This is a genomic window from Antiquaquibacter soli (assembly GCF_030580675.1).
Classification (GTDB): Bacteria; Actinomycetota; Actinomycetes; order Actinomycetales; family Microbacteriaceae; genus Rhodoglobus; species Rhodoglobus soli.
Genome location: NZ_JAUQUB010000002.1, coordinates 57,672 through 282,413, shown reverse-complemented (window position 1 = coordinate 282,413; position 224,742 = coordinate 57,672). Strand labels below are relative to the sequence as shown.

At 70.8% G+C, this 224,742-nt stretch carries 217 protein-coding genes and 4 tRNA genes (2 of these 221 running past the window's edge); 94 read left to right on the top strand and 127 right to left on the bottom strand.

What is annotated here, in order from left to right; all coding sequences use genetic code 11:
- The 3 genes in view from Q5716_RS11350 to Q5716_RS11340 are tightly spaced (at most 40 nt apart) and all read left to right on the top strand, a layout consistent with a single transcriptional unit that may run on beyond the window.
- On the top strand, positions 1 to 596 hold the 3' portion of the coding sequence (locus Q5716_RS11350) for a ThuA domain-containing protein (RefSeq protein WP_305003253.1). 52 nt of this gene lie to the left of the window's left edge; only the last 596 of its 648 coding nucleotides appear in the window; its start codon lies beyond the left edge, outside the window; its stop codon occupies positions 594 to 596.
- Between the two features lie 40 nt (positions 597 to 636).
- Positions 637 to 1,248 carry a CGNR zinc finger domain-containing protein gene (locus Q5716_RS11345; protein ID WP_305003252.1) on the top strand — a complete coding sequence of 204 codons (612 nt, stop codon included), beginning with the start codon at positions 637 to 639 and terminating at the stop codon, positions 1,246 to 1,248.
- Positions 1,245 to 1,628 carry a RidA family protein gene (locus Q5716_RS11340; protein WP_305003251.1) on the top strand — a complete coding sequence of 128 codons (384 nt, stop codon included), beginning with the start codon at positions 1,245 to 1,247 and terminating at the stop codon, positions 1,626 to 1,628. Before Q5716_RS11345 ends, Q5716_RS11340 begins: the two co-directional genes overlap by 4 nt.
- A 35-nt stretch (positions 1,629 to 1,663) precedes the next feature.
- Here the strand turns inward: Q5716_RS11340 and Q5716_RS11335 are convergent, their stop codons facing one another.
- From Q5716_RS11335 to Q5716_RS11325, 3 genes are all read right to left on the bottom strand, one after another.
- Positions 1,664 to 2,299, bottom strand: a complete 636-nt coding sequence (locus Q5716_RS11335; protein WP_305003250.1) for a TetR/AcrR family transcriptional regulator — start codon at positions 2,297 to 2,299, stop codon at positions 1,664 to 1,666.
- Positions 2,300 to 2,376: 77 nt separating this feature from the next.
- Positions 2,377 to 2,679: a DUF427 domain-containing protein gene (locus Q5716_RS11330; protein WP_305003249.1), complete on the bottom strand. Its 303-nt coding sequence runs from the start codon at positions 2,677 to 2,679 to the stop codon at positions 2,377 to 2,379.
- A gap of 46 nt (positions 2,680 to 2,725) precedes the next feature.
- Positions 2,726 to 3,259, bottom strand: a complete 534-nt coding sequence (locus Q5716_RS11325) for a 2-phosphosulfolactate phosphatase (RefSeq protein WP_305003248.1) — start codon at positions 3,257 to 3,259, stop codon at positions 2,726 to 2,728.
- Between the two features lie 59 nt (positions 3,260 to 3,318).
- Here Q5716_RS11325 and Q5716_RS11320 point away from each other — a divergent pair, with 59 nt between their 5' ends.
- Positions 3,319 to 3,804 carry a hypothetical protein gene (locus Q5716_RS11320; protein ID WP_305003247.1) on the top strand — a complete coding sequence of 162 codons (486 nt, stop codon included), beginning with the start codon at positions 3,319 to 3,321 and terminating at the stop codon, positions 3,802 to 3,804.
- A gap of 24 nt (positions 3,805 to 3,828) precedes the next feature.
- On the opposite strand, the gene Q5716_RS11315 is transcribed toward Q5716_RS11320, so the two are convergent.
- The 4 genes from Q5716_RS11315 to Q5716_RS11300 all read right to left on the bottom strand — a co-directional run bounded on the left by Q5716_RS11315 (position 3,829) and on the right by Q5716_RS11300 (position 21,025).
- On the bottom strand, positions 3,829 to 15,927 hold the full coding sequence (locus Q5716_RS11315) for a DUF5979 domain-containing protein (protein WP_305003246.1): 12,099 nt from the start codon (positions 15,925 to 15,927) through the stop codon (positions 3,829 to 3,831).
- A gap of 165 nt (positions 15,928 to 16,092) precedes the next feature.
- Complete coding sequence (locus Q5716_RS11310) at positions 16,093 to 18,858, bottom strand: AfsR/SARP family transcriptional regulator (RefSeq protein WP_305003245.1); 2,766 nt, start codon at positions 18,856 to 18,858, stop codon at positions 16,093 to 16,095.
- A gap of 44 nt (positions 18,859 to 18,902) precedes the next feature.
- A complete protein-coding gene (locus Q5716_RS11305; RefSeq protein ID WP_305003244.1) occupies positions 18,903 to 19,730 on the bottom strand; it encodes an alpha/beta fold hydrolase in 828 nt (275 codons plus the stop codon).
- The gene (locus Q5716_RS11300; protein ID WP_305003243.1) at positions 19,727 to 21,025 is read right to left on the bottom strand and encodes a glycosyltransferase; all 1,299 of its coding nucleotides are present in this window, start codon (positions 21,023 to 21,025) and stop codon (positions 19,727 to 19,729) included. Before Q5716_RS11300 ends, Q5716_RS11305 begins: the two co-directional genes overlap by 4 nt.
- 239 nt (positions 21,026 to 21,264) lie before the next feature.
- On the opposite strand from Q5716_RS11300, the gene Q5716_RS11295 reads away from it, so the two are divergent.
- A complete protein-coding gene (locus Q5716_RS11295; protein WP_305003242.1) occupies positions 21,265 to 22,824 on the top strand; it encodes a DEAD/DEAH box helicase in 1,560 nt (519 codons plus the stop codon).
- Between the two features lie 152 nt (positions 22,825 to 22,976).
- Here Q5716_RS11295 and Q5716_RS11290 read toward each other — a convergent pair whose 3' ends face one another.
- Complete coding sequence (locus Q5716_RS11290) at positions 22,977 to 23,516, bottom strand: NUDIX hydrolase family protein (protein WP_305003241.1); 540 nt, start codon at positions 23,514 to 23,516, stop codon at positions 22,977 to 22,979.
- A gap of 31 nt (positions 23,517 to 23,547) precedes the next feature.
- Here Q5716_RS11290 and Q5716_RS11285 point away from each other — a divergent pair, with 31 nt between their 5' ends.
- The gene (locus tag Q5716_RS11285; RefSeq protein ID WP_305003240.1) at positions 23,548 to 24,171 is read left to right on the top strand and encodes an alpha/beta hydrolase; all 624 of its coding nucleotides are present in this window, start codon (positions 23,548 to 23,550) and stop codon (positions 24,169 to 24,171) included.
- A gap of 67 nt (positions 24,172 to 24,238) precedes the next feature.
- On the opposite strand, the gene Q5716_RS11280 is transcribed toward Q5716_RS11285, so the two are convergent.
- Together Q5716_RS11280 and Q5716_RS11275 are read right to left on the bottom strand one after the other, a co-directional pair.
- Positions 24,239 to 24,604, bottom strand: a complete 366-nt coding sequence (locus Q5716_RS11280; RefSeq protein ID WP_305003239.1) for a bleomycin resistance protein — start codon at positions 24,602 to 24,604, stop codon at positions 24,239 to 24,241.
- An 80-nt stretch (positions 24,605 to 24,684) separates the two neighbouring features.
- Positions 24,685 to 26,007: an HNH endonuclease signature motif containing protein gene (locus Q5716_RS11275; protein ID WP_305003238.1), complete on the bottom strand. Its 1,323-nt coding sequence runs from the start codon at positions 26,005 to 26,007 to the stop codon at positions 24,685 to 24,687.
- 78 nt (positions 26,008 to 26,085) lie between these two features.
- Here Q5716_RS11275 and Q5716_RS11270 point away from each other — a divergent pair, with 78 nt between their 5' ends.
- The 19 genes from Q5716_RS11270 (at position 26,086) to atzF (ending at position 48,384) form a co-directional block, all read left to right on the top strand.
- Positions 26,086 to 30,633, top strand: a complete 4,548-nt coding sequence (locus tag Q5716_RS11270; protein WP_305003237.1) for an ATP-dependent helicase — start codon at positions 26,086 to 26,088, stop codon at positions 30,631 to 30,633.
- Between the two features lie 31 nt (positions 30,634 to 30,664).
- Complete coding sequence (locus tag Q5716_RS11265) at positions 30,665 to 30,919, top strand: type II toxin-antitoxin system VapB family antitoxin (RefSeq protein WP_305003236.1); 255 nt, start codon at positions 30,665 to 30,667, stop codon at positions 30,917 to 30,919.
- A complete protein-coding gene (locus Q5716_RS11260) occupies positions 30,916 to 31,311 on the top strand; it encodes a type II toxin-antitoxin system VapC family toxin (protein ID WP_305003235.1) in 396 nt (131 codons plus the stop codon). Before Q5716_RS11265 ends, Q5716_RS11260 begins: the two co-directional genes overlap by 4 nt.
- Positions 31,312 to 31,314: 3 nt before the next feature.
- Complete coding sequence (locus Q5716_RS11255; protein ID WP_305003234.1) at positions 31,315 to 32,091, top strand: DNA-formamidopyrimidine glycosylase family protein; 777 nt, start codon at positions 31,315 to 31,317, stop codon at positions 32,089 to 32,091.
- A 330-nt stretch (positions 32,092 to 32,421) separates the two neighbouring features.
- Positions 32,422 to 33,468, top strand: coding sequence for an ABC transporter substrate-binding protein (locus Q5716_RS11250; RefSeq protein ID WP_305003233.1), 1,047 nt, complete (start codon positions 32,422 to 32,424; stop codon positions 33,466 to 33,468).
- 35 nt (positions 33,469 to 33,503) lie between these two features.
- The gene (locus Q5716_RS11245) at positions 33,504 to 34,235 is read left to right on the top strand and encodes an amidohydrolase family protein (protein WP_305003232.1); all 732 of its coding nucleotides are present in this window, start codon (positions 33,504 to 33,506) and stop codon (positions 34,233 to 34,235) included.
- Positions 34,235 to 35,044 carry an ABC transporter ATP-binding protein gene (locus Q5716_RS11240; RefSeq protein ID WP_305003231.1) on the top strand — a complete coding sequence of 270 codons (810 nt, stop codon included), beginning with the start codon at positions 34,235 to 34,237 and terminating at the stop codon, positions 35,042 to 35,044. The genes Q5716_RS11245 and Q5716_RS11240 overlap by 1 nt, the downstream gene beginning before the upstream one ends.
- Entirely contained in the window at positions 35,041 to 35,805 is a 765-nt protein-coding gene (locus Q5716_RS11235) for an ABC transporter permease (RefSeq protein WP_305003230.1), read from the top strand. Before Q5716_RS11240 ends, Q5716_RS11235 begins: the two co-directional genes overlap by 4 nt.
- Positions 35,802 to 36,578 carry an ABC transporter permease gene (locus Q5716_RS11230; RefSeq protein ID WP_305003229.1) on the top strand — a complete coding sequence of 259 codons (777 nt, stop codon included), beginning with the start codon at positions 35,802 to 35,804 and terminating at the stop codon, positions 36,576 to 36,578. The genes Q5716_RS11235 and Q5716_RS11230 overlap by 4 nt, the downstream gene beginning before the upstream one ends.
- The gene (locus tag Q5716_RS11225; RefSeq protein WP_305003228.1) at positions 36,575 to 37,942 is read left to right on the top strand and encodes an amidohydrolase family protein; all 1,368 of its coding nucleotides are present in this window, start codon (positions 36,575 to 36,577) and stop codon (positions 37,940 to 37,942) included. Before Q5716_RS11230 ends, Q5716_RS11225 begins: the two co-directional genes overlap by 4 nt.
- Positions 37,939 to 38,805: an SMP-30/gluconolactonase/LRE family protein gene (locus tag Q5716_RS11220; protein ID WP_305003227.1), complete on the top strand. Its 867-nt coding sequence runs from the start codon at positions 37,939 to 37,941 to the stop codon at positions 38,803 to 38,805. The genes Q5716_RS11225 and Q5716_RS11220 overlap by 4 nt, the downstream gene beginning before the upstream one ends.
- Positions 38,802 to 40,589, top strand: coding sequence for a gamma-glutamyltransferase family protein (locus tag Q5716_RS11215; protein ID WP_305003226.1), 1,788 nt, complete (start codon positions 38,802 to 38,804; stop codon positions 40,587 to 40,589). Before Q5716_RS11220 ends, Q5716_RS11215 begins: the two co-directional genes overlap by 4 nt.
- Positions 40,573 to 41,028, top strand: coding sequence for a VOC family protein (locus Q5716_RS11210; RefSeq protein ID WP_305003225.1), 456 nt, complete (start codon positions 40,573 to 40,575; stop codon positions 41,026 to 41,028). The genes Q5716_RS11215 and Q5716_RS11210 overlap by 17 nt, the downstream gene beginning before the upstream one ends.
- Positions 41,025 to 42,032 carry a thiamine pyrophosphate-dependent dehydrogenase E1 component subunit alpha gene (locus tag Q5716_RS11205; protein WP_305003224.1) on the top strand — a complete coding sequence of 336 codons (1,008 nt, stop codon included), beginning with the start codon at positions 41,025 to 41,027 and terminating at the stop codon, positions 42,030 to 42,032. The genes Q5716_RS11210 and Q5716_RS11205 overlap by 4 nt, the downstream gene beginning before the upstream one ends.
- Positions 42,029 to 43,048: an alpha-ketoacid dehydrogenase subunit beta gene (locus Q5716_RS11200; protein ID WP_305003223.1), complete on the top strand. Its 1,020-nt coding sequence runs from the start codon at positions 42,029 to 42,031 to the stop codon at positions 43,046 to 43,048. The genes Q5716_RS11205 and Q5716_RS11200 overlap by 4 nt, the downstream gene beginning before the upstream one ends.
- Positions 43,045 to 43,797, top strand: coding sequence for an SDR family NAD(P)-dependent oxidoreductase (locus tag Q5716_RS11195; protein ID WP_305003222.1), 753 nt, complete (start codon positions 43,045 to 43,047; stop codon positions 43,795 to 43,797). The genes Q5716_RS11200 and Q5716_RS11195 overlap by 4 nt, the downstream gene beginning before the upstream one ends.
- An 11-nt stretch (positions 43,798 to 43,808) precedes the next feature.
- A complete protein-coding gene (locus tag Q5716_RS11190) occupies positions 43,809 to 44,972 on the top strand; it encodes a M20 family metallopeptidase (protein ID WP_305003221.1) in 1,164 nt (387 codons plus the stop codon).
- Positions 44,969 to 46,678 carry a PucR family transcriptional regulator gene (locus tag Q5716_RS11185; RefSeq protein ID WP_305003220.1) on the top strand — a complete coding sequence of 570 codons (1,710 nt, stop codon included), beginning with the start codon at positions 44,969 to 44,971 and terminating at the stop codon, positions 46,676 to 46,678. The genes Q5716_RS11190 and Q5716_RS11185 overlap by 4 nt, the downstream gene beginning before the upstream one ends.
- Positions 46,675 to 48,384: an allophanate hydrolase gene (gene atzF, locus Q5716_RS11180; protein WP_305003219.1), complete on the top strand. Its 1,710-nt coding sequence runs from the start codon at positions 46,675 to 46,677 to the stop codon at positions 48,382 to 48,384. Before Q5716_RS11185 ends, atzF begins: the two co-directional genes overlap by 4 nt.
- A gap of 101 nt (positions 48,385 to 48,485) precedes the next feature.
- Here the strand turns inward: atzF and Q5716_RS11175 are convergent, their stop codons facing one another.
- Entirely contained in the window at positions 48,486 to 49,208 is a 723-nt protein-coding gene (locus tag Q5716_RS11175; RefSeq protein WP_305003218.1) for an SDR family NAD(P)-dependent oxidoreductase, read from the bottom strand.
- A 196-nt stretch (positions 49,209 to 49,404) separates the two neighbouring features.
- Between Q5716_RS11175 and Q5716_RS11170 the strand changes: the two genes are divergently transcribed.
- Positions 49,405 to 49,959, top strand: a complete 555-nt coding sequence (locus Q5716_RS11170) for a thermonuclease family protein (protein WP_305003217.1) — start codon at positions 49,405 to 49,407, stop codon at positions 49,957 to 49,959.
- A 19-nt stretch (positions 49,960 to 49,978) separates the two neighbouring features.
- Positions 49,979 to 50,503, top strand: coding sequence for a hypothetical protein (locus Q5716_RS11165; protein ID WP_305003216.1), 525 nt, complete (start codon positions 49,979 to 49,981; stop codon positions 50,501 to 50,503).
- 4 nt (positions 50,504 to 50,507) lie between these two features.
- Here Q5716_RS11165 and Q5716_RS11160 read toward each other — a convergent pair whose 3' ends face one another.
- The 5 genes from Q5716_RS11160 to Q5716_RS11140 form a co-directional block, all read right to left on the bottom strand.
- Complete coding sequence (locus Q5716_RS11160) at positions 50,508 to 50,915, bottom strand: hypothetical protein (RefSeq protein ID WP_305003215.1); 408 nt, start codon at positions 50,913 to 50,915, stop codon at positions 50,508 to 50,510.
- A gap of 17 nt (positions 50,916 to 50,932) precedes the next feature.
- Positions 50,933 to 51,286, bottom strand: a complete 354-nt coding sequence (locus Q5716_RS11155) for a hypothetical protein (protein WP_305003214.1) — start codon at positions 51,284 to 51,286, stop codon at positions 50,933 to 50,935.
- Positions 51,287 to 51,404: 118 nt separating this feature from the next.
- Positions 51,405 to 52,181 carry a DUF4328 domain-containing protein gene (locus Q5716_RS11150; protein WP_305003213.1) on the bottom strand — a complete coding sequence of 259 codons (777 nt, stop codon included), beginning with the start codon at positions 52,179 to 52,181 and terminating at the stop codon, positions 51,405 to 51,407.
- Between the two features lie 58 nt (positions 52,182 to 52,239).
- Positions 52,240 to 52,863 carry a response regulator gene (locus tag Q5716_RS11145; protein ID WP_305003212.1) on the bottom strand — a complete coding sequence of 208 codons (624 nt, stop codon included), beginning with the start codon at positions 52,861 to 52,863 and terminating at the stop codon, positions 52,240 to 52,242.
- A complete protein-coding gene (locus Q5716_RS11140) occupies positions 52,860 to 54,533 on the bottom strand; it encodes a sensor histidine kinase (RefSeq protein WP_305003211.1) in 1,674 nt (557 codons plus the stop codon). Before Q5716_RS11140 ends, Q5716_RS11145 begins: the two co-directional genes overlap by 4 nt.
- Positions 54,534 to 54,904: 371 nt before the next feature.
- Here Q5716_RS11140 and Q5716_RS11135 point away from each other — a divergent pair, with 371 nt between their 5' ends.
- The 4 genes from Q5716_RS11135 (at position 54,905) to Q5716_RS11120 (ending at position 59,535) form a co-directional block, all read left to right on the top strand.
- The gene (locus tag Q5716_RS11135) at positions 54,905 to 55,693 is read left to right on the top strand and encodes a universal stress protein (protein WP_305003210.1); all 789 of its coding nucleotides are present in this window, start codon (positions 54,905 to 54,907) and stop codon (positions 55,691 to 55,693) included.
- 21 nt (positions 55,694 to 55,714) lie between these two features.
- A complete protein-coding gene (locus Q5716_RS11130) occupies positions 55,715 to 56,611 on the top strand; it encodes a universal stress protein (RefSeq protein ID WP_305003209.1) in 897 nt (298 codons plus the stop codon).
- Entirely contained in the window at positions 56,608 to 58,440 is a 1,833-nt protein-coding gene (locus Q5716_RS11125) for a heavy metal translocating P-type ATPase (protein ID WP_305003208.1), read from the top strand. The genes Q5716_RS11130 and Q5716_RS11125 overlap by 4 nt, the downstream gene beginning before the upstream one ends.
- Positions 58,441 to 58,656: 216 nt before the next feature.
- On the top strand, positions 58,657 to 59,535 hold the full coding sequence (locus tag Q5716_RS11120; protein WP_305003207.1) for an endonuclease domain-containing protein: 879 nt from the start codon (positions 58,657 to 58,659) through the stop codon (positions 59,533 to 59,535).
- Positions 59,536 to 59,682: 147 nt separating this feature from the next.
- Here Q5716_RS11120 and cydC read toward each other — a convergent pair whose 3' ends face one another.
- Genes cydC through Q5716_RS11105 form a run of 3 tightly spaced genes read right to left on the bottom strand, consistent with a single transcriptional unit; the run spans position 59,683 to position 65,564 of the window.
- Positions 59,683 to 62,934 (bottom strand): thiol reductant ABC exporter subunit CydC, encoded by a 3,252-nt coding sequence (gene cydC / locus Q5716_RS11115; protein ID WP_305003206.1) that lies wholly within the window; start codon positions 62,932 to 62,934, stop codon positions 59,683 to 59,685.
- Positions 62,931 to 63,968 carry a cytochrome d ubiquinol oxidase subunit II gene (gene cydB / locus Q5716_RS11110; RefSeq protein WP_305003205.1) on the bottom strand — a complete coding sequence of 346 codons (1,038 nt, stop codon included), beginning with the start codon at positions 63,966 to 63,968 and terminating at the stop codon, positions 62,931 to 62,933. The genes cydC and cydB overlap by 4 nt, the downstream gene beginning before the upstream one ends.
- A gap of 12 nt (positions 63,969 to 63,980) precedes the next feature.
- Positions 63,981 to 65,564 (bottom strand): cytochrome ubiquinol oxidase subunit I, encoded by a 1,584-nt coding sequence (locus tag Q5716_RS11105; protein ID WP_305003204.1) that lies wholly within the window; start codon positions 65,562 to 65,564, stop codon positions 63,981 to 63,983.
- A gap of 207 nt (positions 65,565 to 65,771) precedes the next feature.
- On the opposite strand from Q5716_RS11105, the gene Q5716_RS11100 reads away from it, so the two are divergent.
- Together Q5716_RS11100 and Q5716_RS11095 are read left to right on the top strand one after the other, a co-directional pair.
- Positions 65,772 to 66,152, top strand: a complete 381-nt coding sequence (locus tag Q5716_RS11100; protein ID WP_305003203.1) for a pyridoxamine 5'-phosphate oxidase family protein — start codon at positions 65,772 to 65,774, stop codon at positions 66,150 to 66,152.
- Positions 66,149 to 66,478 carry a nitroreductase/quinone reductase family protein gene (locus Q5716_RS11095; RefSeq protein WP_305003202.1) on the top strand — a complete coding sequence of 110 codons (330 nt, stop codon included), beginning with the start codon at positions 66,149 to 66,151 and terminating at the stop codon, positions 66,476 to 66,478. Before Q5716_RS11100 ends, Q5716_RS11095 begins: the two co-directional genes overlap by 4 nt.
- Before the next feature lie 37 nt (positions 66,479 to 66,515).
- Here the strand turns inward: Q5716_RS11095 and Q5716_RS11090 are convergent, their stop codons facing one another.
- The 5 genes from Q5716_RS11090 to Q5716_RS11070 all read right to left on the bottom strand — a co-directional run bounded on the left by Q5716_RS11090 (position 66,516) and on the right by Q5716_RS11070 (position 71,181).
- A complete protein-coding gene (locus Q5716_RS11090) occupies positions 66,516 to 67,229 on the bottom strand; it encodes an FAD:protein FMN transferase (RefSeq protein WP_305003201.1) in 714 nt (237 codons plus the stop codon).
- Positions 67,229 to 67,753, bottom strand: coding sequence for an FMN-binding protein (locus Q5716_RS11085; RefSeq protein ID WP_305003200.1), 525 nt, complete (start codon positions 67,751 to 67,753; stop codon positions 67,229 to 67,231). Before Q5716_RS11085 ends, Q5716_RS11090 begins: the two co-directional genes overlap by 1 nt.
- Positions 67,750 to 69,156 (bottom strand): ferredoxin reductase family protein, encoded by a 1,407-nt coding sequence (locus tag Q5716_RS11080; protein ID WP_305003199.1) that lies wholly within the window; start codon positions 69,154 to 69,156, stop codon positions 67,750 to 67,752. Before Q5716_RS11080 ends, Q5716_RS11085 begins: the two co-directional genes overlap by 4 nt.
- Positions 69,157 to 69,277: 121 nt before the next feature.
- Entirely contained in the window at positions 69,278 to 70,504 is a 1,227-nt protein-coding gene (locus Q5716_RS11075) for a sensor histidine kinase (protein WP_305003198.1), read from the bottom strand.
- Complete coding sequence (locus Q5716_RS11070; protein ID WP_305003197.1) at positions 70,501 to 71,181, bottom strand: response regulator transcription factor; 681 nt, start codon at positions 71,179 to 71,181, stop codon at positions 70,501 to 70,503. The genes Q5716_RS11075 and Q5716_RS11070 overlap by 4 nt, the downstream gene beginning before the upstream one ends.
- A 137-nt stretch (positions 71,182 to 71,318) precedes the next feature.
- Here Q5716_RS11070 and Q5716_RS11065 point away from each other — a divergent pair, with 137 nt between their 5' ends.
- Positions 71,319 to 72,419: a methyltransferase domain-containing protein gene (locus Q5716_RS11065; protein ID WP_305003196.1), complete on the top strand. Its 1,101-nt coding sequence runs from the start codon at positions 71,319 to 71,321 to the stop codon at positions 72,417 to 72,419.
- Between the two features lie 6 nt (positions 72,420 to 72,425).
- On the opposite strand, the gene Q5716_RS11060 is transcribed toward Q5716_RS11065, so the two are convergent.
- A complete protein-coding gene (locus tag Q5716_RS11060) occupies positions 72,426 to 72,986 on the bottom strand; it encodes a hypothetical protein (protein ID WP_305003195.1) in 561 nt (186 codons plus the stop codon).
- Positions 72,987 to 73,072: 86 nt separating this feature from the next.
- Here Q5716_RS11060 and Q5716_RS11055 point away from each other — a divergent pair, with 86 nt between their 5' ends.
- Positions 73,073 to 73,609 (top strand): GIY-YIG nuclease family protein, encoded by a 537-nt coding sequence (locus tag Q5716_RS11055; protein WP_369523979.1) that lies wholly within the window; start codon positions 73,073 to 73,075, stop codon positions 73,607 to 73,609.
- A gap of 81 nt (positions 73,610 to 73,690) precedes the next feature.
- On the opposite strand, the gene Q5716_RS11050 is transcribed toward Q5716_RS11055, so the two are convergent.
- Together Q5716_RS11050 and Q5716_RS11045 are read right to left on the bottom strand one after the other, a co-directional pair.
- Positions 73,691 to 74,341, bottom strand: coding sequence for an NADPH-dependent F420 reductase (locus tag Q5716_RS11050; RefSeq protein WP_434056613.1), 651 nt, complete (start codon positions 74,339 to 74,341; stop codon positions 73,691 to 73,693).
- A 36-nt stretch (positions 74,342 to 74,377) separates the two neighbouring features.
- Complete coding sequence (locus Q5716_RS11045) at positions 74,378 to 74,800, bottom strand: DUF2000 family protein (protein ID WP_305003194.1); 423 nt, start codon at positions 74,798 to 74,800, stop codon at positions 74,378 to 74,380.
- 49 nt (positions 74,801 to 74,849) lie between these two features.
- Here Q5716_RS11045 and Q5716_RS11040 point away from each other — a divergent pair, with 49 nt between their 5' ends.
- Positions 74,850 to 75,623 carry a helix-turn-helix transcriptional regulator gene (locus Q5716_RS11040; protein ID WP_305003193.1) on the top strand — a complete coding sequence of 258 codons (774 nt, stop codon included), beginning with the start codon at positions 74,850 to 74,852 and terminating at the stop codon, positions 75,621 to 75,623.
- A 37-nt stretch (positions 75,624 to 75,660) separates the two neighbouring features.
- Here the strand turns inward: Q5716_RS11040 and Q5716_RS11035 are convergent, their stop codons facing one another.
- From Q5716_RS11035 to Q5716_RS10995, 9 genes are all read right to left on the bottom strand, one after another.
- Positions 75,661 to 77,076, bottom strand: coding sequence for an MFS transporter (locus Q5716_RS11035; RefSeq protein WP_305003192.1), 1,416 nt, complete (start codon positions 77,074 to 77,076; stop codon positions 75,661 to 75,663).
- Positions 77,077 to 77,155: 79 nt separating this feature from the next.
- Positions 77,156 to 77,719, bottom strand: a complete 564-nt coding sequence (locus tag Q5716_RS11030; RefSeq protein WP_305003191.1) for a TetR/AcrR family transcriptional regulator — start codon at positions 77,717 to 77,719, stop codon at positions 77,156 to 77,158.
- Positions 77,720 to 77,781: 62 nt separating this feature from the next.
- The gene (locus Q5716_RS11025) at positions 77,782 to 78,156 is read right to left on the bottom strand and encodes a DUF2255 family protein (protein WP_305003190.1); all 375 of its coding nucleotides are present in this window, start codon (positions 78,154 to 78,156) and stop codon (positions 77,782 to 77,784) included.
- 9 nt (positions 78,157 to 78,165) lie between these two features.
- On the bottom strand, positions 78,166 to 78,510 hold the full coding sequence (locus tag Q5716_RS11020) for a hypothetical protein (RefSeq protein ID WP_305003189.1): 345 nt from the start codon (positions 78,508 to 78,510) through the stop codon (positions 78,166 to 78,168).
- Between the two features lie 9 nt (positions 78,511 to 78,519).
- Positions 78,520 to 79,545: a LacI family DNA-binding transcriptional regulator gene (locus Q5716_RS11015; RefSeq protein WP_305003188.1), complete on the bottom strand. Its 1,026-nt coding sequence runs from the start codon at positions 79,543 to 79,545 to the stop codon at positions 78,520 to 78,522.
- A complete protein-coding gene (locus Q5716_RS11010) occupies positions 79,538 to 82,135 on the bottom strand; it encodes an alpha-L-rhamnosidase (RefSeq protein ID WP_305003187.1) in 2,598 nt (865 codons plus the stop codon). Before Q5716_RS11010 ends, Q5716_RS11015 begins: the two co-directional genes overlap by 8 nt.
- Complete coding sequence (locus tag Q5716_RS11005; RefSeq protein ID WP_305003186.1) at positions 82,132 to 82,995, bottom strand: carbohydrate ABC transporter permease; 864 nt, start codon at positions 82,993 to 82,995, stop codon at positions 82,132 to 82,134. Before Q5716_RS11005 ends, Q5716_RS11010 begins: the two co-directional genes overlap by 4 nt.
- Positions 82,995 to 83,933 (bottom strand): carbohydrate ABC transporter permease, encoded by a 939-nt coding sequence (locus Q5716_RS11000; protein WP_305003185.1) that lies wholly within the window; start codon positions 83,931 to 83,933, stop codon positions 82,995 to 82,997. The genes Q5716_RS11005 and Q5716_RS11000 overlap by 1 nt, the downstream gene beginning before the upstream one ends.
- Positions 83,927 to 85,216 (bottom strand): ABC transporter substrate-binding protein, encoded by a 1,290-nt coding sequence (locus Q5716_RS10995; RefSeq protein ID WP_305003184.1) that lies wholly within the window; start codon positions 85,214 to 85,216, stop codon positions 83,927 to 83,929. The genes Q5716_RS11000 and Q5716_RS10995 overlap by 7 nt, the downstream gene beginning before the upstream one ends.
- Positions 85,217 to 85,343: 127 nt before the next feature.
- Between Q5716_RS10995 and Q5716_RS10990 the strand changes: the two genes are divergently transcribed.
- Complete coding sequence (locus Q5716_RS10990) at positions 85,344 to 86,495, top strand: serine hydrolase domain-containing protein (protein WP_305003183.1); 1,152 nt, start codon at positions 85,344 to 85,346, stop codon at positions 86,493 to 86,495.
- Between the two features lie 11 nt (positions 86,496 to 86,506).
- On the opposite strand, the gene Q5716_RS10985 is transcribed toward Q5716_RS10990, so the two are convergent.
- Positions 86,507 to 88,807 (bottom strand): MMPL family transporter, encoded by a 2,301-nt coding sequence (locus Q5716_RS10985; protein ID WP_305003182.1) that lies wholly within the window; start codon positions 88,805 to 88,807, stop codon positions 86,507 to 86,509.
- A gap of 53 nt (positions 88,808 to 88,860) precedes the next feature.
- Between Q5716_RS10985 and Q5716_RS10980 the strand changes: the two genes are divergently transcribed.
- Complete coding sequence (locus Q5716_RS10980) at positions 88,861 to 89,394, top strand: TetR/AcrR family transcriptional regulator (RefSeq protein WP_305003181.1); 534 nt, start codon at positions 88,861 to 88,863, stop codon at positions 89,392 to 89,394.
- A gap of 42 nt (positions 89,395 to 89,436) precedes the next feature.
- Positions 89,437 to 91,209: a choice-of-anchor Q domain-containing protein gene (locus tag Q5716_RS10975; RefSeq protein WP_305003180.1), complete on the top strand. Its 1,773-nt coding sequence runs from the start codon at positions 89,437 to 89,439 to the stop codon at positions 91,207 to 91,209.
- 5 nt (positions 91,210 to 91,214) lie between these two features.
- On the opposite strand, the gene Q5716_RS10970 is transcribed toward Q5716_RS10975, so the two are convergent.
- On the bottom strand, positions 91,215 to 91,613 hold the full coding sequence (locus Q5716_RS10970; RefSeq protein ID WP_305003179.1) for a hypothetical protein: 399 nt from the start codon (positions 91,611 to 91,613) through the stop codon (positions 91,215 to 91,217).
- A gap of 190 nt (positions 91,614 to 91,803) precedes the next feature.
- Here Q5716_RS10970 and glgX point away from each other — a divergent pair, with 190 nt between their 5' ends.
- The 6 genes from glgX to Q5716_RS10940 all read left to right on the top strand — a co-directional run bounded on the left by glgX (position 91,804) and on the right by Q5716_RS10940 (position 100,098).
- Complete coding sequence (gene glgX, locus Q5716_RS10965; RefSeq protein WP_305003178.1) at positions 91,804 to 93,918, top strand: glycogen debranching protein GlgX; 2,115 nt, start codon at positions 91,804 to 91,806, stop codon at positions 93,916 to 93,918.
- Positions 93,919 to 93,933: 15 nt separating this feature from the next.
- Positions 93,934 to 96,183, top strand: a complete 2,250-nt coding sequence (gene treY, locus Q5716_RS10960) for a malto-oligosyltrehalose synthase (RefSeq protein WP_305003177.1) — start codon at positions 93,934 to 93,936, stop codon at positions 96,181 to 96,183.
- The gene (gene treZ, locus Q5716_RS10955) at positions 96,183 to 97,922 is read left to right on the top strand and encodes a malto-oligosyltrehalose trehalohydrolase (RefSeq protein ID WP_305003176.1); all 1,740 of its coding nucleotides are present in this window, start codon (positions 96,183 to 96,185) and stop codon (positions 97,920 to 97,922) included. Before treY ends, treZ begins: the two co-directional genes overlap by 1 nt.
- 117 nt (positions 97,923 to 98,039) lie before the next feature.
- Positions 98,040 to 98,312, top strand: coding sequence for a hypothetical protein (locus Q5716_RS10950; RefSeq protein ID WP_305003175.1), 273 nt, complete (start codon positions 98,040 to 98,042; stop codon positions 98,310 to 98,312).
- A gap of 32 nt (positions 98,313 to 98,344) precedes the next feature.
- Positions 98,345 to 99,745, top strand: a complete 1,401-nt coding sequence (locus tag Q5716_RS10945) for an NAD(P)/FAD-dependent oxidoreductase (RefSeq protein WP_305003174.1) — start codon at positions 98,345 to 98,347, stop codon at positions 99,743 to 99,745.
- Entirely contained in the window at positions 99,742 to 100,098 is a 357-nt protein-coding gene (locus Q5716_RS10940) for a cupin domain-containing protein (RefSeq protein ID WP_305003173.1), read from the top strand. The genes Q5716_RS10945 and Q5716_RS10940 overlap by 4 nt, the downstream gene beginning before the upstream one ends.
- 9 nt (positions 100,099 to 100,107) lie before the next feature.
- Here the strand turns inward: Q5716_RS10940 and Q5716_RS10935 are convergent, their stop codons facing one another.
- The 4 genes from Q5716_RS10935 to Q5716_RS10920 all read right to left on the bottom strand — a co-directional run bounded on the left by Q5716_RS10935 (position 100,108) and on the right by Q5716_RS10920 (position 103,531).
- The gene (locus tag Q5716_RS10935) at positions 100,108 to 101,742 is read right to left on the bottom strand and encodes an MDR family MFS transporter (RefSeq protein WP_305003172.1); all 1,635 of its coding nucleotides are present in this window, start codon (positions 101,740 to 101,742) and stop codon (positions 100,108 to 100,110) included.
- A gap of 11 nt (positions 101,743 to 101,753) precedes the next feature.
- Positions 101,754 to 102,368 (bottom strand): TetR family transcriptional regulator, encoded by a 615-nt coding sequence (locus Q5716_RS10930; protein WP_305003171.1) that lies wholly within the window; start codon positions 102,366 to 102,368, stop codon positions 101,754 to 101,756.
- Between the two features lie 16 nt (positions 102,369 to 102,384).
- The gene (locus Q5716_RS10925) at positions 102,385 to 103,197 is read right to left on the bottom strand and encodes a patatin-like phospholipase family protein (protein ID WP_305003170.1); all 813 of its coding nucleotides are present in this window, start codon (positions 103,195 to 103,197) and stop codon (positions 102,385 to 102,387) included.
- Positions 103,198 to 103,276: 79 nt separating this feature from the next.
- The gene (locus Q5716_RS10920; protein ID WP_305003169.1) at positions 103,277 to 103,531 is read right to left on the bottom strand and encodes a hypothetical protein; all 255 of its coding nucleotides are present in this window, start codon (positions 103,529 to 103,531) and stop codon (positions 103,277 to 103,279) included.
- 143 nt (positions 103,532 to 103,674) lie between these two features.
- On the opposite strand from Q5716_RS10920, the gene Q5716_RS10915 reads away from it, so the two are divergent.
- On the top strand, positions 103,675 to 104,091 hold the full coding sequence (locus Q5716_RS10915) for a GNAT family N-acetyltransferase (RefSeq protein ID WP_305003168.1): 417 nt from the start codon (positions 103,675 to 103,677) through the stop codon (positions 104,089 to 104,091).
- 69 nt (positions 104,092 to 104,160) lie between these two features.
- Here Q5716_RS10915 and Q5716_RS10910 read toward each other — a convergent pair whose 3' ends face one another.
- Positions 104,161 to 105,501 (bottom strand): choice-of-anchor Q domain-containing protein, encoded by a 1,341-nt coding sequence (locus Q5716_RS10910; protein ID WP_305003167.1) that lies wholly within the window; start codon positions 105,499 to 105,501, stop codon positions 104,161 to 104,163.
- A 120-nt stretch (positions 105,502 to 105,621) separates the two neighbouring features.
- On the opposite strand from Q5716_RS10910, the gene Q5716_RS10905 reads away from it, so the two are divergent.
- Together Q5716_RS10905 and Q5716_RS10900 are read left to right on the top strand one after the other, a co-directional pair.
- Positions 105,622 to 107,052 (top strand): class I adenylate-forming enzyme family protein, encoded by a 1,431-nt coding sequence (locus Q5716_RS10905; protein WP_305003166.1) that lies wholly within the window; start codon positions 105,622 to 105,624, stop codon positions 107,050 to 107,052.
- 59 nt (positions 107,053 to 107,111) lie between these two features.
- Positions 107,112 to 108,014 (top strand): DMT family transporter, encoded by a 903-nt coding sequence (locus Q5716_RS10900; RefSeq protein WP_305003165.1) that lies wholly within the window; start codon positions 107,112 to 107,114, stop codon positions 108,012 to 108,014.
- 161 nt (positions 108,015 to 108,175) lie between these two features.
- Here Q5716_RS10900 and Q5716_RS10895 read toward each other — a convergent pair whose 3' ends face one another.
- The 10 genes from Q5716_RS10895 to Q5716_RS10850 all read right to left on the bottom strand — a co-directional run bounded on the left by Q5716_RS10895 (position 108,176) and on the right by Q5716_RS10850 (position 120,910).
- Positions 108,176 to 111,349 (bottom strand): IPT/TIG domain-containing protein, encoded by a 3,174-nt coding sequence (locus Q5716_RS10895; RefSeq protein WP_305003164.1) that lies wholly within the window; start codon positions 111,347 to 111,349, stop codon positions 108,176 to 108,178.
- Positions 111,350 to 111,552: 203 nt separating this feature from the next.
- Positions 111,553 to 112,518 (bottom strand): DMT family transporter, encoded by a 966-nt coding sequence (locus Q5716_RS10890; protein ID WP_305003163.1) that lies wholly within the window; start codon positions 112,516 to 112,518, stop codon positions 111,553 to 111,555.
- Positions 112,519 to 112,585: 67 nt separating this feature from the next.
- Positions 112,586 to 112,792: a CDGSH iron-sulfur domain-containing protein gene (locus tag Q5716_RS10885; RefSeq protein WP_305003162.1), complete on the bottom strand. Its 207-nt coding sequence runs from the start codon at positions 112,790 to 112,792 to the stop codon at positions 112,586 to 112,588.
- Positions 112,789 to 113,829 (bottom strand): iron-containing redox enzyme family protein, encoded by a 1,041-nt coding sequence (locus Q5716_RS10880; RefSeq protein WP_305003161.1) that lies wholly within the window; start codon positions 113,827 to 113,829, stop codon positions 112,789 to 112,791. The genes Q5716_RS10885 and Q5716_RS10880 overlap by 4 nt, the downstream gene beginning before the upstream one ends.
- 63 nt (positions 113,830 to 113,892) lie before the next feature.
- Positions 113,893 to 115,407: an arabinosylfuranosidase ArfA gene (gene arfA, locus Q5716_RS10875; protein WP_305003160.1), complete on the bottom strand. Its 1,515-nt coding sequence runs from the start codon at positions 115,405 to 115,407 to the stop codon at positions 113,893 to 113,895.
- Positions 115,404 to 116,669 (bottom strand): family 1 glycosylhydrolase, encoded by a 1,266-nt coding sequence (locus Q5716_RS10870; RefSeq protein WP_305003159.1) that lies wholly within the window; start codon positions 116,667 to 116,669, stop codon positions 115,404 to 115,406. The genes arfA and Q5716_RS10870 overlap by 4 nt, the downstream gene beginning before the upstream one ends.
- Positions 116,666 to 117,511 (bottom strand): carbohydrate ABC transporter permease, encoded by an 846-nt coding sequence (locus Q5716_RS10865; protein ID WP_305003158.1) that lies wholly within the window; start codon positions 117,509 to 117,511, stop codon positions 116,666 to 116,668. The genes Q5716_RS10870 and Q5716_RS10865 overlap by 4 nt, the downstream gene beginning before the upstream one ends.
- Positions 117,508 to 118,449, bottom strand: coding sequence for a carbohydrate ABC transporter permease (locus Q5716_RS10860; protein WP_305003157.1), 942 nt, complete (start codon positions 118,447 to 118,449; stop codon positions 117,508 to 117,510). The genes Q5716_RS10865 and Q5716_RS10860 overlap by 4 nt, the downstream gene beginning before the upstream one ends.
- A gap of 62 nt (positions 118,450 to 118,511) precedes the next feature.
- Positions 118,512 to 119,768, bottom strand: a complete 1,257-nt coding sequence (locus Q5716_RS10855; RefSeq protein ID WP_305003156.1) for an ABC transporter substrate-binding protein — start codon at positions 119,766 to 119,768, stop codon at positions 118,512 to 118,514.
- A 128-nt stretch (positions 119,769 to 119,896) separates the two neighbouring features.
- A complete protein-coding gene (locus tag Q5716_RS10850; RefSeq protein WP_305003155.1) occupies positions 119,897 to 120,910 on the bottom strand; it encodes a LacI family DNA-binding transcriptional regulator in 1,014 nt (337 codons plus the stop codon).
- A gap of 102 nt (positions 120,911 to 121,012) precedes the next feature.
- On the opposite strand from Q5716_RS10850, the gene Q5716_RS10845 reads away from it, so the two are divergent.
- A complete protein-coding gene (locus tag Q5716_RS10845) occupies positions 121,013 to 121,201 on the top strand; it encodes a hypothetical protein (RefSeq protein WP_305003154.1) in 189 nt (62 codons plus the stop codon).
- On the opposite strand, the gene Q5716_RS10840 is transcribed toward Q5716_RS10845, so the two are convergent.
- Positions 121,198 to 121,491 carry a hypothetical protein gene (locus Q5716_RS10840; protein WP_305003153.1) on the bottom strand — a complete coding sequence of 98 codons (294 nt, stop codon included), beginning with the start codon at positions 121,489 to 121,491 and terminating at the stop codon, positions 121,198 to 121,200. The genes Q5716_RS10845 and Q5716_RS10840 overlap by 4 nt on opposite strands.
- 89 nt (positions 121,492 to 121,580) lie before the next feature.
- On the opposite strand from Q5716_RS10840, the gene Q5716_RS10835 reads away from it, so the two are divergent.
- Complete coding sequence (locus tag Q5716_RS10835; RefSeq protein WP_305003152.1) at positions 121,581 to 122,030, top strand: cytochrome C5; 450 nt, start codon at positions 121,581 to 121,583, stop codon at positions 122,028 to 122,030.
- Here Q5716_RS10835 and Q5716_RS10830 read toward each other — a convergent pair.
- Both Q5716_RS10830 and Q5716_RS10825 read right to left on the bottom strand, forming a co-directional pair.
- The gene (locus Q5716_RS10830; RefSeq protein WP_305003151.1) at positions 122,017 to 122,814 is read right to left on the bottom strand and encodes an alpha/beta fold hydrolase; all 798 of its coding nucleotides are present in this window, start codon (positions 122,812 to 122,814) and stop codon (positions 122,017 to 122,019) included. The genes Q5716_RS10835 and Q5716_RS10830 overlap by 14 nt on opposite strands.
- Before the next feature lie 5 nt (positions 122,815 to 122,819).
- On the bottom strand, positions 122,820 to 123,776 hold the full coding sequence (locus Q5716_RS10825) for a helix-turn-helix transcriptional regulator (RefSeq protein ID WP_305003150.1): 957 nt from the start codon (positions 123,774 to 123,776) through the stop codon (positions 122,820 to 122,822).
- A gap of 97 nt (positions 123,777 to 123,873) precedes the next feature.
- On the opposite strand from Q5716_RS10825, the gene Q5716_RS10820 reads away from it, so the two are divergent.
- Complete coding sequence (locus tag Q5716_RS10820) at positions 123,874 to 124,290, top strand: VOC family protein (RefSeq protein WP_305003149.1); 417 nt, start codon at positions 123,874 to 123,876, stop codon at positions 124,288 to 124,290.
- A gap of 158 nt (positions 124,291 to 124,448) precedes the next feature.
- On the opposite strand, the gene Q5716_RS10815 is transcribed toward Q5716_RS10820, so the two are convergent.
- Complete coding sequence (locus tag Q5716_RS10815) at positions 124,449 to 125,087, bottom strand: CoA transferase subunit B (protein ID WP_305003148.1); 639 nt, start codon at positions 125,085 to 125,087, stop codon at positions 124,449 to 124,451.
- A gap of 2 nt (positions 125,088 to 125,089) precedes the next feature.
- Positions 125,090 to 125,821, bottom strand: coding sequence for a CoA transferase subunit A (locus Q5716_RS10810; RefSeq protein WP_305003147.1), 732 nt, complete (start codon positions 125,819 to 125,821; stop codon positions 125,090 to 125,092).
- Between the two features lie 106 nt (positions 125,822 to 125,927).
- On the opposite strand from Q5716_RS10810, the gene Q5716_RS10805 reads away from it, so the two are divergent.
- The gene (locus tag Q5716_RS10805; protein ID WP_305003146.1) at positions 125,928 to 127,637 is read left to right on the top strand and encodes a GH39 family glycosyl hydrolase; all 1,710 of its coding nucleotides are present in this window, start codon (positions 125,928 to 125,930) and stop codon (positions 127,635 to 127,637) included.
- 48 nt (positions 127,638 to 127,685) lie between these two features.
- Here Q5716_RS10805 and Q5716_RS10800 read toward each other — a convergent pair whose 3' ends face one another.
- From Q5716_RS10800 to Q5716_RS10790, 3 genes are read right to left on the bottom strand one after another with little or no spacing between them, the layout of a single operon-like run.
- On the bottom strand, positions 127,686 to 128,528 hold the full coding sequence (locus Q5716_RS10800; RefSeq protein ID WP_305003145.1) for a fumarylacetoacetate hydrolase family protein: 843 nt from the start codon (positions 128,526 to 128,528) through the stop codon (positions 127,686 to 127,688).
- The gene (locus Q5716_RS10795; RefSeq protein ID WP_305003144.1) at positions 128,525 to 129,376 is read right to left on the bottom strand and encodes a 3-hydroxyacyl-CoA dehydrogenase family protein; all 852 of its coding nucleotides are present in this window, start codon (positions 129,374 to 129,376) and stop codon (positions 128,525 to 128,527) included. Before Q5716_RS10795 ends, Q5716_RS10800 begins: the two co-directional genes overlap by 4 nt.
- Positions 129,373 to 129,753: a RidA family protein gene (locus Q5716_RS10790; RefSeq protein ID WP_305003143.1), complete on the bottom strand. Its 381-nt coding sequence runs from the start codon at positions 129,751 to 129,753 to the stop codon at positions 129,373 to 129,375. Before Q5716_RS10790 ends, Q5716_RS10795 begins: the two co-directional genes overlap by 4 nt.
- Positions 129,754 to 129,861: 108 nt before the next feature.
- Between Q5716_RS10790 and Q5716_RS10785 the strand changes: the two genes are divergently transcribed.
- From Q5716_RS10785 to Q5716_RS10775, 3 genes are read left to right on the top strand one after another with little or no spacing between them, the layout of a single operon-like run.
- Positions 129,862 to 131,394 (top strand): hypothetical protein, encoded by a 1,533-nt coding sequence (locus Q5716_RS10785; protein ID WP_305003142.1) that lies wholly within the window; start codon positions 129,862 to 129,864, stop codon positions 131,392 to 131,394.
- A 19-nt stretch (positions 131,395 to 131,413) separates the two neighbouring features.
- The gene (locus Q5716_RS10780; protein WP_305003141.1) at positions 131,414 to 132,850 is read left to right on the top strand and encodes an alpha-amylase family protein; all 1,437 of its coding nucleotides are present in this window, start codon (positions 131,414 to 131,416) and stop codon (positions 132,848 to 132,850) included.
- Positions 132,843 to 133,868 (top strand): amidohydrolase family protein, encoded by a 1,026-nt coding sequence (locus tag Q5716_RS10775; RefSeq protein ID WP_305003140.1) that lies wholly within the window; start codon positions 132,843 to 132,845, stop codon positions 133,866 to 133,868. The genes Q5716_RS10780 and Q5716_RS10775 overlap by 8 nt, the downstream gene beginning before the upstream one ends.
- Here the strand turns inward: Q5716_RS10775 and Q5716_RS10770 are convergent.
- Genes Q5716_RS10770 through Q5716_RS10750 form a run of 5 tightly spaced genes read right to left on the bottom strand, consistent with a single transcriptional unit; the run spans position 133,865 to position 138,811 of the window.
- Positions 133,865 to 134,635, bottom strand: a complete 771-nt coding sequence (locus Q5716_RS10770) for an MBL fold metallo-hydrolase (RefSeq protein ID WP_305003139.1) — start codon at positions 134,633 to 134,635, stop codon at positions 133,865 to 133,867. The genes Q5716_RS10775 and Q5716_RS10770 overlap by 4 nt on opposite strands.
- The gene (locus Q5716_RS10765; RefSeq protein WP_305003138.1) at positions 134,632 to 135,678 is read right to left on the bottom strand and encodes a Gfo/Idh/MocA family protein; all 1,047 of its coding nucleotides are present in this window, start codon (positions 135,676 to 135,678) and stop codon (positions 134,632 to 134,634) included. The genes Q5716_RS10770 and Q5716_RS10765 overlap by 4 nt, the downstream gene beginning before the upstream one ends.
- Positions 135,675 to 136,520: a carbohydrate ABC transporter permease gene (locus tag Q5716_RS10760; protein WP_305003137.1), complete on the bottom strand. Its 846-nt coding sequence runs from the start codon at positions 136,518 to 136,520 to the stop codon at positions 135,675 to 135,677. Before Q5716_RS10760 ends, Q5716_RS10765 begins: the two co-directional genes overlap by 4 nt.
- Positions 136,520 to 137,470 carry a carbohydrate ABC transporter permease gene (locus Q5716_RS10755; RefSeq protein WP_305003136.1) on the bottom strand — a complete coding sequence of 317 codons (951 nt, stop codon included), beginning with the start codon at positions 137,468 to 137,470 and terminating at the stop codon, positions 136,520 to 136,522. The genes Q5716_RS10760 and Q5716_RS10755 overlap by 1 nt, the downstream gene beginning before the upstream one ends.
- A 21-nt stretch (positions 137,471 to 137,491) precedes the next feature.
- Positions 137,492 to 138,811 carry an ABC transporter substrate-binding protein gene (locus Q5716_RS10750; protein WP_305003135.1) on the bottom strand — a complete coding sequence of 440 codons (1,320 nt, stop codon included), beginning with the start codon at positions 138,809 to 138,811 and terminating at the stop codon, positions 137,492 to 137,494.
- Positions 138,812 to 138,962: 151 nt separating this feature from the next.
- Between Q5716_RS10750 and Q5716_RS10745 the strand changes: the two genes are divergently transcribed.
- Complete coding sequence (locus Q5716_RS10745; protein WP_305003134.1) at positions 138,963 to 141,416, top strand: glycoside hydrolase family 2 protein; 2,454 nt, start codon at positions 138,963 to 138,965, stop codon at positions 141,414 to 141,416.
- A gap of 9 nt (positions 141,417 to 141,425) precedes the next feature.
- Here the strand turns inward: Q5716_RS10745 and Q5716_RS10740 are convergent, their stop codons facing one another.
- The 3 genes from Q5716_RS10740 to tatA are packed head-to-tail and all read right to left on the bottom strand — an operon-like array spanning position 141,426 to position 143,722.
- Positions 141,426 to 142,610: a substrate-binding domain-containing protein gene (locus Q5716_RS10740; protein WP_305003133.1), complete on the bottom strand. Its 1,185-nt coding sequence runs from the start codon at positions 142,608 to 142,610 to the stop codon at positions 141,426 to 141,428.
- 55 nt (positions 142,611 to 142,665) lie between these two features.
- The gene (gene tatC / locus Q5716_RS10735; RefSeq protein ID WP_305003132.1) at positions 142,666 to 143,493 is read right to left on the bottom strand and encodes a twin-arginine translocase subunit TatC; all 828 of its coding nucleotides are present in this window, start codon (positions 143,491 to 143,493) and stop codon (positions 142,666 to 142,668) included.
- Position 143,494: 1 nt separating this feature from the next.
- Positions 143,495 to 143,722, bottom strand: a complete 228-nt coding sequence (gene tatA / locus Q5716_RS10730) for a twin-arginine translocase TatA/TatE family subunit (protein ID WP_305003131.1) — start codon at positions 143,720 to 143,722, stop codon at positions 143,495 to 143,497.
- A gap of 52 nt (positions 143,723 to 143,774) precedes the next feature.
- Here tatA and Q5716_RS10725 point away from each other — a divergent pair, with 52 nt between their 5' ends.
- Entirely contained in the window at positions 143,775 to 144,128 is a 354-nt protein-coding gene (locus Q5716_RS10725; RefSeq protein WP_305003130.1) for a twin-arginine translocase TatA/TatE family subunit, read from the top strand.
- Here the strand turns inward: Q5716_RS10725 and Q5716_RS10720 are convergent.
- The 6 genes from Q5716_RS10720 to Q5716_RS10695 all read right to left on the bottom strand — a co-directional run bounded on the left by Q5716_RS10720 (position 144,125) and on the right by Q5716_RS10695 (position 148,250).
- Positions 144,125 to 145,132 carry a zinc-dependent alcohol dehydrogenase gene (locus Q5716_RS10720; protein WP_305003129.1) on the bottom strand — a complete coding sequence of 336 codons (1,008 nt, stop codon included), beginning with the start codon at positions 145,130 to 145,132 and terminating at the stop codon, positions 144,125 to 144,127. The genes Q5716_RS10725 and Q5716_RS10720 overlap by 4 nt on opposite strands.
- Positions 145,129 to 146,073, bottom strand: coding sequence for a phosphotriesterase family protein (locus Q5716_RS10715; RefSeq protein ID WP_305003128.1), 945 nt, complete (start codon positions 146,071 to 146,073; stop codon positions 145,129 to 145,131). The genes Q5716_RS10720 and Q5716_RS10715 overlap by 4 nt, the downstream gene beginning before the upstream one ends.
- Entirely contained in the window at positions 146,070 to 147,206 is a 1,137-nt protein-coding gene (locus Q5716_RS10710) for a hypothetical protein (protein WP_305003127.1), read from the bottom strand. The genes Q5716_RS10715 and Q5716_RS10710 overlap by 4 nt, the downstream gene beginning before the upstream one ends.
- 291 nt (positions 147,207 to 147,497) lie before the next feature.
- Positions 147,498 to 147,587: transfer RNA gene (locus tag Q5716_RS10705), tRNA-Ser, on the bottom strand.
- Positions 147,588 to 147,597: 10 nt separating this feature from the next.
- Positions 147,598 to 147,867, bottom strand: a complete 270-nt coding sequence (locus Q5716_RS10700; protein WP_305003126.1) for a hypothetical protein — start codon at positions 147,865 to 147,867, stop codon at positions 147,598 to 147,600.
- A complete protein-coding gene (locus Q5716_RS10695; RefSeq protein ID WP_305003125.1) occupies positions 147,864 to 148,250 on the bottom strand; it encodes a hypothetical protein in 387 nt (128 codons plus the stop codon). Before Q5716_RS10695 ends, Q5716_RS10700 begins: the two co-directional genes overlap by 4 nt.
- Positions 148,251 to 148,343: 93 nt before the next feature.
- On the opposite strand from Q5716_RS10695, the gene radA reads away from it, so the two are divergent.
- A complete protein-coding gene (radA, locus tag Q5716_RS10690; protein WP_305003124.1) occupies positions 148,344 to 149,684 on the top strand; it encodes a DNA repair protein RadA in 1,341 nt (446 codons plus the stop codon).
- 19 nt (positions 149,685 to 149,703) lie between these two features.
- On the opposite strand, the gene Q5716_RS10685 is transcribed toward radA, so the two are convergent.
- Entirely contained in the window at positions 149,704 to 150,810 is a 1,107-nt protein-coding gene (locus Q5716_RS10685; RefSeq protein WP_305003123.1) for a DUF2510 domain-containing protein, read from the bottom strand.
- A gap of 541 nt (positions 150,811 to 151,351) precedes the next feature.
- On the opposite strand from Q5716_RS10685, the gene Q5716_RS10680 reads away from it, so the two are divergent.
- The gene (locus tag Q5716_RS10680) at positions 151,352 to 152,098 is read left to right on the top strand and encodes a hypothetical protein (RefSeq protein WP_305003122.1); all 747 of its coding nucleotides are present in this window, start codon (positions 151,352 to 151,354) and stop codon (positions 152,096 to 152,098) included.
- Here the strand turns inward: Q5716_RS10680 and Q5716_RS10675 are convergent.
- Positions 152,095 to 152,979, bottom strand: a complete 885-nt coding sequence (locus tag Q5716_RS10675) for a CPBP family intramembrane glutamic endopeptidase (RefSeq protein WP_305003121.1) — start codon at positions 152,977 to 152,979, stop codon at positions 152,095 to 152,097. The two genes, Q5716_RS10680 and Q5716_RS10675, sit on opposite strands and share 4 nt — an antisense overlap.
- 139 nt (positions 152,980 to 153,118) lie before the next feature.
- Here Q5716_RS10675 and Q5716_RS10670 point away from each other — a divergent pair, with 139 nt between their 5' ends.
- Together Q5716_RS10670 and Q5716_RS10665 are read left to right on the top strand one after the other, a co-directional pair.
- Positions 153,119 to 154,276, top strand: coding sequence for a sensor histidine kinase (locus tag Q5716_RS10670; RefSeq protein WP_305003120.1), 1,158 nt, complete (start codon positions 153,119 to 153,121; stop codon positions 154,274 to 154,276).
- A complete protein-coding gene (locus Q5716_RS10665) occupies positions 154,273 to 154,896 on the top strand; it encodes a response regulator transcription factor (protein WP_305003119.1) in 624 nt (207 codons plus the stop codon). The genes Q5716_RS10670 and Q5716_RS10665 overlap by 4 nt, the downstream gene beginning before the upstream one ends.
- A gap of 15 nt (positions 154,897 to 154,911) precedes the next feature.
- Here Q5716_RS10665 and Q5716_RS10660 read toward each other — a convergent pair whose 3' ends face one another.
- The 5 genes from Q5716_RS10660 to Q5716_RS10640 all read right to left on the bottom strand — a co-directional run bounded on the left by Q5716_RS10660 (position 154,912) and on the right by Q5716_RS10640 (position 160,318).
- Positions 154,912 to 155,799 carry an aminodeoxychorismate lyase gene (locus tag Q5716_RS10660; RefSeq protein ID WP_305003118.1) on the bottom strand — a complete coding sequence of 296 codons (888 nt, stop codon included), beginning with the start codon at positions 155,797 to 155,799 and terminating at the stop codon, positions 154,912 to 154,914.
- Complete coding sequence (locus tag Q5716_RS10655; protein ID WP_305003117.1) at positions 155,799 to 156,407, bottom strand: hypothetical protein; 609 nt, start codon at positions 156,405 to 156,407, stop codon at positions 155,799 to 155,801. Before Q5716_RS10655 ends, Q5716_RS10660 begins: the two co-directional genes overlap by 1 nt.
- A gap of 27 nt (positions 156,408 to 156,434) precedes the next feature.
- Complete coding sequence (locus tag Q5716_RS10650) at positions 156,435 to 156,935, bottom strand: amino-acid N-acetyltransferase (RefSeq protein ID WP_305003116.1); 501 nt, start codon at positions 156,933 to 156,935, stop codon at positions 156,435 to 156,437.
- A gap of 4 nt (positions 156,936 to 156,939) precedes the next feature.
- Positions 156,940 to 157,755, bottom strand: a complete 816-nt coding sequence (locus tag Q5716_RS10645) for a DUF2207 domain-containing protein (RefSeq protein WP_305003115.1) — start codon at positions 157,753 to 157,755, stop codon at positions 156,940 to 156,942.
- A gap of 79 nt (positions 157,756 to 157,834) precedes the next feature.
- Positions 157,835 to 160,318: an ATP-dependent Clp protease ATP-binding subunit gene (locus Q5716_RS10640; RefSeq protein WP_305003114.1), complete on the bottom strand. Its 2,484-nt coding sequence runs from the start codon at positions 160,316 to 160,318 to the stop codon at positions 157,835 to 157,837.
- Positions 160,319 to 160,511: 193 nt separating this feature from the next.
- Here Q5716_RS10640 and Q5716_RS10635 point away from each other — a divergent pair, with 193 nt between their 5' ends.
- From Q5716_RS10635 to Q5716_RS10610, 6 genes are all read left to right on the top strand, one after another.
- Positions 160,512 to 161,111, top strand: a complete 600-nt coding sequence (locus tag Q5716_RS10635; protein ID WP_305003113.1) for a hypothetical protein — start codon at positions 160,512 to 160,514, stop codon at positions 161,109 to 161,111.
- Positions 161,111 to 161,338, top strand: coding sequence for a helix-turn-helix domain-containing protein (locus Q5716_RS10630; protein ID WP_305003112.1), 228 nt, complete (start codon positions 161,111 to 161,113; stop codon positions 161,336 to 161,338). Before Q5716_RS10635 ends, Q5716_RS10630 begins: the two co-directional genes overlap by 1 nt.
- On the top strand, positions 161,335 to 161,490 hold the full coding sequence (locus tag Q5716_RS10625; RefSeq protein WP_305003111.1) for a hypothetical protein: 156 nt from the start codon (positions 161,335 to 161,337) through the stop codon (positions 161,488 to 161,490). Before Q5716_RS10630 ends, Q5716_RS10625 begins: the two co-directional genes overlap by 4 nt.
- 123 nt (positions 161,491 to 161,613) lie before the next feature.
- Positions 161,614 to 161,865 carry a regulator of G-protein signaling domain-containing protein gene (locus Q5716_RS10620; protein WP_305003110.1) on the top strand — a complete coding sequence of 84 codons (252 nt, stop codon included), beginning with the start codon at positions 161,614 to 161,616 and terminating at the stop codon, positions 161,863 to 161,865.
- A complete protein-coding gene (locus tag Q5716_RS10615) occupies positions 161,862 to 162,236 on the top strand; it encodes a type II toxin-antitoxin system VapC family toxin (RefSeq protein WP_305003109.1) in 375 nt (124 codons plus the stop codon). The genes Q5716_RS10620 and Q5716_RS10615 overlap by 4 nt, the downstream gene beginning before the upstream one ends.
- 10 nt (positions 162,237 to 162,246) lie before the next feature.
- Positions 162,247 to 163,149 carry a phosphotransferase gene (locus tag Q5716_RS10610; RefSeq protein ID WP_305003108.1) on the top strand — a complete coding sequence of 301 codons (903 nt, stop codon included), beginning with the start codon at positions 162,247 to 162,249 and terminating at the stop codon, positions 163,147 to 163,149.
- Here the strand turns inward: Q5716_RS10610 and Q5716_RS10605 are convergent.
- Positions 163,146 to 163,589, bottom strand: coding sequence for a nitroreductase/quinone reductase family protein (locus tag Q5716_RS10605; RefSeq protein ID WP_305003107.1), 444 nt, complete (start codon positions 163,587 to 163,589; stop codon positions 163,146 to 163,148). The genes Q5716_RS10610 and Q5716_RS10605 overlap by 4 nt on opposite strands.
- A gap of 60 nt (positions 163,590 to 163,649) precedes the next feature.
- Here Q5716_RS10605 and Q5716_RS10600 point away from each other — a divergent pair, with 60 nt between their 5' ends.
- The 3 genes from Q5716_RS10600 to Q5716_RS10590 are packed head-to-tail and all read left to right on the top strand — an operon-like array spanning position 163,650 to position 166,542.
- The gene (locus tag Q5716_RS10600; RefSeq protein ID WP_305003106.1) at positions 163,650 to 164,207 is read left to right on the top strand and encodes a TetR/AcrR family transcriptional regulator; all 558 of its coding nucleotides are present in this window, start codon (positions 163,650 to 163,652) and stop codon (positions 164,205 to 164,207) included.
- A gap of 17 nt (positions 164,208 to 164,224) precedes the next feature.
- Entirely contained in the window at positions 164,225 to 165,466 is a 1,242-nt protein-coding gene (locus Q5716_RS10595) for an aspartate aminotransferase family protein (protein WP_305003105.1), read from the top strand.
- Between the two features lie 59 nt (positions 165,467 to 165,525).
- Complete coding sequence (locus Q5716_RS10590) at positions 165,526 to 166,542, top strand: LPXTG cell wall anchor domain-containing protein (RefSeq protein WP_305003104.1); 1,017 nt, start codon at positions 165,526 to 165,528, stop codon at positions 166,540 to 166,542.
- A gap of 59 nt (positions 166,543 to 166,601) precedes the next feature.
- Here the strand turns inward: Q5716_RS10590 and Q5716_RS10585 are convergent, their stop codons facing one another.
- The 10 genes from Q5716_RS10585 to Q5716_RS10540 form a co-directional block, all read right to left on the bottom strand.
- On the bottom strand, positions 166,602 to 167,357 hold the full coding sequence (locus Q5716_RS10585; protein WP_305003103.1) for an SDR family NAD(P)-dependent oxidoreductase: 756 nt from the start codon (positions 167,355 to 167,357) through the stop codon (positions 166,602 to 166,604).
- Positions 167,354 to 168,112: an SDR family oxidoreductase gene (locus Q5716_RS10580; RefSeq protein WP_305003102.1), complete on the bottom strand. Its 759-nt coding sequence runs from the start codon at positions 168,110 to 168,112 to the stop codon at positions 167,354 to 167,356. The genes Q5716_RS10585 and Q5716_RS10580 overlap by 4 nt, the downstream gene beginning before the upstream one ends.
- The gene (locus Q5716_RS10575; protein ID WP_305003101.1) at positions 168,109 to 168,924 is read right to left on the bottom strand and encodes an IclR family transcriptional regulator; all 816 of its coding nucleotides are present in this window, start codon (positions 168,922 to 168,924) and stop codon (positions 168,109 to 168,111) included. The genes Q5716_RS10580 and Q5716_RS10575 overlap by 4 nt, the downstream gene beginning before the upstream one ends.
- Before the next feature lie 71 nt (positions 168,925 to 168,995).
- On the bottom strand, positions 168,996 to 169,823 hold the full coding sequence (kduI, locus tag Q5716_RS10570; protein ID WP_305003100.1) for a 5-dehydro-4-deoxy-D-glucuronate isomerase: 828 nt from the start codon (positions 169,821 to 169,823) through the stop codon (positions 168,996 to 168,998).
- Between the two features lie 16 nt (positions 169,824 to 169,839).
- On the bottom strand, positions 169,840 to 170,781 hold the full coding sequence (locus tag Q5716_RS10565) for a 2-hydroxyacid dehydrogenase (RefSeq protein ID WP_305003099.1): 942 nt from the start codon (positions 170,779 to 170,781) through the stop codon (positions 169,840 to 169,842).
- A gap of 143 nt (positions 170,782 to 170,924) precedes the next feature.
- Positions 170,925 to 172,019, bottom strand: coding sequence for an extracellular solute-binding protein (locus Q5716_RS10560; protein ID WP_305003098.1), 1,095 nt, complete (start codon positions 172,017 to 172,019; stop codon positions 170,925 to 170,927).
- Between the two features lie 37 nt (positions 172,020 to 172,056).
- On the bottom strand, positions 172,057 to 173,148 hold the full coding sequence (locus tag Q5716_RS10555) for an ABC transporter ATP-binding protein (protein ID WP_305003097.1): 1,092 nt from the start codon (positions 173,146 to 173,148) through the stop codon (positions 172,057 to 172,059).
- The gene (locus tag Q5716_RS10550; RefSeq protein WP_305003096.1) at positions 173,145 to 174,899 is read right to left on the bottom strand and encodes an ABC transporter permease subunit; all 1,755 of its coding nucleotides are present in this window, start codon (positions 174,897 to 174,899) and stop codon (positions 173,145 to 173,147) included. The genes Q5716_RS10555 and Q5716_RS10550 overlap by 4 nt, the downstream gene beginning before the upstream one ends.
- Positions 174,900 to 174,910: 11 nt before the next feature.
- Positions 174,911 to 175,273, bottom strand: a complete 363-nt coding sequence (locus Q5716_RS10545) for a cupin domain-containing protein (protein ID WP_305003095.1) — start codon at positions 175,271 to 175,273, stop codon at positions 174,911 to 174,913.
- A gap of 80 nt (positions 175,274 to 175,353) precedes the next feature.
- Entirely contained in the window at positions 175,354 to 176,286 is a 933-nt protein-coding gene (locus Q5716_RS10540; RefSeq protein WP_305003094.1) for a C-terminal binding protein, read from the bottom strand.
- A gap of 85 nt (positions 176,287 to 176,371) precedes the next feature.
- Here Q5716_RS10540 and Q5716_RS10535 point away from each other — a divergent pair, with 85 nt between their 5' ends.
- On the top strand, positions 176,372 to 177,313 hold the full coding sequence (locus tag Q5716_RS10535) for a pirin family protein (RefSeq protein ID WP_305003093.1): 942 nt from the start codon (positions 176,372 to 176,374) through the stop codon (positions 177,311 to 177,313).
- Positions 177,314 to 177,402: 89 nt separating this feature from the next.
- On the opposite strand, the gene Q5716_RS10530 is transcribed toward Q5716_RS10535, so the two are convergent.
- The 16 genes from Q5716_RS10530 to tilS all read right to left on the bottom strand — a co-directional run bounded on the left by Q5716_RS10530 (position 177,403) and on the right by tilS (position 190,940).
- Entirely contained in the window at positions 177,403 to 177,579 is a 177-nt protein-coding gene (locus tag Q5716_RS10530; protein WP_305003092.1) for a hypothetical protein, read from the bottom strand.
- A gap of 113 nt (positions 177,580 to 177,692) precedes the next feature.
- The gene (locus tag Q5716_RS10525; RefSeq protein WP_305003091.1) at positions 177,693 to 177,839 is read right to left on the bottom strand and encodes a hypothetical protein; all 147 of its coding nucleotides are present in this window, start codon (positions 177,837 to 177,839) and stop codon (positions 177,693 to 177,695) included.
- A gap of 5 nt (positions 177,840 to 177,844) precedes the next feature.
- Positions 177,845 to 179,347, bottom strand: coding sequence for a lysine--tRNA ligase (gene lysS, locus Q5716_RS10520; protein ID WP_305003090.1), 1,503 nt, complete (start codon positions 179,345 to 179,347; stop codon positions 177,845 to 177,847).
- Positions 179,348 to 179,392: 45 nt separating this feature from the next.
- Positions 179,393 to 180,256 carry a pantoate--beta-alanine ligase gene (gene panC / locus Q5716_RS10515; RefSeq protein WP_305003089.1) on the bottom strand — a complete coding sequence of 288 codons (864 nt, stop codon included), beginning with the start codon at positions 180,254 to 180,256 and terminating at the stop codon, positions 179,393 to 179,395.
- A 266-nt stretch (positions 180,257 to 180,522) separates the two neighbouring features.
- Positions 180,523 to 181,203, bottom strand: coding sequence for a DUF2520 domain-containing protein (locus Q5716_RS10510; RefSeq protein ID WP_305003088.1), 681 nt, complete (start codon positions 181,201 to 181,203; stop codon positions 180,523 to 180,525).
- Positions 181,200 to 182,807 (bottom strand): PH domain-containing protein, encoded by a 1,608-nt coding sequence (locus tag Q5716_RS10505; protein ID WP_305003087.1) that lies wholly within the window; start codon positions 182,805 to 182,807, stop codon positions 181,200 to 181,202. Before Q5716_RS10505 ends, Q5716_RS10510 begins: the two co-directional genes overlap by 4 nt.
- On the bottom strand, positions 182,804 to 183,283 hold the full coding sequence (locus tag Q5716_RS10500; protein ID WP_305003086.1) for a PH domain-containing protein: 480 nt from the start codon (positions 183,281 to 183,283) through the stop codon (positions 182,804 to 182,806). The genes Q5716_RS10505 and Q5716_RS10500 overlap by 4 nt, the downstream gene beginning before the upstream one ends.
- The gene (locus Q5716_RS10495) at positions 183,280 to 183,762 is read right to left on the bottom strand and encodes a DUF3180 domain-containing protein (RefSeq protein WP_305003085.1); all 483 of its coding nucleotides are present in this window, start codon (positions 183,760 to 183,762) and stop codon (positions 183,280 to 183,282) included. Before Q5716_RS10495 ends, Q5716_RS10500 begins: the two co-directional genes overlap by 4 nt.
- Positions 183,759 to 184,229 carry a 2-amino-4-hydroxy-6-hydroxymethyldihydropteridine diphosphokinase gene (gene folK / locus Q5716_RS10490; RefSeq protein ID WP_305003084.1) on the bottom strand — a complete coding sequence of 157 codons (471 nt, stop codon included), beginning with the start codon at positions 184,227 to 184,229 and terminating at the stop codon, positions 183,759 to 183,761. Before folK ends, Q5716_RS10495 begins: the two co-directional genes overlap by 4 nt.
- Positions 184,226 to 184,615 carry a dihydroneopterin aldolase gene (gene folB / locus Q5716_RS10485; RefSeq protein ID WP_305003083.1) on the bottom strand — a complete coding sequence of 130 codons (390 nt, stop codon included), beginning with the start codon at positions 184,613 to 184,615 and terminating at the stop codon, positions 184,226 to 184,228. The genes folK and folB overlap by 4 nt, the downstream gene beginning before the upstream one ends.
- 8 nt (positions 184,616 to 184,623) lie before the next feature.
- The gene (gene folP / locus Q5716_RS10480; protein WP_305003082.1) at positions 184,624 to 185,406 is read right to left on the bottom strand and encodes a dihydropteroate synthase; all 783 of its coding nucleotides are present in this window, start codon (positions 185,404 to 185,406) and stop codon (positions 184,624 to 184,626) included.
- Positions 185,403 to 185,999, bottom strand: coding sequence for a GTP cyclohydrolase I FolE (folE, locus tag Q5716_RS10475; RefSeq protein WP_305003081.1), 597 nt, complete (start codon positions 185,997 to 185,999; stop codon positions 185,403 to 185,405). Before folE ends, folP begins: the two co-directional genes overlap by 4 nt.
- Positions 186,000 to 186,009: 10 nt before the next feature.
- Entirely contained in the window at positions 186,010 to 188,016 is a 2,007-nt protein-coding gene (gene ftsH, locus Q5716_RS10470; protein ID WP_305003080.1) for an ATP-dependent zinc metalloprotease FtsH, read from the bottom strand.
- 194 nt (positions 188,017 to 188,210) lie between these two features.
- A complete protein-coding gene (locus tag Q5716_RS10465; protein ID WP_305003079.1) occupies positions 188,211 to 189,269 on the bottom strand; it encodes a nidogen-like domain-containing protein in 1,059 nt (352 codons plus the stop codon).
- 126 nt (positions 189,270 to 189,395) lie between these two features.
- On the bottom strand, positions 189,396 to 189,950 hold the full coding sequence (hpt, locus tag Q5716_RS10460) for a hypoxanthine phosphoribosyltransferase (RefSeq protein ID WP_305003078.1): 555 nt from the start codon (positions 189,948 to 189,950) through the stop codon (positions 189,396 to 189,398).
- A 9-nt stretch (positions 189,951 to 189,959) separates the two neighbouring features.
- Positions 189,960 to 190,940: a tRNA lysidine(34) synthetase TilS gene (gene tilS, locus Q5716_RS10455; protein WP_305003077.1), complete on the bottom strand. Its 981-nt coding sequence runs from the start codon at positions 190,938 to 190,940 to the stop codon at positions 189,960 to 189,962.
- Between the two features lie 48 nt (positions 190,941 to 190,988).
- On the opposite strand from tilS, the gene Q5716_RS10450 reads away from it, so the two are divergent.
- A complete protein-coding gene (locus Q5716_RS10450; protein WP_305003076.1) occupies positions 190,989 to 191,474 on the top strand; it encodes an inorganic diphosphatase in 486 nt (161 codons plus the stop codon).
- Between the two features lie 86 nt (positions 191,475 to 191,560).
- Here Q5716_RS10450 and Q5716_RS10445 read toward each other — a convergent pair whose 3' ends face one another.
- Positions 191,561 to 192,745, bottom strand: coding sequence for a C40 family peptidase (locus tag Q5716_RS10445; RefSeq protein WP_305003075.1), 1,185 nt, complete (start codon positions 192,743 to 192,745; stop codon positions 191,561 to 191,563).
- 24 nt (positions 192,746 to 192,769) lie between these two features.
- Complete coding sequence (locus tag Q5716_RS10440) at positions 192,770 to 194,011, bottom strand: M23 family metallopeptidase (protein WP_305003074.1); 1,242 nt, start codon at positions 194,009 to 194,011, stop codon at positions 192,770 to 192,772.
- A 649-nt stretch (positions 194,012 to 194,660) separates the two neighbouring features.
- Here Q5716_RS10440 and Q5716_RS10435 point away from each other — a divergent pair.
- From Q5716_RS10435 to Q5716_RS10420, 4 genes are all read left to right on the top strand, one after another.
- Positions 194,661 to 194,733 (top strand) — tRNA-Glu (locus Q5716_RS10435).
- A gap of 23 nt (positions 194,734 to 194,756) precedes the next feature.
- Positions 194,757 to 194,830: transfer RNA gene (locus Q5716_RS10430), tRNA-Asp, on the top strand.
- 37 nt (positions 194,831 to 194,867) lie between these two features.
- Positions 194,868 to 194,943 (top strand) — tRNA-Phe (locus Q5716_RS10425).
- Positions 194,944 to 194,977: 34 nt separating this feature from the next.
- Complete coding sequence (locus Q5716_RS10420) at positions 194,978 to 195,367, top strand: TraR/DksA family transcriptional regulator (RefSeq protein ID WP_305003073.1); 390 nt, start codon at positions 194,978 to 194,980, stop codon at positions 195,365 to 195,367.
- 25 nt (positions 195,368 to 195,392) lie between these two features.
- Here the strand turns inward: Q5716_RS10420 and Q5716_RS10415 are convergent, their stop codons facing one another.
- Positions 195,393 to 196,604 (bottom strand): PucR family transcriptional regulator, encoded by a 1,212-nt coding sequence (locus Q5716_RS10415; protein WP_305003072.1) that lies wholly within the window; start codon positions 196,602 to 196,604, stop codon positions 195,393 to 195,395.
- A gap of 93 nt (positions 196,605 to 196,697) precedes the next feature.
- On the opposite strand from Q5716_RS10415, the gene Q5716_RS10410 reads away from it, so the two are divergent.
- Genes Q5716_RS10410 through Q5716_RS10395 form a run of 4 tightly spaced genes read left to right on the top strand, consistent with a single transcriptional unit; the run spans position 196,698 to position 200,383 of the window.
- A complete protein-coding gene (locus Q5716_RS10410) occupies positions 196,698 to 197,717 on the top strand; it encodes an NAD-dependent epimerase/dehydratase family protein (RefSeq protein WP_305003071.1) in 1,020 nt (339 codons plus the stop codon).
- Positions 197,717 to 198,433, top strand: a complete 717-nt coding sequence (locus tag Q5716_RS10405) for a hypothetical protein (RefSeq protein WP_305003070.1) — start codon at positions 197,717 to 197,719, stop codon at positions 198,431 to 198,433. The genes Q5716_RS10410 and Q5716_RS10405 overlap by 1 nt, the downstream gene beginning before the upstream one ends.
- Complete coding sequence (locus Q5716_RS10400; protein WP_305003069.1) at positions 198,420 to 199,259, top strand: fumarylacetoacetate hydrolase family protein; 840 nt, start codon at positions 198,420 to 198,422, stop codon at positions 199,257 to 199,259. Before Q5716_RS10405 ends, Q5716_RS10400 begins: the two co-directional genes overlap by 14 nt.
- Positions 199,256 to 200,383, top strand: coding sequence for a zinc-binding dehydrogenase (locus tag Q5716_RS10395; RefSeq protein WP_305003068.1), 1,128 nt, complete (start codon positions 199,256 to 199,258; stop codon positions 200,381 to 200,383). Before Q5716_RS10400 ends, Q5716_RS10395 begins: the two co-directional genes overlap by 4 nt.
- Position 200,384: 1 nt before the next feature.
- Here the strand turns inward: Q5716_RS10395 and Q5716_RS10390 are convergent, their stop codons facing one another.
- From Q5716_RS10390 to Q5716_RS10370, 5 genes are read right to left on the bottom strand one after another with little or no spacing between them, the layout of a single operon-like run.
- Entirely contained in the window at positions 200,385 to 201,416 is a 1,032-nt protein-coding gene (locus Q5716_RS10390) for a hydroxyacid dehydrogenase (RefSeq protein ID WP_305003067.1), read from the bottom strand.
- A complete protein-coding gene (locus Q5716_RS10385) occupies positions 201,392 to 202,369 on the bottom strand; it encodes an acetylxylan esterase (RefSeq protein WP_305003066.1) in 978 nt (325 codons plus the stop codon). The genes Q5716_RS10390 and Q5716_RS10385 overlap by 25 nt, the downstream gene beginning before the upstream one ends.
- Positions 202,370 to 202,386: 17 nt before the next feature.
- Complete coding sequence (locus Q5716_RS10380) at positions 202,387 to 203,202, bottom strand: carbohydrate ABC transporter permease (RefSeq protein ID WP_305003065.1); 816 nt, start codon at positions 203,200 to 203,202, stop codon at positions 202,387 to 202,389.
- A 35-nt stretch (positions 203,203 to 203,237) separates the two neighbouring features.
- A complete protein-coding gene (locus Q5716_RS10375) occupies positions 203,238 to 204,146 on the bottom strand; it encodes a carbohydrate ABC transporter permease (RefSeq protein WP_305003064.1) in 909 nt (302 codons plus the stop codon).
- Positions 204,147 to 204,204: 58 nt separating this feature from the next.
- Positions 204,205 to 205,461, bottom strand: coding sequence for an ABC transporter substrate-binding protein (locus Q5716_RS10370; protein WP_305003063.1), 1,257 nt, complete (start codon positions 205,459 to 205,461; stop codon positions 204,205 to 204,207).
- A gap of 125 nt (positions 205,462 to 205,586) precedes the next feature.
- Between Q5716_RS10370 and Q5716_RS10365 the strand changes: the two genes are divergently transcribed.
- Positions 205,587 to 206,675 carry a substrate-binding domain-containing protein gene (locus tag Q5716_RS10365; protein WP_305003062.1) on the top strand — a complete coding sequence of 363 codons (1,089 nt, stop codon included), beginning with the start codon at positions 205,587 to 205,589 and terminating at the stop codon, positions 206,673 to 206,675.
- A gap of 4 nt (positions 206,676 to 206,679) precedes the next feature.
- Here Q5716_RS10365 and Q5716_RS10360 read toward each other — a convergent pair whose 3' ends face one another.
- A complete protein-coding gene (locus Q5716_RS10360) occupies positions 206,680 to 207,450 on the bottom strand; it encodes a sugar phosphate isomerase/epimerase family protein (protein ID WP_305003061.1) in 771 nt (256 codons plus the stop codon).
- 108 nt (positions 207,451 to 207,558) lie between these two features.
- Between Q5716_RS10360 and Q5716_RS10355 the strand changes: the two genes are divergently transcribed.
- Entirely contained in the window at positions 207,559 to 209,790 is a 2,232-nt protein-coding gene (locus tag Q5716_RS10355; RefSeq protein WP_305003060.1) for an alpha-L-rhamnosidase, read from the top strand.
- A gap of 15 nt (positions 209,791 to 209,805) precedes the next feature.
- Here the strand turns inward: Q5716_RS10355 and Q5716_RS10350 are convergent, their stop codons facing one another.
- The 3 genes from Q5716_RS10350 to Q5716_RS10340 form a co-directional block, all read right to left on the bottom strand.
- Entirely contained in the window at positions 209,806 to 210,084 is a 279-nt protein-coding gene (locus Q5716_RS10350; protein ID WP_305003059.1) for a helix-turn-helix transcriptional regulator, read from the bottom strand.
- 3 nt (positions 210,085 to 210,087) lie between these two features.
- Positions 210,088 to 211,050 carry a TerC family protein gene (locus Q5716_RS10345; RefSeq protein WP_305003058.1) on the bottom strand — a complete coding sequence of 321 codons (963 nt, stop codon included), beginning with the start codon at positions 211,048 to 211,050 and terminating at the stop codon, positions 210,088 to 210,090.
- 211 nt (positions 211,051 to 211,261) lie between these two features.
- The gene (locus Q5716_RS10340; protein WP_305003057.1) at positions 211,262 to 211,957 is read right to left on the bottom strand and encodes an alpha/beta fold hydrolase; all 696 of its coding nucleotides are present in this window, start codon (positions 211,955 to 211,957) and stop codon (positions 211,262 to 211,264) included.
- Between the two features lie 138 nt (positions 211,958 to 212,095).
- Here Q5716_RS10340 and Q5716_RS10335 point away from each other — a divergent pair, with 138 nt between their 5' ends.
- Positions 212,096 to 212,740, top strand: coding sequence for a GntR family transcriptional regulator (locus Q5716_RS10335; protein ID WP_305003056.1), 645 nt, complete (start codon positions 212,096 to 212,098; stop codon positions 212,738 to 212,740).
- Between the two features lie 46 nt (positions 212,741 to 212,786).
- The gene (locus Q5716_RS10330; protein ID WP_305003055.1) at positions 212,787 to 213,176 is read left to right on the top strand and encodes an ester cyclase; all 390 of its coding nucleotides are present in this window, start codon (positions 212,787 to 212,789) and stop codon (positions 213,174 to 213,176) included.
- 246 nt (positions 213,177 to 213,422) lie between these two features.
- On the opposite strand, the gene msrA is transcribed toward Q5716_RS10330, so the two are convergent.
- From msrA to Q5716_RS10315, 3 genes are all read right to left on the bottom strand, one after another.
- A complete protein-coding gene (gene msrA / locus Q5716_RS10325) occupies positions 213,423 to 213,935 on the bottom strand; it encodes a peptide-methionine (S)-S-oxide reductase MsrA (protein ID WP_305003054.1) in 513 nt (170 codons plus the stop codon).
- Between the two features lie 2 nt (positions 213,936 to 213,937).
- Complete coding sequence (msrB, locus tag Q5716_RS10320; RefSeq protein WP_305003053.1) at positions 213,938 to 214,390, bottom strand: peptide-methionine (R)-S-oxide reductase MsrB; 453 nt, start codon at positions 214,388 to 214,390, stop codon at positions 213,938 to 213,940.
- Positions 214,391 to 214,486: 96 nt separating this feature from the next.
- Positions 214,487 to 215,032, bottom strand: coding sequence for a TetR/AcrR family transcriptional regulator (locus tag Q5716_RS10315; RefSeq protein ID WP_305003052.1), 546 nt, complete (start codon positions 215,030 to 215,032; stop codon positions 214,487 to 214,489).
- Between the two features lie 57 nt (positions 215,033 to 215,089).
- Between Q5716_RS10315 and Q5716_RS10310 the strand changes: the two genes are divergently transcribed.
- From Q5716_RS10310 to Q5716_RS10295, 4 genes are all read left to right on the top strand, one after another.
- A complete protein-coding gene (locus Q5716_RS10310) occupies positions 215,090 to 215,842 on the top strand; it encodes an SDR family NAD(P)-dependent oxidoreductase (protein ID WP_305003051.1) in 753 nt (250 codons plus the stop codon).
- A gap of 132 nt (positions 215,843 to 215,974) precedes the next feature.
- Positions 215,975 to 216,883: a COG1361 family protein gene (locus Q5716_RS10305; RefSeq protein ID WP_305003050.1), complete on the top strand. Its 909-nt coding sequence runs from the start codon at positions 215,975 to 215,977 to the stop codon at positions 216,881 to 216,883.
- Positions 216,880 to 217,170 (top strand): Dabb family protein, encoded by a 291-nt coding sequence (locus Q5716_RS10300; protein ID WP_305003049.1) that lies wholly within the window; start codon positions 216,880 to 216,882, stop codon positions 217,168 to 217,170. Before Q5716_RS10305 ends, Q5716_RS10300 begins: the two co-directional genes overlap by 4 nt.
- Positions 217,167 to 217,646 (top strand): nucleoside deaminase, encoded by a 480-nt coding sequence (locus tag Q5716_RS10295; RefSeq protein ID WP_305003048.1) that lies wholly within the window; start codon positions 217,167 to 217,169, stop codon positions 217,644 to 217,646. The genes Q5716_RS10300 and Q5716_RS10295 overlap by 4 nt, the downstream gene beginning before the upstream one ends.
- Before the next feature lie 117 nt (positions 217,647 to 217,763).
- Here the strand turns inward: Q5716_RS10295 and Q5716_RS10290 are convergent, their stop codons facing one another.
- Positions 217,764 to 218,246, bottom strand: a complete 483-nt coding sequence (locus Q5716_RS10290; RefSeq protein WP_305003047.1) for a YciE/YciF ferroxidase family protein — start codon at positions 218,244 to 218,246, stop codon at positions 217,764 to 217,766.
- A gap of 120 nt (positions 218,247 to 218,366) precedes the next feature.
- Between Q5716_RS10290 and Q5716_RS10285 the strand changes: the two genes are divergently transcribed.
- Together Q5716_RS10285 and Q5716_RS10280 are read left to right on the top strand one after the other, a co-directional pair.
- Positions 218,367 to 219,227 (top strand): alpha/beta fold hydrolase, encoded by an 861-nt coding sequence (locus Q5716_RS10285; RefSeq protein WP_305003046.1) that lies wholly within the window; start codon positions 218,367 to 218,369, stop codon positions 219,225 to 219,227.
- 10 nt (positions 219,228 to 219,237) lie between these two features.
- Positions 219,238 to 220,194 (top strand): DNA topoisomerase IB, encoded by a 957-nt coding sequence (locus Q5716_RS10280; RefSeq protein ID WP_305003045.1) that lies wholly within the window; start codon positions 219,238 to 219,240, stop codon positions 220,192 to 220,194.
- A 4-nt stretch (positions 220,195 to 220,198) separates the two neighbouring features.
- Here the strand turns inward: Q5716_RS10280 and Q5716_RS10275 are convergent, their stop codons facing one another.
- Positions 220,199 to 221,374, bottom strand: a complete 1,176-nt coding sequence (locus tag Q5716_RS10275) for an alcohol dehydrogenase catalytic domain-containing protein (RefSeq protein ID WP_305003044.1) — start codon at positions 221,372 to 221,374, stop codon at positions 220,199 to 220,201.
- Positions 221,375 to 221,574: 200 nt separating this feature from the next.
- Here Q5716_RS10275 and Q5716_RS10270 point away from each other — a divergent pair, with 200 nt between their 5' ends.
- The 4 genes from Q5716_RS10270 to Q5716_RS10255 all read left to right on the top strand — a co-directional run bounded on the left by Q5716_RS10270 (position 221,575) and on the right by Q5716_RS10255 (position 224,503).
- Positions 221,575 to 222,027, top strand: a complete 453-nt coding sequence (locus tag Q5716_RS10270) for an SRPBCC family protein (RefSeq protein WP_305003043.1) — start codon at positions 221,575 to 221,577, stop codon at positions 222,025 to 222,027.
- Between the two features lie 8 nt (positions 222,028 to 222,035).
- Positions 222,036 to 223,547: an FAD-dependent oxidoreductase gene (locus Q5716_RS10265; RefSeq protein ID WP_305003042.1), complete on the top strand. Its 1,512-nt coding sequence runs from the start codon at positions 222,036 to 222,038 to the stop codon at positions 223,545 to 223,547.
- Between the two features lie 84 nt (positions 223,548 to 223,631).
- A complete protein-coding gene (locus tag Q5716_RS10260) occupies positions 223,632 to 224,087 on the top strand; it encodes a CinA family protein (RefSeq protein WP_305003041.1) in 456 nt (151 codons plus the stop codon).
- 149 nt (positions 224,088 to 224,236) lie between these two features.
- Positions 224,237 to 224,503, top strand: coding sequence for a GlsB/YeaQ/YmgE family stress response membrane protein (locus Q5716_RS10255; protein ID WP_305003040.1), 267 nt, complete (start codon positions 224,237 to 224,239; stop codon positions 224,501 to 224,503).
- A 90-nt stretch (positions 224,504 to 224,593) separates the two neighbouring features.
- Here Q5716_RS10255 and Q5716_RS10250 read toward each other — a convergent pair whose 3' ends face one another.
- A protein-coding gene (locus Q5716_RS10250; protein ID WP_305003039.1) for a lysophospholipid acyltransferase family protein crosses the window boundary here: on the bottom strand, positions 224,594 to 224,742 show its 3' end. Its footprint extends 556 nt past the window's final position; the window shows 149 of its 705 coding nt (coding positions 557-705); its start codon lies off the right edge, out of view; it ends in the stop codon at positions 224,594 to 224,596.

Here is a 224,742-nt window from a genome sequence, read left to right as displayed (position 1 = left end):
GGCATCCTTTCGCCCCGACGAGCGAGGTGATCGCGGCGGTCGCCGAGTCACGCGGGTTCGCCGTGACGATCGCCGACGACGTGGATGCCGCGGTCGCCGCCCTCGAGCACGGCGCACTGCCCGAGCTGCTGATCGCCAATCTCGGCAAGCCGGTCGACGGGATGCCCTCCCCCGCCGCACCGGCGGGCCTGGAGCGGGCTCTCGCCGAGGTGCCCCTGCTCGCGGTCCACGCGGCGGCCAACTCGTTCCCCGACTCGGACGCGTGGGCGGCCGCCGTCGGCGCCCGCTGGATCGACGGCGTCTCGTGGCACCCCGACTACGGGCCGGTGCGGGTGTCCGCGACCGCCGCCGGGCGCGGCCTCGGTCTCGCGGACTTCGACACGGTGGACGAGCGCTACCACGCGCTGCGCCCCGCGGCGGAGCGCTCGGTGCTGCTCGAGGTCGACGCAGAGGGCGGCGGCACGGAGCCCGTGGCATGGCTCGTCGAGGGCGCGCCGCGACGCGCGTACAGTGCGCTCGGCCACGACGCTGCGGCGTACGACGCCGAGCCGGTGCGGGAGCTCGTGGGGCGGCTCGTGGAGTGGGTCACCGCCTAGACCGGCCCCCGATGTCGGCGTAACCCATCACAATGGTTACATGCTGAACCCGACTGCTGCACGACCCGCTCGACCGACCGGCCAGTGGCTCACAACCGACGGAACCCGCTGGTGGTTCGACTCCGGAGCGCTCGCGCTCGACCTCGCCTACACCGGGCGGTTCGACCAGCCGGAGCGGCTCGGATCAACCGCCGAGCTCGCGGCCTGGTTGGAGGAGCGCTTCGAGGAGGTCGACGGCACGGTGTCCGACGGCGACCTGCGCGACGCCCTCGCCCTGCGGGACGCAATCGCCGGGGCCGCGCTGAGCGCGAGCCGCGGCGAGCAGCCGAGCCCCGCCGACGTCGACATCGTGAACCTGTACGCGGCCATCCCCGACATCCCGCCGTCGCTACCCGGCGGAACCCGGCAGGCGGGCCGCACCCGCGCCCGCGCGGCGCAAGCGCTCTCCGCGATCGCGCGGGAGGCGGTCGCCCTCTTCGCGATCGATGAGCGCGAGCGCATCCGGGAGTGCGACGCCGACGACTGCTCGTTCGTGTTCTACGACGAGTCCCGATCCAACAACCGCCGCTGGTGCTCCATGGCGCGCTGCGGCAACCGGGCCAAGGTGCGAGCCCACCGGTCCAAGAAGGGGAAGAAGGAGGCAGTGGCATGACCATCGCGCACATCAATCCGGGGACGATGCACAAGAATCCGGCGTTCTCGCAAGCGGTGCTCGTCGAGAGCGGCCGCACGCTCTACATCGGCGAGCAGAACGGCGTCGACGAGAACGGCGCCATCGTGCCGGGCGGACCCAAGGCGCAGTGCGCCGCCGCCCTCGAGCAGATCAAGCTCGTGCTCGCCGACGTCGGCGCCGACCAGTCCAACGTCGTGCGCCTCACGGTGTACTTCGACCGCAACACCGAGCTCGCGCCCCTCTTCGAGGCGTCCGAGGAGGTGTGGGGCGACCATCCGACCGCCATCACGGTGCTGCAGGTCTACGCGATGGGCCGCCCCGACGCGTGCGTGGGCATCGAGGCCGTCGCGGTGATCTGAGGAGCGCGGCGTCGGCGCGTGCGGCGGCGGCCGTACTACGGCAGCAGGGCGCGGACGGCCGCGATCGCGTCATCCGGGGCGAAGTTGTCGGGGTCGCGGATGATCTGCACCGCCGCTCCCTGCAGGAACGACAGCACGATCGACGAGAGCACCCGGGCGTCGACGCCGCGACGGGCGTCGGACTCGTCGAGCGCCGCCTCGAAGGAGCGCCGGTAGTTCGACAGCGCCTCGCGGATGCGCCGGCGGTACACGTCGTCGCGCCGCGCGAAGTAGAACATGAAGATGAGCTCGACGACGGGCGCCTGCCGACGCAAGCCTTCCATCTCGGCGACGAGCATCTCGCCGAGTCCGCGGCGGCCGGAGTCGGACTCGCCAAGGTCGCGGTCGGCGTTGAGCGTTCGGGCGAGCACCGAGTCGAGGAGGGCGAGCATGAGCCCCTCGCGGCTGCCGAACCGCTCGACGACCGCCGTCGGCGTGACGCCTTCCGCGGCGGCGACCGCGTCGAGCGTCACGGGCTCGAGGCCTTCGCGCAGCGCGATCTCGAGGGCGCTGCGCAGCAGCTGCGCCTTGAGGTCGGGTCGCTCGTCCCTCGCCCCGGCCACCGTCTGCGGGTAGCGCTCGATCTTCCAGCCGGTCTCCCGGCGCACGCGCACGGAGCCGCGTTCGTCCATTGTGTTACCTCGGTCCCAGAACTCCTGAGACGAACCTAACAGCGCGCCGGTCGGCCGGATGACTCGCGGGCGAGCCGCTACTCGACGACCTGGACTTCCTTCCAGAACGCCACGTAGTCGCTGAAGTCCTTGCCGACGCGGTCGAACGCGGTCGGGTACGGGTGCGGGTAGCTCCACGCGCGGTCCTGCAGGAGCCCGGCATCCGTCTTCACGGAGAAGTACTGGCACTCGCCCTTCCACGGGCACGTGTAGGGCGTGGGCGACTTCTCGAGGAGATCGGAGTTGACGCTCGACGGCGGGAAGTACCAGTTGCCCTCGATCTTGATAAGGTCCTCGACCGGGGCCTCTGCGATCACGGTGTCGCCGATGACGGCCTTCATGGTGTCTCCTTCGGTGGGTAGCGAAACGACGTAGGAGCCAACCGTGTCACGGGCGGCTGAATTCCCGCAGAACGTCGAAACCGGCGCCCGCCGCGGCCTCGCGCGCCGCATCCAGGGCGGCCGGCCCGGATGCCTCGAGCAGTTCCTGCCCGCTCACCGACGCCGTGAGCACGTGGCTTCCCGCATTGCGCAAGCCCGCGAAGGCGCCGGCGGCGGCCGCCGCCTCGGGCGAGGTGAAGTCGAGGCCGACGTCGGCGAGCGCATCGATGACCGCGCCCGCGGCGACAAGGTCCTCGACGCTGAAGCGGCCCTCCGGGGTGCCCGCCGCGACGACGGCGACGAACGCCCGGTCGCCGAGCTCCACCTGCCGGTCGAGCACCCACTGGGCGACCGCCGCCCGCGACCCCGTCGACCCCGTGACGATGGCGCCGTCGTGCTCGATCGCGAGCGGGTCGACCGACCCGTCGGGGAGGGCGTCGACCCACACGACGATGTGGGCGCCGGGGGCGATCGCGTTCGCGCCGGCCACCCCCCAGTCGAATCGGACCTGGTAGCGGGACTGATTGGTCGCGGAGCTCACCGTTCGAGGCTAGCGGAGCGGGAGGGGCGGATGACGCCGGTGTACGGCACGCTAGAGCCATGCGCGTGCTGCTCAGGATCGTCCTCGACTGCTCACCGGATGCCGCGTGGGACGCCATCCGCGACCCCCGGGTGTTCGCCGCCGTGTCGGCCCCGCTGCTCTCCTTCGAGTCCCTCGAGGCGGGTGGCTTCCCCGACCGCTGGGACGCCGGCGACCATCCGGTCCGCGTCCGGGCCGCGGGGCTCGTGCCGATGGGCGAGCAGGTCATCGGCATCTCGTTCCCCGAGCTGCCGGGCGTGCGGGCGATGCGCGACACGGGCCGGGCGCTGAGCGGCCCGCTTCGGGTCGTGTCGCGCTGGCAGCACACGCTCACCGTCGCGCCCGCGCCGGGCGGCCGCACCCTCTACCGAGACCGGCTCGTGATCGGCGCGGGGGCCCTCACTCCGCTGCTGTGGCTCGTGTTCTGGGCGTTCTGGCAGTGGCGGGCGATCGGGATGCGCCGGCTCGCGCCCACGTGGGGGCGAGCCGGGCATCCCGGCCGCTAGGCCGACGAGGGGGGCTCCCCGGCGCTAGCTGGTCCGGCGACGCCGGGACCGTGCCACGAGCACGACCCCGCCGAGGACGATGAGGCCGACTGCCGTCGGCAGCACGAACGCGGCGATGCTGGAGCCGGTGAGGGCGAGCATCCCCGGCGTCAGGATGAGCGCGGAGCTCTCGGCGGCGAGCTCGGCCTCTCCCGCGGCGGCGGAGACAGCCTCGACGTGCACGACGTTCGTGACGCTGCCGGCCGGGACGGAGGCGCCGAGGCGCACCGTGAGCACGACGTCGGGCACCGACTGGCCCCAGCCGAGCGGGCGGTCGAGCACGCACGTGACCACTCCGCCAGCGCCTCCCGCGAGCGGCTTGTCGTGGGTGCACGACTCCCACGCGGGGTCGTCGGCGCTGTCCGGGGTGTTGGTCTCGATGGCGAGGAGCGTGGTCTCCTTCGGCAGCTCGTCGACGAGGGTGAGCCCGGTGACCGCGCCGAGCCCGTCGTTGCCGACCGAGATCGTGTAGTCGAACTCGCCGCCCGCCGGGATCATCGCGCCGGATGCCGTCTTCTCGACCCACAGGCCCGGTTCGCGCTCGACGGCGCACTCCGGGGTCGCCTCCGGGTACTGGACGGTGACCGTCGTCTCGGGGTTGATGGCGAGCTCGATCTCGGCGCCCGAGCGCAACCCGTAGGTCGGCAGCGTCGGGTCGAGCACGAGGTTCTCCCACGTGGGCGTCTCACCGGCGCGCGCCGGGCGATAGCCAGGCCACATCACGCCGATGCCGTCGTCGTTCACCTCGGCGCCCGGCCACAGCAGGCGGCCCTCGATGGGTCCGCCGTCGAGGGGCACCTCGTCGGTCTCCACGACAGCCCCGGTGCCGTCGCGCCACGTCACCGTGAGGGTGCGGCCGGTCGTGTCGAGGTTGCGGGCGTCGATGGAGTAGTCGAACCACGGCGCGTCCAGGACGCACTCCGACGCGGCCGTGGCGTCGAGCCACTTCACGAGCACCGTCTCGTCGTCGTCGTCGCCCGTCACCCCGCGAGTCGTCGAGGTGACGGAAGCGGCGTTGAGGATCGAGTCGACGGCGATTTCGGGCAGCACCTCGACGGTGATCGAGAACGGGGTCGCCGATGCTCCCGCCGCGAGCGGCTCGTCGAACACGCACGTGAGCGTGCCGCCGTAGCCGTTCTCGTCGGTGCCGTCGACGGCGCACTCGCTCCAGCCGCTCGCGTCGATGCCCGTGACCCGCAGCAGCGCCGGGATCTCGTCGACCACGGTGATGCCCGCGGCCGGTACGGTGCCCGTGTTCGAGACCGCGAAGGAGTAGTCGAACGACTCGGCGCCCTCGACGATCGGCGTCGAGGCGGTCTTGACGATCTGCAGCTGGCCGATGGTGAAGGTGTTCGTGACGGTGACGTCGACGGTCTCGTCGGCCACGATCGCGATCGCACCCGGGTCGACGCTCGAGCTCGAGGCATCCCCGTCGACCGACTCGGTCACGACGCACACCGCGCCGGCCGGCAGGCCCGAGTAGGTCGCGACATACTCGGGCGACTCGAGCGTGCGCGTGGCGCCGCCGGGCACCTCGACCGCGACGACCTCGCCGTTCACCGACCGCTCGCACTCGAGGGACACCTCGAACGGACCGAAGCCCCACTCGCCGTCGGAGTCCTCGATGCCGACCCCGTCGCCCTCGATCTCCTTGGTCACGCGCAGGTCGCCGAGGCGGAACTCGTTCGTCACGGTGACCTCGGTCTGCTCCGCGTCGAGGGTGAAGACGTTCGGCGAGACCGCCGAGCCGTTCGCGCCGCCGAAGCGGGACTCGGTCATCGCGCAGTCCGCACCGACCGGCAGGTCGTCGAACGAGGCCGCGTAGTCGGGCGCCACGAGGTCGCGGGTCGCACCGCCGGGGATCGCGATCTCCTCGGTGTCGCCGTCCACGTCGCGCGAGCACACGAGGGTCACCTCGAAGTCGTTCTGACCCCACGCCTCGGCACCCTCGCCGGTGATCTGCTTGTCGACCGCGATCGACGTCACGTCGAAACGGTTCTCGACGGCCACCGCGATCTGGCCCGCGGGCACCGTCACCTGCGCGGTCGTGCCCGGCGTCGGCTCCTCGTCGCCGACCGTGATCGTCGTCGCGGTCGCGGCGCCCGTCGCGGTCTCCTCGATGGTGCAGAGGGTTCCGGCGGGCAGGTTCGGGATGACGACGGGCTCGCTCGAGGCGGTGAACGGGTAGGTCGCACCGAGGATCGGCCGCGTGCCCGAGGCATCCGTGAGCGAGCAGACGACCTCGATCTCGAAGTCGGTCGTGCCCCACGCCTCGGCGCCGGCACCGGTCACTAGCTTGGAGAGCTCGATGCTGCCGGACTCGTAGCTGTTCGTGATCACGGCCTCGTTGGTGGCGGCGCCGTCCTCGTTCGCGTCCAGCACGATCGTGACGCTCGCCCCGTCGGTGTCGTCGGATGCCCCGGCCTGGGTCACGGTGATGACCGTGGCATCGGCATCCATCGTCTGGGTCTCCTCGACGAGGCACTCGGCGCCCGTCGGGAGGCCCCGCAGCTGCCACGGAGACGCGCCCGACTCGAGCGAGGCGACCATCGGCGACTCGGCGTCGTAGCCCGTCGCCCACACCGGCTCGCCGAGGAACGTGCACTCGACGGCGACCTCGAACGGGCCGTAGGCCACCGCCGAATCGCCCGAGCGCGCCTCGGTCTCGACGACCTTGCTGACATCGAGGCCCGCGAGCGGGAAGTCGTTGACGACCTCGATCGCCGGCTGGGGCTGGTCGTCGTCGAGGGACTCGGCGTCGACCGAGACCGTGAACGAGTAGCCCTCGGTCGCGTCGGCCGCGACCTCGGCGTCGCCGACCCGCAGCGACGTGGATGCTGCTCCCGCGACATCCGACTCGGTGAGGGTGCACTCGGCGCCCGAGGGAAGGCCGGTGTACGTCACGGTCTCACCGTCGACGATCGATCGCGTCGCGCCGCCCGGCAGCACGGCGGTCTCGCCGTCGCGCACGCACTCGAGGCTCACCTCGAAGGGGCCGTCGCCGTAGTGGGCGCCGGCGCCGGTGACGGTCTTGGAGACCTCGACGGAGCCCGTGAGGTAGAAGTTCTCGACGGCGAGGTAGCCGGGCTCCTCGAGGCCGACGGTGGTGCTCGTCGCGGGATCGCCCGCGGCATCCACCACTCGGTGCGCGTCGGCGCCCGTGTCGCCCGCGTTGGTCTCCTCGATCTCGCACACGGATCCGACGGGGATCGACTCGATCGTCGTCGACCACGAGTTGCCGATCGGCAGCGAGACGGTGTCGTCGAACGCCGTCACTCCACCGGCGGCGACGCACTCGACGTGGATGTCGAACGGTCCGTCGCCGTACTGCGCGGCGGCGCCGCCCTCGAGGATCTTCTCGACCGTGAGGCTGCCGATGCCGTACCGGTTGGTGATCGCGGCGGAGTTCGTCGCGGCACCGGCGGAGTCGCTCGTGACCGAGGCGATCGTCGCGGTCGTGTCATCCGTCGACGCGGACACGGCCGACGTGGCGGTCGCGATCGACGTGGACGCAGCCTCGACGGTGTCCGTCTCGGTCACGGCGCACGAGGCGCCCGCGGGCAGCCCCGTGAGGGTCTGCGAGCCGAGGTGGCCGAGCGAGAACGTCATCGGCGAGGTGTCGAAGCCGGTCGCGAGCACCGTCTCGCCGAGGAAGGAGCACTCCACGGCGACCGCGAACGAGCCGCCCGGGTAGACGGGTTCGCCGTCCTGGTCCTCGGCGTCGGAGAGCACCGTCTTGGACACCGTCAGGCTCGCGAAGTCGTAGCGGTTGGAGACGGTCACGGCGAGCAGGGAGTCCGCGGGGATCGTCGCGGTCGCGCTCGTGCCCGCCGTCGACGTGCTGCCCACGAGGATGCTCGTCGCCGTCGCTCCCGCCGTGTCGGACTCGATGACCGCGCACTCGGCCCCGGCGGCGACGGGCGCCATCTCGTAGGTCGGCGATCCGTCCGTGAACTCGAACGTGTCCTCCCAGACGACCTGGCCCGTCGGCCCGCCGAGGCGGCACTCGAGGTCGACGACGGCAGTGCGGCCCGAGCCCCACGTCAGTCGGGCGTCGCCGGTGAAGGCCTTCGAGAGCGTCAGGATGCCCGACCGGTACGTGTTGGTGACCGACACCGTGTTGCGGGTCTCGTCGCCGAAGTCGGGTGCGAGAACCACGTCGACGGTGGTGGCGTCGGTGCTGCGGGAGCCGTCGAGGTCGACCGTCGCCATCGTGGTCACGGCGGCGCCGCGCGGGTCGCTCTCCGTGACCGCGCACTCGGCACCCGCCGGGAGACCCGTGAGGGTGCGCGACTGGCCGTCCTCGAGGGTGAACGCCATGGCGTTGACCGAGAAGCCGGTCGCGCGCACGGCGGCGCCCTCGAACGTGCACTCGACGGTGAAGCCGAACGCGCCGTACTCGACGAGCGAGCCGTCCTCGTGCTCCGCGTCGCTCACGACGTGCTTCTCGATGGTCAGCGACGCGAACTCGTAGTGGTTGGTGAGGGTCAGTGCGGGTTGCACCTGGTTGTCGGTGCGGCTCGAGGCATCCACGTCGACGACGAAGTCGAAATCGTCGGCCGGACCGAAGGTGCCTTCGGAATCCGTGATCGTGATCTCGCCGGCGCCGAACGAGCCGGGCTCGGACAGCGTGCACAGCGCGCCGGAGGGCAGCAGCGTGTACGTCGTCGACGAGCCGTTCGTGAGGGTGCGGTCAGCGCCGCCCGCGATCGTCACCGTCTTGCCGTCGCGGGTGCAGTCGAGGTGGACGGTGAACGGTCCGGTGCCGTACGAGGCGGCCGGCCCCTCGACCTGCTTGGTGACCGTGACCTGGCCCGTGAGGTACCAGTTCTGCACCGTCACCTGCCGGGTCGCCGAGCCGACGATCGTCGTGCCGGTGCCGTCGAACGCTGTGCCCGAGTTGTTGAGGTAGACGAGCGCGTCGGCGCCGGTGGACGAGAAGTTCGACTCAGACACCGAGCAGACCGAGCCCGCGAGGATGTTGGTCACGTTGGTCGTGCCCGCGGTGTTCTGCGTCACCGTCTTCGAGTAGCCCGAGCTCATGCCCGGCTGCGTGCACGTCACGAGGAACGTGAACGGGCCCGTGCCGAACTGGGTGCTCGCCCCGCCCTGCAGCGACTTCACGATGCGCAGCGTGCCCACCGGGTAGGTGTTCGTGACGAGCGCAGTGTTCGTGCCGGTCGTCGGCGAGGAGTCGGGGGTGAGGGAGGAGATCGTCGCCGAGAGACCCGTCGTCGTCGTCGCGCCGACCGTCGCGGTCTGCGTGCGGATGGTCGTCGTCGGCGAGCCGGGCGGGGTCGCCTCCGTCACGGTGCAGGAACTGCCCGCGGGCAGGCCGGTGAGCGCGCGGCTCTGGCCGTGCGAGAGCGAGAACGTCATCGGGCTCGCCGAGAAGCCGGTCGCGAGCACCGTGTCGGTCGTCCCGGCGTGGGTGAACGTGCACGTGACGGAGAAGTCGAACGGGCCGGGGCGCGTCGCCGCGCCCGCACCGTCGACGGCGTTCGTCGTCACGGTCTTGCTCACGGTGAGGCGCGCGAAGTCGAACGTGTTCGTGACGGTCGCGCTCGAGGAGGACCGGGTGATCGTGACGTTCGACGGCAGGGTCGTCGACGTCGCGCCGTTCTTCTGCGGCTCGGTGATCGCGCAGCTCGAGCCCGTCGCGAGGTTGTCGATCGTGAAGGACGGCGACGTGCGGGTCACCGAGAACGTCTTCGCGAAGACCGTCGTCGAGGTCGCGTTCGAGTTCGTGCACACGACGCGGATGTCGAACGGCCCGGCGGCCCAGTCGGAGTCCTTCGCGAGTCCGGCGAGCGCCTTCGTCACCGTGAGCGATCCGACGCCGAAGTCGTTGGCGAAGGCGACGGTGTTGCCGTCCTCCGCGAGGGTGAACGGCGCGACGGTCGCGTCATCCGTCGCTCCCGTCGTCGAGACGGTCGAGGTCGTCGTCGCCCCGCGCTGGTTGGACTCGGTCACGGTGCAGACCGCACCCGCGGGCAGGCCGGTCTTGACGATCGGCGCCGACGGGGTCACCGGCTCGTTCGTGATCGACCAGATGACGCGCGACCCGGTCCCGTTGTCGAACGAGCAGCTCGCCGTGACGAGCGCGGCGAGGTACGCGATCGGGGTGCCGTCCTGGTCGACGGCGCCGTTCGTGGTCACCGACTTGGTGATCGTGAGCTGGGCATCCGGGTAGTCGTTGGTGACGGTCGCGACCTCGGGGGCCGGCCGGTCCTCGAAGGCGGGGTGCGGGTCGAAGACGGTGGACGTGCCCGAGTTCGGCTGCGCGAGCACGGGCACCGGGGCGCCGGGAGTCGTCACCGTCGTCGCCCCGTACGAGCCTGTCTCCCCGACGGTGCAGTCGGAGTACAGCGGGATGCCGTAGACGTTCAGCGGCGAGCCCGCGGTGACCGCGAACGGGCTGCGCGGGGAGCCGTCCGCGAGGGTGAGTGCGACCGGCTCGTCGTTCGAGGTGCAGCTCACGGCGAGGTTGAAGACGTCGGTGGCGTAGGCCGCGGCATCCCCCGTGATGCTCTTGGAGAGTGTGAGCTGACCGGTCGCGAGCGCGACGCCGACCTTGCGCGGCTCGGTGACGAAGCGGTACGCGAGGTCGAGCGGGTTGCCCTCGGAGTCGTGGTTGATGCCGACCGCGGCCCCCGCGATCGAGTTGTAGGCGATCGAGTCGCGGAACAGGTTGCCCGTCGACTCCTTGATCGCCTGCTGGTTCGCGGTCACCGTGGAGTAGAGCACGCCGACCGAGTTGCCCGGCTCGAGTCCCGACGGCATGCGCACGTCGAACTTGAGGGCGACGACGGACGCGAGGGTCGCGGCATCCGCGCCCGGGTCGAGCACCTTCCACTCGCGGGGGGCGAGGAGCGACGCGCCGTCCGCGGCGAGGCAGTTGCGGTACTGCGCCGTGTTGAGGATGGGCGGGTTGGTCGCCGTCGTCATGCCCATGGTGAGCTGGATGTCCGCGCCGTTGCAGTTGGGCGTCGCGACGCCCGCCTGGTCGGTGTAGTAGACCGTGTACGTCGAGCCGTCGGGCATGCCCGTGACCTCGGGGTAGCTCGACAGCTTCGCCGCCCACTTCGAGGAGCGCGCCTCGTCGATGATGACGCCGCGGTCGTTCGGGGCCGGCAGGACGTCGATCGCGACGAGCTGCTTGATGGAGATGTTGCCCGAGTTGAAGAAGCGGGCGCCCCACTCCTCCTCCGCGCCGGGCCGGGTGATCGGCACGCACGGGAAGCGGTAGAACAGCTCCGAGCGGCCCGGGATCGCCGTCGTCGGCTCCTCGCAGCTCGAGGTGCCCGAGGTGCGCAGCACGCCCAGGTCGTCGAAGGGCAGTCCGGTGTCGGGGTCGACGAGCGGCACGCCGTCCTCGTCGAGCGGTCCCGCCTCCACGCCGCGGACGCCCTTGACGATCGTCATGGGCGAGCTCGGCAGCGGCCACACGGTCGTCGAGGCCTCGCACGTGAAGACCTCGTAGGTCTCGGGAACCCAGCCGGTGTCCTCCGCACCCCGGCAGACGTCGAACGGCTGGTCGGCGGTCGCCGTGACGGTGTTGTCGGTCTCGAGACCCGCGCCGAGGAGCGCGCGGAACTGCAGCGGGGCGTGGATGACGAGGCTCCACCCGAGCGGCAGCGGCTGCTCGAGCTCGAAGGTGATGACGGCGGGATGCTCGGGGTCGTCGTAGCTCGCCGTGACGTCCGGCGCCGGCTGCTCGGCACCCGAGCCGTTGAGGAGCGAGTACGTGAACGCCTCGTCGGCGGTGTAGATCTGGTTGGTGTCGGGGTCCACGGGCACGACGAGTCGCGGGCCCGAGGCATCCGTGTGGATCTCATCGACGATCGTGAGGCCCGTGAGCGGGCTGTCGTGCGCGCCGCCGGTGTTGGTGACGGTGATGTCGAACGGGATGTCCACGCCGAGCGACTGAGGGCCGTACTGGCTCTTGACGATCGAGATGCGCGCCGGGAGGTGCTGCACGAGGATCGAGCTCGAGTCGTCGTCGGAGGCCTGCCACACCGGGTCGGTGTCCTCGGCGTTCAGGGCCGCCGCGACGTCGACCGTGACGTCGTTCGTGTAGACGCCCACCTCGGTCTCGCCGGGGGCCGGCTCGGTGAACGTGAAGAGCGTCGTGGGCACCGGCTCGCCCGCCGGGGCGATGAGAGTCTCCCGTCGCTCGACGGTGAGGTCGATGACCTGGAGCGGGTTGAACGGGCGCTCCCACGCGGAGTAGTCCGACTTCGTGAAGGTGAGGCGGATGCCGCGCACCTCCGAAGGATCGACGCCCGCGGGGAGCGTCGGCGTCGCGGACGGCGTGCCCGTCACCCAGCAGTCCGTCTCCGGGCACGACCACGAGATCGAGCCGTCGCCCGCGACCGTGTACTCCACGCCGACGAGGGCGTCGACCTGCACGCGGTTGATCGGGGTCGAGTACGACAGCGCCGGGAATCCGACGAAGTCGAAGGCGTTCCAGAACGACGGGTCGGTGTCCTCGAGGACCATGCGCGTCGTGCGCACGTTGCCCGTCGGCTGGCCGGTGAGGCGCACCGTGGCCGGCGTCGTCGACTCGTACTGCGTCGCGGGGGTGGGGCCGCTCGCCGTCGTGTCGGCGATGAGCGTCTTCGTCGCCTCGACGCCGTACTCGAAGACCTGGATGTCGACGTGCGCGGAGGCGTACGACGTGACGACGTTGACGTCGCTGCCCTCGGCGGGCAGCTGCGATCCGCCCGGGTCGACGATCGTCGCGGCGACGTCGTTGTCGAGCTGGCGCGCGTCGACGATCTCGTCGCCCGAGGTGCGCTCGGTGGACCGCAGCTGCGTGTCGGCGACGACCGTGATGGTCGCTCCGGCCGGCACGACGCCGTCGAGGGACACCTCGAAGCCGGTGACGTCGGCGAGCTGCGAGCGCGTCAGCAGGAGCGCCTCGGCGATCGTCAGCTCCGCGCCGGACGGCTGCAGCGTGACGGTCGCCGTGGGTCCGTTCGGCACCTGGATGCTCACGAGGTCCGTGAGGGTCACGAACTCGAACGGGTTGACGGTCACGCGGTTCGACGGCTCCGCGAGCGACAGGTGCTCGACTCGCGCGAGGGACGTGTTCTGCGCGGAGAGGGTCATGCGCGCGGTCGGGAAGAGCGACTGCGGGGTCCCCTCCGGCGGCATGCCGAGGGGTCCGCCGGTCCAGGTCTTGCCGGCGACGACCGTGAGCGCCTGGTCGAGCAGGAGGATGTCGTCGCTCCACGTCGAGGAGCGCGTCGAGTCATCCGTCGCGGTGCCGACCACTCGCGCGGTGTTGCGCACGACGCCGTAGTCGCCGGGGCCCGCGTTGTAGAGCGCGAGGCGGCTCGAGCCGAGCACCGGCACGTCCGGGTTCGAGCGGCGCACGTCGCGCAGCTCGAACGTGAGCGCGATGTCGCGGTCGAGCTGGAACGTGGATGCCACGCCACTGCCCACGGGCGGGGCATCCGGGTCGCTGCCGATCCGGTCGCCGCGGGTGGGGCTCTCCTCGAACACGAGCCGGACGCCGACCGCGTCAGCGCGCTCGTCGGCGGTGAGCGTGTAGCCCGGGAATGCGCCGTCGCACGCGCCACTCGCGCACGGGTTCGTCGCCGTCGGCACCCACTCCCCGTCGATGTACAGCTCGACGGCCGTCACCGCGTCGTACGTGAGATAGGGGTCGAGCGAGCTCGTGATCGGCTTGACCGCGACGAGGTCGAAGGCCTCGAAGACGGTTCCCGCGACGCCCGTCGTGGGGTCGGCCGGGTCGCTCACCGCGACGCTCTCGAACTCGAGGTTGCCGGTGCCCCAGCTGACGACGACGTCGGAGCGCTCGCCGGTGCGGGCCGGGAGGGTCTCCTCGGCCCAGCGCTTGGTGACGAGCTGGATGCCGCCACTGCCGCCCGACCCGCCCGGCACCGGGCGCAGCCCGATGGTCTCGACGACGTCGTCCGACACCTCCGAGGGGGTCGCGCTCGAGCTCGTCGCGATCGAGGTCGCGGTGTTGGAGACCGTGACGAGGGCCGGGGCATCCGGGTTCGCGGCGGGCGAGGCCGGGTCGCTGCGCAGCGTCGAGCGCAGCGCCACGCGGAGGTTCGGCTGCACGGCGAAGCCCGGAGCGAGAGTGGAGCCGTCGCTCGGCGTGAACGTGAAGCGCACGCCCGCGACGAGCTCGCGCTCCGCGCCCGACAGGGTGCGGCTGAACGTCGCCGGCCCGGCGAGCGGCGAGACTCCGTCGAAGGAGTGCCAGGCCTCGCCGTCGAAGTACTCGACCGTCAGGGTCACACCCGAGGGCACGACCGTCGGCAGGATCGAGGTGACGTTGAAGAGGTCGAAGAACGCCTCGTCGTCGTCCACGACGACGAGCGAGTCGGCGCCGACCGTCGAGCCGCCGGTGTCCGACGGCGAGGTCGGGCGCGCGTCGAGAGCCGCGGGCAGCACGACGATCGACGACGAGCCCGCGACCGAGTAGATCGAATCGGGGGTCGCGATCTTGCGCACCGTCGTGTTGATGCGCGCGGTGCGGCTCGTGAGGTCCGCGCTGGCGGTCGTGGACGCCGTCAGACCGCCCGTCGTCTCCACGTCGACCTGGATGGTGTTCGAGTGCGTCTCGTCCGCCGCCACCGCCGAGGTCGTCGCGGTGTACGGCACGACCGCGTACTGGTACTGCGGCATGAGGCCGGTGAACGTCACGATGAAGGCCGCGACCCGGCCGGCCTCGGCGTCCGGCGCCGGGAGCGTGTCCCGCGTCGTCGTCGACACGGCGGCGGCGAAGTCCTCCTGGCCCTCGTACCGGTAGGCGACGGATGCCTCGGTCGCCCCCACCGGCCACTCGATGTCGTCCGACACCCAGCCGCCGAAGCTCAGGCCCTGCTCGATGAGGTCGGGGGTGTCGGTCGCGGGCTCGGTGATCGCCATCGACTCGAGGTCGAAGCGCCCGCCGTTGGAGGCGCCGAGCGTCGCGGTCACCTCACGGCCGCCGACGAGGCTGTTCGTCGAGAAGCTCTTCGTCGCGACGGGCGAGATCTCCGCCTTCGTGATCGTCATGCTCGCGGGCTTCGACACGGGGGTGCTCGACTCCTCGCCGAGCTCGACCCACGAGCTCGCGACGTTCGACACCGACGCCGAGCCCGAGATCGAGAGAACGGAGTCGCGCAGCTCGAGCGCGACGGAGACGACGGCCGAGGCATCCCGGGGCAGCGGCGCGCCCGTCGACGACTGGAACACGAAACGGAGTCCGCGCGGGTCGACGCCGTCGGGGATGACCGCCGTCGCGCCGAACGCGCCCTCGCTCCAATCCGTCCCGTCGAACCAGTCGACGCGCACCTCGTCGGCACCCGTCGGCCACGTCGGCACGGAGAGGCCCGTGGCGCGCAGGTGGGTGAACGCGGCGGCCGTGGCATCCTCGATCACCAGCCGGTCGACGCCGATGTTGGACGTGTTGGACGCGGAGAGCGACATCGACAGCGCGCGCCCCGGAACCGACGGCACGTCGGACTCCGAGTAGGACTTGTCGACGCTCGATCGCAGCTGGAGCGGGATGTCGAGCACGACGTCGGCGGAGTCGTCCTTGTTGCTGTTGAGGTTGTCGAGGGTCGCGAACGCCGTGTTCGTGATCGTCTGGCCGTCGAAGTCGGCGGAGACGGAGGTCGGCAGCGTCGCCGTCACTGCGAAGTTGAAGAGCACACCGGCCTGGAGGCCGCGGCGGCCCTCCCCGAGGTCGTCGACGAAGCTCACGCGGAAGCTGTTGGTCGCCGGGTCGGTCGCGACAGTCGCGAGCGACGACTCGCCCCCAGTCGGGAGGGCGACCGAGCCGAGCACGAGGGGAGCGGGGATCGTGTCGTCGATGGCGAGGTTGACGCAGTCGGCCATGGTGGAGGCGCAGTTGACGGCGATCGAGTAGGTGACGGTCTCGCCCGGCGTGATGAGGGCCTTGTCGACGGTCTTCGAGATGTCGACGACGACCGGCGAGAGCGGGTCGTCCTCGTCCGCGACCGCGGGCGCGCCGATGGCGAGCGTGCCGACGAGTCCGATGAGCGCGGCGAGCGCGGCGATGGTCGACCGGCGTCGACTGGAGCCGATGAAACTCATGTGGTGCTTCCCCCCAAGCGTGCGGCTTCCGCGACGCACAGGGGGTGAGGGCCCTGGGGCATTCGGGTTGCCGCCCCCAGGCTAGGGTCCGTCGGGAGGCAGGGTACATTCCCCAGAATGGGGAGGCCCCCGTTCGGGGGGGGTCGGCGACGTGCGGCGGCGGCGCTAGCGGCGGCGCGGCGGCAGGGATGCCGCGACCGCGCGCACGAGCGACACCGCCTCGTCGAGCGACAGCGCGGCGCCCTCCCGATAGCACGCGTTCCACTCGGCCGCCGTGAGCGCCTGCTTCGTGCGGGAGCGGTAGCCCTCGTGCACGTCGTCGTTGATGGCGGCCCGCGGGAAGCCGTACACCGCACCGAGCCGGTCGACGGCGCCGAACAGTCGTGCACCGTCGCGCTGCCGCTCGATCCCCGACACCGCGATCGCCGCGGCATGGAGGGCGAGGATGACCGCGAGCACGTCGCCCTGCGGAGCGAGCAGGTCGAAGCACTGCACGAGCTGCTCCACCGCATCCCGCTCGCGATGGCTCCCGATGAGGGCGTGCGCCAGCCGCCACGACGCCGAGCCCGCCGCCCACGCGTTGTGCGCCGCGAGCGCCGACTCGAGCGCCGCCTGGAGGTCGCGCATCGTCTCAGCGAGCTTGCGGGCGTAGATGTGGCAGATCGACCGGAACGTCAGCACCTCGCTCACCGCCCACGGCTCGACATCGCCGAGGAGCGCCTCCGCGCGGCGCATCCGGGCCAGCCCGCCCGCCGGATCCGCCTCGGCGTCCCACATCGCGTTGCACGCGGTGAAGAGGGCGGTGAGCGTCGGGTCGCCCGAGCGCTCCGCGAGCGGGAGCCCCCGCCGCGCGTAGACCTCCCCACCGAACTTGTCGCCCGAGCGGTAGACGATCATCACGGCTCCCCAGATCGCGCGGGCGTCGGCGCGGGGATGCTCCGGCCCCGGCATCTCGAGCGCCGAGTCGATCCACCCCTTGCCCTCCGCAACCGCACCCCGCAGGAACCAGTGCCACGACATCGCCCCCGCGAGCCGGACGGCCGTCGCCCGATCCCCGCGCGCCACGGAGAACGAGAGCGCGGCGAGCAGCTCGCTGCGGTCGACCTCGAACTGCTCGTGGACGATCGCCGACTCCGGGCCCCGCACGCGCGACTCCAGCTCGTCGGCGGCGTCGGCGAACCATTGCGCGTGGCGCTCTCGCCACCGCTCCCGGTCATCCTGCGCGGGAAGCTGCCGGGCGTAGAGCTTCACCGACTCGAGCAAGCGGTAGCGGCGCCCGCGAACCGCCCCGCCCACGACCGCGAGCAGCGACTTCTGAGCGAGCACGGCGGCAACCTCCCGCACATCGCCGTCCGGGAGCACGCAGATGCCGTCGATCGCGTCGAGGGTCACGCTGCCGGCGAAGTTGCCGAGCTGCGCGAGCAGTTCGAGCTCGGCGGGGCGGAGCATCCGCGCGCTCCACTCGATCGTGCTCTGCAGGCTGCCGTGCCGACCGGCAGCCGGGCCGTGGAGGGTGAGCAGCTCCTCGGACTCGATCGAGCGCACGAGCTCGGCGAGGTCCATGACGTCGAGGCGCGCGGCGGTGAGCTCGAGCGCGAGGGGCAGTCCGTCGAGGAGCTTCGCGAGCCGCCGAACGAGCGGGAGCGAGGCATCCGTCAGCGCGAAGCCGGGCACGACGTCGGCGGCGCGCTCCGCGAAGAGCGCGATCGCGTCGGGGGCGTCATCGCCGAGCATGGGGGCGATCGGGATGAGCCGCTCCCCCGGGATGCGCAGCGGCTCACGACTCGTCACGAGCACGCTGAGCCCGGGGCTCGCGGCGAGCAGGGCCGAGACGAGCGCGGCGGCGGCCTCGAGCACGTGCTCCGCATTGTCGAGCACCAGCAGGGCGCCGCGACCGGAGAGCTGCTGCGCGATCGACTCGACCGTCGCGTTCGTCGCCCCCACGAGCTCGCTCAGCGCGAGCACGACGTCCTCCCCCGTGTCGTAGCTGGCCAGCTCGAGCAGCCACTGCGCGGAGTCGACCGGGCCGAGCGACTCCGCGAGCGACTCCACGGCGAGGCGGCTCTTGCCGACGCCGCCCGGGCCGGTGAGGGTTACGAGCCGCGACTCCCGGCGCCCGGCGGCGACGAGCTCGAGCGCGGAGCTGCGGCCGATGAAGCGCGTGATCGGCAGCGGGACGCCGTGCTGGATGCCCCGCTCCCGCCCGACCGGGGCGACGAGCTCCGGGTCCTGCCGCACGATCGAGAGGCGGGCCGCGGCGAGCGCCGGGGACACGTCGAGCCCCTGGGTCTCTCGCAATCGCTCGGCGAACCCGTCGATCGCGCCGAGGGCGTCCGTCGACCGCCCGGCGCGGGCGAGCGCCGTCGCGAGCAGTCGCACCGGCTCCTCGTGGTCGGGATGCTCGCGCACGACCGCGGGCAGCGAGCCGAGCACGGCATCCAGCTCCCCCGCGTCGAGGCGCAGCTCGGCGAGGGACTCGGCCACCCGGCGCCGGAGGCCGTGAAGCTCCGCCGACCAGTCGGCGACGAACGGCGCCGACACGTCGCGGAAGGGCTCGCCCCGCCACGCCTCCTCCGCCGCCTCGAGGTCGTCCCGCTCGCGAGTGGACAGCGCGAAGGCCGCCCGGTCGCGGAACTCGATCACGTCGACGCGGCTGTCCGCGAGCGTGTAACCGCCCCGACCTCCGACGATGTGCTCGGCGAGGCCCGCGGATCGCAGTCGGGAGATGTGCGCGCGGAGCGTGCCGGCCGCCGTCGGAGGCGGGCTCGACCACAGGTCGGCGACGAACTCGTCCACGGGTACGGGCTCGCCGCAGGTGAGAGCGAGCCGCGCGAGGATCGCCGCGGGCATCGCCCCGCGCACGGGGATCGCGTGCTCGCCGACGGACACCGCAACCCTCCCGAAGAGTCGGAAGCGGGCGATCGCGGACACGGTGCCATTCTGACCCACGAGGTGCTCCACGGTGCGGGCCCCCACTATCCGAGTCCCCGCCAGAACCCGACGATCTCGCGGGAGAGGGCGGCGGGCTGTTCGATCGGGACGAGCATCCGGCTCCACGACACCGTCGTCGCCGTCGCCCCGGCGCGGCGCCCCGCCGCCCGGCGCACCGACTCCGGCGTCCAGTAGCCGCGGTCGTCGCTCGCGACGAGGAGCGCGGGAGCGGAGCCGCCCACGAGGTCGGCCTCGAGGTCGGCGCGGCGCAGCACGAAGGAGGCGATCGAGGTCGAGAGGCTGCGCCGCGACTGCCGCCGCAGCGACTCGCGCACGATCGCGACCGCCTCGGCGTCGACCGCGCGGCTGTAGTCGGTCAGCTGGGCCTCCGCCACGAGTCGCACGACGAACCCGCCGCGGCCCGCGACCCGCAGCACCGGTCGGAGGGCGCGCAGTCGGCGCCGCTCCGCGGTCGAGGCCGGCTCCGTCGGCGACTCGATGGCGACGAGGCTGGAGAGGCGGCCCGGGTGGGCTGCGTCCACCGCGTAGCCCACGTGTCCGCCCCACGCCGACCCCACCCAGTCGACGGGATCGACGAGGCCGAGCGCATCGAGCAGGTCGACGGCCGCATCGGCGCAGCGGGCGATCGTCGTCACGCGCGCGAGCTCGTCGGAGTCGCCGTGCCCGGGGCCGTCGACGACGATGAGCCGGCGGTGCTCCGCGAGCGGCGGGATGACGCGCGACCAGCTCGCCGAGTCGACGAGCAGCCCGTGCCACAGCACCGCCGCGGCGCCTGCCCCGTACTCGCGCACGGCGAGGCGGCCGAGCCTCGTGGGCACGAGCCGGGGCGCGGGGCGGGTCGCGGCGGTCACGATCGCGCGCGGGCCGAGACGAGCTCGTCGACGATGGGCAGGAGGCCGGCGACCCCGGGGGACCGCGCGATGGCCACACCGATGCGGTTCGCGGCATCCGCGAAGGAGGGCGTGCGCAGCACCTCGCGCACCGCCTCCGCGACGGCGTCGTCCGAGGGCCGGTTCGTGCGGAGGTTCACCCCGACGCCCGACCACTGGATGCGGGCGCTGACCTCGATCTTGTCCTCGGTCATCCCCGCGACCACGAGGGGTACCCCGTGGCGAAGAGCGAAGTGCACGCCGCCGTAACCACCGTTGGTGACCATGACGTCGGTGCGCGGCAGCAGCTCGTCGTACGGCAGGTACTCGGCGAGGTACACGTTCGACGGGATGCGGCCCGGGATGCTCGACACCGGTCGGCCCCCGGTCGTGGCGATCACGACGACGTCGTCGGCGTCCGCGAGGCCGCGGATCGTCGGGAGGATGAGCTCCTCGTAGTCCTGGTTGGCGACGGTGCCCTGGCTGACGTGGACGACTCGGCGCGAGCCATCCAGCTCGCCCCACCAGTCCGGGAGCGTCGCCGACGACGGGGCCGACGTCGACACCGGGCCGACGAAGCGCACCGACGCGGGCAGGTCGCTGCGCGGGTACTCGAACTCGGGAACGGTGAACTGCACGAGCGCGTCCGCGCGGCGCGGCCAGTCCAGGAAGAAGCCGCCGAGCTCGCGGCCCGTCGCCGCGAGTACCTGCTCCTCCGCGAAGCGCTGCACGGGGGCGAAGACCGCCTTCTCGGCCATGACCGTCATGACCGCGTTGCGCAGTCGCCCGAGGGGACCGCCCATCGGCAGCACGCCGAGCCCGAACGGCGCCGTGTCCCTGCTCTTCGTGCCGAGCGGCAGGATGCCCAGGCTCACGATCGGCGGACGCGAGTGCGCCGGCTCCACGAGCAGGCCGAGGATGCCCGTGAAGAGGGGCTCCGTCATCACGACGTCCGTCGGGGTGCCGAGCGCCACCCGAACGGCGGCGAGCTGGGCCTGGAGGGGCTTCAGGAAGATCTCGATCATGTCGAAGCGGATGCCCGCGGGGCCGGTCAGGCCGACGCGACCGGGGAACGCGGCATCCATCGACCGGTCGTCGTAGTCGGCGACCGCCGGGAGCGGCAGGAAGGCCGCGCCCGCGGCTTCCACCGCCTCGCGGTAGCGCTGACCGGTGAGGAAGCGCACGTCGTGGCCCGCGGCGACGAGCGCCCGCGTGACGGCAAGGAGCGGGGTGACGTGCCCGTGGACGGGCGTACTGCAGATCAGGATGCTGGACATGGCTCTTACAGTGGCGGCACGGGCATCCCGCCGACGGGCCGTCGGAGCCCGCACAACGTCCGTGCAACCTTGCCTGCTAGGCTGGATTCACTTGCGAAGCCACGACGGCTTCCCTGCGTCGTAGAACGCTTCCTCTTCTCGCCCGCGACCAGCTGGGCTCGTAGACACTTTCTTGCGGCGATCGTGTGCCGACACTCCCGTCCGCCCGCGCCATGCTCCACCCGAACTACAGGACACCCATGTCAACACCCACCTTCAGCACGCTCGGCGTGCCCGCTCCCCTCGTCGCCGTGCTCGCCGCGGACGGCAAGACGGAGCCGTTCCCCATCCAGCTCGACACCCTCCCCGACACCCTCGCCGGTCGCGACGTGCTCGGCCGCGGCAAGACCGGCTCGGGCAAGACGCTCGCGTTCGCGCTGCCGCTCGTCGCGCGGCTCTCGCAGGCCCGCCGCTCCAAGCCGAAGGGCACCCCCCTCGGCCTCGTGCTCGCCCCCACCCGAGAGCTCGCCACGCAGATCACCGCCACCATCCAGCCGCTCGCCGACGCCAACGGGCTCTCGGTCACGACCATCTACGGCGGCGTCTCGCAGAACCGTCAGGTCACCGCGCTGAACGCCGGCGTCGACATCATCGTCGCGTGCCCGGGCCGCCTCGAGGACCTCATGAAGCAGGGCTTCGTGCACCTCGAGCACGTCGACATCACCGTGCTCGACGAGGCCGACCACATGGCCGACCTCGGCTTCCTGCCGGTCGTCACGCGCATCATGGACAAGACGCCCCAGTCGGGTCAGCGCCTGCTGTTCAGTGCGACCCTCGACAACGGCGTGGACAAGCTCGTCAAGCGCTACCTCCACAACGAGGTGCTGCACTCCGTCGACGAGGCCCACTCGCCCGTCGCCGCGATGACCCACCACGTCTTCGAGGTCGCCGGCGTCGACGAGAAGAACGCGCTCGTGCGGATGCTCGCCTCCGGCACGAGCCGTCGCATCCTGTTCATGCGCACCAAGCACCACGCGAAGAAGCTCGCCAAGCAGCTCACCGAGTCGGGCATCCCTGCCGTCGACCTGCACGGCAACCTGTCGCAGGTGCAGCGCGACCGCAACCTCGCCGCGTTCGCCGACGGATCGGCCCGCGTGCTGGTGGCGACGGATGTCGCGGCCCGCGGAGTGCACGTCGACGGAGTCGAACTCGTCGTGCACGTCGACCCGCCCATGGAGCACAAGGCCTACCTGCACCGCTCGGGTCGCACCGCGCGCGCCGGCTCCGAGGGCGATGTCGTGACCGTCGTGCTGCCCGCGCAGCGCCGCGACACCGCGCAGCTGCTGCGCAAGGCCGCGATCACCGTCACCCCGCAGACCGTCACCGCCGAGTCGGCTCCCGTCGTGAAGCTCGTCGGAGACGTCGCCGCCTACGTGAAGCCCGCCCCCCGTGCGGCCCAGCCGGCGCGCGGTCAGTCGCAGGGCGGTCAGTCGCAGGGCGCGAACGCGCAGCGCAAGCGCGCGGCTCGGGATGCCCGCGGCCAGGGCGCCGGGCAGGGCTCCGGTTCGGGTCGCCCGCGCCGGGACCGCAGCGGTCGCCCGGCGGCCGCGGGCTCCTCGCAGGGCTCGGGCACCCGCACGCACTCCGCCGCGGGTCACTCCGCCGGTCGCCCTGAGCGCGCGGCGCAGCCCGCCACCCGCTCGGAGCAGCCGGCAGCGGCATCCTCGTCCCGTCGCCGCGGCGGCAAGGGCCGCGCGCAGTCTGCTGCCGGCCCGATCCGCGTCGGCACCGTCGTGCGCCCGAACGTCCGCGGGCGGTAACCACCCCGCAAGAGCCCGCCTCACTCGCAAGGGCGTCGAGAGTTCTGCAGGCCCTTGCGAATGAGGCGAGCCCTTGCGGACGACGACAGAAAGCCGGGGTGCGCCATTGCACCCCGGCTTCGTCTTCGAGCCACATGGACGACGGCTCGAAGCTAGGGAAGAACCCCCACGGATGCTAGCGCTGCCCGAAGCAGGGCGCCGCGGCCGCCCTCCATGTCGGAGGTGACGGCGTCGGAGGCCGCCTCAGCGGGGCGCAGCCAGGTGATCTCGAGCGCATCCTGACGCGGGTCGCACGTGCCGGTCACCGGCACGACGAACGCGAGGGACACGGCGTGCTGCCGCACGTCCATGAACTGGCTCGACCCCGGCCACGGGAAGTACTCGGCAACCTGGAACGGCACCGGGCTCGCCGGGAGGAGCGGGAACGCCATCGGGCCGAGATCCTTCTCGAGGTGGCGGAACAGGGCGTCCCGCAGCGTCTCCCCGTACATGACGCGGCCCGAGACGAGGGTGCGCGTGATCTCACCGTCGTTGGCCCGCAGCAGGGTGCCGACCTCGGTCACCCGGCCGAGGCCGTCGACCCGCACCGGGATCGCCTCGACGTACAGAAGCGGCAGTCGGCGACGGGTCTCCGCGAGCTCCTCGTCGGAGAGCCAGCCGGAGTTCGGGTCGGGGGTTCCCACGGAGCTCATGCTCCATTGTTGCGCACGTAGGGTGGGGGTCATGAACCTCGACGCATCCGCGGTGCTCTGGTCGGCCCCCGAGCGGGAGCGCGCGGGGCGACCACTGCTCGTGCTGCTGCACGGGTACGGCTCGCACGAGGGCGACCTGTTCTCGATGTCCCCGGCCCTGCCGCTCGGTCCGGTCGTGGCATCCGTGCGCGCTCCGCTCGCGGAGAGCGGCGGCTTCGCGTGGTGGTCGCTGCAGGGCCAGCGGCCCGGCGAGCCGGCGGGGGAGGCGGTGGATGCTGCTGCCGTCGCCGTGCTCGACTGGCTCGACACCCTCTCCTACACCTCGGTATCGCTCCTCGGTTTCTCCCAGGGCGGCGCGATGACGCTCCAGTTGCTGCGGCACGCGCCGGATCGGTTCGCCGCCGCCGTGTGCCTCTCCGGGTTCGTGGCATCCGCGACCCACCCCGGCGACGCCGAGCTCGCACTCGTGAAGCCGCCCGTGTTCTGGGGTCGTGGCACGCAGGACCCCGTGATCCCGGATGCCGCGATCGCCCGCACCGCGCTGTGGCTGCCCGAGCACGCCGACGCCACCGTGCGCATCTACGAGGACCTGGGCCACTCGATCTCGACCGCCGAGTTGGGCGAGTTCGCGCGGTTCCTGGGCGAGCACGCGTAACCGACTCGTTCACAGGCTTCGCGCGACGCGCCGAGCAGTCGACTGCCGGCGGAGCGGGTGATCGACTCTAGGACGCGTTCTCGATCAGGTGCAGCTGTGTGCCGTCCACGTCGACGAGGAAGCCCGCGCGGTGCCCCCACGGCTGCGCGCGAACGGGATGGAGGCGGGGATGCCCGGCCTCCCGCTCCTCGACCCCGGACTCCTTGATGCGCTCGTAGAGTTCGTCCACTGCGTCGACGCGCACGCTGCACATGAAGGAACTCGCCGTCGGGTCGAGGTCGGGGAAGGGAAAGAACTCGAGTCGAACTGCGCCGCGCTCGAGGATCAACCAGTCGTCGGACCGGTAGTTCACCTCGAACCCGAACCCGCCGTAGAACGCGAGCGTCGCATCGAAGTCGCGGGAGGGCAGGTTGGGTACCGCTCGATCCGTCATCTCGCGAGCGTATCGAAGTGGCCCCAGGGAGACCATGCTGCTCCCCCGGAAAGCTGCGGGCAGCAGCGACGGCGGCCGCGCTACGCCGCGACGCGGGCGGGCGACGAGATCCGTGTCCACTCCGGGATGCCCGGCCCCCGCACTTCGGGGAGTCCGTTCACCATCCGCCACTCCCACGGGCCGTCGTCGACCCTCTGGTGATGCCAGTAGCAGAGCAGGATTCCGTTGTCGATGTGGGTCGGTCCGCCCTCGCGCCACGGGATGACGTGGTGCACCTGCAGCGCGTAGTGCGGGCTCGTGCATCCGGGACTCGCGCAGCGCGCTCCGTCCCGCGCGGCGATCTGCAGGCGGTGACCGCCTCCGAAGCAGCGCTGCAGAGCAGACATTCCCGCGACTGAGCCGTCCGCCGCGAGCCGCACGAGCCGGAGCCCGCAGTTGTCGATGAAGCGCTCGACCGCGGACCGGGAGACGGGGACAGGCGAGCCGGCGAGCACCCCGATCGGGTCACCGGCGAGCCCGTCCTCGTCGGCGAGGTCTGCGGCGGCCACCGTGACGATGACCGAGACGGGCATCCCGTCGAGCGAGGGGGCGCCCTCGGCTCGCGCCGCGGCGACGATGATGTCGGCGAGCGCGTCGTGCCGTCGCTGCGCCGGAGTGCGGCTGTCCGTGGGTTCGTGGTGCGCAAGCTCCGGCTCCGCGGTGAACCGCGGCGAGCGCCGGTGCGCCTCCATGAGGCCGAGCAGGAGGCTGCCCACTTCGGGCATCAGGAGCCCACCGACTGGCACCAGTCCGTCGACATCCGGCATGCCCAGGCGGAAGGAGCGCCGACGGCGGGCGCGCTCCTCGCGGGGCCGTGCACCGTCGGGATCGATCGCCGACGCGATCAGGGAGAACTGGCCGGCGAGGGACGTCACGGATTCCGGCATGACCCGCTCGACCCCCGTCGCGTCGAGACCGGAGGCCAGGTTCACCATCACGCGCTCCGCCGAGGAGACGAGCGCCGGATCGAGGTGCGGGCGCACGGCATCCAGCTCCCTGACGATCACCTCCGCAGCATCCAGGCCGATCTCGGGCAGCGCCGCCGCGACCACGGGCAACGCGGCAGGCAACTCCGCCCCGGTGAGCGAGCGATCCTCTCGCGTCGCCGCGGCAATCCGCAGCCGCGATCGGGCGGTCTTCTCCGACACCCGAGAAAGAGTTGCGACCGCCGCAATCGGCGACGCGAACCCCAGCCGTTCGGACTCGCCCGCCGACACCCGACCCGCTGCCGCGACGCGCGCCGCATCCACGACGCGACCGAGGCTCTCGACCGCGACCACGGCATCCACCGGTGACAGCGCATCCAGGCCTGCGGCGACGTGCCGCACGGCGGCGATCGCCGCGTCCAGACCCGGGGTGTTCATGCCTCTAGTCTATCACGAGTTTCGAACTTGTGTTCGAATGCTGTGGATAGTGACGGCGGCCCGGGGGAGGATGGACCCATGGTCCTCGAGCGCTTCTCCCCCGCCACGCGGGAGTGGTTCGAGGGCGCGTTCCCGGCGCCGACAGCAGCCCAGCTCGGCGCGTGGGAGGCCGTGTCATCCGGCCAGCACGCGCTCGTCGTCGCGCCGACCGGGTCGGGCAAGACGCTCGCGTCGTTCCTGTGGTCGATCGACCAGCTCATCACGCAGCCCGGCCAAGGCACTCGCGTGCTCTACATCTCCCCCCTCAAGGCCCTCGGCGTCGACGTCGAGCGCAACCTCCGCGCGCCGCTCGTCGGCGTCACGCAGACCGCCAAGCGACTCGGCCTGGATGTCCCGGCGATCACCGTCGGCGTCCGCTCGGGCGACACGACCGCGCAGGACCGCCGCGTGCTCGCGCGCACTCCCCCGGACATCCTCATCACGACTCCCGAGTCGCTCTACCTCATGCTCACGTCGCGCGCCCGCGAGAGCCTCACCGGTGTGACAACGGTCATCGTCGACGAGGTCCACGCGGTCGCGGCCACGAAGCGCGGCGCGCACCTCGCCGTCTCCCTGGAGCGACTGGATGCCCTGCTCCCGTCACCGGCGCAGCGCATCGGCCTCTCCGCCACGGTGCGCCCTCTCGAGGAGGTCGCGCGCTTCCTCGGCGGACGCCAGCCGGTCACGATCGTGCAGCCCCCGGCGGCGAAGACGTTCGACCTCACCGTCGAGGTGCCCGTCGAGGACATGACGGAGATCGGCCCGACGACGCCCCGCGAGGGCTCCACGAGCGGCGCGACCGCGGCCGCTCCGGAGGCCACGGGGTCGATCTGGCCGCACGTCGAGGAGGCGATCGTCGACCGCATCCTGGAGCACCGCTCGACGATCGTGTTCGTCAACGCGCGCCGCCAGGCGGAGCGCCTGACTGCCCGCCTGAACGAGATCTGGGAGGAGCGGCAGAACCCGGGACTCGAGCGCGCCGTCACGAAGCCCCCGGCGGCGATAATGGCGCAGGCGGGTTCTACGAGGGGATCCTCCCTCGCAAGCTCGGTCGGCGCTGGCGTCGCGGAATCGCTGCGCGATTCTCCCAGCTCCAGCGCGCTCGCCCGAGCGCATCACGGCTCAGTGAGCAAGGAGCAGCGCGCCGACATCGAGGACGCCCTCAAGTCCGGCCGCTTGCGCTGCGTCGTCGCGACGAGCTCCCTCGAGCTCGGCATCGACATGGGGGCGGTGGATCTCGTGATCCAGGTCGAGTCCCCGCCGTCCGTGGCATCCGGTCTCCAGCGCATCGGCCGCGCCGGGCACCAGGTCGGGGAGATCTCCACGGGCGTGCTGTTCCCCAAGCACCGCACCGACCTCATCCACACGTCAGTGGCGGTGGACCGCATGCGCAAGGGGCTCATCGAGGCGATCGCGATCCCGCAGAACCCGCTCGACGTGCTCGCCCAGCAGACGGTCGCGGCCGTCGCGCTCGAGCCGATGGACGTCGAGGAGTGGTTCGACACGGTGCGGCGCAGCGCCCCGTTCGCGACCCTCCCTCGGAGCGCGTTCGACGCGACCCTCGACCTCGTGAGCGGCCTCTACCCGAGCGACGAGTTCGCCGAGCTGCGGCCGCGGGTCGTGTGGGATCGCGTCGCCGGCACCATCGAGGGGCGCCCGGGCTCGCAGCGGCTCGCGGTGACCTCGGGCGGGACCATCCCCGACCGCGGACTGTTCGGCGTCTTCATGGTCGGGTCCGAGTCCGGCCGCCGCGTCGGCGAGCTCGACGAGGAGATGGTTTACGAGTCGCGCGTCGGCGACGTCTTCGCGCTCGGTACGACGAGCTGGCGCATCGAGGAGATCACGCACGACCAGGTGCTCGTGAGCCCCGCGTTCGGGCAGCCGGGCAAGGTTCCCTTCTGGAAGGGCGACGGCCTGGGCCGCCCGTCCGAGCTCGGCCAGGCGATCGGGGCGTTCACGAGGGAAGTCGCCGCCGGCAAGAACGACCACCTCGCCGAGATCGGCCTCGACCCGCGCGCGGTGACCAACCTCGTCGCCCTCGTGCGCGAGCAGAAGGAGTCCACCGGGCAGGTGCCCACCGACACGACGCTCGTCGTGGAGCGGTTCCGCGACGAGCTCGGCGACTGGCGCGTCATCCTGCACTCGCCGTACGGGATGCCCGTGCACGCGCCGTGGGCCCTCGCGGTGAGCGCGCGCATCCGCGACCGGCTCGGGGTGGATGGCTCGGCCGTCGCCGCGGATGACGGCATCGTCGTGCGCATCCCCGACACCGACGCCGACCCGCCCGGCGCGGAGCTGTTCGTGTTCGAGCGCGACGAGCTGCAGCAGATCGTGACCGAGGAGGTCGGCGGCTCGGCGCTGTTCGCGGCGCGGTTCCGCGAGTGCGCGGCCCGCGCCCTGCTGCTTCCGCGTCGCGACCCGGGGCGGCGGTCGCCGCTGTGGCAGCAGCGGCAGCGGGCATCCCAGCTGCTGGATGTGGCGCGCAAGTACCCGACGTTCCCGATCCTGCTGGAGACGGTGCGCGAGGTGCTGCAGGACGTCTACGACCTGCCGGCCCTCCTCGAACTCGTCGGCCGGGTCGAGTCGCGGGAGGTGCGCGTGGTCGAGACGGAGACGCCCGCGCCGAGCCCGTTCGCGCGAAGCCTGCTGTTCGGGTACGTCGCGGCGTTTCTCTACGAGGGCGACTCGCCGCTCGCCGAGCGCCGCAGCGCCGCGCTGAGCCTCGACCCGACGCTGCTCGCCGAGCTGCTCGGGCGGGCAGAGCTGCGGGAGCTCCTCGACCCGGACGTGCTCGAGCAGACCGAGCGCGAGCTGCAGCGGCTCACCCCGGAACGCCAGGCGCGCGACGCGGAGGGCATCGTCGACGTGCTCCGGATGCTCGGGCCGCTGTCGCTCGAGGAGCTGCGGGAGCGGGCGGAGGTCGATCCGGAGCCTGAGCTCACCGCGCTCACGAGAGCCAACAGGGTCCTCCCCGTCACCGTCGCCGGCACCCCGCAGTTCGCCGTCGTCGAGGACGCCGCGCGCCTCCGCGACGCCCTCGGCGTGCCCCTGCCCATCGGCGTGCCGACGGCGTTCATCGAGCCCGTCGACGACCCCGTCGGCGACCTGGTGAGCCGCTTCGCCCGCACCCACGGCCCCTTCACCGCTCAGGATGTCGCGGCCCGCTTCGGTCTCGGCATCGCCGTCGTCACCGACACCCTCCGCCGACTCGCCGCCGACCGCCGCGTCGTGGACGGCGAGTTCCGCCCGGGCGCCACCGGCACGGAGTGGTGCTCGGTCGAGGTGCTGCGCCGACTGCGCGCCCGGTCGCTCGCGGCCCTCCGCCAGGAGGTCGAGCCCGTAGAGCAGTCGGCGCTCGGCCGGTTCCTGCCCGCGTGGCAGCACGTCGGCGGGCAGTTGCGCGGGGTCGACGGCCTCGCGCAGGTGATCGAGCAGCTCGCCGGGGTGCCACTGCCCGCGTCATCCTGGGAGTCGCTCGTGCTGCCGGCCCGGCTCGCGAACTACTCGCCCGCGTGGCTCGACGAGCTCACCGTCACGGGCGAGGTCGTCTGGTCGGGCTCGGGGTCGCTGCCCGGCGGCGACGGCTGGGTGAGCCTGCACCTCGCCGACAGTGCGCCGCTCACGCTCGCGGAGCCGCTCGGCGAGGAGACGACGGAGCTGCAGCGCGACATCCTCGGCGCCCTCGCGGGCGGCGGGGCCTACTTCTTCCGCCAGCTCGCGGCGGCCGTCGGGAGCACCGACGACAAGGCGCTCAACGCCGCGCTCTGGGAGCTCGTGTGGGCGGGGCTCATCACGAACGACAGCTTCGCGCCGCTGCGCTCATCGCTCGGCGGCCCGGCGCGGGCCCCGCGCCCGACACGCACCCGCAGCTACCGCGGCCGGTCGCTCGCCGTCGCGCAGTCCGGACCGCCGACGGGGGCGGGCCGCTGGTCGCTCCTGCCGCTCGCCGAACCCGACTCGACCGTGCGGGCGAAGGCGACCGCGGAGCTGCTGCTCGAGCGGCACGGGGTGGTGACGCGCGGGGCGGTCGCGAGCGAGGGCATCCGGGGCGGCTTCGGGCTCGTCTACAAGGTGCTGAGCGGATTCGAGGAGCAGGGCCGCGCCCGTCGCGGCTACTTCGTCGACGGGCTCGGGGCCGCCCAGTTCGCGACGGGCGCGACCGTCGACCGGCTGCGCGGCTTCTCGATGGACCCGGAGGCGGTGCCGCCGCGGGATGCCGTGACCCTCGCCGCCACGGACCCGGCGAGCCCGTACGGCGCTGCCCTCCCGTGGCCCGCGCCGACTGCTGCCGCCGAAGACGGCAAGGGCCATCGACCGGGCCGCAAGGCGGGCGCGCTCGTCGTGCTCGTGGATGGCTCGCTGACCCTGTTCGTCGAGAAGGGCGGCAAGAGCGTGCTGAGCTTCTCGACCGACCCGGAGGTGCTGCGCGCGGCATCCGCGTCCCTCGTGGCGACCGCGCGACGGGCGCGGGTGTCGCTCAAGGTCCAGCGCATCGACGGCAAGTTCTCCGTGGGCTCGCCGATCGGGGAGGCGCTCGTGGAGGCCGGCTTCGCGCCGACGCCGCAGGGGCTGAGGCTGCGAGGGTAGAAATCTGCTCCCCCACGGTAGAATCGCTCCCATGAGTCTCAACATCAAGAACGAGAGCACCCATGCCGCCGTTCGCGAACTGGCGAGAATCAGGGGCGTGAGTCAGACCGAAGCGGTCGATGAGGCCGTGCGAGCGCGCCTCGAGGAGCTGGCGCACGAGGCCGAGAGCCAGCGCCGCTACGAGCGGACGATGGAGATCAGCCGCGAGACGGGCAGGATTCTGAGGGAGAGCGGCGGGATGCTCGAGACGGACGACCTCTACGACGACCTGGGTCTGCCGAAGTGATCATTGACTCGTCCGCCATCGTGGCCATCATCCGGGCCGAGAGCGACGCCGCGGACTTCGGCAGCGCGATCTCCCAAGCGCGGTCGCCCCGGATGTCAGCAGGCACGCTCGTCGAGTGCGCGATCGTCGTCGACTCGGCGCGGGAGCCGGTCGTGAGCGGCCGGCTCGACGAACTGCTCGCGGAACACCGCATCCAGATCGAGCCCGTCACCGCCCGCCAGGCGGAGATCGCGCGGCGCGCGTACCGGGACTTCGGGCGGGGCAGCGGCAGCCCGGCGAACCTCAACTTCGGCGACTGCTTCGCGTACGCCCTCGCGAAGGACCTCCGCGAGCCGCTCCTCTACAAGGGCGACGACTTCGCCCACACCGACATCCGCAGCGCCCTGGACTGAGCCATGCCCGAGGGCGACACCGTCTACCGCTCCGCGACGAACCTCGACGCGGCCCTCGCCGGCGCCGTGCTCACGAGATGCGACATCCGGGTGCCCGCCTTCGCGACGGTCGATCTCACCGGCGAGACCGTCGAGGCGGTCGTGCCGCGTGGCAAGCACCTGCTCATGCGCATCGGGGCGGTCACGATCCACAGCCACCTCAAGATGGAGGGCAGCTGGCACCTGTACCGGCACGGCTCGCGCTGGAAGCGGCCGGAGTACCAGGCGCGCGCCATCCTCGAGACGGCCGACTGGGTCGCCGTCGGCTTCGACCTCGGGATGCTCGACATCGTGCCGCGCGAGGCCGAGGACTCCGTCGTCGGCTACCTCGGCCCCGACCTGCTGGGACCCGACTGGGACCCGGATGCCGCACTCGAGAACCTCCTCGCCGATCCCGGGCGTCCCGTCGGCCTCGCCCTTCTCGACCAGCGCGTGATGGCGGGACTGGGCAACGTGTACCGGGCGGAGGTGTGCTTCCTGCGCGGGGTGCTGCCGACCCGGCCGGTGGGGGAGGTGGAGCATCCGGAGAAGCTCGTCGACCTCGCGCACCGGCTCATCCACGCCAACAAGGACCGGGCCGAGCGCACCACGACGGGCAACCTCCGGGGCCAGACCTCGTGGGTCTACGGGCGGGCCGGGCGGCCGTGCTCGAGGTGCGGGTCGCGCATCGAGGAGGGCGAGCTCGGCGACTCCGAGCTGCAGCTGCGGGTCACCTACTGGTGCCCCACGTGCCAGCGCTGACAGAAACCGCTGACGCGGTTGTGTCGGGCATGTTACGAGTCGGGGTCACTGACATTACGTAGTGGATTCCTGCGCGCGTCGCGCGTAAATCCGCGGTTTCACGGCCCTGACGCATGCTCGAAACACCGCGGCAATTGACACTTCGTAGTGTCGCTTCGCACGAGACGAAGCAGATTGTCGATTGTGACCCCTCCCTCACGGGTCTGAGCATCGGTTCAAGGGCCCCGCGCCCGTGCAAGTCCCGCACCGCCGCGGCGTCGAGTCTCCGGTGCTGCCGGGTCGACTCATCCGCCGTCCTCCCGTCACACAGACCCGATTGGAAGCAACGACATGAAGCACTTTGCCCCTTCCGCGCCGCGGCGTCGCCTCGCGATCGTCGCGGCTGCGGCCACGGCCCTCGTCCTGGGACTCGCCGGCTGCGCGGCTCCCGCCGCGGAGGAGTCCGGCTCGGCCGAGCTCACCGACGTCAACTACCAGCTCAGCTGGCTCAAGATCACCCAGTTCGGCGGATTCTTCGCCGGCGAGGCTGAGGGCTTCTACGAGGAGGAGGGCATCGCGCCCACCTTCACGGCTGGCGGCTCGAACATCCTCGCGTGGCAGCAGGTCACCGGCGGAGCGGCGCTCCTCGGCGACGAGGACAACACGCTGCTGCTGCAGGCGATCGAGTCCGGCGAGGACCTCGTCGCGCTCGGCGCAGTGTTCCAGAAGTCGCCGATGGCGATCATGAGCCTCTCCGAGGACCCGATCACGAGCCCTGAGGACTTCGAGGGCAAGACGATCGCCTACCCCGACAACGGCATCGCGCAGTTCACCTCGGTGCTCGAGGCGCAGGGCGTCGACACGTCGACCGTGACGATCGTCCCGGCGGGCGCCGACCCGACCCAGCTCGTCACCGGCCAGGTGGACGGCTACGGCGGCTACGCGACCGCGCAGGGCGCCTCGCTCGAGCTGCAGGGCCTCGACGTCGACTACCTCTACCTCGACGACCTCGGCGTGCCGAGCTACGGCAACGTCATCATCACGACGAAGAAGAACCTCGAGGAGAACCGCGACCTCATCGTCAAGTTCCTCACGGCGACCGTCAAGGGCTACGAGTGGATCAACGCTAACCCCAAGGAGGGCGCCGCGATCGTCGTCAACGACGTGAACCCGACCGGCGGCCTCGACCTCGCGACCGAGGAGGCCACCGCCGAGATCCAGGCCGACCTCATCGCCGGCCCGACGGGCGTCCTGCGCCTCGACCTCGACAAGTTCCAGGAGATCATCGACTCCCTCGTCGCCGCCGGCACCCTCTCGGGCCCGCTGGATGCTGCGGACGTCGTCGACACCTCCGTGCTCGACGAGGTCTTCGGCGACAAGACGTCGCTGCTCGACTAACACCACCAACCGATAGCCAGGAAGGGCGACAGCTCATGATCATCGACGCGTACAACAACATCTGGGAAGCATCAGGCAACTCCGACTACCTGACCGGTGAGTCCTTCACCGCGGAGGACCTGATCCCCTTCCTCGATGAGGCTGGCGTGGACATGGCCGTGGGCTGCTCGCTCGGCCAGGCGATCAACAACGAGTACATCGCGGCAGTCGTGGAGAAGTACCCCACCCGCTTCATCGGGTTCGGGGGAGTCAATCCACGACTGCCCGATGCGCTCGAGACGCTGCGGGAGTGCGCGCGGCTCGGCCTCAAGGGCATCAAGCTCCACCCGACGCTCCACGGCTACCACTTCGCCGACCACGGCCTCCTCGACGGCATCTTCAAGGCCGCCACGGAGGAGGGCCTCACCATCCTCGTCAACGCGCTCGACGACCCGTGGTGCGCGCCCCTCTCGATCGAGGAGATCTCCAAGAACTTCCCCGAGGCGCCCGTGCTCATCGCCCACATGGGCACCGTGTGGAACACCACCGAGGCGCTCATCGTCTCCGAGCGCAACCCGCACATCTACCTCGAGACGTCGAGCACCCAGCTCCTCGAGGTGCAGACGGCGTACAAGCGCGTCGGCCCCGAGAAGATCGTCATGGGCACCGACTGGCCGGGATCGGTGCCCGCGCTCGAGCGGATGAAGATCGCCCGGGCCATCCCGAACGACGCCGACCGCGCGCTCATCGAGGGCGACAACCTCGCCCGCATCCTGAGGATCGCCTGATGGGCGCCGCCGCAGCCCCGGCCGAGGCCCGCACCGTCACGATCGACGGCGTCGGCATGGACTTCGCCGTCAAGGGCGGCACGTTCACGGCCCTCGACGACATCGCGCTCGAGCTCCCGGAGGGCGGGTTCACGACCCTCCTCGGTCCGTCGGGCTGCGGCAAGTCCACCCTCCTGCGCATCATCGCGGACGTCATCGAGCCGACGCGCGGCACGGTCGACCTGTTCGGGATGACTCCCCGCCAGGCCCGCACGAGCGGACTCTTCGGCTTCGTCTTCCAGGACCCCGTGCTGCTGCCCTGGCGCTCCGCGCTCGGCAACGTGGAGCTCCCGCTCGAGGCGCAGGGCGTGCCGAAGGCGGAGCGCCGCGAGCGCGCGATGGCGCAGCTGCAGCTCGTCGGCCTGGACGGCTTCGAGGACCGCCTGCCCGCGAAGCTGTCGGGCGGGATGGCTCGGCGCGTGGCCATCGCACGCGCCCTCGTCGTGGAGCCGAGCATCCTGTTCCTCGACGAGCCGTTCAACGGGCTCGACGAGCTGCGCCGGCGCCAGATGAACGTCGAGCTGCAGCGGATCTGGGCGGCAAGCGGCACGACCGCGCTCCTCGTCACGCACAACGTCGCCGAGGCGGTGTTCCTCTCGGACACGGTCATCGTCATGGGCCGCAACCCGGGGCACGTCATCGAGCGCCGCACGATCGACCTGCCCCGCCCGCGCGACATCGACAACGCCCTCTCCGCCGATTTCATCGCCCACGAGCAGGAGCTCACGCAGCTGCTGAGCGGCGACTACCGGAGCGTCGTCGACGAATGAGAGCCCTCCCCCGCCCGGTCATCCCGGCCCTGTTCTTCGTGCTGCTGCTTGTCGCGTGGCAGCTCGTCGGGCAGGCCGTCACCGCTCCCGGCGCCGTGCTCATCCCGCCGAGCACGATCGTGGAGACCCTCGGTCAGCGCTGGTACGCCCTGCTCCTCAACGCGGGCATCACGCTGTCGGAGGCCGGGCTCGGGTTCCTCTACGGGTCGCTCGCGGCGATCATCCTCGCCGTCGTCGTCGACCGGTTCCGCATCGTCGGCGAGGGCCTGTACCGGCTCGCCCTCGTCATCTACGCGATCCCGGTGATCGCGATCGCCGCGCCGCTCACCGCCTCGCTCGGCCTCGGCATGGAGAGCAAGGTCGCGGTCGCGGCGCTCTCCGCCTACTTCCCGGTGCTCGTCAACCTGACGGGCGCCCTGCGCACCCTCGACCCGCGCGTCCAGGAGCTCTCGCGAGTGCTCGCGATGGGCTACACCCGCACCCTCCTCACGATGCGCGCTCCCGCCGTCGTGCCCGCCCTGTTCTCGTCGTTCAAGATCGCCGGCCCTGCCGCGTTCATCGGCGCGATCATCGCCGAGTGGATGGGCGCGGAGGGCGGCCTCGGCGTGATGCTCATCCAGTCGATGTTCAACTTCAACGTCCCCCTGCTGTGGACGGTCCTGCTCGTCGCGACGGGGCTCAACGGCCTCATCGTGCTGCTGTTCGACGTGCTCGGCCGGCTCGCCGCCCCGTGGCACGACTCGTCGAAGGAGCAGTCATGAGCATCGGCCTGCCCCGCATCCGCCGCCGCGTCTCGATGCCGGCGTGGCTCGCGACCGCAATCGTCGTGCTCATCGTGCTGGCGATCTGGCAGCTCGCCGTCACGGTTCTCGGGGTCTCCGCGAACGTGCTTCCCGCGCCGAGCCTCATCGCGGTCGACGCGAACTGGCCCCTCGTGCTCGAGGCCGCCCTCAACACGACCCTCGCGACGCTCGCGGGCTTCGCCGTCGGCAACGCGGTGGGCCTCGCCCTCGCTGTGCTCATCTGCGCCTCGCGCACCTTCTCCGACATCGTCTACCCGATCGCGGTCGTCGTCCGAGCCATCCCGATCGTCGCGCTCGCGCCGTTCATCACCCTCGCGTTCGGCCGCGGACCGGGTGCGACCGTCGTCGTCGCCGCGCTCATCGTGTTCTTCCCGACGCTCGTCAACGTCATCCTGGGCCTGCGCTCGGTGCCGGGCGAGACGATCGAGCTGCTGAAGGTCATGAACGCCTCGACGGTGTTCGGCTACCTCAAGGTGCGCATCCCCTTCGCGATGCCGTCGTTCGTGTCGGCGCTGAAGATCTCCGCGCCGAACGCCGTGCTCGGCGTCATGACCGCGGAGTGGATCATCGGCGGTACCGGTCTCGGCCGACTGGTCGTGCAGTCGTGGCTGGGGCTCGACATCACGACGATGTGGGGAGCCGTGCTCGTCTCGGCGGTCGTGGCATCCGTGCTGTTCAGCATCGTGAGCCTCGCCGAGCGCGCCCTCCTCGGGTGGGCGGTGCGCACGTGAGCGCCGTGACGATCCGCGCGCGGCACGCCCTGTCCGCCGACGCCTCCGAATTCCTCAGCGACGCGGCCGTCGTGATCCGTGACGGCCGCGTCTTCTCCGCCGGACCGTGGCGCGACGCCGAACCCGCGGGCACCCTCGTCGAGGTCGACGGCGTTCTCGTCCCGGGCTTCGTCGACGCGCACTCGCACCTGCGGGGCCTCCCGCTGCCCGAGCACGGCATCCTGCCGCGGCAGTTCGAGTCGTGGATCTGCTCCCTCGGGGCCGCCGCCGCGCTCGACCCGGCCGACGAAGCGCTCGTCGCGACGGCCGAGCTGCTTCAGACCGGCGTGACCGCCGTGCAGGGATTCGTGGATGCCTCGGCCGACGGCGACGCGCTCGAGGGCGCGCGCGCCGCGCTCGCCGGTACCTCGGCCTCGGGCATCCGCGCTCTGGTCGTCCTCGGCTTCGCCGACCGCGCCCTCCGCACCCCGGAGCCGGCCGACGGCGAGTGGGCGCTCGTGCCGCCGAGCGGACCGCACCTGCCCGTCGAGGCGGTCCCCGAGGTCGCGGCCGACTGGCTCGCGACCGAGCGCCCGGAGCGCGTCGCGCTCGGCATCGGCCCGGTCGGCGGCCAGTGGTCGACGGATGCCCTGCTCGAGGCCATCGCGGCCGCGGCGGGCGACAGCCGCCTTCACACCCACCTGCACGAGAGCCGGTTGCACCGCGGCTGGCTCGCCGGGCAGCCGAGCCCGCTCGACCGGCTCGATGCGGCGGGACTGCTCGACGCCCGCCTCTCGGGTGCCCACGCCGTGCACCTCACCGCCGCCGAGCTCGACCGCATCGCCGCGGCGGGCAGCTCCCTCGTGCACTGCCCGGCCTCGAACGAGGCGCTCCTCGTGGGCACCGCCCACGTCTCCGCGTGGCTGGCGCGGGGCATCCCCGCCGCTCTCGGCGTCGACAGCCAGAACACCGCCGCGCCCGACTACTTCGACGTGATGCGGGCGGCGATCGCCCAGTCGGCGACGCAGGGCACCGCGCTCACGGCGGCGGACGTGCTCGCGATGGCGACCGTCGGCGGTTCGCGCGCTCTCGGGATCGCGGGGGGCGGATCGATCGCCGCCGGTTCCCCGGCCGACCTCCTGGAGCTCGACGTCGAGCCGTCGATCGAGGCCATCGTCGCGACCGGTTCGGCCGGCGCGGTGTCTCGCGTCTGGGTCGCCGGCTCCCTCGCCGCCGAGGGCGGCCGCAGCATCGTCGACGCCGGTCCCGCTCGCGCTCGACTGCGCGCCCGGCTCGCCGCCGACCGTGCCGACCGCGAGCGCCGACTCGCCGACCTCGCCCCGGCCGTCGAGCTCGTCGAGCGACTCGCAGGAGCGCGCTCGTGATCGCCGACCTCGCCGTCCTCGCCGCGCCGGGCACCGCCCGCCTGGGCGAGGCGCCGCGAGTCGTCGCCCTCGGCGGCTCCGCGCCCGCCGTCCACTTCACCGACCTCCTGGAGGGCACCGTCTTCCGCCTCGACGGCGACGAGGCATCGGCAGCCCTCGAGTTCCCCGGCGAGACCGCGAGCGCGATCATCCCCCTCGACGACGGCCGCACGGTCATCGCGCTGCACCGCAGCCTCGCCGTGCTCGGCACCGACGGCGACGTCGAGCGCCGCATCGAGCTCGACCTGCCCGCCGGAACGCGGCTCTCCGACGCGACCGCCGGCCCGAGCGGCCACCTCTGGCTCGGCGTCGTGCCCGCGGGGGACGACCCCGCGCCGGGCCAGTTGCTGCGCCTCGGCGACGACGGCGTGCGGGTCGCGCGCGAGGGCCTCGGCTTCTCCAACGGCATCGGCTTCACCGCCGACGGCTCGCGACTGCTGCACATCGATTCGACGCCCGGCATCGTGTGGAGCATCCCGCACGACCCGGCGACGGGCGAGCTCGGCGAGCCCGAGCGGCTCTACGTGCACGACGAAGTCGGGGCGCTCGACGGGCTGTGCCTCGACGAGCACGACCGCGTGTACGTCGCCGTCTTCGGCGGGGGCGAGGTGCTGTGCCTCGACGGCGGCGCGGTCGCCGCGCGCATCCTCGTGCCCGCCCTGCGGGTGTCGAGCTGCGTGCTCGACGGCCGCTCGCTGTACATCACGACCGCCCGAGTCGACGCGCCGGAGGAGGAGCTCGCCGAGTTCCCGCTCTCCGGCTCGCTCTTCCGTTTCGAGCTGGATGCCTCGAACGGCCCTGTGTGGGAAGGACACCTCTCATGACGATCGACACCGGCCTCAGCACGCGATCCGGCATCGCGCTGCCGAAGGGATCGGGCATGGGCGGCGGCATCGTCTCCGGCGTGTTCGAGCAGGCGGAGTCCATGCGCCCCACGATCTACGGCGAGCGCTGGGCGATCGTCGGCGGCCACCCGCTCGTGAGCGAGGTCGGCGCCGAGATCCTCCGCCGCGGCGGCAACGCGATCGACGCGGGCGTCGCCGCGGGCTTCGCCTCCAACGTCGTGCAGGTCGAGATGTGCAACCTCGGCGGCATCGCTCCGATCCTCGTGCGCGAGGCGGGCTCCCCCGAGGTGCAGGCGATCGCCGGGATCGGCACGTGGGGGGCATCCGCCGACCTCGCGACGATCCGCGACGCGTACGACGGCGCGCTCCCGCTCGGCGGGGTGCCGTCGATCGTGCCGGGAGCGGTGTCCGGCTGGCTCACCGCGCTCTCGCGCTTCGGCACGATGGAGCTGCCCGACGTCATCGGCGCGGCGGTCGAACTCGCGCGCGACGGCTTCCTGCTCGACCCGCGCACCGCATCCCACCTCGCCCGCATGGGTGCCGGCTTCTCGCGCTGGGAGTCCTCGACCGCGGTCTACCAGCCCGACGGCGCCCCGCTCGAGGCGGGAGACCGGCTCGTGCAGCCCGCCCTCGCGACGACCCTGCAGCGGCTGTCGGATGCGGCGTCGGATGCCCGTGCCGCCGGCGCCTCGCGCGAGGACGCCATCGAGGCCGCGCACGCGCTCTTCTACCGCGGCGACATCGCCGAGACCATCGCGGCCTTCGTCGCCGAGCGAGGCGGCTACCTGACCACCGACGACCTCGCCGGCTTCCGCGCCGACGTGACTCCGGCTCCCTCGGTGCGCTTCGGCGACTGGGACGTGCACGTCACCCCGACGTGGTCGCAGGGGCTCGTGATCGCCCAGGCCCTCGGGGTGCTCGAGCGGCGGGGCATCCGCGGCATCGCCGACGGCTCCGTCGAGTACGCGCACGAGGTCGTCGAGGCGCTCAAGCTCGCCTTCAGCGAGCGGGAGCGCGCCTACGGCGACCCCCGCTACACGACCGAGACCGCCGACGAGCTCCTCGCGGACGAGCACCTCGCCGCCCTCGCGGCGATGGTCGGCGAGCGCGCCCTGCCCAACCTCCCGACCGTCGCGCAGGCCGGTCCGAAGCTGCCGTCGACGACGGCGATCGTCGTCGTGGATGCCGCGGGCGGCGCCTTCTCGTCGAGCCCGAGCGACACGATCGACGGCGCCCCCGTCATCCCCGAGCTCGGCATCATCTGCTCACCGCGCGGGGTGCAGAGCCGCCTCGTCGAGGGGCACCCCAACGCCTTGCGCGCGGGCGGCCGGCCGTGCGTCACCCCGGCGGCGGTCATCGCGCTCGGCGCGGGACCGGGCGCCGGGGCCGACGACATCTGGGCCGCCGCGTGCCCTGGCGGCGACGTCATCGTGCAGGCGATCGTGCAGGCGATGCTGCAGCACGACGTGTACGGCAAGTCGCCGCAGGCCGCCGTCGAGGCGCCGCGGCTGTTCGGCTCGAGCTACCCCGGCGGCTTCCACCCGCACCCCGTCGGCGAGTCCCTCGTGTTCGTCGAGGCCGGCTTCGGCGAGGAGGTCGCGGCGGGGCTGCAGGAGCGCGGCCACGAGATCATCGACTGGCCCGCGAACGAGTTCGACGCGGGCAGCGTGCAGACCATCGTCTCGACCAGCACCCCGACCGGTTCGCGAGTGCTCGCGGCCGGCGCCGACTCCCGGAGGACCGCATATGCCCAAGCACGCTGAGCACGGCGGGGCCCTCGCGTGGTCGTGGCACCACGCGGGCCTCGTCGTCGAGAGCCTCGACCGATCGATCGAGTTCTACCGCGACACCCTCGGCTTCGAGGTCGAGTTCCTCGTGCGCGACATGGACGACCAGTTCCAGCGCACCGTCGGCGTCGACGGCGTCGTGTGCGACCTCGCCCAGCTCGTCGCGCCGTTCAGCTCCACCCGCCTCGAACTCATCGAGGTGCGGGATGTCCCGGCCGGCCTCGACCCGCGGCTCCCCGTGCACGTCGGGGTGGGGCACGGGGCGTACCAGGTGCGCGAGCTCGAAGCATCCATCGACGCCCTCGTCGAGCGGGGTGGCTCGCTCATGGGCGAGATCGTGCTGTTCGAGGAGGGCCGCGCGGTGTACTGCTGGGGTCCCACGGGCACCGTCATCGAGCTCGAGGAGGCGTGGTGAGCGACACCCTGACCGACGCGCAGCTGTGGCGCGACCGCTACCGCCTGATGGTCCTCATGCGCCGCTTCGAGGAGGCGTGCCTCACGGGAGTCGCGTCGAAGGAGATCCACGGCGAGCTCCACACCGCCATCGGCCAAGAGGCGATCGCCGCCGCCCTCGCCGAGCACATCCGCGACGGGGACTCGCTCGCGAGCACGCACCGCAACCACCTGCACGCGATCGCCAAGCGCATCCCGCTGCACCCGCTCATGGCGGAGATCTTCGAGAAGGAGACGGGGCTGTGCGGCGGCTTCGGCGGCCACATGCACCTCTTCGACCGGGAGCGCCGCTTCTCGACTACGGGCATCGTCGGGGCGTCCCTGCCGGTGGCCCTCGGCCACGCGTACGCGGCGAAGATCTCCGGTCGCGACTCGGTCGCCTTCGCAGTGATCGGCGACGGGTCGGTCAACACGGGCGGCTTCCACGAGACCATGAACATGGCGAGCGTGCTCGGCCTGGCCCTCGTCGTGATCATCGAGAACAACGAGTGGGCGATCTCGGTGCCGTTCTCCGCGGCGAGCTCGACGCCGACGCTCGCGGAGCGGGCATCCGCCTACTCGGCGCCCGGCGAACGCGTCGACGGGCTCGACGTGGATGCCACGTCCGCCGCGATCGGCCGCGCCGTCGCCCACGCCCGCTCGACCGGCCCCGCGATCGTCGAGGCGATGTGCTACCGGTTCCGCGGGCACTACGAGGGCGACCTCGACCTGTACCGCAGCCAGACCGAGAAGACCGACCGCACGACGACGAAGGACCCGGTCGTGCTGCTGCGCGCGCAGTTGAGGGACTCGGGGATGCTCGACGAGGCGACCCTCGGAGAGCTCGAGGCCGAGGCATCTGCCGAGATCGACGCCGTGCTCGCGGCCGTGCGGGCCGAGTCGCAGCCCGACCGCTCGCTCGCGCACGACCACGTGTTCGCCTCCGGCCTGACCGTCGACTTCGGCACGAAGGGAGCCGTCGCATGACCGACACCGCCGTCGCCCCGCGCAACATCAACATCTCGCAAGCCGTCGCCGAGGGGCTCCGCCTGGCCATGGAGGACGACGACCGCGTGCTCGTCATCGGCGAGGACGTCGCCACGCAGGGCGGAGTGTTCGGCTCGACCCGCGGACTGCTCAAGGCGTTCGGGCCCCAGCGCGTGCTCGACACCCCGATCTCGGAGATGGCGTTCACGGGCATGGCCGTGGGCCTCGCGATGGAGGGCTACCGGCCCGTCATCGAGATCATGTTCGTCGACTTCATCGGCGTGTGCCTCGAGCAGGTCTACAACGCGATCGCGAAGATCCCCTACATGTCCGGCGGCCGCGTCGACATGCCCGTCGTCATCAAGACCGCGGGCGGCAGCATCGGCGCCGCCGCGCAGCACTCGCAGACGCTGTGGGGCCTGTTCGGCCACCTGCCCGGCTTGCGCGTCGTCGCCCCGTCGAACCCCTACGACTCGAAGGGCATGATCGCCGCCGCGGTCGCCTCGAACGACCCCGTCGTCTTCATCGAGCACAAGGGCCTCCTGCTCGAGCGCGCCCAGGACTTCGAGTTCGGCGCGAACGTGCCGCGCGAGGCCTACGACGTGCCGCTCGACAAGGCCGCCGTCGTGCGGCCGGGGAGCGACCTCACGCTCGTCACGCTCAGCGGCTCGGTGCGGCACGCGCTCACCGCCGCGGATGCCGCGATCCTCAGCGGGGTCGACGTCGAGGTCATCGACCTCCGCTCGATCGTGCCCATCGACTGGGACACCATCGGCGCCTCGATCGCGAAGACCCGTTCCCTCCTCGTCGTCGACGAGGACTACCTCGGCTACGGACTGAGCGGCGAGCTCATCACGGGAGCCATCGAGCGGTTCGGCCTCGGCTCCCTCGACTACGTCGGCCGACACGGCAACCCGGGTGTCCCGGTTCCCGCGGCCCTGAGTTTGGAGAGGCAGATCGTGCCCGGAACCGAGTCCATCCTGAACGCGATCGTGCGAGCGGGGGCGGCTCGATGAGCGCGCGGCACGTCGTCGTCGTGGGCGGCGCGGGCGCCATCGGCTCCGTCGTCGCGGCCGTGCTCGCCGAGCAGGGGATGCGCGTGACCGTTGCCGACTTCGCGGATGCCTCCGCCGTCGTCGCCGCGCTGCCCGGGTCCGGCCACGCCGCCGTGCCCCTCGACGTCACCGACCGCGAGGGCGTGCTCGCCCTCCTCGGGCCGGATGCCTCGGTCGGGCACTACGACGCCCTCGTGTACGCCGCCGGCACCAACTACACCGGTCCGGTCGCCACCACCGATTGGGACGCGTGGGACCGCGTGCTGACCGTGAACCTGAAGGGGGCGGCCTACTTCGGGCAGGCGGCATCCCTCAACCTGGAGGCGAACCCGCGCGAGTGCAGCATCGTCTACTTCTCCTCCACCGCGGGACTGGTCGGCGAGGGCGGCGCGAGCGTCTACGCGTCGAGCAAGTTCGGTCTCATCGGATTCATGCAGTGCCACGCCTCCGAGATCGCGCGCTTCGGGGCGCGAGCGAACGCGGTGTGCCCCGGCAACATCGACTCCCCCATGCTGCGCACCCTCGCCGCCCAGGTCGGCGAGCGCAACGGCGTCTCGACCGAGGAGACCCTCGCGCAGTTCGCGGGGGCGACCGCGTTCAACCGGCTCATCGACATCCGGGAAGTCGCCCAGGTCGTCGCGTTCCTCGCGAGCGCGGCCTCGACGGGCATGAGCGGGCAGTCCGTCGTCATCGACGGACCGCCGAACTGAGAAGGAGCACCATGATCGACGTCGAGACCGTCATCGCCGACACCCAGAGACTCATCGGCATCGAGTCCACCAACCCCGGGGTGCTCGAGGCCGACGCGGCCGACTGGATCGAGTCGCGGTTGCGCGGCCTCGGCCTCGACGTCGCGCGGCACCCGGTGCGGCCGGGTCGCGACAACCTGAGCGTGGTCATCCCGGGAGCCGACCGCTCGGCCCCGCGACTCGTGCTCGTCTCGCACATGGACACCGTGCCGATCGGCTCCGGCTGGACCCGCGACCCGCTCGGCGGGCAGATCGTCGACGGTCTGCTCTACGGTCGCGGCGCGTGCGACATGAAGTCCGGCCTCGCGCTCACGATCGGCCTCCTCGACGCCCTCGTCTCGACCGGCACCGTGCCGCCCGCCGACGTCGTGTGCTTCTACACCGTCGACGAGGAGGCCCCCGGGATGCTCGGCGCCTACCAGCTCGTCGAGGACGGGCTCCTGCGCCCCGACGACCAGATCCTCGCCCCCGAGCCGTCGGGGATGCGGCTGCGCATCTCCCAGATGGGGCTGCGCTGGATCACTCTCACCGTGACCGGGCGCATGGCGCACGCCGGTCGGGCGCACCTCGGGACGAACGCGGCCCACGTGCTCGCGCACATCATGGTCGAGCTCGAGGCCGCCTTCGAGGCGCTGCCCTTCGACGACGACATCCTCGGGCGGCCGCGATTCACGACCGGGGTCATCTCCGGCGGGGTCGCGACCAACGTCGTGCCCGCGCTCGTCACCGCCGAGCTCGACCTGAGGATCGTGCCGCCGCTCGTCCCCGAGGACGCCGTCACCATGGTGGAGCGCATCGCCGCCGACGTCGTGCGCCGCTACGACGGCGCCTCGTTCTCGATCGAGGCGCTCGGGGCGCGGAGGCCGCCGGTGCGGGCATCCGACGATTCCAAGATCGTCCGCGGGCTGCGGGCCTCGTACCTCGCCGTGGCCGGCCGGGAGCCCGAGGTCGGCGGGGCGGACGGTCACGAGGCCTACACCGACTCGGCGATGATCGCCGCGCTCACCGGCACCACCTCGTCCACGGTTCTCGGGCCGGGCGCGACCGACCAGGCGCACACCGCCGACGAGTTCGTCCCCGTCGCCGACCTCGAGCTCGGGTCCGCCCTGCTGTGGGACCTGGTGCAGTCGTGGTGATCCGGCTGCCCCAGTACGGGCGCTCGCAGAACGAGCTGCCGACCGTCGCGCAGGCGCTCGAGTTCCCCGCGATCCAGCGCGGCGACCCGGTCGTCGTCGCCGGGGCGGCCGGCCTCGGCCGCCGCGTGCGGTGGGTGCACATGAGCGAGGCCGTCAACATCGGCGGGCTCCTGCACGGCGGCGAGCTGCTGCTCACCATGGGCATCGTCTTCCCCGAGGACCCCGCGGGGCTCGCCCTCTACGTGGAGCGGCTCGTCGAGGCGAACGCCGCCGCCCTCGTCATCGGCCTCGGCCCGCGCTACACCGACCGCCTCCCGCCGGCCCTCGTCGACGCCGCCGAGAAGCACGGGCTGCCGCTCATCGCCCTCCGCCGCACGATCGCGTTCATCGACGTGACCGAGGAAGTGCACGCCTCGCTCATCGACGTGCAGATCCGCGACCTGCAGGCGTCGGAGAGCATCCACCAGATCTTCAGCGCGCTCGCCGTGCAGGGCAGCAAGCCCGAGATCGTGCTGCGGCAGGTCGCGAAGCTCTCCGGGTTCGCCGTCGTGCTCGAGAACCGATCCCGGCAGGTGCTCGCCTTCGACCCCGCCGAGCGAACCCCCGGCGACGTGCTCGCCGAGTGGGCGGAGCACGCCGGTCGGCCCCACCGCGCCGTGCGCACCTACTACGACCCGCTGAGCGGCTGGCTGCAGACGACCGTCGGCGCGCGGGGCAACGACTGGGGCCGGCTCGTGCTCATGGCGCCCTCCGCGGGAGCCCGCGACCTCGACGCCGCCCTCGACCCGACGATGACCATCCCGCGCTCGCTCATCATGCTCGTCGAGCAGGCCGCGTCCACTCTCGCCATCGGGCGGCTCGTCGACCGCGAGTCGCACCTGCTCGACCTCACGACCCACTCGAGCCTCCTCAGCCGGCTCCTCACCGGCGACGCCGATCCGGCCGAGCTCGACGAGCAGGCCACCGCGCTCGGCGTCTCGTTCCGCCGCATGCGCCTCGCCGCGTTCGCGTTCCGCTCGCGGGCGACCGGCGCCCAGGACCCGCGCGACCGGCAGCGCGCGCTGCGCACCCTCGCGAGCGCCATCTCCGACATCGCCCAGGAGCGCGGTCTCGCCTCGCTCGTCGCCCCCGTCGACGACTTCACGGTCGGGATGCTCACCACCGTCCCCGCGGGATCGACCGACCTCGAGGTGGGCGAGGCGATCGTCGAGCACCTTCGGCGCGACGGCACCGCGGTACTCGCGGCGGCGGGCGGAGCCGGTCGGGGAGCCGCGGCATCCCGCACCGCTCTCCTCGATGCGATCGAGACCGCGGGCACCGCCGCCAGCATGGGCGTCGACGAAGCGGTCGTCACCGCGAGCGATCTCGGGCTGCGCGGGCTCATCCACACCCTGCGCGACGACCCGCGCGTCGTGCAGTTCGCCGAGCGGGCCATCGGCGACCTCGTCGACTACGACGCCCAGCACAAGACGTCCCTCGTGCCCCTGCTGCGGCACTTCCTCGATGCGGGACGCAACAAGACCGTTGCCGCCCGCAACGCGTTCGTCTCGAGGCCGTGGATGCACGAGCGCTTGCGCCTCATCGGCGACGTGCTCGGCGTCGACCTCGACGACGAGCAGTCGTGCGTCACCCTCCAGGTCGCGCTGCTCGTGCTCGACACGCAGCGCGAGCGGTCCGAGTCCCAGCGGAAGGCATCCCCGTCATGAGCTCCCCCATCGGCCCTGCCACCGCCGCCGTCCGGCGCGCTCTCGACGCGATCGCCTCCGCCGACCGGCCCGAGGTGTGGATCTCGCTGCGCGCCCCCGAGGAGCTGCTCGCCGAGGCGGCAGCCCTCGACGCCGGGCCCGAGCTGCCGCTGCGCGGGAGCATCCTCGCCGTCAAGGACAACATCGACGTCGCCGGACTCCCGACGACCCTCGGTCTGCCGCTGTCGCGCCGCCCCGAACCCGCGGCGACGGATGCCCCGGCCGTCGCCCGACTGCGCGCGGCCGGCGCGATCGTCATCGGCAAGACGAACCTCGACCAGTTCGCCACCGGCCTCGTCGGGACCCGCAGCCCCTACGGCGCCGTCCGGAACGCGCTGTGGCCGTCGCGGATCTCCGGCGGCTCGAGCTCCGGCTCCGCCGTCGCCGTCGCGCTCGGGATGGCCGACCTCTCGCTCGGCACCGACACGGCTGGCTCGGGACGGGTTCCCGCCGCCCTCAACCGCATCGTCGGCATCAAGCCCACCCTCGGGCTCGTGCCGGTGCTCGGCATGCGCGACGCCTGCCGCCCCTTCGACACGATCACCGTCTTCGCGCGCGACCTCGCGGCCGGAGCCGCTGCGGCGGGCATCATGGCCGGGCCCGACCCGGCTGACGGCTTGTCGCGAGTCACCCCCGCGGATGCGCGGCTCGCCGCCCCCGAGAGGCCCGCGCTCGGCATCCCTCGCGAGGAGGACCTCGGCTCCCTCGACGCCGCCGCACGGGAATCGTGGGATGCCGCGATCGCGCGCTGGGGTTCCGTCGCCGAGCTGCACCCGATGGACATCTCCCCGCTGCTCGCGACCGCGAAGCTGCTGTACGAGGGCGCGATCGTCGCCGGGCGATCCGCCGCAGCGGGCGAGTTCATGACCGACGAGCACGGGCTCGACCCGACCGTCGCCGGGATCGTGCGGCGGGCCGCCGCCGTGACGGGCGCCGAGTACGTGCGCGACCGAGCGGCGCTCGAGTCGGCGCGGGCTGCGGCGCTCGTCGCGCTCGACGGTCTCGCGGCGAGCGTGCGCCTCGACGGGCTCGTGATCCCCACCGCGCCGGGCCACCCCACGCTCGACGACGTCGCCGCCGACCCGCTCGGCGTCAACGCGTGGATGGGCACGTTCACCAACTTCGTGAACCTCCTCGACCTGGCCGCCGTCGCCGTGCCGTTCGACGACGGCGCCGACCGAGGCTTCGGCACGACGATCGTCACTCGCGCCTTCGAGGACGGCGTCGCCCTCGACCTCGCCGCGCGGTTCCTCGGAGAGGAGGCTCCGTCCGGACTCGGCGACGACGGTGTCGACCTCGCCGTGTTCGGGGCGCACCTGCGCGGGCAGCCGCTCAACCGGCAGCTCGAGGAACTGGGGGCGCGGTTCATCCGGACCATTGCGACGGCCGAGTCCTACTCGCTGTTCGCGCTCGACACGGTGCCGCCGAAGCCCGGGCTCGTGCACCGTCCCGAGGGCGGGGCATCCATCGCCGGGGAGCTGTGGCGCCTGTCGCCCGGTGCGCTCGGGGAGTTCCTCGCCGCGTTGCCCGCGCCGATGACGCTCGGCCGGGTCGGGCTGTCCGACGGCTCCGAGGTCGTCGGGTTCGGATGCACGCCCGCGGCGCTCGACGGCGCCCGGGACATCACGGCGCACGGCTCCTGGCCGGCGTACCTCGCGTCGCGCTGACGCGGGCGGGGTGTCATCCCGAACCTGCGCATTTCGGCGCGATCCGGACGCCGCGGCGCTCGGATTCCGCCGCACGCAGCGGATTCGCTGAGCTGCTCCGGTCAGCGCGCCGTGTACCCGCCGTCCACGACGAGCTCCGTGCCGGTCACGAACGACGCGTCGCCGGACAGGAGCCACGCGGTCGCGGCCGCGATCTCCTCGGGTCGGGCGAAGCGGCCGGCGGGGTGCATCCCCTCGACCATGGTGCGGAACTCGGGATGCGGCGCGAACTGGTCGCGCGTCATGGGGGTGTCGACGACTCCCGGGCAGACGGCGTTCGAGCGGATGCCCTGGGCCGCGTGGTCGACGGCGATCGCGCGGGACAGCCCGATGACGCCCGCCTTGCTCGCGCAGTAGGCGGGTTCGTCCGCCGTGGCAACGAGCCCCGACATCGACGCGTGGAACACGAGCGACCCGCCCGCGGGCATCCGCAGCACGGCGTGCTTGGCGACGAGGAACGCGCCCGTGAGGTTGACGGCGAGCACCCGGTTCCACTGCTCGAGGGTCGTCTCGGTGAGGCGCACCTCGAGGGCGATCCCCGCGTTCATGACGGCGCCGTGGAGCGCTCCGAACCGGTCGACGACCTCGTCGAGGGCGGCGGCGACGCTCGATTCGTCGGTCACGTCGCACGCCAGACCCAGGGCGGGGGATGACGCGCTCGCGCGCTCGACGGACAGGTCGAGCGACACGGCCGTCGCCCCCTCCTCCGCAAGCCGCCGCACCGTGGCGGCTCCGATGCCCGATCCGCCGCCCGTGACGACGATCACCCGTTCCGCGAGCCTCATCCGCTCTCCTTCCGACCCTGCTCCCACGCTAAGGCGCGGGCCGGTGCCGCGGGCGGGCGGGGGCGCATTCGCTACAGAGTGTCGGCTGGACCCGGCCGCCGGGCTACCGAGCGTCGGCGAGAGACAGCGCCATCGCGACCGGCTCGGTGCTATGACGGCGTAGCCGCGAGCACGCCCGCGGAGTACGCTCGGCCCTGTGACCGGGCGGCCGTGGCTGGGACTCGCCGCGGGCGCCGTGGCGTTCGCGGCCGGCCTCGCTGCGGTCTGGCCTCTCGCGTCCGCTGTGCTGGCGGCACCCGCATCCTCTCGCCCCGCGTGGCCGGCGACCGCGCAACCGCTCGTCGTGCAGGAGGTGCTCTCCGGCGACTCCGTCGTCTTCACGTCGACGCGAACCGGCCCGCAGGTCTCCGATCTCGGCACGATCACGGTGCGGCTGATCGGCATCGACGCCCCGAACTTCCCCACGAGCCGGGAGTGCTACGCGGAGGAATCGCAGGCCGCCCTCGCCGCGATGCTGCCGGAAGGGTCGATCGCGTGGGTCGTCACCGACGAGGTGCTGCAAGACGAGGGCGGGCGCTGGCTCGGCTACGTGTGGTCGGGCGAGGGCGACTTCGTCAACGACGTGCTCGTCGCCAACGGGATCGTGCGCCCCTACGAGATGGCGCCGAACGAGGCGTTCTGGCCGATCCTCGCGCAGAGCGCGGAGGAGGCGTTCCGACGCTCGGCCGGGCTCTGGTCGGCGTGCTCGTGAGCCCCGGTAGGGTGGGCGCATGACGGATGCTCAGACCCCCGCTACCTCGCCCGCCGTGCCCGCCGCCCCCGAGAACGTGAGCCGGGGCACCCTCTTCGCCCTCGCCTCTATCCCGGCGGCCGTCGTGCTCTACGCGCTCGTGGGCGGGCTCTTCGGCGGGTTCTTCGGCCTCGCCGCGCTGCTCGTCCCGCCGATCGCCGTCTGGCTGTACGAGAGGGGCGCGGGTGGTCCGCTCAGCCGCCGGGGCTGGCTGCCCGTCATCGGGATCACGATCGGCTCGCTCGTCCTCGGGATCCTCGCGGGCTTCGTGGGCGCCGCCTACGCCTCCTACACGGCCGTCGGAGGCAAGGAGCTCTTCGGCTCCGCGTTCTGGACCACCGTTCGCATGCTGCTGAGCTCGCCGGATGCCCTGCTCCCGATCCTGCTCGGTCTGGGCTTCGGCATCGTGGCGCTCGTGGGGCTGTTGCGTCGGCCCCGGCCGGGCGCACCCGCGCAGCAGTCGGCCGCGCCCCTCGAGCAGCCTCCGGCGCCGCCGCAGGCCTAGCGCGTCAGTGCTCGGCGCCGCGCCCCCACCGCACGGCGAACACGAACAGCACGCCGATCCCGGTGGCGACGCCGAGCAGCGCGGTCACGGGAGAGGCGATCATGAGCACCTGCAGGAGCGCCCAGTCGACTTGCGACGTGGGGCCCTGATCGTTGAACCCGCTGCTCACGAGCGACGCCATGCCGAGGCCCGCGACCACGAGCGCGACGGCGACGGCAGCCAAGGCGACGAGGAACGGGTTGAGGCGCCGGGCATCCGGATCGGACTCCGGCTGCGGCTCGGCAGTGACGACGATCCGGTCGGGCGCGGCGGGCCGCGCCGGCTCGGGGGCGATCGTCGCCGCGGGCTCGGGACCGTCCCAGCCGCGCTGGAACGCCGGGTCGAAGCGGGGGTCGAAGCGCGAGTCGCTCATCCCGCCACGCTAACCCGTCAGCCGCGGGCCGTCCAGACGAGGTAGCCGGTCCAGATGGCGGGGATCGCCAGGATGACGATGCCGATGGCGACCCACCCGAGCACCTTGCCGGCCCGCCGCGGCCGTCGGACCGCAGCGATGCCGAGCGCGATCGCGGCGAGGAAGAACACGGTGAAGAACAGGACGCCCAGCACCGCGAGCAGCCCGTAGATCCACATCGCGGGCACGAACGACGGATCGCCGGGCGGTGCGCTGCGCACGACGAGCGAGAGGACGTTGAGCAGGATGAGGAACGGCACGGGAATCAGCGCGATCGTCAGGGCCGCGACGCCCCAGGCCTTTCCGGGCGGCTGGCTGCTCAGGATGCTCATTCCGGAACTGTACCCCCGTGCCTCGCGAGTTGCGGGTTACGCAGCTTCCGGGTGCCGAATCCCGCGCTCCAGGCTGCTCAACTCGCAACTCGCCGTTGGACGAGGTGCTCGCGCGCGACTAGGCGACGGGCTGCACCGGGGTGAACGCCGACGCCGCCGGTCGCGCCAGCAGTCCGCGCGTGATCCCGCGGACCACGAGCACGGCGAGCGGCGCCGCGGCGAGCATGAGGATGTCGCCGACAACACCGATCGTCATCGAGACGAGGTACACGTCGAGCGACTGAGCGAACTGGTAGACCCGGGCGGAGATCTGGAGCACGGCGTTGCCGACGACCCACAGCAGCCACCAGACGATGAGCCACGACGGGCGGGTGAGCCCGATCGCCCGCCACAGGTCGGAGACGTTCTGGTAGGGGAAGAAGAGGCTCACGACGGGGATGAACCACGAGCCGGCGTGCCATCCGGCGGAGCGGCGGGTGAGGCCGGGCAGCTGGCGGGCGACGCGGAACTGCCACACCACCCACACGACCGCGGTCGCGATGAGCACCAGCAGGCCGAGGATGCTCACGACGAGCGTGAACTGGTCGTAGGTCGTCAGGAGCGGGGAGGCTGACGCGTCACCGCCGAGGTAGCGGGTCACCGCGGAGATCCCGAAGAGCTCGACCGCGATGGTGGCGAGGTAGACCGCGCCGGTGACGAGCAGCAGCACCTGGGCGGCGAGCGCGAGGCGGGGGATGCTCGGATCCGGCGCGGGAGGCAGCACGGGCGCCGCGGGCGCCGCCTCGGGGACGCGGTCGAGCTGCCACTGCGCCCCGTCCCACCAGGCCTGTCGGCCGGAGCCGTCGGGAGAGGGGTACCAGCCGGCGGCGGGCAGGGGCGTCGAGTCTGTGGTCACCGGCTCACTCTAGCGAGCGGGAGCGACGGGAGCGAGACATCCTCAGTCCGGCGCGCCGTCAGCGCTTGTCGAGCCCGGCCCCGTAGACGGCGGCCTGAGTGCGCCGCTCCATTCCGAGCTTCGCGAGGAGGCCGGAGACGTAGTTCTTCACGGTCTTCTCGGCGAGCTCGAGCCGATCGCCGATCTGGCGGTTCGTGAGGCCCTCGGCGATGAGCTCGAGGATCTGCCGCTCGCGCAGGCTCAGGGCATCCGTCGGGCCGGATGCCGCGGCCGCCTGCTCCACGACGCGCTGCGACACCGCGGGCGCGACGAGCCGCTCGCCCTTCGCCACCCGCCGGATCGACTCGAGGAGCCCCTGGCCGCGGATGTCCTTGAGCACGTAGCCTGCCGCGCCCGCGAGCACCGCCGTGCGGCTCGCCTCGTCGTCGTCGTACGCGGTGAGGATGAGGCACGCGACATCGGGATGACTCGACCGGATCTCCCGGCACAGGTCGATGCCGCTCCCGTCCGGAAGCCGCACGTCGAGCACGGCCACGTCCGGGGACACGGCCGCGATGCGCGGGAGCGCCTGCTTGAGCGTGCCCGCCTCGCCGACGACCTCGAGGTCGCGCTCGGCGTTGATGAGCGCGGCGACGCCGTTGCGGACGATCTCGTGGTCGTCCACGAGGAACACGCGGGTCATCGGCTCTCCTTCACGGGCGCGGTCCACGATAGTACGGTGCCGCCGGTCGGCCGCGCGGTCGTGGTGAACGACCCGCCGCGGCCCTCGGCGCGGGTCGCGAGGTTCGCGAGCCCGCTCGAGCGGGCGGGGGCTTCGGGCATCCCGACACCGTCGTCGACGATCTCGATGCTCACGACGCCGCGACCGGCGGTGACCGTTACCGCGGTCTCGGTGGCGCCGGCGTGCCGCGCGACGTTGGAGAGCCCCTCCCGCACGACGGCGACGACATCGTCGGCGAGGTCGGGGTCGACGAGCAGGTCGACGGGGCCGGCGAACGACAGCCGCGGCGGCTCGGGCAGGATGTCGGCGAGCTCCCCCACCAGGTCGAGAACGCGACGGCGCACCGTCCCGCCGGTCGCCGGGGCGGCCGTGATCGCGAAGATCGCGGTGCGGATGTCGGCGATCGCCGCATCGAGCACCTCGACCTGCTCGGCGATCCGCGAGGCCGATGCGGAGTCGACGCGACCGGCGAGCGCCTGCAGGCTGAGCCCGGCCCCGAACAGGCGCTGGATGACGGTGTCATGGAGGTCGCGCGCGATGCGGCTGCGATCCTCGAGGAGCGCGAGGCGCTCGCGGTCGGCGCGGCCCTCCGCGAGGCGCAGCGCGAGGCTCGCCTGGCCGGCGAAGTCGGCGACCGTCCGCAGATCGTCCTCCCGGAAGCGCGGCCGCCCCGGCCGGCGCGAGACGGCCAGCACGCCGGTCGCCGTGCCGGCGAGAGCAACGGGAACGGCGATCGTCATATCGAGTGGGAGGTCTCCGAGCGCGGGGTTCGGCGCGAGGATGGGCTGCCCCGCCTCGAGCGCGCGACCCGCGACGGAGCCGTCGGGAGCGAAGGTGCGGCCGAGGGCGGACTCCGCGAGGTCGCCCCACGCGAGCTCCACCCGCAGCGAGTCGGCCTCGGCGGGGACGACGATGCACGCGAGGTCGGCGTCGGCGAGCATCCCGACTCGCTCGACGAGGATGCTCAGCGAGTCGTCCACCTGATCGGAGAGCAGAACGGCCGTGATCTCCGCCGAGGCCTCCGCCCAGCGCTGCCGCCGCCTCGTCTCCTCGAACAGCCGGGCGTGGTCGATCGCCGCGCCCGCGGTCGCGGCGAGCGCCGTGAGCAGCTCCTGGTCCTCCGCCGAGAACGGGCCGTCGCGGTGGTCGCTGAGGTAGAGGTTGCCGAAGACCTCGTTGCGCACCCGCACGGGCACCCCGAGGAAGCTGTCCATCGGCGGATGCCCGTCCGGGAACCCGCTCGAGCGCGGGTCGTCCCGCAGGTGCTCGAGCCGGATGGGCGACTGCTCCTCGATGAGCGCGCCGAGCAGCCCCCGACCGCGCGGCAGGTGCCCGATGCGCTCGACGAGGTCGGGCTCGAGACCGACGTGGATGAACTGCTCGAGCATCCCGTCATCGCCGATCACGCCGATCGCGCCGTAGCGCGCGCCGACGAGCTCGACGGCGGCTTCGATGATGCGCTCGAGCACGACGGGCAGGTCGAGCTCGTCGGCGACGAGCTTGCTCGCGCGCAGCAGGCTGCGCAAGCGGGACTCGGTCTCGAGCACCTTCTGCGCCTGGGCGAGCAGGTCGGCGATGGTCTGCTCGAGGTCGGACCGCGGCCCGTCCGGGAACGTCAGCGGATCGCTCACTCGTGGCCTCCTCCCCACGTAGGACCTTAGGCCCTGTCCTGCCCCTCCCGCGAGTGAAAGTCTGTCATAGCACCCAGGGTGGCGAACGGATCGGAGACACGAATCTCGGGGGAGAGGGCATCCCCGATCACCGCTCGCCAGCCGGGGAGCACGGGGGATTGACGGCGGGGGGCCGTCACAGGCGGCGACGAGGCCGCGGGCGCCGTTCGGGTCGGCGCGCGCGACCTCGTCGCGGACCGCGCACCCGGCACCCGCGCACCCGGCATCCGCGCACCCGCGCACCCGCGCACCCGCGCACCCGCGCACCCGCGGGACCTTCGGCCCTGGCCGCCGCCGCTCGCGTGGGAAACGCTGGAGCGGAGGAGGACGGCATGACGATCCTGGTGGGCATCGACGGGTCCACGCCCAGTCGGAGCGCCCTGGAGTGGGCGGTATCGCGGGCGAAGTCGCTCGGCGAGCAACTGCGGCTCGTCCACGTCATCGACGACGAGTGGGGAATCGCCGGACACGATGTCGCCGAGGCCGCAGAGGATGCCGCCGCCGACGTCATCGAGTCCGCCCGTCGAGCGGCCGCCGGAGTGCCCGTCGACGAGCTCGTCCTCCACGGCAGCCCCGCCTGGACCCTCGCCGGCATCACCGGCCCTGACGACCTCGTCGTCGTGGGCACTCACAAGACGGGCTTCCTCCACGGTCGCGCCCTGGGCAGCCGCAGCATCGTCGTCGCCTCCCTCTCGGCGGGCTCGGTCGCCGTCATCCCCGACGCGGCCGTCCCGCGCACGCGACAGTCGATCGTCGTCGGCGTCGCGGCGGGCTCGTGGTCGACGGCCGTCGCGTTCGGCGCGGCCGAGGCCGCGCGCACCGGCGAGGAGCTGCTGCTCGTGCACTGCGTGCCGGAGGACGCCCCCGCGAGCGCGGTCGAGGACGGCCACCGGCTCCTCGAGGAGGCGCGCGGCTTCGTCGCCGAGCACTCCGCGGCCGCCCACGTGCGCAGCCGGATCTCCCGCCGGCCGCCGGCCGTCGCCCTGCTGGACGCCTCCCGCAGCGCTCGACTGCTCGTCGTCGCGCCCACGCGCGGGTCGGTGGACCGCGGGGGGTTCCTCGGCTCGGTCACCCACGCGATACTGCTCAACATCACCTGTCCCGTCGTCATCGCGCGCTGACGGGCAACCGAGGAGGCTGACATGGCCGAACACCTGATCCTGGCTCTGGATGACTCGGCCGGCAGCGACGCCGCCGTCGACTGGGTCATCTCCCGCTCCGACACCCACGACCTCGACCTCGAGCTCACGATCGTGAAGGAGACCGTGCGACTGCCCCACGGGGAGCGCATGGTTCTGTCGAGCACGCCGTTCGAGGAGCTGCTGCACCGAGTCGCCGGACGAATCCTGGCCTCGCGGCCACTGCTCACCGCTCGGCTGGTCGTGCGGGAGGGGCATCCGGCTCGCGCGCTCATCGCAGCGAGCGAGCGGGCGGCGCTTCTCGTCCTCGGCTCGGACCGACCGGGCGCGCTCGTCGGGCTCGTCAACGGCACGGTGCCGCTGCAGGTCGCGAGCCGGGCGCGATGCCCCGTCGTCGTCGTGCCGCGCGATCGCGCCGGCGGGAGCGGCCGCGTGGTGTGCGGCTGGACGGACGACGGCACGGGCGACGCCGCGCTGGAGTTCGCGGCCCGCGAGGCCCGGGCGAGCGGCGAGTCGCTCCACCTCGTGCACGCGTGGCGGGTGCCGCTCCTCGCCGAGTCGGGCGTCACCGCCATCGGGGCGGCGGAGCTCGCCCTCGACGAGGTGGCCGCGGCCGCCGCGAGCGCCCTCGAGGAGGCGGCGCGCGGCGTGCGCGCCGCGCACCCAGGGCTCGAGGTGACGACGGAGGTGGCATCCGGGTCGGCCGCGCACGCAATCGTGGACGCGGGCCGGGATGCCTCGCTCGTCGTCGTGGGTAGCCACGGTCGATCCGCCCTCGGCGGTCTCCTGCTCGGCTCGGTCAGCCACGACGTGCTGCTCGCGCTTCCCGCTCCGGTCGCGGTGGTCCCCGCGCCGGAGCCCATCACGGTGCTGCCGGAGATCGTCGACGAGGACCTGTGAGCGAGGCGCGGCCGCTCGCCCTCCGCTATCCGTGGGTGCTCGCGACGATCGTCGTGGCGGCGGTGGCGGGCATCCTGCTGCTCGGTCCTGCCGCTCCCGCGTCGCGCTGGGTCGCGACCGCGTTCGCGGCGACCGTGGCCGCCCGGAGCCTGTGGTCGATGGTCCAGGAGCTCCGCCGCGGCACTTGGGGTGTCGACATCCTCGCCGTGACGGCGATCGCGAGCACGCTCCTGCTCGGCGACTACTGGGCGGCACTAGTCGTCGTCCTCATGCTCACCGGCGGGGAGGCCCTCGAGGACTACGCGGCGCACCGGGCGCGAGGAGAGCTCGACGCGCTGCTCGCCCGCTCGCCCCGGCAGGCGCACCGCGAATCCCGGCCGGGAGTGACCGACGACGTGGCGGTCGCCGACGTGCGCTCCGGGGACCTCCTCGAGGTCCGACCCGGGGAGGTGGTGCCTGTCGACGGGTCCATCGTCGGCGAGGGGGCCGAGTTCGACGAGTCGTCCCTCACCGGCGAGAGCCTGCCGGTGTGGCACGGCGACGGCGCCGCGGTGATGAGCGGCTCGGTGAACTCGGGCGGCGTCATCCGGCTGCGCGCGACCGCGACCGCCGCAGAGAGCCAGTACCAGTCGATCGTCGCGCTCGTGGCCGCCGCCGCGGGCTCGAAAGCGCCCTTCGTGCGGCTCGCCGATCGGGTCGCCATCCCGTTCACGATCGTCGCGTTCCTGATCGGAGGCGTCGCGTGGGCGGTGTCGGGTGAGGCGGCTCGCTTCGCCGAGGTGCTCGTGCTCGCGACGCCGTGCCCGCTGCTCATCGCCGCTCCCGTCGCCTTCATCGCGGCGATGAGCCGGGCCGCCGGCCTCGGCGTGATCGTCAAGAACGGCGGGGTGATCGAGCGGCTCTCCCGCATCCGCACCGTCGCGACCGACAAGACCGGGACGCTCACGCGCGGGCAGCCCGAGGTGTCGAGGGTCGAGGGACTCGTCGGTTCCGAGGACGACGTCTTACGCTGCGCCGCCTCCCTCGAGGGGGACTCCGCGCACGTGCTCGCGAGGGCGGTCGTCGAGGAGGCGTCGGCCCGCGGCATCCCGGTCCCCGTCGCGGAGGGCGTGCAGGAGGAGGTCGCGCACGGCGTGCGGGGCGTCGTCGACGGTCGGCCGTGCGCCGTAGGGCGGCCGGGATTCGTCGCCCCGGGTGCCGTCGCCGAGTGGCCCACGCCTCTCCAGCCGGGCGAGACCGCCGTGTCCGTCGCGGTCGACGGCCGGCTCATCGGCAGGGTGGTGCTCACGGACCGGCTCCGTCCCGAGGCGGCCGACACACTGAGGTCGCTCCGAGCCCTCGGGGTCGGGCGAATCGTGCTGCTCTCCGGCGACGCGCAGGAGACGGCGGAGCGCATCGGCGAGGAGGTCGGCGCCGACGAGGTGCACGGCGGACTCCTCCCCGCGGACAAGGTCGCGCGCGTCGCCGCCCTCCAACCGCGGCCCGTGATGATGATCGGCGACGGTGTCAATGACGCCCCCGTGCTCGCCGCCGCGGAGGTCGGAGTGGCGATGGGCGCCCGTGGCGCGACGGCGGCGAGCGAGTCGGCGGACGCCGTCGTGCTCGTGGAGGACCTGTCGCGCGTGCCCGACGTCATCCTGCTCTCGAGGCGCACCATCCGGATCGCGCAGCAGAGCATCGGCGTCGGCATCGGCCTGTCCGTGGCGTTCATGCTCGTCGCCGCGTTCGGCTTCGTCCCGGCGATCGTGGGCGCCGCCATCCAGGAGGGCATCGACGTGATCGCCATCCTCAACGGGCTGCGCGCCGGGGTCCGCGGCCGGCGCCGCTAGGCCCGTCGCCCGGCCGCCTGGGTCGGGACCGGGGCGGCGCTACGCCTGACCCACCCCGTTTCTCAGGAATATGCCGCCGCCGTCGACACTATCCAGTCGGCGGGGGCGTATTCCTGAGAAACGGGATCAGTCCTCCCCTGTGACCGCGGCGGGCTCGGAGTACCCAGGTGGCGGCGTGCTCCCCGTGACGGGGTAGTACTCGCCGATGCTGGGCACATGGATCCCGTCGCTCTCGTCCGGGCCCACGGCCTCGTCGCTCCCCGATCGCTCCTGCTGGATGCCGGGGCCACGCCCTGGCAGATCGAGAAGGCGCTCACCGATCGACGTCTCTTTCGGGTTCGGCGGGCGTGGTACGCGGTTCCGGATGCCCCTGCCGACCTGGTGCGCGCCGTTCGAGTCGGAGGGTCCCTGACCGCCGTGTCCGCCGCTGGTCGCGCGGGCCTGTGGACGATCGACGATGGCCTCCTCCATGTCTCCGTCCCCCGGAATGCGGCTCGCCTACGGTCGCCGGATGATCGGCGCACGCCGCTCGGTGATGACTCCGACCGCGTATGCGTGCACTGGCGACGAGTCCCCGGGGCCACAACGCGGCTGATCGAACCGCTCCCGAGCGCACTCATCCATGCACTCGAATGCCAGCCCGAGGAGCACGCCATCGCACTCTTGGACTCGGCGATGGACAAGGGGCTCGTGACGCGGCGGGAGCTCGAGATCGCATTCGGAGACCTGGCGCCCCGCTATCGCGATGCACTCTCCCGCGCCGATGGTCGCGCCCAGTCAGGGACCGAGACCTTGGTGCGTCTGAGGTTGCGGGCGCGAGGCATCCGAGTCCGAATCCAGGTTGAGGTCGGGCCGGATCGGGTGGACCTGCTGGTCGGCGAACGCCTGGTGATCGAGTGCTTGAGCCGCGAGCACCACACCGGTGTCGAGAACTATGCCCGGGACCGCAGTCGCGAGTTGCGGATGGTCGACGGCGGGTACTTGCAGCTGACGCTGTCGTACGAGCAGGTGATGTTCCAGTGGCCGGAGGTCGAGCGAGTCATCCTGCGACGCCTCGCCGACCGCGACCACCTCTGGCCGCGTACGCGCTCCTGACCCGCCCCGTTTCTCAGGAATATGCCGCCGCCGTCGACACTATCCAGTCGGCGAGGGCGTATTCCTGAGAAACGGGGTCAGGCCGCCAGCACCCGCGGCCGCGACGGCGGCGGCTCCGCGCGGCCGGTCGAGCCCGACCGGGCGGCGCTACGCCGCGACGGCCGCCGCCCCGAGGGACACTCGCGAGTCGTCGGCCCGCACGTCGTCCGCGTGGTGGGTGACGAGCACCACGATGCGGTCCGCGAACGCGCGGCGCACGTCGGCGAGCAGCGCCTCCGCGGTCGGCTCGTCGAGGTGGGCGGTCGGTTCGTCGAGCAGGATGACGCTGCGCCTCGACAGCAGGGTGCGGGCTATCGCGAGCCGCTGCCGCTCCCCTCCCGACAGCCGCGAACCGCGGGATCCGATGCGGGTGTCGAGCCCCTCGGGCAGCGACTCGAGCAGGGCCCCGAGCCCCGCGCCGCGCAGAGCGGCGACGAGCTCCTCATCGCTCGGCCGATCGTCGCGGGGGCGGCCGAGGAGCAGGTTCGCTCGCACCGTGGAGTCGAAGAGGTGCGCCTCCTGCGGGCACCACGCGACGGCGGAGGCGAGCATCCCGGCGTCGGCGACGCGACCGTCGAGCAGGATGCTCCCGCGCACGGCCGGCAGGCTGCCGAGCAGCACGCTCAGGAGGGTCGACTTGCCCGACCCCGAGGGTCCGTCCACGACGAGCCACTCCCCGCGGCTGACCGTCGCGGTCACGCCGGAGAACACCGCCGGCGCGCCCGGCCACCCCGCGGCGACGTCGTGGACGGCGAGGGTGGTGACGCCCGGGTCGGCGCCCGGCGCGACGGGAGAGGCATCCAGGTCGAGCTCGGCGGTCTTGGCGAGCGCCGCCGTGAGGGCCGGCCAGTGCGCGATCGCGGCGACCGCCGACAGCAACGGCTCCAGGAGCGCGATGGGCAGGAGCACGAGCACGGCGGCGAGCGCGGCGGGCAGCTGCGCGGTCGCGGCGGCGGAGAGCATCCCGAGGGAGCCGAGGCAGCCCGCGAGGAGAACGAGGGCCGCCCCGAGCCCTTGCGCGAGGGCGACGCGACGGCTCGAGCGCGCGGCGGCCTCGTCGAGCTCGGCGAGCCGGGCCCGCACGCGCGAGTCGACGCCGTTGCCTCGCAGGTCGTCGGCGGCGTCGAGCGCGGCTCCGAAGAGGCGCAGGATGCCCGACCGCTCGCTCAGCCGCTGCGACTCCGCCGCGCGGTCGGCGAGCACGGAGGCGGCGGGTGCGACGAGGAGCGCCACGGCGAGCACGATCCCGAGCGGGACGAGCGCGGACGGCAGGATGAGGGCGGTCGCGATGACCGCGCCGACCGACACGAGCACCCCGCTCGCGGCGGGCACGACGATGCGCGGCACGAGGTCGCGCACGTCGTCGGCGGCTCCGACGAGGTAGTCGAGTGCGGTGCCCCCGTTCTGCAGCGCGCGGGAGCTCGGCCCCTGGGCGGCGAGCGCCGACCACAGCCGCGACCGCAGCCGCCCTGTGGAGCGGAACACCGCGTCGTGGGTGACGAGCCGCTCGCTGTAGCGCAGCACGGCCCGGCCGATGCCGAAGAATCGCACGCCGACGATCGCGACGAGGAGGTACATGATGGCCGGCATCTCGGATGCCCGCACGATGAGCCACGCGGACACCGCGGTGAGCGCGACCGCGAACCCGGCCGCGAGCGTGCCGAGGAGGATCGCCGCGAGGTAGCGGCCGAGCGCCGGACGCACGAAGGCGGCCAGGGCGCCGACAGAACTCGCGAAGCGCCGCTCCGCGCTCGCCGCCGCCGGCGCCGGTGCACGCACGCGTCCGTCGCGCCGGATCTCCGGGCCGGTTGCGGCAGCCTCGGGCGAGCGCACGCGTCCCGCCCCGCCGGTCGCGTCGAGCGCGATGCGCTGCCCCGCGAGCCCGACGACGCTCTCGTCGTGCGAGGCGACGACGACGGTCGCGCGCTCCCCCGCCCAGCGGATGAGCGACACGACCGCAGCGGCGGAGGCGTCGTCGAGGTGCGCGGTCGGCTCATCGAGCAGCACGACGTCGGCACCCGAGTCGACCCGCAGCATCGCCCGGGCGACGGCGATGCGGCGCAGCTCCCCGAGGCTCACTTGCACGGGGTCGGCGTCGGCGACGCCGAGCAGACCCAGCCGGCCGAGCATCCACTCGACCGCGAACTCGTTGTCGGCGTAGGTCGCGAGCTCATCCCGCACGGTCGCCCCGACGGTGCGCGGATGCTGCGGCGCCCACGCCACCCGCGACGGGTCGATGCCCTGCACCCATCCCGTCGCGCTCGCGTCGAGGCGGCCGGCGAGGGCGCGCAGCACGGTCGACTTGCCGGACCCGCTTGCCCCGGTGAGCGCGACGACGCCGCGCACGGGGAGCGTGACGGTGAGCCCCTCGACGATCGGCTCCCGCCCGTCGAAGGCGATCGTGAGACCGCGCACGGCCGGGTCCCCCGCGGTGCGCGGGAGGGTGCGGCGCGGCGGCGCGTCGATCACGGCTTGCGCCGATTCGAGGGCGGCGAGACCGGACCGGGAGGCGTGGAAGGCGGAGCCGAGCTCGCGGAACGGCGCGAAGCACTCGGGTGCGAGGATGAGGGCGAGAAGTCCCGTCGCGAGGGTGAGGTCGCCGCCGAGCATCCGGATTCCGATGAACACGGCGACCACGGCGACGGAGAGCGTCGCGATGAGCTCGAGCACGAGCGCGGAGAGGAACGCGACCCGCAGCGTCGCCATCGTGGTGCGGCGGTAGTCGTCGGAGATCCGGTCGAGCGCCTCCGCCTGCTCGCGCACCCTGCCGAGGCCGACGAGGACGGGGAGTCCGCGGGCGAGCTCGACGACGTGGTCGGAGAGCCGGTCGAGGGCGGCGGTCGCGGCATCCGTGCGCTCCTGCGTGTACTTGCCCACGAGGATCATGAACACGGGGATGAGCGGCACCGTGAGCACGATGATGAGCGCGCTCACCCAGTCGGCGAGCAGGATGCGCGCACCGATGAGCAGCGGGATGACCGCGACCGAGGTGATCGCGGGCAGCACCGCGGTGAAGAAGTCGTCGAGCGCGTCGAGCTCACGGCTGGCGAGCGCGGCAGACGAGCCGACCCGCGGCGCCCCGCCGAGGAGCGCGTCCGCGAGTTGGGCGCGCACGCGCTCCTTCGTGCCGATGGCAGCGCGCGCGGCGGCCGCCTGGGTGGCCCAGGCCGCGCCGGCACGAAGGAGCGCGGCACCGACGCCGAGCACGAGGGCGTCGCGCCAGGCGGTGTCGCCCGCGGCGAGGGATGCCACGCCCCGGGCGACGGCCTCGGCGAGGAGCACGAGGCCGAGGGCCTTGACGGCCGCGAGCGCGCCCAGAACGTAGGTCGCCCCGCGCGGCACCAAGGCCCCCAGTCTCATCGTGCCGCCGAGCCGATCGCCGGCTCCACCTCGTGCGCGTCGGGGATGTGGTGCTCGCCGAGCCGCCGGCGGAACACCCAGTAGCTCCAGCCCTGGTAGAGCAGCACGAGCGGCAGGCCGATCGCGGTCACGATCGTCATGACCATGAGCGTGTAGTCGCCGCTGGAGGCGTTCGACACGGTGAGGTCGTAGGCGCGGTCGATCGACGACGGCAGCACTACCGGGTAGACGGCGGTGAAGATCGAGGCCGCCCCCAGGGCGAGGAACGCGGCGACCCCGGTGAACGCGCGGCCCTCGCGACCCGCTCGGGCGCTCACCCACGCGAACACGACCGCGACGACGGCGAGCACGACGAGCGCCCAGCTGACCCAGTCGCCCGACTGGAACTGCACGATGAGCACCCACGCGACGATCGGCAGCAGGAGCAGGGGCGACCAGCGGACGAGGATGCGACGCGAGCGATCCCGCACGGTGCCGACGGTCTTGAGCCCCAGGAAGGCTGCCGCCTGCACGTAGCAGAAGCCGACCACGGCGAGGCCGCCGATGACGGCATAGACCGTGAGCCACGCGAAGGGGCCGCCGACGCGGTCGCCGTTCTCGTTGATCGGCAGGCCGGTCGTGGTCAGGGCGAGGGCGGCGCCCACGCCGAACGCGGCGGTGAAGCTGCCGAGGCCGAACGCGCGGTCCCACCAGCGGCGCCACCGGTCGGTGGATCCCTTGCCGCGGTACTCGATCGCGACGGCCCGGAAGATGAGCCCGAGGAGCACGATCGTGAGCGGGATGTACAGGCTCGAGAACAGCGAGGCGTACCACAGCGGGAAGGCGGCGAAGGTGCCCGCTCCCGCCGTCAGCAGCCACACCTCGTTGCCGTCCCAGACGGGGCCGATGGTGTTGAGCATGAGCCGGCGCTGCTTCTCGTCGCGCGTGGTGGTGAGCAGGTGCATCCCGACTCCCAGGTCGAATCCCTCGAGGATGAGGTAGCCGACCCAGAGCGCCGCGATGGCGATGAACCAGATGGTGGGCAGGACGTCCATGAGTCGATCTCCTTAGTAGGCGAACGCGAGGACGTCGTCCTTGCGGCCCTGGTCGGTTCCGTCGGTTCCGTCGGCGTCGTGCTCCGCCGCGAGCTCGGGCATCACTCCCGCGATGCCGGCGCGCACGAACTTCACGATGAGCGTCGCCTCCACGACCATGAGCGCGAGGTAGACGAGCCCGAGCGAGACGAGCGAGAAGACGATCTCGAATCCGTTGACGCCGGGCGAGACCGCCGCCGCCGTGAACATGAACACTCCGTCGACGCCTCCGGGCGTCGGGTTGGGCGCCACGACGAAGGGCTGCCGGCCCATCTCGGTGAACACCCAGCCGGCGATGTTCGCCCCGAAGGGCGCCGCGATGCTCAGGAGGGCGACGACCATCATCCACTTCGGTCGCGGCACGGTGCCCTTGCGGGTGAGCCACAGGGCGAGGGCCGCGAACGCGGCGGCGAGCGCACCGAAGCCGATCATGAGCCGGAAGCCCCAGTAGGTGACCTCCATGATCGGCACGTACTGGATCTCCGCGCCCGCCCGTTCGCCGAGCAGCGGGTCGTCGGGCAGGTTGGTGCCGTAGAGCTCCTGGTAGATCGGGATGAGCGAGTTGATGCCCTGGATCTCGGTGTCGAAGTCGCCGTGCGCGAGGAACGAGAGGGCTCCGGGGATGGAGATGATGGTCATCACGTCTTCGCAGTTGCGCGAACCGAGGTCTCCGACCGCGAAGATCGAGAACGCCGTGGTGTCCTCGCACGCCCCCTCGGCGGCGGCCATCTTCATCGGCTGCTGCTCGAACATGAGCTTGGCCTGCACGTCGCCGGTGATCGCCACTCCCCCGAAGCCGAGGATCGCGACGACGGCACCGATCCGCAGGGAGCGGATCCAGACGCTGTGGTCGAGCCGGTCGCGGCCCGGGATGCTCGGGCTCTCGCCCACGACGACGCGGCCCCGGGCATCCACCGAATCGATGCCGTCCCGACGGCGCTGCCACAGCTGGTACCAGGAGATGCCGACGAGGAACGCGGCGCCCACGGCGAGCGCACCCATGAGCGTGTGCGAGTAGGCGGCGAGCGCGGTGTTGTTGGTCAGCACGGCCCAGATGTCGGTCATCACCGGGCGGCCGTCGACGAGCTCAACGCCCACCGGGTGCTGCATCCACGAGTTCGCGACGATGATGAAGAAGGCGCTCACGATGCTGCCGGCGACCGCGATCCAGAGGGTTGCGAGGTGCAGCTTCTTGGGCAGTCGGTCCCAGCCGAAGATCCAGAGCCCGAGGAACGTCGACTCGAAGAAGAAGGCGAGGAGGCCCTCCATGGCGAGCGGCGCGCCGAACACGTCGCCGACGAAGCGGGAGTACTCGCTCCAGGCCATGCCGAACTGGAACTCCTGCACGATGCCGGTCGCGACACCCATGATGAAGTTGATGACGTAGAGCTTGCCCCAGAACTTCGTCATTCTCAGATATCGCTCGTTGCCGGTGCGGACCCACATCGTCTGCATGATGGCGACGAGCGGGCCGAGGCCGAGGGTGAGCGGGACCATGACGAAGTGGTAGACGGTCGTGATGCCGAACTGCCACCGGGCGATCTCGAGGGGATCCAAGGCGACGCCTTTCTCTTGATGCGGTGCGTGCGGTCCTACCTTTTCGGGTGGGGCCTCGAGTCGACAGGGCCGAAGGTCCCGCCTCGGCATGAATTCTACGCTTTGTAGAAGTCGTTTTCTACTGACCGTAGAAATGGTGCGCGATGTGCGCGCCGGCGGGACCTTCGGCCCTGCCGCATCCCGGTGAGCGAATGCTGGAGTGGGAGCATGGCATTCCGTCCCCTCCCCGAGTCCGAGTCGTGGAAGCTGCTCGAGAGCACGAACATCGGCCGGCTCGCCGTGTCGACGCCCGAGGGCGCCGACGTCTTCCCCCTCACCCACCACGTGCACGGGCGGGCCATCTACTTCCGCACGGCCCCCGGCACCAAGCTCGCCGCGATCGCCGACAACCCACGCGTCGCGTTCGAGGCCGACGGGTTCATTGACACGCGGCCGTGGAGCGTCGTCGTTCGCGGCATCGCCCAGCGGCTCGACGCCGACGACGAGATCATCACCTCGGGCGTGCTCGACGTCATCACGCCCGTCGGCGACGAGCAGTGGAACTACGTGCGCATCACCCCCGTCGCCGTCACCGGCCGCCGGGGATGAGCGCCAACGACGTCGTCATCGCGATCCTCCGCGGGCCGGCGCACTGGATGCTCGGCTCCCGCCTCACCGCGCTGCGCGTCACCGGTACCGTCTCGGGGGCCGTGCACGAGTTCCCGGTCGACTACCGACGGGTCGGCCCCACCACGATCGAGGTCGTGCCGGGCGCTCCCGAGACGAAGAAGTGGTGGCGCAACCTCCGCACCGCCGCCCCGGTACAGGTGCTGCTGAGGCGCGAGTGGGTACCGGGTGTCGGCGTCGTGGTCGACCGGCACGGGCATCCGGTCGTCGTCATCGAGCTCGGCGATCAGTACCGAGTGGCGACTTAAGCACCTTCGCGGGGCGCTTTCTCTCGTCGGAAGGTGCTTAACTCGCCACTCGCGGCCAGCCGGGGGTCGCGGAGAGGCCCTCGGCGGAGACGATGAGGGCGTCGACGGGCAGCGCGTCGAGGAGGTCTCCGCAGTGCGCGGTGCCCGCGGCGACGATCGCGGTCGCGACGGCGTCGGCCGTGACGATGTCGTCCGCGAGGACTGTCGCCTGCAGGATGTCGGTGCGGCCGAGGCTCGACCAGATGTGGTCGCCGCGCTCCGCCGAACCCGACGTCGCGATCGCCCGACGCGCGTCGAGGACCGGGTCGGCGAGCACGCGGCCGCGATCGCGCGGGTCGACGACGCCGATGCGGTGGATGCCCGTGCCGATCGCCGCGACGTCGCCGCCGACGCCGAGCAGCCCGCTCCCCCCGGCGGAGGCCAGGAGCTCCACCGCGTCGCCGATCGCGACCGCCTTGATCGTGCCGGAGAGGTCGAGCACGCCATCGGGGCGGTGCGGCGAGAACCAGCCGGTCGTGCGGCGGTTCCAGTCGAGCGCGCGCTCGTACTCGCGGATGACCCGCGCCGGAGCATCCGTCAACCGCAGCCGGCCGTCGCCGATCGCCGACAGCGGCGAGTCGGAGCGGTAGAGGCTGAACTCCGCGTCGTAGTCGGCGAACACGTTCTCGACGGCCTCGATGAGCGAGGCGGGCACCGGGCCGTCGAGGTGCAGCGAGGCGACCGTGCCCATCGTCTCGAACGCGTGCCGCATCAGAACCCCGCCTGGTCGAGGGCCGACTGCAGGGACTCGAGGTAGGCGCGGCTCGTGTACGTCGCGCCCGAGACCATCTGCACGTTCGCGGACTGCGCGCTCAGCACCTCCTGGGCGAGAATGGGCGCCGCCCGGTTGCTGATCTGGACCGACTTGCCGTCGTGGTCGGTCAGGTGCACCGCGGTCACATCGGTGATCGCGCCACCCGAAATCGTGACCTGCACCTGCACGTCGCCGAAGCGGGTGCTCACGCTCGAGCCGGTGTAGGTGCCGTCCGTGGCGCCGGTGGTCGCCGTGGTGGAGCCGGATGTCGCGCTCGACCCGGTACCCGATGACGCCGAGCCCGAGCCGGAGCTGCTCGAGCCCGTCGACCCCGAGGCGCTGCCGGAGGAGCTGCCCGACGTGCCCGTTCCGGTCGCTACCGTCGCCGTCGTCGCCGCGGGCATCGCGGCCCCCGCGATCCACCCGAGGGCGAGGATGGCGCCGGAGACGACCGCCCCACCGACCGTGGCCCGGGCGCTCACCAGTCGAACCTCTCGCGATGGATGCTCTCTCGCGACGCACCCGCGGCGAGGAGTGCCGACTCCGCGGCATCCGCCCAGCCGTCCGGGCCGCACAGGTACACGTCGCTGTCGGCGAGGTCGGGGAACACCGAGCGGGTGGTCACCCCGCGGGCGACGTCGTGCGCGGAGAGCCAGGCATCCCGACCCCGGGCGCGCGAGCCCACCGAGCGGTAGGCACGCATTCCGTTGACGTCGGCCCAGTCCTGGAGCTCCTGCCAGAGGTACAGCTCCGACTCGTCGGAGCCGCGCGCGATGACGGTGACATCGCCCGCGCGGGCGTCGAGCCGCGAGAGCAGGCTGAGCACCGGCGTGATGCCGATCCCGGCCGCGAGCACAGCCACCTTCCGGTTGCGGCGCACCAACGACGTGAAGAGTCCGAACGGTCCGGAGAAGCTCACGCGCGTGCCGGGCCGGAGGCGGGAGAGCGACCGCGTGCCGTCCCCGAGCTCGCGCACCGTGATTCGCGCGCTGCGGGCCGTCGGCACCGCCGACACGGAGATGGGGTGGGCGTGCCACCACGTGCCCGGGGCCCAGAACCGCCAGAAGAAGAACTGGCCGCCGCGAGCGCCGAGCCGGTCGAGGTCGCGGCCCGCGAGGTGGATGGAGAAGGCGTCGGGGGCGATTCGCTCGACACTCTCCACGGTGACCTCGTGGCGCACCGACGCGACGAGCGGGCGCACCACGCGGAACACCACGATCGACCCGAGGGCGACCACGTACAGAGCGATCCAGTACGGGCGCTGCCACGTCCCCTCCGCGAGCACGCCGCCCATCGAGAGCTGGTGCGGGAGGCCCGCGAGAACCGCCGCGTACGAGAGGAGATGCACGACGTGCCACGCCTCGTAGGGCATCCGACGGTGCACAGCGACGAGGGAGGTCACGACGACCGCGACGAGCAGGCCGAGCGAGAGGTACGCGAGCGGCATGTCGGCGCTCGAGAACAGGGTGACGGTCTCCGACACGACCGAGCTGCCGTCGGCGAGCGAGTAGCCGATCGTGAGGAGCGCGGCGTGCGCCAGCAAGAGGGAGAACGCGGGCTTGCCGAGCGAGCGGTGCGCGGCCATCGCGCGGTCGTGGCCGACGGTGCGGTCGATCGCGGGGATGCGCGCGGCGAGCACGAGCATCACGAGCACGAGGTCGCTGCCGATGAGGCCACTCGCGATGCCGATCGACGTGATCGCCGCCGACGGGGAGCCGAGGTCGACGAGCCCGGTGGAGAGGTACAGGGCGAGAGCGAGAGCGGCGGATGCCCACGCCCCCGTCACGAGCAGGTCGGCGCGCAAGCGGCGCCGACGGTGCGGCGCCTCCCGGTCGACCGTGCGGGTCGGCGGGACAACCGTGGGGCGGGTCGCGGTTGCGGTCATGAGAGCTCCTTTCCGCTCTCGAGACTCGCGGAGCCGCCTATGCCGCAGCTTGGAGCGGAGGCGCTGCCGGATGTGAATGCCCACATGGAGCGGCCGCGCGGCGGCCCGATCGGGGCGGGGCTCAGCCCACGGGCATCCTCACCTCGACGCGCAGGCCCGGATGCCCGTCCTCCAGCACGACCGACCCGCCCGCGGCGCGGGCGATCGAGTCGACGAGTGCGAGTCCGAGCCCGCTCCCCGGACCGTGCGCCCCCGGACCGCGGGTGAACGGCTCGAGCGCTCGGGGAAGGAAGTCGGCGGGCATCCCCGGGCCGTCGTCGACGACGACGAGCACGAGCGCGCCGTCGTCGACGGTGAGGGACGCCCTCACCGTCGAACCCGGTCCGGCCGCTGCCGCCGCGTTCGCGAGGAGGTTGCGGACGAGCCGCGCGAACGAGACGGCGTCGACCCGCGCCGAGGCATCCCGAAGCTCGGCGGGGCTCTCCTGCTCGATCGCGACCCCGCGAGCGACGGGGGAGATGCGCACGTCGTCGACGGCGCCGCCGAACGCGTCGCGTAGCTCCGACAGCGGCGCGGCCGCCGGAGCGGTGCCCTGCTCGAGCCGGGCGAGCTCGAGCAGGTTCGTGGCGAGCTCGGACATCCGCTCCGCCGAGGCGTCCGCACGGTCCAGCTCCTGAGCGGCCGCCGCCGGCTCGGCGAGCGACCGGCGCACGACCGCGAGTTGGGCGCGCAGGCCGGCGAGGGGCGTGCGCAGCTCGTGCGCCGCCTCGGAGACGAAGCGCCGCTCCCGCTGCCGCGCCGCCTCCACCGGGCGGAAGCTCAAGCGGACGACGAACCATGACGCCACCGCGAACAGTGCGACGAGGAGAGCCCCGCCGAGCACGAAGAGCCGGTCGATCGACTCGAGGGCCTCGTGCGACGACTCGAGGTCGCGCGCCGCCCAGGCCGTGACGACCTCGCCGGACACCGACTCGCCGGGAAGCTGCTGGCCCACCACCACCCAGGTCCCGCCGCCGCCAGACACCACGGAAACGGTGTCGGGGTCACGGCCGGGCAGGGCGTCCTGGACCTCGTCGGGGAGCGAGCTCACCAGCCAGCGGTCGCCTTCGAGCGCTCCCACGAGGACTCCGGGCGCGGGCTGCTCGAGATGGGCGCGACGCTCGTCGTACTCGACCGTGAAAGCACCGAGGTCGGTGCGGGCGAGGGACACCGCGGCGCTCTCGAGCTGGGAGGCGATGAGCATCCGACCCGCGAGCAGCGCTGCCCCGATGGCGATCGTCGCGAACACGGTCGAGCCGATCACGAGCCGTCGTCGGACGGCCCGCTCGCCGACGTCCCTCCCGCTCACGGCGCGACCAGCCGGTAGCCCTGACCGCGGACCGTCTCGATCGCGGTCGCCGAGCCCGCGTCGCGCAGCTTGCGCCGAAGGTAGGCGATGTATTGGTCGACGATCTGCTGCTCGATGTGGCGCGTGCCCCACACCTCGTCGAGCGCGTCGTCCCTGCTCACCACGTCTCCGCCGCGCGAGGCGAGGAGTCGGAGCAACTGGAACTCGCGCGGGCTCAGCGACACGGGGGCGCCCGCCGCCTCGACGCGCCCGGCGTCGAGCCGCAGCACGAGGTCGCCGGCGACGAGGTCGGTGCGACCCAGCACCTCGTGGCGGCGGGTCAAGGCGCGCAGTCGCGCCGCGAGCTCCGGGAAGGCGAACGGCTTCGTCAGGTAGTCGTCGGCGCCGACATCCAGGCCGCGTACGCGATCCTCGACGGCGTCGCGCGCGGTGAGCATGAGCACGGGCAGCCGGTGACCGCTCTCGCGGATGCGCCGGCACAGCTCGAACCCGTCCATGCCGGGCAGCATCACGTCGACAGCCGCGACGCTGTAATCCGCGCGTCCCAGCGCGATGAGCGCGTCGAGGCCCGTCGTCTCGACGTCGACGTCGTAGCCGTCGTCACGGAGCCCGTCGCGCACGGCGGCGGCGATCGCCTCGTCGTCCTCGACGAGGAGCATCCGCACCGGGCCGGCCATGCGAACACCCTAGACCCGGGGCCGGAGGTGAGTGGCGAGTTCCGCCCCTTCCCGACGCGGTTGCGGATGTCGGAAGGGGCGTAACTCGCGACTCAGTGCGGGCGGCGATCGCGAACGGCCTCGCGCGACAATAGAGCGTGCAGTGCTCCTACTTCGACGCCGGGCTGTGCCGGTCGTGCTCGCTCATGGGCGAGCCGTACGACCTGCAGCTCGCCGAGAAGCAGCGGTACTGCGCCTCCCTGGTCGACGCGCACTGGCTGCCGGCCCGGGCCAGCGCCGAGCGCGACTTCCGCTCCAAAGCCAAGTTCGCGATCGGCGGGACAACGGATGCCCCCACCCTCGGCATCCTCGACCGCGAGTACCGCGGGGTCGACCTCGAGGAGTGCGGGGTGCACACGCCGGGCATCCGCGCCGCCGTCCCCGAGCTGCGCCGGCTCATCACGGCCGCAGGCCTCACCCCGTACAACGTCGCCGCGCGCGAGGGCGAGCTGAAGAACATCCTCGTCACCGAGAACCCCGACGGGGAGCTCATGGTGCGCTTCGTGCTGCGCTCCGACGCGCTGCTGCCCGCGCTGCGGGACGCACTGCCCGGACTCGACCTTCCGGTGCGCGTCGCCTCCGCGAACCTCCTGCCCGCGCATGTGGCCCTGCTCGAGGGAGAGGAGGAGATCCTCCTCACCGAGGCCGGCACCCTGCCGATGCGCATCGGCGGGCTGACCCTGCATCTCGGGGTGCGCAGCTTCTTCCAGACCAACCTCGAGATCGCCGCCGCCCTCTACGCGCAGGCCGCGGAGTGGGCGGGCGGGCTACCGATCCGCTCCGCGTGGGACCTGTACTGCGGCGTCGGCGGGTTCGCCCTCGCCCTCGCGCGGCCCGGGGTCGAGGTGCTCGGCGTGGAGACCTCGGTGGACGCCGTCGCGAGCGCCGCGCGGTCCGCGGCCGACGCGCGGCTCGAGTCGGTGGCATTCGAGAGCGGGGATGCCACGGCCTTCGCGGTTCGGGCGGGCGGGCATCCCGACCTCGTCGTCGTCAACCCGCCCCGCCGCGGACTCGACGCCGAGCTGTGCGACTGGCTGGAGCGGTCGGGCGTGCCGAACGTCATCTACTCGAGCTGCAACCCGACCACGCTCGCGCGCGACCTCGCCCGGATGCCGGCGCTGCGCCCCGTCGAGGGCCGCGTGTTCGACATGTTCCCGCAGACGACGCACGCCGAGGTGATGGTGCGGCTCGAGCGCTGACCGCGGCTACCCCGCGAGGTTCTGGATGCCCACGCCGCCCACCATCGAGGCGAACGCGTCCGTGCCCTCGACCGCGGACTTCGTGGCGACAACGATCGCACCGCCCGCCGTCACGTAGCAGCCGGCCGAGTCGTCCGTGGCGCACTCTTTCGCCGTGAGGTCGGGGTTGGCCGCGAAGGGGTAGGTGATGTCCCCCTCGACGGCGTACACGAGCAGTTCCATTGCGGCGGGCTCCGCTGCGTCGGCCGTGAACACATTCCAGACGCACGCGACCGCGTCACCGTCCCAGCCGTAGCTGGTCGTCGCGAAAGTGAACGGCAGGTCACCGATGTCCGCCAGCTCGGCCCGCTGGTCGTAGGCCTCCTCCATCGCGGCCGAGCGCTGGGCGACGAAGTCCGCGCACGCCGGGTCGGCCGTCCACCCGTTGCTGTTCGTCGCCGGGGCGTCGTCGGTGGACTGGGACGCGGGCGGGGCGGCGGTGTCCGGCGCCGCGGTACCGCCGGTGCTGCACGCACCGAGCAGGAGCGCGACGACGACGGCGGACAGGGCGAGCGGGGTACGGCGCACGGGGTTCCTTCGGGATGACGGCGGACGATTTCTCACCCTAGCGGCCACAGAGCTCCGCTGTCGGCGGGGCGCGCTACGGTCGGCGGGTGAGGTGCGCGATCGAGGGCTGCGGCGGGATGCCCGAGCGGGGCGCACCGCTCGAGCTCTGTGCATCCCACCTCATGGTCGCCTACGACTGGGTCGCGCGCGACGTGGGCGTCACGGACCTGCTTCCCTCGCCGTGCCTCGCGTGCGGCTCGCGGCTCGGCGTGCGCTACCCGTCGGGCTGGTTGTGCGCGATCTGCGAGTGGCGGCTCGGCGAGCTCCCGGATGACGCGGCGAGCGCCCGCGTCGACGTCGTGTACTACGTCCGCGCCGGCGACCGCATCAAGATCGGCACCTCGGGCAACCCGCGCGGCCGGCTCGCCGCCCTGCACTGGGACCAGTTGCTCGCGTTCGAGCGTGGGGGCCGCACCCTCGAGCAGCGGCGGCACGCCCAGTTCGCGGCGCACCGCTACCCGGGCAGCGAGTGGTTCGCGTCGAACGAGCCGCTGCTCGCCCACATCGCGGCCCTCTCCGCGGGAGTGGATGACCCGTGGAACGAGTACGCCCGCTGGGTCAGCGAGGCGCTCGCGCTGCGCTAGCTGCGCCGAGTTGCGACTTTCGCATGCTCAGCGGGCGATGCTCGGCGTGCGGAGGATGCGGAAGTCGCAACTCGGCGCGAGCTACGCCGCGGGCGCCTGGGACGCCGCTTCGAGGAAGAGCTCCCGCAGCGCAGCCGCGTTGGCGCGAGCGCCGAACGCCGGGGTCCCGGGGCCGAGGTGGACTCCGTCATCCAGCCCTCCGACGACGACCGGGTCGAAACCGAATTCGTCGACGAGCTGGGCGACTCGCGCGACATCCGCCTCGTCGTCCCCGGCCACGGCGATCGCGACGCGGCCGAACGCCCCCGCGGGCACCGGCGCCTCGTCGAGGTCGTGGTAGCCGAGGTGGTTGAACGCCTTCACGACGTGCGCGCCCACCAGGTAGTCCTGCACGAGCCGGCTCGTCGAGACGGTCGGGTCGGAGAGGTCCTCGCGGCGGCCGTCGACCTCCCACCAGTAGTTCATGGCGTCGATGACGAGCTTGCCCTCGAGCGCGGCGGCGGGGATGCTCCGGTACTTGCCGAGCGGGAGCGCGAGGATCACGATGTCCGACTGCTCCGCCACCTCCTGCGCGGTGAGGGGGATCGCCCCGGGGGCGAGCACGTCGACGATGATCTCGATGCGCTCCTTGGCGCCCGACCCGGCGATGAGCACGCGGTACCCGGCATCCAGCGCGAGTCGCGCGAGCACCGTGCCGACCTTGCCGGCGCCGAGGATTCCGATCGTCGTCATGGCAGGGGTAACCGGCGGGCGGCGCGCGCTATTCCGTCAGTCGTGCATCCGTGCGCCCTTGAGCACGCGGTCGACGACGTTCTTGGGCCCGCGCAAGCCGATCCCGACGAGGTCGAGGTCGGCGGAGGCGACCGCGGCGACGGCGGCCCGGTTCGCGGCGTCGTGCCCCGTCGAGAACAGCTCGCGCGTGTAGACGGCGAGCGGGATGCCCCGGCCGATCGCCTTCTCGCGCGCCGCTGCGAGCACGTCAGCCCCCGCCGACAGCACGAGCACCGGCTGCCGCAGCATCGGCAGGTACTCCGTGCCGTCAGCGTCGCGGTAGGGCTCGCCCACGAGTCCGGGCTCGCTCGTGGCGATGCCGCTCAGAAGGAATGCGGTCACGTTGAGCTCCTGCCAGGGCAGGAGGTCGTCCCGCAGGACGACGGCGACCTTGGTATCGAAGACGGGGGCGTCGGTCATGAGTCCACCCTCCCGGGGTGGCACGACGGCGGTCTTGTACGTTTGTTGCATGGATCGCGTGCGCGCGTGGCATCCGGATGTCCCGGCCGTCCGCGAGGTCTTCCACGCGACCTTCGACTCCCACGCCTATCCGGCCCACACGCACGACACCTGGACGGTGCTGCTCATCGACGAGGGAGCGGTGAGCTACGCGCTCGAACGATCGGGGCACATCGCCGCGCCGAGGTCGCTCACGCTGCTGCCGCCGCACGTGCCGCACGACGGCCGCTCCGCCGTGGACGGGGCATCGTTCCGCAAGCGGGTGCTGTACCTCGACGAGGACTGGCTGCCCTCGCGGTCGGTGTCGGCCGCGGTCTCGCGACCACTCGTCCAGGATGCTCGAGCGGTCGCCGCGGTGCGTGCGATCCACGGGGCGCTCGAGTCCCCCGGCGACACCCTCGCCGCGGAGGGGAGCATCCTCTCGCTCGCCGAACTGGTGCTGCAGCACTGGGGTACCGCTACCGCCGGCCGCACGGATGCCCCGCTCGCGCGACGCCTCCGGGCGATGCTCGACGACCGCCTCACCGAGTCGTTCACCCTCTCGGAGGCGGCGCGCCTGCTCGGCGCGCACCCCAGCCACCTCGTCCGCTCCTTCTCCCGGGCCTACGGCATCTCGCCGCACCGGTACGTCACCGGGCGCCGCATCGACCTCGCCCGGCGGTTGCTCCTGGTCGGGCATCCTCCCGCGCGCGTCGCCGCGGAGGCCGGCTTCCACGACCAGGCGCACCTGACGCGGCACTTCCGGCGCGTGCTGGGCACGACGCCGGGCGCGTTCGCGGCCTAGCGGGACGGGCGGTTACTCGCCGCCCGCCCCGCCCACGTCAGCGGCGCCGGCCGGCGACCGCGACGATGGCGGCGGTGCCCGCCGCGATCACCGCAGCCCCGATAAAGAGCCACGAGAACCCGCCGGTGAGCGCGTCCGCGGTGCCGACGCCCGACTCGATAAGAGCGTCGGTGCGGCTCGCGGCGATCGAGGCGAGCACGGCGAGCCCGAGCGCGCCACCGACCTGCTGGCTCGTGTTGACAAGTCCGCCGGCGAGTCCCGCCTCGCCGCCGTGCACGCCGTCGACGGCGAGCTGGGTCGCCGTGACGAAGGCGCCGCCGAGCCCGACACCGATGAGGAGAGTCGGGCCGAGCAGGTGCGCCACGAAGGCGGCATCGCTCGGCGCGGCCGCGAGCCACGCGAGGCCGGCGGCAAGCACCAGGAGCGAGCCGACGAGCGTGCCGGTCACTCCCGCCCGGGCGACGGCGGCCGGTGCCACGCCCGCGACGAGCACGAGCGCCCCGGCGAGGGGCAGCTGGGTGAGACCCGTAGTGAGCGCGGAGTAACCGAGCACCGCCTGCATGTAGACGGACAGCGCGAAGAACAGCGCCACCATGGCGGAGCCGGTGAGCAGCATCGCGATGTTGCCGATCGTCACGGTGCGGTTGCGGAAGATCGCGAACGGCACGAGGGGGTCGACCGCGCGCCGCTCGACGACGACGAACGCCGCCCCGAGCGCGAGCGCGGCGCCGACGAGCGCAAGGGTGAGCGGATGCGCGAACCCGACCTGCTCGACGGCGCTCAGTGCGCCGACCGCCGCGACGAGGGCACCGGTCACCGTTGCAGCGCCGGGCATGTCGAGCCGCGACGGTGCGGCGGACTCGTCACGCGTGATGAGCAGGGGGATGGCGACGAGCACGGCCGCGGCGACCGGGACGTTGACGAAGAACACCGACTGCCAACCGAAGGCGCCGGTGAGCACTCCGCCGAGAAGCACCCCGGCCGCGGAGCCGATGCCCGCGATGCCGCCCCACACGGCGAGTGCGCGGGTCCGATCGGCAGCAGCCGGGAAGAGCTGTGTCACGAGGGCGAGCGCGGCGGGGGCGAGCAGAGCGGCGGATGCACCCTGCACGGCTCGCGCGGCGAGGAGCATCCCGGACCCGACGGAGAGCCCGGCGACCGCCGAGGCGACCGCGAAGCCGAGGACGCCGATCAGGAACACCCGGCGGTGCCCGTAGCGGTCGGCGAGCCGACCGCCGAGGAGGAGGAGCCCGCCGAAGGGCAGCACGTAAGCGGTGATGACCCACGCGAGGGCGACGGTGTCCATGCCGAACTGCTCGCCGAGCACGGGGAGGGCGATGTTGACGATGGAGGCGTCGAGCACGACGAGGAACTGGGCGAGGCCGAGCACGGCCAGCGCCAGCCAACGGCGCGAGCTGCGCACGGTCGGCGCAGGGGCGGAGAGAGTGGACATGGGTTCTTCCTTTCGATTGGAGAGTGATTGCTCACTCACTCTTGCGGGCATGCGAACGGGCGGGTGCCCGCCGCACGGGTTACGCGGGGTGGGTGATGCCCTCGGAGAGCAGACGCGCCCACTCCTCGGGGATCTGCTCGACCCGGGTCGTGACGATCAGGTGACAGAGCTGCCCATAGGCGATGAAGCGCTGGACCGCCGCATCGCTCGCGCCAGAGCGCTCCTTCGCGAAGCGGGTGACTCGCTCGAGTCCGGCACGCAGGGCGTCGCCGATCTCCGGCACCTCCGCGACGGACTGCGCGTGCACCTGCAGCATGAGGAGCGTGCGGTCGGCGATGAGGTGCGCGTACGCGTCGCCCATGGCGTCGAGGATGCTGTCGGGCGAGTCATCCGCCGCCTCATCGGCCCCGACCGCGAGTGCCTCCAGCACCTGCTGGAAGCACGATTCGAGGGCTACGGCGAAGAGCTGCTCCTTGCGCGGGAACAGCTTGAACACGTAGGCGGGCGAGATCTTGGCGGCTCGGGCGACATCGGCGACGGTGGCGCCGTGGAGGCCGCCGCGCGCGAACTCGCGGACCGCCGCCGACGCAACGAGAGGTCGGCGAGCGTCCGCGGTGGAGAGGATGGAGCTGCGCTCGGTCATGTGAGTGACTGTACACTCACTCTTGCTTGACGCGCAAGCCGGGGAACGATCAGCAGCCGGGATCAGGCCGCGTCGAGGCGCAGTGTGAGCTCGCGCACGACGTCGCCGACGACGGTGCCCACGATGTTCGCGCCGTAGCGGTCGTACTTGGCGTGGTAGGCCGCGTCGATGGCGTCGTGGTCGGCATCGGGCGAGAGGTGGACGATCGTGACATCCCGCTCGACTCCCCCGGCGCGGATGCGGGCGCGACCCGACTCGACCGCGTGGCGGTACCACGCGCTCTCGGGACGGTACGCGGTGCGGACGAACAGCTGGTCGCCGGAGCGGACGACCCAGATGATGACAAAGTCGCGCAGCGACCCGTCCGCGCGGTACGGCGCGATGCGCAGCTCGTCCGCGGCGCCGACCGCCGCGAGCTCCGATTCCGACCAGCCCATAGCGCGACCCTACCCCGCGAGCATCGACACGACGACCGTCACGCCGCCGATGAGGAAGAGCACGAGCCCCGCGCGGATCGCCACCGACTTCTGCCAGTGGGCCACCTCGACGTTGCCCCAGTAGATCGGGCACCCCGCGTAGCCGATGCCGGCGAGGCCGAGGGCGGCGAGCGCGAAGCCGATCCACCAGGCGACCGCTGCGCCGGCGGGCAGCAGGGAGGGGCGCCATCCGCTCAGCACGAGGGAGGCGACGAAGAGCGTCACGGCGACGAGCGCCGCCGCAAACCAGATCGTGCCGGTGCGGTCGGTGCGCTGCACCTCCGCCCGAGCGGACATCAGGTCGGGCTCATCCATTCCGCCAGCCTACGCTCGCGGTGGCCCGCTCGTGCGGCGCGGGATGAGCGTGGGCGACGTGAGCACGTGCTGGGCCTCCGTGCGACCCTCGAACCGCTCGAGCAGAAGTCGGGCGGCCGAAGCGCCCATCTCGTGACCGGACTGGTCGACGGAGGTGAGGGACACGGGCGGTAGGGCAGCGGTCGGGGTGTCGTCGTAGCCGACAACCGAGATCTCGTCGGGCACCGATCGGCCCCGATCCCAGAGCTCGGTGAGCATTCCGTACGCGGCGACGTCGGCGCCTGCGTGGACGGCGGTGGGAAGCTCCGCGCGCTCCAGGAGCGCGCGGACGGTCGCACGACCACCGGCGTCGCTCCACTGGCTCGGGACGACGTCGATGCGATCGCCCAGGCCCCGGGCGTCCATCGCCTCGCGGTAGCCCCGCTCGCGGACTCGCTGCGGGAGCCGCGGGTCGGAGTTCGCGGCGTCAGTGTGCGTCAGGTAGGCGATGCGCTCGTGGCCGAGCGAGACGAGGTGGTCGACGATCGCCGCCGACCCCGCGAGATCGTCGCCAGCGACCGTATCGTACTCGTCGGCGGGTCCGTGGCGACCGATGACGACTGTCGGCGTACGGCCGGCGATGGCGGAAAGAGCGCCGGACTCGACAACCGGGGCGATGAGCAGAAGTCCGTCCATCTGCCGATCGGCCATGGCCTCGATCATCCTGCCCTGGGCCGCCTCGCTCGCCCCACCCGGGCCGACGAGCAATTCGTAGCCGCTCGCCTCGACGACCTCCGCCATGCCGTCGACGAGGAGTGCGAAGAACGGGTTGTGCAGGTCGGAGACGAGCACGCCGATGGTGAAGGTCTTGCCGCGCATGCCCCGCGCCGAGGCGAGGGGGCGGTAGCCGAGCTCCTCGATCGCCGACTCGACCTTGGCGCGCATCTGGGCGCTGACCCCGTAGGCGTTCCGCAGCACCTTGGAGGCCGCAGCCGTCGACACCCCGGCATGGGCCGCCACGTCGACGATCGTGACGCGCCGGGTCGACTCAGTCATCCTGGCCTCCCGTCCGCGCCGCCGAATCCGAATACGCCATGATCGCAGACTCGGTCCCCTCGAGCGGCCAGCTCGTCGACCGCGAGACGACACCAGTCACGCGATCCTCGCCGTCGCCCAGGTCCAGGATGCCCGTGATCCCCGCAGGCAGCGAGGCATCCACGTGCAGGCGCTCCCCCTCGAGCCACCATGCCACCTCGATGAGGCCGTACGGGCTGCGGTGCGCTGTGCGAGCCCGGGTCACCCCGCCGCCGGGTCGCGGCGCGATCCGCACCTCGCGGTAGCCGGGCGCGGCGGGAGCGAGGCCGCCGATCGTCCGGTGCATCCAGTCGGCGACCGCGCCGAGGGCGTAGTGGTTGAACGAGGTCATCTCGCCGGGGTTCACGCTGCCGTCGGGCAGGAGGGAGTCCCAGCGTTCCCAGATCGTGGTGCCGCCCATGCGCACGGTGTACAGCCACGAGGGGGCCTCGGTCTGCTGCAGGAGGCGGTACGCGTCGTCCCGGTATCCGGCGGTCGTGAGCGCGTCGAGGATGAGCGAGGTTCCGACGAAGCCGGTGCCGATCCGGTGGCCGTTCGCGCGGACGAGTTCCGCGAGTCGATCCCCCGCGGCGGCGAGGTCGGCACCGTTCAGCAGGTCCCACTCGATCGCGATCGCGTAGGCGGTCTGGGTGTCGCTCGTGGCGCGGTCACCGCGCCAGAACCGCTCGCGGAAGGCCGTCCCCACGCGGTCGGCCTCGCTCTGGTAGCGCCGCTCGTCGTCGGTGCGGCCGAGGAGCGATGCGGCCCGGGCGAGCAGCCGAGCGGATCGCGCGAGCGAGGCGGTCGCGACGAGCGCGGTCTCGGTCATGGCCTGCGACGGATGCTCCGGCGGAGCCGATGGGTCGAGCCAGTCCCCGAACTGGAAGCCCTCGTCCCACACCCCGCTCCGGCCCGCGAGCTCCAGAACCCGATCCACCCACGCGCGCATGCTGTCGTACTGCCGCGCGAGCAGCCCGACGTCGCCAGAGCGGTCGAACAGGGCCATCGGCACCGTGACGGCCGCATCCCCCCACACCGCCGTTGGGGCCAGCGCGAGCCCCGGAAGGTGGGCGAGTTCGGCGGGGAGCTCGAGCTCGGGGACGAAGAACGGCACCGTGCCATCCGGTCGCTGCTCGAGTCGCAGATCGGCGAGCCACGACTCCAGGAACCCGCCGACCTCGAAGAGGAACGCCGCCGTCGGCGCGAACACGGCGATGTCGCCCGTCCACCCGAGGCGCTCGTCGCGCTGGGGGCAGTCGGTCGGGATATCGACGAAGTTGCCGCGGGTGCTCCACAGCACGTTCTCGTGCAAGCGGTTCAGGAGCGCGTCATCGGTCTCGAACCACCCCGTGCGCTCCAAGTCGGAGTGCACAACTTCCGCCACGATGTCGCCCGGACGCGGGGACCCCGGCCACTGCGCGACCTCGACGAACCGGAAGCCGTGGTACGTGAAGCGCGGCGCCCACTCCTGCTCGCCGTCGGCACCGAGGATGTACCGGTCGGTCGCCTTCGCAGTGCGAAGCGGCCGCGTTCCGAGCTCGCCGTGCTCGAGCACCTCCGCATGGCGCAGCACGACCTCGTCGCCGGCTCGCCCCTGCACGCGGATACGGGGTCGGCCGACGAGGTTCTGCCCGAAGTCCAGCAGGAGGGCGCCTGACGGCGACCGGAGTGTCGCGACCGGCTCGAGCACCTCCGTCACGCGCACCGGCGGATCCGGAGCCGCGACCAGCGGCACGGGATCAACGATGGGCAGCGCGACAGGCGACCAGTCGCGAGGCTCGCGGCGCGCGTCGTGATGCTCGCCGTCGTACAGGTCGGAGGAGATTATCGGTCCCTCCGCCCACGACCAGTCGGCTCCCGTCGATACGACCTCGCGGCTTCCGTCCGCGTACTCCAGCTCGAGCTGGGCGAGCAGGGCGAGCCCGCTGCCGTACACGTCGGGCCGCACGATGAGCGGGAAGCCGAGTCGCCCCCGCCACCACCCGTCGCCGAGCATCGCGCCCAGCACGTGCTCCCCCGCGGGGAGTTGCCCGGTCACGTCGTACGTCTGGAACTCGAGCCGATGGCGGTAGCTCTGCCAGCCGGGTGCGAGCAACCGGTCGCCGACGCGGACCTCGTCGATGTCGAGCTCGTACACACCGTGCGCGGTGGCGTGGATGCGAGCCCGCTCGAGACCCGCGCGCACCGTGAACCGCGGGCTGCGGAAGAGCGGGAGGGGGTCGTCTCGTCCGGCGCCCGCGGGCGCGACCCACCGCGCGACCCAGTCGTGCGGCTCGAGCAGGGCGGCCTCCACCACGGACGGCTCGCTCCAGGGGGACCAGGGGGAGGCAGCATCCCGCACCCGCACCTGCACCGTGCGGCGCTCGCGGGAGGCCAGCGGCGCGTCCGGCCATGCGACGAGCACCCGCGAGTCGTCGCCGGCGAAGACTCGGTCGCCGATGCGCAGCTCGGAGACCGACTGCCTCAGCCCGAGCGGGAGGTCCCACGACAGGCGCGGCCGATCGCGGCCGATGCCCACGACATCCGCGCCGAGGTGCTCGAACCGCACCGGCCCCGGGGCGAGTCCGGTCATCCCTTGAGCCCGCCCTCGGTGAGCCCGGCGAGCACCTGCCGTTGTGCGAGCAGGTAGGTGATCACGAGCGGCAGGCTCGTCATGATGACGTGGGCGAAGACGAGGTTCCACCGCAGCGACGTCGTCGAGGCCGACGCGAACGAGTAGAGGGTGAGGGGCAGCGTCGCATTGGCCGAGGTCTTGAGCAGGAGCACGCCGAAGAAGAAGTCGTTCCACACGGTGATGACCAGCAGCACTCCCCCCACGAACAGCACCGGCCGCAGCAGCGGCAGCATGAGCGAGAAGAAGATGCGTAACCGCGATGCCCCGTCGATCGCCGCGGCCTCCTCGAGTTCGAGCGGCAGGCTCCGCACGAACCCGGTGATGAGGAACACGACGAGGCCCATTCGGGTACCCATCATCATGAGCGCGTAGCCCGCGACCGAGCCGTCGAGCTGGAGGGTTGTGAGCACGTAGATGGTCGGGATGACCGCGGGCGGCAGCAGGATCGACAGGCTCGTCACGTAGAAGAAGAACTGGAACGAGCGGCTCGTGGTGCGTGCGTAGGCCCACGCGGCCGCCGAGCCGAGCAGGAGCACGACGATGATCGTCGGCACGGCGACGAGGAGGCTGTTGCGGAGCCCCGTGAGGTAGTTGCCCTGCGTGATGACCGCGGAGAAGTTCTCCACGATCGCCCACTGCTCGGGCAGCGCGAGAGAGAGCTCGGCTGCCTCGCCCTGGGTCTTGAACGAGTTGACGACCATGAGCCACAGCGGCACGCCCACCCACGGCACGGCGAACAGCGCGATGAGGGAGTACTTGAGGATGCCCGGCATCCGTACCATCCGCCGGCGCGCCGACGCTGCCGTCACGGCGCTCATCACGCCACCTCCCGCTTGCGCAGCCACGCCACGAGCGGAACGGCGATCACCACGACGAGCACGGTGACGGACAGGTTGAGCGAGCTCGCGGTACCGAAGTAGGAGAGCCCGAACTGCTGGACCGCGGCCATGTTGAGGGTCACGGTGCTGATGCCGGGGCCACCGCCGGTCGTCGAGGCCACGACGTCGTAGGCCGAGAGGGCGCCGATGAGCGTGGTGACGATGTTGAACGTGAACGCAGGCGCGAGCAACGGGAAGACGACTCGCCAGAAGCGCTGCCATGCTCCCGCCCCGTCGAGGGACGCCGCCTCGAGCATCGACTGGGGTATCGAGTTGAGACCGGCGATGTAGACGAGGGTTGCGATGCCGCACCACTTCCACGCGTCGACGAACGCGACCGTGAACAGAGCGGTGGCGGGATTGCCGAGCCACGCGAAGTCGAATCCGGGCGAGAACCACCCGATGACCGAGTTGACGGGACCGTCGGAGCTCACGATGGCGCGCCAGATGTAGCCGGCGGCGAGCGGCGAGAACAGCACGGGCAGGAAGAACACCGAGCGGAAGAACGAGTTGACGCGGTTGGTGTCCCGCAGGGCGAGGGCGAGCGAGATGCTCACCACGTTCTGAACGGTCATCGCGATGACCGCGTAGATCACTGTGACCAGAAGGGCGTTCGGCAGGATGCCCCGCTCCCACATCACGGCGAAGTTGTCGATCCCGACGAACGAAATGACGTCGGTGTAGCCCGACCACGACGAGAACGCGAAGGGCACGTTGAGCACGAACGGGACGACGAAGAAGACAAGGACGAGTACCAGCGACGGCGCCGCGAACCAGAACCACCTCGTGCGGAGCAGGCGGGACGGCCCCCGCCGCGCCGGAGCGCGACGGGAGCCGGTGCCGGTCACCACGGGGGCGGTCGACGAGGAGATCACCATCCGGGCAGGCCCGCCGCCTTCGATGCCTGCTCTACCTGTGCCTGCATGCTGTCCGCTGCTTCGGCGGGCGTCGTCTGGCCCGCGAGGAGCTTCGTGGTCTCCGTCGCAAACCCGCCGAACCCGGCGATGTTCGAGTTGAACGCGACCGCGGCACCGTCGTCGTACGCCGCCTTGAAGGCGAGCTGCAGCTCCGAGAAGTCGTCGGGCGTCGTGACGCCGTCGATCACCGGGAATGCCGGTCCCGCATCGACGAGGTCCTGGTAGCCGGCGCCCGTGGCGAACTCGATGAACTGGATCGCCGCGGCCTCGCGCGCGGCATCCCCAGTCTTCGGCGCATAGAACGTGCCGATCGGTCCGCCCGCATAGGCGACGACCGGCTCGGTGGCCGAGACCGGGACGAACCCGACGGTCTCGTCGAGGAGAGCCGCGTCATCGCCGGCCGCCGCGAGGAAACTCGCGTAGACGTCCGAGTGCAGGGCGGTGAGGGCTGCGGTGCCGTCGTAGACCGCGGTGATCGCGTTCTCGAAGGTGCCGGACGTGGCGTCGGCGTTGAAGCAGCCGTTGTCACGCAGGCTCGCGTACGCCTCGAGGCCCTTCACGAACGGGCCGTCGGGTTCGGTGAGCGGTCGCTCGTTCGCCGCGACCGCGCTGCCGTACTCGTCGCCCGCGTTGAACTCGGAGCCGTAGAGCAGCGGCAGGATCTGGGTCGGCCAGGCGCTGCCCCCGGACTCGTAGATCGGGGCGACTCCGGACCCGGCGAGCCCGTCGCAGATCGACTGGAGGTCCTCAAAGCTCGTCGGGGGCTCGAGGCCCGCGTCGGCGAGCACCTGCTTGTTGTAGTACACCCCGAAGATCGAGGGGAAGCCGGTGATCGCCGCGTACACGACGCCGTCGACCGTTCCCATCGCCGGGTACAGATCGCCCGACTTCTCGACGAACGGCAGGTCGCTGAGGTCCTGCATGTTCGCGGCGGGGTTGAGGGGCAGGAGCGCCGACTTCACGGGGTGGTACTCGAGGATGTCCGGCCGGTCGCCCGTCGCCCACTTCGTCGTCGTTGTCGACTCGAAGGCGTCCGAGGGGATGTCGACGAGCTCGACGGCGATCCCGGTCTCGGCCTCGAACCGCTCGTAGAGGTCGAGCACTGCCGGGGAGTCGGCCGAGTTGTGCCAGATGGTGATGGATGACGCGGCGGCGTCGTCGCCGCCGCCGGGAGCGGAGCACGCGGCGAGGGAGGCCGCGAGGACGACCACCGTTGTGGCCGCCGCGAGGGACGTGGATTTCATGTGAGCCCTCCATTGGGTTCAGATCGCAGTACACGTTAGATTAGTGCAACGTTCTACGGAGAACGTTCCACACAACATGCCAGATGTATCGTCGCAGTGCAAGCGACTCGTTCGATGGAGAGCACCGATGACCCAGACCCGCACCGCCACCGGCCACGTCGAGACCGGCTTCGAGCCCGTCATCGACGCGTTCCTGACAGGCATCTCGCCCGAGCCCTCCGGCGCAGCGCTCTCGCTCTGGATCGACGGCCGCGAGGTCGTCAACGTCTGGGCGGGTCTCGCGGACGCCGAGGCTCGCACCGAATGGTCCGCCGACACGGTCAGCGCGATGTTCTCGGTGTCGAAGGGCCTCAGCGCGATCGTCATCGGCCGGCTCGTGGATGCCGGGCTCCTCGACCTCGATGCCCCGATCGCCTCGGTCTGGCCCGAGTTCGGCGCCCACGGCAAGGGAGCCGTGTCGATCGGCGACGCGCTCGCGCACCGGGCGGGCGTCTCGGCACCGCGCGACGACCTCGAGCTGTCCGATCTCGCCGACACCCGCTCGTGGGCGGCTCGACTCGCCGCTCAGGAACCACTCTGGGCGCCCGGCGAGGCCTACTCGTACCACGCGCTCACCTACGGCACCATCGCCGATGAGATCGTGTGGCGCACGACCGGGCGTACCCTCATCGAGGTCTTCGACGAGGAGATCGCGGCCCCGCTCGGGGCCGACGTCTCCTTCGCCGCCGACAAGGGGATGCTCGCCCGCCGCACCCGCCTCACAACCTCACCCGAATGGGACCGTCTCGCGGTCGGCGACGGCACCTCGGAGACGGACTGGGCGCTGCGCGCCCTCACTCTCGGCGGATCGTTCCCACCCGCCCTCGTCGTCGGAGACCGGGGCTTCAACGACCCCGCTGTCGCGAGCGCGGGGCTTCCCGCCGCCACAGCGCTCGGCACGGCGTCCGCGGTCGCACGCATCTGGTCGGCCGTGGTGACCCCGACACTCGGCCACCGGCTGCTGAGCGATGAGGCGATCGAGGCGCTGCTGCGGGTCCGCAGCTCGGGCGCTGCTGTCTTCGGTGCCGCTGCGCCCTACCCCGCTTGGGGCGCGGGGGTGCAGGTCGCGTCGCCGGGGGTCCCGCACTTGTCGCCGAGCTTCCTCGGGCACGGCGGCGCCGGAGGCCAGGCCGGTTTCGGCGATCTGACCTTCCGCGTCGGCATCGGCTACTGCCGCAACCGGCTCGACATCGTGGACGCCATGCCGCCGATCTACGAGGCGCTGCGGCCCCTCCTCTAGCTGCGGGATGCTCAATGCAGCGCGTGCCGCCGCTCGAGCGCCGCCCCCTCCACGTCGACGTTGGGCAGCACGCGGTCGAGCCACCGCGGGATCCACCACGCCGAGCGGCCGAGCAGCGTCATGACGGCGGGCATGAGCAGCATCCGCACGACGAAGGCATCGACGAGTACCCCGAAGGCGAGGCCGAAGCCGAGCGCGCGCACGAGCACGGACTCGGAGAAGATGAACCCGCCGAACACGGCGACCATGATGGCGCCCGCCGCAATGACGACGGCTCGACCCGCACGGAATCCCTGAGCGACCGCGAGCCGCGCGGGCGATCCGTGCACGAACGCCTCCCGCATTCCCGTCGCGAGGAAGAGCTGGTAGTCCATCGCGAGACCGAACAGGATGCCAACGAGCAGCACCGGCAGGAAACTCAGGATCGGGCCGGTCGAGTGGATGCCGAACACCGGGGCGAGCCATCCCCACTGGAAGACGGCGACGAGCGCGCCGTACGTCGCGAGGAGCGACAGGATGAACCCTCCCGTCGCGATGAGGGGAACGAGCAGCGACCGGAACACGACGATCATGATGATCAGCGATAGCCCCACGACGACCGAGAGGTACAGGGGCAGCACGTCCGCGAGGCTCTCGGAGATGTCGATGTTGATCGCGGACTGGCCCGCGACGCCGAGCTGGATGTCGCCGTCGATCGGGGGCAGCGCGCGCAGCTCGCGCACGAGCCGATCGGTGGACTCGCTGTTCGGACCCTCCTCCGGCACGACCTGGAACGCCGCGAGGCGGTTGTCGTCGGAGACGGCGATCGGCGCGACCGCGACGACGTCGTCCTGCTCGGCGATCGTCCGCGCGATCTCGGCCTGCACACCGAGGAGGTCGTCGTCAACGATCCCCGCGGGCAGGTCCGCCGTGACGAGCAGGGTGCTGTTGGCCCCCTCCCCGAAGGCGTCGGCGGTGAGCACGTAGGCGCGGTACGACGCCGAGTCGACCGGCTCGGACGAGCCATCCGGGAGCCCGAGCCGCATCGACGCGGCGGGCAGCGCGACCGCGACGAGCGCGGCGACGGTGACCGCGATGGTGACGAGCGATCGCAGGATCGACTGCTGCTTCACGACGGGTGCCGCGACCGGCGTCGCGGCGGCTCGCTTGCTCAGCGGCCGCGCCCCGGCGAGTCCGAGCAGCGCCGGCGTGAGCGTCACCGCGAGCAGCACGGCAACGAGCACGCACACGGCGCCGACGACGCCCATCACGCCGAGGAACGGGATGCCCGTGACCGTCAGCGCGAGGAGCGCGACGATCACGGTCGAGCCGGCGAACAGCACGGCGTTGCCCGCGGTGCCGTTCGCGAGGGCGATCGACTCCAGGACGTCGGCGCCCTCGCGCAGCTGCCGCCGGTGCCGGTTGATGATGAAGAGCGAGTAGTCGATGCCGACCGCGAGACCGAGCATGACACCCAACACCGGTGTCGCGGAGGCCATCTCGACGATGCCCGAGAAGGAGAGGGAGGCGAGCACCCCGATCGCCACTCCGGTCACGGCGGTGATGATCGGGAACACCGCCGCGAGCAGCGACCCGAGCACGACCAGCAACACGACGCCGGCGATGAGCAGTCCGATCGCCTCGCCGACACCGAAGATCTGCGGGATGCCCTGCGCGATCTCCGTCGAGAACCCGACCTCCACGCCCTCGATGGGCTCCGACTCGAAGTGCTCGACGACGGCCCGCTTCGACTCGTCCGGCAGCTCGAGCCGGGTCACGTCGAAGGCGACGTTCACGACGGCGGTGGAGCCGTCGTCGGAGACGAGGCGGATCGGCGCGGCCAGCTCGGCGAGCTCGGCACCGAGAGCGAGCTGCTCGGCCTGCGCCTCGAGCTCGGGCGGGTGGGGCATCCCGACCGCGTCGAGCTGGGCGGCCGCGGCATCCAGCTGGGCCTGCCCGGCGGCGAGCTGCTCGAGCTGTGCCTCCCGATCGGCGGTGGTGGTGAACGGGTCGACGACCTGGGAGACGTTCGGCAGGTCGCCGGCGGAGTCGACGAGGCCGCTGATCGCCGCGCGCTGAGCGTCGGTGAGCGGGCCATCCGTCGCGTGGAAGACGACGGTGCCGGCTGCGCCCGAGTAGTCGGGCAGCTTCTCCTCGAGCTCCGCGATCACCTTCGACGACGCCGTGTTCGGGATGTCGAAGTTCGTGACGATGCCCCCGAAGCCGACGAGGAAGCCGCCGACGGCGAGCGCGAGCGCGGCCGCCCACGCGCCGAGCACGACCCAGGCGCGACGCGCAGCGAACGAACCAAGGCGGTAGAGGAGTTCAGCCATGCGCTCGATAATACGAGACGTTGCGTCTCTGAAACCGTCAGTACCATGAGAGCATGCCGACGGAGCGCCGCCCCGGGGCCCTGCGCAGCGAGCGCTCGAGGCTCGCGATCCTGGCTGCGGCCGCCCGACAGTTCGCGGAGCGCGGCTACGACCACCTCACGATCGAAGGCATCGCCGCGGAGGCTGGCGTCGGCAAGCAGACCATCTACCGGTGGTGGGGCAGCAAGACCGCGCTCGTCGCGGAATGCCTCGTCGAGGGGATGCTCATCCCCGTGCCGTTCCAGCCCCCGGTCACGGGCGACCCCCGCGCCGATCTCCAGTCGTGGGTTCAGAGCATCCTCGACTTCCTGCCCGGCAACGAATCGTTGCTGCGCTCCCTCGTGATCACCGCGGCGGAGGACCCCGAGGTCGCGGCGCGCTTGAGCGAGCGTCTGGGGGTCTTCCCCACCGACGCCTCGACGCCGGCTCGGTTCCCGCTCGAGGTCGTCGAGGCGATCACCGGGGCGATCGTCATCAGATCACTGCGCGGCGGCTCGTTCGACGAGGGCTACGCGGCCCGGCTCGTCGACACGATCCTGCGGAGCTGACGAGACTCCCGAGAGGGCGCCCGACGACGATACGCTTCACGGATGGCCCGGTACGCCCGAACGTCCGCCGTCCTCCTGACGACCGTCCTCGCGCTCGCGGGCGTCGCCGCATCCGCTCCCGGCGCCGCCTCAGCGGCGGTGACGGTGAGCGACACCGCCGGGCTCATCGCGGCCATCGACGACGCGAACGCGGGATCGGGCCAGCCGACGATCCGCATCAGCGGCAACCTCGGAGTCACGGGACCGCTGCCGCAGATCACCTCGCCCGTGCGGATCGAGGGCGAGAGCATCGACTTCAACGGGTGGCCCGGGTTCGACGCCGCATCCTCGGCGGTGGAGATCCGCGGTCTGCAGATCAGTGGTGCGACGGGCCCGAGCATCCGTATCATCGGCGACGACGCCGTCCTCGAGCACGTTTTCGTATTCGGCACTGGCTCCGTGGGAACGAGCATCGTCGGCGGATCCGCACGGCTGTCGGATGTCCGGTTCTTCGGAGTCGACCGGGCCTTCGACATCGAGCTCACCTCGGGCACGTCAACGATCGAGCACGTCGAGGTGAACGGCCCCCCTGCAGTCGGCGACGCGCTGCTGTCGGCCTCGGGCGACGCGGTTGTGACGCTCAAGCACGTGTGGGCCAACCTCATGAGCGGGCCGCTCGTCATCGAAGGCTCCGACGACGCCGCAGTGACGGTCGCCGACATCACGGTCACGCAAGCCAGCGGCGACGGCGCGATCCTGCGGACGACCTCGACGCACCCGATGGTGCTCGCCGGCTTCGATTCGTCAGCGGGTCCCGCGACCGCGCTGGGACTCACCGCGAGCGAGGGCGGGACGATCGCGGCATCGGGGATCGAGGTGCGCACGACCCCCACGACAGGCACCGTCGGCCTCGCCGTCGAGGCAGACGGGGGCACCGTGGCGGTCGACGGCCTCTCGACGGACGGGGTCGAGGTAGGAGTGTCTGCGACGATCGACGACGGCTCGGTGGTCATCAGCTCCGGGCAGATCATCTTCAGCACGGGCGCGGGCATCGACGCAGTGGTCGGCGGGCCCGACGGCGCGCTCGTCGTCGATCAGTCCACGATCAGCGCGGCGACCGTCGGCGTGCTCGCGCGGGTCGGGCCGGGGGGCTCCTCCGTCGTCGTGAGCCGCAGCACCGTCAACGACACGCAGACTGCGGTGCAGGCTGACCTGGAGGGCGCAGGGAGCATCGACCTCGTGAACTCCACGATCTCCGGCAACGGCAGCGGACCGGCGAGTGGGCTCCGGTTGGACGGACCCCCTACGGCGAGTGCCCGGATCGTGCTCTCCACCCTCGCCCGCAACTGGGGCACCAGCACGATCGGCGCGTTCGGCCCTGCGCTCTCTATCGAGTCGTCAATCGTTGCCGACAACTCCGTCAGCGCAGAGGACGTCGCAGGGTTCGGCAGCGAGGTGACGATCGACCACTCCCTCATCGGTCAGATCATCTCGCCGGACGTGCGAGCGGCATTCGAGTCGGGGGACGGCAATCTCGGCGGCGACCCTCAGCTCGGTCAGCTCGCCGACAACGGCGGGCCGACGCTCACCCTCCTCCCCGCCGCCACGAGCCCGGTGATCGACGCGGGCGGCTCGCCCGCCGACCCGCCCGCCACCGATCAGCGCCTCGACGCCCGCGTCGTCTCGAGGACGGTCGACATGGGTGCGGTCGAGGTCGGTCGAGTGCTGGCAGCCACCGGAACCACCGCCGGGTGGGAGCTTGCCGGAATTGCCGCTGCCGTCGCGGCCGGCGGCGCTCTCCTGCTCGTCCGATCCCGGCGGCGCCGAGCCGCCTAGGGCTGTCAGGCGCTCGCGAGCACCCGCTCGTCGTGGTCAGAGGCCGAGTCATCCCTCGCCCACTGCACCGATGCGAGACCGGCGAGCGCGCCGTTGAGCATGACGCGGGCACGGGCGCGTTCCGGGGCGAGGAGGGATGCCGGCACGACGCAGACGAGTTCCCGCGCGCCGAGCACGGCGGACTCGAACGGGAGGGCGACACGGCGCGTGCGCTGGGCATCCCACACGGCGACGTCGACGACGCGACCGCGCTCGACGCGCACGGTGAGTTCGCGCGACCCCGACTCGGTCTCGAGGCCGAAGACGAGGGAGTCGCCGCTGCGCAGGATGTCGTAGTGGAGGCCGAACCGCGCCTCCCAGTGGGTGTCGAAAGCCGTGACCGTGATCGACTCCAGGCTGTCCATGCTCGTTCCCTCCCCGATAACGCGACGCTGCGCAAACCAACTACATGGCCAGCAGAGTAGATGACGCCTCATCGACCTGTCCTGGGGTTGTCAGAAGACGGTTGCATGAGCTAGTCGCACACCGCGGCGGGCGTGTCAAGCACCCCGATCCGGGTTGCGGCACCCCGGGCCGGTCCCGCACGGTGGACACATGACCCAGACCTGGCCCGGATCGGCGTACCCCCTCGGCGCGACCTACGACGGGGAGGGGACCAACTTCGCGCTGTTCAGCGAGAGCGCGGATGCCGTCGACCTCTGCCTCTTCGACGAGTCGGGCACCGAGTCGCGAGTGCGCCTGCAGGAGGTCGACGCGTTCGTCTGGCACGCCTACCTTCCCGGCGTCGGGCCCGGTCAGCGCTACGGCTACCGCGTGCACGGCGAGTACGATCCCGCGCGCGGACTGCGCTCCAACCCGAACAAGCTCCTCCTCGACCCGTACGCGAAGGCGACCGCCGGCGAGATCGACTGGAACCAGTCGCTCTTCAGCTACGACTTCGACAACCCGGACGAGCGCAACGACGACGACTCCGCAGCATCCATGATGCTCGGCGTCGTCGTGGACGACGACTTCGACTGGGGGGATGACCGGCGCCCGCGCATCCCCTACAACCGCACCGTCGTCTACGAGGCCCACGTGAAGGGGCTCACCCAGCTGCACCCCGACATCCCGGAGCAGGACCGCGGCACCTACAGCGGCCTCGCCCACCCGGCGATCATCGACCACCTCACCCGGCTCGGCATCACGACGCTCGAGCTCATGCCGGTGCACCAGTTCGTGAACGACTCGGTGCTGCAGGAGAAGGGCCTCTCCAACTACTGGGGCTACAACACGATCGGGTTCTTCGCACCGCACGCCGGGTACTCGTCGCGCGGTGCAGGCTCCCGCGGGGGCCGGGGCGAGCAGGTCGACGAGTTCAAGTCGATGGTGCGCGCGATGCACGCCGCGGGCATCGAGGTGATCCTCGACGTCGTCTACAACCACACCGCCGAGGGCAACCACCTGGGCCCGACGCTCTCCTTCCGCGGGATCGACAACGCCGCCTACTACCGGCTCGTCGAGGACGACCCGCAGTTCTACATGGACTACACGGGCACCGGTAACTCGTTCAACGTGCGCCACCCGCACTCGCTGCAGCTCATCATGGACTCGCTGCGCTACTGGGTCACCGAGATGCACGTCGACGGCTTCCGCTTCGACCTCGCGGCGACGCTCGCGCGGGAGTTCTTCGAGGTCGACAAGCTCGCGACCTTCTTCGAACTCGTCCAGCAGGATCCGATCGTGTCGCAGGTCAAGCTCATCGCCGAGCCGTGGGACGTCGGGCCGGGCGGCTACCAGGTCGGCGGCTTCCCCCCGCAGTGGACGGAGTGGAACGGCAAGTACCGCGACACGGTGCGCGACTACTGGCGCGGGGAGCCGTCGGCGATCGGCGAGTTCGCCGAGCGGCTCGCGGGCTCCGCGGACCTCTACGAGGGGGATGGCCGCCGCCCCGTCGCATCCATCAACTTCGTCACCGCGCACGACGGCTTCACCCTGCGCGACCTCGTCTCCTACAACGAGAAGCACAACGAGGCGAACGGCGAGGACTCCCAGGACGGCGAGTCCCACAACCGGTCGTGGAACTGCGGCGTCGAGGGGGAGACCGACGACCCGGGCATCCTCGCGCTCCGCTCGCGTCAGCAGCGCAACTTCCTCGCGACGCTCCTGCTCTCGCAGGGCGTTCCGATGATCGCGCACGGCGACGAGCTCGGCCGCACCCAGCTCGGCAACAACAACGTGTACGCGCAGGACTCCGAGCTCAGCTGGGTGCACTGGGACGAGGCCGACGAGGAGCTCATCGAGTTCACGGCGACCCTCACGCGGCTGCGGGCGGAGCATCCGACCTTCCGCCGCGTTCGCTACTTCACCGGCCGGCCGGTGACGCGCGGTCGCGGCGAGCCCCTGCCTGACATCGAGTGGCTGACGACCGAGGGCGGCTCCATGGAGGAGGCGGACTGGGAGGCCGGCTTCATCAAAGCCGCGGGTGTCTTCCTCAACGGCAACGGGATCCGGGGCCGGGATGCCCGGGGCGGCCGCATCACGGACCGGCACGCCCTCCTGTACTTCAACGCGGCCGAGGACGACGTCGAGTGCACGCTCCCGCCGGAGGAGTACTCGGCCCGCTGGTCCCTCGAGGTCGACACCGCCCACGGCCCGGACGGCGATCTCGCCGCCGGCACCACCTTCACCCTCGTCTCGCGGTCACTCGTGCTGCTGCTCGGCGATTGAGCCCTGAGGACCGCGATGCGCATCCCCACGTCCACCTACCGGCTGCAGATCCACGCCGGCTTCGACCTCGCCGCCGCCGCGCGGCTCGCCGAGTACCTCGCCGATCTCGGCGCCGACTGGATCTACCTGTCCCCGCTGCTCAAGGCGGAGCCCGGGTCTCCGCACGGCTACGACGTCGTCGACCACTCGCTCATCGACCCGGATCGTGGCGGCCGCGAGGGCCTCGACGAGCTCGCCCTCGAGGCCCGCACCCACGGTCGGCGCCTCCTCGTCGACATCGTGCCCAATCACGTCGGCGTGGCGACGCCGGAGGTGTCGCCGTGGTGGTGGGATGTGCTGCTGCACGGCCGCGAGTCGCCGCACGCGATCGCCTTCGACATCGACTGGGAGCTCTCGCCCCGGCTGCGCATCCCCGTGCTCGGCGACGAGTCGCAGCTCGAGATCGTCGACGGCTTCCTCGTCCACGCGGGAACCCGGTACCCGATCGCCGAAGGCACGGGCCACGGCTCCCCCGAGGAGGTCCACGACCGCCAGCACTACGAGCTCGTGCACTGGACGCGGGCGGATGCCGAGCTCAACTACCGGCGGTTCTTCGCGGTGAACTCGCTCGCGGGCATCCGGGTCGAGGTCCCCCGCGTGTTCGAGGAGTCGCACGCGGAGATCCTGCGCTGGATCGACGAGGGCCTCGTGAGCGGCCTCCGGGTCGATCATCCCGATGGCCTCCTCGACCCCGGCGGCTACCTCGACGACCTGGCGCGCGCGACGGACGGCGCGTACGTGCTCGTCGAGAAGATCCTCGAGGGCGACGAGACCCTCCCGCCGCACTGGCAGGCGGCGGGCACGACCGGCTACGACGCGCTCGGCGACATCGACCGCCTGCTCGTCGACCCGGCAGGACTTCCGCGGCTGGAGGCGCTCGCCCCGGCGCCGCGGTGGGCGGACCTCATCCACGACACTCGCCGCGGGGTCGCCGACGGCATCCTCGCCTCCGAGGTCGCCCGCGTCGCCCGTCAGATCCCGGGCGTGGAGAACGCTCAGGATGCCCTCGCCGAGGTCGCCGCGTGCTTCCCCGTGTACCGCACCTACCTGCCCTACGGCCTCGAGCACCTCGAGGCGGCGATGGCGGATGCGCGGCGCCGTCGCCCAGAGCTTGGCCCCGTGCTCGACGCGCTCTGGCCGGTGCTGTCCGACCCCGAGCATCCCGCAGCCCAGCGCTTCCAGCAGACCACCGGGCCGATCATGGCGAAGGGCGTCGAGGACACCGCGTTCTACCGGTTCCCGCGGCTCGTGTCGCTCACGGAGGTCGGCGGGGACCCCGACGAGTTCTCGATCGGGCTGCCGACGTTCCACGAGCGGCAGTTGCGCCGGCACGCGCAGTCGCCGACCTCGATGACGACCCTCTCCACGCATGACACGAAGCGCGGGGAGGACGTGCGCGCCCGCGTGACGGCGCTCTCGGAGGTGCCGCGGGAGTGGGCGGCGGCACTCGCCCGGCTGCGCGAGCTCGCGCCGATGGGCGACCCGGTGCTCGAGGACCTGCTGTGGGAGACGGCCGTCGGCGCGTGGCCGATCGAGCGCGAGCGACTGCACGCCTACGCCGAGAAGGCCGCGCGCGAGGCGTCGTCGTCGACGAACTGGACCCGCCCCGACGACGAGTTCGAGTCGAGGATGCACGCCGCCCTCGACCTCGCCTACGACGACCCCGCGGTCGCCGCCGTGCTCGACGCCGCCGCCGACCTCGTGCGGGTTGCCGGGTGGTCGAACTCGCTCACGGCGAAGCTCATCCAGCTCACCGCCCCGGGGGTGCCGGACGTCTACCAGGGCAGCGAGCTGTGGGACAACTCGCTCGTCGACCCCGACAACCGCCGCCCGGTCGACTTCGATCAGCGGCGGCTGCTGCTCGCCGCGATCGACGCGGGGGCGCATCCGCCGGTCGACGAGTCGGGTGCGGCGAAGCTGCTCGTCACGACCCGGGCGCTGCGGCTGCGCCGCGCGAGGCCCGGGCTGTTCTCGCGCTACGAGCCGGTCTACGGCATCGGCGAGCGCCGAGACCACCTCGTCGCGTTCGACCGCGGCGACGCCATCACCCTCGCGACGAGGCTGCCGATCGGCCTCGATCGGGCCGGGGGGTGGGGCGACACGAGCGTGCTCGTGCCGGGCCGCGCGTTCCGCGATGCGATCTCGGAGCGAGAGTTCGAGGGCGGCGAGCTGCTGCTCTCCGAGGTCTTCCACCGCTACCCGGTCGCGCTGCTGGAGGCGCTGTGATGGCCCGCGGCCCGTTCGAGGTGTGGGCGCCGCGGCCGCAGCGGGTGCGGCTGCAGGTCGGCGGGCGGGTGGTCGACATGCAGCGGGAGAGCGCCGGCTGGTGGCATCCCGCCGAGCCCGTCGAGTGGATGCCCGGCCTCGAGTACGGCTTCCTGCTCGACGACGAGGAGACCCCCGTGCCCGACCCGCGCTCCCTCGAGCAGCCGACCGGCGTCCACGGCCTCTCCCGGACGTGGGCTCCGCGACCGCCCGCGCCGTGGGACGGCCGCTCGATTCAGGGCGCGGTGCTGTACGAGCTGCACGTCGGCACGTTCACGCCCGGCGGCACCCTCGATTCGGCGATCGAGCGGCTCGACCACCTCGTCGACCTCGGGGTCGACTTCGTGGAGCCGCTGCCGGTCAACTCCTTCAACGGCACGCACAACTGGGGCTACGACGGAGTCGGCTGGTTCGCCGTTCAGCACACCTACGGCGGACCGGAGGCCTACCAGCGCTTCGTCGACGCGTGCCACGAGCGCGGTCTCGGCGTCATCCAGGACGTCGTCTACAACCACCTCGGGCCGAGCGGCAACTACCTGCCGCGGTTCGGGCCGTACCTCGACGACGGCAGCGCCAACACGTGGGGGCAGTCGGTGAACCTCGACGGCGAGGGCTCCGAGACCGTGCGCCGGTTCATCCTCGACAACGCCCTGATGTGGCTGCGCGACTTCGGCGCCGACGGCCTGCGGCTGGACGCGGTGCACGCGCTGCGCGACTCGAGCGAGCGGCACCTCCTCGCGGAGCTCAGCGAGGCGGTCGATGCGCTCGCCGAGGAGCTCGGCCGACCGTTGACGCTCATCGCCGAGTCCGACCTCAACGACCCCGCGATGATCACGCCCGTCGCCGACGGCGGCCTCGGGATGACCGCGCAGTGGTGCGACGACTACCATCACGCCGCGCACGTCGCCCTCACCGGCGAGACGACGGGCTACTACGCAGACTTCGAGCCGCTCGCCGCCCTCGCGAAGACGGTGCGGTCGGGCTTCTTCCACGACGGCACGTGGTCCTCGTTCCGGGAGCGCGAGCACGGCCGCCCGATCGACCGGGAGTCGACCCCCACGTGGGCGCTCGTGACCTTCACGCAGGATCACGACCAGATCGGCAACCGCGCCGTCGGCGACCGGCTGACGGCGACCCTGGACGGCCGCGATCTCGCCCTCGCCGCGGTCCTCACCGTGCTGTCGCCCTACACGCCCATGATCTTCATGGGCGAGGAGTGGGGCGCGGGCACACCCTGGCAGTTCTTCACCTCGCACCCCGAGCCCGAGCTCGGAGAGGCGACCGCCGAGGGGCGCATCGCGGAGTTCGAGAGGATGGGCTGGGATCCCGACGTGGTGCCCGACCCCCAGGACCCGGCGACGTTCGAGCGGTCGCGGCTCGACTGGAGCGAGCTCGGGATGCCGGGGCACGAGCACCTCCTCGAGCTGTACCGGCAGCTCGTTCGGCTGCGGCGGGAGCATCCCGGGCTCACGGACCCGTCGTTCGCGTCGATCGACGTCGAGTTCGACGAGAGCGAGCGCTGGATCCGCGTCGACCGGCCGGGCGTCTCGATCGCCCTCAACCTCGCGCGGGCGCCGCGCCGCGTACCGGTGCCCCAAGGCGCGACAGCTCTGATCGCGACGGTCGAGGATGCGCGCATCGTCGCGGGCGCCGTCGACCTGCCCGAACGGGCGGCCGTGATCATGTCGACCGAGGCATAGTCGGTCCCGCAGGTGTCCCGGTCGGCATATTGCCTCTTCTCACGTAACGAATCAACCCCGTGATTCGGCAGCCATACGCGGATTAAGCTGCTGGTCTACCGCCCGATTGGAGGCCTCATGGGCTACCACCGACTGGTCATCAGCAACAACCCGTACGTGCTGAAGGACGCTGAGACTAAGGACGCCCTCGCCGCCTCCATCGTCGAAGCGGTGCGCTCGGGCGGGGACTTCGTGCACGTCCCGCTCGACGGGCAGGGGCTCGACGTGCTCGTCACCCCCGCCACACCGGTGCTCATCGAGCCCGTCGAGCCCATCGAGCCCCGCGATGCGCGGCGGACCGGGACGATCGACTTCGACCTCGACTGGATCGACTTCGACTCCCCCTCGTGACGCGACGGCCGGGCCGCCCCTAGCATCGAGCCATGCACGAGACGGTATTCGAGCGCCTCGCCCCTGACCCTGTCCTCGTCGCCGAGTCGCTCGCGGGCAGCAGGCACGCGGTCTTCTGGCTCGAGGATGCCCCGGGCGCGCGTCATCCCCACCTCTCCGGCGACCTCGCCGCCGACCTCGTCGTCGTCGGCGGCGGCTACACGGGGCTGTGGACGGCGATCCGGGCCAAGGAGCGCGACCCGGGGCGGCGTGTCGTCGTGCTCGAGGCGCGCACGATCGGCTGGGCCGCCTCGGGCCGCAACGGCGGCTTCGTGGAGGCGAGCCTCACGCACGGCGAGGCCAACGGGCAGCGCCGCTGGCCGGAGGAGCTCGACCGGCTCGATGAACTCGGCGCCGAGAACCTCGACGCGATCGAGGAGGCGGTCGAGCGCTACGGCCTCGATTGCGACTTCGAGCGCACCGGAACTCTCACCGTCGCCCTCGAGCCCCACGAGCTCGAGTGGATCGCGGGGCCGAGCACGGCCGACAGCATCTACCTCGACCACGCCGCGGTGCAGTCGGAACTCGCCTCCCCCACCTATCTCGCGGGGCGCTGGGACACGCGGTCGACGGCCCTCGTGCACCCGGGCAAGCTCGCCGGGGAGCTCGCGCGCGTCGCCGCCGAGCTCGGCGTCGAGCTCTTCGAGCGCTCCCTCGTGCGCTCGATCGACGCCGGCGTCGTGCGCACCGACCGCGGCAGCGTACGAGCGGCGCGCATCGCGCTCGCGACGAACGCGTTCCCGTCGCTCCTCAAGCGCAACCGGCTCATGACGGTGCCCGTCTACGACTACGTGCTCATGACCGAGCCGTTGACGGATGCCCAGCTCGACTCGATCGGCTGGCGCCACCGCCAGGGCCTCGCCGACCAGGCCAACCAGTTCCACTACTACCGGCTGTCCGCCGACAACCGCATCCTGTTCGGCGGCTACGACGCGGTGTACCACGCGGGAGGGCGCATCCGGCCCGCCTACGAGGATCGACCCGCGAGCTTCCAGCGCCTCGCGTCGCACTTCTTCACGACGTTCCCCCAGCTCGCGGGAGTGCGGTTCAGCCACCGTTGGGCCGGTGTCATCGACACGAGCACGCGGTTTTGCGCGTTCTTCGGCACCGCGCGCGGAGGCTCGGTCGCCTACGCCGCCGGCTTCACCGGCCTCGGCGTCGCGGCCACCCGCTTCGCCGCCGAGGTCATGCTCGACCAGCTCGAGGGGCTCACGACGGAGCGCACGCGGCTGAGGATGGTGCGCGAGCGGCCGCTGCCCTTCCCGCCCGAGCCCGCGGCATCCATCGGCATCCAGCTCACGCGGCTCTCCCTCGACCGCGCCGACCACAACCAGGGCCGCCGCAACGCGCTGCTGAGGACCCTGGATGCCCTGGGCCTAGGCTTCGACTCATGACCGTCGACCTCGGCCCGCTGCATCCCGGACTCCTCCTCGACGCGCTCGCGCTACCCCTGGAGCACGAACCGGTCGCCGCCGAGCAGGTCGTGGCGGGTTCGCCGACGACGGGCTACGCCGTGCTCGTCGACGGTCCGCCCGAGATCGGGGTGTGGGAGATGACCCCCGGCACGGCCTCCGACGTGGAGGTCGACGAGGTGTTCGTCGTGCTCGCGGGTCACGGCACGGTGCGCTTCGACATGCCTCTGCTCGAGCCGATCACGCTGCGCCCGGGCTCCGTCGTGCGCTTGACGGCGGGGATGCACACCACGTGGCACATCACGGAGACGCTCCGCAAGCTGTACATCGCGTAGCCCGCGCTGCTACTCCCGGGGTGCGGGAGTCGTCCCGGCGCGCCGCGCGGCCTCGAGCGCCTCGGCCTCCTCGCCGCCGATCGCCTCGCCGCGAGCGACGAGCCCGGCGACGTCCGACAGCGGGATCTCCTTGAGGAACAGCGACAGCACGAACGAGATCGCCACGAACGGCAGCAGGTACCAGAACACGGGGGCGAGCGCGTCCGCGTAGGCCGTCACGATGCCGTCGCGCACGGCGTCGGGCAGCTGGGCGAGCGTCTGGGGGTCGAGGGTCGCCGTGGCGCCGGCCGCGTCATCCGGGTTCGCGCCCGCGTCGGTGAAGACCGACAGCAGGTTCTCGGTGAGGCGCGTCGTGAAGATCGTGCCGAACACGGCGACGCCCAGGGATGCCCCGACCTCGCGGAAGTAGTTGTTCGTGGACGTCGCCGTTCCGATCTCCGAGACGGGCACCGCGTTCTGCACGACGAGGACCACGACCTGCATGATGAGGCCGAGCCCCGCGCCGAACACGAAGAGGTACACGCAGATGAGCCAGATCGGGGTGTCCGCGGCGAGCGTCGTCATCGCGACCATCGCGGCCCCGGTGATGAGCGTTCCGATGATGGGGAAGATCTTGTAGCGACCGGTGCGCGTGATGATGACGCCCGACGCGATCGACGTCCCGATGAGACCCACCATCATCGGCAGCATCAGGAGCCCGGATGCCGCGGCCGACGTGCCCGACGACATCTGCAGGAACGTCGGCACGAAGCCGATCGCCGCGAACATGCCGAGGCCGAGGGTGAGTCCGATCGCCGTGGCGTTCACGAAGATCGGGTTCTTGAACAACGAGAGGGGGATGATCGGGTCCTTCGCGCGCGCCTCGACGAGCACGAAGAGGAGCGCGGCGACGAGCATCCCGCCACCGAAGGCCCACGTGAGCGGCGAGTCCCAGCCCTGGTCGGCGTCGCCGCCGAAGTCGGTGAAGAAGATCAGGCACGTCGTGAAGGCGGACAGCAGGATGACCCCGAGCACGTCGATCGGCGCGGTCGCCTTCTTCGACGGCAGCGTGAGCGTGAACCAGGCGATCGCGAACGCCGCGATGCCGATCGGGATGTTGATGTAGAACGCCCACTGCCAGGTGAGGTGGTCGACGAAGAAGCCGCCGAGGAGCGGGCCGCCCACGGCGGAGAGGCCGAAGATCGCACCGAGAGGACCGAGGTACTTGCCGCGCTCGGAGGCGGGCACGATGTCGGCGATGATCGCCTGGGAGAGGATCATGAGTCCGCCGCCGCCGAGGCCCTGGACGGCGCGCCAGATGATGAGCTGGGTGAAGTCGCCCGCGAAGGCGGCGCCGGCCGAGGCGATCGTGAAGAGCGCGATCGCCACGAGGAAGAGGGTGCGGCGACCGAGCACGTCGCCGAACTTGCCGTAGACGGGCATGACGATCGTGGTGGCCAGGAGGTACGCGGTCGTGAGCCAGACCTGGTGCTCGACGCCGCCGAGCTGCCCGACGATCGTCGGCATGGCGGTGGAGACGATGGTCTGGTCGAGGCTCGAGAGGAGCATCCCGGCGATGAGCGCGCCGAAGATGATCCAGATGCGGCGCTGGGTGAGCAGCAGGGGCTGCTCGCTGTCGGGTGTGCGGGCGGGGGCGGAGGTCACGGTGGTGCCTTTCAGGAGTGGTCGGTGAGGACGGTGCGGATGTCGGCGAGCACGCCGATGAGGGCGGTGCCGAAGTCGGTGATGCCGCCGCCGGAGAAGAGCTGCTCGCCGGCGGCGCGCACGGCGGCGCCGAAAACGGCGACGGTGGCGCGGGCGTGCGGGTCGGTCGTGGGAACCCCCTCGCGGTGGGCCACGAGCTCGACGAGCTGGCGGTCGCGCTCCTGGCTCATGCCCATGAATCGGGCGAGGAGCTTAGGTTCGCGCTGCAGGGCGGCGTGGAGTTCGAGGTGCTCCTCGACGGACAGCCCGCTCGTGACCGCGTGGGTCGCCACAAGCTCCGCGAGGTCGTCGAGTACGGCGGGCCAGCCGCGCGAGGGCCGCGCGAGGAAGTCCTGGGCGAAGCGCTCGAGCTCGCTCTGCTCGTCGACGCCGACGACCGCCTCTTCCTTGGAGGGGAAGTAGTTGAAGAAGGTGCGGCGCGAGATGCCGACCTCGTCGCACACCTCGTCGACGGTGAATCCGGCGAGGCCGCGATCGGCGGTGAACCGGCGGCACGCGGCCGTGAGGCGGTGCGCGGTCTGCTGGCGACGCACCTCTGCCGGGCTCAGCGTTGCACTATCAATCACATAGTGCAGTTTTGCACTATTGACCCGCTAGTGCAACTCGCACGCGGGCGGCTTCGGCACGGCCCTGCGCCCGCCCCGCGGCCACGACAGCGGGGACGACGCTGCGGTCCATGAGCTTGCGGCCCTGCGCGGCCTTGGATGGGGCATCCCGCTCGATCACCGTCACGCGGCGGCCCCCGAGCGCCGCCCGCTGCTTCTCGAAGGACACCCCCGAGCCGAACGATGCCGTCGACGGGGCGAGCACCACGACCGGCCCGGCCCCCGGAGCGAGATCGGCGTTGATCGCCGAGCGCATTCCCCCATCGATGTAGTGCCTGCCCTGGATCTGCACGGGCGCCATCGACAGCGGGATGGCCGAACTCGCCGCGACCGCGTCGACGAGCGCCACCCCGTCATCGCGGGTGAACACTCGGAACTCGCCCGACTCCGCGTCGAACGCGGTCAGCCGCAGATCGATCGCCGGCCAGTCGTGCACCGGAAGCCGGTCGGCGATGATGCGGAGGTGGCGACCGGGGTCGTCGATCTTCGCGTCGAGGGCGAGCCGACCGATCCGCTTGCCCGCGGTCGCGAGCTTAAGCAGCGAGCCGGCCGACAGGTTCGGCGACACCTCTCGCGGGTCGTTCGCGACCTGCACGGCGTACAGCTCCTCAAGGGATGTCCCGCTCGTCACCTGCGCGCCGACGACGGCGCCCGCGCTCGTGCCGATCACGACGGAATCCGGCGCGATGACGACGCCCTCGTCGGCGAGGCCGGCCAGGATGCCCGTCTCCCAGGCGATCCCGGCGACGCCGCCGCCGCCCAGCACCCAGACCGGGCGATCGTCGGTCACGGCGTGCTCACTCTGGTCATGACGGCTCCTGGGGTGATGCTGACTGCCGTCAGTGTAGCGACCGGGGCGGGCATCCCGGCTACGCCGTCGCGCGCTCCCGGGCCCGCGACGCCCACGACCGCAGCACGCGCGAAGCCTCCTCCGCGGTCTCGAACACCCCGAGCGCCTCGCCCGAGCACGCGGTCATCCGGAACCCCGCCCCCGGCACGAACTCGAGAATCGCGAGCGGCCGGTCGTCGAGCCGCGCGACGTAGGCGACGGGTTGTACTCCGCTCACGGGCATCCAGTGCAATCCGGTTCGCCGATCCTCGGCGTGCTTGTCCAATCCCTGCATGATCGATCCCCTTGCCGCGGTCGACACTGACCGCCCAGGTCGACTGTAGGCCGGGTGCGACGAGCGAGCCGAGGGCTTGACAGGCGCCCCGGAGCCCGTGTCAAGCACTTGGCGGCACGCGCCGCGTCTGGTGCCCTGGAGGTATGGCGACGTTCGAGATCATCGACCGGGTGGCGACCGCCGAGGAGCACCGCGCCCTTCGCGACTCGGTGGGGTGGAGCGACCACATCGACGAGTCGGTGCTCGAGGCGTCGTTGCGCGCCTCGGTGCGCGGCGCGGTCGCCGTCCGGGACGGCGAGGTGGTGGGGATGGCCCGGCTCGTCGGCGACGGAGTGCACTACTACTACGTGCAGGACGTCGTCGTGCATCCCGACCACGAAGGGGACGGCATCGCGTCGGAGCTGACCGCCCGGCTCGTGACCTGGGTGGCGGCGACGGCGACGCGGCCCGCGTTCGTCGGCCTGTTCGCGAGCTCCGACGCAGAGGGCGTCTACGAGAGCCTGGGGTTCACGACGGAGGGCGCGACCGGGATGCACGTGCTCCTGCCCGCCCGCGACTGACGATCTGGCACGCTTTCCGGCACACGGCGGGCGCCGCGGCACCCGCCGCCCGCCGAAATGGCGACCGAGCTACGCGCGGCGGCGACGCACCGCGGCGATCGCCACGGCACCGGCGGCGAGCAGCGCGCCCGCGGCACCGGCGACCCACCCGGAGACCGAGGAACCGGTCGCGGCGAGCGCGGGCTTGTCGGGCGCGATCGCCGCGACGAACTCGTAGGCGCCGGCGTCGGACACGGCGCCGCGGGCCACCCCGCGCTGGTCGACGTCGACCGAGGGCGAACCGGCGGGCACGGCATCCACCGCGGGGCTCTGCGCGTAGAGCGCGACCGTCTGCGTCGGTCCGCCGTTGTCGGCGAGCTCGGCGCCGTCGAAGATGAGGGCCGTGGAGATCTCGAAGAGCGTGCTGGCCTGCACGTCGGTGAGCTCGGACTCGGTCGCCTCGGAGGTCGTGAAGATGTTGCCGCCGAGGTCGGTGACGGTGTCCTCGTCGTCGGCGCCGACCTGAGCCACGCCGCCCGCCGAGCCGGCGAAGATGTTGCCGCGCACGTCGATGTTGCCGTCCCAGGCGTAGACGGACTCGGCGTCGGCTGCGCCGTTCTCCAGGAACGTCGACTGGATGACCTGGCCGGAGCCGCCGAGCACGGCACCGCCGAGACCGGCCGAGTTGCTCACGAACGTGGAGTTCTCGATCTGCACCTCCTCGTCGGCGAGGATCGCGCCGCCCGACTCCGCGCCGTTGTCGGCGAAGGTCGAGGCGGTCGCGGTCGCGACGCCGTACGTGAAGATCGCGCCGCCGTACTGCGCCTCGTTCGCGGTGAACGTGGAGTCCGTCGCCTCGACCGAGTACTGGCCGAACACCGCGCCACCGAAGTCGCCGAGGTTGCCGTCGAAGGTCGAGCGTTCCGCGATCGTGGCGTACGAGTAGATCGCCCCGCCATCGCCCTCCGCCTCGTTGTCGATGAAGCTCGAGTCGAGCGCGACGACCGCGTAGGCGTTGATCGCCCCGCCGTCGCCGTCGACGTAGCCGTTCTGGAACGTGATGTTCTGCACGGTCGTCGTGTCGGTCGTCGAGTTGGAGAAGATCTGCGTGTCCCCGCCGCCGTCGAGCACCGCGCCCGAGAGGCCGAAGAGCGTGACGCCGTAATCGGCGGTCAGGGTCGTGTCCACGTCGAAGGTGCCGCTGAGGCAGATGACCGCCGTGTCCGCGTCGAGGAGGGTCTGGATGTCCGCGCGCGTGCCCCCGGCACCCGCATCCACGGTGTTGCCGGCCGTGCAGTCGCTCGCCTCGGCCGCGAGGGCCGGGGCGGTGCCGAGGAGCGTGAAGCCGGCGACCGACGCGAGGCCGAGGGCGACGCGCGTGCTGCGGCGGCGGAGGAAGGACTGACCAGGGGTCGAGGTGGCGGTGGTCACGAGTGGCTCCTGAAAGCCCGGTGTCCCGGGCGATGGCGTTGCGGAATGTGGGCACAGTCTACGGCCTCGTCTACCCTCAGCGCGACTGCTGCTCACTATTAATGTCCTAGGGTCGGTGTCGTGATCTCGCCCCTCGCCGACCTCGACCGGCACGCCGCCGAACGCCCCGCGGTGACCGCGATCTCCACGCCGCGCGGTCGCTACTCGTTCGGGGAGCTGCGCGACCTCACTCTCGCCGTCGCCGAGCGCCTTCGCGGCGAGGGGGTGACGCCCCGCCACGTCGTCGCCCTCGACCTTCCCGCCGCCCTCGAGTGGATCGTCGACCTCGCCCTCCTCCGCATCGCCACGCGATCGGTGTCCGTGCGCGGCGTGCCGGGTCTCGGCACGCTGCAGCCGGACGCGCTCATCTCGTCTCCGGGCGCCTCGCGCGGCCTCGCGCCGATCATGCTCGCGGTGGACGACCTGTGGCTCGCCGGGGCGACGGCAGCCGCATCCGGTGCCGACACGCTCGTCGACTACCCGCGCCCGGACTCGATCGTCCGCCTGATGATGACGAGCGGCACCACGGGCACCCCGCGAGCGGCCGCCTACGCCGCGAACGCGTTCGAGCACCGCCGCCTCGGCCTCGACGCCTACTGGACGGATGCCCGCCCCGAGCTCGACTTCATGCCGCTCTCCACGACCGGCGGATTCCACACCGCCGTCGCCGCACTGCGGCACGGGGAGGCGTTCCGCGCCGTGGACCGCATCGACGCCGAGGTGCTGCGCTTCGCCGCCGACGACGGCATCCGGGTTCTCGCCGGCTCGCCCCAGCAGCTCGCGACCGCGCTCGACGTGGTGGAGGAATCCGGCATCCAGCTGCCGGCGCTCGAGGAGGTCCGGATGGCCGGCGCCGCTCCCGGCCCCGCGCTGCTGCGCCGCATCCGCGAGCTCCTGGCCGTGCCGATCCGCATCGTCTACGGCTCGACCGAGGGCGGCGGAATGACGTCGAGGATGCTCGACGACGAGGACTCGGCGAACGTCGGCTCGGTGCTGCCGGGGTTCGAGCTGCAGGTCGTCGACGAGTCGGGCATGCCCGTCGCCCCGGGCGTCGAGGGGACCCTGCGCTACCGGGGGCCCGGAATGGTGTCGGGCTACCTCGAGAACGGCACCGTGGCGGAGTTCCCTGGCGGCTGGTTCGTCCCGGGCGACCTCGCGTCGATCGACGCGGACGGGTCCGTGCGGCTCAGCGGGCGCGCATCCGAGATCGTCAACATCGGCGGGCTCAAGGTCGACCCCGACCGGGTCGACGAACTCGCGCGGTCCTTCCCCGGAGTGACGGATGCGGCGGCCTTCCCCGTCGAGCGGGCGTCGGGCCGCGCCGAGCTCGGCCTCGCCGTCGTCGGGCGCCCGGGAGTCGACCTGCGCGCCCTGGACCGCAGGCTCCGCGAGCTGCTGCCGGTCGGGCATCCGACCGCCTACTGGGCGGTGTCGGAGATCCCGCGCAACCGCATGGGCAAGGTGGAGCGCGGGATGCTCGCGCAGACCTACGCGCGGGTCGTCGGAGGTTGAGGCCACCCGGCGCGAAGTGGCCGTCGACCCGTCTCGCGCCGGCTGCCTAGATTCGGGGGATGCCCTCCACCCTTCCCGGAACGCCCGCGCGCTCCGGGCTCCTCTGGGGCTTCCTCGGGGTGCTCGCGTTCTCCTTCACCGTGCCGCTGACGCGCATCGCCGTCGCAGGACTCGACCCGCTGTTCATCGGCGCCGGCCGCGCTGTGGTCGCCGCCGTGCTCGCCGCGCTCGCCCTCGTCATCACCCGGCAGCCGCTGCCGCGCGGTCGCCAGTGGCTGCGGCTGGCCGTCATCGCGGGCGGCGTCGTCGCGGGCTTCCCGCTGCTGACCTCGTTCGCGCTCGTGAGCGTTCCGGCGAGTCACGGCGCCGTCGTCATCGCCCTCCTCCCGGCGACGACGGCGATCGTCGCCGTGATCCGCGGGCGGGAGCATCCGCCGCCCGCGTTCTGGGTGCTCGCCGGGGTGGGCGCTGTCGCGGCGGTGGTGTTCGCCTCGATCCAGGGCGGCGGCTTCGGCGGACTGCACCTCGCCGACCTGCTCCTGTTCGGTGCGGTCGTCGCGGCCGCGGTCGGCTACGCCGAGGGCGGGATGCTCTCCCGCGAGCTCGGCTCGTGGCAGACGGTCTCGTGGGCGCTCGTGCTCGCCTCCCCCGTCATGGCCGTGCTCACGGCGGTCTCGGCCGCCGTGCGCCCGCCGAGCGCCACCCCGGTCGAGTGGGCGGCGTTTGCGTACCTCGCCGCGGTGAGCATGTTCCTCGGGTTCTTCGCCTGGTACCGGGGTCTCGCGATCGGACCGATCGCGCAGGTCAGCCAGGTGCAGCTCGTGCAGCCCGTGCTGAGCATCATGTGGGCTGCACTGCTGCTCGGCGAGCCGGTGACGCTGTCCACCCTGCTCGGCGGGGCGGCGGTCATCCTGTGCGCCGGGATCGCGGTGCGGGTGCGCCTGCGGGCCCCCACTGCCTGACGGCGCCCTGACGCCGCGCCCCACCCTGTTTCTCAGGAATATGCCGCGGGCGGGATAATCCACTCCGCAGGGGCGTATTCCTGAGAAACAGGGTGAGACGGGTCGGCAACGAAGGCGGTGGGGAGCCCGTCGCGGAGGCTCCCCACCGGGGGACGCCGGGATTAGGCCTCCCGGCTCCTGCGGGTCAGGGCGAGCACGAGGCCGAGGATGACGAGGCCGAGGGCTCCCCCGAGCGCCGGGAGCGTCGTCATCAGGCCCGTGAGCGCGAGGCCCGCGGGGATGTAGCGGTAACCGTCATCGAGGGTGTCGTCACCGCACTCCTCGGTCCCCACCACCGTCACGTCGACGATGCCCGTCCCCGGCGGCGCGACGGCGACGATGGTGGAGTCGTCGATCACCTCGAACTCGAGCGCCGGGGTCGTGCCGAAGAACACTCCCGTCGCGCCCGTGAAGCACGAGCCGGTGATCGTGACGATCGTGTTGCCCGACTCGGGACCGTGGTCCGGGTCGACGTCGTCGATGCTCGTCGCCGGCAGATAGGTGAAGGTGAGCGGCGCCGAGTTGCCGTTGGGGTGCAGCACTCGCACCTCGGCGGGTCCGACCTCTCCCGGCGGCGTGATGAGCGTGATCGTCTCGTCGTCGACGACAACGACGTTGAGCGCGGCCACCCCGTCGAACGTCACTCCCGTCGCACCGGTGAACCCGCTGCCCGAGACGAGCACCGCGGTCCCGCCCGTGTGCGGTCCCGAGTCAGGGACGAGGCTCAGGATGACCGGGGCGTCGTCCGCGATGTACTCGAAGCCGTCCGGCACGACCTCGTTGCCGCCGCACGAGACGGAGCCGAGGATCGTGACATCCACGAACCCGGGGGTTCCGGGCGGGGTGACGACGGTGATCGTCGTGTCGTTCACCACCACGAAGCTCGTGCCCGGGACCCCGTCGAACAGCACTCCCGTCGCACCGGTGAAGCACGTCCCGGTGATCGTCACGTCCGTGCCGCCGGCCTCCGGACCGAAGTCGGGGTCGATCTCGGTGACCGAGACGAGCGGCGTGTACGTGAAGTCCTCCGGGCCGGAGTTCCCGTCCGGGTGGAGCACGATCACGCCGACCAGGCCGGGGGCGTGCGGCGGGCTCGTGACCGTGATCTGGGTGTCGCTGTCGACGGAGAACACGGTGCCGGCGATGCCGTCGAAGGTGACCCCGGTGGCACCGGTGAAGCCGGTGCCGGTGATCGTCACCACGGTGCCGCCCGACTCCGGGCCGTTGTCGGGCGTCAGCCCGGTGATGACGGGAGCGTCGTCGGCGACGTAGGTGAAGCCGTCGGGCACCGTCTCGTCGCCACCGCACGCGAGGCTGCCCTGGACCACGACGTCGACCGCGCCCTCCGCGTGGGGCGGGCTCACCACGGTGATCGTCGTGTCGTTGACGACCACGAAGCTCGTGCCCGCGACTCCGTCGAAGGTGACCCCGGTCGCCCCGGTGAAGCACGTGCCGGTGATCGTGACAGGTGTGCCGCCCTCGGTGGGCCCGAAGTTCGGGTCGATGTCGGTCACCGACACGAGCGGCGTGTACGTGAAGTCGGCCGGCTCCGAATTGCCGTCGGGATGCACGACCACGACATCCACGGTCGCGGGCGCGTGCGGCGGGCTCGTGACCGTGATCTGCGTGTCGCTGTCGACCGAGAACACGGTGCCGGGCGTGCCGTCGAACGTGACCCCGGTCGCTCCCGTGAATCCGGTGCCGGTGACGGTCACGACCGTGCCGCCGGACTCCGGACCGTTGTCGGGGTCGATTCCCGAGATCGAGGGCACCGCGGCCGCGACGACGTTGGGACCGACGCTCGCCGAGGCGACAGTGAGCTCGAGCGCCTCGCCCAGCGGGCCGGATGCCTCAGGCAGCAGCTGCAGTCGGAACGCCGTCTCGGTGAACAACTGCTCCGCGACCGGGGGCTCCGGGTCCTGGTTGTTGACCGTGAGGAGCAGCACGTCGTCGAGGAGCAGCAGCAGCGGGTTGACGCCCTCGAGCACGGGGTCGACGACCTCCGTCTGAAGGTCGGCGACGAGAGTAGCGATCGTGCCGGTCGTGTCGTCGAGCAGCGGGTCGAGCAGGTCCTGCACGGCGGGCTCGAGGAGCGCTTCGGTGAGGCCGCCGACCGGCACCGCTCCGAGTGCGGTGACCGTGTACGTCCCGTCGCCGGCGAGGATCTCGTCGATGGTGCCGCCGACGCTGACGTTGGCGAGCGGGACGAACCCGACACCGAGGTCGATCGTGAGGTCGACGTCGACGTCGACCGTCGCCGCCCCGAGCGCGGTCTCGACGGCCGTCTCGATGTCATCCGCCAGCAGCCCGAGTCGCGTCGAGATCGCGGTCGTGATCGCCGACAGCTGTGTGCTCGTGAGGATGTTCGTGTTCGGGTCGAGGTCGTTGAGCGTGCCGCCGTTGAGCACCTCGAGGTCGACGATGATGTCGCCCGTGGTGAGGTCGAGGCTGATGCCGCTGCCCGCGTCGAGGGTGCCGAGGTACGGGGCGACCACGGTGTCGAGGTCGACGGTGATCGAGGCATCCGCCGTGCCCAGTCCGAGGAGGCCGAAGACGCTGTCCGCGACGTCGAAAACGCCGTCGACGAGGGAGCCGTCGGGCCCGGTGAGGTCGTTCACGTCGGACTCGACCGCGTCGAGGAGGAGCCCGATCTCGTCGGAGAGTCCTGCGACCGTGTTCGAGTTGATGGTGAGCGTCGAACCCGCGATCTCGTAGTCGCCGACGGGGGTGCCGCCGTTGTCGGCCGTGGCGCTCGCGCTCGTCGCTTCGAGCGCGAGGGTGAGGTTCGCGAGCTCCGCGGCGAAGGTCGCGCCGAGGACGTCGGACAGGTCGAGGGTCATGGGGCTGGGAACATCCCCGGGGTCGACTTCGCCGACTCCGATGGCGCCGTCGCTCGCGACGAGTCCGGATGCTCCGACGGACGAGCCGTCGGCCTCTGCCTGGGCGAAGGACGTCAGCGCCCCCGCGTCGGCGACGTTCAGCGGGATCTGCAGACCGCCGCCGATGTCGATCGCGAGCGACTGCAGAACCGTCGCATTGAGAGCGTTGTTCTCAGTCTGCGTCGCCTGGGTTCCGTCGTTGTCGGCGGCGGCCGACCCGATCTCCGCGAGCTGAGTCGGAGTGAGCGAGTTCAGGAGCGAGCCCGAGAGGTAGGTGCCGGTGGCGTGGGACTCGTCACCGGGGGCCGCCTGAACGGCGATCACCCCCGTGGTGAACGAGGCGAGGAGTCCTGCCGCGAGAGCGGCGAGGGCCCGGAGCCCGAAACGGGCAGGTCGAACAGATCGTGAACGCGACATTGCGAATCCCCCAAATAACGAACAGCGGTTATTTGGCTGACTGACCGAGTCGGGCTCGGGGGGCCCTAACTTCCCCCCGGAGGCTGGTCGGGCCTCGGTGACTCAGGCATACGGATCCTCAACCTGCCCTCACGCTAAACCGCGGGATCGCGCAATCGGTACCCCTAGACACGGCGCGTCCGAGTGCGCTATAAAAATCCGCCTCACTTCGCGGGACGTGTCGCACCCTCGCCATCGTCACCCTGTACTCCGTGGGCGACATCGACCGGCGCGGCCTCGGGGTGCGTCGGCACCGCCGTCGCGATCGGATCCGGCCTCCGCCGGGTCACGAGGTACGAACCGGCGAGCACGAGCGCGAAGCCCACGATCGTCCACACGGTAACCCGCTCGCCGAGAAACAGCACGCCGGCCAGGATCGCCACCGCAGGGTTCACGTACGTGATCGCGGTCGCGCGCACCGGACCGATCTCGGAGACGAGCGCCACGAGCAGCACGAAGGCCAGGGCACTGCAGACCACCGCCAGCACGACGACCGCGACCACGACCTCCGTCGACGGCATCGCGGTCGGCCAGCCGCCGGAGAGCAGCACGACGGGAACGTAGACCACGGCGGCGAGGGCGAGGGACACCGCGGTGATGCCGACACCGGGGAGGTCCGGCATCCAGCGCGACAGGATCGCCGGCCCGAGCGCGTAGCCGACGACGACCACCGCGATCTCGGCGACCGCGATCAGGTCGGAGCCCGCGACGTCGAGCCCCACGAGGGCGGCGACGCCGAGCATCCCGACGACGATGCCGAGCCAGTTGCCTCCCGTGAGCTTCGCGGGACGGCCCATGAGGAACGCGATGCCGACCCCCGCGAGCGGCACCGCCGCGATGAGGAGGCCCGCCGTCGAGCTCGGGAGCCGCTGCTCCGCCGAGCTCAAGAAGTACCACGGCACGATGATCTCGACGACGGTGTAGATGAGCACCGGTCGCCAGCGCCTCAGCACCGGCAGCACCTGCTTGCGGTACAGCGCGAGCGGCAGGAGAAGGATCGCGGCGAGCGCCGAGCGGCCGAGCACGACCATCGCGGGCTCGAGCTCGCTCACCGCGACCTTGATGAACAGGTACGGGATGCCCCACGCGACGCCGAGGGCGAGGAACAGGATGAGGCCACGGCGAGTCATCCGATCATTCTGGACCCGCCCGCCGACGCGCGGCGCAGATTGGCAGGAGTCCGACGACGGGTGGCCGCTAGCCCTCGTCCTCGGTGCGGAACCCGACGAGCTTGTGCGTGCCGTCGCAGTACGGCTTGATCGTCGAGACCCCGCACCGGCACAGCGCGACGGTGCGCCGGTGCGGCTCCGAGCCGTCGTCGAGTCGGAAGTCCCCGCGCACCAGGAGCGGTCCGTTCGGGCACGGCGTGATCGTCACCGGCACCCCCGACGCCGCGCCCGTCACGCCGGCGTCCGCAGGGACGACTCGCCGCGCTCCCACGCGGCGAGCATGTGCTCCCCCACGAGCCCGTCGACGTGGAGGCACGCCGCCGCACCGAACACGATGTCGGGGATGGTCTCCGGGTCGTCCTCGGCGAGCCCGCCGGCCAGGTCGCGGCCCGCGATCTGCTCGTGCACCGCGTCGGCCTCGACGTGCTCCTCGAAGTAGTCCACGACCTCCTCGGCGAACCCGAGCCGACGGAAGCCGTCCGCGTACTTGCGGCACGGGATCGACGAGGTCATCTCGTAGGCGGCGAGGTGGCCGACGATCGCCCCGCGCAGGCGGCGGTGCAGGCCGAGCAACGACATGAGGTTGAGCGACGCGAGGGTGAGGGCGGGCACCACGTCGACGTAGGCGCCGTACCGGGAGTCGAGCCCCGCGGCATCCATCGCCCTCGCGAAGATCGACTGGTGCATCCGCGCCGGCCTGCCCGCGCCGTACTCGTCCGACTGGATCTCGACGAGCGCGACCTTCGCCCGCCCGGAGAGGCGCGGAATCGCCCACGAGTGCGGGTCCGCCTCCTTGAGCGTGTAGATCGAGCGCTGGATGAGCGACTCCACGGCCTGCTCGCGCGTCGCCTTCTTCGCGAGGTGGCGCGACAGGCTCGGCCCCGACTGCACACCCGTCATGCGGAACAGCAGATCCGGGATGCCCGCCGCCCCCTGCTGCTCGTCGGGCACCGGCACCTGGGCGCGGAGGTCCCCCTCGAACCGCTCCTCGAGCGCCGCGCGGCCGGAGAGCAGCTCGGGGTGCCACTCCCACTCCCCCCGCACCCACTCCGCCGGGCCGTAGTGGAGTCCGTAGAGGAGGAACAGCGACAGTTGGAGATCGTCGTCGCGCAGCGCATCGGGTGAGATGCGCGCCGCGGCGCGAGCGAGATCGGCCCATGCAGCACCGTCGTCGGGCGAGCCGGTGAGCACCTGGATGAGCCGCTCCGACACGGGGCCTCGCGCCTGCGGTCGAAGGTCGGCGGCGGGCGGGGCATCGGCGATCATCGTCATACGGCCGACGCTAACCCGGCGAACCGCGAGCGGGGAGGTGGTTGACAGCCCCGTCGGGCCGGGCTAGCCCGAGGTCGTCGACAGGCCGATCGCCGCCCACGAGAGCGGGGGAAGGGTGACACGCAGCATCCCGTCGACGACGCTCGTCCCGAGCGGGCGCATGCCTACCCGCTCGGGGGTCTCCAGGTCGTTGGCAGCGTGTCGGTCCTCGTCCCACAGGACGGAGGCCTCGGTGACGGCGACCTCGCCCCACGCGCTCAGGTCGACCTCGAGCTCGACGGGCTCGGCGGTGCCGCGGTGCTGCACGAAGAGGGCGGCGGCCGAGCCATCCCGCGTCGCGACCGCGTCGATCGACGGCACCGAGCCGTACCGGGCGGTCTCGACCGGCTCGCTCGCGACGGCCACTCGAACCGCCTCACCGCGGGCGAGGCGGGACGCGAGGGAGAACGGGAAGAACGTGGTCTGCCGCCACGCGATGCCGCCGGGCTCCGTCATGATCGGTGCGATCGCGTTCACGAGCTGGGCGAGCGAGGCGCTGGAGACGCGGTCGGCGTGCTTGAGCAGCGAGATGAGGAGTCCCCCGAAGACGACGGCGTCGGTCACCGAGTAGCGGTCCTCGAGCAGTCGCGGCGCGACCGGCCAGTTGTCGATGCCCTGGATCTTCTCGACGTTCTCGAACCGCGACTGGTACCAGACGTTCCACTCGTCGAACGAGATGTCGATCTTCTTGTCACTGCCGCGCACCGCCCCCACGTGGTCGGCCGTCGCGACAACGACCTCGATGAACCGGTCCATGTCGACGCCCGAGGCGAGGAAGCTCGCGACGTCGCCGTCCTTCTCCTCGTAGTAGGCGTGGCAGGAGATGTAGTCGACCTCGTCGTAGGCGTGCGTGAGAACCACGCGCTCCCACTCGCCGAAGGTCGGCATCGAGGCGCTCGACGACCCGCACACGACGAACTTCAGACTGTCGTCGATGAGGCTCATCGCGCGCGCCGTCTGCGCGGCGAGCTTTCCGTAGTCGTCGGCCGAGCGGTGGCCGACCTGCCAGGGTCCGTCCATCTCGTTGCCGAGGCACCACATGTCGACGGCGAAAGGCTCGTCGCGACCGTTCGCGCGCCGACGCTCCGAGAGCTCGGTACCACCGGGGATGTTCGTGTACTCGAGGAGCTCGATCGCCTCGGCGATCCCCCGAGTGCCGAGGTTGACCGCGAGCATCAGGTCGCTTCCGACGAGGTCGAGCCAGTCGGCGAACTCGTGGAGGCCCACCTGGTTCGTCTCGGTCGAGTGCCACGCCGGGTCGAGGCGCCGAGGGCGCTGCTCGCGCGGACCCACCGAGTCCTCCCACTTGAACGCGGACACGAAGTTGCCCCCCGGGTAGCGAATGGTGCTCACCCCGAGCTCGCGCACGAGCTCGACCACATCCCGGCGGAAGCCGTCCTCCCCTGCCGTCGGATGACCGGGCTCGAAGATGCCGTCGTAGATGTGGCGGCCCAGGTGCTCGACGAAGCCGCCGAAGAGGCGGCGGCGGATAGCGCCGATCGTCGACGCCGGGTCGACGGTCAGTCTCGCGGTGCTCATGCGTGTCCTTCGAAGGTGGGGTGGATGCCGCGGGCGTGGCGGCGGAAGCGATCGACGAGGGGAGTGGGGACCCGGGTGAGCCCGTCCGACGTCTCCTCGAGCGAGTAGAGGCCCATGGTGAGCTGGTGGTCGGCCCGGGGGTTCTCCGAGTGGCGCCACGTCCACTCGTACATGTCGAACAACGGCCACCACGTGTAGGCGACGACGTCGACACCCTCGGCGCGCAGGCGGTCGATGCACGCGACGGAGTCATCCAGCCACTCCGCCCGCTCCTCAACGGAGCCCGTGACGCACGTCTCGGTGAGCGCGACGGGAGCTCCGTACCGGGCGGCCGCCGCGCGCAGCAGCTCCTCCAGCCCTGCGGTGCCGTCGTCCCGCACGGGTCGGGGGTCGGCGAACCCGCCCCCGTGCCGCTGCCCCTCCAGCAGCAGCTCGGTGGAGTGGCGCGGGTAGTAGTTCACGCCGACGACGTCGGGCTGCACAGCGCCCCGCCGCAGCTGCTCGAGCACATCGTCGGTCGCGCCGTTCTCGGCGAGGAAGCGGGCGAGCGGATGCTCCGGCCCGCCGCGCCCCGTCGCGAGATCCTCGACGAGCCACACCTGCTCGCGCAAGTGCTCGATCTCGGCAGCGCGAGACTCGTGCCCGTCGTAACGCATCCCCGCATCGACGTGCACGAAGGTCGCCCGGTCGCCGAGCACCTCGGCGATGCCGCGCTGCGTGAGCTGGAACCCGCGCGCGAGCTGCGTACTCATCGTCACGAGCCCCGGGGCCCCCGAGAGGTAGGGCGGCCAGTACGCGTACTGACCGCTGAACAAGGCATGGATCATCGGCTCGTTCACCGGGGTGTAGTCGGTCACCGTGTCGGCGTAGCGCTCCGCGACCGCGACCCCGTATTCGGCGACGCGCTGCGGGTAGTCCGGGTTCGCGAACTGGCGATCGAGCCACACAGGCGTGCCGTAGTGGAGCAGGTCGACGACGGGCCGCAGCTCGAGCTCGGCGAAGCGCGCGAACACGGCATCGAGCCACGACCAGTCGAAGCAGCCCGGTTCCGGGTTGACCCGGTGCCACGGGATGCCCCAGCGGAGCATCCCGGCACCCGACTCGGCCGCGAGGCGGAGGTCGTCGCTGAAGAACCGGTAGTGCTCGGTCAGCTCGTACTCGTCGATCGGCCGCTCGCCGGGGCCTCCCTGCGGCACGAAGGTGTCCTCGATGCCCAGGGCGAAATGCAGGGCACCGTCTCGGAACCATTTGTCGCCGGTCATTTGAGTCCCGTCGTCGCGATGTTGTCGATGAAGCGGCGCTGTACGAAGAGGAAGCCCACCACGAGCGGGAGCACCGCTATGAGGGAGCCCGCCATCATGACGCCGTAAGGGATGATCCCGCCCGGCCCGGTGAGGAGGGTCAGGCCCGAGGTGATGGTGCCCATCTCCGCCTGATTCGTGAACACGAGCGGCCAGAGCAGATCGTTCCAGTTGTTGACGAACGTGAAGACGCCGAGCGTCATCAGTGCGGGGACCGCGTTCGGCAGAACGATGCTGCGGAAGATGCGGAACTCGCTCGCGCCGTCGATGCGCGCCGCGTTGTCGAGGTCGAGGGGAAGCGCGAGGAAGAATTGCCGCAGGAGGAATATGCCGAACGCGTCGGCCGCGCGGGGGGCTATGAGACCCGCAAACGTGTTGATCCACCCGAGCTCCGCAACGAGCTGATAGACGGGGATGAGCGTGGCCTGGAAGGGGATCATGAGACTCGCGATGATGGCGATGAGCAGCACCTTGCGGCCGCGGAAGTCTATGCGCGCCAGAGCATATGCGGCGAGCGAGTCGAAGACGAGCGCGAATAGCGTGACCCCGCCGGCGAAGATCACGCTGTTGATCGCCAGTCGACCGAAGGGCAGCTCGGTCACGATTCGCCCGAGGTTGTCGAGCGTCCAGTTCGTCGGCGCGAGCGTCGGCGGGTAGGCGTTGACCTCGGCGTTCGGCTTGAACGCGGTGAGCACGATGATCGCGATGGGCAGCAGCACGAGCGCGGTGACGACGAGCATCCCGAGCAGGGCGGCGATCGAGCCGGGACGGATGCGCCGGCGCGCGGCGAGCGTGCCGCTCACGTGAGATCCTCCTCTCGCCGCCCGAAGAACACGAACTGCACGAGGCTCAGCAGCAGCGTGCCGATCAGGAGCACGTAGGAGAGCGCTGAGGCGAACCCGAGCTCGAGCTTGCGGAAGCCGGACTCGTAGATCTCCATGACAATCGTCTGGGTGTGACCGTAGGGGCCTCCCCCGGTCATGACGTAGATCTGGTCGAAAGCCTGGAACGAGGCGATGAGCGCGAAGGTCAGCACGAAGGCGAACGTGTTGGAGAGGAGGGGCACCGTGATGTTGGCGAAGCGGCGGAGGGGACCGGCCCCGTCGACTTTGGCTGCCTCGTAGAGCGAGGCGGGGATGTCCTGAAGCCCCGCGAGGAAGATGACCATGTAGAACCCGAAGTTCTTCCAGACCGCGACGAGGGCGACGGCCGGCATGGCGAGCGACGGGTCCTCCAGCACGTCGCCGAGCTGCACGCCGAGACCCTGCAGCCAGTAGTTGAGGAGCCCCAGTCGAGGGTCGAGCAGATACGACCAGGCGAACGCGCCGACCGCGAGCGAGACGATGAAGGGCAGGAAGAGGGCCGTGCGGAAGAACCCGCGGAACGGCAGATTGGGGCTGTTGAGCACGAGCGCGAGCAGGAGCGCGCTGATCACGGCGGTCGGCGTGAAGAGCACGGTGTACCAGAGCGTGTTGAGCACGGCGTCGCGGATATCCGGGTCGGTGAACACCCGGACGTAGTTGTCGAGTCCGACGAACTCCTCGGCGCCGAACCCGCTCGCATCGGTGAAGGAGAGACGGAAGGCCGAGATCATCGGCCATGCGACGAACGCGCCGAGGATGACGAGCGCCGGCGCGAGGAACGCGAGAGCGGTGAGGCTCCGGCGTCGCCCGGCGGCTGACCCTCGTCGACCGCCGAGGGGAGCGGGCGGGCGGTAGGCCCGCGCTGGGGTTGCAGTCATGGTTCCTGAAGGTAGGGCCGGGGGCGGCTCATGGACAGCCGCCCCCGGCCGGTGGGATCGTGCTACTCGAGCGCGGACTCGACCTTGGCCTGGGCATCCTGCAGCAGCGACGCGATGTCGTCGCCCGCCATCGCCCGCTGGGTGAGCTCGTCGAGGGCCGCCAGCACATCGGTGCTGTTGACGACACCGGCGAGCAGCGGCCGCGTGAACGACGTGTACTGCGAGAGCGTGGCGACGGTCGGGTTCTCGGCGACCGCGTCGGCCGGGATGCTCGAGCGCAGCGGAGGCCAGCCCGAGCCGAGCGACCACGCCACGGAGTTGTCATCATCGAGGAAGTACGCCAGGAACTTCTCCGCCGCGTCGATCTTCGCCTGGTCGCCCTGGTCGGTCACCGACAGGGTGAGTCCGATCGCGGACGCCGCCTGGGCCTCCGGGCCCGCCGGGATCGGCGCGATTCCGTAGTCGATGCCTGCATCTGCGGCGATGAATGTCATCCAGGGTCCGCCGAAGGTCATCGCGGCCTTGCCCGAGCTGAACACGCTGTCGGCCTCGATGCCGTCGACACCGGTCGGCGAGATCTTGTCGACGGCGATCGCCTGGTGCCAGAAGGCGAGCGTGTCGGCGTTCTCCGGCGAATCGATGACCGCTGAGCCGTCGGAGACGATGTCGCCGCCCCCGCCCCACAGCAGCGAGGGCCACACGCCGTTGCCGACCGTCGCGTGGTCAGGGATCACGACGCCGTAGCGCTCGGGAGTGCCGTCGCCGTTCTCGTCCACGGTGAGCTTCTTCGCGGCCTCGACCCAGCCAGCCCAGTCGGTCGGCGCCTCAGCGATGCCCGCGGCCTCGAAGGCCGCCTTGTCGAAGTAGATGGCGAGCGGGACGAATCCGATCGGGATGCCGTAGCTCGTGCCATCGACGACCGTCATCTCCTTGGCGCCCTCGACGACGTCCTCCGCGTTGTTGGCGGGGTCCGCGTAGAAGTCGGTGAGGTCGACGAAGGCCTTCTTCGAGGCGTACGCCGGGAAGCGCTCGGCCGGCATCGCGACGAGGTCGGGACCGGTCTTCGAGGAGAGCGCGGGGAGCAGGGTGTCGTCGATGACATCCCAGGTGTTGATCTCCGTGGTGACGACGACGTCGTCCTGGCTCGCGTTGAAGTCGTCGACGATGCCCTGCAGCACGTCGCCGTCGGCCTCGGTGTAGCCGTGCCAGAACGTGAGCTCGACGGGGCCGTCGCTCGGGGTGTCGCCGGCCGAGCAGCCAGCGAGCGCGAGGCCGGCGACGGCGAGAGCCGCGACGGCCGCGAGGGGAGTGCGTGTCATGGTGTGGGTCCTTTGTTCATGCGGGACTTCGGTGTCTGCATGGGCGTCTGCGCGCGCTGCGTCGGCCCGATTTACAACGTTGTAACACCGACAGTAAACGCGCTGTGTGCGCGGTTGTCAAGTCGCGGTCACGCCAGCGGGTCGGTGGACTCGCGCGCGACGATGCCGAAGTGCGAGCGGATCTGCTGCGGCGGCCGCGTGTCGGCGCCCTGGATGCGCTCGAGCAGCAGATCCACCGCAAGGCGAGCGATCTCGCGCCGACCGGGGTCGACGGTCGTCAGGCTCGGCAGCGAGTACTGCGCCTCGTCCACGTCGTCGAAGCCGATGATAGCCACCTGCTCCGGCACTCGGAACTCCCGCTCCCGCAGCACGCGCAACGCGCCGAGGGCGAGCTCGTCGTTGAGCGCGAAAACGGCGTCGAAGCTCACCCCGCGGTCGAGCAGTCGGCGCATCGCCTCCGCCCCGTTGCGTCGGTGCCACGGGCCGGCATCCACGACGAGCGCATCGTCGTACGGGATGCCCGCCGCCTCGATCGCCGACCGGTACCCGCTCAAGCGCAGCCCGGCCGAGCCGATGACCTCGCCCTCGTGGGCGCCGATCACCGCGATACGACGACGGCCCCCGGCCAGGAGGTGCTCCGTCGCGGCCCGCGCGGCATCCACGTTCTCCATCGTCACGTGGTCGACGGGGCCGTCGAAGATCCGCTCGCCGAGCAGGACAAGCGGGAAGTCGACGGCCAGGACGCCCGCATCCTCGTTTCCGAGGCCAAGAGGGCTGAAGAGCAAGCCGTCGGTCATCTGCCGTCGCGCACCGTGCAGGGCCTCGAGTTCGCGGCGAGGGTCTCCCCCGGTCTGCTCGATGAGCACCACGGTCTCCCGCTCCTCGGCGACGGTGATCACCGCGTCGGCGAGTTCGGCGAAGTAGGCGAGGCTGAGCTCCGGCACGGCGAGGCCGATCGCGCCCGTCCGGCCCGATCGGAGGCTTCGCGCCGAGCGGTTGGGCCGATAGCCCAGCCGCTCGATCGCGCTCTCCACCTTGGCGCGGGTGTCGGCGGCGACGTGCGGATGATTGTTGATGACGTTGGAGACCGTCTTGAACGAGACGCCCGCCAGGTCGGCGACATCGCGGAGGGTGACCGTCATGGTGGTCAGACTAGCAACGTTGTAACCCCATGAGCGCTACGCGCTGCGCGCCCGACTGGCAACCCCCTGCGCGTACGGATGCCCCGGCCCTAGGGTCGAGGCATGCGCAAGTACATCTTCTCCTCGAACGTGCTCGGCTCGCTGTTCGGAGCGGTCGGAGTCATCCAGGCCACCCGCCGGGGTCCCCGGGACTGGCGCCTCATCGCGATGTGGGTCAGCTGGGGGCTCACCCTCGCGGTCGCGATCGGCACCGTCGCGGAGAACGCCCGGACGGGTGAGCTCGAGCGCTAGGACGTCGCGCCCGCGAGTCCCTCGTCGCCCGAGCCGCCCGAGCCACCTGAGCTGCCGGCGCTCGACGGCTTGACCCGGTCGACCGCGTCGGCGAGCGTCTCGCCGACGACGGGCACGTTCTTGCGGACCGTCGACTGCACGTCGCTCACGCGCCGCTGAACGTCCGGCCGCCCCCACGCGTCGAGCGCCTTGTCCTTCACATCGTCGATCACCTTGCGCCCCTGGGGCGTCATCGCGAACACGATCCCTGCGAGCGCTCCGAGAAGCAGCAGCCCTCGTGACTTCATCATGTGTCTTCCTCCTTCGTGGTGTGCTCGACGCTACGTCGGGCTCCGCGGAGGAACGAGGGGTTGACAGGCGGCGCGGGTAGGCTCGGAGCATGAGCGACTCCGGCCACCTGCTCGCTGCGATCCGAGAGAGCGGACTTCTCGAATCGCCCGAGGCGCGCGATGGTGCGGTGACCGGTCGCGCCCACCTCGCTGCAGCGGTCGCGGATGTCGACGTCGTCGTCGATCCGGACGACGAGCCGGCCCACCCGGCGGCCCTCGTGGCCGCGGTCTCGCGCATCCTCGACATCACCGAGAGCGAGTGGACCGCGATCATCGACGAGGTCGCCGCCGAGATCGAAGACGCGGTCGGCGACGACGAGGTCGCCGAGCCGGTGGACCTCCGGGCCGACCTGGCCATCTCGACCATCGCTGTGTTCCCGGATGCGACGCTCCTGTCGTTCTCGGCGCCGCGCCAGTTCCCCGACTCGGCGATCCGCGTCCAGCTCGACGAGGACTTCGCCGTCGACGACCTCTCGGTCGACCCGATCAGCGAGGACTGACCGAGTCCCAGAAGTCGGCGAGCACGTCGGCCGTCAGTGCCGGGTTCTCCGTGTTCGGGCAGTGGCCGGCATCCGGGATGACCGTGAGCCGGGCATCCAGGTCCGCGGCCATCTCGCGCTGGAGCTCCTGCGGCCACGCGTCGTCCGTCACACCGAAGGCGACGTGGGCGGGGATGCCGGTCGCCGCCGCCTCGGCGACGAGCGACGGGGCGGTCATGAGCTCGCGCGCGTGGACCTCGAGGGAGCGCGGGTCGGTTGCGAGCCAGCGCCGCTTGAGCATCTCGGGGTCGGCTTCGCCGCGGGCCCAGGCCTCCCGGTCGCCGATCCAGCTCTCCGCCATCGTCTTCGATCCCACCTCGGCGATGATCGCCTCGTAGTTGCCACGGCGGGGGTTCGCGCCCGGGCCGCTGCACAGCAGCGTGAGCGACGCCCAGCGCCCGGGGTCGTCGACCACGGCACGCTGGGCGATGAGCCCGCCGAAGGAGTGGCCGAGCAGGTGCGGTCGCTCGATGCCGAGCGCGTCGGCGAGCGCTGCGGTGTCCGCGGCGAGCGCGGGCACGCGGTAGGCGGCCTCGTCGGCGGAGTGCGACGACTCGTGCTGGCCTCGGTTGTCGAAGGTCACGACGCGGTACCCGCGCTGCGCGAGCAGCGGTCCGAGGGGCGCGAAGTCATCCTTGCTGCCGGTGAACCCGTGCACGAGGAGGGCGTCGCCGCGGTGCTCGGTGGTGGCGGCCGGATCGAACACGATGACCGCGAGCGGTGCGCCAGTGACGTCGAGGAGCATGGTGTTCAGCCTAGAGCGGCGCGCGCGGCCCGCTCGGCCAGGGTGGCGAACGCCTCGGCGAGCGCGACCGGTCGAGGGTCGCTGAGGGGTGCGTCGAAGCGGGCGAAGGACGCCGCGAGTCCCGCCCACGACCATGACGCGAGTTCGACGCGGCACCTCCGCTCGCCGATCGCCTCCACGACGCCGTCGCCGCCGCTGACGAACGGGGCGACCTCGCGCGCGGGCAGGTCGAGCACGACGCTGCCGCGGCACGGCCACTCGGGCGTCGTCGAGCCCCGGAACCGCGCCGTCACGAAGGCACGGACATCCCCGCCGGGCAGGTCGCGCCGGGCGAACCGCGCGCCGCGGGCGGACTTCGGCGTGATGCGGTCGGCCCGGAAGATGCGCCACTCGTCGTGCTCCAGGTCCCACGCGACGAGGTACCAGCGGCCGCCCGTTGTGACAAGGGAGTACGGTTCGGCGCGGCGCGGGGCACGAGCATCCCTAACTTCGCCGTAGTCGAAGCGCAGCACCTCGCTCGCGCGGATCGCCTCGGAGACAGCAACGAGCACGGTCGCATCAACGGATGCCCCGGCCGGCCCCATCGTCGTGACCTCCAGTGAATCCAGCCGATGCCGTACCCGCTCGGGCAGCACCTGCCGCAGCGCGCCGAGCGCTCGGAGCGCGGGCTCCTCGACGCCCGCCCCGGCGACGGACGCGGCGCGCAGGGCCACCGCGATCGCGACGACCTGCTCGTCGTCGAACAGCAACGGGGGAACGGTCGACCCGGGCTCGAGGCGGTAGCCGCCGTCGGGCCCCTTCACCGCCCGGATCGAGTAGCCGAGGTCTCGGAGCCGGTCGACGTCGCGCCTCACGGTGCGGGCGCTCGTGCCGAGCCGCTCGGCGAGGGCGGCACCGGACCAGTCCCGCCGAGTCTGCAGGAGCGAGAGCATCCGGAGCAGTCGTGAGGTCGGTGTGGTCATGGCCCGAGGCTACGCGAAGTGGAGGACACGATCTGACCGCTACTGGCGGAACAGTGGTGCTCGACGCGCACGAGGCGCGGCCCGACAAGGAGCAGTCATGACCATCACCACGACCACCCATCTGAACTTCCGCGGCGACGCCCGCGCGGCGCTCGACTTCTACCGGAGCGTCTTCGGCGGAGAGCTCGCAGCGCTCACCTACGCGGACGCCCACAACGTCTCCGAACCGACCGAGGCCGACTGGATCATGTGGGGTCAGGTCGCCTCCGAGGAGGGCTTCCGGGTCATGGCCTACGACGTGCCCTCCCACACGGCTTACGAGGCCGGCGTCATCCCGGTATTCGTGTCCGTTCGCGGCACCGACGCCACGGAGCTCACGCGCTACTTCGAGGGCCTCGCCGAGGGAGGCGAGGTCGTCGTGCCGATCGCGCCCGCGGCGTGGTCGCCGCTGTACGGGATGCTCCGAGACCGCTTCGGCGTCACGTGGGTGCTCGACCTCGAGGCGAGCTGGTAGCCGAGTGCGGGGCCGCCGTCACCTAGCGGCGGCCTCCCACTCGCGCCGGAGGTACTTCGGAGCCTGGACCCGCCACGCCTCCCTCGCGACGAGCGCGCGGATGTCGGCGAGCGTGGCGGCCATGCGCCCGAGAGCACGGGCTGCGGCCGACGGCGGTCTCAAGCAAGGTCGGTCACGAACGGGGCACCCGTCACGCTCCGCACAGCATCCACCGTAACGCCGGGGCCCAGCGCGCACAGGCGCAGACCGGACTCGGTGACATCGAATACGGCGAGATCAGTGATGATGCGGTCGACGCAGGCAACCCCGGTGAGCGGGAGCGTGCACTCGGCGACGACCTTGGGACTGCCGTCCTTGGCCACGTGCTCCGTGAGGACGATGACGCGACCGGCGCCCACCACCAGGTCCATGGCACCGCCCATGCCCTTGACCATGGCACCCGGTACGGTCCAGTTGGCGAGATCCCCGCCGCCCGAGACCTGCAACGCCCCGAGAATTGCCTGGTCGATGTGACCGCCGCGGATCATGGCGAAGGAAGTGGCCGAGTCGAAGAAGCTCGCTCCCGGGAGAGTGGTAACCGTCTGCTTGCCCGCGTTGATGAGGTCTGGGTCTTCCTCGCCCTCCCACGGGAACGGGCCCATCCCGAGGAGCCCGTTCTCGCTGTGCAGGGTGACCCGGATGCCCGAGGGCACGTGGTTGGCGACGAGCGTCGGGATGCCGATCCCCAGGTTGACGTAGTCACCGTCCCTCAGCTCCCGTGCCGCGATGGCCGCCATCTCATCCCGAGACCACCCCATCGTCAGCTCCTGCTCCGAGTAGTCGTCTTCTCGATGTGCTTGTGGCGACTGGTGCGGATCACCCGCTGGACGAAGACGCCCGGGGTGACGACGGAATCGGGGTCGAGGAACGCACCCTCGAGCACTTCGACTTCGGCCACGGTGACTCGGCCCGCCGTGGCGACGAGCGGATTGAAGTTGCGGGCGGTCGCGCGGTAGGCCAGGTTGCCCTCTCGGTCTCCGCGATGTGCGTGCACGAGGGCGAGGTCAGCGACGATGCCTCGCTCGAGAACGTGGGCACGCCCGTCGAACTCCATCGTCGGCTTTCCAGCCGCCCAGGAGGTGCCGACGCCCGCGCGGGTGTAGAAGCCTGCGATTCCCGCCCCGCCCGCTCGTAATCGCTCGGCGAGCGTGCCCTGCGGCGAGAATTCAACCTCGAGACTGCCGTCGAGGTAGGACTGCGCGAATCTGCGGTTCTCCCCGACGTACGACGCGACGACTCGGCGCACCTGGCCGCTATCGAGAAGCACGCCGAGCCCCACGCCGTCGATGCCCATGTTGTTGGAGACGATCGTCAGCTCCCGGACGCCGGACCGGCGGACGGCGTCGATGAGGTCTTGAGGGATGCCGCTGAGCCCGAATCCGCCGACGGCGATAGTGATCCCGTCCTTGAGTACGCCGGCGAGGGCGGTGTCTGCGTCGTCGCTGATCTTGCCGGAACCCGCGTGGCGGATCGCCCTCACCCTCGAGGTCATCTGCGCACTCCCTTTCGTCTCAGTGCATTGACTTTAACTTAACCGGTTCGATAAATTCCCCGCGACGGGCTCGACGAGCGGGCCCGAGACATGAAGGGGCAAGTGGATGAAGCTGAAGAGGGCCGGCATGGTCGCCGGCGCGCTACTACTGACAGGGACGCTGGCGCTCACGCCGATCGCATCCCAAGCCCTCCCTGGGCCCACATTCACGGTGGACCTGCGGACCTCGGGCAAGACGTACGAGAACACGTTCTCCAACCTCCTGGCGTGGAGCAACGACCACTGGTGGTCTACCGGCGCCTCGAGCATCTCCTCGAGCTACTACTCGACCTACTACCCGGAGCTCGAGGAGGTGCAGCTCCTCTTCATCACGGGCGGGTGCTACACGGGCTACACGAATCCCATCACGTGCGGTCCCGCGCGCGACCCGTTCGTGGACCCCACCGATACGTCGACGATGACGGACTACGACTTCGACAGCATCATGACGGGCCTCGACAACATCGTCCGGAGCGGCCTGACACCGTACCTGAAGATCGGCAGCCAGCCGATCAAGTACTCGTCCTCGCCGAAGATCGGCGTGTTCGGAACGAACACCGCGCCGCCAGCCAACTACACCACGTACTACAACTACCTGCGCGCGCTCGTGAGTCGGGCCGTGACCGAGTTCGGCGCGACCGAGGTGCGCAGCTGGCGCTGGGGGGTGCTCACCGAGTACGACAACCGCGACCAGTTCGAGCACCCGGATGGGACTGCAGCGAGCACGAAGGTCGCCTACTTCAAGCTGTACGACTGGTCCGCCAAGGCTCTCGAGGATGAGCTCGGCGCGGGCAACGTCAAGATCGGCGCGCACGCCCAGGGCAACATCGGCGGGTTCTGGGATTACCGCGAACTGCTCGACCACGTGACGACAGGCACGAACTACGCCACGGGCGGCACCGGGTCCCCGATGGACTACATGAGCATCTCGTTCTACGACAATTCGCCCACGAGCCTCACCAACTTCGCGAACACGCTGGCCACCCTGCGAGCGAAGATCGATGCGGTGGGCTTGAACGGCCTCGAGATCGGTATCGACGAGGGCAGCATGTTCGCGCCTGACGGCGACCCCAACGGCGACCTGTCGACGAGCTTCCAGTCCGCGTTGCACGCTTGGCGGTACCAGTTGGCCACGGACTACGACCTGTCGTGGTGGGGCCGTTGGGGACTCAGCACTGATGGCGTGTACTCGTACTCCGAGCCCGTCATCGTCAACCCCACCGTCACGAACCTCGGCAAGCTCGTCAAGCGGATGTCCGGTTCCCAGCAGCTCGCTGTGAGCTATGCGGGAACACCGTCCGACAACACCAACCAGGTCGGCTCCTACTCAGGCTACGACGCGTCAACGGACACGCTCTACGTCATGGTGTTCAACCGGAACAACAGCCCGACGTCGACGAGCTCCGAAACCGTCGAGGTCAACCTCACCAATATCGCGAACTCCTCGCCGGTGGCGACGAAGTTCCTCATCGACGACACCCACTCGAACTTCTTCCCCACCTGGGCCGCCAACCGCGCCGCCCAGGGCTACGGGGCTTCGGACTATCGAGTGGGCGCCTCGTTGTACAACTGGCTGCTGCCGGATGTGCTCACCACCCCGGCGGCGGCGAGCTACTGGAACAGCCAGAAGAGCACCTACGCGTCACTGTCGGCTCTGAATGAGCTGTCGGCGTCGAGCAACGTGACCTTCACGTCGACGACGGCGAAGATCACGGTGACCATGCCGCCTCAGGGCGTGGCGCTCTTCAAGGTGACGGGGGTCACCCCGATCCCGTAGCACGGGCCGGTGGAGGGAGCGGACGCATCCCTCCACCGGCATCGCCGGTTACACGAACCGGTGCTCCTGGCGCCCCAGTCCGTCGATCTCGACGGCGCAGACATCCCCCGCGGTCAGATAGGGGAACCGCCCGGACAGGGCGACTCCCTCGGGGGTTCCGGTGAGCACCACGTCGCCCGGATCGAGCCTCATGTACTGGCTGAGGTGTCGAACGAGGGCCGCGATTCCGAAGACCATGTCGCTCGACCGGCTGTCCTGCCGAGGCGAGCCGTTGACCCAGCTGCGCAGCCCGACTTCGCTCGGATCGAACTCGTCGGACGTGGTGACCCAGGGGCCCAGCGGGGTGAATCCGGGGGCCGCTTTCCCCTTGGACCACTGACCGCCGGACTCCTCGAGCTGGAAGCGCCGCTCGGATACGTCATTGGCCAGCACGTACCCGGCGACGCACGAGAGAGCGTCCTCGTCGGTGTCGAGCGAGTGGGCGCTCGCGCCGATGACGACGCCGAGTTCCACCTCCCAGTCCGTCCGGGTCGCTCGGCGCGGGAGGGGGACGTCGTCGAAGGGGCCACCGATCGTGTTCGGCGGTTTGAGGAACATGACGGGCAGCTCAGGGGGCGGTGATCCCGACTCGGCCGCGTGGGCGGCGTAATTCATCCCGATGCACACGACGACGCCCGGCCGAGCGAGGGGGGCGCCGATGCGCAATCCTGCGGCACCGGGCAGTGGAGCGAGGATGCCCCGGTCGAGCGCATCCCGCACCCGCCGGGCGCCCCGCTCCCGCCAGAAGGCCGCATCGATGTCGGAAGTGACGGGCCGAAGGTCGAACGCAATGCCGTCAACGAGCGCTACCGGGATCTCCTCGCCAACGGCTCCCAGCCGAGCCAGCCTCACGAGTCATCCCGCCGGGCTCCGAACGCTCCCTCGACGGCGTGGCGGTACCGCTCGGCAGCGTCGGAGTCGTGCGAGGCGAAGCCCCTTCCGGACTTGACCCCGAGCTGTCCGCGGAGAACGAGTTCGTCGACCTCGTCGGCGCACTCGTGGCCGCTCGCAAGGTCGGGCACGAGCCTGCGCAGCACTCGGGCCCACACATCGAGCCCGCCCTGATCCATCACTTCGAAGCACCCCGCCGCGGACCAGCGTGGACCGAGACCCGTAGTGAGCACCCGGTCGATGTCCTCCGCTGATGCGACTCCGCGCGCCCGGAGGTGCATCGCCTCGCGGATGAGGGCGGCCTGCAACCGGTTGGCGACGAGACCGTCCACCTCTCGCTGGAGCCGCACTACCGACTTGCCCGTGGCGCGCAGCATCCTGATTACCGTCTCCACGGCGTCGCGATCGGTCGACTCGGCCGGGACGACCTCGACAAGGGGGACGACGTCGGCGGGGTTGAAGAAGTGGGCGAGGAGCAGTCGACGGCGTTGGGCGGGCGAGGTTGCGAGACCGGAGGGCAGGAAGGTCGATGTGGTGGAGGCGATGATCGCTTCGGGCACAATGCCCTCGAGGTAGCGGAGGAGCGTCCGCTTGGCCGACAGGTCCTCGACGATCGCCTCGATGATGATGTCCACTCCGCGTGCGGCGTCCGCCAAGTCGTTGTAGCGACGGGCGCCGGGTTCATCGGTGACGGGAGCCTCGTCGAACGACCTCAGATCGGTCACGGTGCCCCGGAGTGCGCGGACGATTCCGCGACCCATGGTCCCGAGCCCGATGACGAGGACCGATGCGGGATACGGGGCGCTCATGAGGCTTCGGCGAGAAGGTCGGCCTCGACGAGGAGCCCCGCGGGCAGACCCACGTAGACCGTGGTGCGCGCGGGATAGGGCTCGCTGAAGAACTCGCGGTATACGTCGTTGAGGATGCCGAAGTGGGCGGTATCGGTGAGGTAGACCCGCACGTGTCCGACGCGTTCCGGCACGCCGCCCGCCGCGGCAAGCGTCACGAGCAGGTTGCGGAAGGTCTGACGGGTTTGCTCCTCGATCCCGTTGGCCAGCGTGCCGTCGGGCAGGAATCCGGCTTGCCCCGAGCACATGATGAGTGATCCGATTCGGACGCTTTGCGAGTACGGGCCGGCGGGTGCCGGGGCCTCGGCGGTTCGGCCGACGATGATAGGTATGGTCATTTCTCCTCCAGGGACATGATAGACAAACCGGTTTATAAAGTAGTAGCCTTCTTGCCGCGGATGTGGATGCCCGCGACCATGAAGTAACGGGAGACTCAGAGGGAATCGGTGGAGCAGTCATACGCCAGGCACGGCGGGAAGTCGCCTCTCCGCTCTCTCATCCGCTCGACGGCGGCCTCTCTCGAGTCGCGGGTCGACGAGTGGGGCTACGCGCCCACTTCGCTCAGCGGGGCTTACTCGGGCATGTTCACCCGAGACGCCTCGATCCAGGCGATCGCGATGCTCGCGATCGGCCGGACGGACCTCGCCCGCCGCATCCTGGACTACACCGACCTGTTCGCCGACGATCGCGTCGCCCACGTGTGCCCGCCGCCACGAGTGGTCAGCGCACGCCCGGGCGACATCCAGCCCTGGGTCGATCCGAGCACCTTCCTCGAAGTCGCGGGAGTCAAGGCCGTCGCCGCCCAGTCGTTCCGGACCGGAGCGGGGCCGAGTCCCCGCCGGATCCTCGTTGCCCTGTCCGGCAACCTGCGCGCTGGCATGGCGATCGCTCGGCTGCACCGCGACGGCGCGAGCATCCCCCTGGCGGCGCCGCTGACCGCGGCCTCCACGACCGGATGGCTCGCCCTCGAGCTCCCCGAATCGTTGATCCTCGAGCCGGAGGCGGAGTACCGGCTCGAGCTGCGCACCGAAGGGGCCCTGGGAGAAGTGCGATGGGGGGCGAGCCGCACCCCGGGGGCCACCGACCGGCCGGCAGAGCAGCTGCGGCTGAATCTCGGCGGCTGGGTCACTACCGGCGTGCACGCGAGCCTCACGCTCGACGAGGAGCCCGCCGCCCTCGCGCCCGGTACCGCGCTGTCCGCGCTCTCGACGACCGGGGCGGTGCGCACGGTCCAACCCGATGCCGATGCCATGAACGCCCTCGCCCACGCACGCACCGCCGCGCTCGACGGCCGAGAAATCGACGGGGTGATCCGCCGCCTCCTCGCCGCCGTCGATGACCGCGACGACGCGACGGGCCTCATCATCAACCCGAATCTCGAGCACAGTCGTCGCAGCCACTACCTCACCACGATCGACCTCGTGACGAACGTCTTCGCCTCGCAGGCCTTCCACGAGCTGAGCGCGCTCGCCTCGAGGCCCGACCTGCGCCGGGCCGCTCGCGAGCAGGCCGACGCGCTGGCCGCGGCCATCCACGAGCACCTCGTCGTCGACGCGGGATTCGGTTCGACTTATGTCGAGCTCCTGTGGCTGCCTCTGGGCCGGCGCCGCATCGACGGGTTCTCGTGGGTGAGCCTCGCCCCCGTCGCGGCGGGATGGTTCGCGACCGACGACGGCATCCTCCGCCGCACCGTCGAGCGCTACCGCCGGGTCGCCTCGTCCGACTGGGACGGGCTCGAGATGCTCAACGTGCAGGACGACGACGACAGCGTGATCGGCAAGGGGCTGGCGTGGGAGATCGCCTACCTCCGCACCACCGGCGACCACGAGCGCCTCGAACGGATTGCGCGCTTTCTCGTGGACCGCTCGCCGGGCAGCCAATTCGCCGAGCAGTACAACCGAACCGGGACCAACGACCTCGGCAACCAGGAGCACGCCTCCTGGTTCGTCTGGGCGACCGCAGACCACGACCACCCCTGATCCATTGCGAAGGATGCCCATGCACGACTCCACCCTCATCCCCGACCTCGACAACCACGGGCATCGCACGCGGCTCGAGAACATCCGCCTGGTCGAGTCGGTGGTGCGGTCCCGCCGGGCGCAGCACTTCATCGGCGATTACGTACCCGGGCAGGCCAGCTACAACCTGGGCGAGTACCCATCGCGCGCGCCGTACGACCCGGACGGCTTCGATGAGAAGGCGCTCGCCAACCTCGCAGCGAACGGCATCCGCCAGATCCAGCTCATGGAGGACTGGAACGACCTCCTCCGCCTGCACGGCGCCAGCCGGTTCTCCTCCCCCAACGAGCCGGGCTTGCGCCGCTTCATCGACATGGCGCACGCGGAGGGCATCCGGGTACTGCTCTACGCCTCGTCCGGATACATGCAGTGGGGCGACCCCGACCTGCGCCCCGAGTGGACGCGAGAGTCTTACGACGACCCAAGCCCGGACATGCAGCTCGTGCGCGTCGCCCACTGGCGGCTCGTCCGCTGCTCCCCGGCGAGCGCCGGCTGGCGGGCCTACGTGCTGGAGAAGACCCGCCGACTCCTCGACGAGTACGACATCGACGGACTCTTCAATGACTGGGGCTACCGCTCGCTCGCGGCCCAGACCATGCCCCCGACCCCCGACGAGGTGCTCGCGTGGCCCGAGACATCCGAGCACGATGCCGCGAAAGAGGACCTCCTGGCGTGGATTTACGCGGAGGTGAAGTCTCGCGGCGGCACGTACAAGCTCCACGCCGACTTCAACGACATCCCGAAGTCCGCGATGCGGCTCTACGACTACCTGTGGGTCGGCGAGAACATCGGCGACATCAACCGCATGCGCCTGGAGACTCGCGACCACCCGCCTTACGTCGTGCCACAGTTCGACTACTCGGTCGGCGAGCTGCCCTCCGAGGACGAGCAGTACGCGCAGACGATCCCCTACCTGCAGTTCCCGCAGATCCTCGCGGGTCGCCCCTTCACGGGCGAGCGCGCCTCCATCCCGGGCGTGGACTACGACTCACCGGAGGTAGACCGCGTCGTCCGGCAGTGGCGCGACCATCAGGAGTTCGTGTCCGCAAACCCGGATGGCCCGCATTCTTACGGGCCGTGGGATGTGGGCGCCGCGAGCCCTGACCGCGCCGAGCGGCACCGGTTCTGGCTCGACCAGTACCGCCGGATGGTCGTCCCCGGCACGCGTGCGTCGATCGATGTGCAGTCCGACGTGTTCCACCGCACGGGAGCGCCGGCAGAGTCGGTGGTGAGCCTGTTCGCCAACACCGAGGTGTACGCGGCCCTCGCCAACTACGGTGCGACGACCTGCTCGATCACGTCGACCTGGATGCTCGAGGACCTCGCAACCGGGCACCGCTCGAGCCGCTTCGACGTGGAACCCGGGCGGCTGGTGCTCCTGCGCCGCGTCGGCGACGCCTCCCCGCGGAGTGCCTGAGCTTCTGCTCCGGCGCCCGCTGGTCGTCAGCGGGTCACGCCTCGAGCGAGTCGACAACGACGTCGCTCTGGGCACCGCCTCAGGGGCCGGGACACTCGATGACGCCGTGCTCCTCCCCGGGCTCGTCGACCTCCATACCCACGTCTTCTCAGGTCAGGATCTGGGTGTATCCGCAGACGAGGCCGCCGAGCGGAGCGGGGTGACGGCAATGGTCGATGCAGGTAGCGCCGGCGGCGACCTGTTCGGGGCGTTCGCAGCCATCGCGCTGCGCAGCCGGACGCGGCTTCGGGCGTTCGTCAACATCTCGAGCATTGGCACGACGAGCATCCAGCGCCGCGGCGAGTTGCGCTCGCCCGAGTACCTCGACGAGGAACTCGTGGTGCGCACGATCGCGGAGCATCCCGGGCTCGCGGTCGGGGTCAAGGTGCGCGCCTCCGCGAACGTCGGAGGCCGCTTCACCACTCGCGCGCTCGCGGCGGCCCGGCGTGCGGCGGATCGAGCCGCCGCGCCACTCATGGTGCACCTCGGGCCGAAGCCGGCGTCCATCGACACGATCGTGCGGACTCTCGGCGCCGGCGACATCGTCACCCACTGCTTCACAGGTTTCGCGGGCAACTCCCTCATCGAGAACGGTCGCATCCGCCCCTCGGTGCGCCGCGCCCGAGAGCGCGGCGTGCTGTTCGACGTGGGGCACGGGGTATCGGGGTTCGACCCGGCGATCGCCCGCGCAGCGATCGATCAGGGCTTCCCGCCCGACACCATCAGCACGGACTTGCACGCCTATTCGACCCACGCCGCGGTCGATCTGCCCACCGTCATCGGGCGGATCGTAGCGGCCGGGATGCCGTGGGCCGACGCCCTGCAGGCGGCGACGCGCACTCCCGCTCTCGCCGTCGGACTCGACGGTGCGGGCATCCTGTCCTTCGACTCCCCGTGCGACGTCGTCGTCGCGCGCATCGCCGGTAGCGCGCTGACCGTCGAGCACTGCGTTCGCGACGCGGTGCTCGTGCGGCGCTAGCGCGGGGCGAACCGCTGCCGGTGCTGCGGGTCGTGCATCGCGACGACCTCGAAGCCCTCCGAGCGGGCCTCGACCACGGCGCGACGCGCATCCGCCGCCGACTCTGCAATGCCGATGGGCCGCGACGTCTCGACGTTCTCCTGCAGGAACGCGGTCTCCATGAGCGCGATCCCCCTGCCGTCGTCCGTGCTCACGCGCACCGACGCAGAGGCGGGGTGGTGGCCTCCCGTCACGACGAACTCGACGCCCGGCACAACCCGGTGCCGTCGGTCGACCACATCCAGCCGCCCCTGAGCGGCCGCCTCACCGATCGCTCGCCAGCCTCCCGGCGTGACGTACAACGACGTCGGCGGATGCCCCACTCCGCCCGCGAGGTACTCCTCGAGGCCCGCGCGGGCGAGAACGATCCGCGCGTGCGGGAAAAGGCCTTCCTCGAGCCCGCCGGAACAGTAGGTGACGAGCTGGGTGAGGAGCACGGCATCCACCTCGGCGGGCGCGACTCCGAGGTCGTCGAGCGCCTCCCCGACGCTGCGCACGTCCCGGAACCGCCAGCGGTCCTCGCCACCGGAGTTCATGTCGTCGAGGTGGGCGAAGTCTTCACCGCGCGGCAGTCCTGTGTCGACGAGGCAGACGCCGTCGTCGGTGCGGATCGACCACACGACAAAGTCGAGCTCGACGGAACCTGCCCCGTCCAGCTCCCCCATGAGGGCGAAGTGGCGGGGGACCGACAGGGAGGCGACTCGGACGCCGGTGATCGTCGCCGTCATCCGGTGGCCACTCGCGTCGGAGCCCCACCCGAGCGGGCGCTCGCATATAGCGCATCGGTCGTCCGCGTCACGGCGACCCCGAGACGGGCGGACATCGCGCTGGGCACCCGTTCACCAGACCAGGAGGCGACGAGCGCACGCGTGGGTGATCGCACGTCGGGCCGGCCCGCTTCGGGGTCGACCGAGGAGCCACCGGCGCCCTCCGCGGGGACGAACGAGAACTCGCCGGTGAGGGTGTCGATCGACAGGTCCCCGGCGCTGCCCCGGATCTCGGCGAACCACCGGGTGGGCGCGCCGTGCACCTGCGTGGATGTCGCGACGAGCACCCCGGACGCCCCGGATGCCCAGGACGCGAGTGCCGACATGTGCAGGTCCAGCCCCGCGGCACCGTCGTAGGTCTCGCAGGCGACCGAGGCGACACTGCTTCCGAGCACCCAGTGCGCGACGCTCAGAAGGTGGCACATCGTCACCGCACCGACACCGCCGCCGGAGCGCGAGCGGTCGGTGTAGGTCGACGACTCGGAGCGGGCATCCGGGTCCCAGGCTGCGACCGGGCTGCCGAGGAGAAGTTGCCGAGTGTTCGCGTGGATGGACCAAGACGCGTGCTCCACCCGACCGAGCGCCCCTGATCGGATGAGGTCGCGGGCACGCGCGAAGAGCTCGGCACTGGACCAGGTGAACCCGACCAGGACGGGCACCCCGGCGCTCTCGCCGGCGACGGCGATGCGCTGGGCCTCCTCGCCGGTCAGGGCCATCGGCTTTTCCACGAGGACGGCGATGCCCCGCTCGATGGCGGCGAGCGCCTGATCGAGGTGCGAGACGGGCGGTCCCGCGATCACCGCGATGTCGGGCTCGGCGTCGAGCGCAAGGCGAGGGTCGTCGAAGGCCGACGGGATCCCGAACTGGTCGGCGATCGCGGCAGCCCGCTCAAGTGAGAGGCTCGTGACCGCAACTACCTCGGCGCCCGCCTCCCGCAATGCCGGGATGTGCGTCGATTGCGACCACGCCCCGGCGCTCAGCACGACGGCCCGGGGCGCGGTCACCCCTTCACACCCGAGATCACGATCCCTTGCATGAACCACTTCTGGGCGATCGCGAACAGAGCGATGCAGGGCAGCATGGAGACCATCGCCGCCATCATCATGAGCGGATAGTTCTGGTTGTAGGTACCGACGAAGTTGGCGACTCCGAGCGAGAGCGGGTACAGCTCCTGCGACTGAAGGTAGATGAGGGGGCCGAGGTAGTCGTTCCAGAAGAAGAGGAACGAGAACAGGCCGACCATCATGAGTGCCGGCACCGACAGCGGGAGGATGATCTGGAAGAAGATCCGCACCGACCCGGCCCCGTCGATGCGCGCCGCCTCGTCGAGCTCCTGGGGGATCGACAAGAAGAACTGCCGGAGCAGGAACGTGTTGAAGGGGGTGGCGAAGAAGGCGGGCACGAGGATCGGCAGGTAGGTATCGAGCCACCCGATCTCGCCGAAGAAGACGTACGACGGCACGATGGTCACCCACACCGGGATCATCATCGTGCTGAGCATGACGACGAAGAGGGCGTTGCGACCACGGAACCGGAAGCGCGCGAACCCGTAGGCGGCCAAGGAGCTGCCGGTAATGCTTCCGAGCACGCCGAGCGCAGTGAGCACGACGGTGTTCCCGATGTACTGGGCGAACGGCACCTCCGTGAAGAGTTCGACGAAGTTACCCCAGTCGACGGGATCCGGGATCCAGCGGATCGGAAGATCGTAGATCTGGTCGGGCGTCTTGAGCGCCGTGCTGATCATCCACCCGAGCGGGCCGAGATAGAGGATCGAACCCGCGGTGAGGACGACGAGCGTCGCGAAGATGGCGATGCGACGACGGCTGGTTCGGGTGAGCGAGCGCATCAGTCCTTGGCTCCTGCGTAGTAGACGCGCGATCGGGAGACCGCGAAGAACAACCCGGTGAGCGAGAGGATGATCGCGAAGAGCGCGACCGAGAGAGCGCACGCATATCCGAGCTTCAGCTGCCCGAAGGCCGTGTCGTAGATGTAGAGGGACAGGAAGTACGACCCGTAGTCGGGTCCGCCGCGCGTCAGCGCGAACGACTGGGTGAAGATCTGGAAGGTCCCGATCAGGCCGATCACCGCTTGCAGAAGGATGATCGGCGACATCATCGGGAGCGTCACGCTGCGGAAGGTGCGCCACCACCCGGCGCCATCGAGGCTGGCCGCCTCGTACAGCTCGGTGGGGATGCCCTGCAGCCCTCCGAGGTAGATGATGATCGAGGCGCCGACGCCCCAGAGCTGCATGATCACGATAACGGGGATGACCCAGAACGAGCTCTGGAGCCACGGAATCGGCGGGATGCCGAGGTAGCCGAGCGCGAGGTTGACCACGCCGAACTCGCGGTGGAAGACGAAGCTCCAGAGCACGACGACCGCGACCCCGGAGAGAACCGAGGGGAGGTAGTAGATCGTGCGGAATACCCCGACGCCCACGAACTTCTGGTTCATGAGCATTGCCGCGCCGAGGCCGAGAGCGATGCTGAGGGGCAGGTAGAGGAGGACGAACACGAAGGTCACCTTGATCGCCTGCCAGAACAGCGGGTCGTCCGTGAACATCCTCACGTAATTGTCGAACCCGATGAACTCGGCGCCCGCGGGGGACCAGTTCGTCAGCGACATCACGAATGCCGCTCCGAAAGGGATTGCCGTGAATGCGAGGAACCCGATGAGCCACGGCTGGATCCATAGCCAGCCGACGCGTGCTTCGCGCCGCTGCAGGGGGCCCGCGGTCCTCCTGGGGCGCCTCGCGGCGCCCACCATCGTTTCCATACCCAGCCGGGTGGTGCTCATCGGGTTCCTCTCGACCGCCGCTTAGCGCTGGCGGTTCGTCTCTTCCTGGATCTGCTCGAGAACGGTCTTGGCGCTGTCCGGTCCCGTGAAGAGCGAGATCAGTCGGTTGAACCACACCGTCTCGAAGGCAGTCCAGTAGTCCGGGTACGGCAGGTCGCCGGCGTCGTTCTGGATCTGCCACGGGAACACATTGAGCCGGTTCGCCGGCGGCAGGTCCTCGAGCTTCGAGCGCTCCTGGTAGTCCTTCTCCTGCTGGACGCGCGGCTGCACGGTGCCGAGCTGCAGGAAGGGGATGCTGTCCTGGATGGTCGCCGACGTGTAGTACGACAGGAAGTCGAAAGCAGTCTCGGTGTTCTCCGTGTCCCGGCTCATCACGTAGGTTCCGGTAGCGACCGCGACATCGCGGCGACCCGTCGAGCCCTTCGGGAGCTTGAGGACGTCCCACTCGAACTTGTCGCCGATCGAGTCGCGAGCCCCCTGAACATACCAGGAGCCATCCATCACCATCGCGAGGATGCCGCTTGCGAACGGGTCGACCCCGCTCGGCAGGCCCCCGGGGTCGGGCACCGAGCCGCGCTTCGCCGCGGCGCGGAGCTGCTCGACGGTGGCGATGTTCTCATCGTTGGCGATGATGCACTCCGAGAGGTCATCGCTGAATACCTGCCCCCCGTTGGCGGAGAAGATCCCGCGGAAGGCCCAGCTCCCATGGTTCGCCAGCCCGCCCCAGCGGGTCTGTCGACCACCATCGGTGAGCTTGAACGCCTCGGTCAGGTCGAAGTAGTCGTCCCAGGTCCAGTTGTCGTCGTCGGGCAGCGGGATGCCGAGCTCGTCGAACATCGTCTTGTTGACGTACATGCCGTAGGACGAAAGACCGTCCGAGAGTCCGTACATCTTGCCGTCGCGGGACGTCTGCGAGACGACGGCCGGGAAGAAGTCGGCGGACTGCACAACGTCCTCGTTGCGCTCGATGTAGGGGGTGAGGTCCTGGACCCAGCCGTTCTTGATGTGGGTGCCGAGGTCGAAGCTCGCCACGTAGTACAACGCGGGAAGCTGCTTGGCGAGCGCGAGCGTCTTGAGCTTAGTGGCGTACTGGTCGGCGGCCGCGATGTTCAGAAGATCGACCGTGTTGCCGGTTGCGCGTTCGTAGCCCTGGGTGACACGAAGGAACTCTTTTTCGAATGCGGCCGAGTAGTTCATCATCACCGGGATCTCGGTGCTCTTCGACTGCGAGCCGCCAGGCGTGCAGGCGGCGAGCAGCCCCATGCCGGCGGCCGCAAGGCCGCCCGCAAGGAAGCCACGCCGCGAAGCCTGGGCGGAAAGAAACGTGCGGGGTACTTCCATCTCAACTCCTTTGTATTGGGGGCCGCGGCTCTCCGGTGCCGGAGATCGCTGAAATCAGATACTGGGCCATGGTATCGAATATGTCAAACCGGTTTGTATAATTTTCCTCAGCCGGGTGGTCCGGCGCATCGACCCAAGGAGAAGACACGACGTGCTGCGCAGGACCGAACTCGACGGAGAGTGGATTCTCGAACTCACCCAGCCCGCGGAAGGGGCCACGGTCACGGCCGGCACCAGGCTGGCGACCGACGGGCGAAGCGTGCACGGAACTCTGCAAGACCAGGGGATCATCCCGGACCCATTCGTGGAGCAGAACGAAACGGTGATCCAGTGGGTTGGCCGCAGCGACTGGACCCTCACGCGTTCGCTGGCGATCCCCGATGAGCCAGGGCAGGTGACCGAGCTCGTGTTCGAGGGCATCGACACGATCGCCGATGTCTCGATCGACGGGGCGCGAGTCCTTGAGTCGCGCAACATGCACCTCAGCCACAGCATCGACGTCTCGGGCTACCGCGGGGGGACCTGCTCGCTCGAGGTGGCACTGCTCTCGCCCTTCGCCTATGCCGATGACGTCGAGCGCGAGGTCGGGCCGTACCCCGGTTCCTTCGACGAGACGCCCTACACGTACGTCCGAAAGATGGCGTGCAGCTTCGGGTGGGACTGGGGACCGCGCGTCGCCGACCTCGGGCTCTGGCGACCTGTGCACCTGAGGACATGGAGCACCGCCCGGCTCGACTCGGTCGTGGCGAGCACGAACCGACCAGGAGAGCCGTCGGTGGAGGTACGGGTCGGTATTGCGCGCCAGCCCGGGGTGGATGCGTCGCTCTCTGTGCGGGCGCGAGTGCGCGGAACGGGCCTGGACGTTGAGGGTTCGGCGGTCATGGCGAGCGACGAGCAGGAGGTGATCCTCGTGGTCAAGGCCCCCGGAGCCGCGCGCTGGTGGCCGCGCGGAGCGGGCGCCGCTGCCCTTTACGATCTCGAGGTCGAGCTCCTTGACGGCAGCGGAGTGCCGCTCGATCGCGACGAGCGCCGCATCGGTTTTCGAACGATCGAGCTCGACACGACGAGTTCGGATGGCGCGTTTGGCCTGGTTATCAACGACGAGCCCGTGTTGGCGCGCGGCTTCAACTGGATTCCCGCGACCCTGCTGCCCGGCCTCGCCGACCGCACTGCGGTCCGCACCCTTCTCGAGGCCGCGGTGGCGGCGAACTCGAACATCGTGCGCGTCTGGGGCGGGGGCACGTACGAGAGTCGCGACTTCTACGACGCCTGCGACGAACTCGGCATCCTCGTGTGGCAGGACTTCGCCTTCGCGTGCGGCGCGTATCCGGAGACCGCGGCTATGCGCGAGGACATCGCGAACGAGGCCCGCCAGAATGTCACGCGCCTCGCCAGTCATCCGAGCCTCGTCCTCTGGAACGGCAACAACGAGAATCTGTGGTTGCACGAGGCGCTGAACTGGGAGAACGAGCTCGACCACCGACCCTGGGGCGCCGGGTATTACTTCGACGTGATCCCGCGCGTCATCGCTTCGCTCGCGCCGGACCAGCCCTACTACCCCGGGAGCCCGTGGTCGGGAGGCTGGAATGTCGAGCCGAACGACCCGGACCACCAGACTCATCACGCCTGGGAGATGTGGAACAACCGCGACTACATCCACTACCGCGACGACGCGCCTCGATTTGTCTCCGAGTTCGGATGGCAGGGGCCCGCCAGTACACCGGTTCTCACTGCATCCATCTCCGACGCGCTCGACGGTCCGCACGCGGCCGGCCTCGTATTCCATCAGAAGGCGGCGGATGGCGTGGCCAAGCTGCAGCTCGGGATCTCGCGGCACTTCCCGGTGACCGAGGACTTCGCCGATTGGCACTACATCACTTCGGTCATCCAGGCTCGCGCCGTTACCGCCGCCCTCGACCACTGGGCCTCGCTGTGGCCCCGGTGCCGAGGCGCCATCGTGTGGCAGCTCAACGACATCTGGCCGGCCATCTCCTGGTCCGCGCTCGACGTCGCGGGTACGCCCAAGCCCGTCCTGCACGCCATCGCCGACTCCTTCGACGACCTCCACGTCTCCCTCATCGGCGAGGCGGGCGGTCGACGAGTCTTCGTGCACAATCGCGGTCGCTCTCGGCTCGAGGCCGACCTCGGCATGCGAGGGTTGTCGTCCTCCGGCACGACCCAGTTCACGACGGCCACTTCGCTGCGCCTCGATGCCGGAGCGTCCTCGTTCGTGGATGCCTCTCTCGGCGCCGCCGAGGCCCTCGAGGTGACGCTGCTCGGGAGGCGCCGCTTCGCCTTCGCCGACGCGGACGGGAGCGCGGGCATCCCGGATCCGGGACTCGAGTCCAGCGTCGTGGTCGAAAACGGGGTGGCCTCCCTCGTGGTGACGGCGACGTCGGCGATCGCCCGCGAGGTGCTCGTGCGTCCGGAGCTCGAGGTGGCCGGAGTGACCGCGTCGTCACGACTGCTCACCATCCTCCCGGGAGAGCAGTGCGTGGTCCCGCTGACCGTTGGAGCGGGCGTCGATCGCGACGATCTGGACCGGGTCGCGCGCGGCGATCGGACGGTGACCTCGTTGTTCGACTACCTCGCTCGCAACAGGTGATAACTGTGGTCAGGACGGGGGCGGCGCGGTGCTGTCCCGAGCCACGATCCGACCGGGAGGCTCGCGAACGGTATCCGGCGCACCGCTGCGGATGAGGTCGAGGAGGGACGTGGCCGCTTGCTCCCCGAACGCTCGGATGTCGCGGGCCACGGCCGTCAGGCTCGGGCTCGAGGCTTGGCAAAACAACGAGTCGTCCCACGCAACTATGGAGAGGTCCTGCGGGATCGACAGACCGGTCGCTTGCGCCTCGCGCAGACCGGCGAGCGCCATGATGTCGTTGTCGTACACGAGCGCGGTGGGTCGCTCGGGGCGCGCGAGCAAGTATCTGGTCGCCTCGGCTCCCTGCTCCATCGAGTAGTCAGTCTCGATGCTCTCGTAGTGCTCGATCCCCAACTCGGAACACAATCGCGCGAATGCCTGCCCGCGTTCGGCGATGTGTGCGAATTCCGCGGGTCCCGCGACCCGGCCGATGGAGCGGTGACCGAGGTCGCGCAAGTGCAGCACGGTCTCCTCTACTCCCGGGGCCTCCTCGTGGAACACGGCGGACACCGTCCCCGAGCCTTCCCGGAGCCCGGCGAAAACAGAAGGGATGCCGAGCCCCTGAAGGTACGGGAGCCGCGGGTCGTCCACGCGCAGGTCGTTGAGCAGCAGCCCATCGATGCGGCGTTCGCTCCACCAGTCGTCGTACACCGCCATCTCCGCCTCGATCGAGGGCACCGTCTGGAAGAGCATGACGATGGACTCCTTCGACAGCACCGCCTCGATCCCCGCGATGAGCCTCATGAAGTACGGCTCCGACCCGAGAGTGTCGACGTCTCGCGCGAGGACGAGGCCTATTGCCTTCGACTGTGAGCTCGAGAGTGCGCGCGCTGCGCTGTGCGGTCGCCACCCCAGCTGACGTGCAGTCTCGAGGATCTTCTCGCGATTCTCGGGGGAGATTCCCGCCTGGCCGTTGAGGGCGAACGAGACTGAGCCCTTGGAGAGCCCGACGGCGCTCGCGATGTCGGCGATGGTCACTCGCTTGCCCTCTCCCGAGGCGGACTGCTCGCGACCGTAGCCGAGCGCGGCGGCAGCGTCGAGGACGCGCTGGGTCGTCGAGGGCGACACCCCCTCTCCGCCGCGGAGGACCTTGCTCGCGGTGACGCGGGAGACGCCGGCTTCGTCGGCGACGTCGGCGACCGTCACTCGAGCCATTGGTCACCCTTCCGCTTCGTCCGACTCGCTCTGCCCCTGCTGCCGGTGACGGGCGTCACCCGGCAGCGCCGTGCCGCTGGGCGCCGGTCGCAGATGCGTCGGCCGCACCGTCCGTGTCGGTGAGCAAGAAGCCTAGTCGCTTGGCCGCGCGACGGTCGTGGAGGACAGCAATGAGCACCGCCCCGAAGTACAGCCCCACGAGTGGAACCGCGAGGATCACCATCGATAGGACATCGGCCGCGGGCGTCGCGGTAGCGGTGAAGAGGGTGATCACGAGGATGGCCACGCGCCATCCCTTGAGGATGTCCTTGCCCGAGATCACGCTAGCGAAGTTCAAGGCCACCAGGAACACCGGGAGAACGAAGGCCACCCCTATCACGATGACGAGTTTGAGGACGAAGTCGAAGTACACGTCCGATTGCAGCAGGAAGGTGGAGCCGAACGGAGCAAAGGTCGCCATGAGCTGCACGATGTGAGGGGAGACAGCGGCACCCGCTGCTGCGCCAGCGAAGAACAGCGGAGGAACCGACACCCCGAAGCCGATGGCGTAGCGTCGCTCAGTGCGCTTGAGTGCGGGCACGATGAATGCCCACACCTGGTACAGCCAGACGGGTGAGGACAGCACGATTCCGCCGGTGATCGCGATTCGGACGCGGAGGTCAAAAGCTGCGGTCACGCTCGAGAAGTTGATGGCGGACTCGGCAGCACCCTCGATCTCATGCAACGGCGCGGCCAGGAGCTCGATCACCGTAGTGGAGAAGAAGGCCACGACAACAGCGGCCACCACGAGCGCGGCGGCGGAGACCGCGAGCCGCCGCCGAAGCTCTCGCAGGTGCTCGCGCAGCGGCATGCCCGTGGCGGCGCGCGCACGGCGTGCCGTCATCTCACTCCCGCACGGCTTCTGCCGGCGACGACTCCTCGGCCGCGGTGCCGGGCGATGCCTCGGTGCCTGCTGCATCGTCCGACTTCATCGAGCGCATCTCGCCGCGGAAGACACGCGCCGACTGCCCCACGCTCTTCGCGAGTGCGGGTAGCTTTGCCGCTCCGAACAGCAAGAGGACGACCGCGAGCACGATTACCAAATGCCACCCGGTGAGTGCGTTTCCGAACATCTGTACTCCTTCTACTAAACCGGTTTGTCTAATAGAGTTATAGCAGTTCAGCGTGAGGAAGAGAAAGGTGCCTGCGATGTTTGGTCTCACCATCGAGAAGCTCATAGTGATCGGGGTCATTGCCGGGTTCATCCTGGGGCCCGAGCGCCTCACCGGTTTCGCCGCTCTGCTCGGCCGCACGGTTCGACGCGCCCGAGTACTGCTCGCCAGCTCCAAGGAGCGCATCGAGGAGGAGTTCCCCGATATCGACTGGAAGAAGGTGGACCCGCGTCAGTACAACCCGCGACGGATCATCGCCGATGCCTTGTCCGACGACTGGAAGACGCTCGGCGATGCGCCCCCCGCCGCTCAGCGGGCCGCGGCTTCGTCGGAGCCTCCCACGGAGATCGCTCCCCCGTCGCGCTAGTCGAAGTCCACCACGGTCTTGCCCGCCGATCCGGTGCCCCCGGCCAGGGCTTCGAACGCGCTCTGAGCCTCCTCAGGTCGGACGACGTCGGTGATCAGCGCGTCGAAAATGGCGCGATCGCCCTCCGACACCCACCTGGCGGCGTCCCGGAACGAGCTTGCCGAGTACGTGAAGGCGCCCACCACCGACCGCTCGCCGACACTGACCCGATAGGCGTCCATCCGGATCTCCGGCGACGCCATCCCGACGAGCACGATCGTCGAACCCGGTGGCGTGACGGCGAGGGCATCCGCGAGAGTTGCTGAGGAACCCACGGCATCGATGGCGACGGTGACGTCGTGCCCGCGCCGGGTGAGCTGATCCACGACAGCGCCTTCGTTCGGATCGATGACGAGCGCACCCAATCGGACGCAGAGATCGCGGCGCGCCGCATCGGGCTCGCTGACGATGACCGAAGCTCCCGCTCGCATCGCAGCGAGGGCGACGCCCTGACCGATCGGGCCCCCTCCGAGAACGAGCACCCACTGGCCCCGCACATCCCCTGCGCGGCCGACGCCATTCACGGCGACGGCGAGCGGTTCGATGAGAGTGCCGAGCGCGGGGGGCAGATCCGGGGCGACCGGGACGAGATTGTCGCGTGGGACAGCGACGTACTCGGCGAACGCGGCGTGATGCGTCGGGTCGACGCCGATGACCCACTTACCGGGATCGTGCTGTTCACGGCCGGCGTAGCGGGACGCGTGCGGTCCGCCCACCACCGGGTTGAACGTAACCAGGTCGCCGGCCGACATCCCGCCAACGGGGGCGGTCAGTCGGCCGACGCTCTCGTGCCCCATCACCTGACCGGGGAATCGCCGACCGTTCTCCCCCGTGAAGCCGTGGATGTCCGATCCGCAGATCCCCGTCGCGAGCACCCGGAGAATCGCCCAGCCGTCGCGCGGTTCGGGGTCGGGCACCTCCCGTACCTCCAGTCGACCGTACTCGACCAGCACGAGCGCCCTCATGACCCGACCTCGGCGAACGCGAAGGCCCGCGCGGGGTTGAGAACAGTCATCTGATGGATGTCCTCCTCGCTCACACCTCGATCTCGGAGCATCGGCAGGAAGCGCTCCACGACATTTCCGTAGCCCACGCCGCCGTATGCCGCGAGCTGTCCGAGTTCGCAGATGTCGTTGGAGAGCATCACCCGATCAGCAAGACCCAGGCTGCACAGCCTCGCGACATTGTCAGCGCGGAAGGAGACCGGCGCGTAGCCGGTCACGAAGGCGAGATTGTCGACGTTGATCCAGGCTCCGCGCTCCGCTATGGGCAGGATCGAGTCGATATCGCGACGGTCCCCGAGGTGCGAGATGACCACGTGCCGGGCATCCACTCCCTCCTCCTGCAGCAGGTCGAGTTGCTCCAGGGCGAGCTCGCCGAAGTGGGTCGTGTGAGTCAGGATCGGGATGCCGGTGGCACGGTGTGCACGAGCGGCCGCGCGAAAGACCCGCTCATTCGCGGGGCTGATGCTTCCCCGCTCCGTGCCGATCTCGCCGATGAAACCCGGTCTCACCCCGGTCCCGTCGACACCGTCGACGACTTCGGCGATGAGGCGGTCGGCGAGGGATTGCGAGGTCTCCTCCGCGATGTAGGAGGGGTAGACGATCTCTCGATACCAGCCCGCGCCCATCAGGATGTGGACGCCGGTGGCGCGGCTGATTCGGGCCAGCGCTGCCGGGTCCCGTTTGAGGCCGACGTTCGTCGGGTCGCAGATGGTTCCGCCGCCCGCAGCCTTGAAGCGCGCGACCTCCTCGATGGCGAGGGACTCATCGTCGAGGATCGCCTCGTACAACTGCCGCAGGCCCCAGGCATCCAACAAGACGTGGTCGTGGGTGAGAGTGACACCGAGTTCGGCCGGGTCCACGGGGCCGAGCACGGTCATCGCCCGACCGCTCAGGTCGCTCATCCACGGACCTCGACGATCGCCTCGGCCAGCATCCGACCGTCGCCGGCAAGGAGACCCATCGGGTTGAGCGTCAAGACGCCTCGCCACACCTCCGACTCGCCGACGAACACGGGCACCGCGCGGTCGCGCAGTCGGTGGATGAAGACATCGGGATCCCCCCGGGCTGTGACCTCGAGGATGTCGACGTCGAGCGAATGCAGTCGCTCGCGTCTCACGGGGACACCGGCGCGCACGAGGGTCTCCTCGGCGATGTCCAGCTCGGCGCGGCCGCGATCGAGCCACGTGGATCGCCCCTCGAGATATCTCTCAACCGCGACCACGAGGCCGGCTACCTGCTCCCGACCGACTTTCGCAATCCGACCCACGCCGTGGCGGGGCGGGGTCGCGTCTCCGCTCGGGAGAGGCCACGTGGTAGCACGTTCGTCCATGTCCTGGTGGAACCGGCCGACGAGCGATACGAGTTCTGGCGCACCGCAGAGCAGCCCGCTCGCCTGCGGACCACCGAACGCCTTGCCTCCGCTCATGGCTACCAGGTCCGCACCGTCATCGAGGAGCGCGGCGAGTCGATCGGCCGGGGGGACGTGGACCGCCGCATCGACCAGCACCAGTTTTCCTCGTTCGTGAGCAACTCTGGCCACCTCGCGCAGCGACGCCCCATTTCCCGGGCGCCCGGGTCGGTGGAGCACCGCTACGACGTCGTCCGTCAGACTCCGCTCGAGTTCGCCCAGATGAGTGCCCTCCGGGTACCCGACGGCGACGAGTCGACCTCCCCCGACCTCGACTGCTCGGTCGTAGGGGTCACGATGGGCTGCCTGGATCAGGATCCCATGAGGGGCCTCGGTGCGGGGGAGGGAGTCAGCCAGCCCTGAGTCGCCTCGCGCGATAGCTACCGCGGTGCCGAGGGCGAGTCCCGCGGCAGCTCCGGCGGTGATGTAGACAGCCGGCACTCCGAGAAGCCGGGCGAGGTGGTGACCACTGGCGCTCATCAGCTCGTCGATTCGGACGGGATAGCTCACGGCACTCCTCATCGCCTCCACGACCTCGATGTCGGGAGCGATGCCCCCTAGGCGCGTAGCGGGGCCCACGGCGTTGATCACTCGGCGTACGCCGATCCGCTGCAGAACGTCGTCCATCGTTGCTCCTAAACCGGTTAAGTAAAAACTAGCGGAACCCCGGCGTTAGAGCCAATTAGAGCCCTCGCGTTCGGTCGCGTCGGACTGCAAGGACGGCTGAGGAAGCCCTCCGACCGTAGGCGGGGGCTCCTTCAGTGGCGGTGACGGTGGGATTTGACTCCCTGGGCGCTCCCCCGACCGCGGCTGCGCCGCGCCCGGGGCCCCTCGCGTCCAGGGGCCCACGAGTGCGATCGCGTCCTACCGCCCCAGCGAACGAAGAAAACCCCCGACAGCGTCGGGGGTCTTCTTAAGTGGCGGTGACGGTGGGATTTGAACCCACGGTGGGTGTTAGCCCACACAACTTTTCGAGAGTTGCACCTTCGGCCGCTCGGACACGTCACCGCCGACGAGTTTAGCCCATGTTCGGGCGGCGTAGCACCGCAGCGAGGAAAGCGGCGGCCACGAGCATCCCGAGCCCCGCGGCGAGAAGCCACGGCTCGATCCCGACCTCGAACGGTCGGTACGAGTAGTACCCGCCGCCGACGCGGAAGACCACGAGCCCGGCGTCGCTGTCGATGGGCAGGGCGGCCTCGAGGTAGTCGGCGACGTGGAGCCCCAGCGCGGCGGCACCGCCCAGCAGGATGCCCGCCCCCGCCGCCGCGAGCAGGGCGACGGGCTTCACCGCCGCCACCGCACCGCGTGCAGGAACACCACGCCCGCGAGCGTCGCGAGACCGACGCCGGTCACGATCGGAGCGAGCGACTCCAGTACGGCCGGGAGCACGTAGTAGGTGACGACGTTGTCGACGTTGGGGTTCGCGAAGAGCACCTGCGCGTACCACGTCATCCAGAGTCCGCCTGCGGAGAGGAGGACGGCGAGGAGCCAAAGGACCACCACCCACGGATTGCCTGACAGGTCGGTGGCCGCGGTCGGCGCGACATCCGCGGGACTCTCGCGTGCGAGGGACCGGTGCGGCGCGAACGCGATCGGGTCGCCCTCGTGACCGCGCTGGAACACGGGGTCGAACCGCTCGTCGAGCTGGTCGTCGAAGTCGCTGGATGCCACGTCGCCTCCTCCCCCGACCCTACTCCCGCACCTCGCTCTCCACACCCCGTGCTCCTGCCGCGCGTTGTCGCCGGCCGCGCCTACAGTGGCTGCATGGCCAGACCCACCACGAGCTTCCGCTGCACCGAGTGCGGCTGGTCGAGCATCAAGTGGGTGGGGCGCTGCGGCGAGTGCCAGCAGTGGGGCACCGTCGTCGACACGAGCGAGCCGACCGTGCGGGTCGCTGCGGTGCGTCCGTCGACCGAGGCGCGCTCGATCACCGAGATCGGGGCGGAGGCCGTCGCGCACTGGCCGAGCGGGATCGCGGAGTTCGACCGGGTGCTCGGCGGCGGTATCGTGCCGGGCGCCGCGATCCTGCTGTCCGGCGAGCCGGGCGTCGGCAAGTCGACTCTCCTCCTCGAGGTCGCGTCGCGCGCCGCGTCCGAGGGACAGCGCGTGCTGTATGTGAGCGCGGAGGAGTCGGTGAGCCAGGTGCGGCTTCGGGCCGAGCGCACCCGCGCCCTGCATCCGGAGCTCTATCTCGCCGCGGAGACCGACCTCGCGACGATCCTGGGCCAGATCGACCAGGTGCAGCCACAGCTCGTGATCGTCGACAGCGTGCAGACCGTGTCGTCGTCACTCACCGACGGGCTCGCGGGCGGCCCGTCGCAAGTACGCGAGGTCGCCTCGACGCTCATCCGCGTCAGCAAAGACCGCAACCTTCCCGTTCTCCTCGTCGGGCACGTCACGAAGGATGGCACGATCGCCGGTCCCCGGCTGCTCGAGCACCTCGTCGACGTCGTGCTCCAGTTCGAGGGCGACCGTCAGACGGCGCTGCGGTTCGTGCGCGCCCACAAGAACCGCTTCGGACCGACGGACGAGGTGGGATGCTTCGAGATGACTGGTGACGGCATCGCCGAAGTGGCCGATCCCTCCGGTCTCTTCCTCTCCCGCGCCCGCACCCCCACCTCCGGCACGTGCGTCACCATCGCCGTCGAGGGTCGCCGCGCTCTCCCCGTCGAGGTGCAGGCGCTCATCGTGAAGACGCAGGCCCCGCAACCCCGCCGCGTGGTCAACGGCGTCGAGGGGTCTCGCGTGGCAATGCTCCTCGCGGTTCTCGAGCGGCGGGCGGGGCTGCCGCTGTCGGGCTTCGACGTCTACGTGTCCACGGTGGGAGGCATCCGACTCCTCGAGCCGGGCGCCGACCTCGCGATCGCCCTGGCCGTCGCAGGCGCCTACCGCGACAAGGCGTTCCCCGTCACCCAGGCCGCGGTCGGCGAGATCAGCCTCGCCGGCGAGATCCGCCCGGTCGCCTCGGCGAAGCAGCGCGCCGCCGAGGCTCGACGGCTGGGCTTCGCGACGCTCATCGACTCACAGGCCGTGCACCTGCGCGAGGCCCTGCGGCTCGCGTTCGCGGGCTCGACCGTCGAAAAGGTCGACGTTCCCGACTTCTGAGGCCGACGCCGCGGGCCGCCTACTTGACGACGGTGTTGCCCCAGTCGACGACGTCCCACGCGATCCACCCGTTCCGGCGGGCGAGCTCGACGACCACCGAGTCGGTGGTGCCGTCCGCGGCGACGCGGGTGCACGTGAACTGGTCGCCGATCACCATCGGCGGGGTGGGGCAGGTGACCTCGATCGACGCGCCCGAGAGCCCGAGCGCCTGTGCTTCGACCGAGTTCGCGGCCTCGGCGGCGAACACCCCCGGCAGCATCGCGATGATGAGCCCCGGCAGCACGAGGAACCCGGCGAACACCGACGTGACGGCGGCCGCCCACGCGGCCAGCGGAGCGAAGCCCTTGCCCGTCTCGCGGTAGGTGCGGATGGCGCGCACGAGGAGATAGGCCGGCGACGGCAGCAGCGCCCACCACGCGCTCGCGGGACGCTTGTGGCCCCACACGAGGAGCACGAGCCGGTCGAACGCGGCGATGAAGATGGAAAGGAAGTACGGGCCGAGGGCGAGGAGCACGAACAGCGCGGTGTTCGATCCCAGCCCCGAGAGCACGAGGATCGTCGAGAGCACGAGCTGGATGGCCGGCATGAGGGCGATCACCCAGACCGCCGCCGTGTAGCTGCGCATGTTGTTGGCGACGCGCTCCGGCGCCTCCTCCTCGGCGAGCGCGCTGAGCGTGGATGCTGCGGGCGCGGCGTTCGCGTGCGACGACGCACGGCGAGGCCCCGGCATGACATCCTCGACGGTGTCGGTGAGCGGCGGCTCGAGCTCCTTGAGCGTCATCGCGAGCAGGGGCTGGGCGCTGAGCTCCTCGCGCTCCGGCTCGGTCTCGGTGTCGAGGACGCTGTCGAGGGGCGACTCGAACTCGTCGGCGAAGGGGTCGGCGTACTGCGACTCGAAGGTGAACCCGCTCTGGCGGCGCTCGCGCTCGCGCTGCTCCCGGCGAGACGGGAGGTCGTCGTCGGCGAAGCCGAGTCGAGTCGAGGTCGTCGAGGGCTGGATGATGATGGGCGCGCGCGCTTCGGAGGTGTGCTCCGTCCACGCCTGAGAGTCCCACCAGCGAAGCTGTGGGAGTCCGAGCGGATCCGGGTACCACCCCGCGGGCACACCGAAGCTGTTGTCATCCACGCTCCAAGAGTAACCGGCAATGCTCTTGCGCAGAAAGCCCGTTCTACGCCCTTGACACGCCCAATTCAGGGGAATCCGCCAGATTTTGTCCCCAAAGGTGGGGGATGCTCCGAAAATCGGCCCCCGAATCGCCCCGCAATCCCCACCGTGCGCCGAGCGATCAACTTTCAACTATCTAGCGAGAGTTCACGTCTTGTGCGCACCCCGGGGCGGGTGTTTACTCGTCTTCACTAACCGCGGGACGCCGCCAAAGTAACCCGGAGGGGGACGCCTCACCGGGAGCCCGAAGGGAGACCAGAGGGCGCAGTCCGAGGGGAACCGAGAGGCGCCCGGAGGACGTACCGGCAGGGGTCCGCGAGGAAGCCCGCCGGTACGCCGGAGGGGGTGACCCCGACGGCAGACCCGCGCCGGCCGGGCCCGCAAGGGCCAGACCTGAGCGGTTCGCTCGAGAGGAGACTCGAGAGCACACAGAAGAACCCCCGCTCGCCCTCACGGGCCGCGGGGGTTCTTCGCGTTAAGCCCCGTCACTACGATCGAGCCCATGACCATCGACTCCGCCCTCACCGCGCTCGCGATCATTCTGAGCGTGGTCAGTGTCGCGCTCTCCGGCTGGTTCTCGATCCGCACCGCGCGCTTGAGCCACTCGCTCGCCGCCGAGCGGGAGGAGCGCCTCGAGCAGCAGTCGGCCCTCAAGGCCGCGGAGCAGGTCTACGAGCCGCTCGCCCAGGCCGCCGCGGAGCTGCAGTCGCGCATCTTCAATATCGTCGAGACCGGCTGGGTGCCCCTCATGAAGAGGTACGAGAGCCACGGCGATTACGCGATCGTCTCCACCGCGTTCCTCTTCGCCCACTATTTCGGCTGGATCGAGGCGCGGCGCCAGGCCGTGCTCGCCTCGAGCGGAGAGGGCGGGCGCGACCTCGAGGTGCAGCGCCACATCGACGCGGTGCTCAAGACCCTCCGCCGCAGCGAGGACTCCGAGGGCTTCCTCTTCTTCACCACGGAGCAGCGCGCGATCGGGGAGCTCATGCTCGAGTGGGAGACCGTCGCGAAGACCCGCGTCCCCAAGGTGAAGGGATACGCGGCGTTCGTGAAGCAGTATCGGGCGGATGAGTCGTTCCGCGAGTGGTTCCAGCCGGTGCACGCGGGAATGGAACTCGTCTCGACGGGCGACAACCGCCGGCTCATCGACATCCAGCGGGCGCTCGTCTCACTCATCGACGAGCTCGACCCCAAGCGCAAGTACACGGCCGGCTTCGAGCTCGAGCGCATCGAGCACACCCCGCGCTAGTCCCGGCCGTCAGGGATGCCCCGTCCACGAGCCAGGGCCACGATCACGAGTACCGCCCCGAGCGTCGCCTGCACGACGCCGATCGCTACCCACGACAGAACCGCATCCACCTGCGGGAGGGCGGCGGTCGCCAGGTAGTTTCCGACGTGGAAGCCCCCGTGCACGCCGATTGCGGCCCAGAGCGAGCCGGTCCAGAGCAGCAGTCCCGTCGCGAGCAGCGAGAAGCCGAGAGGAAGTGCGAGGTACAGGACATGCTCGACGGCCGACTGCTGGCCGCCGTTCGAGACGAGATGGATGGCGGTGAAGGACAGTGTCACGACGGTCACCGCGAGAACGGGCCGCCCTCGCAGCGACCACAGCAGCCAGCCGCGGAAGAGGAGCTCCTCCGGGATGCTCTGCTGCAGGAAGGCGAGACCCAGGTAGAACGCGATGAGCAGAGGCACCGGAGCAGCGGACTGGTCGCCGAGGGCGGACGCGCCCTCAGGGACGGACCCTGTCGCCGGCAGAAGCGCGCGCACGGCGAGGAGGGTGAGGGCGGCGACGGTGACGCCCAGGAAGAGCGCGAGGGCATCCCTCCTGGCCCATCGCCAGCCCACGGCGCGGATCGGCGCGCGCTCGAACCAGCGGGCCCACAGGCGCACGGCGAGCACGACGACGAGGAGCACCGCCGCCTGGACGACGAGGGCGAGGGCGAAGCCCCACGGCGACGTGCCGCCGAACACGTCGACGGCGCCCGGGATGAGCGACACGAGCACGGGCAGCAGTCCCGCGACCAGGTTGCCAATGACGAGTGTGCCGATGGCGACGAGGACGCGGACGATGATTCCGAGGGCGCCGAGGCCGAGACGGGGAGCCTCGGCGGTAGGGGGTGGTGTGGTCATACCGCCACCGTAGGAAGGCCGCGCGAGCCGGGGACCGCACCTGAGTCAGGATCGCCCGGACTCGGAGTCACCGGGCGCGGCCCCGAGTTCGTGACCGCGGTCACTGCCCACCCCGCGGCGACGCGCCTACCCTGGAACGATGCCCCGGCTTCCGACCCCCCGAGCAGGACTGCTCGACCTCGCGGCGGGCATCGGTCTGTCCGGTCCCGCAGTCATGGTGCTCTACTCCTTCGATGCGAGACCGCCCTGGATCATCGTGTCAGTCGTCGCGCTCCTCGCGCTCGCGGTCGGGCTGTGGGTGGTCTGGCGTCGCTCGGGGCAGCGGTCTCGCGGTGCCGCCATCGCGTTCGCAGGCGTCGCTGTCGCCACAATGGCGTTGGGCAACGGACCGCTGTTCAACGGCATCATCTGGGCGGCGTGCCTCATGCTCGGCCTCACCTTCGCGGCCACCGCCGTGCTCTGGTCGTACGCTGCGGGTCTCGTCGGCCTTGTCGTGGTACTCCACACGCTCTCGGGGAGCTCTGCCGAAAGAACTGCCATCGAAGCGGTCGCGACGCTGTTCGCCGCGGGCCTCGCCGCGGCTGTGGGCGCGGTGCTGCGGGACAGTATCCGCGCGAGCGCGGCACTCCACGAGGCGCTCGTGCAGTTAGATGCCGCGAACGACGAACTGCGCGAGCGCCTCGACAGCGACCGCGAGCTCGTGCTTGCCCACGAGCGGGAGCGCACCGCGCGCGGGCTTCACGACGACCTCGGCCACCGGCTCACGGCGATCGGGCTCTCGCTCGATTACGCGGTCCGGGTGGGCGACGAGGCAGCATCGCACGCGGAACTCGCGCGGGCTCGCGAACTCGTGGGCGACTCGCTCGATGCAATGCGTCGGCTCGTGCGCGCGATGCATCCCATCGAGCTGGGCGACGTGCGGGAAGTGGAGGCGTTCCGCGCCGTCGCCGAGGCGTTCCGGGGCACCGGCATCGACGTCCAGGTCGACGTGACGGGGGATGATGAGCCGCTCGCTCGTGCGCAGTCGCTCCTCCTGCTGCGCTTCGTACAGGAGGGCCTGACCAATGTTGTGCGGCATTCGGACGCCACCTCCGCCACCCTCGACCTCGTCGTCGGGAGCGAAGGCGTGCACGCCTGCCTCATCGACCGCGGCGGGCGGTCGACTCGGTCGATCGTCGAGGGCTTCGGTTTGCGATCACTGCGCTCGCGCGTGGAATCCGTCGGAGGGCGACTCGATGCGAGCCCGACCGCCGACGGCTTCCGGCTCGCACTGCGCCTGCCCCGGGAGGCTGCATGAGCGGGATCCGCGTCCTCGTCGTCGATGACCAGGAGCTGCTCCGGCGCGGCCTTCGCATGATCCTTCAGACGGTCGGCGGCATCACCGTCGTGGGCGAGGCAGAGAACGGCGAACACGCGCTCGCGCTCATCCCCGAACTCGCGCCCGACGTCGTCCTCGCCGACGCCCGGATGCCGGTCCTGGACGGCCTGGGACTCGTCATCCGCTGCGCCGCCGCCCATCCCGGGCTACCCGTCCTCGTGCTCACGACCTTCGACGATGCTCCACTCGTGCGCGAGCTCCTCGATGCCGGCGCGGGCGGGTTCCTTCTCAAGGACATCTCGACTGAGAGCCTCGTCGACGCTCTCGAGCAGGTGCGCGCTGGCGGGCTCGTCCTCGACCCGCGCGTGGCACGCGCGGCCCTCGCGCCGGCCGCGCCGCCTGCACCGCGACTCGACCTGACCGCGGGCGAGCTTGCCGTGGCGCGGCTCGTGTCGCGCGGGCTCGCCAACGCCGAGATCGCCGAGGAACTCCACCTCGCGTACGGCACGGTCAAGAACACCGTGTCCGCTGTGCTGCGCAAGCTCGGTCAGCCCGATCGGACAGCGCTCGCGCTGCACCTCGCGCGCGAGCTCGACTAGTCGGCCCGCACCCATCTAGTCGTCGAGCGCGGCGAGCCACCCGTTCATGCGGGCGGTGAACGCGGCGTCGACCGGCAACGGTTCGCCGTCGATGGCGCGGATGGGCGCCGCGAGCCGCACGCTCGACACGAGCCACGCAGCATCCGCCGACCTCAGCAGGTCCGGGGTGGTGAGTTCGAACGCGGTCGACATGCCGAGCGACTCGGCCCAGCGGAACACGTTGGCCTGGGTGGTTCCGTCGAGAATGCCGAGCCCGGTGCCGGGCGAGAGCAGGGCATCCCCGCGTCGGTAGACGACCGTGGAGGTCGGGCCCTCGAGCACGATGCCGTCGGATGACACGAACACGACGTCGTCGGCGCCGCGACGGACCGCCTCGCGCACCGCCGCCCGATTGATGGCGTAGCTCAGTGTCTTCGCGCCCGCGAGGAGCCACGGCGACGTGCGCTCCACGTCGTGCCGGTAGCCGCGATCGAGCAGGACGACGGCGAGTCCCTCGGTGCGCGCCGACTCGAAGGACGGCGAGTACGCCCCGTACGCCCACCCCGTCGGGCGGTCGCCGTACTCGATCCCCCGGGTGAGCACCGTCTTGACGAACGCTTCACGGGCGGGGTCGAGGGATGCCACGACCGCGAGGATCGTCTCGCGCCAGGCATCGGCGTCCGGTGCCGGCAGCTCGAGCATCGCGGCCGACCGGGCAAACCGGCTCAAGTGGTGCTCGAGCGCTTGGGCGCGACCGTGGTTGACGCTGAGCGTCTCGAAGATGCCATCGCCGCGGGTGACCCCGAGGTCGAGAACGGTGAGGTGGGCGGCATCCGGATCGACGAAGCGGTAGACCGGCGCACCCGGGTCACCGGGCGCCTCGCGCGACGGGCGCGACAGCAGCGCGAGAACGTGCTCGGCCATCAGTTGAGGAGGAACTGCTTGGTGGTCGCCGACTCGATCTCGCCGATCGAGACCTCGAGGTGGTAGCTCGCCCCGCCCGCGACGACCGGCTCGCGCGCGGCGTCGCAGGTGTCGACCGACGAGCGCGTGCGATCCCACGTGATGGCGGCGCTCTGCTTCGGCACGCCCGGCTGAAGGATGATCTCGGCGGCGACGGGGTCGCTCTGGCAATCCTTCGACGACCAGATGAGCTCCTCGCCGCTCGTGATGCGGAACTCCTGCAGGTCGGAGCCCGCACCCAGCAGGCACGGCTCGGTCATCGTGCTCTTGAGGGTGAACGAGAGCTGCGGGTTGACGCCGGGGTCGTAGCTGTCGGCATCGGTGATCGGGTCGATCGTGATCTTGGCGGGGTCGCACTCGACGGCGTCGCCATCGGAGCCCGAGGCGTTCGTCGAGGTCGCCGACGGCGACGGGCTCGTGCCCGTCGGGGTGGGTGTACCACCGCGGGGCTGCACGACGATGAGCACGACGATGGCGACGATCGCGAGCAGAACGAGGAGCACGACGAGTCGACGGCGCCAGTACACCTTCGCCGGCTGCGGGCCGACAGGGTTCCGGAATGTCGACATGCCCCCAGGGTAGGCGGGCCCGCGGGGCTACAGGTGCTTGAGCATCCGCGTGTTGCCGAGAGTGTTCTGCTTCACGCGGGCCAGGTCGAGGAACTCGGCGACACCCTCGTCGGGCGAGAGGGCGAGCTGGGCGAACACCTCGGGGTCGACGATCTTCTCGCCGATCGGCTCGAAGCCGTGGCGGCCGAAGAACTCGGTCTCGAAGGTCAGGCAGAACAGCCGCGAGAGGCCCAGCTCACGGGCATCCGCCTCGATGCGGTCCAGGATGGCGTGGCCGACGCCCGTGCCCAGGTGGTCGTCGCGCACGGCAAGGGTGCGCACCTCGCCGAGGTCCTCCCACATGACGTGCAGGGCGCCGCATCCCACCGCGACGCCGTCGACCTCCGCGATTCGGAACTCCTGGACGGCCTCGTAGAGCGTGACCCGGTCCTTGCCGAGCAGGATGCGACGTGCCGCGAGCGGTTCCACGAGGGCCTGGATCGCGGGGATGTCGCTCGTGCGCGCGCGGCGCACCTCGAGGGAGGTCACGGAGCTAATTTAGTCCGGACAGGAAGTCGCCGAGACCTCCGAAGAAGGCACCGACACCGTCGAGCGTGTCAGCGGCATCGACGGTGCTCGCGAGATCCGCGATCGCGATGACGGCATCCGCTCCGTAGACGGCGAGCTCGAGGAGCTCGAGCGCGTCGATGGCGTCGAGACCCTCCGTGAGGTTCTGGTGCTGCGTGTCGATCGCCTTCGCCCACTCGCGCTCGAGCCCGAACAGCACGGCGTACGGGAGGAGGCGCTCGTTGAGCAGGAGCATCTCGCGGCCGTCGACGACTCGAGTGGCCGTGCCATCCGGCGACTGCAGAAGCGCGAAGCGCTCCTTCTCCGCCAGGCGGACGTAGTCGTGGATGCCCCACAGGTGGTCGACCACCGGGTACGCCTTCGGCGTGGCGATGACGGGCTCGCGCTTGAGCGGCGTGAAGAACTTCGCCCAGAAGCCGCGCTCCGTCGCGAGCCCGTCGCGGACGAGGGCGGCGGTGATCGCGCGGTGCGGCTCGCGGAGCAGCGCCCCGAGTCCGGAATTGCGGCCGCGGGAGATGACGAGCTCCGCACCGGGCCGCGGGCCCCCGAACAGCGCCGCGAGCACCGATCGCTCGTCGGCGCCCTCGCCGTCTGCGTTCACGAGCCCGAAGCGGAAGCCCTTCTCCGTCCGCGAGATCGTGATGACCTTGCGCACCGCGAAGTCCACGATCTGCGCGGCCATCGCCCGCTTGCCGTCGCCGAGCAGCTCGGCGGCCGCGACGAGACTCAGGCCGGGCGGCGGCAGGTACTGGGGGACGATGATCCGGTCGGGGCGGCGCACGACCGACAGCTTAACGAGAACGAGCCCGCCGACCCCTTCGTCAGGGTCGGCGGGCTCGCCCGCGCAATCTCAGTGCAACCTACGCCTCGAGCGCGGCCGGCTCGGCCTCCGGCTCCACCGCTCCCGGCTGGCGGGAGGTGGTGAACACGAACTGCCCGTCGGCGAAGTCCACGTGGACGTGGTCGCCGGCGTTGAGCTCGCCGTGGAGGATCTTCTCGCTCAGAGCATCCTCGACCTCGTGCTGAACCGCACGACGCAGCGGACGGGCGCCGAGCGCCGGGTCCCAGCCGACCTTGATGAGCTGCTCCTTGGCGGCCTGCGTGAGCTCGATCGTGAGGTCGCGGTCCATGAGGCGGAACTTGAGCCGCTTGATGAACAGGTCCACGATCTGCAGCAGCTCGCTCTGGGTGAGCTGCGGGAACACGATCGTCTCGTCGACGCGGTTGAGGAACTCGGGCTTGAAGTGCTTCTTGAGCTCCTCCTGCACCTTGCCCCGCATCCGGTCGTAGCTCGTCTGCGTGTCGCCCTCGATCTGGAAGCCGACGGGACCGCCGGTGATGTCCTTCGTACCGAGGTTCGTGGTCATGATGATCACGGTGTTCTTGAAGTCGACGACGCGGCCCTGGCCATCCGTCAGACGTCCCTCCTCCAGGATCTGGAGGAGCGAGTTGAAGATGTCGGGGTGCGCCTTCTCGATCTCGTCGAACAGCACGACGCTGAACGGCTTGCGGCGGACCTTCTCGGTGAGCTGGCCGCCCTCCTCGAAACCGACGAACCCGGGAGGGGCGCCGAACAAGCGGGAGACGGTGTGCTTCTCGCCGTACTCGCTCATGTCGAGCGAGATGAGGGCGTTCTCGTCGTCGAAGAGGAACTCCGCGAGCGCCTTGGCGAGCTCGGTCTTACCGACACCGGTGGGGCCGGCGAAGATGAACGAGCCGGAGGGGCGCTTCGGGTCCTTGAGTCCGGCGCGCGTGCGACGGATGGTCTTGGCGAGGACCGAGATGGCCTCCTCCTGACCGATGACGCGCTCGTGCAGGGCCTTCTCCATGAAGATGAGCCGGCTGGACTCCTCCTCGGTGAGCTTGAACACCGGGATGCCCGTTGCCGCGGCCAGCACCTCGGCGATGAGCCCCTCGTCCACGGTGCCGGTGGTGCCGACATCCCCGGACTTCCACTGCTTCTCGAGGCGCAGCCGCTCGCCGAGCAGCTTCTTCTCCTCGTCGCGCAGGCTCGCGGCCTTCTCGAAGTCCTGGTCCTCGATCGCGGCCTCCTTCTGGCCGCGCACGACGGCGATGCGCTCGTCGAACTCGCGCAGCTCCGGCGGGGCGGAGAGGATCGACAGCCGCAGTCGGGCGCCGGCCTCGTCGAGCAGGTCGATCGCCTTGTCCGGCAGGAAGCGGTCCTGCACGTAGCGGTCGGCGAGGTTCGCGGCGGCGACGATCGCGCCATCCGTGATCGAGACCTTGTGGAACGCCTCGTACTTGTCGCGCAGCCCCTTGAGGATGTTGATCGCGTGCGGCAGCGACGGCTCGTTGACCTGCACCGGCTGGAAGCGGCGCTCGAGAGCGGCATCCTTCTCGAAGTGCTTGCGGTACTCGTCGAGCGTGGTCGCGCCGATGGTCTGCAGCTCGCCGCGCGCGAGCAGCGGCTTCAGGATGCTCGCCGCGTCGATCGCGCCCTCGGCAGCACCCGCTCCGACGAGCGTGTGGATCTCGTCGATGAACGTGATGATGTCGCCGCGAGTGCGGATTTCCTTGGTGACCTTCTTGAGGCGCTCCTCGAAGTCGCCGCGGTACCGGCTGCCCGCGATGAGCGAGCCGAGGTCGAGCGTGTAGAGCTGCTTGTCCTTGAGGGTCTCCGGGACATCCCCGCGCACGATCGCCTGGGCGAGGCCCTCGACGACGGCGGTCTTGCCGACACCGGGCTCACCGATGAGGACGGGGTTGTTCTTGGAGCGGCGGGAGAGGATCTGCATGACCCGCTCCATCTCCTTCTCGCGCCCGATGACGGGGTCGAGCTTGCCGTCGCGCGCGGCCTGCGTGAGGTTGCGCCCGAACTGGTCGAGGATCTGGCTGCCCTTGTCGGGGGCGGAGTCGTTGCCACCGACGGCGACCGCCTCCTTGCCCTGGTAGCCGGAGAGCAGCTGGATGACCTGCTGGCGCACCCGGTTGAGGTCGGCGCCGAGCTTGACGAGCACCTGGGCGGCGACGCCCTCGCCCTCGCGGATCAAGCCGAGGAGGATGTGCTCCGTGCCGATGTAGTTGTGGCCGAGCTGCAGGGCCTCGCGGAGCGAGAGCTCGAGCACCTTCTTGGCGCGCGGCGTGAAGGGGATGTGCCCCGTCGGCTGCTGCTGGCCCTGCCCGATGATGTCCTGGACCTGCTCGCGCACCGCGTCGAGCGAGATGCCGAGCGACTCGAGCGCCTTCGCCGCGACGCCCTCACCCTCGTGGATGAGGCCCAGGAGGATGTGCTCGGTGCCGATGTAGTTGTGGTTGAGCATCTTGGCCTCTTCTTGGGCCAGGACGACGACACGACGGGCTCGGTCGGTGAATCTCTCGAACATTTCCACTCCCTGCACGCACCTCTGGGTGGCGCGATACAAAGAGACTAACCACCGGGGGCGGCGAAAAGTCCGCTGTTCGCCGTGGGCGTGAGCGGGGTTGCGCGTCGTGGCCGATCGACGTAGCTTAACGTTTATCGTTATTATCGATATTCGTTACGGACAGTTGCTCAACCCTCTCGTCAGGAGACCGACCATGTCGACACCCCTCCCCAGCCGCAGCGACCGCGGCGCGCTCATCCTCGCCATCGTCCTCGGCATCGGGGTCGTCGGATACACCCTCTTCGAGGCCGTGATCCGCAGCATCCTCATCCTGGGCAACACCAATGTGCCCGTTGTCGCCGCCTTCGACGACATGGCCTCGCTCGCCGTGCTTCCCGATGGTGGTTCGCTCGACGTCGTCGCAAGCCAGGCGATCGTCTCGGCGAGCGGGATGGATCCCGTCACCGTCACTTCGCTCCTCCTGGCCGAGATCATCTCGGCGCTCGCGGTGTCGATCACGGTCGTGTGCACGTGCCTCGTCCTGCGGAACATCATCCGAGGGGAGGCGTTCGGCCGCGCCAACGTCGTCCTCGTCGGCACGGCCACCTTCGCGGTCGCCGGCGGCTGGGTGCTCAACTGGCTCTTCACCACCATGGGCGCCAACGGAGCGCTCGCGGCGCTCGGCGCCCCCACCGCGAACGTCCCCTTCCCCGTCGAGCCCGTCACCGTGTTCGCGATCGCCGCACTCGGCGGCCTGTCGACGGCGTTCGTCATCGGCCACCGCCTCCAGAACGAGACGGAGGGACTCGTCTGATGGCAGAAGACGACGGCCCCAGCCGCATCCACTGCCGACTCGACGAGCTGCTCGCGGAGCGCGGGATGACCGTGGCGCGACTGTCGGAGCTCGTCGGCGTGAGCGTCGTCAACCTGTCGGTGCTCAAGAACGACCGGGCTCGAGCCATCCGGTTTTCCACGTTGACGGCGATCTGCGAGGCCCTGGACTGCCAAGTGGGGGACCTCTTAGTTACTCTCAGGCCATGAGCTACGACGATGACGACGATCGGCCCGTGACCTTCCTCGGCCGGCTGCGCAACCAGAAGGCGATCGTGTGGGTGCTGATCATCGGGCTGGTCGTGCTCGCCGTGGGCGCGGGCACGATCGTCGCGCTCGTGTCGGCGCTGAATCCGTTCTAGTCCTCCCCAGTCTGGAGTCGTCCACAGTCTGCGCCGGATGCCCGCGCGGCCGCTCTCGCGGCGGCTACGGTGGGATGCATGCACTTCGACCACAAGTGCATGCACTAACCTGACGGTATGGGAGTGACGGTGCAGGTTCGGGATCTCGACGCGGGAGTGCAGGAGACGCTGCGGGCAGCCGCGCAGAAGGCGGGGTTGTCGTTCTCGGCCTACCTCCGCCAGGAACTGACGAAGCTCGCCGAGAACATCGAGTTCTGGGAGCGAGCGGAGAAGCTCGGTGCGCGGCGCAATCCCTTGGGGATCGACACCTCGTTCTTCGACGGGATCCCCACCCAGGAGATCGTCGACATGATCCGTGAGGACCGGGACCGATGACCGCCCTCGTCATCGACGCTTCTGTCGCCCCCACGCGGAGCGACGTGCTCGACGGTGCAGAGACGCTCCACGCGCCCGAGCTCATCGACATCGAGATGGCGAACATCGTGCGCAAGTCCGTGCTCCGCCGCGAACGGAGCATCGAGCACGGAGCTGCAGTGCTCTCTGCGTGGGCGCGGAACCGCGTCATCCGGCATTCTCACGCCGCGCTCCTCGATGACATCTGGGCACTGCGCGGCTCCATCACCCCGTACGACGCTTCGTACGTCGCCCTGGCGTCCAGCCTGGGCATTCCGCTCGTGACCGCTGACCGCCGCCTCGCCGCCGCCGCCCGATCGCACTGCGACGTCGTCGTCATCGAGCGTCCGTAGGCTGGCCCCCATGCATCCGCTGCTCGCCGAACTCGTCGCGCCGTTCGACCGGCTGCCCGAGGCCGACGCCGTCGCGGTGCTCGCCGACCACTACGGGCTCGCCGACGTGTCACTCGAGCGGCTCGACACCGAGCGTGATGACACGTTCCGAGTGCGGTCCGGCGAGCGGGACCTCGTGCTCAAGGTGGCGCACCCGCAGGATGACTCGAGCGTGATCGACCTGCAGCTGCGAGCGCTTCAGCACGCGGCATCTGTCGACCCGCTGCTGCCGTTGCAGGTCATAGTGTTCACCACTGACGGGGAGGTTGCGACCGAGGTCGGCGGCCGCGTCGCCCGGGTCTTCGAGTGGGTCGACGGCGCGCTCGCCCGGGGCGGCTCCCCGACGCCGAAGCAGCTGCAGGCGTCGGGGCGGATGCTCGGGCGGCTGTCGCGCGCGCTGCAGGGGTTCGAGCATCCCGCCGCCGACCGCGGTCTCGCGTGGGATATTTCGCGCCTGCCGGTCCTCCGCGAGCTCCCCGCGAACCCGGCCACCGCCGAGATCATCGACCGCTTCGAGGAGAAGGTGCTCCCCGTGCTCGAGGGGCTGCCGCGGCAGGTCATCCACAACGACTTCCACCCCGGCAACCTGCTCGTCGACCCGAACGACGAGGCGTACGTCACGGGCATCCTCGACTTCGGCGACACCGTGCGGTCGGCGCGCGTCAACGACCTCGGCGTCGCGCTCGCCTACCTGTCGACCGGCTCGAGCCCGTGGGAGGCGGCGCGCCCGTTCATCGCCGGGTTCGAGGAGGTCGTACCTCTACTGCCTGCCGAGCGCGCGGTGCTGCCGCACCTCGTGTCGGCGCGACTCGTGCAGCGGGTGCTGCTCAACCAGATGCTCGAGCGGGACGCGGAGCAGAACGGCGCGTTCTAGAGAGCCGGGTCTCGGGACAGCTCCGGCAGGTCCGGGAAAGTGACGTGCACGAGGGGGCTCCCGCTCATCCACGCGCTCAGGGGCGCGACCGGCTGGGCGATGCCGGCGGGGTTGCGCGGCTGGTTGAGGTCGGCGATGACCGAGCGGAACACGCGCTCCCGATGCTGGGGGTCGAGCACCGGCACTCCGTGGGCGGCGAGGTCGGCGCGCACTCCGTGAGTGAGATGGAACGTGAAGTCGGGGTGGGCGACGATGTTGGCGTACCAGGCGCGCCGTGCGGGAGTGGTCGTCAGGTAGATCTCGCCGTCGGCGCGGTAGAACCAGATCTCGATCCGTCGCGGGCGACCCGTGCGGGCACCCGTCGTGGTGATGTCGACGGTACGCTCGCGCGCACTCGACTCGGGGGTGATCTCGAGGGCTCGGCGGACCCGGGCATCCATGTCGACTCCTAAGTAAATAATCGTTTACTTATAGAGTATCAGCAAGCCCAGGGAGGTCGGATGCCCGCACGCAACGCCGAGGCGACGAGAACCCGCATCCTCGACGCGGCACTCGCCGAGTTCGCCGACCGAGGATTCGCGGGCGGTCGAGTCGACCGCGTTGCTCGCGCCGCCGAGACCAACGTGCGGATGATCTACGCCTACTTCGGGGGCAAGGACGCCCTCTTCGACGCGGCACTGACCTCGGCGATCGAACGGATGGCCGCCGCTGTCCCCCCGCGGCCGGCGGACCTCGCCGCGTGGGCCGGGGACCTCTTCGACTTCCACGGGTCGGATGCCACGACCCTCCGCATCGCGCTGTGGGCGCAGCTCGAGAGACCCGAGGCCGCGGCCGAGCCGCTCGACGACTACCTCGCCAAGGTCTCGGCGGTGACCGGCGCGAGCCCCCTCGATGCCGTCGACGTGCTCACCTTCGTGTACTCGCTCGCCCAGGCGTGGTATCTCACCCCCATCGGCCTGCTGCTCTCCGCGGACGGGCGCGACCCTCGCGACCCCGCGCGCGTCGCCGCGCACCGGGAGGCGCTCGTCGCCACCGTGCACCGGCTCACCGGGAAGTGACTGCCTAAGCTAGCGGCATGGCCGGCCCCACCGCGTACTTCGACCCCGCCCGAGCCGCCGAGCTCGACCCCGCGACCCGCGACCTCGTCGAGCGCCGGGCCCGGGTGATGGGGCCCGCCTACCGGCTGTTCTACGAGCATCCCGTGCAGCTCGTCCGCGGGCAGGGCACGAGGGTGTGGGATGCCGCGGGCCGCGAGTACCTCGACGCCTACAACAACGTGCCGTCCGTGGGCCACGCTCACCCGCGGGTGGCCGCTGCGATGGCGGAGCAGGCCGCGACGCTCACCACCCACACGCGCTACCTCGCCGAGCCGACGATCGCCTACGCGGAGGATCTGCTGTCGACGCTGCCCCGCACCGTCGACACGATCATGTTCACCTGCACCGGGTCGGAGGCGAACGACCTCGCTCTGAAGATCGCGAAGATCGCGACCGGCGGCACGGGGGTGATCGTCACCGAGAACGCGTACCACGGCGTGACGACGGAGATCGCGGCGATCAGTCCCTCGCTCGGCGGGCTCGACTCGGTCGCGGACTGGGTGGAGCTGGTGCCCGTGCACGGCGACCTCGGCGCGAGCGTGGGGGCGGCGATCGCTCGACTCGAGGCTCGGGGCATCCGGCCCGCGGCTCTCATCGTCGACACCGTCTTTGCGTCGGACGGCGCGTGGCCCGATGTGGACGGATTCGTGGATGCCGTCGCCGCCGTTCGACGCGCCGGCGGGTTGTTCATCGCCGACGAGGTGCAGCCCGGGTTCGGACGGCTCGGCCACGGTATGTGGGGGTTAGAGCGCTACGGCCTCGAGCCCGATCTCGTGACCGTGGGCAAGCCGATGGGCAATGGCCAGCCGATCGCCGCGACGATGGCGCGGCGCGAGCTCGTCGAGCAGTTCAATGCGCGGTCGCGCTACTTCAACACCTTCGGCGGCAGTTCGGTGTCCATCGCGGCGGCGCGCGCGACCCTCGACGTGCTGCGCGACGAGAAGCTCATCGACAACGCCCGGGAGGTCGGCGAGTACCTCCTCGGCGAGCTCGCCGGTTCGGGGCTCTTCGTCGAGGTGCGGGGCGTCGGGCTGTTCCTCGGTGCGCGACTGGAGAGCGAGAGCCGTGCACTCGCGACGGTGAACGCGCTCCGCGATCGCGGCGTGCTGATCGCGACATCCGGGCCCGCCAACGACACGCTCAAGATCCGGCCGCCGCTGCCGTTCAGCCGCGCCGACGCCGACCTCCTGCTCACCGAGCTCGACCGCGCTCTCGGCTAAGACGGGTGCCCCCTTTCAGGGGTCAGAGCCCGGGGTACACGGACCCCTATGCTGGCGGGATGACTCGCACCCGCACTGCAGCCACCCTGACGGTCGGTACCGCTGCCGCCCTCGCCCTCGCGCTGGGCGCGGCCTCGCCCGCCCTCGCCGCCGATCCGACGGTCGATGTCGACGGCATCATCACGATCGGCGACGCCCACTGGCAGATCGACGAGTACGGCCTCGCGTACGGGTGGGATGCCGCAGACGTCTACGACCTCAGTGGCTACATCTATTACCCGGGCGAGTTCTACTACGACAACTACCTCTACTGCGGCACGGGCATCGCCGATGCGGACGTCGTCGTCGAATCCAACGGCGACCTCACCGTCACGTGCCCCGAGGGCCCCTTCGGCGCCACGGGCCTGACGGGGTCTCTCACCTTCCGCTTCTACGCCGCGGCGGACTCGGGGTACCTCATGCGCCAGCTCGTCACACTCACCAACGAGACGGACGAGCCGATCACCCTCGTCGGGGACCTCGAGGCGTACTACTACGACGGCTACACCGGGGCCCAGGGCGGGCCCGGCTTCATCACCTCGAGCGGCGGGGACACCGTGGGGGCCGACGACACCGGCTACATCGCACACGACCCGACCGGCGGCTCCGTTGTCGAGACCGAGGTGTGGGCTCCCAACGGATCGGCACCCGGCGCCGGCATCGTGGGCGACAGCCACCCGGCGATCAGCTACACGGCGGACTCGACGTTCGCCGCCGGCGAGACGAAGTACTTCGTGAACTTCACGAACATGGTCATCCCGGCGACGCAGGACGAGGAGGGGGCCGCGGCCGCCTTCGAGATCGCCGCTGATCAGACCGAGGAGTACAACGACTTCTCCGGTCGCCTCGTCGTCGGTCTGCCCGAGGGCCGCCCCGTCGTGGCCTGGGGCGTCACGCCGGTTGCTCCCGCGCCGATCGTCCCCACGCTCGCCAACACCGGTTCGGATGTCTCGGCTCTCGGCATCGGCGGCCTCGCAGCGCTGCTCGCCGCGGCAGCTGGCCTCGTCCTCATCCGCCGCACCCGGGCGGCTCGCTAGAACGCCGAGTGGCGAGTTCGTCCCGGGGACGGACTCGCCACTCGAGGCGCCCGAGCCGGCTAGGAGAAGTGCACTCCGCCATTGACGTCGATGACCTGGCCCGTGACGAAACCCGCGAGGTCGGAGACCAGATACGCGACCGCGCCGGCGACGTCGTCGACGGTGCCCGCTCGACCGAGGGGGATGCCCGCGATGATCCCCGCGCGGGCGGCATCCGGGGTGAACGTGTCGTGGAACGCCGTGCCCTCGATGAAGCCCGGCGCAACCGCATTGACCGTGATGCCGCTCGGGGCGAGCTCCTTCGCGAGTCCGCGCGTGAGGCCGATCACGGCCGCCTTGCTCGTCGCGTAGGCGACGGCCCCCGCTCCCCCGCCGTTCTCGGCGGCGAGCGACGACATCATCACGATGCGCCCCGCATCGGATGCCTCGAGCCACGGCACGGCGGCGCGGCTCACCGAGAACGCGCTCGAGACGTTGACCTCCTGCACCGCCCGCCAGTGGTCGTCGCCCATCGCCGCGACCGGCGACCTGCCGACGAGGTGGCCGGCGTTGTTGACGAGGATGTCGATGCCCCCGAGGACGGCGGCCGCCTCGGCGACGAGCCGGTCCGCCTGCGGCGGGTCGGTGAGGTCGGCGCGCACGGCGAGCGCGCGACGCCCGATCGATTCGATGGCGGCGACGGTCGCGCTCGCGTCGCTGCCCCGGTGGTGCACGACGACGTCGGCGCCCGCCCGCGCGAGGGCGATCGCGATTCCCGCCCCGATGCCCTGGCCGGCGCCGGTCACGATCGCGCGGCGCCCGTTGAGGTCGATCATCGTCCGAGCCATCCGCCGTCAACGGGCAGCACGGTGCCGTGCACGTAGTCCGACGCGGGCGAGGCGAGGAAGACGACGGCGCCCGCGATGTCCGACGGCCGTGCCCAGCGACCGGCGGGGATTCGCGCGCTGATCTGCTCGAAGCGCGTGGCATCGGCGACGAGTGCGGAGTTCATCTCCGTGTCGACATAACCGGGCGCGACGGCGTTGACGTTGACGCCGCGCGCCGCCCACTCGTTGGAGAACGCCTTCACGAGCTGCGCGACCCCGCCCTTGCTGGCGGCGTAGCCCGGAACAGTGAGCCCGCCCTGGAAGCTCAGCATCGAGGCGAGGAAGACGATCTTGCCCGAACCGCGCGCGACCATCCCGCGGCCGAGCTCGCGGCTGAGCACGAACGGCGCCGTGAGGTTCACGGCGAGCACCTCGTCCCACAGCTCGTCGCCGTGGTCCACGATCGGCGCACGCCGGTTGATGCCGGCGGCGTGGACGAGGATGTCGGGCACCCCCGCCGCGGAGTGGATGTCGGCGACGAGCCGGTGCACGTCGTCGCGGTCGGCGAGGTTCGCGCCGAGGCCGCGGTAGCGACGACCGAGTCGCTCGACGGGCTCGCGCGCCGCATCCGCCGACGCCTCGCTCGAGGCGATCCCGACGACATCGGCGCCCTCGTGCGCGAGCGCGACGGCGATCGCGAGTCCGATGCCGCGGCTCGCTCCCGTCACGACGGCGGTCGTGCCGGGGCGCAGCGGTTCGCTCACGGGAAGGCCAGCGCGGCCGCGTCGGGGGAGGCGCCGAGCATCCTCGACACTGTGCGCGCGGTCTCGCGCACGAGCGGACCGAGGTGCTCGTCGGACTCCGACGTGACCCGAGCCGCGGGGCCGGCGATGCTCACCGCGGCCACCGCCGTGTTCGAGTGGTCGAAGATCGGGGCGGCGTAGCCGCGGATGCCCTCGCGGTTCTCCATGTTGTCGATCGAGTAGCCGCGCTCGCGCGTGCGCTCGAGGTCGGCGAGCAGGGCGTCCCGCGTCAGCAGCGTGTTCTCGGTGCGCGGCACGAACTCCGCGGGCAGTCGCGACGCGAGCTTCTCGGTCGGCGTCCACGCGAGGATGGCCTTGCCGACACCCGTGGCGAAGGCGGGCACCGAGTCGCCGACGCGGCTGAAGATACGCACGGGCTCGGGGCTGTCGACGACCTCGATATAGATGACCTCGGTGCCGCTGAGCGTCGCGAGGTGGGCGGTCTCCCGCGTCTCGGCGACGAGTTCGCGCATCTCGGGGATCGCCAGCCGCCGCAAGTCGATGCGGCGCAGGTACTCGGACCCGAGCCGGAGGTTGGCGACACCGAGGCTGTAGACGCCGAGCTCCTCGTCGTAGGACAGGAAGTCGCGCGCGACGAGCGTGCGCAGCATCCGGTGCGTCGTCGCTTTGCTGTACTGCAGCAGCGCGCTGCAGGCGGCGAGGGTCAGACCCGGCTGGGGGCTCTCGGCGATCGTCACGAGCACTTCGAGCGCCCGGTCGAGGCTCTGGGTGCCGGCGATCGGCGCCGAGTCGTCCGTCTTCTCCGCAGTCACACCGTGCTCCTCTTGCGTCAATCGTGCATTCATCGAGATCGCCTCACAACCATAGTGATCCGGACCCGCTCTCACCCGAGCTGGGTGACCGCCAGCTGATCCATGTCGGCGAAGCTCTGGTTCTCGCCCGCCATGACCCACACGAACGAGTAGTTCGTCGACCCGGCGCCGAAGTGCACCGACCAGCTCGGCGAGATCACGCCGTCGCGGTTCTTCATCGCGAGCGGGCGCAGGTCGCTCGGCTCGCCCATGAAGTGCTGGACGCGGTGCTCCTCCGGCAGATCCATGTAGAGGTACACCTCCGTGCGACGGTCGTGGGTGTGCGGCGGCATGCTGTTCCACACGCTGCCCGGCTTGAGCGCGGTGATACCGAGCACGAGCTGGGACGTCCGGACCCCCTCGTCGTGCAGGTGCTTGTAGACGGTGCGCTCGTTCGCGGTCGCCTTGTCACCGGTCTCGCTCGTGAGCGCCTCGGCGAGCGGCACGAGGGTCGTGGGGAACGAGGTGTGCGACGTGGCCGAGGCGAGGAAGAACGCGGAGTCGGGGCCGGTCGCTTCGAAGACGACTTCGCGAGCGCCGCGACCGACGTACAGCACGTCCTTGTTGGCGAGCTCGAAGCGCGTCCCGTCCACCGTGATCGCTCCGCCGGCGCCGACGGCGACCGCCGCGAGCTCCCGGCGCTCGAGGAAGTACTCGGCGCGCAGATCGTCGGGAGCCTCGAGCGTGATCGGGGCTCCCTCGAGCGGCACGGCGCCGCCGAGGATCATGCGGTCGTGGTGGCTGTAGACGAGGGATGCCTCGCCCGGCACGAAGAGGTCGCCGAGCAGGAATCGGTCCTTGAGCTCCGCGCTGTCGAGCAGCGCGAGGTCGTCCGGATGGGTGGCGTGGCGAATCTGCACGAAGGGTGTCCTTGATCTAGTCGATGACGTTGACGGGCGAGCCCGACGCGAACGCGAGGATGTTCTCGCCGGCGATGCGAAACACGTCGTCCGCTTCGTCGGTGTGGAAGCCGATGTGGGGCGTGAGGGCCGTGTTGGCCGTCGCGACAGGCAGCGTTCCCTCGACGGGCGGCTCGGTCACGAAGACGTCGAGTCCGGCGCCGAAGATCGCTCCCTCCGCGAGCAGCTCGGCGAGGGCGTCGTTGTCGACGATCTCGGCTCGCGCGGTGTTGATGAGGATCGCGTTGCGGCCGAGCCTGCCGAGGAGGTCACGGCCGATCATCCCGTCGGTCTCCTCGTTGTGCAGCAGGTGCAGGGACACCACGTCGCTCGTCTCGAACAGCTCGTCGAGCTCGACCCGCGGGGCTCCCACCGACCGCTCGGAGCGGTTCCAGTAGACGACGTCCATGCCGAGCCCCTGGCCCATGGCGATGACCTTCTCGCCGATCGCGCCCGCTCCGACGACTCCGAGCCGGCGGCCGGCGAGCTTGAGCCCCTGGTTCTTCGTCCACTCGCCCGAGCGCACGATGCGGTCGCCCTCGACGACTCGGCGCGCGACGGCGAACATGAGGGCGATCGCGTGCTCCGCGACGCTCTGGCTCGCGAAGTCGGGGACGTTCGTGACCGTCGCCCCGACCGAGGCGGCCTCGGCCATGTCGACGAAGCGGCGGGCGCCCGTGCCGACGAAGCTCACGAGCTTGAGCCGGTTCTGCGCGATGAGTCCCGCGGGGACCGGTCCCTGGTCGCCGACGACGTAGAGCGCGTCGTAGCCGGATGCCCGGGCGATCGCCGCGTCGGCGTCGGCGAACGACTCCTCGAACCAGTCGAAGACGTGCCCGGCCTTCTCGAGCGGCGTCTTCACGTCGCGCTCGACGATGTCCTTGTACTGGGCCTCGCCGTCGATGCAGACGATCCTCATGAGTCGTGAACCTTTCGTGGTGCTGGTGGGTGGTGCTGGTGGTGGTGCGGATGCTGCGGAGCAGCGGGTGGAGCGGGGGTGGATGCCCGCGCCGCGTGAGGTCGGCGCGGGCATCCTGTCGTCCCGGGTAGGGACCTATCGGACTACTGGCCGACCCAGCGGTTGAACTGGTCGAGAACCGCGTCGAGGTTCTCGAGGTAGTAGTCGCTGTCCTGGAGCACGGAGCCCTCGACGTTCGAGCCGACCGGCAGGAAGGCCTGGACCTCGTCGGGGAAGTCCGCCGGGGTCAGCGACTTGAGCGACGCCGGGATCGGCGTGGGGATGACCGACGCGAACGCGATCTGCCCCTCGACGTTCTCGATGACGTGCTTGAGCAGCTGCTGCGCGGCGGCGGCGTTCGGCGCACCGGCCGGGATGGACCAGACGCTGTTCGAGTAGCCGGCCTCGTTCCATGTGATGTTCATCGGGAAGCCGTTCTCGGACAGAGCGGTGAACGCGCGGTTCGCCCACAGGATGCCGATGTCGCACGAGCCGTTCTCGAACGACTCGATCGACTGGGCGCCCGAGGTCCACCACGTGATGTCGCCCTTGATCTCGTCGAGCTTCGCGAGAGCGCGGTCCACGTCGAGCGGGTAGAGCTCGTCGGCGGCGACGCCGTCGGCGAGGAGCGCCGCCTCGAGGGTCCAGCCGTACTGCGGGTTGTTGAAGAAGCACCGCTTGCCGGGGAAGGTCTCGAGGTCCCACAGGTCGGCCATCTCGGACGGCTTCTCGTCGGGGTAGGCGTCGTCATCCCACGCGAGGACCATGCCGAACGTGCCGACCTCGATGCCGTACTCGCTGTAGGTGCCGTCGACGAGATCGTCCACGGGCACGATCGACGTGTCGATCTTCTCGAGGAGTCCGTCCTCGGCCGCGGTCGCGGCGTCGTTGACGGTCGGGAAGAGCACGAGGCTCCACGGCACGCTGCCGGCCTCCGCGGAGGCGAAGAACTTCGTCGCCGCCTCGTTGTAGTCGTCCGTGACCGTCACGCCGGTGTCATCCGTAAAGTCCTTGAACAGGGTGAGCGCCTCCTGCTCGTAGACGACGCCACCGGACGTGTCGTAGAACAGGATGTCGCCGCTGATCTCGCCGGCGCCGGTCTCTTCCTCGGCCGCGGGCGCGGAACAGGAACTGAGGGCGATCACGGCGACGAGCGAGCTCGCCCCCGCGATCATGAGGCGTGATGCTGTTTTCTTCATTGCTAACTACTCCTCGATCTCTGAAAGGGGGTGGGACCTAGGCGGTCTCGCGCGGTACCAACGCGGATTCGCCGATACGAACGGACAGGGTGATCCGCTCGCCGACGGCGGGGACCGGACCATAGGGGTCCAGATCCGCCGAACACTGGATGCCCTCGGCCGCGAGGCGCACGGTCTGGCGCTGGCCGAGGAAGCGGCTGTCGGTGACGACAGCCGAGATCAGCTTGTGGTGCCCGGTCGGCACCGTGTCGCTGACGACGAGCTGCTCGGGGCGAACCGAGCAGTAGACGCTCGTGGCGTCCGAGGTCGCGTGCGGTCGCGCGGTGACGAGCGAGTCGCCGATGCGCACGACCGTTCCCGCCGACGTGGTCTCCACGACCTCGCCGGGGAAGAGGTTGGTCTTGCCGAGGAACGTGGCGACGAACAGGTCGTTCGGTGCGCGGTAGAGCTCCTCGGGGGTGCCGATCTGCTGGATGCGGCCGTCGCGCATGACGCCCATCCGGTCGGAGAGGATGAAGGCCTCATCCTGGTCGTGCGTGACGTAGATCGCCGTCGTCTGCGCCTCCTGCTGGATGCGCCGGATCTCCGCGCCCAGGTCCTCGCGCAGCGCGCGGTCGAGGGCGCCGAGCGGCTCGTCGAGCAGCAGTACGCGCGGCCGCTGGGCCAGGGCGCGACCGAGCGCGACCCGCTGCTGCTGGCCGCCGGAGAGCTGGGCGGGATACCGGTCGCCGAGGCCGCCGAGCGCGGTGAGCTCGAGGATCTCCGCGACGCGGGCGGCACGGGCATCCGATCGCACCTTGCGGATCTTGAGGCCGAACTCGACGTTCTCGGCAACCGTGAGGTGCGGGAAGAGGGCGTAGTTCTGGAAGACGAACCCGATATCGCGCTTCTGCGTGGGGGTGTGGGTGACGTCGACGTCGTCGATGGCGACGCGGCCGCGCTGGGGGTCGAGGAGCCCCGCGATGATGCGCAGGAGCGTCGTCTTGCCCGAGCCCGACGGCCCGAGGAGGGTGAAGAACTCGCCGGCGTGGACCTCGATGCTCGCGTCATCCAGCGCGGTGCTGCCGTCGTAGTCGAGGCCGACGCCGCTGGCGACGACGCGCCCTCGGCTGGTGGGTGCGGCGGTCATGCTTCCTCCCGAAGTGCGGCACGTCGCCGCGCGATGATCGAGTTCACGACGCCGCGGACGACGACGATCACGACGACGAGGGTGACGAGAAGGGATGCGACGGCCGGCACGGTCGGCACGATCCCGCTCTCGAGGTACTTGTAGATCGTCACCGGCAGCGTCTTGGTGGGGCCGGTCTGCAGGAAGAGCGCGAGCACGACCTCGTCCCACGAGGTGACGAACGCGATCGCGAACGCTCCGAGGACGCTCGGCAGGATTCCCCGCACGACGACCGTCCAGAACGTGCGGGTCCGAGACGCCCCGAGTGTCCACGCCGCCGCTTCGACGCCGCGGTCGGCGCCCGCCATCGACGCGGAGATGAGCGCGTAGGAGAGGGGCGCGGCGATCACGGTGTGCGCGAGGATCAGCCCGATCACGGTGCCGGTGAGCTTGAGCTGCAGCTCGACGTCGAAGATGCCGATCGCGAGCAGGATGCCGGGGGCGATGATCGGCGCGAACGCGAGCCCGCCGATGACGGCCTTCCACGCCGTCGACCGGATGCCGCTCGTGACCCGCGCGAGCGCGAGCCCGATCGCGACCGAGAGGGCCGCCGTGCCGAGCCCCACCACAGTGCTCTGCATGATCGGACCGATCCAGGTCGGTGTCGTGAAGACCTGCACGAACCAGTCGAGGGTGAACCCGCGGGGCGGGAACACCACCGTGCCGGTCTCGCCGGTCGACAGCGGGAAGACGAAGAGCACCGGGATGACGAGCACGGCGATCGTGACGACGGTGAGCACCGCGGAGACGACCATCGCGGGGCTCCACCGGAAGGGCAGCTCGGCGCTGACGCCCTTGGCCTGCACCGATCCGACGCCGCCGGGGCTGAAGCTGCCCGCGATGCGCACCACTCCGACGTAGCAGACGACCGTCGCGATCAGCAGCAGGATGCCCATCGCACTCGCGATGCCCCACTGGAAGATGTCGATCTGCTGCTGGATGTAAACGGCGATCGTCTGGTCGCGCGGCCCGCCGAGGAGCGCCGGCACGACGAAGAAGCTGAGACCGAGGATGAAGATGAGCAGGGCGCCGCTGAAGAGCGACCCGCGCAGTTGCGGCAGGTAGACGCGGAAGAACGAGTAGGCGGGGCTCGCGCCCATCGTGCGCGCCGCGAGGATGAGGTTGTCGTCGACGGCGACCATGCCGGCGTAGAGCACGAGGATCATGTACGGCAGCAGGTACATGACCGTGCCGACGAGCACCCCGCCCTGCGTGTACAGCAGCTCGAGCGGGCCGAAGCCGAGGGCGATGCTCGCCTGGTTGAGCGGGCCGTTCGGCGAGAGGATCGAGGTCACCGCGAAGAGCCGCACGACGATGGAGACCCAGAACGGCACCAGGATCAGCAGCAGGAGCAGGGATGCCGTGCGCCGCTTGAGCCGGGAGATGAAGTACGCCGTGGGGAACGCGAGCGCCGTCGTGATGAGCGTGGAGTTGATGGCGAGGAGCAGGGTGCGGCCCTCGATGAGCAGCAGGAAGTCGTCGCCGAAGAGCTGCAGGAAGTTGTCGATCGTGAACTGCGGTGCGGCGGCGTCGAATTTGCCGTCGGGGCTGAGGCTGCGCAGCACGACGGTGAGGATCGGCCAGACGAAGAAGATCACGTAGAACGCGAGGATGGGCAGCAGGAGCGCCCACCTCGCGAGCAGCGCTCGGCTGCGGTGCAGCACGGGGGCGCTCGACACCGGGATCGGTGTCGTCGCGTCGGTCGCAGTCACGGTCGGCTCGACTAGCTCGCGGCGGACGCGCTGTAGATCGTGTAGACCTTGCGGGTGGTCTCCTCGACCACCCAGCGGCCCGTCCAGCCGGGGAGGAACTCGACGACGGCACCGGGGGCGATGGGCGAGACCGAGCCATCCGCGTGCTCGATCCGGCCTTTGCCGAAGAGGAAGACGACGACCTCGCCGATGCCCTGCTTGACCGAGTCGAAGACACCGGGGGTGACTTCCCACACGCCGATCTCGAGGTCGGGGGTGTCGACGATGACCCACTCGGCGCACGTCGGGTCGCCCTCGACGATGCGCGCCGGTGCTGGGCTCTCGGTGAGCTCGGCGCTCGCCGCATCCTGCAGGTGGCTGTGGAGGGTCGTCATCGTCAGGGTCCTTCGTCGGGGCTGTGGTCGGTGCGGTGTCGAATTGTGGAACACCGTACCAATATAGGATTTCGGTCGTGTTACGAGCGCGCTAGCGCCGCCCGGTTGGCGATGGTCGGGGCATCCCCCGTCGTCAGCACGCTCGCGCAGCGCTCGGCGAGCAGGTGGCGCAGGCGCCGCTCCGACTCCTCCGAGTACCAGGCGAGGTGGTTCGTGAGGGTCACGTGCGGAGCGGCGAGAATCGGGTCGTCGGTCGGCGGCTCGTGCTCGAGCACATCGAGGGCCGCCCCCGCGAGCCGGCCCGCCGAGAGCGCCGCAGCGAGGGCGGCGCTGTCGATGAGGCCGCCGCGCGACACGTTGACGACGTACGCCGTCGGCTTCAGCCGGGCGATCGCGTCGGCACCGAGGAGGTGGTGCGTCTCGGCCGTGAGCGGCACGTGCAGGCTGAGCACGTCGGCGGCCGCGAGAGCCTCCTCGAAGCCCACGAGCTCGGCGCCCGGCACATCCGTGGCCCACGGGTCGTGCGCGACGATGCGGCCGAAGAACGGCTGCAGGAGGCGGATGGTCTCGCGACCGATGCGTCCGACCCCGAGGAGGGCGAGGGTCATCCCCGACAGCGAACGAATGGGTCGCAGGGTCGGCCAGTCCGCCCAGCGGCCGACTCGCACGAGGGCGTCGGCCTCGAGGACGCGCCGGGTCGCGGCGAGCACGAGGGCGGCCGCGTGGGTGGCGACCTCCTCCTCGCAGTAGTCCGGGACGTTGACGACGGGGATGCCGCGCTCCGCCGCCGCGGCGAGGTCGATCGTGTCCACCCCGACGCCGTAGCGCCCCACGACCCGCCACTCGGGGTGCGCGTCGAGGTCGGCCGCGGTGATCGTCGCGTACTGCACGAGGACGCCGTCGACGGGGGCCGCGTCGGCGCGGGCATCCACGACCTCGACCCCGAGCGGCGCCGCCGCGGCGCTCTCGACGGCGGTGTCGCCGTAGGACGAATCGAGAACTGCGAGCCTCACTGGAACCCCTTCTGCGGAATTTTGATACACCGTTCCATAATCTGTCGCGAGGTGTCAAGATGGAACTCGCAGTTAGAGTTCGAGGGTGAGCAACCTGGAGACCGAGCCGGAGGAGCTCGTGTGCCCGCCCTCCGGCGCGCGCGGAATCGAGATCCTCGAACCCCGCGACGTGCCCCTCGGCGGACCCCGCGCGATGGGAGTGCGGCGCACCCTCCCGCAGAAGGCGCGCAGCCTGATCGGGGCGTGGTGCTTCGTCGACCACTACGGTCCCGAGCGCACGGCGATGGATGTGCCGCCGCACCCCCACACCGGACTGCAGACCGTGAGCTGGCTGTTCTCGGGCGAGATCGAGCACCGCGACGGGGTCGGCAGCCACGCCGTCATCGTGCCCGGCGGCCTCAACCTCATGACCGCGGGGCGCGGCATCGCGCACTCCGAGGTCTCGCTGCCCGGCACGCCGGCGCCCCTCCTCCACGGCGCCCAGCTCTGGGTCGCCCTCCCCGATGCCGACCGGCACACCGATCCGTTCTTCGAGAGCTACACCCCGGCAGCGATCACGGTCGGCGACGCGACCCTGCGGGTGTTCCTCGGCAGCCTCGCCGGGTCGACCTCGAGCGCGCGGGTGTTCACCGAGCTGCTCGGCGCCCAGGTCGACCTGCCGGCCGGGGCATCCGTCGACCTCGACGTCGATGAGCGCTTCGAGTTCGGCGTGCTCCTCGACACCGGGGAGGTCTCGGTCGACGGCGTGGGCGTGCCCGTCTCGCACCTGGCGTACGTGCCGCCCGGGTCATCCCGGCTCACGCTGACGGCGGGGGCGACGGATGCCCGGCTCCTGCTCATCGGAGGAGTGCCGCTCGGCGAGCAGATCGTCATGTGGTGGAACTTCATCGGCCGCACTCACGAGGAGATCGCCGAGTACCGCGAGGACTGGGAGTCGGGACGCCGCTTCGCGCCCGTAACCGGCTATGACGGTGACGCCTTGCCGGCGCCCGTGCTGCCGCCGATCCGCCTCAAGCCGCGCGGGTAGTGGTGAGGCTTTCGCCGAGTGTTCCGATTTGGTCGGAATAGGCGCCCCCAGAGCGACAAAATCGGAACACTGGGCGACGCGGAGGCGCGCTACTCGGCGGGCGGCATACCGAGCCGCTGCCGCTCCTCGGCCTCGATCTTGGCGCGCGTGTCGCGCTCCGTGCGGTCGGCCCGGATGATCGCGCGCAGGATGAACCAGAACACGAGCCCGACGAGGATGGTCGGCGCCACCGAGTAGAGGGCGTTGAGCCAGAAGTCCTGGGGCATGGCTCCAGGTTACCGGCTAGAAGCTGGACACCAGCCAGACGATCGCGACGACGACGAGCATCCCGACGAGGGCGAGGGTCGTGACGAGCCGGGAGGTGCGGCGATCCACCCGGCTAGCTGCCCTTGGTGAGGATGCCGATGACGCCGCTCGCGACCAGGTAGAGCCCGATCCCGCCCACGATCACCCAGATGGCGATGCGGGCGAAGGAGACCTCGCCCTTCTTCTTGTCGTCCTCGCCGGGGAGCTTCAGGTCGGTCATGACTCCTACTTTACGAGGGGGAACAGGATGGTCTCCCGAATGCCGAGGCCGGTGATCGCCATGAGCAGCCGGTCGATGCCCATCCCCATGCCGCCCGACGGGGGCATGCCGTGCTCGAGCGCGCGCAGGAACTCCTCGTCGAGGCGCATCGCCTCGTCGTCGCCCTTGCTCGCGAGCTTCGCCTGCTCGACGAAGCGCTCCCGCTGGATGACCGGGTCGACGAGCTCGGAATAGCCGGTCGCGAGCTCGAAGCCGCGCACGTACAGGTCCCACTTCTCGACGACGCCCTCGATGGAGCGGTGGTCGCGCACGAGCGGCGAGGTGTCCACAGGGAAGTCCATGACGAAGGTCGGCCGGTGCAGGTCGCCCTTGACGTAGTGCTCCCACAGCTCCTCGACGAGCTTGCCGTGCGTGGCGAGCTTCACCTCGACACCGATCGAGTCGGCGTGGGCCTGAAGCTCGGCGACCGGCGTCTGCGGGGTGACGGACAGACCGGATGCCTCGTTGAGGGACTGGTACATCGAGATACGGTCCCAGTCCCCGCCGAGGTCGTACTCGGTGCCGTCGGCCCACGTGACCACGAGCCCGCCCGAGACGGCGCGCGCGGCATCCTGCACGAGCTCTTGCGTGAGGTCGGCCATCTGGTTGTAGTCGCCGTAGGCCTGGTACGCCTCGAGCATGGCGAACTCGGGGCTGTGCGTGGAGTCGGCGCCCTCGTTGCGGAAGTTGCGGTTGATCTCGAACACCCGCTCGATGCCGCCGACGACGGCGCGCTTGAGGAAGAGCTCCGGGGCGATGCGCAGGTACAGCTCGGTGTCGAACGCGTTGGAGTGGGTGACGAAGGGGCGCGCGGATGCCCCGCCGTGGATGACCTGCAGCATCGGCGTCTCGACCTCGAGGTAGCCGTGGCCGGCGAACGTCGAGCGCAGGGAGGCGTTGACCGCGGCGCGCGCGCGGACCGTGTAGCGGGCCTGCTCGCGCACGATGAGGTCGAGGTAGCGGCTGCGCACGCGCGCCTCGTCGCTGAGCTCGGTGTGCAGGTTCGGCAGCGGCAGGATCGCCTTCGAGGTGATCGCCCAGTCGCGCGCGAGGATCGACAGCTCGCCGCGGCGGCTCGAGATGACCTCGCCGGAGACGAAGACGTGGTCGCCGAGGTCGACGAGCTCCTTCCAGCGCTCGAGCGACTCCTCGCCCACCTCGGCGAGGGAGATCATCGCCTGGATGCGCTGGCCGTCGCCGGACTGCAGGGCGGCGAAGCACAGCTTGCCGGTGTTGCGGAGGTGGACGATGCGACCCGCGAGTCCGACGACGTCGCCGGTCGTGGCATCCGGCTCCAGGGCAGGGTACTTGGCGCGGACCTCGGGGATCGTGGTCGTGATGTCGACGCCGACCGGGTAGGCGCCGGCGCCCGAGGCGATGAGGCGCTCGCGCTTCTCGAGACGCACGGCCTTCTGCTCCGAGACTTCGGCCTCGGTCAGTTCGGGTGCGGGAGTGGTCTCGTCAGTCACGGGGGTTAAGCGTACCGGCTCGCCCCGAGTGGCTCGGCGGAGGCGTCAGCCGATGCGGAGCGGCTCGTTGTCGATGAGCCGTGTGCTCCCCAGGGTCGCGGCGACGATCGCGATCGCCGGCCCGCGGTAGTCGTCGTCGACGGGACGGAAGGTCGCCGGATGCACGATCGCGAAGTAATCCAGGTCGACGAGCTCCTCGCCCATGAGTGCCCCCTGGGCCGCGGCGAGCGCCGCGTCGATGCCGCGCTCCCCCGCTGAGACGGCGGCCTCGAGGGCGGCGGACAGGGTGCGCGCCGCCGTCCGCTCGCTCGCGGAGAGGAAGCGGTTGCGGCTTGAGAGGGCCAACCCGTCCGGCTCGCGCACGGTAGGAATGGTCTCGACGCGGGTGGCGATGTTGAGGTCGCCGACCATGCGCTTCACGACGAACAGCTGCTGGGCATCCTTCTGCCCGAACGTGACGACGTCGGGCGTGACGATACCGAGGAGCTTGGCGACGACGGTGAGCACGGCATCGAAGTGGCCGGGACGGAGGCGGCCCTCGAACGTGGAGCCGACGGCGCCCGCCGAGACGGTCGTCGCGGTCGGCCCGGTCGGGTACATCTCGTCGACGCTCGGGGCGAAGACCAGGTCGACGCCCTCGCCGGCGAGCAGGTCGACGTCGGCGTCGAGGGTGCGCGGGTAGCGCTCGAGGTCGGCGGGCTGGGTGAACTGGGTCGGGTTGAGGAAGATGGAGACGACTCGGGTGTCGGCGATCTCGGCGGCGCGGCGCACGTGCGCGAGGTGGCCCTCGTGGAGGGCGCCGAGCGTGGGGGTCAGCGCGACAGTGCGACCGGCGGCGCGCTCGGCGGCGACCGCCTCGCGCATCTCTCGCACGGTCTCGATCACGCGGGGTCGACGCTGAGCACTCACCGGACCATCGTAGGGGGCGGGGCCGCGGGCGTCCGCGGCTGATCAGCCGCGGGGGCGCATCCCGGCGACTCTCCGGATCGACGGAGACGCACGCTGCGGGGGTCGGCGCGCCGCGATGCACCGTGCCGGATGGCTCGGATCTCCGTCGTTTCGGAAGGGAGGCGGGCGGAACGGGCGGGCGGAACGGGCGGGCGGAACGGGCGGGCGGAACGGGCGGGCGGAACGGGCGGGCGGAACGGGGCCAGCGCGCCACGGCTCACCGGCCGCTACTCGGGCGACTGCAGGGCGTTCTCGACCGCGGAGCGCACGAGGGGCGCGATGACGCGAGCGGGGGCATCCAGTCCGAGCGCGCCCAGCATGTCGACCGACTGGCGCACGATCGCCGAGGAGAAGCTCGTCGCCGTCGCGATGGCCTCCGCGTAGGCGGGGCGGTCGGCGTCGGCGATCACGACCGGCTCTGCGCCGAGCTCGACGACGAGGGCCTGGGCGATCGGCAGCACGGGCGTCGGCGCGGTGACGGCGCAGTAGCTCTCGCGGAGCCGCACGAGATCCATGCTCGTGCCCGTGAAGGACATGGCCGGATGCACGGCGAGCGGTATCGCCCCGGCCGAGACGGCCGGCTGCAGCACCGACCAGCCGAGGCCCGGAGCGGTGTGCAGCACGAGCTGACCGGGCTGCCAGACGCCCGCCGCCGCGAGACCGGACACGAACGACTCGATCTCCGCCTCCGGGATGGCGAGCAGCACGAGCTCGCTGCGCTCGACGAGCTGCGGGATCTCGAGGATGGGCGCCTGCGGCAGGAGCGCGTGGGCGCGCTCGCGACCCTCGTCGCTCACCGTCGCGACCCCCGTGACGGCGTGACCCGCGGCGGCGAGGCCCGCCCCGAGGACCGGTCCGACGCGGCCTCCTCCAATGACGCCGACGCCGAGTCGGCCGGCGGCGGTCACGCCTGCTCCGGCTCCGCGGGCGGCTCCACGAGGGGAGCGCGCCAGCGGTGGCTGCGGTCGGCGGTGCCGGCGGCGATCGCCTCGGCAGCGGCATCCTGGAAGAACCGGACGGCGACAGTCTCATCGATCGCGCCGAGCCGTGCGGAGATCGGACCGGCGACGGTGTGCAGCCGCACGGTCGCGAGCCGCAAGCGGCGCAGCAGCGGCCCCTGCGCCAGCGCGACGCTCTGCATGCGCGCTTGCGGCACGATCACGAGCTCGCGCCAGATGGCGCCCTTGCGCAGAAGGACGGCGCTCGAGGTGATCGCGAATCCGTTGCGGCGCCAGGAGAACCAGCGGATCGGCGCGGCCCGGCGCGGCGAGTTCACGAAGCCGTCGTCGCCGCCCTTCGACACGAGGCCGCGCTCGAGGAGGGCGATCGACTCCTCGTCGACCATGAGCGGCAGCACGAGCTCGAGAACTTTGCGCACGTCGGAGAGGGTGCCGACGGGGAGGATGACGGTGTTCGCCTGGCCCGCGGCTCCCTGCGCCGACGACGTGGATGCCCGGTTGATCGACACCTGCCACCACCCCGCGGGCCGCCACAGCAGCGGCTGCATCACCTGCACCGCGTGGATGCGCCCAGGTGGGAGGGTCTCGTTGCTCGTGGAGAGCAGGCCGAATCCGACCCGGACCCCGTCGGGCGTCGAGGCGATGCTGTACCTCAGCGAGCGCGTGACCCGGTTCACGTAGAACGAGCCGACGCCGATGATGCCGGGAACGAAAGCGAACAGGAAGAACGCCTCGCCCGTGCGCACGATGACGATGGTCGCGACGATCGCCGCCGCGAGCACCACGATCGTCGTGCCGCTCAGCAGCAGCGACCCAGCGAGTCGACCGGGGTGCATCTTGACGACCGACTCGGGGGCGGCGAGCGCAGGGTCGAGCTCGGGGGCGAGGAGCTCGGCGACCCGTTGGTCGACGATGCTGCCGGCGGGACCGGCGACCCCGGCGGGAGCGGCAGCCCCTGCATCGGCCGACTCCGCCCGGGCGGACCCCGACGCGAGCCACAGGATCTGCCGGCGCAGCTCGTCAGCCGCACCCGAGGAGAGGTAGGCGAGCGGGATGTTGGCGTCCTGGCCGGCGACCGTCACCTCGAGCTTCGCGGCGCCGAACAGCCGTGCCAGGAACGGCCGCACGATGTTGATGCCCTGGATGCGGTCCAGCCGTCCGCGGCGGTGCGTGCGGAACAGGATGCCCGAGCGCACCTCCACGAGCTCGTCCGTGATGCGGAAGGTGTGCATCCGCCACGACAGGTAGAAGGCGAGGATCGACAGGAGGAGGCCGCCGATGATGGCGAGGATGACGAAGCCGAGGTAGTCGTGCTCGAGGATGAACGTGATCGGGTCGTACTCGTCATCCCAGTCGTTGCCGCCGCCGAAGACGATCTCGATCGCGACGTCGCGGAGGTTCACCACGATGACGCCGAGGATGGCGATGAACGCGATCCCGCCGCGCAGGAGCGGAGTCGCCGGGTGGAGGCGGTGCCACCGCCCGTCGGCGAGGTCGGCGGAGGTCGAGACGGCTCCGTCCACCGCCTCCGGCGTCGGCGCGGGCTCGGTCACAGTCCCGCCCGGCGGCTCTCGGCGAGCTCGACGAGGCGGTCGCGCAGCTCCTCCGCCTCCGCCTCGGGCAGGCCCGGGATGGTGACAGCGGTCGCCGCCGCCGCGGTGACGAACTTGAGCTCGCTGAGCCCGACGGCGCGAGCGAGAGGTCCGCGGTTCACATCGACGAGCTGCATCCGACCGTAGGGCACCGCCACGAACCGCTGGAACATGATGCCCTTGCGGAAGAGCAGGTCGTCCGCGCGGAGCTGGTAGCCGATCGCACGCACCCGCCGGGGGGTGAACGCGAGCAGCACGACGAAGCCGACCGCGAGGGCGGCGGGGATGACCCACAGCCACGTCACCCCGGAGACCGCGGGCGCGATCGAGGTCGCCCCCACGACGACGGCGCCGCCGATGAGCGTGCCGACGAGGTCGACGACGATGTACTTGGGCGACACGCGGCGCCACTCGGTGTCGGGCAGTTCGAGCGTCACGAGAGTCCTCGAGGGTCGGGACGACCCTCGCGCGGGTCGTCGTCGTCGGGCGGGATCGTGCACATGTGCTCGGCCACGAGGCCTCCCACGAGCAGGATGATCGCGCCCACCGTCGAGGCGAGCGCCATCGCCACCGAGCCTACCCCGGGGATCACGGAGCGGCTCAGGAGGTAGGCCGTGATGCCGAGTCCGGCGCCGCCGAGGAGCGCCCCGCTCAGGCTCGACGCCTTGGCGAGCATCACGACGCGAGTCGCGTAGAAGGGGTCGACAGTCGCGCCCTCGACGCGGCGGGACACCCTTCGCACCGGAAGCGCCATGAGCACGACGATTCCGCCGATGAGGGCGAGCGCGAACGCGAGCGTCACCGGGGGCAGCACGATCGCGTTGCCGCTCGCCGCGAGCGCCGTCTGCAGGAACCACGCGAGGGCGGCCCCGAGCGCGGCGAGCACGACGAGGTGCAGGGGCTTCGTGCGGGTCACAGCGCCTCCAGGAGGTCGCGCACCCGGCCGTGACCGGTGAGCCGGGCATCCGGGTCGGCCTGCAGCCACGGTTCGAGCACGAAGGCGCGCTCGGCGGCGCGCGGATGCGGGAGCGTGAGCTCCTCGGTGCGCAGCGTGACCCCGGCGACATCGATGAGGTCGAGGTCGAGCGTGCGGTCGCCCCAGCGCTCGGCCCGGACGCGACCGTGCCGCTGCTCGATCTCGCGGAGGAGGTGCAGCAGGTCGAGGGGCTCGAGCGCCGACTCGACGACCACGACCGCGTTGAGGTAGGCGGGGGCATCCGGGTCCTCCCCCTCGGGCTTGAGGGCGACGGTCTCGACGGCTCCCGAGGCGGCGACGAGCTCCACTCCCTCGAGGTCGGCGATCTCGCGAGTCGCGGCGAGCAGGGTCGCCTCGCGATCGCCGAGGTTGCTGCCGAGCGCGATGACCGCGCGGGCGCCGCTCACGCGCTGAACCCGACGGGCCCCGCGTTCTGCCGTCGACCGCGGGTGATCGTCACGGCGACGTCGTCGAACGGAACGGAGATCGGAGCGCTCGGCTTGTGGACGGTGACCTTCGTGAGCTGCGCGGCGTCGTGGGCGAGCACGACCTCGGCGACGCGCTCGGCGACGGTCTCGATGAGGTCGACGGGGTCGCGCTCGACGGCGGCGACGATCTGCTCGGCGAGCTCGCCGTAGTGGATGGTGCGGTCGAGGTCGTCGGTGCGGCCGGCGTCCGCGAGCGGCAGGTACACGACCACGTCGATCACGAACACCTGACCGGTGCGCCGCTCGTGCTCGAGCACGCCGTGATGGGCGTTCGCGCGCAGCCCGGTGAGGCTGATCTCGTCCATGAAGTCCACTAGCCGCGACCGCCTTCCCACGCCGACTGCACGTCGAGCGCGCGCCGCGTCGACGCGACGTCGTGCACGCGCACGCCCCACGCGCCGGAGGCAGCGGCGAGGGCGCTCACGACCGCGGTGGCCTCGTCGCGCTCCTTCGCCTTCGCCCCCCACGGGGACAGGAACCTCTTGCGGGATGCCCCGACCAGCAACGGGAACCCGAGGCTCGCGAGCTCGTCGAGCCGCCCGAGCAGTTGCCAGTTCTGGTCGGCGTCCTTGGAGAAACCCAGCCCCGGGTCGAGTACGACGCGCTCGGGGTCGATGCCCCACACCGCCATCTCCGCGACGCGCGCCTTGAGGTCGGCACGGACGTCGGCCACGACGTCGCCGTACTCCGCGACAGTGCCGCTCGGGCCGCGCCAGTGCATCGCGATGTAGCCGACGTCGAGTCCCGCTACCACCCGGTACATCTCGGGGTCGTGCAGCCCGCCCGACACGTCGTTGATGACGGATGCTCCCGCCGCCGCCACCTCCGCCGCCGTGCTCGCGTTCATCGTGTCGACGCTCACCGCCACTCCCGCGTCGACGAGTCCCCGGACGACGGGGAGGACGCGGGCGAGCTCCTCGGCGGGGCTGATGCTCGAGGCACCGGGGCGGGTGGACTCGCCACCGACGTCGACGAGGTCGGCACCGGCATCCCGCAGCTCGATTCCGCGTGCGATGGCCGCCGCCGCGTCGACGAGCTCGCCGCCGTCGCTGAACGAGTCGGGGGTGACGTTGAGGATCGCGAGGATGTGGGTCACGATGCGGCCCCGCTCCCGGCGCCGCTGCCGCCCCCGATGAGGGCCATGACCTCGGCGCGCTGCACCGGGTCGGCGAGGGTTCCGCGCGTCGCCATCGTCACCGTCGAGCTCGTCGCCTGGCGCACGCCCCGGGCGGACACGCAGCCGTGCACGGCGTCGAGCACCACGAGCACGCCCGCCGCGTCGAGGCCGTCGGCGAGGGCATCCGCGATCTCCTCGGTGAGGCGCTCCTGCAGCTGCGGGCGGGACGCGAGCGTCTCGACGACGCGCGGGAGCTTGCCGAGGCCGACGACGCGCGACCCCGGGACGTACGCGACGTGGGCCGTGCCGAGGAAGGGCAGCAGGTGGTGCTCGCAGATCGAGCGGAACGCGATGTCGCGCAGCAGGACGAGCTCGCCGAGCTGACCGGGCTCGAGCTCGACGGTGTCCACGAGGTGCTCGCGCGGGTCGACACCCACGCCGGAGAAGAAGTCGGCGTAGGCCTGGGCGACGCGCTGCGGGGTCGACTCGAGACCCGGTCGCGCCGGGTCCTCGCCGATGGCGACGAGGATGTCGGCAACGGCCGCTTCGATGCGTCCGGAGTCGATGGCCATGGGCGGCCTCCTAGGCGGTCGCGATGCCGGGCGTCTTGCGCGGCCGGGGAGCGCGCTTCGGCTTCTCCGGGTAGTCCGACTCGACGCCGCCCTCGGAGAGGCTGCCGTCGACGGGGAGCTTCGACGGGATCGCGACCGGCGGGCGGTCGGAGAGCGGTCGGGCCTCGCTCGACAGCCACGTCGGGCGCTCGGGGAGCTTCTCGACGTTCTCGAAGATCGCGGCGAGCTGCTCGTGATCGAGCGTCTCCTTCTCGAGGAGCTCGGTAGCGAGGTTGTCGAGGATGTCACGGTTCGCGTTGAGCACCTGCCACGCCTCGTCGTGCGCCTGCTCGATGAGCGCGCGCACCTCCTCGTCGATCGTCTCGGCGATCGTGTCGGAGTAGTCGCGCTGGTGGCCCATATCGCGGCCGAGGAACGGCTCGCTCGAGGCCTGGCCGAGCTTCACGGAGCCGACGCGCGCCGACATCCCGTACTCGGTGACCATGCGGCGCGCGATCGACGTCGCCTTCTCGATGTCGTTGGATGCCCCGGTCGTGGGGTCGTGGAACACGATCTCCTCGGCGACGCGGCCACCCATCGCGTACGTGAGCTGGTCGAGCAGCTCGTTGCGGGTGACCGAGTACTTGTCCTCGAGGGGGAGCACCATCGTGTAGCCGAGGGCGCGACCGCGCGGGAGGATCGTCACCTTCGTCACGGGGTCGGTGTTGCGCATGGATGCCGCGGCGAGGGCGTGGCCGCCCTCGTGGTACGCCGTGATGAGCTTCTCCTTGTCGTTCATCAGGCGGGTGCGGCGCTGCGGGCCGGCCATGACGCGGTCGACGGCCTCGTCGAGGGCGCGGTTGTCGATGAGCTGCGCGTTGCTGCGGGCGGTGAGAAGCGCGGCCTCGTTGAGCACGTTCGCGAGATCGGCCCCCGTGAAGCCGGGCGTCTTGCGGGCGAGCACCTCGAGGTTGACGCCGTCCGCCATCGGCTTGCCCTTGGCGTGCACCTCGAGGATGCGCTTGCGGCCCTGCAGGTCGGGCGCGTCGACGCCGATCTGGCGGTCGAAGCGGCCCGGGCGCAGGAGCGCGGGGTCGAGCACGTCGGGGCGGTTCGTCGCCGCGATGAGGATGACGTTGGTCTTGACGTCGAAGCCGTCCATCTCGACGAGCAGCTGGTTGAGCGTCTGCTCGCGCTCGTCGTTGCCGCCGCCGATACCGGCACCGCGGTGACGGCCGACCGCGTCGATCTCGTCGATGAAGATGATCGCGGGCGAGTTCTGCTTCGCCTGGTCGAACAGGTCGCGCACGCGGCTTGCACCCACACCCACGAACATCTCGACGAAGTCCGAACCGGAGATCGTGTAGAAGGGAACGCCCGCCTCGCCGGCGGTCGCGCGGGCGAGGAGCGTCTTCCCGGTTCCGGGAGGGCCATAGAGCAGCACGCCCTTGGGGATGCGCGCTCCCACGGCCTGGAACTTCGCCGGGTCCTTGAGGAAGTCCTTGATCTCCTCGAGCTCCTCGATCGCCTCGTCGGAGCCCGCGACATCCGCGAACGTGACCTTCGGGGCCTCCTTGCCGACGAGCTTGGCCTTCGACTTGCCGAACTGCATGACGCGGTTGCCGCCGCCCTGCATGCGGCTCAGGAGGAAGTAGAAGATGACGCCGATGATGAGGAACGGGAGGAGGATCCCCAGCAGACTCGTGAAGAAGTTGGTCTGCGGCACCTCGTCGTCGAAGTTGTCGAGCTTCGCCGAGTTGATCGCGTCGATGACCTCGGGGCCGCGGGGGGCGACGTAGTAGAACTGCACCTTCGTGCCGTTGTCGCCGTCGGCCTCGCTCAGGGTGAGGTCTACGCGCTGCTCGCCGTCGACGATCTTCGCCGACTCGACGGTCGTGCCCTTGAGGAGGTCGAGTCCCTCCTGCGTGGTGATCTCGCGGAAGCCGCTCGCAGTGAGGAGGCTCGAGCCGATCGCGACGACTGCGATGGCGAGCAGGATGTAGATGATCGGGCCGCGGAAAATGCGCTTGATGTCCATGTTGTTCCGGGCTCTGGGCGCCCCGGCACCTTCCTCACGAGAAACGTCCTGTAAGGCTACCGGTGTTGCGCTGGAGGAGGGCTGGATGTTCGCCCAGCGCGGAGCGCTGCACGAGCATCCCCTCGGATAAGCGTGAAGGGCGCGTCCGGGGGAAGACGCGCCCTTCACAGGGAAGCTGCAAGCAGGGGGGGCTGCTAGCTGCTCTTCGCCGAGCGGCGCAGGAGCAGGACGCCCCCGGCCAGGATCACGGCGAGACCGATGCCGGCGATGCCGAGCACGGAGTTCTCAGAACCGGTCGCCGCGAGCTGCGGCGCCGCCTCCGGCGCACCGCCCATCTGGGGAACGGCGAAGCCGACGGTCACGCCGCCCACCATGCCCCACGTGTAGCGGCCGAGGACGGAGCTGTTGAGGCTGTTGGCGGTCAGCGACGTGGCGGCGCCGTCGACGAGCGCGCCGCGCGGGGTCGTCGGGAACAGCTCGAAGGGGGTAGCGGTCGTGCCATCCCAGTTGGCCCAGCCAACTCCCCAGCGGTAGCAGTCGACGGGGGTCTCCTCGGACTCCTCATCGGTGCACTCCTCACTGTCGACGACGTAGCCGTCTTCCGGGTCGGTCGCGGTGCCGAAGTTGAACTGGATGGTGAAGTCGTAGCCGACCGTGTCTCCGTCGGTCGTCGCTTCCTTGATGAACACGATCTGGAACGTGTTGCTCAGAGTCTTGTCGTTGTCGTCGTCGAACATCTGGACCCGGTACCAGGTGATGACGACAGCGTCCTTGCCGTCGACCGTCGTGGTGCCGAAGTATATCTCCGCCGGCACACCGAAGCCGTCGTCGGTGATCGGGTTGCCGTCGGCGTCCTCGACCTTGTTCTCGAGGTCGATGTCGGCGGCGAGCGCGGCGATCACCGGAGCCTCCGAGTCCTCGGCCAGGTCCGCGAGGTTCTCGTCGTACTCGTCCTCGCAGCTGTCAGCGGTGGTCGGCACCGGGTAGACCACCCCGTTGGTGCTGATGCAGAGGGCCGCGTAGGCGGTCCCGAAGAAGTTGATGGGGAACGGCAGCGCCACGGTCTCCGTGTCGTCGTCCTCGTCGGAGAGCTCCGCGACGATCGAACCGACCGGCCCGTCGGTGCCGTAGATCATGGCGTCGCTCACATCGCCGACGCCAGGCCCTGCGGCGAAGGCAGCCGAGGGGATGCCCAGAGTGATCACCGCCGCTACGGAGAGTGCGGCCAGAGTGGTTTTCGCAACGTTGCGCATGGATGTTTCCGTCCCCTTGGATGCGACCGCGTCCCCGTGCGGCCGTCTGCATCACCCTATCGGGTGCGGGGTACAGCCCGCCTCCGGAGTATGACCCCAGAACGGGGGTCATCCTCGGGCACCGGGTCAGGAGTAGACGTGCGGCGCGAGCACGGCGACGCCGCGCAGATTGCGGTACTTCTCCGCGAAGTCGAGCCCGTAGCCGACGACGAACTTGTTGGGGATGTCGAAGCCCACGTAGCGCACGTCGACCTCGACCTTCGCGGCATCCGGCTTGCGCAGCAGAGCGCAGATCTCAACGGATGCCGCCCCCCGGCTCTCGAGGTTCGCGCGCAGCCACGACAGCGTGAGGCCCGAGTCGATGATGTCCTCGACGATGAGCACCTTGCGCCCCTCGAGGTCGGAGTCGAGGTCTTTGAGGATGCGCACCACACCGCTCGACTGGGTGCCGGCGCCGTACGAGGAGACCGCCATCCAGTCCATCTCGAGGCCAGGCAGCTTGAGCTCGCGGGCGAGGTCGGCCATCACCATGACGGCGCCGCGCAGCACCCCGACGACGAGGAGCTTCTCGCCGTCGTAGTCCGCCTCGATCGCCCGGGCGAGCTCGGCGATCTTCTCGTGGATGTCGGACTCGGTGAGGAGCACCTCCGCCAGGTCGTTCTCGACGTCGCTGAATTCCATGGCGATTCCCTATCCCGTGGCCGTGAAGTGGAGCAGTCCGCTGCGCCGTTCCACCCTAACGCCGGGCAGGTCGACTCCCGACTGCCCGTGCCAGTCGGTGACGAGCCGCGCGACCTCGAGGGTCTGCGCGCGGGAGAGCGACACGTGGAACTCGCTCGCCACCGCGAGCCGGATGAGCCGCTGCCGCAGCGCCGCCGGCTGCACCTCGAGCGCCTTGACGGGCAGCGAGATACCGGCCTCCGAGTGCTCGGCGAGGTCTTCCGCGATCTCCTCCGCAAAGTGGTCGAGCGCGTCGGCGTCCTCCCGGAGCTGCTCCGCGGTGCGCGCGAGCGCCTCCGGGATGCCCGGGCCGAGCTCCTGCTCGAGCACGGGCAGCACGGTGCGACGCACCCGCACCCGCGTGAACGCCGGGTCGTCGTTCTGCGGGTCGAGCCAGGGCTCGAGCCCGGCATCCGCGCACGCCTGCACCGTCGTCGCGCGCCGGATGCCCAGCAGTGGCCGACGGTACAGCCCCGACACCGGCTCCATGCCCCGGATGCTCGTCGCCCCACTGCCCCGGGCGAGACCCAGCAGCACGGTCTCCGCCTGGTCGTCGAGCGTGTGGCCGAGGAGCACCGCGACCGCGCCGGTCTGCGCCGCCACGGACTCGAGTGCGGAGTACCGGGAGGCGCGGGCGGCGGCCTCGGGGCCGCCGTCCCGGCCGACCGCCACTCGCCTGAGCTCCACGGGGTCGAGGCCGAGAGCGTGGGCTTGGCGGGATGCGTGCGCCGCGGCATCCGCCGATTCGGGCTGGAGACCGTGGTCGACGATCACGGCGCCGGCGCGCAGCCCCGCGCGGGGTGCCTCGAACGCGGTCGCGGCGGCGAGCGCGAGGGAGTCGGGGCCGCCGGAGAGGGCGACGATGACGAGCCCGTCGGACGGGAGAGACGCCCGCACCGCCCGGCGCACATCCGCGATCGCGGGGGTGAGTCTGGGGCGGTCGGGCGGCATCAGCTAACGTTAGTGCAGCATTCCGCCGATCATCCAAGGAGCACACGCATGGCCGCCTACGACGTCGTCGTCGAGATTCCCGCCGGGAGCCGCAACAAGTACGAGGTCGACCACGAGACCGGTCGCGTCTTCCTGGACCGCTACCTCTTCACCACGTTCCAGTACCCGACCGACTACGGCTTCTTCGAGCACACGCTCGGCCTCGACGGCGACCCGGTGGACGCGCTCATCCTGCTCGACGCGCCCACCTTCCCGGGCGTCGGCATCTCGGTGCGCCCGGTCGCCGTGTTCAACATGACCGACGACGGCGGCAGCGACGCGAAGGTCATCTGCGTCCAGGCGAAGGACCCGCGCTGGGCCCACATCCAGGACCTCGCCGACATCCCCGAGTTCACGAAGAAGGAGATCGAGCACTTCTTCGAGCACTACAAGGACCTCGAGCCCGGCAAGTGGGTCAAGATCGACGGCTGGGGCGACGCCGCCGAGGCCGAGGCGGTCGTGCAGGCCGGCCTCGCCGCGTACAAGGCGCGCTGACGCTTGGGGCGAAGGCCATTTCTGGCCTTCGCGCGTCGCCAGCGCCGACGCCCGTCTCGGGCGTCGGGCCACCCGCCCCGCCGCCCCTACGGGGTCGGCCGACCCGCGTACGGCATGATGTCGGAGTACCGCACCGGGGTCACCCGCACCGGTACTCCGGGCCGCGGGGCCTCGATCATCATGCCCCCGCCCACGTAGAGCGTCACGTGGTAGAACCCGCCGCCATCGGCGTAGAAGATGAGGTCGCCCGCCACCATCTGGCCGATCGGCACCAACCTGCCCTGGTTCGCCATCGTGTAGTACTGGCTCGACACGAGGTGGGCGCCGATGTACACGCCGACCGACGCGTACGCCGCCTGGGTGAGTCCCGAGCAGTCCCACGCGTCCGGGCCGGAGCCCGCGAACACGTACGGGTCGCCGAGCTGGGCGTAGGCGAAGGCGATCGCCCCGGCGGCCGCTGACGCGTTCGGTGCGGGCGGTGGCGGGTTGGGCGCGGGGCCGCCGCTCGGGGGCGGCGGAGCGTTCTGCTCCTCCTGCTCCTGGGTGACGCCCTCCATGTACCGGGCCTCGACGTCGGCGGTCGTGCCGCGGAGGGTCGCGAGCTGGGCGTACATCTGGTCGGAGGCGGCCTGCTGCTCCGCGACTCGGGCGGCCGCGGCATCCGACGCCGCCTTGGCCGCATCGAGCGCCTTCTGCGCGTCGGCGGCGACCTCCTGGCGCTCCACCTCGGCGACGCGCGCCTGGGCGGTGAGCGACTGGGCGAGGTTGCGGTCGAGGGTCGCCTGCTCGTAGATCTCGCGCGCCTGCTCCGTCACCTTGCTCGCCGTGCCGAGGGCACCGAGGAGGTCGTCCGCGTTCGGGCTGAGGAACAGCTCGAGCGTGAGACTGCCGCCTCCGGTGCGCGCGAGCTGGGCGATGAGCTGCCCGGCACGCTGGCTGGACTGCTCGGCGCGCTCCGAGGCGGCGTCGGCCTGGGCATCCAGCCGATCCGCGCGCGCGGTCGCCGTGTCGAGGGCGACGCGGGCGGCGTTGTACTCCTCGGCCTTGATCTGGGCGGTGCGCCCCAGTTCGGCCGCCTCGTTCTCGAGGCCCACGAGGAGCCCCTCGATCTCGTCGATCGCCGCTTGCGTCTGCGCCTCGTTCTCGCGCGCGGCGAGCACGTCGTCCCACGACGGGTAGTCGTCGGCGGATGCCGGTGCCGCGACGCCGAGCGTCAGCAGCAGGCTCGCGGCCGCAATGGGTGCTCCGAAGTAGCGGTAACGCGCTCGCATCACCGCTCCCTGACTTCGGAGCGATTAGCCAAGCGTGATTCCCTGTCCTCGGAAGAACGGCACCGGGTCGGTCGCGGAACCCCAGATGCGCACCTCCAGGTGAAGGTGGCAGCCGGTGGACGCACCGGTCGTGCCGACGCTCGCGATGCGCGTGCCGACGCCGACGTTCTGGCCGTAGCTGACCAGGATGCCGCCGTTGACGATGTGCCCGTAAGCCGTCTGCACGCCGCCGCCGTGGTCGATGAGGATGAAGTTGCCGTAGCCGCCGTTCCAGCCGGCGTACACGACGGTGCCGGAGCTCGCCGCGAAGATCGGCTGGCCGCAGCCCGCGCCGAGATCGGTGCCCTGGTGGTAGCTCGACGCGCCGGAGGTCGGCGGGATGCGGTAGCCGAAGTTGTCGGTGATGCGCCCATTGACCGGCTTGGCCCAGCCGCTGAGGCTGATCTCGCCGGCGTCGAGGGAGGCCCCCGAGTTGATGCGCTCCTGCACCCCCGCGAGGTAGTCCGCCTCGGTCGCGGCGCGCTTCTCCTTGAGCACGATGAGCTGCTGCTGGAGGCGGGCCTGGTTGTCCTGCTGCTCGGCGAGCGCGGCCTGCGCCGCCTGCGACGCGGCCTGCGCCTCCTGGAACGCCTTCTCGGCGGCGATCTTGAGCACCTCGAGCTCGTCGCGAGCGACCTCGGCCTGGTCGGTGAGGGCCTGCGCGGTGTTGCGGTCGAGGAGGGCGCGCTCGTAGATCGCGTTGGCCTGCTCCGCGATCTTGCTCGACATACCGAGGCCGTAGAGCAGGCTGTCGGCGTTGCCGGAGTTCGCCAGGAGGTTGGCCGTGACATCCCCGCCGCCGGCGCGCACGAGCTGCGCCGCCATCTGGCCGGCCCGCTGCTCGGACTGGGTGGCCGCGGCATCCGCTGCCTCCGCCTGCTCCAGGAGGTTCGCCGCCCGGGCGGACGCCGCCTGGAACTTGGAGTCGGCGGCGCCCCAGATCTCACCCTTCTTCTGGGCGTCCTCCTGCGTGCGCTTGACCTCCGCCTCGAGCTGGCCGAGGAGCGCCTCGATCGCGGCGATCTGGTTCTTCGTGGCCGCCTCGTCGTTGCGCACCGCGGCGACGTCGTCCCACGTGGGGTAGTCCTTCGCGAACGCCGGCGGAGTGCTGCCGAGGATGGTGCCCGTGACGAGCGTGGCGAGCACAGCGGCGATCGCGACGAGGCGGCGCGGTCGTGCGCCGGTCGCCGCGCTGAGTGCCCCCTGGCCGAAGCGCGTCTTGCTCATGAGTCCCCGAATCGTGTCACAGGCCGCGTGAAGTCACGCTGTTAACACAAATAACATTGCTAACAGTAGCAACACGACGCGGTCTTGCCCAGTACTGGATGGCGCTGCGAACGTTCAACGCCGGGTTGAACGTAACCCGGCGTGGTGCCGGGGGCGCGGACATCCGCGCGCTTTCGGGGAATCGGATGCGCGGGTGTGGCGGTCGCTGCGGAGTGCCCCTTGTCCGAAAAGCCCCCATTTCCGAAAAGACGGAGACCCGGGGCATCCGGGCCCCCATCGTGCGGAACCGGGCGCGCCCGCGGCGCGATCTCCGTCGTTTCGGGTGGGGCGGGTCGGCGCGCGGCCTTCGGTCGGAGATTCTGCTCCCCCGCAGGCCCCCCGCGGCGCGAAGCCCCGAAACTCCGACCGAGCACACACCGCGCGGCTGTCGCCGTCCGAAACGACGGAGAGCCGAGGCATCCGGCCCCCAATCGCGCGGAACAGCGCGCGCCTGCCGCGCGATCTCCGTCGATTCGGACAGGATGCGGACAGGATGCGAGTGCCGACAGCGCTGGCCCGGTGCCGACAGGGCACCGCCCCCACGCTGGTTTGGCAATTCGCGCGCGCCCCCGTATGCTTGTCCCTCGGTAGCTAAGCGGTCTGACTGCGAGGCCCCATCGTTTAGTGGCCTAGGACGGCGCCCTTTCACGGCGTTAACACGGGTTCGAATCCCGTTGGGGTCACGAAACACAGAACGAAATAGCTTGGCCCTGTAGCGCAGTTGGTTAGCGCGCCGCCCTGTCACGGCGGAGGTCGCCGGTTCAAGTCCGGTCAGGGTCGCAAGGTACGGCTTCTCTCGCCAGTTGCCGTTCCCCACGGCTCTGTAGCTCAGTTGGTAGAGCGCACGACTGAAAATCGTGAGGTCACGGGATCGACGCCCGTCGGAGCCACCACTCGAAGCCCTCGCAGTATGCGGGGGCTTTCGTCATGTCCGACCGCCCGTTCCCCGACCCTGCGGCTGCGCGTATCGTCGAGCTGATGGACCCCTTCGAATCGCTGCTGTTGGATCGCCGCCGGACGATCCTCGAGGCGATCGACGCCTCGGGCGACGAGCTCGCCGGGATCCGTTTGGCCCGCTCCGACGGAACGGCCGACGACGAGCACGACCCGGAGGGATCGACGCTCGCGTCCGACTGGTCGCGCATCACGAGCCTCCACGCTGACGCGCGAGCGAGCCTCGACGAGGTCGATCGCGCGCTCGAACGCATCCGGCTGGGCACGTTCGGCACGTGCGTCGACTGCGGTCGGCAGATACCGGATGCCCGGCTCCGCGTCCGGCCGTGGGCGGACCGCTGCGTCACCTGCGCGTCGCACTGACCCGAGCCGGCGAGAGCCGCGGGGATCAGCGATCCCGCGCCGCGGCATCCCCGTCCCCCCACCGGAGGGCGAGGGCGAACTCGACGGCGTCGGCGTGCCGCACGGGCGAGTAGCCGGTCAGCTCCTCGATGCGGCGGATGCGGTGGGCGATCGTGTTGACGTGCACGAACAGCGCCCGCGCCGCACGGGACTGCGAGAGGTCGTTCTCGAGGAGGGCCTGCACGGTCTCGACGAGGTACGGGTGACCGTCGAGAGGAGCGAGCCGCGACTCGACGAGGGCCGCGGCCGCTGAGGGCCGACCGTCGAGGAGGATGTCGACGAGCGCGTCGTGGTGCTCGACGACGACGCGCGGCTCCCGCGACCGCGCCCCCGCCCGCGCTGCGGCCGCCGCCTGATGGCACGACGACGCCAGTCGCGCGAGCTCGGCGCTCGACTCGCCCACCCCCACGCGGATGCGCGCGTCGCCGTCGAAGGCCTCCACGAGGTCCCGGATGCTGCGCACCACCGCCTCGCGATCGTCCCGCGCGCACACGAGCGCGAGGGGGAGTCCCCCCTGCTCCCCCGTCAGCACCGCCTTCGCGACGGGGTGGAGCGCGGTGCCGAGCCGACGACGGACCCTCTCCACCTCCAGCCGGTCGTGCTCGGGGTCCTGCTGCTCGCCCGCCGTGTGGACGTCGAACGCGATGGCGAGCCACGGGCCCTTCAGGGGCACCCCGAGGGTGCGGGCGCCCTCGACGAGCAGCGCCTCGTCGGCCGGGTCGGCCTCGACCACGAGTCGCACGAGTTGGAGCTCTGACCGCCGACGCGAGGCATCCATGGCGGTCGCGGTCTCGCGGTAGGCGGCGATCATGCCGTCCGTGAGCAGGTCGAAGGTGGTCAGCAGCAGCTCCACTCGCCGTTCGATGAGTCCGTGCGGCCACGACTCCGACGCCGCGAGGAGGTCGAGCATCATCACGCGCTCGGCGGAGCGGTACGCCTGGATGACCGACTCGAGCGGCACGGACTGCGCGGCCCGCCGCCGACCGAGGAGCCCGGCATCCTTGCCCGCTCCCGGCGCCGCGGACCCCCGATCGATGACCTCGGACGCGAGCTCGATGGTGAGCCGCACCGAGGCCCTTAGCTCGTTCTCGTCGAAGAAGTCGGGCGAGTAGCCCGGGTAGACCTGCCACATAAGGGCGGATGCTCGCGCTGTCAGCTCGGCGATGTCGGGACGGTACCGACTCGATTGTGAAACCACCACAGCAGAGTAGGCGCAACGGGGTCATTTCTGCCATGGCGATTGTGTCTATCGCACGTCAGCCTGGAACTGCACGTCAAGCAAAGGAGCACCGTGGTGGATTCACTGGACCTCATCGAGGAAGAACTGTCCGATCCGACGCCCGGGGTCGCGGAGGACCTCGCCGCCCTCGACGGAGACGTCGTCGTCCTCGGTGTCGGCGGCAAGGTCGGCCCGAGCGTCGCCATCATGGCGCAGCGGGCGATCGCGGCAGCCGGTCTGGACAAGAAGGTGTACGGGGTGGCGCGCTTCAGCGATGCGCGCGCCCGGGCATCCCTCGAGCGCTACGGGGTCATCCCCGTGCCTGCCGACCTCACCGACGACGAGCAGCTCGCCGCGCTGCCGGACGCGGCCAACGTGGTTTACATGGCGGGCAAGAAGTTCGGCACCGTCGGCGACGAGCACACGACGTGGATGATGAACTCCTACCTCCCCGGTCGCGTCGCGCAGCGCTACCGCGACTCGCGCATCGTCGCGTTCTCCACGCTCGTCACGTACCCCCTCGCCGATGCGGGGACCGGCGGCTCCCGCGAGACCGACCCGCCCGGCCCGCTCGGCGAGTACGCGGCATCCTGCGTCGGCCGCGAGCGCGTCTTCGAGCACTTCTCCCGCGTCAACGGCACCCCCGTCCTGCTGTTCCGCCTGGCCTACTCGATCGAGACGCGGTACGGCGTGCTGCTGGAGATCGCGCAAGCGGTCAAGGACGGCGCGGCGATCCCGCTGGAGATGGGTCACACGAGCGTGATCTGGCAGCAGGATGTCGCGGCCTACGCACTGCGCAGCCTCCGCCTCGCGTCCTCGCCGCCGCGGGCCCTCAACATCACCGGGCCGGAGATCGTCTCGGTCCGCTGGCTGGCCCACCGCTTCGCCGAGCGGTTCGGCGTGGAGCCGGTGTTCGAGGGCGTCGAGTCCGGCACGGCGTACGTGCTCGACGGCAGCGAGCTCCAGGCGGAGTTCGGGTTCCCCACGACGACGCTCCAGCGGATGATCGAGAAGGTCGGCGACTGGGTCGAGGCATCCGGGCCGACGATCGGCAAGCCCACGAAGTTCCAGATCCGCGACGGCGGGTTCTGATGGGCGCGGACCGCAGATCGGTCGGCACGGGCGCGCTCATCAACTGGATCGACGTCCACGACAGCGACTACGAGCTCTTCGAGGAGTGGTACCTCGGCCAGCACCTGGAGGAGCGGGTCGGCGTGCCGGGGTTCATCCGGGGGCGGCGGTTCCGCGCCGTCGACGAGCGCTCCCCCGGCCGGTACCTCACCGTGTACACGACGGGGAGCGTCGACGTGCTCGCGTCGGCGCCCTACCTGGCCCGGCTGAACAGCCCGACCGAGCTGACTCGCGAGGTCGTGGCGAAGTTCGCCCTGTTCCGCCGCGCGGCCGCTCGGATCACCGCCCGCGACGGCCTCGCCACCTCCGGGCGGGTCGCGGTCATCGAGCTCGACCCCGAGACGACGGTAGGCGTCGCGGAGGTGCTCGAGTCGAGCATCCTGCCGCAGGCTCGCGAGAGCCGGCAGATCCTGTCGGCCCTGTTCTTCGAGCCCGATACGGCGGCGACGGCCGCGAAGGCGAGCACCCAGGAGGGTCAGGCCGGCACGGAGAGCCTCGGCCCCGCCCTCCTCGTCGTCGACCTCTCCCCCGTGGCGGAGCCGAGCTGGCTCGTCGGCGTCCAGCGGCGGCTCGAGCAGCTCGGCGCGACGGTGCTCGAACCCGCCCGGCTCTACGACCTGATCGTTGACCTCAGCCACGACGCACTGCAGGAAGGACTCGGACATGCGGATCGCTAACCTCGACGGCCGCCTCGCCCTCATCACGCCGGACGGCGCCATCGACGTCCACCGCGCGAGCGACGGGCGCTTCGGCCCCGACCCGATGTCGGCCTTCGACGACTGGGATGCCCTGCTCGAGTGGTCCGAATCCGCGCCCTCGGGCGCCGAACCCGTCGATCCCGCCCGCCTCGGGCCTCCCGTGCCGCGACCACGGCAGATCTTCGCGATCGGCCTCAACTACGTGCGCCATGCCGTCGAGTCGGGCCTCCCCGTGCCGACCGTGCCGCTCGTCTTCACCAAGTTCGCGAGCGCGATCGCCGGCCCGGTGGGCGAGGTCGCCCTGCCGGGCTCGAGCGTGGACTGGGAGGTCGAGCTCGTCGTCGTGATCGGCCGGGAGACCCGCGAGGTCGACGAGTCGGATGCCTGGGCGCACGTCGCCGGGCTCACCGCGGGCCAGGACTTCTCAGACCGTCAGCTCCAGAACGCCGGCTCCCCGCCGCAGTTCAGCCTCGGCAAGTCGTACCCGGGGTTCGCTCCGATCGGCCCGGAGCTCGTCTCCGTCGACGAGTTCGCCGACCCGGACGACCTGCGAGTCACGACGATCATCGACTCCGAGGTGCGTCAGGACTCCCGCACCTCCGATCTCGTCTTCAGCGTTCCCCAGCTCGTCGCGTACCTGTCCCGCATCGTGACCCTCCTCCCCGGCGATCTCATCTTCACGGGCACGCCCGAGGGGGTGGGGCTGGGCCAGACGCCGCCGGTGTATCTGCGCGAGGGTCAGGTGGTCGAGACCGTGATCGAGGGCATCGGCTCGCTCCGCCACGTCATGCGGGGCCAGCGGTGAGCGGCACGATGAGGGCGGCCGTGTGGGAGCCCGGCTCGCCGCTGCGGGTGGAGAGCATCCCGATCCCCGTCCCGCACGCCGGGGAGGCCCTCGTGCAGGTGTCGGCGTGCGGCGTCTGCCACACCGACCTGCACGTCATGAAGGGAGAGGTCGCGTTCCCCGCCCCCGCGGTGCTCGGCCACGAGATCTCCGGCCGGGTCGTCGAGATCGGTCTCGGCACGACGCCCGAGCAGGTGCCCGCGGGCATCGAGCTCGGTGAGCGAGTGGTCGGGGCGTTCATCATGCCGTGCGGCACCTGTCGGCGGTGCCTCGCCGGCCGGGACGACCTGTGCGAGCCCTTCTTCGAGCAGAACCGCCGCCGCGGCGTGCTCTTCGACGGCAGCAGCCGGCTCGCCCGCGCCGACGGCAGCCCGCTCGCCATGTACTCCATGGCCGGTCTCGCCGAGTACTGCGTCATCCCGCTCACTGCACTCGCCCCGCTGCCTCACGACCTGCCCGAGTTCGAGTCGGCGGTGCTCGGCTGCGCCGGGCTCACCTCGTTCGGCGCCGTGCACCGCGCGGCAGGCGTGCGCGAGGGCGACACCGTTGCCGTCATCGGGGTCGGCGGGATCGGCCTGTCGATCGTGCAGCTCGCCCGCGCCGCGGGCGCCGGGATGGTCGTGGCCGTCGATCTCGACGACTCGAAGCTGCAGACCGCCCTCGACCTCGGGGCCACCCACGCCGTCAACTCCCTCACTGCCGGGGACCCCGTGCCCGTCGTCCGCGAGTCGAGCGGCGGGGGCGTGGATGTCGCGTTCGAGGCGATCGGCACGCCGACGACGCTGCAGCAGGCCGTGGGGATGCTCGCGGAAGGGGGCAGGGCGGTCGCGGTGGGGATCGCCGCGGGGGACGCGGCGGCGAGCATCCCGATCACCCCTCTCGTCCGTCGCGCGCAGAGCATCGTCGGGTCCTTCGGCGCCCGCACGCGAAGCGACCTGCCGGAGGTCGTCCGGCTCGCTCGCGAGGGCAGCCTCTCGGTCACCGACACCGTCACCCGCTCGTACGATCTCGACCACGTCGCGACCGCGTTCGACGACCTCGCCGCTCGGGCGATCAACGGCCGCGCGATCGTGCGGATGCGCTGAGTCAGGCGATCGTGCCGAGCACCTCCTGACGGACGAGCCCGAGCAGCGGCTCTCCGTCGAGGTAGCGGCGCAGCTCCTCGATCGCGAACGCCCCGAGGAGCGCGCGCTCGCTGCCCTGGATGCCGGCCGCGTGCGGCGAGACGAAGACGTTCGAGAGCTGGAGCAATCCGCTGCCCGCGGGCAGGGGTTCGGGCTCGGTGACGTCGAGGATGGCGTCGATCCGGCCGCTCGCGCACTCGGCCTCGAGCGCGTCGTGGTCGATGAGCGACCCGCGAGCCGAGTTGATGACGGTGGCGCCGTCCGGCAGCATCGCGAGGCGGCGGGCGTCGATCATGCGATCGGTCTCGGGGATCGAGGGCGCGTGCAGGGTGAGGATGTCGCTCGAGCGGCACAGCTCGTCGAGCGGCAGCGGGGTCGCGCCGAGCTCGCGCAGCCGCTCATCGCCGACGACGGGGTCGTAGGCGCTGACCGTCCACCCCTCGGCGACGAGGCTCCGGATGACGGCCGCGCCGATCCTCGACGCACCGACGACCCCCACGCGCAGGCCGACCTTGCCCTGCCGCCCGCCGACCGGCACGAAGGTGCCCGAGCGGTACGACCCTGCGAGGGAGATCACCCGGTGCGAGGCGAGGAAGACCATGGCCCGCGTGTACTCGATCACGGGGATCGCGCCGATCTCCACCGCCGAGCTGACGAGCACGCCCGCATCCCAGACGTCGGGCGTGAGGTGGCCCTTCACGGAGCCGGCGGCGTGGATGATCGCCTTCAAGCGAGGGGCGTGGCGCAGCGTCTCGGCGTCGATCGTGACCCCGCCCCAGCTGGTGATGAGCACATCGGCGCGCTCGAGCTGAGCGAGACCGTCGGCGTCGAGCTCGGACACCGCTCGCGTCGACAGCACATCCGCGTGCCGCGACAGCTCCTCGAGGAGGGGAGCGGGAAAGACATCGGGCAGGATGTCGGGCCACATGCTGAGAACGACCGTGGGTCGTTCCCGCCGGGGAGCCGCGCTCAGCCCAGGCGTGACCGGAGCCACTCCAGCTTCCTCCACTCCTGCCGCTGGCCGCCGCCCTCGTGAGCCGCGTACGGGTAGATCGCGATGTCCTTGTCGTCCGAGCCGTAGCCGTTGTACGCGGCGAAGACGGTGCGCGGCGCACAGACGGCGTCCATGAGTCCGACGGACATGAGCGCCGGTGCCGTCGCGCGAGTGGCGAGGGTCGCGGCATCCACGTACGACAGGGTGCGGAAGACGGTCTCCTCCCAGTCGATGTGCGTGCGCAGGAGATGGACGATCTCGCCGTACCCGTTGCTGGTCTCGTCGGCGAGCGCGACGGCCTCGGGGAAGTCGCAGAGGAACGGCACATCGGCGGTGACCCCCGCGAGCCCGTCGCTCAGCCCCGCGGCGGCCAACGCGATTCCGCCGCCCTGGCTCACGCCCCCGACGAACACCTTCGTCGCGTCGACCGCGTCGACCGCGCGCACGGCGTCGACCGCGCGAGCCGCGTCGCAGAACACCCTGCGGTAGTAGGCATCCTGGGGGGACAGGATGCCTCGAGTGAGCCACCCGGACGCCTCCGGGCCGGAGCCCCCGACGGGGTCGGGTGTGCCGCCGGCGTTCCACCCGCCGCCGCCCTGACCGCGGGTGTCGACGGACAGGTGGGCGAATCCGGCGAGCGGCCACAGCTGCGGCTCGTGCGCCCACGACCGGCCGCCGCGGTAGCCGTGGAACTGCACGTACGCCGGGAGGGGCGCGGGCGCGTCCGTCGGCACCCGGAGCCACGCGCTGATGCGGTGGCCGCCGAAGCCGGCGAAGGAGAAGTCGTAGGTCGTCACCCCGGCGAGACCGAGGTGCACCTCCTCCATGCGCACGTCGATGTCGTGCGCGCGCGCCTCGGCGAGGGTCGTGCTCCAGAACTCGTCGAAGTCGCTCGGCTCGTTCAGCGGGGGGCGGTGCTCGCGCAACTTCTCGAGCGGGAAATCGAACTGCATGTCGAACGGCTCCTGGACTACTTGATGCCGCTGGTCATGACACCGCGGACGAAATGACGCTGGAAGATGAGGAAGACGATGACGACCGGCACGAGGGTGATGACCGACGCCGCCATCTCGGCGTTGAACGAGAGCTCCTGCGCCTTGAGGGAGTTCAAGCCGAGCGTGAGCGTGTAGTTCTCCGGGCTGCGCGTGACGATGAGCGGCCAGAGGAACTCGTTCCAGTGCCAGAGGAAGGTGAAGATCCCGAGGGTCGCGAGCACCGGACCGCACAGCGGTAGCACGATCTGGAAGAAGATCCGGAAGTCGCCGGCCCCGTCGATGCGCGCGGCTTCGAGCAGTTCATCCGGGATGCCGCGGATGAACTGCCGCATCAGGAAGAGGGCCTGCACGCTCGCGATGCCGGGCAGCAGGAGTCCGGCGAACGTGTCGACGAGCCCGAGTCGCGAGATGAGGATGAACTGCGGGATCAGGTACAGCTGGCCGGGCACCATGAGCACCGCCACACACATCCAGAACAGGATGTCGCGCCCCTTGAAGTTCTTCTTCGCGAACGCATAGCCCGCGAGCGAGGCCAGGAACAGCGTGAGGACGACGGCGAGTCCCGCGAACAGCACGGTGTTGATGAACCACCGCCCGAGATTCGCCCCGGAGATCGCCTCGATGTAGGGGCCGAGGTCGATCTTGGTCGGGATGAGCGAGCCGGGCAGGTCGAAGGGCCCCGGGGTCGAGATCGACATCACGATCATGACGTAGAAGGGGAAGGCGGTCGCCGCGGCGACGATGATGAGCGGGATGTGCGGGGCCCAGCCGGAACGCCGGGTCCATCGCACGAGGCGGTTGCGCCTCCGGGGGCTAGTCGAAACGGTCAACTCTGGTTATCTCCGAACAGTCGCCGCTGGATAGCGGACACACCGAATGTGATGAGGAAGAGGATGACGCCGGCCGCACTCGCGAAGCCGAAGTCGAAGTAGTGGAAGCCCTGGTCGTAGAGGAAGAACACGAGCGAGTAGCTCGACCGCACGGGGCCGCCGGAGGTCATCACGTAGATGAGGTCGAACACCTGGAACGACCCGATGAACGACAGGATCACGACGACCAGCAGGGTGGGGCGCAGCTGGGGCAGCGTGACGTGCCAGTAGCGCTGCCACGCGTTGGCGCCGTCGACCTTCGCAGCCTCGTCGAACTCGGCGGGGATGGCCAGCAGCCCCGCGAGGATGATGAGCATGAAGTAGCCGAATCCGCCCCAGATGCCCACGATCGCGAGCGACTGCACGACGGTGTCGCCCGAAGTGAGCCACGGGATCGGGGGGACCCCGAACAATCCGACGAACCAGTTCGCCGGCCCGTTGTCGGAGAGGATCCACCGCCACACGAGTCCCGCTGCGACGAGGCTCGTCACGACCGGGAGGAAGAACAGCGTGCGGTACACGCGCATCCCGCGGATCGACCGGTTGGCGAGCTGCGCCATGAACAACGAGAAGATGACGCTGCCCGGCACGGCGACCGCCGTGTAGAGGGCGGTGACGCCGAGCGCGTTCCAGAAGAGCGGGTCGGCGAACAAGCGCTGGTAGTTCTCGATGCCGACGAAGTCGATCTTGCCGCTGATCGAGTACGAGCCGAACGACAGCGCGATCGCGGACAGCGCCGGGATGATCCGGAAGATCACGAAGAAGAAGAGGTAAGGCGCGATGAAGAGGAACGCGATCTTACTGGGGCGGCCGATTCGTCGCCGCGCGGGCCGCTCGTCGAGCGTGTTCGCAATGAGTGCAGTCATGTTTCATCCTCGAGGTGCTGCGGCGGGACCTGGCAGTTCCCGCCGCAGCACCTGATCATTAGCGCTGGAGGATTCCCTCGACGTCGGTGCAGGCCTTGGCCAATGCATCCTCGGGGGAGAGCTGTCCGAGCAGCGCGGCCTGGACCTGCGGCTTGATGAGGTCCATGATCTGACGCGCGTTAGGAGCGCTGACGCCCGTCTTCACGAGGTCGAGCTGCTTCTCCTCGCCGGCCTGGAGCGTGCCCTCCTCGTAGAGGCCGGTGTCCGCGGCGATCGGCGAGAAGTAGGTGCGGTCGAGGTTGTACTCGCGCGTGATCTCGGGCTGCGAGAACCACTGCAGGAAGACCTTGGCTGCTTCCTTGTTCGGCGAGCCCTCGAGGAGGCCGAGCGAGCCGACGGCACCGTAGGTCACGGTCTCCTCGTCCTTGAGCGGCGGGAGCGAGAGCCAGTCGTCGCCCGGCTCGATGCCGCTCTGGACGAGCGTTCCGGAGGCGGTCGACATCGTCATCGCGGTCAGCCCGCGCTGAAGGGGAGCGTTCTGGTCCGGCCCGGTCGTGAGGTAGGTGGAGTCGGCCCAGCCGTTCTCGAAGATCGTCTGGAGGAACTCGATCGCCTTGACGCCCTCCTTGCTGTCGAGCGTGCACTCGGTGCCGTCCTCGCTGAGGACGTCACCGCCGGCCTGCCAGAGCAGCGGGTAGAAGGTGAGGTTGAGGCTGGGGCCGGCGTCGCCGTAGTAGTCGACCAGGTAGTAGCCGGCGTCCTTGAGAGCGGGGGCATCCGCGAGCGCTTCGTCCCACGTGGTCGGGTACTCGGTGATGCCCGCCGCCTCCCACGCCGGCTTGTAGATGAGGCGCGAGGATACGGACTGGAGGATCGGCAGCGCGTAGATCGTGCCGTCGTAGCTGACGCCCTCGACCGCGGGCTCCGTGTAGACGGACCAGTCGGGGATGACGTCGCTGACGTCGGCGAGCACGCCCTGCGAGGCGTACTGGCCGATCTGGTCGGGGATGAAGTAGACGAGGTCGGGCGCCTGGCCACCGGCGATCGCCGTGGTGATCTGGGTGTCGCGGTCGGCCCAGGGCTGCACGACGACCTCGAGGTCGATGTTCGGGTAGTCCTCGTTGAACTTCTCGACCTCGTCCGCCCACCAGGCGGCCTCATCGATGTAGGGGTAGACCCACATCGTCACCTCGCCGGTGACGTCCTCGGGGTTCGCGCTGGGGTCGGTCGACCCGGTAGTCGTGCAGGACGCGAGAAGTGACGTCGCGGCCACGGCACCGACGAAAGCTGTGACAAGCTTGTGCCTCTTTGCCATGTGAGATTGTCTCCATTTGTCGTGATCGCCCTCCGTTGGGCGATTGATCGAGTAAGAATCTCCCGAGCCTTTCGGGCAGTCAATGACTGTTCGATCAAACGATCACATTCGATCATCCCACCACTATGCTCTCCGTCATGGACCTCAAGGACGAGAGGCTTCGCGAGATCGCGAAGCTCATACGCTCACGCGGCCGGGTGGAGACCGTAGCACTCGCGACCGAGATGGGTGTCTCCCTCGCGACCATCCGCCGGGACCTCGCCGACCTCGAGCAGCGCGGCACCATCCGCCGGGTGCACGGCGGAGCGATGCTGTCCAGCCGCACCCAGCAGGCGCCGCAACGGAGCGACGCGACCGGCGAGCCGCTCACGATCGGGATGGTGCTGCCGCGGTCCGGCTACTACTACGGCCCGGTCATCCGGGGCGCCAACCGGGCCGCGCGCGAGCTCGGTGCACGACTGCTCGTCTCGATCGCGGACGACTCCCTCGAGCGCGAGCTCGCGCTCGTGCAGCGCATGATCGACAACGGCGTCGACGGACTCATGATCTCGACGAGCGGGGTGGACTACCCCGACGGCGAGTTCCGCGACCTGATCCTGAGCCTGCCCATCCCCGTCGTGATGCTCGAGCGCGATCCGGAGCTGCTGTTCGGCAAGGGAGTGCGGCTCGACTCGGTCGTGACATCCCACGGCGACGGCGTGCAGGACGCGGTACGGTACCTGCACTCGAGCGGTCGCAGCCGCATCGCCCTCCTGAGCCCCGGCTTCTACGCGACCCCCGAGATGCGTCGCGGCTACCTCGCGGCGACCGAGGAGCTCGGCCTCCCGCAGCTGCCCTTCCTCGTCAGCAAGCACTGGTCGCCCGCCCGCACCCGACTGCCGTGGGAGGTCGTGCAGGAGCTGCTCGACGACGGGTGCGACGCCATCCTCATCCACCCCGAGCAGGATGCCGTCGATGCGCTGCAGGACTGCCTCGCGCGGGGCATGAGCATCCCCGACGATCTCGCGATCGTCTCCTACGACGACGAGCTCTCGGCGTTCTGCGAGGTGCCGCTGACGGCGGTCGCCCCGCCGAAGACCCAGGTGGGATTCCAGGCGGTGCAGCGCTGCGTCGAGCTGTGCACCGCGGACGACGACCGGGCGGCCCCGCAGCGGATCGCCGTCTACCCCGAGCTGCGGATCCGCAAGTCCACGGGCGTGGCGGAGACGGCGTAGCCGGCTAGCGGCCGGCCGACTCCAGCCAGCGCTCGGCGGCCGAGAGCGCGTCGCCGAGCGGCGGGATAGACGGATGCCACGCCCGCTCCCATTCGAGCGAGAGCACCCCCGAGTACCCGCGATCGTCGAGCAGGTCGAGCATGTGCTCGAGCGGGATTCCTCCCTCGCCGAGGAGCACGGGGGTGCGCTCGGTCGGGGAAGGCTCGTCCTTGACCTGCACGTACCTCAACCACGGCCACAGGGCCTCGAGGGTGTGCTCCGGTCGCTCGCCGACCGCCCACGGGTGGGCGACGTCCCAGATCGCGCCGCACCGCGCATCCCCGACCGCGTCCAGCACGTCGGCGACCGATCGGCCGGTGGAGTGCGAGTCGTGCGTCTCGAGGAGGATCTCGACATCGGGGCCCGTACCGGCGAGGGCCGAGCGCAGTCGCCGTGCGGGCAGCGCGGTGCCCTCACCACCGGCGAAGACGCGGATGGCGGGCGCGCCGAGGGCGCGCGCGAGGTCGATCGCGGTGAGGAGCCCCTCGACGACGTCGCTGTCGTCCGCGGCCGTGTCGGCGATGAGCACGTAGGTCGAGACGCTGAGAAGGCGCGTGGCGCGGAGCTCGTCAGCGAGCTCGGCGAGGGCGGTCGCGGACATGCCGTCGTTGAGCGGGGTGCCGGCAGCGGCCCGGAGCTCCACCCCCAGGTCGCCGTGGTCGCGGGCGAGGCGAGCGATGCCCTCCGCCGACAGTTCCGGGCAGCCGAGTGTCGAGAACGCGCCCAATCGGCGCATGGCTCCTCCTTGATGATCGAATGTGCAGCTTTAGGAACGATAGGTGGGCGGGCGTGAGCGCAAATGCTACTTTTGCGTTTTCGCTCACGATCGCTCACTGGAGAACGCATGGAATGGACAGCGACGTTCATCGCCCCCGCCGCCGAGATCGACGGGGCCCCGACGTTCCGAGGGCAGTTCGTCCTCTCGCGCGGTGCCGATGAGATCCAGTCCGCCGTGCTGCGCTACTCGGCAAAGGGCGTCATCGAGGTGACCCTCAACGGCCGCGCGGTGTCCGACGAGGTGCTCGCCCCCGGCTGGACGAGCTACGAGTGGCGACTTCGGTACTCGGAGGTCGACGTCACGTCGCTCATCGGGGAGCCGGAGGTCGAGATCCTCGCGACGGTCGCCGACGGCTGGTACCGCGGTCGGCTCGCCTGGCGCGGTGGTCGCGAGGTCTATGGCGATCGGGCGGAGGCGATCATCCAGCTCACCGTCCTCTACCGGGACGGCACCGAAGAGGTCGTCGGCACGGACTCGACGTGGTCGGTCGCCGGCTCCGCGATCACGCGGGCGGACCTCTACGACGGCGAGACGATCGATGCCCGGCTGCGCTCCGCTCCCGCCCAGTGGTCAGCGGTGACCGAGTCCGCCGAGGGCCTGGATCGGCTCGTGCCCGCGCAGTCCCCCGCCGTGACCCGCACCGGCACGCTCGCGCCGGTGCGCACCTGGGAGAGCTCGGGCGCTCTGATGGTCGACTTCGGACAGAACCTCGTGGGGTGGCTCAAGCTCGTCGTCCAGGGACCGAGCGGCCGAGTCATCCGTGTCCGCCACGCCGAGGTCCTCGAGGGGGAGGCGCTCGCCATCCGCCCGCTGCGATCGGCGCTCGCGACCGACGAGTTCATCCTGAGCGGCGGGCTCGACGAGTTCGAGCCGACGTTCACCCTCCACGGCTTCCGATACATCGCGATCGAGGGATGCTCCCCCGAGGTCGCCCTCTCGGAGATCACCGCCGTGGTGGTGGGGTCGACGCTCACGAGAAGGGGGTGGTTCGAGAGCTCGAGCGCCGAGCTGAACCGGCTCCACGAGAACGTGGTGTGGAGCACGCGCGGCAACTTCGTGTCCATCCCCACCGATTGCCCGCAGCGCGACGAGCGACTGGGGTGGACGGGCGACATCGCGGTGTTCGCCTCGACCGCGGCCTTCCTCGTCGACTCGTCGGCGTTCCTCGCGGACTGGCTGGGCGACGTGCGCACCGAGCAGGCGGCGCAGCACGGAGTCGTGCCCTGGGTCGTGCCCGACGTGCTGAAGTACCCCGCCGTGCGGGGCGACCTCGAACTCACCGGCCCGACGGCGATCTGGAGCGACGCGATCGTCTGGGTGCCGTGGGCACTGTGGATGACCCACGGCGACCCGCGGGTCATCCACGACAACCTCGACGCCATGGTCGCGCACCTGCGCGCGGTGGAGTCTCAGCTGAGCGAGCGCGGGGTGTGGGAGGGCGGCTTCCAGTTCGGGGACTGGCTCGACCCGGATGCCCCCGACGACAAGCCGGGGCTGGCCAAGGCGGACCCCGACGTGGTCGCGACCGCCGTCCTCTACCGCTCGAGCGCGCTCGTCTCGCGGATGGCGGCAGCAGTCGAGGATGCCGCGGCCACCCGGTACGCCGCGGACCTCGCCGACCGGACCCTCGCCGCCTTCCACGACGCTTACGTCACCCGGGACCCGTTCCGGATCCTCAGCGACTGCGCCACCGTCTACGCCCTCGCGATCGCGTTCGACATGCTCGACGGCGACGCTCGCGAGGCGGCGGGCGACCGACTCGCCGAACTCGTCGCGGAGGCGGGGTACCGCATCTCCACGGGGTTCGCGGGCACGCCGTTCATCCTCGACGCCCTCACGAGCACCGGTCACGGCGAGACCGCGACCCGGCTGCTCTTCCAGCGGGAGCGGCCCTCCTGGCTCTACCCCGTCACGATGGGGGCGACGACGGTGTGGGAGCGCTGGGACAGCCTGCTCCCCGACGGCTCGGTGAACCCGGGCCAGATGACCTCGTTCAACCACTACGCGCTCGGCGCCGTGGCCGCGTGGCTGCACGAGACGCTCGCGGGCGTCTCACCCGCCGAGCCGGGCTACTCGCGCATCCGCTTCGCCCCGCTGTTCGCCGAGCAGCTCGACCACGCGGGGGCGCGCATCGTGACGGCCCGCGGCGAGGCGGGCATCCGGTGGGAGCGTCGGGATGGCTCGATCGTGATCGACCTCGAGGTGCCTGCTGGCGCGACCGGGGTGCTGTGCGTCGCGGGGGACGACGACCGCGAGCTCACAGCGGGGCGTCACCGCGTGACGGTCGCGGCGCGCTGAGGAGCGAGCGAGCGGTCAGCCGATGTCGCGCAGCGCCGTAATGAGTTCGTCCACCGTGTGCGCCGCATTCGAGGGATGCCGCAGCGGTCGCTCCCCGTGGAGCACGTAGTGGTTCCGGCGCCCGCGGCGCTCCCGCTCCAGGTACCCGGCAGCCTCGAGATCGTTGAGGATGGTGACGGCGCTACGGGTCGAGATGCCGACCGAGGCCGCAAGCTCCTCGAGGGTGGCATCCGGGTTCTGGGCGACCTGGATGATCAGGTGAGCGTGATGGGTGAGGAACGTCCACTGCGGCATGTGTCAATTCTCACCGGTTGCCGTCGGGCTGCGGGGCGCGTCGACCGGTCGACGCCCCTGACCGCGGGTGGCCCACAGGCTCGCGGCGATCGTGACGGCGAGGATCCCGACGATCACGGCGAGCGAGACGGTCGTGGGCACCTTCACGATGTCGTGCAGGGCCATCTTCACACCGACCCAGATGAGGATCGCGGCGAGGCCGATCTTGAGGTAGACGAACCGGTGGACGAGGTCAGCGAGCAGGAAGTACATCGCCCGAAGGCCCAGGATGGCAAACGCATTGGCGGTGAAGACGAGGAACGGCTCGGACGTGACGGCGAAGATCGCGGGGATCGAGTCGACCGCGAACACGATGTCGGTGAACTCGATGAGCACGAGCACCGCGAGCAGGGGAGTCGCCACGAGCGCGCCGCCGACCCGCGTCACGAGCTTCTGGCCGTCGTACTCCTCCGTCATGGGCACGAATCGACGGAAGACCTTCAGCACCCGAGACTGGCTCGGGTCGCCGTGGTCGTTGCGGTGCCGGAGCATCTGGATGCCGGTGATCACGAGGAACGCGGCGAAGACGTAGAGGATCCAGGCGAAGGTGTCGAGCAGGGCGGCCCCGAGGGCGATGAAGATGCCGCGGAACACGAGCGCTCCGAGAACCCCGAGGAAGAGGACCCGGTGCTGGTACTGGGCAGGGACGCCGAAGCTCGCGAAGATGATGGCCCAGACGAACACGTTGTCGACGGCGAGCGACTTCTCGATCACGAAGCCGGCGAAGTACTGCTGTCCGAACTCGGCGCCGAAGAGCATCCAGATGATCGCACCGAAAGTGATTCCGCTGAGGACCCAGAAGATGGACCACCCCGCCGCTTCCCTCAACCCGATGACGTGGGCCTTCCGGTGAGCAACGAGGTCGATGGCGAGCATGAGGACGATGACGCCGATGACGGCGAGCCACGCCCAGAGGGGTACGGTCACGGTTTCCTTTCGACGCGACAAGTGAAGCATGCTTCATGCTTTTGCTGAATACATGAAGCGTGCTTCACAGGAAAGACGCAGCGAGCGGGACCATGAAACTCTCGGACCACTTGCCCTCCCGATCCAGAGGGCCGGTGGGAGCGTCACGATGCCTCCCCTCCGCAGCTGCGGCTGGCTCGCGGGACGCGGGCCAGCCGCCAGCTCGGGATGCTCAGCTCGCGCTCGACGCCGCCGCCGCGATCACGTCCGCGACTGCGGCCGCCTGGGTCGCATAGACGGCGTGGCTGCCGGGCACCGCGGTGATCTCGGAGCCACTGCGCCGGGCCATGTGCCGCAGCATCGCCGGGTCGAACGCGTTGTCCTCGGTGGCGATGACCGCCCAGCTGGGCTTGTCGTGCCAGGCCGCGGTGGTGACGGGCTCCCCGAAGACGGTCATGTTGACGGGCACCTGCGAGTCGCGGAGGAACGCGGCATCCGCCTCGCTCGCGTCAGCGGCGAAACCGATGGCGAACTTCTCGAGGTTGAGGAATCCGAAGCCGTCCTCGCCGATGTCGATGACGAACTCCGGGGTCGGGGCGAAGCCCTCGTACTGCTGGCCGCTCGTCTCGCCTGAGTCCGGGATGAGGGCGGCGACGTAGACGAGGCCGGCGACCTTGTCGTGCGTGCCCGCCTCGGTGATCACCGTGCCGCCCCACGAGTGGCCGACGAGGATGGTCGGGCCGTCCTGGCGGTCGAGCACGCGGCGGGTCGCGGCGACGTCGTCGGCGAAGGAGGTGAGTGGGTTCTGGACGATGCTCACCCGGTAGCCGCGAGCGGTGAGGTTGTCGTAGACGCCCCGCCAGCCGGAGCCATCGGCGAAGGCGCCGTGGACGAGGACGATGTTCGTGATTCCGTCGGTGGTGGTCATGCTGCCGTTCCTTTCGCTGTCTCCGGGAGGAGAAGTCGGCACCACGCCGACGTGTAGTGTGCAACATATTGCATTCCGTTGAGTATTCCCACCCCTCGGGGATTTGCGTGAGGCGGCCGACCGCGCGCAACATATTGCATGCCCATTCCCACCGGCAGCCCCGGCGTCGGCCGCTCGCTGCTCCGCGACGACGTCTACCGCCGACTTCGCGACGCGATCGTCGACGGTACCTTCGCCCCGGGCGAGCAGCTCCGTGACGGCGAACTCGCCGAGTGGCTCGGAGTGAGCCGCACCCCCATCCGCGAGGCATTGCTCCGCCTCGCGACCAGCGGACTCGTCGTCGCCGTCCCAGGTCGATCCACAACAGTCACCGCCATCGATGCCCAGGCTGCCCGTGACGCGCGCGACGTGATCGCCGCCATGCACGCCCTCGCCGCACGCGGGGTCGCCGGCGCGCTTTCGACCGACGACCTCGACCGCATGCGCGCGGCCAATTCGAGGTTCGCCGCCGCCCTGCGCTCCGGGGACGTGGATGCTGCGCACGCGGCCGATGAGGAGCTGCACGGCATCCCCGTCTCCGCCCTCGGCAACCGCGCACTCGAGTCAGTGGTGGAGCACTTCGACCCGCTCGTGCGCCGCGCCGAGCGTCAGCGCTTCAGCAGCGCGGGCGAGTCATCCGTCGAACTGCACGAACGGCTGATCGACCGGCTCGCCGCGGGCGACGCGGAGGGCGCCTCGGCGGTCGCGTTCGACATCTGGCACACCCTGCCGGACGGGGAGTAGCGCGGGCGCCGCTGCCAGCATCGCGCACACGATCCATACTGGAACGGTGGAGCCGTGGGAGATGCGCGAGTGGTTCGCGGAGTACCTCGAGGCGCTGAACCGGCACGACCTCGCCGCGCTCCGCGAGCTCATCGAGCCGGGGGTGCGGCGGGCGCACCGGCCGGGCGGCGTCGAGGCGTGGGTCTCGGAACTGGATGAGCTGTACCGCGGCTTCCCCGACTGGAAGGTGCGCCGCATCCAGCTCGTCATCGAAGACGACCGCATCGCGGCGCACCTGCGCGGCAGCGGGACGCACGCAGGAAGCTATCGCGGAATCGCGGCCACGGGCCGGCACGTAAACACCGCGGAGTTCGTCTTCTGTCGCCTCGGCAACGGGCGCATCACCGAGGTAACCGGCAGCGACGACGCCGAGCTGCTCCGCCAGATCACGGCGTAGCCCGCGACCCGGCCGCTCTTGCTGCGGAGCGGCTTCCCCGCGTCGCTCCCTTCCGAAAGGACGGAGACGGGGATGCCCGGCGGGCCGTTGCGGGGCTGCGGCGTGACGAGGGCGCCGATCTCCGTCGTTTCGGAAAGAGGCGGCGGAGAGCGGTGCGGTGCGGGAGGTGCCGCCCGTCCCCGCAGACGACGGATGCCCGCCGGAGCTCACTCGCTCCGACGGGCATCCAGTAACCCATTCAGGCAGTTACGCCGTCTGCTCCTCGCGGTGCGGGAGCTTCCAGTTGGGGCGCACGAAGTGGCAGGTGTATCCGTTGGGGTACTTCTCCAGGTAGTCCTGGTGCTCCTCCTCGGCCTCCCAGAAGTCGCCCGCGGGCTCGACCTCGGTGACGACCTTGCCGGGCCACAGGCCCGAGGCATCCACGTCGGCGATCGTGTCGAGCGCGACCTGCTTCTGCTCCTCGTTCTCGTAGAAGATGGCGGAGCGGTAACTGCGACCGATGTCGTTGCCCTGGCGGTCCTTCGTCGACGGGTCGTGGATCTGGAAGAAGAACTCCAGGATGTCCCGGTACGAGATCTGCTCGGGGTCGAAGACGATCTCGACCGCCTCGGCGTGGTCGCCGTGGTTGTAGTACGTCGCGTTCGGGACGTCGCCGCCCGAGTAGCCGACGCGCGTGGAGATCACTCCGGGGCGGCGGCGCAGCAGCTGCTGCGCACCCCAGAAGCATCCTCCGGCGAGGATCGCGGTCTCAGTAGCCATGATCAGGCCTCCTTCGTGGTGAACAGGCTGAGGTAGTCACCGTAGCCCTGCGCCTCGAGCTCCGCCACCGGAACGAACCGGAGGGCAGCCGAGTTGATGCAGTAGCGCATGCCGCCGTCGGCGACGGGGCCGTCGTCGAAGAGGTGGCCGAGGTGGCTGTCGCCGTTCGCCGAGCGGACCTCGGTGCGGGTCATCCAGAAGCTGCGGTCCTCCTTCTGGACGATGTGCGCCTTCTCGATCGGCCGCGTGAAGCTCGGCCAGCCGGAACCGCTGTCGAACTTGTCGGTCGACGAGAACAGGGGCTCGCCGGAGACGATGTCGACGTAGATGCCGTCGTCGTGGTTGTCCCAGAACTCGTTGCGGAACGCGGGCTCGGTCGCGTCCTCCTGCGTCACCTTGTACTGCTCGGGGGTGAGCTGGGCGACTGCGGCGGGGTCCTTGCGATAGGTAGTCATTGGAGCTGCTCCTTGAAGTTGTACCGCTGGCTGCGGCACTCGATGAATAGAACAGTGGATGCGGCTGAATAGTTCCCGAGCGGCCGGGTCAGCCGATCACCCCGCGCCGAGCGCCGTCGCCGTGACGGTGAGGATGTCGCGGGCGAGGGTTTCGTCGTCGCGGCCCGCGCGCAGCTCCTCCGGCACCTGGCCGTCGAGGAGGAGCGCGGCGAGCCCGTGCACGAACGACCACGAGCTGAGCACGGCGTCGCCGGGGGTGTCATCCCCGAACGATCCGCGCATGAGCTCTGCGGCCGACGCCAGGCTGTCGGCGCCGGCCCCGGTGAGCGCGCCCGAGAACATGAGCCGGAACAGCGCCGGATGCCCGAGCGCGAAGCGCACGTAGGCGAGCCCGCTCTCGACCAGCCCGCCGTCGGTCGAGCGGGATGCCCCGAGCCTCTCGAACCCGGACGCGGCGAGCGCCGCGAGCAGCTCGTCCTTGCTCGCGAAGTGCCGGTAGGGCGCGTTGTGCGACACCTCCGCCCGGCGGGCGACCTCGCGCAGGCTGAGGGCGTTCGCGCCGTCCTGCTCGAGGAGCTCGGCGGCGACGTCGAGCAGTTGCGAGCGCAGATCGTCGCGGTGGTACGGTCGCGAAGTTGACATTGCCAACATTGCCTTCCTATGATGTGGGCACTGCCAACATCATAAAGGAGATCAGCCATGAGCAGTACCACCGACGTGTGGATCATCGGAGCCTCGAAGGGGCTCGGCCTCGCCATCGCCGAGGAGTTCGCCCGGGACGGACGCCCCGTCATCGGGCTCTCCCGATCGACCCCCGCCGAGCAGGGGCCGTTCGCGGCCTTCCGTCCCGTCGACGTCACCTCCGGCGAGAGCGTCGAGCGCACCGTACGCACGCTCCTCGCCGAGCGCGGCGCCCCCGCGCTCATCGTCTACTGCGCCTCGCAGCTCTACCAGGGCTCGATCGCCACGCGCGACGACGCGGAGCTCGACCGCGAGCTCGAGGTGAACTACCTCGGCTTCGTGCGCGTCGCCCGAGCCCTCGCCGTGTTCAAGGACCCCGCGGCGCGCGTCCGTCTCGTCGCCACCGGGTCGACCCTCGGCTACGTCGGCACCCCGTCCCTCGACAACTACAGCGCCGCGAAGGCCGCACTCATCTCCTTCGCGCGGTCGTCGCGGCACGAGCTCGGCGCGCTCGGAATCGACGTCGCGATCGTCTCGCCCCCGCACATGGACAACGGGGCCGATCTCGTCGGCCCGAAGCGGTACGCGATGAGCTGGGCGGCGCCGCGGTTCGCGAGCGCGGCGGCGGGGGAACGAGCCGAGTACCTGCTCGGAGCATCCAACCGCAGCATCCAGCAGATGACGCACTGGGCGCCCGGCCTCGCGCAGTCCATCATGCGGGGGATCGGAGCGGATGCCCTCGCCCGCGGCGCCTCGACCGTGCGGGCCTGACGCCCGGGGCGGGTCGAGTTGCCACTCGTGGTCGTCCAGGAGCCCGGATGCCCGCCACCAGTGGCAACTCGACGAACGGATCCCGTCTTCGGGGGGTCAACCGGCATATCGGTTTTCTGCCACACTGATCCCGTGCGCACCCGAATGCCTCTCATCGCAGCTGCCGTCGCCGTGCTGACCCTGGGGATCGCGGCCCCCGCAAGCGCTGCAGCCCCGCCCACCGACCCCCCGGCCGGCTGGTACACGAGCCCCGCGCACATCTGGGTCGACCCCACCGTGGGCCTCGAGTTCGACGTCGAGTTCTTCTTCACGATCCCCACCAGCTTCTGGGTGCTGCACGCGCAAGCGCCGGTGCTCTTCGACCGGAATGTCGGCCACTCGGTCACCCACTGCCAGGTCGCGAAGACGGCGACCGGTGCGACGTTCACGTGCGACACCCTGGGTGACGCACCCGCCGCCCCCGGCGACTACTCGGCCACGATCGCCGTGCGCAGCGAGGGCGGCGACAACTACTCGCTCACCGCCCCCATCACCGTGTGCCCCCTCACCGGGTGCAGCCCCGAGTTCGATGTCGAGCTCGTCTCCGGGGATGCCACCGAGGAGCCCGCTGCCTGGGAGACGTGCGCCGGCGCCGACCTCACCGAGCTCGGCTCGGTCGCCTACGCCTTCAACGTGCCGTGGAACGCCGACGCCGTCGAGCTCTCGGGTGTGGTCGGCTCCGCGGGAGACGCCCCCGACGCCGAGGTCGTCCCGATCGGCGGCGCCGCCGCGGGCGACGGCTTCAGCCTCGAGGGCACCATCGCCACCCCCGGTGAGTACACGGTGACCGCGACGATCACCGACGAGTTCGGCGGCGAGCACACCGCCGAACTGCCGCTCACCGTCGCCGACTGCGCGTCGCCGCAGCTCGCCGCCACCGGCTCGACCACCGACAGGCTCGACGGGATGCTCGCTCTCGCCGTCGGATTCGCGGGCGCGGGCATCCTCGCAGTAGCGATCGCAGCGTGGGTCACGCGACGGCGCGTTAGCCTCGGGGGATGATCCGCCACACCGTCCTCTTCCGCTTGTCCCACCCGGCAGGGTCGGACGCCGAGGCCGCCTTCCTGCGGGATGCCCGCATCCTCGGGTCCATCCCCGGCGTCGAGCACTTCGAGCAGCTGCGTGTGCTCACCGGCGACGACTTCGACTACTCGTTCTCGATGGAGTTCGCGGACCAGGCGGCCTACTCCGGCTACAACGAGCATCCCGACCACGTCGCGTTCGTGCAGGGCCGCTGGGTGCCGGAGGTCGCGGCGTTCCTCGAGATCGACTACGCGCCCCTACCGTGAGCGAGGTCACCGCGCAGGACGAGCGCTACCTGCGCGAGTCGATCGACGCCGCCCTCGAGGCGCGGGGCCGCGGCGACCACCCGTTCGGCGCGGTGCTCGTCACGGCGGGCGGGCGCGTCATCCGGGGCTTCAACTCGGTCGTGACCGACGGTGACCCGACCGGCCACGCCGAGTCGAACCTCGTGCGCATCGCCGCCCGCGAGCTGACCGCCGATGAACTGCGCAAGAGCACGCTCTACTCAAGCACGGAGCCGTGTGCGATGTGCGCGGGCGCGATCTACTGGGCGCGGATCCCGCGGGTCGTCTTCGCGCTCTCCGAACAGGGCCTCATCGCGATCGTGTCGCCGGTGAGCGACGAGCCCGTGCTCGATCTGCCGAGCCGCGAGGTGTTCGCGCGCGGCGGGGACGTCGTGGATGTCGCTGGGCCGGCCCTGGAGGTCGAGGCCGCAGCCGTGCACGACGGGTTCTGGGGCTGAGAGCACGCCGGCGCATCCGGGACGCCACCGAGCTGCCGCGGGCGATCCACCGAGCTGCCCGCGGACAATAAGGGGCCGGGCGCGCCGCACACGCACCCGGCCCCGCTTTCGCTCGGACTAGCCGGCGACCTTCTGGAGCATCTCGTGGAGCTCTTCGCTCGTGTGGGTCTCCTGGTCGAGGTTGGCGACGAGGAGCGCCTCCACCTCGGTGGCGCCCATCGCTCGGACCGGCACGAGCAGCGACTGGTAGGCCGAGATCTCGTAGTGCTCGTTGCCGAGCGCGCACGACAGCACGACCTGGTCGAGCAGCGGCTTCGCGGTCTTCACGATGAGGCCCGCGGCTTGCTTCGAGATCCCCTTGGTGCTCGGCGACGGCGCTGTCGTCTCCTTGAACTCGAGGAGCTTGAACACGGAGGCGAGGTTGTCGAGCTGCTCGCGCGTCTCGTCGGCGTGGTGGCGGAACATCTTCTTGACCTCGGACGACGCTGCCGCCTTCTCGAGCTCGCCGAGCGCCGCGAGGGAGTCGTTCTCCATCGTGAGCGCGGTGCGCAGCTGGTAGTGCAGCAGGTCCGTCGGGTTGTCCAGCGTGAGCTGAGCCATGTCGGTGTCCTTTCGTCGGTCCTTCGAGTCAACGCCGACCGCTCGCCCGTCTTCGAGTGGTTGACTTCCCAGCAAGCCCCGCTTAAGGTCGGCGCAAGCCGGCCGCCGTAGCGTATGAGCATGACCCCCGACCTCGTGGCCCACCGCGTGCCCACCCGCCTCGGCGCCCTCTCCGTGCGCGTCGGTGGCGAGGGCATCCCGACCGTGTTCTGGCACGGCATGTTCATCGACTCGACGACGTGGCAGCCGGTGCTGGAGCTCCTGGACGCCCCGCGCCGCGTCATCCTCGTCGACGGTCCCGGTCACGGCCTCAGCGCGCCCCTCCCGCGCGTCAGCTCGATCGAGGAGTCGGCCGCCGTCGCCCTCGAGGTGCTCGATGCGCTCGGCATCGCTGAGCCGGTCGACTGGGTCGGGAACGCGTGGGGCGGGCACGTCGGCCTGCGCCTCGCGGCCGACCACCCGGAGCGGGTGCGCAGCCTCGTCGCCGTCGGCGCCCCCACCGAGCCCGTCACGCCGGCCGCGCGTCGGAAGCTCCGGCTGCTGCTCGCGATCGGTACCGTGATCGGTCTCACCGGACCGGCGCGGTCGGCGGTTCTCGGGACGCAGCTGACCGACGCGGGACGCCGCGACCCCGCCGTGATGGCGGTGGTGTCCGCCGCGCTCGACCGGCCGAGTCGGCGCAGCATGCTGAGGGCGGTGCGGTCGTTCATCCTCGGCCGCACCGAGCTCACGTCGGCGCTGCCCTCGATCAGCTGCCCCACCCTGCTCGTCGTGACGGACGATCGCGACGACTGGACGCCGGCCGACGCCGGGGCCGCGGTCGCCGCCCTGCCGGACGGCCGAGTCGAGCTCGTCTCGGGCGCGCGCACGCTCGTGCCGCTCGAGCGGCCCGCGGAACTCGCGGCGCTCATCGCCTCGTTCTGGAGCGGTCTCGCCGGCTCCCGCGTCAACCCCCTGCGTCGCCGCTCCGCGTCGCGGTAGCGTCGGGGTCGTGTCCCCGCGCCGCACCCGCCTCGAGTACGTGAGGCCGTACGAGACGCCGGGCCTCACCCGCGTCGTCGAGGCCGACTCCGTGGAGTTCCGGGATGCGCGCGGCCGGCGCGTGAGCGCCGCGGTGCGCGAGCGGCTCTCCGCCCTCGTCGTGCCGCCGGCGTGGCAGCAGGTGTGGTTCGCGCCGACGGCGGACGCGCACATCCTCGCCGTCGGCGTCGACGAGGCGGGCCGGCGGCAGTACATCTACCACCCGTCGTGGCGCGAGCAGCAGGACGCGGAGAAATTCGCCCGCGCCCTCGCGCTCGCCGCCGAGCTCCCCCGCGCCCGTCGGCGCGCGGAGGCCGACCGTCGCGCGCCGGCCCTGTCGCGCGAGCGCGTGCTGTGGACCGCCTTCCGGCTGCTGGATGCCACGGCGATCCGAATCGGCTCGGAGTCCTATGCCGCGACGGGCCTCTGCACCCTGCTCGTGCGCCACGTCCGCGTCGACGAGGACGGGCTGACCCTGCGGTTCCCGGCGAAGAGCGGCCAGCGCGCCCTCATCACGGTCGAGGACTCGCGGCTCACCGACGCCCTCGAGGAGCTCTACACCGGTCGCGCCCCGGCGAGCCGACTGCTCGCGTGGGCGGACGGCCGGAGGCGCCGACCGGTGCGCTCCGGGGAGGTCAACGACTACCTGCGCGAGCGCATCGGGGAGGGCTTCACGGCGAAGGACTTCCGCACTCTGCGGGGCACCCTCGTGGCCGCGGCCGCTCTGCCCGTCGCCCTCCCGGACACCGAGCGGGGCATCCAGCGCGCGATCGCGGAAGCGACGAAGCAGGCCGCCGCAGCTCTCGGCAACACGCCCGCCGTGGCGCGCGCGAGCTACATCGACCCGGCGGTGTTCGAGCGGTTCCTCGAGGGGCGCACGGTCGGCGGGCGCGCGAGCATCCCCGCCCTCCTCGACCTGCTGGGCTGACCGGCTACGGGTTCAGCACGACCTTCACGCAGCCGTCCTCCTTCTTCTTGAACAGCTGGTACAGGTCGGGCGCTTCCTCGAGCGAGCCGCGGTGGGTGACGAGGTCGCCGACGCCGAGCGGGTCGGCCGGATCCTCGACGAGCGGCATGAGGTCGTCGATCCAGCGGTGGACGTTGCACTGCCCCATCCGCATCGTGACCTGCTTGTCGAAGAGCGTGAGCATCGGAAGCGGGTCGGCGACGCCGCCGTAGACGCCCGCGAGCGAGATCGTGCCGCCGCGCTGGACCGTCTCGATCGCGGTCATGAGTGCCGCGAGACGATCGATGCCCACGGTCTTCACGAGTCGCTTGGCGATCGCGTCCGGCATGAGCCGCGTCGAGTTCTGCACGAGCGCGGCGACGGGGTTGCCGTGCGCCTCCATGCCCACGGCGTCGATGACCGCGTGCGGCCCACGGCCGTCGGTGCGGTCCAGGATGCTCTGCGCGAGGTCGTCGTCGAGGTCGAGCACATCGATGCCGTGGCGCGCCGCCATCTCCCGCCGCTCGGCGACATGATCGACGCCGATGACGGTGCAGCCGAGGTAGCGGGCGATTCGCGCGGCGAACTGGCCGACCGGGCCGAGGCCGAGCACGAGTACGGTCTGGCCGGGGTCGACTCCGGCGTACTGCACCGCCTGCCACGCGGTCGGCAGGATGTCGCTGAGGAACAGGTAGCGCTCGTCCGGGAGGTCGCCGCCCACCTTGATGACGTTGCTGTCGGCGCGCAGCACGCGCATCAGGTCCGCCTGCCCGCCGGGCACCGCGCCGTACAGCTCGGTGTACCCGTAGAGGGTCGCGCCCGTGCCCTGGTCGCGGTTCTGCGTCGTCTCGCACTGGGTCGTCAGCCCGCGGCGGCACATGTAGCACGTGCCGCACGCGACGACGAAGGGCACGACCACGCGGTCGCCCGGGGAGACCGACTGGACGTCGTCACCCACCTCGAGCACGATGCCCATCGGCTCGTGGCCGAGCACGTCGCCCGCGTGCATGAACGGAGCCATGACGTCGAGGAGGTGGAGGTCGGATCCGCAGATCGCCGTCGAGGTGACGGAGATCACGATGTCGTCGGGTTGCTGGATGACCGCCTCCGGAACGGTATCCACGGCGACGGTATCGGCTGCTGTCCAGGTGAGGGCTCTCATGGCCCCTGTCTACGCCGCCGCTGACGATGCCAAAACCGGGTTGACGATCGCGAGACGATGGCCTATCCCGGGACTCCCCCGACCCGCGAGCGCGGTTCCTTACTCGCCCCTGCCCTGGGAATTCAACCCCTCGCTGGCCTCACACGGTCGACCTAGCGTCGACAGAGTCCAACAGAACAACGAGGAAGAGGAGCATCATCATGGCTCAGGTAGTGGAGACCATCGACATCGAGGTTCCGGTGTCCGTCGCGTACAACCAGTGGACGCAGTTCGAGTCGTTCCCCGAGTTCCTGCCGGAGGTCCAGAGCGTCGTGCAGCTCGACGACGTGCGCAACGCGTGGTCGGTGAACGTGGGTGGAGCGACGCGCGAGTTCGAGACCGTCATCACCGAGCAGCTCCCCGACGACCGCATCGCGTGGACGAGCACCGGCGGCGACGTCGACCACGGCGGCGTCGTGACCTTCCACAAGCTCAGCGAAACGTCGACGCGCGTCGCCGCCCAGATCGACTGGGAGCCCGAGTCCGCCGTCGAGAAGATCGGCGCGGCGCTCAACATCCCGTCGACGGCGGTCAAGCACGCGCTGTCGAAGTTCAAGGACTACGTCGAGCGCCACGGCGCGGACGGCGCCTGGCGCGGCACGGTGGAGAACTAGGAGTCGGGATGACCTCGCTCTGGCTCGACCGGGCTCCGGGCATCCCGACCGACCCCTTCCCCGACGGCGGCCGCTTCGACGCGGTCGTCGTCGGGGGCGGTCTCACCGGCATGACGACCGCCCTGCTCCTCGCCCGCGCGGGACGGAGCGTCGCCGTGCTCGAGGCCCGCTCGGTGGGGGCCGTGACGACCGGGAACAGCACGGCGAAGCTGAGCCTGCTGCAGGGCACGCGGCTGAGCGCGCTGCTCGGCGCCAACGGCCGCATCGTGCTCTCCGCTTACGTGGACAGCCAGCGCGCCGCCGTCGAATGGCTCGTCGAGTACCTCTCCGACTCGGGGGTCGAGTTCGACTACCGGGACGCGGTGACCTACGCCGCGACGCCCGAAGAGGAGTCCAGCATCCGTCGTGAGTACGACACCGCGCGGCTGGCCGGTCTGCCGGTGGTGCTCGACCCGCGAGCGGACCTGCCGTTCGAGACGTTCGGCGCCGTCGTGCTGGCGCGCCAGGTGCAGTTCGACCCGATGGAGGTGCTCGCGCGGCTCACCGCCGACGTCCGCGACGCCGGCGGCGTCGTCGTCGAGGGGGTGCGCGCGCGCCGCGTTCGCGCGGGGGATCCGGTGCGCGTGGGCACCGACGCGGGCGAGCTGCTCGCCGACCGGGTGGTGCTCGCGACGGGCATCCCGGTGCTCGACCGGGGACTGTACTTCGCGAAGGTGGAGGCCCAGCGCAGTCACGTGGTCGCGTTCGAGGTGCCCGAGCAGGACCGCCGCGAGTCGGGGATGTTCCTCAGCGCCGGGCAGCCCGCGCGCAGCATCCGCTGGCATCGGGGCCTGCTCCTCGTCGGCGGGGACGGCCACCCGACCGGTCGGGCGTCCTCCGACGCCGACCCCTACGCCGAGATCGAGACGTGGACCCGGGAGCACTGGCCGCTGGCCCGGCGCACCCACGCGTGGTCCGCCCAGGACTACGCCGCCGCGTCGCACGTGCCGTTCGTCGGCCCTCTGCCCCGCGGCCGCGGCCGGGTGCTGCTCGCGACCGGATTCGAGAAGTGGGGGATGACGGGGGCCGTGTCCGCGGCCCTCACGCTCGCCGCCGACCTCGGCGCCGCTGACCGAACCGACTGGATGCGCGTGCTCCGCCACCGCATCACCCTTCCGCAGGCGCTCGCGCGCGGCATCGGCGCCAACGCCCGCGTGCTCACGTGGTACGCGAGATCGTGGGCGTCGGCCCTCGCCCGCACCAACGCCCTGCCCGAGGGGATGCTCCGCGCCCGCGGCATCCTGCCCGCCGTCGTCGACCCCGCCGCCCCCGACGACTGCCCGATGTCGCTCGTCTGCCCGCACCTCGGCGCCGTCGTGCGCTGGAACGGTGCGGAGCGGTCGTGGGACTGCCCCGCGCACGGCTCGCGATTCTCAGCCGATGGCGCACTGCTGGAGGGACCCGCTCGACGCGGGCTGAGGTCGGTGGAGGGGGTGCCCGCCGAGAGAAAGGTGAGCGATGCGTTCGTGGCTCCGGGATAACGGGCTGCTGCTGTATCTCGGGTCGGCAGAATACGGCGAGGCAGTATCGCGTGCCGCCGCGCACGGGGCGACAGGAGAGGAGGCGTGACGGCCGCAGAGCGGCTGTCGCACCGTGCCGCATCCGCCGGCCTCACGGTCGCCGTCGCCGAGTCGCTCACGTGCGGGCGGATCGCGAGCGCGCTCGGTGCGACGCCCGGCTCGTCGGGCTGGTTCCTCGGCGGGGTGATCGCCTACGACAACGAGGTCAAGTTCGGCGTGCTCGGCGTGCGACGCGGGCCGGTCGTGTCCGGCGAGTGCGCCCGGGAGATGGCGGAGGGAGTTGCGCGACTGACGAAAGCCGATCTCGCGATCGCCGTCACGGGCGTCGGCGGGCCCGCGCACGCGGAGGACCAGCCGCCCGGCACGGTCTTCATCGCCGCCACGTTCCAGGGCGAGACGATCGTCGAGCAGCGCCACTTCCCCGGTCCGCCGGACCGCGTGCTCGACGCGACCATCGAACGTGCCCTTGAGCTCGGCCTGCGCGCCTCACTCGGCGACTGACGCCCTCCCCTGACTCGTCCCCCTTATGAGGGACATAGCACTCGAATCGAAACGGGGTCAAGGGGTGCAGTTTTCAGGCGCTTCTCTGGAATTCTGGTTCAGGCCCCGAGACCCGGGGTCGCCCCATCAGATCCAATTTGGAGGTCACCATGGGCATCATCGCCTGGATCATTCTCGGACTCGCTGCCGGCGCCATCGCCAAGGCCATCCTGCCGGGAACGCAAGGCGGAGGCTGGGTCGTCACGCTGATTCTCGGTGTCGTCGGCGCACTGCTCGGCGGATTCCTCGGCAGCGTCCTCTTCGGTGTCGGTCTCGAGGGATTCTTCGACATCACGACGTGGCTGCTCGCTATCGGCGGCGCGATCATCGTGCTTCTCATCTACGGTCTCGTGACCCGCGGCAGCCGCCGCGCCTAGGCGCAGCACCCCGCACGAACCACGAAACCGCCCCCCGGTCCTCTTCCGGGGGGCGGTTTTTCGTCGTCGGGGGGGGCGGCGCCTACGGGGTCAGCGGCGCTCGCGACCGAACCAGCGGCCGACCCTCTCCCTCACCGTCGCGGGGGGAGGTTCGTTGTAGACGCCCGCGACCTCCTGACCGGTCATCCGTGCGATCTGCTCCATGACCGCGTCGGTCGCCTCGCGGCGAGCGCGACCGG

Bases quoted from the DNA above. Each gene is read 5' to 3' on its own strand.
- arfA (WP_305003160.1), bottom strand. From the start codon at position 115,407: ATGAGCACCGCGAGACTGACCGTCGACCCGGCGTCGACGATCGGCGCT.
- Q5716_RS10630 (WP_305003112.1), top strand. From the start codon at position 161,111: ATGGCAGAAGACGACGGCCCCAGCCGCATCCACTGCCGACTCGACGAG.
- Q5716_RS10270 (WP_305003043.1), top strand. From the start codon at position 221,575: ATGGCTCAGGTAGTGGAGACCATCGACATCGAGGTTCCGGTGTCCGTC.
- Q5716_RS11265 (WP_305003236.1), top strand. From the start codon at position 30,665: ATGAGTCTCAACATCAAGAACGAGAGCACCCATGCCGCCGTTCGCGAA.
- Q5716_RS10255 (WP_305003040.1), top strand. From the start codon at position 224,237: ATGGGCATCATCGCCTGGATCATTCTCGGACTCGCTGCCGGCGCCATC.
- Q5716_RS10615 (WP_305003109.1), top strand. From the start codon at position 161,862: ATGACCGCCCTCGTCATCGACGCTTCTGTCGCCCCCACGCGGAGCGAC.
- Q5716_RS10895 (WP_305003164.1), bottom strand. From the start codon at position 111,349: ATGTCGCGTTCACGATCTGTTCGACCTGCCCGTTTCGGGCTCCGGGCC.
- Q5716_RS11020 (WP_305003189.1), bottom strand. From the start codon at position 78,510: ATGGATGAGCCCGACCTGATGTCCGCTCGGGCGGAGGTGCAGCGCACC.
- Q5716_RS10680 (WP_305003122.1), top strand. From the start codon at position 151,352: ATGACCATCGACTCCGCCCTCACCGCGCTCGCGATCATTCTGAGCGTG.
- Q5716_RS11095 (WP_305003202.1), top strand. From the start codon at position 66,149: ATGAGCGCCAACGACGTCGTCATCGCGATCCTCCGCGGGCCGGCGCAC.
- Q5716_RS10825 (WP_305003150.1), bottom strand. From the start codon at position 123,776: ATGACCACACCGACCTCACGACTGCTCCGGATGCTCTCGCTCCTGCAG.
- Q5716_RS10755 (WP_305003136.1), bottom strand. From the start codon at position 137,470: ATGAGCACCACCCGGCTGGGTATGGAAACGATGGTGGGCGCCGCGAGG.
- Q5716_RS10860 (WP_305003157.1), bottom strand. From the start codon at position 118,449: ATGACTGCAACCCCAGCGCGGGCCTACCGCCCGCCCGCTCCCCTCGGC.
- tatA (WP_305003131.1), bottom strand. From the start codon at position 143,722: ATGTTCGGAAACGCACTCACCGGGTGGCATTTGGTAATCGTGCTCGCG.
- Q5716_RS10335 (WP_305003056.1), top strand. From the start codon at position 212,096: ATGCCCATTCCCACCGGCAGCCCCGGCGTCGGCCGCTCGCTGCTCCGC.
- Q5716_RS10565 (WP_305003099.1), bottom strand. From the start codon at position 170,781: ATGAGGATCGTCTGCATCGACGGCGAGGCCCAGTACAAGGACATCGTC.
- Q5716_RS10590 (WP_305003104.1), top strand. From the start codon at position 165,526: ATGACTCGCACCCGCACTGCAGCCACCCTGACGGTCGGTACCGCTGCC.
- Q5716_RS11160 (WP_305003215.1), bottom strand. From the start codon at position 50,915: ATGAGCGACTCGCGCTTCGACCCCCGCTTCGACCCGGCGTTCCAGCGC.
- Q5716_RS11245 (WP_305003232.1), top strand. From the start codon at position 33,504: ATGATCATCGACGCGTACAACAACATCTGGGAAGCATCAGGCAACTCC.
- Q5716_RS11250 (WP_305003233.1), top strand. From the start codon at position 32,422: ATGAAGCACTTTGCCCCTTCCGCGCCGCGGCGTCGCCTCGCGATCGTC.
- Q5716_RS10400 (WP_305003069.1), top strand. From the start codon at position 198,420: ATGCGGATCGCTAACCTCGACGGCCGCCTCGCCCTCATCACGCCGGAC.
- treY (WP_305003177.1), top strand. From the start codon at position 93,934: ATGCGCATCCCCACGTCCACCTACCGGCTGCAGATCCACGCCGGCTTC.
- Q5716_RS10660 (WP_305003118.1), bottom strand. From the start codon at position 155,799: ATGGCCGAGCACGTTCTCGCGCTGCTGTCGCGCCCGTCGCGCGAGGCG.
- Q5716_RS10950 (WP_305003175.1), top strand. From the start codon at position 98,040: ATGGGCTACCACCGACTGGTCATCAGCAACAACCCGTACGTGCTGAAG.
- Q5716_RS10670 (WP_305003120.1), top strand. From the start codon at position 153,119: ATGCCCCGGCTTCCGACCCCCCGAGCAGGACTGCTCGACCTCGCGGCG.
- Q5716_RS10845 (WP_305003154.1), top strand. From the start codon at position 121,013: ATGCGCAAGTACATCTTCTCCTCGAACGTGCTCGGCTCGCTGTTCGGA.
- Q5716_RS10405 (WP_305003070.1), top strand. From the start codon at position 197,717: ATGGGCGCGGACCGCAGATCGGTCGGCACGGGCGCGCTCATCAACTGG.
- Q5716_RS10545 (WP_305003095.1), bottom strand. From the start codon at position 175,273: ATGACGACCCTCCACAGCCACCTGCAGGATGCGGCGAGCGCCGAGCTC.
- Q5716_RS10770 (WP_305003139.1), bottom strand. From the start codon at position 134,635: ATGACGGCGACGATCACCGGCGTCCGAGTCGCCTCCCTGTCGGTCCCC.
- Q5716_RS10385 (WP_305003066.1), bottom strand. From the start codon at position 202,369: ATGCAGTTCGATTTCCCGCTCGAGAAGTTGCGCGAGCACCGCCCCCCG.
- Q5716_RS10355 (WP_305003060.1), top strand. From the start codon at position 207,559: ATGGAATGGACAGCGACGTTCATCGCCCCCGCCGCCGAGATCGACGGG.
- Q5716_RS10790 (WP_305003143.1), bottom strand. From the start codon at position 129,753: ATGACCATACCTATCATCGTCGGCCGAACCGCCGAGGCCCCGGCACCC.
- Q5716_RS10585 (WP_305003103.1), bottom strand. From the start codon at position 167,357: ATGATCGACCTCAACGGGCGCCGCGCGATCGTGACCGGCGCCGGCCAG.
- Q5716_RS10560 (WP_305003098.1), bottom strand. From the start codon at position 172,019: ATGAAGAAAACAGCATCACGCCTCATGATCGCGGGGGCGAGCTCGCTC.
- Q5716_RS10315 (WP_305003052.1), bottom strand. From the start codon at position 215,032: ATGTCAACTTCGCGACCGTACCACCGCGACGATCTGCGCTCGCAACTG.
- Q5716_RS11330 (WP_305003249.1), bottom strand. From the start codon at position 2,679: ATGAAGGCCGTCATCGGCGACACCGTGATCGCAGAGGCCCCGGTCGAG.
- Q5716_RS11285 (WP_305003240.1), top strand. From the start codon at position 23,548: ATGAACCTCGACGCATCCGCGGTGCTCTGGTCGGCCCCCGAGCGGGAG.
- Q5716_RS11045 (WP_305003194.1), bottom strand. From the start codon at position 74,800: ATGACCGACGCCCCCGTCTTCGATACCAAGGTCGCCGTCGTCCTGCGG.
- Q5716_RS10275 (WP_305003044.1), bottom strand. From the start codon at position 221,374: ATGAGAGCCCTCACCTGGACAGCAGCCGATACCGTCGCCGTGGATACC.
- Q5716_RS11165 (WP_305003216.1), top strand. From the start codon at position 49,979: ATGACGGATGCTCAGACCCCCGCTACCTCGCCCGCCGTGCCCGCCGCC.
- Q5716_RS11025 (WP_305003190.1), bottom strand. From the start codon at position 78,156: ATGGGCTGGTCGGAATCGGAGCTCGCGGCGGTCGGCGCCGCGGACGAG.
- msrB (WP_305003053.1), bottom strand. From the start codon at position 214,390: ATGACTACCTATCGCAAGGACCCCGCCGCAGTCGCCCAGCTCACCCCC.
- Q5716_RS10995 (WP_305003184.1), bottom strand. From the start codon at position 85,216: ATGAAATCCACGTCCCTCGCGGCGGCCACAACGGTGGTCGTCCTCGCG.
- Q5716_RS11345 (WP_305003252.1), top strand. From the start codon at position 637: ATGCTGAACCCGACTGCTGCACGACCCGCTCGACCGACCGGCCAGTGG.
- Q5716_RS10450 (WP_305003076.1), top strand. From the start codon at position 190,989: ATGGCCGCCTACGACGTCGTCGTCGAGATTCCCGCCGGGAGCCGCAAC.
- Q5716_RS10750 (WP_305003135.1), bottom strand. From the start codon at position 138,811: ATGGAAGTACCCCGCACGTTTCTTTCCGCCCAGGCTTCGCGGCGTGGC.
- Q5716_RS10365 (WP_305003062.1), top strand. From the start codon at position 205,587: ATGCTCTCCGTCATGGACCTCAAGGACGAGAGGCTTCGCGAGATCGCG.
- Q5716_RS11130 (WP_305003209.1), top strand. From the start codon at position 55,715: ATGGCCGAACACCTGATCCTGGCTCTGGATGACTCGGCCGGCAGCGAC.
- treZ (WP_305003176.1), top strand. From the start codon at position 96,183: ATGGCCCGCGGCCCGTTCGAGGTGTGGGCGCCGCGGCCGCAGCGGGTG.
- Q5716_RS10795 (WP_305003144.1), bottom strand. From the start codon at position 129,376: ATGAGCGCCCCGTATCCCGCATCGGTCCTCGTCATCGGGCTCGGGACC.
- Q5716_RS10265 (WP_305003042.1), top strand. From the start codon at position 222,036: ATGACCTCGCTCTGGCTCGACCGGGCTCCGGGCATCCCGACCGACCCC.
- Q5716_RS10370 (WP_305003063.1), bottom strand. From the start codon at position 205,461: ATGGCAAAGAGGCACAAGCTTGTCACAGCTTTCGTCGGTGCCGTGGCC.
- Q5716_RS11290 (WP_305003241.1), bottom strand. From the start codon at position 23,516: ATGAGCTCCGTGGGAACCCCCGACCCGAACTCCGGCTGGCTCTCCGAC.
- Q5716_RS10835 (WP_305003152.1), top strand. From the start codon at position 121,581: ATGAGCGACTCCGGCCACCTGCTCGCTGCGATCCGAGAGAGCGGACTT.
- Q5716_RS10940 (WP_305003173.1), top strand. From the start codon at position 99,742: ATGACCGTCGACCTCGGCCCGCTGCATCCCGGACTCCTCCTCGACGCG.
- Q5716_RS10525 (WP_305003091.1), bottom strand. From the start codon at position 177,839: ATGACCGACCTGAAGCTCCCCGGCGAGGACGACAAGAAGAAGGGCGAG.
- msrA (WP_305003054.1), bottom strand. From the start codon at position 213,935: ATGGCTACTGAGACCGCGATCCTCGCCGGAGGATGCTTCTGGGGTGCG.
- Q5716_RS10300 (WP_305003049.1), top strand. From the start codon at position 216,880: ATGATCCGCCACACCGTCCTCTTCCGCTTGTCCCACCCGGCAGGGTCG.
- Q5716_RS11280 (WP_305003239.1), bottom strand. From the start codon at position 24,604: ATGACGGATCGAGCGGTACCCAACCTGCCCTCCCGCGACTTCGATGCG.
- hpt (WP_305003078.1), bottom strand. From the start codon at position 189,950: ATGGAATTCAGCGACGTCGAGAACGACCTGGCGGAGGTGCTCCTCACC.
- Q5716_RS11040 (WP_305003193.1), top strand. From the start codon at position 74,850: ATGGATCGCGTGCGCGCGTGGCATCCGGATGTCCCGGCCGTCCGCGAG.
- Q5716_RS10760 (WP_305003137.1), bottom strand. From the start codon at position 136,520: ATGCGCTCGCTCACCCGAACCAGCCGTCGTCGCATCGCCATCTTCGCG.
- Q5716_RS11120 (WP_305003207.1), top strand. From the start codon at position 58,657: ATGGATCCCGTCGCTCTCGTCCGGGCCCACGGCCTCGTCGCTCCCCGA.
- cydC (WP_305003206.1), bottom strand. From the start codon at position 62,934: ATGAGACTGGGGGCCTTGGTGCCGCGCGGGGCGACCTACGTTCTGGGC.
- Q5716_RS11320 (WP_305003247.1), top strand. From the start codon at position 3,319: ATGCGCGTGCTGCTCAGGATCGTCCTCGACTGCTCACCGGATGCCGCG.
- Q5716_RS10720 (WP_305003129.1), bottom strand. From the start codon at position 145,132: ATGAGGGCGCTCGTGCTGGTCGAGTACGGTCGACTGGAGGTACGGGAG.
- Q5716_RS10850 (WP_305003155.1), bottom strand. From the start codon at position 120,910: ATGACGGTCACCCTCCGCGATGTCGCCGACCTGGCGGGCGTCTCGTTC.
- Q5716_RS10350 (WP_305003059.1), bottom strand. From the start codon at position 210,084: ATGCCGCAGTGGACGTTCCTCACCCATCACGCTCACCTGATCATCCAG.
- Q5716_RS10915 (WP_305003168.1), top strand. From the start codon at position 103,675: ATGGCGACGTTCGAGATCATCGACCGGGTGGCGACCGCCGAGGAGCAC.
- Q5716_RS10880 (WP_305003161.1), bottom strand. From the start codon at position 113,829: ATGACGATGATCGCCGATGCCCCGCCCGCCGCCGACCTTCGACCGCAG.
- Q5716_RS11080 (WP_305003199.1), bottom strand. From the start codon at position 69,156: ATGACCGCAACCGCGACCCGCCCCACGGTTGTCCCGCCGACCCGCACG.
- Q5716_RS10975 (WP_305003180.1), top strand. From the start codon at position 89,437: ATGGCCCGGTACGCCCGAACGTCCGCCGTCCTCCTGACGACCGTCCTC.
- Q5716_RS10445 (WP_305003075.1), bottom strand. From the start codon at position 192,745: ATGCGAGCGCGTTACCGCTACTTCGGAGCACCCATTGCGGCCGCGAGC.
- Q5716_RS10465 (WP_305003079.1), bottom strand. From the start codon at position 189,269: ATGCGCAACGTTGCGAAAACCACTCTGGCCGCACTCTCCGTAGCGGCG.
- Q5716_RS10605 (WP_305003107.1), bottom strand. From the start codon at position 163,589: ATGGATGCCCGGGTCCGCCGAGCCCTCGAGATCACCCCCGAGTCGAGT.
- Q5716_RS10655 (WP_305003117.1), bottom strand. From the start codon at position 156,407: ATGTCGACATTCCGGAACCCTGTCGGCCCGCAGCCGGCGAAGGTGTAC.
- Q5716_RS11195 (WP_305003222.1), top strand. From the start codon at position 43,045: ATGAGCGCGCGGCACGTCGTCGTCGTGGGCGGCGCGGGCGCCATCGGC.
- Q5716_RS11030 (WP_305003191.1), bottom strand. From the start codon at position 77,719: ATGACCGAGCGCAGCTCCATCCTCTCCACCGCGGACGCTCGCCGACCT.
- Q5716_RS11035 (WP_305003192.1), bottom strand. From the start codon at position 77,076: ATGTCCACTCTCTCCGCCCCTGCGCCGACCGTGCGCAGCTCGCGCCGT.
- Q5716_RS11340 (WP_305003251.1), top strand. From the start codon at position 1,245: ATGACCATCGCGCACATCAATCCGGGGACGATGCACAAGAATCCGGCG.
- Q5716_RS10710 (WP_305003127.1), bottom strand. From the start codon at position 147,206: ATGGACGACGTTCTGCAGCGGATCGGCGTACGCCGAGTGATCAACGCC.
- Q5716_RS10805 (WP_305003146.1), top strand. From the start codon at position 125,928: ATGAAGCTGAAGAGGGCCGGCATGGTCGCCGGCGCGCTACTACTGACA.
- Q5716_RS11070 (WP_305003197.1), bottom strand. From the start codon at position 71,181: ATGGCCGGCCCGGTGCGGATGCTCCTCGTCGAGGACGACGAGGCGATC.
- Q5716_RS10840 (WP_305003153.1), bottom strand. From the start codon at position 121,491: ATGATGAAGTCACGAGGGCTGCTGCTTCTCGGAGCGCTCGCAGGGATC.
- Q5716_RS10815 (WP_305003148.1), bottom strand. From the start codon at position 125,087: ATGGGGTGGTCTCGGGATGAGATGGCGGCCATCGCGGCACGGGAGCTG.
- Q5716_RS10870 (WP_305003159.1), bottom strand. From the start codon at position 116,669: ATGACCGGCGACAAATGGTTCCGAGACGGTGCCCTGCATTTCGCCCTG.
- tatC (WP_305003132.1), bottom strand. From the start codon at position 143,493: ATGACGGCACGCCGTGCGCGCGCCGCCACGGGCATGCCGCTGCGCGAG.
- Q5716_RS10855 (WP_305003156.1), bottom strand. From the start codon at position 119,768: ATGACACGCACTCCCCTCGCGGCCGTCGCGGCTCTCGCCGTCGCCGGC.
- Q5716_RS10555 (WP_305003097.1), bottom strand. From the start codon at position 173,148: ATGACCGCCGCACCCACCAGCCGAGGGCGCGTCGTCGCCAGCGGCGTC.
- Q5716_RS11335 (WP_305003250.1), bottom strand. From the start codon at position 2,299: ATGGACGAACGCGGCTCCGTGCGCGTGCGCCGGGAGACCGGCTGGAAG.
- Q5716_RS11135 (WP_305003210.1), top strand. From the start codon at position 54,905: ATGACGATCCTGGTGGGCATCGACGGGTCCACGCCCAGTCGGAGCGCC.
- Q5716_RS10715 (WP_305003128.1), bottom strand. From the start codon at position 146,073: ATGAGCGACCTGAGCGGTCGGGCGATGACCGTGCTCGGCCCCGTGGAC.
- Q5716_RS10900 (WP_305003165.1), top strand. From the start codon at position 107,112: ATGCCCTCCACCCTTCCCGGAACGCCCGCGCGCTCCGGGCTCCTCTGG.
- radA (WP_305003124.1), top strand. From the start codon at position 148,344: ATGGCCAGACCCACCACGAGCTTCCGCTGCACCGAGTGCGGCTGGTCG.
- Q5716_RS10830 (WP_305003151.1), bottom strand. From the start codon at position 122,814: ATGCTCCTCGACGTCACTGGCGCACCGCTCGCGGTCATCGTGTTCGAT.
- Q5716_RS10675 (WP_305003121.1), bottom strand. From the start codon at position 152,979: ATGACCACACCACCCCCTACCGCCGAGGCTCCCCGTCTCGGCCTCGGC.
- folB (WP_305003083.1), bottom strand. From the start codon at position 184,615: ATGGACGAGATCAGCCTCACCGGGCTGCGCGCGAACGCCCATCACGGC.
- Q5716_RS10980 (WP_305003181.1), top strand. From the start codon at position 88,861: ATGCCGACGGAGCGCCGCCCCGGGGCCCTGCGCAGCGAGCGCTCGAGG.
- Q5716_RS10890 (WP_305003163.1), bottom strand. From the start codon at position 112,518: ATGACTCGCCGTGGCCTCATCCTGTTCCTCGCCCTCGGCGTCGCGTGG.
- Q5716_RS11000 (WP_305003185.1), bottom strand. From the start codon at position 83,933: ATGGTGATCTCCTCGTCGACCGCCCCCGTGGTGACCGGCACCGGCTCC.
- Q5716_RS11230 (WP_305003229.1), top strand. From the start codon at position 35,802: ATGAGCATCGGCCTGCCCCGCATCCGCCGCCGCGTCTCGATGCCGGCG.
- Q5716_RS10625 (WP_305003111.1), top strand. From the start codon at position 161,335: ATGAGCTACGACGATGACGACGATCGGCCCGTGACCTTCCTCGGCCGG.
- Q5716_RS10820 (WP_305003149.1), top strand. From the start codon at position 123,874: ATGACCATCACCACGACCACCCATCTGAACTTCCGCGGCGACGCCCGC.
- Q5716_RS11240 (WP_305003231.1), top strand. From the start codon at position 34,235: ATGGGCGCCGCCGCAGCCCCGGCCGAGGCCCGCACCGTCACGATCGAC.
- Q5716_RS10780 (WP_305003141.1), top strand. From the start codon at position 131,414: ATGCACGACTCCACCCTCATCCCCGACCTCGACAACCACGGGCATCGC.
- Q5716_RS10360 (WP_305003061.1), bottom strand. From the start codon at position 207,450: ATGCGCCGATTGGGCGCGTTCTCGACACTCGGCTGCCCGGAACTGTCG.
- Q5716_RS10640 (WP_305003114.1), bottom strand. From the start codon at position 160,318: ATGTTCGAGAGATTCACCGACCGAGCCCGTCGTGTCGTCGTCCTGGCC.
- Q5716_RS11005 (WP_305003186.1), bottom strand. From the start codon at position 82,995: ATGAGCGCCGTGACGGCAGCGTCGGCGCGCCGGCGGATGGTACGGATG.
- Q5716_RS10740 (WP_305003133.1), bottom strand. From the start codon at position 142,610: ATGGCTCGAGTGACGGTCGCCGACGTCGCCGACGAAGCCGGCGTCTCC.
- Q5716_RS10310 (WP_305003051.1), top strand. From the start codon at position 215,090: ATGAGCAGTACCACCGACGTGTGGATCATCGGAGCCTCGAAGGGGCTC.
- Q5716_RS11200 (WP_305003223.1), top strand. From the start codon at position 42,029: ATGACCGACACCGCCGTCGCCCCGCGCAACATCAACATCTCGCAAGCC.
- Q5716_RS11175 (WP_305003218.1), bottom strand. From the start codon at position 49,208: ATGAGGCTCGCGGAACGGGTGATCGTCGTCACGGGCGGCGGATCGGGC.
- Q5716_RS11255 (WP_305003234.1), top strand. From the start codon at position 31,315: ATGCCCGAGGGCGACACCGTCTACCGCTCCGCGACGAACCTCGACGCG.
- Q5716_RS11295 (WP_305003242.1), top strand. From the start codon at position 21,265: ATGTCAACACCCACCTTCAGCACGCTCGGCGTGCCCGCTCCCCTCGTC.
- Q5716_RS11100 (WP_305003203.1), top strand. From the start codon at position 65,772: ATGGCATTCCGTCCCCTCCCCGAGTCCGAGTCGTGGAAGCTGCTCGAG.
- Q5716_RS11050 (WP_434056613.1), bottom strand. From the start codon at position 74,341: ATGACGACGATCGGAATCCTCGGCGCCGGCAAGGTCGGCACGGTGCTC.
- Q5716_RS10440 (WP_305003074.1), bottom strand. From the start codon at position 194,011: ATGAGCAAGACGCGCTTCGGCCAGGGGGCACTCAGCGCGGCGACCGGC.
- Q5716_RS11215 (WP_305003226.1), top strand. From the start codon at position 38,802: ATGACGATCGACACCGGCCTCAGCACGCGATCCGGCATCGCGCTGCCG.
- Q5716_RS11235 (WP_305003230.1), top strand. From the start codon at position 35,041: ATGAGAGCCCTCCCCCGCCCGGTCATCCCGGCCCTGTTCTTCGTGCTG.
- Q5716_RS11145 (WP_305003212.1), bottom strand. From the start codon at position 52,863: ATGACCCGCGTGTTCCTCGTGGACGACCACGAGATCGTCCGCAACGGC.
- Q5716_RS10810 (WP_305003147.1), bottom strand. From the start codon at position 125,821: ATGACCTCGAGGGTGAGGGCGATCCGCCACGCGGGTTCCGGCAAGATC.
- ftsH (WP_305003080.1), bottom strand. From the start codon at position 188,016: ATGGACATCAAGCGCATTTTCCGCGGCCCGATCATCTACATCCTGCTC.
- Q5716_RS10595 (WP_305003105.1), top strand. From the start codon at position 164,225: ATGGCCGGCCCCACCGCGTACTTCGACCCCGCCCGAGCCGCCGAGCTC.
- Q5716_RS11015 (WP_305003188.1), bottom strand. From the start codon at position 79,545: ATGACTGAGTCGACCCGGCGCGTCACGATCGTCGACGTGGCGGCCCAT.
- Q5716_RS10375 (WP_305003064.1), bottom strand. From the start codon at position 204,146: ATGACTGCACTCATTGCGAACACGCTCGACGAGCGGCCCGCGCGGCGA.
- Q5716_RS10600 (WP_305003106.1), top strand. From the start codon at position 163,650: ATGCCCGCACGCAACGCCGAGGCGACGAGAACCCGCATCCTCGACGCG.
- Q5716_RS11275 (WP_305003238.1), bottom strand. From the start codon at position 26,007: ATGAACACCCCGGGTCTGGACGCGGCGATCGCCGCCGTGCGGCACGTC.
- Q5716_RS10920 (WP_305003169.1), bottom strand. From the start codon at position 103,531: ATGCAGGGATTGGACAAGCACGCCGAGGATCGGCGAACCGGATTGCAC.
- Q5716_RS10290 (WP_305003047.1), bottom strand. From the start codon at position 218,246: ATGGCTCAGCTCACGCTGGACAACCCGACGGACCTGCTGCACTACCAG.
- Q5716_RS10635 (WP_305003113.1), top strand. From the start codon at position 160,512: ATGTCGACACCCCTCCCCAGCCGCAGCGACCGCGGCGCGCTCATCCTC.
- Q5716_RS11315 (WP_305003246.1), bottom strand. From the start codon at position 15,927: ATGAGTTTCATCGGCTCCAGTCGACGCCGGTCGACCATCGCCGCGCTC.
- cydB (WP_305003205.1), bottom strand. From the start codon at position 63,968: ATGGACGTCCTGCCCACCATCTGGTTCATCGCCATCGCGGCGCTCTGG.
- Q5716_RS10990 (WP_305003183.1), top strand. From the start codon at position 85,344: ATGACCCAGACCCGCACCGCCACCGGCCACGTCGAGACCGGCTTCGAG.
- glgX (WP_305003178.1), top strand. From the start codon at position 91,804: ATGACCCAGACCTGGCCCGGATCGGCGTACCCCCTCGGCGCGACCTAC.
- Q5716_RS11270 (WP_305003237.1), top strand. From the start codon at position 26,086: ATGGTCCTCGAGCGCTTCTCCCCCGCCACGCGGGAGTGGTTCGAGGGC.
- Q5716_RS11300 (WP_305003243.1), bottom strand. From the start codon at position 21,025: ATGTCCAGCATCCTGATCTGCAGTACGCCCGTCCACGGGCACGTCACC.
- Q5716_RS11190 (WP_305003221.1), top strand. From the start codon at position 43,809: ATGATCGACGTCGAGACCGTCATCGCCGACACCCAGAGACTCATCGGC.
- Q5716_RS11090 (WP_305003201.1), bottom strand. From the start codon at position 67,229: ATGCGGCACGCGTTCGAGACGATGGGCACGGTCGCCTCGCTGCACCTC.
- Q5716_RS10285 (WP_305003046.1), top strand. From the start codon at position 218,367: ATGACCCCCGACCTCGTGGCCCACCGCGTGCCCACCCGCCTCGGCGCC.
- Q5716_RS10970 (WP_305003179.1), bottom strand. From the start codon at position 91,613: ATGGACAGCCTGGAGTCGATCACGGTCACGGCTTTCGACACCCACTGG.
- atzF (WP_305003219.1), top strand. From the start codon at position 46,675: ATGAGCTCCCCCATCGGCCCTGCCACCGCCGCCGTCCGGCGCGCTCTC.
- tilS (WP_305003077.1), bottom strand. From the start codon at position 190,940: ATGCCGCCCGACCGCCCCAGACTCACCCCCGCGATCGCGGATGTGCGC.
- Q5716_RS10945 (WP_305003174.1), top strand. From the start codon at position 98,345: ATGCACGAGACGGTATTCGAGCGCCTCGCCCCTGACCCTGTCCTCGTC.
- Q5716_RS11210 (WP_305003225.1), top strand. From the start codon at position 40,573: ATGCCCAAGCACGCTGAGCACGGCGGGGCCCTCGCGTGGTCGTGGCAC.
- Q5716_RS10610 (WP_305003108.1), top strand. From the start codon at position 162,247: ATGCATCCGCTGCTCGCCGAACTCGTCGCGCCGTTCGACCGGCTGCCC.
- Q5716_RS10340 (WP_305003057.1), bottom strand. From the start codon at position 211,957: ATGACCACCACCGACGGAATCACGAACATCGTCCTCGTCCACGGCGCC.
- Q5716_RS11010 (WP_305003187.1), bottom strand. From the start codon at position 82,135: ATGACCGGACTCGCCCCGGGGCCGGTGCGGTTCGAGCACCTCGGCGCG.
- folE (WP_305003081.1), bottom strand. From the start codon at position 185,999: ATGGCCATCGACTCCGGACGCATCGAAGCGGCCGTTGCCGACATCCTC.
- Q5716_RS10665 (WP_305003119.1), top strand. From the start codon at position 154,273: ATGAGCGGGATCCGCGTCCTCGTCGTCGATGACCAGGAGCTGCTCCGG.
- Q5716_RS10985 (WP_305003182.1), bottom strand. From the start codon at position 88,807: ATGGCTGAACTCCTCTACCGCCTTGGTTCGTTCGCTGCGCGTCGCGCC.
- Q5716_RS11155 (WP_305003214.1), bottom strand. From the start codon at position 51,286: ATGAGCATCCTGAGCAGCCAGCCGCCCGGAAAGGCCTGGGGCGTCGCG.
- Q5716_RS10420 (WP_305003073.1), top strand. From the start codon at position 194,978: ATGTCCGACCGCCCGTTCCCCGACCCTGCGGCTGCGCGTATCGTCGAG.
- Q5716_RS10530 (WP_305003092.1), bottom strand. From the start codon at position 177,579: ATGCCCCAGGACTTCTGGCTCAACGCCCTCTACTCGGTGGCGCCGACC.